The organism is Corynebacterium pseudotuberculosis (genome assembly GCF_002155265.1).
Taxonomy (GTDB): Bacteria; Actinomycetota; Actinomycetes; order Mycobacteriales; family Mycobacteriaceae; genus Corynebacterium; species Corynebacterium pseudotuberculosis.
In genome coordinates, this window is record NZ_CP021251.1 from 56,850 (window position 1) to 287,535 (window position 230,686).

General features: G+C 53.4%; 200 protein-coding genes, 8 tRNA genes, 1 other RNA gene and 9 pseudogenes (2 of these 218 only partly in view). 129 read left to right on the forward strand and 89 right to left on the reverse strand.

Annotated elements, in window-relative coordinates:
- The 3 genes from CpATCC19410_RS00295 to CpATCC19410_RS00305 form a co-directional block, all read right to left on the reverse strand.
- Nucleotides 1–737 carry the 5' portion of an ABC transporter ATP-binding protein gene (locus CpATCC19410_RS00295; RefSeq protein WP_014400895.1) on the reverse strand. The gene continues 151 nt to the left of window position 1, outside the view, so the window shows 737 of its 888 coding nt (coding positions 1–737); its start codon is at nt 735–737; the stop codon falls past the left edge of the window.
- A 356-nt stretch (nt 738–1,093) separates the two neighbouring features.
- Entirely contained in the window at nt 1,094–1,261 is a 168-nt protein-coding gene (locus CpATCC19410_RS00300) for an antitoxin (protein ID WP_013240920.1), read from the reverse strand.
- Between the two features lie 76 nt (nt 1,262–1,337).
- Entirely contained in the window at nt 1,338–2,675 is a 1,338-nt protein-coding gene (locus tag CpATCC19410_RS00305) for a M20/M25/M40 family metallo-hydrolase (protein WP_013240921.1), read from the reverse strand.
- Between the two features lie 203 nt (nt 2,676–2,878).
- On the opposite strand from CpATCC19410_RS00305, the gene bioB reads away from it, so the two are divergent.
- Both bioB and bsaP read left to right on the forward strand, forming a co-directional pair.
- Complete coding sequence (bioB, locus tag CpATCC19410_RS00310; RefSeq protein WP_013240922.1) at nt 2,879–3,874, forward strand: biotin synthase BioB; 996 nt, start codon at nt 2,879–2,881, stop codon at nt 3,872–3,874.
- 5 nt (nt 3,875–3,879) lie between these two features.
- Nucleotides 3,880–4,134, forward strand: a complete 255-nt coding sequence (bsaP, locus tag CpATCC19410_RS00315; protein WP_013240923.1) for a biotin synthase auxiliary protein BsaP — start codon at nt 3,880–3,882, stop codon at nt 4,132–4,134.
- Nucleotides 4,135–4,156: 22 nt separating this feature from the next.
- On the opposite strand, the gene CpATCC19410_RS00320 is transcribed toward bsaP, so the two are convergent.
- Nucleotides 4,157–4,588, reverse strand: coding sequence for a MepB family protein (locus CpATCC19410_RS00320; RefSeq protein WP_013240924.1), 432 nt, complete (start codon nt 4,586–4,588; stop codon nt 4,157–4,159).
- A 100-nt stretch (nt 4,589–4,688) separates the two neighbouring features.
- Between CpATCC19410_RS00320 and amn the strand changes: the two genes are divergently transcribed.
- From amn to CpATCC19410_RS00335, 3 genes are all read left to right on the forward strand, one after another.
- Nucleotides 4,689–6,098, forward strand: a complete 1,410-nt coding sequence (amn, locus tag CpATCC19410_RS00325; protein ID WP_014300371.1) for an AMP nucleosidase — start codon at nt 4,689–4,691, stop codon at nt 6,096–6,098.
- Nucleotides 6,099–6,189: 91 nt separating this feature from the next.
- Entirely contained in the window at nt 6,190–7,599 is a 1,410-nt protein-coding gene (locus CpATCC19410_RS00330) for a hypothetical protein (protein WP_013240926.1), read from the forward strand.
- A gap of 338 nt (nt 7,600–7,937) precedes the next feature.
- On the forward strand, nt 7,938–9,074 hold the full coding sequence (locus CpATCC19410_RS00335; protein WP_013240927.1) for a glycoside hydrolase family 25 protein: 1,137 nt from the start codon (nt 7,938–7,940) through the stop codon (nt 9,072–9,074).
- A 54-nt stretch (nt 9,075–9,128) separates the two neighbouring features.
- On the opposite strand, the gene CpATCC19410_RS00340 is transcribed toward CpATCC19410_RS00335, so the two are convergent.
- From CpATCC19410_RS00340 to CpATCC19410_RS00350, 3 genes are all read right to left on the reverse strand, one after another.
- Nucleotides 9,129–10,214, reverse strand: a complete 1,086-nt coding sequence (locus CpATCC19410_RS00340) for an inositol-3-phosphate synthase (RefSeq protein ID WP_013240928.1) — start codon at nt 10,212–10,214, stop codon at nt 9,129–9,131.
- A 228-nt stretch (nt 10,215–10,442) separates the two neighbouring features.
- A complete protein-coding gene (locus tag CpATCC19410_RS00345) occupies nt 10,443–11,180 on the reverse strand; it encodes a VIT1/CCC1 transporter family protein (protein WP_013240929.1) in 738 nt (245 codons plus the stop codon).
- Nucleotides 11,181–11,499: 319 nt separating this feature from the next.
- Nucleotides 11,500–12,306: an esterase/lipase family protein gene (locus CpATCC19410_RS00350; protein ID WP_014300374.1), complete on the reverse strand. Its 807-nt coding sequence runs from the start codon at nt 12,304–12,306 to the stop codon at nt 11,500–11,502.
- Between the two features lie 92 nt (nt 12,307–12,398).
- On the opposite strand from CpATCC19410_RS00350, the pseudogene CpATCC19410_RS00355 reads away from it, so the two are divergent.
- Nucleotides 12,399–12,986: pseudogene (locus tag CpATCC19410_RS00355) on the forward strand (nitroreductase family protein).
- A gap of 37 nt (nt 12,987–13,023) precedes the next feature.
- Entirely contained in the window at nt 13,024–13,581 is a 558-nt protein-coding gene (locus CpATCC19410_RS00360) for a gamma carbonic anhydrase family protein (RefSeq protein ID WP_013240932.1), read from the forward strand.
- Here CpATCC19410_RS00360 and CpATCC19410_RS00365 read toward each other — a convergent pair.
- Nucleotides 13,574–14,593: an ROK family protein gene (locus CpATCC19410_RS00365; protein ID WP_013240933.1), complete on the reverse strand. Its 1,020-nt coding sequence runs from the start codon at nt 14,591–14,593 to the stop codon at nt 13,574–13,576. The two genes, CpATCC19410_RS00360 and CpATCC19410_RS00365, sit on opposite strands and share 8 nt — an antisense overlap.
- Before the next feature lie 641 nt (nt 14,594–15,234).
- On the opposite strand from CpATCC19410_RS00365, the gene CpATCC19410_RS00370 reads away from it, so the two are divergent.
- The 6 genes from CpATCC19410_RS00370 (at nt 15,235) to CpATCC19410_RS00395 (ending at nt 21,308) form a co-directional block, all read left to right on the forward strand.
- On the forward strand, nt 15,235–16,713 hold the full coding sequence (locus tag CpATCC19410_RS00370) for a PepSY-associated TM helix domain-containing protein (protein WP_086591952.1): 1,479 nt from the start codon (nt 15,235–15,237) through the stop codon (nt 16,711–16,713).
- Nucleotides 16,714–16,783: 70 nt separating this feature from the next.
- Entirely contained in the window at nt 16,784–17,854 is a 1,071-nt protein-coding gene (locus CpATCC19410_RS00375) for a TIGR00730 family Rossman fold protein (protein WP_013240935.1), read from the forward strand.
- Nucleotides 17,855–17,968: 114 nt separating this feature from the next.
- Complete coding sequence (locus CpATCC19410_RS00380) at nt 17,969–19,639, forward strand: DUF885 domain-containing protein (protein ID WP_014400901.1); 1,671 nt, start codon at nt 17,969–17,971, stop codon at nt 19,637–19,639.
- A gap of 51 nt (nt 19,640–19,690) precedes the next feature.
- Complete coding sequence (locus CpATCC19410_RS00385; protein WP_013240937.1) at nt 19,691–20,107, forward strand: MarR family winged helix-turn-helix transcriptional regulator; 417 nt, start codon at nt 19,691–19,693, stop codon at nt 20,105–20,107.
- A gap of 8 nt (nt 20,108–20,115) precedes the next feature.
- Nucleotides 20,116–20,472 (forward strand): hypothetical protein, encoded by a 357-nt coding sequence (locus tag CpATCC19410_RS00390; protein ID WP_013240938.1) that lies wholly within the window; start codon nt 20,116–20,118, stop codon nt 20,470–20,472.
- The gene (locus CpATCC19410_RS00395; RefSeq protein WP_013240939.1) at nt 20,472–21,308 is read left to right on the forward strand and encodes a hypothetical protein; all 837 of its coding nucleotides are present in this window, start codon (nt 20,472–20,474) and stop codon (nt 21,306–21,308) included. Before CpATCC19410_RS00390 ends, CpATCC19410_RS00395 begins: the two co-directional genes overlap by 1 nt.
- Before the next feature lie 5 nt (nt 21,309–21,313).
- On the opposite strand, the gene CpATCC19410_RS00400 is transcribed toward CpATCC19410_RS00395, so the two are convergent.
- A complete protein-coding gene (locus tag CpATCC19410_RS00400) occupies nt 21,314–22,396 on the reverse strand; it encodes an AbrB family transcriptional regulator (RefSeq protein ID WP_013240940.1) in 1,083 nt (360 codons plus the stop codon).
- A gap of 60 nt (nt 22,397–22,456) precedes the next feature.
- A complete protein-coding gene (locus tag CpATCC19410_RS00405; protein ID WP_014300379.1) occupies nt 22,457–23,053 on the reverse strand; it encodes a hypothetical protein in 597 nt (198 codons plus the stop codon).
- A gap of 72 nt (nt 23,054–23,125) precedes the next feature.
- On the opposite strand from CpATCC19410_RS00405, the gene CpATCC19410_RS00410 reads away from it, so the two are divergent.
- The 3 genes from CpATCC19410_RS00410 to ulaA all read left to right on the forward strand — a co-directional run bounded on the left by CpATCC19410_RS00410 (nt 23,126) and on the right by ulaA (nt 26,437).
- Nucleotides 23,126–23,938 carry a TSUP family transporter gene (locus CpATCC19410_RS00410; protein ID WP_014400902.1) on the forward strand — a complete coding sequence of 271 codons (813 nt, stop codon included), beginning with the start codon at nt 23,126–23,128 and terminating at the stop codon, nt 23,936–23,938.
- 130 nt (nt 23,939–24,068) lie between these two features.
- On the forward strand, nt 24,069–24,884 hold the full coding sequence (locus tag CpATCC19410_RS00415; RefSeq protein WP_013240943.1) for a PTS sugar transporter subunit IIA: 816 nt from the start codon (nt 24,069–24,071) through the stop codon (nt 24,882–24,884).
- Nucleotides 24,885–24,895: 11 nt separating this feature from the next.
- Nucleotides 24,896–26,437, forward strand: coding sequence for a PTS ascorbate transporter subunit IIC (gene ulaA / locus CpATCC19410_RS00420; RefSeq protein WP_013240944.1), 1,542 nt, complete (start codon nt 24,896–24,898; stop codon nt 26,435–26,437).
- A 15-nt stretch (nt 26,438–26,452) separates the two neighbouring features.
- Here the strand turns inward: ulaA and hrpB are convergent, their stop codons facing one another.
- A complete protein-coding gene (gene hrpB, locus CpATCC19410_RS00425; RefSeq protein ID WP_014400903.1) occupies nt 26,453–28,909 on the reverse strand; it encodes an ATP-dependent helicase HrpB in 2,457 nt (818 codons plus the stop codon).
- A gap of 169 nt (nt 28,910–29,078) precedes the next feature.
- On the opposite strand from hrpB, the gene CpATCC19410_RS00430 reads away from it, so the two are divergent.
- The 9 genes from CpATCC19410_RS00430 to CpATCC19410_RS00470 all read left to right on the forward strand — a co-directional run bounded on the left by CpATCC19410_RS00430 (nt 29,079) and on the right by CpATCC19410_RS00470 (nt 34,471).
- The gene (locus CpATCC19410_RS00430; protein ID WP_014400904.1) at nt 29,079–29,822 is read left to right on the forward strand and encodes an alpha-ketoglutarate-dependent dioxygenase AlkB; all 744 of its coding nucleotides are present in this window, start codon (nt 29,079–29,081) and stop codon (nt 29,820–29,822) included.
- Between the two features lie 72 nt (nt 29,823–29,894).
- The gene (locus CpATCC19410_RS00435; RefSeq protein ID WP_013240947.1) at nt 29,895–30,557 is read left to right on the forward strand and encodes a DNA-3-methyladenine glycosylase I; all 663 of its coding nucleotides are present in this window, start codon (nt 29,895–29,897) and stop codon (nt 30,555–30,557) included.
- Nucleotides 30,554–31,255: an SDR family NAD(P)-dependent oxidoreductase gene (locus tag CpATCC19410_RS00440; RefSeq protein ID WP_013240948.1), complete on the forward strand. Its 702-nt coding sequence runs from the start codon at nt 30,554–30,556 to the stop codon at nt 31,253–31,255. The genes CpATCC19410_RS00435 and CpATCC19410_RS00440 overlap by 4 nt, the downstream gene beginning before the upstream one ends.
- Before the next feature lie 99 nt (nt 31,256–31,354).
- The gene (locus tag CpATCC19410_RS00445) at nt 31,355–31,675 is read left to right on the forward strand and encodes a heavy metal-binding domain-containing protein (RefSeq protein ID WP_013240949.1); all 321 of its coding nucleotides are present in this window, start codon (nt 31,355–31,357) and stop codon (nt 31,673–31,675) included.
- Between the two features lie 38 nt (nt 31,676–31,713).
- A complete protein-coding gene (locus CpATCC19410_RS00450) occupies nt 31,714–32,004 on the forward strand; it encodes an RNA-binding S4 domain-containing protein (RefSeq protein ID WP_013240950.1) in 291 nt (96 codons plus the stop codon).
- A complete protein-coding gene (locus tag CpATCC19410_RS00455; RefSeq protein ID WP_013240951.1) occupies nt 32,004–32,828 on the forward strand; it encodes a VOC family protein in 825 nt (274 codons plus the stop codon). The genes CpATCC19410_RS00450 and CpATCC19410_RS00455 overlap by 1 nt, the downstream gene beginning before the upstream one ends.
- Before the next feature lie 4 nt (nt 32,829–32,832).
- Nucleotides 32,833–33,123, forward strand: coding sequence for an MGMT family protein (locus CpATCC19410_RS00460; protein ID WP_014522081.1), 291 nt, complete (start codon nt 32,833–32,835; stop codon nt 33,121–33,123).
- Between the two features lie 44 nt (nt 33,124–33,167).
- The gene (locus CpATCC19410_RS00465) at nt 33,168–33,413 is read left to right on the forward strand and encodes a hypothetical protein (protein ID WP_014300383.1); all 246 of its coding nucleotides are present in this window, start codon (nt 33,168–33,170) and stop codon (nt 33,411–33,413) included.
- A gap of 62 nt (nt 33,414–33,475) precedes the next feature.
- The gene (locus CpATCC19410_RS00470) at nt 33,476–34,471 is read left to right on the forward strand and encodes an HNH endonuclease signature motif containing protein (protein ID WP_013240953.1); all 996 of its coding nucleotides are present in this window, start codon (nt 33,476–33,478) and stop codon (nt 34,469–34,471) included.
- Here the strand turns inward: CpATCC19410_RS00470 and glpK are convergent.
- From glpK to CpATCC19410_RS00490, 4 genes are read right to left on the reverse strand one after another with little or no spacing between them, the layout of a single operon-like run.
- On the reverse strand, nt 34,468–35,997 hold the full coding sequence (gene glpK / locus CpATCC19410_RS00475; protein ID WP_014400907.1) for a glycerol kinase GlpK: 1,530 nt from the start codon (nt 35,995–35,997) through the stop codon (nt 34,468–34,470). The two genes, CpATCC19410_RS00470 and glpK, sit on opposite strands and share 4 nt — an antisense overlap.
- Before the next feature lie 9 nt (nt 35,998–36,006).
- Nucleotides 36,007–36,732, reverse strand: a complete 726-nt coding sequence (locus CpATCC19410_RS00480; protein WP_013240955.1) for an MIP/aquaporin family protein — start codon at nt 36,730–36,732, stop codon at nt 36,007–36,009.
- A 56-nt stretch (nt 36,733–36,788) separates the two neighbouring features.
- A complete protein-coding gene (locus tag CpATCC19410_RS00485) occupies nt 36,789–37,649 on the reverse strand; it encodes an alpha/beta hydrolase (RefSeq protein WP_013240956.1) in 861 nt (286 codons plus the stop codon).
- A gap of 12 nt (nt 37,650–37,661) precedes the next feature.
- Nucleotides 37,662–39,533 carry a M13 family metallopeptidase gene (locus CpATCC19410_RS00490; RefSeq protein ID WP_013240957.1) on the reverse strand — a complete coding sequence of 624 codons (1,872 nt, stop codon included), beginning with the start codon at nt 39,531–39,533 and terminating at the stop codon, nt 37,662–37,664.
- A gap of 18 nt (nt 39,534–39,551) precedes the next feature.
- Between CpATCC19410_RS00490 and CpATCC19410_RS00495 the strand changes: the two genes are divergently transcribed.
- The 3 genes from CpATCC19410_RS00495 to CpATCC19410_RS00505 are packed head-to-tail and all read left to right on the forward strand — an operon-like array spanning nt 39,552 to nt 41,891.
- Complete coding sequence (locus CpATCC19410_RS00495) at nt 39,552–40,124, forward strand: hypothetical protein (RefSeq protein ID WP_013240958.1); 573 nt, start codon at nt 39,552–39,554, stop codon at nt 40,122–40,124.
- Nucleotides 40,121–41,023, forward strand: coding sequence for a PrsW family intramembrane metalloprotease (locus CpATCC19410_RS00500; RefSeq protein ID WP_013240959.1), 903 nt, complete (start codon nt 40,121–40,123; stop codon nt 41,021–41,023). The genes CpATCC19410_RS00495 and CpATCC19410_RS00500 overlap by 4 nt, the downstream gene beginning before the upstream one ends.
- Entirely contained in the window at nt 41,016–41,891 is an 876-nt protein-coding gene (locus CpATCC19410_RS00505) for an ABC transporter substrate-binding protein (protein WP_013240960.1), read from the forward strand. Before CpATCC19410_RS00500 ends, CpATCC19410_RS00505 begins: the two co-directional genes overlap by 8 nt.
- A gap of 7 nt (nt 41,892–41,898) precedes the next feature.
- On the opposite strand, the gene CpATCC19410_RS00510 is transcribed toward CpATCC19410_RS00505, so the two are convergent.
- The 5 genes from CpATCC19410_RS00510 to CpATCC19410_RS00530 form a co-directional block, all read right to left on the reverse strand.
- A complete protein-coding gene (locus CpATCC19410_RS00510; protein ID WP_014300385.1) occupies nt 41,899–45,183 on the reverse strand; it encodes an arabinosyltransferase domain-containing protein in 3,285 nt (1,094 codons plus the stop codon).
- Nucleotides 45,176–47,251: a galactan 5-O-arabinofuranosyltransferase gene (locus CpATCC19410_RS00515; protein WP_013240962.1), complete on the reverse strand. Its 2,076-nt coding sequence runs from the start codon at nt 47,249–47,251 to the stop codon at nt 45,176–45,178. The genes CpATCC19410_RS00510 and CpATCC19410_RS00515 overlap by 8 nt, the downstream gene beginning before the upstream one ends.
- Before the next feature lie 147 nt (nt 47,252–47,398).
- Entirely contained in the window at nt 47,399–48,160 is a 762-nt protein-coding gene (gene dprE2, locus CpATCC19410_RS00520; protein WP_013240963.1) for a decaprenylphospho-beta-D-erythro-pentofuranosid-2-ulose 2-reductase, read from the reverse strand.
- A 15-nt stretch (nt 48,161–48,175) separates the two neighbouring features.
- Complete coding sequence (gene dprE1 / locus CpATCC19410_RS00525) at nt 48,176–49,642, reverse strand: decaprenylphosphoryl-beta-D-ribose oxidase (protein ID WP_013240964.1); 1,467 nt, start codon at nt 49,640–49,642, stop codon at nt 48,176–48,178.
- A gap of 83 nt (nt 49,643–49,725) precedes the next feature.
- Nucleotides 49,726–49,950, reverse strand: coding sequence for a hypothetical protein (locus tag CpATCC19410_RS00530; RefSeq protein WP_013240965.1), 225 nt, complete (start codon nt 49,948–49,950; stop codon nt 49,726–49,728).
- 44 nt (nt 49,951–49,994) lie between these two features.
- Here CpATCC19410_RS00530 and CpATCC19410_RS00535 point away from each other — a divergent pair, with 44 nt between their 5' ends.
- From CpATCC19410_RS00535 to CpATCC19410_RS00550, 4 genes are read left to right on the forward strand one after another with little or no spacing between them, the layout of a single operon-like run.
- Entirely contained in the window at nt 49,995–50,456 is a 462-nt protein-coding gene (locus tag CpATCC19410_RS00535; RefSeq protein WP_013240966.1) for a hypothetical protein, read from the forward strand.
- On the forward strand, nt 50,453–50,983 hold the full coding sequence (locus tag CpATCC19410_RS00540) for a hypothetical protein (RefSeq protein ID WP_013240967.1): 531 nt from the start codon (nt 50,453–50,455) through the stop codon (nt 50,981–50,983). The genes CpATCC19410_RS00535 and CpATCC19410_RS00540 overlap by 4 nt, the downstream gene beginning before the upstream one ends.
- 20 nt (nt 50,984–51,003) lie before the next feature.
- Entirely contained in the window at nt 51,004–51,891 is an 888-nt protein-coding gene (locus tag CpATCC19410_RS00545; protein ID WP_013240968.1) for a hypothetical protein, read from the forward strand.
- A gap of 11 nt (nt 51,892–51,902) precedes the next feature.
- A complete protein-coding gene (locus CpATCC19410_RS00550; RefSeq protein WP_013240969.1) occupies nt 51,903–52,361 on the forward strand; it encodes a GtrA family protein in 459 nt (152 codons plus the stop codon).
- 3 nt (nt 52,362–52,364) lie between these two features.
- Here the strand turns inward: CpATCC19410_RS00550 and glfT1 are convergent, their stop codons facing one another.
- On the reverse strand, nt 52,365–53,267 hold the full coding sequence (glfT1, locus tag CpATCC19410_RS00555) for a galactofuranosyltransferase GlfT1 (RefSeq protein ID WP_014522312.1): 903 nt from the start codon (nt 53,265–53,267) through the stop codon (nt 52,365–52,367).
- Nucleotides 53,268–53,520: 253 nt separating this feature from the next.
- Between glfT1 and CpATCC19410_RS00560 the strand changes: the two are divergent.
- The 6 genes and pseudogenes from CpATCC19410_RS00560 (at nt 53,521) to CpATCC19410_RS00585 (ending at nt 58,701) form a co-directional block, all read left to right on the forward strand.
- Nucleotides 53,521–54,491 (forward strand): annotated as a pseudogene (locus CpATCC19410_RS00560) (metal ABC transporter substrate-binding protein).
- Nucleotides 54,492–54,569: 78 nt separating this feature from the next.
- On the forward strand, nt 54,570–55,295 hold the full coding sequence (locus CpATCC19410_RS00565; protein ID WP_013240973.1) for a metal ABC transporter ATP-binding protein: 726 nt from the start codon (nt 54,570–54,572) through the stop codon (nt 55,293–55,295).
- Nucleotides 55,292–55,936 carry a metal ABC transporter permease gene (locus tag CpATCC19410_RS00570; protein ID WP_013240974.1) on the forward strand — a complete coding sequence of 215 codons (645 nt, stop codon included), beginning with the start codon at nt 55,292–55,294 and terminating at the stop codon, nt 55,934–55,936. Before CpATCC19410_RS00565 ends, CpATCC19410_RS00570 begins: the two co-directional genes overlap by 4 nt.
- The gene (locus tag CpATCC19410_RS00575; RefSeq protein ID WP_014400913.1) at nt 55,933–56,808 is read left to right on the forward strand and encodes a metal ABC transporter permease; all 876 of its coding nucleotides are present in this window, start codon (nt 55,933–55,935) and stop codon (nt 56,806–56,808) included. Before CpATCC19410_RS00570 ends, CpATCC19410_RS00575 begins: the two co-directional genes overlap by 4 nt.
- Before the next feature lie 119 nt (nt 56,809–56,927).
- Complete coding sequence (locus tag CpATCC19410_RS00580) at nt 56,928–57,920, forward strand: metal ABC transporter substrate-binding protein (RefSeq protein ID WP_013240976.1); 993 nt, start codon at nt 56,928–56,930, stop codon at nt 57,918–57,920.
- 100 nt (nt 57,921–58,020) lie between these two features.
- Entirely contained in the window at nt 58,021–58,701 is a 681-nt protein-coding gene (locus CpATCC19410_RS00585; RefSeq protein ID WP_014300388.1) for a phosphatase PAP2 family protein, read from the forward strand.
- A 46-nt stretch (nt 58,702–58,747) separates the two neighbouring features.
- Here the strand turns inward: CpATCC19410_RS00585 and wzt are convergent, their stop codons facing one another.
- Together wzt and wzm are read right to left on the reverse strand one after the other, a co-directional pair.
- Entirely contained in the window at nt 58,748–59,542 is a 795-nt protein-coding gene (wzt, locus tag CpATCC19410_RS00590; protein WP_013240978.1) for a galactan export ABC transporter ATP-binding subunit Wzt/RfbE, read from the reverse strand.
- A gap of 15 nt (nt 59,543–59,557) precedes the next feature.
- Nucleotides 59,558–60,463, reverse strand: coding sequence for a galactan export ABC transporter permease subunit Wzm/RfbD (gene wzm, locus CpATCC19410_RS00595; protein WP_013240979.1), 906 nt, complete (start codon nt 60,461–60,463; stop codon nt 59,558–59,560).
- Between the two features lie 141 nt (nt 60,464–60,604).
- Between wzm and CpATCC19410_RS00600 the strand changes: the two genes are divergently transcribed.
- A complete protein-coding gene (locus CpATCC19410_RS00600; protein WP_014522669.1) occupies nt 60,605–61,798 on the forward strand; it encodes an aminotransferase class V-fold PLP-dependent enzyme in 1,194 nt (397 codons plus the stop codon).
- On the opposite strand, the gene CpATCC19410_RS00605 is transcribed toward CpATCC19410_RS00600, so the two are convergent.
- Nucleotides 61,795–62,754: an NAD(P)H-quinone oxidoreductase gene (locus tag CpATCC19410_RS00605; protein WP_013240981.1), complete on the reverse strand. Its 960-nt coding sequence runs from the start codon at nt 62,752–62,754 to the stop codon at nt 61,795–61,797. The genes CpATCC19410_RS00600 and CpATCC19410_RS00605 overlap by 4 nt on opposite strands.
- A gap of 80 nt (nt 62,755–62,834) precedes the next feature.
- On the opposite strand from CpATCC19410_RS00605, the gene CpATCC19410_RS00610 reads away from it, so the two are divergent.
- Nucleotides 62,835–62,922, forward strand: a tRNA-Ser gene (locus CpATCC19410_RS00610).
- A gap of 45 nt (nt 62,923–62,967) precedes the next feature.
- On the opposite strand, the gene hisC is transcribed toward CpATCC19410_RS00610, so the two are convergent.
- Nucleotides 62,968–63,999: a histidinol-phosphate transaminase gene (hisC, locus tag CpATCC19410_RS00615; RefSeq protein WP_013240982.1), complete on the reverse strand. Its 1,032-nt coding sequence runs from the start codon at nt 63,997–63,999 to the stop codon at nt 62,968–62,970.
- A gap of 106 nt (nt 64,000–64,105) precedes the next feature.
- On the opposite strand from hisC, the gene CpATCC19410_RS00620 reads away from it, so the two are divergent.
- The 8 genes and pseudogenes from CpATCC19410_RS00620 (at nt 64,106) to CpATCC19410_RS00665 (ending at nt 73,152) form a co-directional block, all read left to right on the forward strand.
- Nucleotides 64,106–64,194, forward strand: a tRNA-Ser gene (locus CpATCC19410_RS00620).
- Nucleotides 64,195–64,241: 47 nt separating this feature from the next.
- A tRNA-Arg gene (locus CpATCC19410_RS00625) sits at nt 64,242–64,314 on the forward strand.
- 439 nt (nt 64,315–64,753) lie between these two features.
- Complete coding sequence (locus tag CpATCC19410_RS00630) at nt 64,754–66,328, forward strand: SLC13 family permease (protein WP_013240983.1); 1,575 nt, start codon at nt 64,754–64,756, stop codon at nt 66,326–66,328.
- A gap of 250 nt (nt 66,329–66,578) precedes the next feature.
- Nucleotides 66,579–67,427 carry a PRD domain-containing protein gene (locus CpATCC19410_RS00640; protein ID WP_013240984.1) on the forward strand — a complete coding sequence of 283 codons (849 nt, stop codon included), beginning with the start codon at nt 66,579–66,581 and terminating at the stop codon, nt 67,425–67,427.
- Nucleotides 67,428–67,430: 3 nt separating this feature from the next.
- Nucleotides 67,431–69,469: pseudogene (gene nagE / locus CpATCC19410_RS00645) on the forward strand (N-acetylglucosamine-specific PTS transporter subunit IIBC).
- 159 nt (nt 69,470–69,628) lie between these two features.
- Nucleotides 69,629–70,432: a VOC family protein gene (locus CpATCC19410_RS00655; protein ID WP_013240987.1), complete on the forward strand. Its 804-nt coding sequence runs from the start codon at nt 69,629–69,631 to the stop codon at nt 70,430–70,432.
- Nucleotides 70,433–70,726: 294 nt separating this feature from the next.
- On the forward strand, nt 70,727–73,000 hold the full coding sequence (locus CpATCC19410_RS00660) for a nitric-oxide reductase large subunit (protein WP_042437314.1): 2,274 nt from the start codon (nt 70,727–70,729) through the stop codon (nt 72,998–73,000).
- Nucleotides 73,001–73,079: 79 nt separating this feature from the next.
- Nucleotides 73,080–73,152 (forward strand) — tRNA-Arg (locus tag CpATCC19410_RS00665).
- 165 nt (nt 73,153–73,317) lie between these two features.
- On the opposite strand, the gene CpATCC19410_RS00670 is transcribed toward CpATCC19410_RS00665, so the two are convergent.
- Both CpATCC19410_RS00670 and pdxR read right to left on the reverse strand, forming a co-directional pair.
- Entirely contained in the window at nt 73,318–74,004 is a 687-nt protein-coding gene (locus CpATCC19410_RS00670) for a hypothetical protein (RefSeq protein WP_013240989.1), read from the reverse strand.
- A 205-nt stretch (nt 74,005–74,209) separates the two neighbouring features.
- Entirely contained in the window at nt 74,210–75,604 is a 1,395-nt protein-coding gene (gene pdxR, locus CpATCC19410_RS00675; protein WP_014522086.1) for a MocR-like pyridoxine biosynthesis transcription factor PdxR, read from the reverse strand.
- A gap of 89 nt (nt 75,605–75,693) precedes the next feature.
- On the opposite strand from pdxR, the gene pdxS reads away from it, so the two are divergent.
- Entirely contained in the window at nt 75,694–76,590 is an 897-nt protein-coding gene (gene pdxS / locus CpATCC19410_RS00680) for a pyridoxal 5'-phosphate synthase lyase subunit PdxS (RefSeq protein WP_014400916.1), read from the forward strand.
- On the forward strand, nt 76,584–77,150 hold the full coding sequence (gene pdxT / locus CpATCC19410_RS00685) for a pyridoxal 5'-phosphate synthase glutaminase subunit PdxT (protein WP_013240993.1): 567 nt from the start codon (nt 76,584–76,586) through the stop codon (nt 77,148–77,150). Before pdxS ends, pdxT begins: the two co-directional genes overlap by 7 nt.
- 26 nt (nt 77,151–77,176) lie before the next feature.
- On the opposite strand, the gene CpATCC19410_RS00690 is transcribed toward pdxT, so the two are convergent.
- Nucleotides 77,177–78,190 carry a prephenate dehydrogenase gene (locus tag CpATCC19410_RS00690; protein WP_014300393.1) on the reverse strand — a complete coding sequence of 338 codons (1,014 nt, stop codon included), beginning with the start codon at nt 78,188–78,190 and terminating at the stop codon, nt 77,177–77,179.
- A gap of 37 nt (nt 78,191–78,227) precedes the next feature.
- Between CpATCC19410_RS00690 and CpATCC19410_RS00695 the strand changes: the two genes are divergently transcribed.
- The 7 genes from CpATCC19410_RS00695 (at nt 78,228) to CpATCC19410_RS00725 (ending at nt 85,774) form a co-directional block, all read left to right on the forward strand.
- The gene (locus CpATCC19410_RS00695; RefSeq protein WP_014300394.1) at nt 78,228–78,680 is read left to right on the forward strand and encodes a tRNA adenosine deaminase-associated protein; all 453 of its coding nucleotides are present in this window, start codon (nt 78,228–78,230) and stop codon (nt 78,678–78,680) included.
- Between the two features lie 17 nt (nt 78,681–78,697).
- Nucleotides 78,698–79,153: a nucleoside deaminase gene (locus tag CpATCC19410_RS00700; RefSeq protein ID WP_014366329.1), complete on the forward strand. Its 456-nt coding sequence runs from the start codon at nt 78,698–78,700 to the stop codon at nt 79,151–79,153.
- Nucleotides 79,154–79,181: 28 nt separating this feature from the next.
- Nucleotides 79,182–79,272: transfer RNA gene (locus CpATCC19410_RS00705), tRNA-Ser, on the forward strand.
- Nucleotides 79,273–79,623: 351 nt separating this feature from the next.
- Nucleotides 79,624–82,011: an MMPL family transporter gene (locus CpATCC19410_RS00710; protein WP_013240996.1), complete on the forward strand. Its 2,388-nt coding sequence runs from the start codon at nt 79,624–79,626 to the stop codon at nt 82,009–82,011.
- Between the two features lie 48 nt (nt 82,012–82,059).
- On the forward strand, nt 82,060–83,301 hold the full coding sequence (gene tgt, locus CpATCC19410_RS00715; RefSeq protein ID WP_013240997.1) for a tRNA guanosine(34) transglycosylase Tgt: 1,242 nt from the start codon (nt 82,060–82,062) through the stop codon (nt 83,299–83,301).
- Nucleotides 83,288–84,154: a tRNA glutamyl-Q(34) synthetase GluQRS gene (gene gluQRS, locus CpATCC19410_RS00720; RefSeq protein WP_013240998.1), complete on the forward strand. Its 867-nt coding sequence runs from the start codon at nt 83,288–83,290 to the stop codon at nt 84,152–84,154. The genes tgt and gluQRS overlap by 14 nt, the downstream gene beginning before the upstream one ends.
- 231 nt (nt 84,155–84,385) lie before the next feature.
- Nucleotides 84,386–85,774 (forward strand): GntP family permease, encoded by a 1,389-nt coding sequence (locus tag CpATCC19410_RS00725; RefSeq protein ID WP_013240999.1) that lies wholly within the window; start codon nt 84,386–84,388, stop codon nt 85,772–85,774.
- Here the strand turns inward: CpATCC19410_RS00725 and CpATCC19410_RS00730 are convergent.
- The 4 genes from CpATCC19410_RS00730 to CpATCC19410_RS00745 form a co-directional block, all read right to left on the reverse strand.
- The gene (locus CpATCC19410_RS00730) at nt 85,758–86,249 is read right to left on the reverse strand and encodes a gluconokinase (protein WP_013241000.1); all 492 of its coding nucleotides are present in this window, start codon (nt 86,247–86,249) and stop codon (nt 85,758–85,760) included. The two genes, CpATCC19410_RS00725 and CpATCC19410_RS00730, sit on opposite strands and share 17 nt — an antisense overlap.
- Complete coding sequence (locus CpATCC19410_RS00735) at nt 86,246–87,220, reverse strand: zinc-binding dehydrogenase (protein WP_014400920.1); 975 nt, start codon at nt 87,218–87,220, stop codon at nt 86,246–86,248. Before CpATCC19410_RS00735 ends, CpATCC19410_RS00730 begins: the two co-directional genes overlap by 4 nt.
- 17 nt (nt 87,221–87,237) lie before the next feature.
- Nucleotides 87,238–87,987: an SDR family oxidoreductase gene (locus CpATCC19410_RS00740; RefSeq protein WP_013241002.1), complete on the reverse strand. Its 750-nt coding sequence runs from the start codon at nt 87,985–87,987 to the stop codon at nt 87,238–87,240.
- A 102-nt stretch (nt 87,988–88,089) separates the two neighbouring features.
- Nucleotides 88,090–88,178 (reverse strand) — tRNA-Ser (locus tag CpATCC19410_RS00745).
- Nucleotides 88,179–88,330: 152 nt separating this feature from the next.
- On the opposite strand from CpATCC19410_RS00745, the gene ffs reads away from it, so the two are divergent.
- The 6 genes from ffs to CpATCC19410_RS00775 all read left to right on the forward strand — a co-directional run bounded on the left by ffs (nt 88,331) and on the right by CpATCC19410_RS00775 (nt 94,363).
- Nucleotides 88,331–88,427, forward strand: an RNA gene (ffs, locus tag CpATCC19410_RS00750) — signal recognition particle sRNA small type.
- A gap of 252 nt (nt 88,428–88,679) precedes the next feature.
- Complete coding sequence (locus CpATCC19410_RS00755; protein ID WP_013241003.1) at nt 88,680–89,957, forward strand: aspartate aminotransferase type Ic; 1,278 nt, start codon at nt 88,680–88,682, stop codon at nt 89,955–89,957.
- An 81-nt stretch (nt 89,958–90,038) separates the two neighbouring features.
- On the forward strand, nt 90,039–90,608 hold the full coding sequence (locus tag CpATCC19410_RS00760) for a suppressor of fused domain protein (protein WP_013241004.1): 570 nt from the start codon (nt 90,039–90,041) through the stop codon (nt 90,606–90,608).
- A 13-nt stretch (nt 90,609–90,621) separates the two neighbouring features.
- Nucleotides 90,622–93,171 (forward strand): DNA polymerase III subunit gamma and tau, encoded by a 2,550-nt coding sequence (locus tag CpATCC19410_RS00765; protein WP_013241005.1) that lies wholly within the window; start codon nt 90,622–90,624, stop codon nt 93,169–93,171.
- Between the two features lie 103 nt (nt 93,172–93,274).
- Nucleotides 93,275–93,595 carry a YbaB/EbfC family nucleoid-associated protein gene (locus tag CpATCC19410_RS00770; protein ID WP_014300400.1) on the forward strand — a complete coding sequence of 107 codons (321 nt, stop codon included), beginning with the start codon at nt 93,275–93,277 and terminating at the stop codon, nt 93,593–93,595.
- 111 nt (nt 93,596–93,706) lie between these two features.
- Nucleotides 93,707–94,363 carry a recombination mediator RecR gene (locus CpATCC19410_RS00775; protein ID WP_013241007.1) on the forward strand — a complete coding sequence of 219 codons (657 nt, stop codon included), beginning with the start codon at nt 93,707–93,709 and terminating at the stop codon, nt 94,361–94,363.
- A 15-nt stretch (nt 94,364–94,378) separates the two neighbouring features.
- On the opposite strand, the gene CpATCC19410_RS00780 is transcribed toward CpATCC19410_RS00775, so the two are convergent.
- The 4 genes and pseudogenes from CpATCC19410_RS00780 to CpATCC19410_RS00795 form a co-directional block, all read right to left on the reverse strand.
- On the reverse strand, nt 94,379–95,716 hold the full coding sequence (locus tag CpATCC19410_RS00780; protein ID WP_013241008.1) for a GntP family transporter: 1,338 nt from the start codon (nt 95,714–95,716) through the stop codon (nt 94,379–94,381).
- Nucleotides 95,716–96,624 (reverse strand): NAD(P)-dependent oxidoreductase, encoded by a 909-nt coding sequence (locus tag CpATCC19410_RS00785; RefSeq protein ID WP_013241009.1) that lies wholly within the window; start codon nt 96,622–96,624, stop codon nt 95,716–95,718. Before CpATCC19410_RS00785 ends, CpATCC19410_RS00780 begins: the two co-directional genes overlap by 1 nt.
- A gap of 10 nt (nt 96,625–96,634) precedes the next feature.
- Nucleotides 96,635–98,076: pseudogene (locus tag CpATCC19410_RS00790) on the reverse strand (four-carbon acid sugar kinase family protein).
- Between the two features lie 142 nt (nt 98,077–98,218).
- Complete coding sequence (locus tag CpATCC19410_RS00795; protein ID WP_013241012.1) at nt 98,219–98,923, reverse strand: FadR/GntR family transcriptional regulator; 705 nt, start codon at nt 98,921–98,923, stop codon at nt 98,219–98,221.
- 111 nt (nt 98,924–99,034) lie between these two features.
- Here CpATCC19410_RS00795 and CpATCC19410_RS00800 point away from each other — a divergent pair, with 111 nt between their 5' ends.
- Nucleotides 99,035–99,883 (forward strand): fumarylacetoacetate hydrolase family protein, encoded by an 849-nt coding sequence (locus CpATCC19410_RS00800; RefSeq protein WP_014400921.1) that lies wholly within the window; start codon nt 99,035–99,037, stop codon nt 99,881–99,883.
- A gap of 88 nt (nt 99,884–99,971) precedes the next feature.
- On the opposite strand, the gene CpATCC19410_RS10885 is transcribed toward CpATCC19410_RS00800, so the two are convergent.
- The 6 genes and pseudogenes from CpATCC19410_RS10885 to leuA all read right to left on the reverse strand — a co-directional run bounded on the left by CpATCC19410_RS10885 (nt 99,972) and on the right by leuA (nt 106,227).
- Nucleotides 99,972–100,100 carry a hypothetical protein gene (locus CpATCC19410_RS10885; RefSeq protein WP_013241014.1) on the reverse strand — a complete coding sequence of 43 codons (129 nt, stop codon included), beginning with the start codon at nt 100,098–100,100 and terminating at the stop codon, nt 99,972–99,974.
- Nucleotides 100,101–100,467: 367 nt separating this feature from the next.
- The gene (locus CpATCC19410_RS00810; protein WP_013241015.1) at nt 100,468–101,220 is read right to left on the reverse strand and encodes a type 1 glutamine amidotransferase; all 753 of its coding nucleotides are present in this window, start codon (nt 101,218–101,220) and stop codon (nt 100,468–100,470) included.
- On the reverse strand, nt 101,220–102,515 hold the full coding sequence (locus CpATCC19410_RS00815) for a Mur ligase family protein (RefSeq protein WP_013241016.1): 1,296 nt from the start codon (nt 102,513–102,515) through the stop codon (nt 101,220–101,222). The genes CpATCC19410_RS00810 and CpATCC19410_RS00815 overlap by 1 nt, the downstream gene beginning before the upstream one ends.
- Nucleotides 102,516–102,526: 11 nt before the next feature.
- On the reverse strand, nt 102,527–103,573 hold the full coding sequence (locus tag CpATCC19410_RS00820; RefSeq protein WP_014300403.1) for a DNA polymerase III subunit epsilon: 1,047 nt from the start codon (nt 103,571–103,573) through the stop codon (nt 102,527–102,529).
- 28 nt (nt 103,574–103,601) lie between these two features.
- Nucleotides 103,602–104,370: pseudogene (locus CpATCC19410_RS00825) on the reverse strand (NADPH-dependent oxidoreductase).
- Nucleotides 104,371–104,409: 39 nt separating this feature from the next.
- Nucleotides 104,410–106,227, reverse strand: coding sequence for a 2-isopropylmalate synthase (leuA, locus tag CpATCC19410_RS00830; RefSeq protein WP_014522320.1), 1,818 nt, complete (start codon nt 106,225–106,227; stop codon nt 104,410–104,412).
- Between the two features lie 226 nt (nt 106,228–106,453).
- On the opposite strand from leuA, the gene CpATCC19410_RS00835 reads away from it, so the two are divergent.
- The 9 genes and pseudogenes from CpATCC19410_RS00835 (at nt 106,454) to CpATCC19410_RS00880 (ending at nt 119,633) form a co-directional block, all read left to right on the forward strand.
- A complete protein-coding gene (locus CpATCC19410_RS00835) occupies nt 106,454–107,392 on the forward strand; it encodes a sugar-binding transcriptional regulator (RefSeq protein ID WP_013241021.1) in 939 nt (312 codons plus the stop codon).
- Nucleotides 107,393–107,682: 290 nt separating this feature from the next.
- A complete protein-coding gene (gene deoD, locus CpATCC19410_RS00840) occupies nt 107,683–108,399 on the forward strand; it encodes a purine-nucleoside phosphorylase (RefSeq protein ID WP_013241022.1) in 717 nt (238 codons plus the stop codon).
- Between the two features lie 12 nt (nt 108,400–108,411).
- Nucleotides 108,412–109,791, forward strand: coding sequence for an MFS transporter (locus CpATCC19410_RS00845; RefSeq protein ID WP_013241023.1), 1,380 nt, complete (start codon nt 108,412–108,414; stop codon nt 109,789–109,791).
- 59 nt (nt 109,792–109,850) lie between these two features.
- Nucleotides 109,851–110,516, forward strand: a complete 666-nt coding sequence (gene deoC / locus CpATCC19410_RS00850; RefSeq protein WP_013241024.1) for a deoxyribose-phosphate aldolase — start codon at nt 109,851–109,853, stop codon at nt 110,514–110,516.
- 22 nt (nt 110,517–110,538) lie between these two features.
- Nucleotides 110,539–112,203 (forward strand): phospho-sugar mutase, encoded by a 1,665-nt coding sequence (locus tag CpATCC19410_RS00855; RefSeq protein ID WP_014400924.1) that lies wholly within the window; start codon nt 110,539–110,541, stop codon nt 112,201–112,203.
- 580 nt (nt 112,204–112,783) lie between these two features.
- On the forward strand, nt 112,784–114,340 hold the full coding sequence (locus tag CpATCC19410_RS00865; protein WP_013241026.1) for a VaFE repeat-containing surface-anchored protein: 1,557 nt from the start codon (nt 112,784–112,786) through the stop codon (nt 114,338–114,340).
- A gap of 609 nt (nt 114,341–114,949) precedes the next feature.
- Nucleotides 114,950–117,121, forward strand: a complete 2,172-nt coding sequence (locus tag CpATCC19410_RS00870) for an SdrD B-like domain-containing protein (protein WP_014300405.1) — start codon at nt 114,950–114,952, stop codon at nt 117,119–117,121.
- A 57-nt stretch (nt 117,122–117,178) separates the two neighbouring features.
- Nucleotides 117,179–118,285, forward strand: a pseudogene (locus tag CpATCC19410_RS00875) (SdrD B-like domain-containing protein); the annotation flags it as partial.
- Between the two features lie 256 nt (nt 118,286–118,541).
- Nucleotides 118,542–119,633, forward strand: a complete 1,092-nt coding sequence (locus tag CpATCC19410_RS00880) for a hypothetical protein (RefSeq protein ID WP_013241029.1) — start codon at nt 118,542–118,544, stop codon at nt 119,631–119,633.
- On the opposite strand, the gene CpATCC19410_RS00885 is transcribed toward CpATCC19410_RS00880, so the two are convergent.
- Complete coding sequence (locus CpATCC19410_RS00885) at nt 119,634–120,479, reverse strand: DMT family transporter (RefSeq protein WP_013241030.1); 846 nt, start codon at nt 120,477–120,479, stop codon at nt 119,634–119,636.
- A gap of 302 nt (nt 120,480–120,781) precedes the next feature.
- On the opposite strand from CpATCC19410_RS00885, the gene CpATCC19410_RS00890 reads away from it, so the two are divergent.
- The 3 genes from CpATCC19410_RS00890 to CpATCC19410_RS00900 all read left to right on the forward strand — a co-directional run bounded on the left by CpATCC19410_RS00890 (nt 120,782) and on the right by CpATCC19410_RS00900 (nt 126,919).
- Nucleotides 120,782–122,047: an aspartate kinase gene (locus tag CpATCC19410_RS00890; protein WP_032802334.1), complete on the forward strand. Its 1,266-nt coding sequence runs from the start codon at nt 120,782–120,784 to the stop codon at nt 122,045–122,047.
- A gap of 283 nt (nt 122,048–122,330) precedes the next feature.
- Nucleotides 122,331–125,633: a DUF5979 domain-containing protein gene (locus CpATCC19410_RS00895; protein ID WP_014400926.1), complete on the forward strand. Its 3,303-nt coding sequence runs from the start codon at nt 122,331–122,333 to the stop codon at nt 125,631–125,633.
- A gap of 254 nt (nt 125,634–125,887) precedes the next feature.
- On the forward strand, nt 125,888–126,919 hold the full coding sequence (locus tag CpATCC19410_RS00900) for an aspartate-semialdehyde dehydrogenase (RefSeq protein WP_013241033.1): 1,032 nt from the start codon (nt 125,888–125,890) through the stop codon (nt 126,917–126,919).
- A gap of 68 nt (nt 126,920–126,987) precedes the next feature.
- Here the strand turns inward: CpATCC19410_RS00900 and CpATCC19410_RS00905 are convergent, their stop codons facing one another.
- Complete coding sequence (locus tag CpATCC19410_RS00905; RefSeq protein ID WP_013241034.1) at nt 126,988–127,551, reverse strand: RNA polymerase sigma factor; 564 nt, start codon at nt 127,549–127,551, stop codon at nt 126,988–126,990.
- A 142-nt stretch (nt 127,552–127,693) separates the two neighbouring features.
- Between CpATCC19410_RS00905 and CpATCC19410_RS00910 the strand changes: the two genes are divergently transcribed.
- The 5 genes from CpATCC19410_RS00910 to CpATCC19410_RS00935 all read left to right on the forward strand — a co-directional run bounded on the left by CpATCC19410_RS00910 (nt 127,694) and on the right by CpATCC19410_RS00935 (nt 133,135).
- Complete coding sequence (locus tag CpATCC19410_RS00910) at nt 127,694–129,232, forward strand: catalase (protein ID WP_013241035.1); 1,539 nt, start codon at nt 127,694–127,696, stop codon at nt 129,230–129,232.
- A 667-nt stretch (nt 129,233–129,899) separates the two neighbouring features.
- On the forward strand, nt 129,900–130,601 hold the full coding sequence (locus tag CpATCC19410_RS00915) for a hypothetical protein (protein WP_014522323.1): 702 nt from the start codon (nt 129,900–129,902) through the stop codon (nt 130,599–130,601).
- Between the two features lie 217 nt (nt 130,602–130,818).
- Entirely contained in the window at nt 130,819–131,553 is a 735-nt protein-coding gene (locus CpATCC19410_RS00925; protein ID WP_014522324.1) for a hypothetical protein, read from the forward strand.
- Between the two features lie 14 nt (nt 131,554–131,567).
- Nucleotides 131,568–132,191, forward strand: a complete 624-nt coding sequence (locus CpATCC19410_RS00930; protein WP_014400930.1) for a hypothetical protein — start codon at nt 131,568–131,570, stop codon at nt 132,189–132,191.
- Nucleotides 132,191–133,135: a hypothetical protein gene (locus CpATCC19410_RS00935; RefSeq protein WP_014300412.1), complete on the forward strand. Its 945-nt coding sequence runs from the start codon at nt 132,191–132,193 to the stop codon at nt 133,133–133,135. The genes CpATCC19410_RS00930 and CpATCC19410_RS00935 overlap by 1 nt, the downstream gene beginning before the upstream one ends.
- Nucleotides 133,136–133,188: 53 nt before the next feature.
- On the opposite strand, the gene CpATCC19410_RS00940 is transcribed toward CpATCC19410_RS00935, so the two are convergent.
- From CpATCC19410_RS00940 to CpATCC19410_RS00995, 12 genes and pseudogenes are all read right to left on the reverse strand, one after another.
- A complete protein-coding gene (locus tag CpATCC19410_RS00940; protein ID WP_013241039.1) occupies nt 133,189–134,241 on the reverse strand; it encodes an ABC transporter ATP-binding protein in 1,053 nt (350 codons plus the stop codon).
- A pseudogene (locus tag CpATCC19410_RS00945) lies at nt 134,232–135,786 on the reverse strand (ABC transporter permease family protein). Before CpATCC19410_RS00945 ends, CpATCC19410_RS00940 begins: the two are co-directional and overlap by 10 nt.
- Nucleotides 135,783–136,784 carry an extracellular solute-binding protein gene (locus CpATCC19410_RS00950; protein ID WP_013241041.1) on the reverse strand — a complete coding sequence of 334 codons (1,002 nt, stop codon included), beginning with the start codon at nt 136,782–136,784 and terminating at the stop codon, nt 135,783–135,785. Before CpATCC19410_RS00950 ends, CpATCC19410_RS00945 begins: the two are co-directional and overlap by 4 nt.
- Nucleotides 136,785–136,863: 79 nt before the next feature.
- Nucleotides 136,864–138,234, reverse strand: coding sequence for an MFS transporter (locus CpATCC19410_RS00955; RefSeq protein ID WP_014799924.1), 1,371 nt, complete (start codon nt 138,232–138,234; stop codon nt 136,864–136,866).
- 128 nt (nt 138,235–138,362) lie between these two features.
- Nucleotides 138,363–139,064 (reverse strand): response regulator transcription factor, encoded by a 702-nt coding sequence (locus CpATCC19410_RS00960; protein ID WP_013241043.1) that lies wholly within the window; start codon nt 139,062–139,064, stop codon nt 138,363–138,365.
- The gene (locus tag CpATCC19410_RS00965) at nt 139,057–139,842 is read right to left on the reverse strand and encodes a sensor histidine kinase (RefSeq protein WP_013241044.1); all 786 of its coding nucleotides are present in this window, start codon (nt 139,840–139,842) and stop codon (nt 139,057–139,059) included. Before CpATCC19410_RS00965 ends, CpATCC19410_RS00960 begins: the two co-directional genes overlap by 8 nt.
- A gap of 121 nt (nt 139,843–139,963) precedes the next feature.
- Nucleotides 139,964–140,272, reverse strand: a complete 309-nt coding sequence (locus CpATCC19410_RS00970) for a Na+/H+ antiporter subunit G (protein WP_013241045.1) — start codon at nt 140,270–140,272, stop codon at nt 139,964–139,966.
- Nucleotides 140,272–140,538 (reverse strand): cation:proton antiporter, encoded by a 267-nt coding sequence (locus CpATCC19410_RS00975; protein ID WP_013241046.1) that lies wholly within the window; start codon nt 140,536–140,538, stop codon nt 140,272–140,274. Before CpATCC19410_RS00975 ends, CpATCC19410_RS00970 begins: the two co-directional genes overlap by 1 nt.
- Nucleotides 140,538–140,957: a monovalent cation/H+ antiporter subunit E gene (locus CpATCC19410_RS00980; RefSeq protein WP_013241047.1), complete on the reverse strand. Its 420-nt coding sequence runs from the start codon at nt 140,955–140,957 to the stop codon at nt 140,538–140,540. The genes CpATCC19410_RS00975 and CpATCC19410_RS00980 overlap by 1 nt, the downstream gene beginning before the upstream one ends.
- Complete coding sequence (locus CpATCC19410_RS00985; protein WP_013241048.1) at nt 140,957–142,495, reverse strand: monovalent cation/H+ antiporter subunit D family protein; 1,539 nt, start codon at nt 142,493–142,495, stop codon at nt 140,957–140,959. Before CpATCC19410_RS00985 ends, CpATCC19410_RS00980 begins: the two co-directional genes overlap by 1 nt.
- A complete protein-coding gene (locus tag CpATCC19410_RS00990) occupies nt 142,495–142,950 on the reverse strand; it encodes a cation:proton antiporter subunit C (RefSeq protein ID WP_013241049.1) in 456 nt (151 codons plus the stop codon). Before CpATCC19410_RS00990 ends, CpATCC19410_RS00985 begins: the two co-directional genes overlap by 1 nt.
- Nucleotides 142,951–145,941, reverse strand: a complete 2,991-nt coding sequence (locus CpATCC19410_RS00995) for a DUF4040 family protein (RefSeq protein WP_013241050.1) — start codon at nt 145,939–145,941, stop codon at nt 142,951–142,953.
- Nucleotides 145,942–146,125: 184 nt separating this feature from the next.
- Here CpATCC19410_RS00995 and CpATCC19410_RS01000 point away from each other — a divergent pair, with 184 nt between their 5' ends.
- Entirely contained in the window at nt 146,126–147,559 is a 1,434-nt protein-coding gene (locus tag CpATCC19410_RS01000) for a membrane protein (protein WP_013241051.1), read from the forward strand.
- Here CpATCC19410_RS01000 and CpATCC19410_RS01005 read toward each other — a convergent pair.
- The 7 genes and pseudogenes from CpATCC19410_RS01005 to CpATCC19410_RS01035 form a co-directional block, all read right to left on the reverse strand.
- Complete coding sequence (locus CpATCC19410_RS01005; RefSeq protein ID WP_013241052.1) at nt 147,556–148,962, reverse strand: DUF4185 domain-containing protein; 1,407 nt, start codon at nt 148,960–148,962, stop codon at nt 147,556–147,558. The two genes, CpATCC19410_RS01000 and CpATCC19410_RS01005, sit on opposite strands and share 4 nt — an antisense overlap.
- A gap of 394 nt (nt 148,963–149,356) precedes the next feature.
- Complete coding sequence (locus CpATCC19410_RS01010; protein WP_013241053.1) at nt 149,357–150,184, reverse strand: ABC transporter permease; 828 nt, start codon at nt 150,182–150,184, stop codon at nt 149,357–149,359.
- Nucleotides 150,185–150,187: 3 nt separating this feature from the next.
- The gene (locus tag CpATCC19410_RS10890) at nt 150,188–150,478 is read right to left on the reverse strand and encodes a hypothetical protein (protein WP_228026793.1); all 291 of its coding nucleotides are present in this window, start codon (nt 150,476–150,478) and stop codon (nt 150,188–150,190) included.
- Nucleotides 150,479–150,505: 27 nt separating this feature from the next.
- Nucleotides 150,506–151,102: an ABC transporter ATP-binding protein gene (locus CpATCC19410_RS01015; RefSeq protein WP_228026794.1), complete on the reverse strand. Its 597-nt coding sequence runs from the start codon at nt 151,100–151,102 to the stop codon at nt 150,506–150,508.
- Nucleotides 151,103–152,223: 1,121 nt separating this feature from the next.
- Nucleotides 152,224–153,416, reverse strand: a pseudogene (locus tag CpATCC19410_RS11075) (IS256 family transposase).
- 279 nt (nt 153,417–153,695) lie between these two features.
- Nucleotides 153,696–153,772: transfer RNA gene (locus CpATCC19410_RS01030), tRNA-Pro, on the reverse strand.
- 56 nt (nt 153,773–153,828) lie between these two features.
- Nucleotides 153,829–154,767 carry a metallophosphoesterase gene (locus CpATCC19410_RS01035; protein WP_014400936.1) on the reverse strand — a complete coding sequence of 313 codons (939 nt, stop codon included), beginning with the start codon at nt 154,765–154,767 and terminating at the stop codon, nt 153,829–153,831.
- Here CpATCC19410_RS01035 and CpATCC19410_RS01040 point away from each other — a divergent pair.
- The gene (locus tag CpATCC19410_RS01040; RefSeq protein ID WP_013241059.1) at nt 154,766–155,227 is read left to right on the forward strand and encodes a GatB/YqeY domain-containing protein; all 462 of its coding nucleotides are present in this window, start codon (nt 154,766–154,768) and stop codon (nt 155,225–155,227) included. The two genes, CpATCC19410_RS01035 and CpATCC19410_RS01040, sit on opposite strands and share 2 nt — an antisense overlap.
- A gap of 25 nt (nt 155,228–155,252) precedes the next feature.
- Here CpATCC19410_RS01040 and CpATCC19410_RS01045 read toward each other — a convergent pair whose 3' ends face one another.
- The gene (locus CpATCC19410_RS01045) at nt 155,253–157,625 is read right to left on the reverse strand and encodes a transglycosylase domain-containing protein (protein WP_013241060.1); all 2,373 of its coding nucleotides are present in this window, start codon (nt 157,623–157,625) and stop codon (nt 155,253–155,255) included.
- A 192-nt stretch (nt 157,626–157,817) separates the two neighbouring features.
- Here CpATCC19410_RS01045 and CpATCC19410_RS01050 point away from each other — a divergent pair, with 192 nt between their 5' ends.
- The 4 genes from CpATCC19410_RS01050 to CpATCC19410_RS01065 all read left to right on the forward strand — a co-directional run bounded on the left by CpATCC19410_RS01050 (nt 157,818) and on the right by CpATCC19410_RS01065 (nt 159,795).
- Complete coding sequence (locus CpATCC19410_RS01050) at nt 157,818–158,165, forward strand: WhiB family transcriptional regulator (RefSeq protein WP_014300416.1); 348 nt, start codon at nt 157,818–157,820, stop codon at nt 158,163–158,165.
- 101 nt (nt 158,166–158,266) lie between these two features.
- Nucleotides 158,267–158,422 carry a Sp36 family protein gene (sp36, locus tag CpATCC19410_RS01055; RefSeq protein ID WP_013241062.1) on the forward strand — a complete coding sequence of 52 codons (156 nt, stop codon included), beginning with the start codon at nt 158,267–158,269 and terminating at the stop codon, nt 158,420–158,422.
- Nucleotides 158,422–158,880 carry a RidA family protein gene (locus tag CpATCC19410_RS01060; RefSeq protein ID WP_013241063.1) on the forward strand — a complete coding sequence of 153 codons (459 nt, stop codon included), beginning with the start codon at nt 158,422–158,424 and terminating at the stop codon, nt 158,878–158,880. The genes sp36 and CpATCC19410_RS01060 overlap by 1 nt, the downstream gene beginning before the upstream one ends.
- 81 nt (nt 158,881–158,961) lie before the next feature.
- Complete coding sequence (locus tag CpATCC19410_RS01065) at nt 158,962–159,795, forward strand: MBL fold metallo-hydrolase (protein WP_014400938.1); 834 nt, start codon at nt 158,962–158,964, stop codon at nt 159,793–159,795.
- A 79-nt stretch (nt 159,796–159,874) separates the two neighbouring features.
- On the opposite strand, the gene glxR is transcribed toward CpATCC19410_RS01065, so the two are convergent.
- Both glxR and CpATCC19410_RS01075 read right to left on the reverse strand, forming a co-directional pair.
- Complete coding sequence (gene glxR / locus CpATCC19410_RS01070) at nt 159,875–160,558, reverse strand: CRP-like cAMP-activated global transcriptional regulator GlxR (protein WP_013241065.1); 684 nt, start codon at nt 160,556–160,558, stop codon at nt 159,875–159,877.
- A 301-nt stretch (nt 160,559–160,859) separates the two neighbouring features.
- Nucleotides 160,860–161,168, reverse strand: coding sequence for a hypothetical protein (locus tag CpATCC19410_RS01075; RefSeq protein WP_013241066.1), 309 nt, complete (start codon nt 161,166–161,168; stop codon nt 160,860–160,862).
- On the opposite strand from CpATCC19410_RS01075, the gene nth reads away from it, so the two are divergent.
- The 4 genes from nth to CpATCC19410_RS01095 all read left to right on the forward strand — a co-directional run bounded on the left by nth (nt 161,167) and on the right by CpATCC19410_RS01095 (nt 164,632).
- Nucleotides 161,167–161,973 (forward strand): endonuclease III, encoded by an 807-nt coding sequence (gene nth / locus CpATCC19410_RS01080; RefSeq protein WP_013241067.1) that lies wholly within the window; start codon nt 161,167–161,169, stop codon nt 161,971–161,973. The genes CpATCC19410_RS01075 and nth overlap by 2 nt on opposite strands.
- Nucleotides 161,974–161,976: 3 nt before the next feature.
- Nucleotides 161,977–162,582 carry a TlpA family protein disulfide reductase gene (locus tag CpATCC19410_RS01085; RefSeq protein WP_013241068.1) on the forward strand — a complete coding sequence of 202 codons (606 nt, stop codon included), beginning with the start codon at nt 161,977–161,979 and terminating at the stop codon, nt 162,580–162,582.
- Nucleotides 162,582–163,361 (forward strand): NUDIX hydrolase, encoded by a 780-nt coding sequence (locus tag CpATCC19410_RS01090; RefSeq protein ID WP_013241069.1) that lies wholly within the window; start codon nt 162,582–162,584, stop codon nt 163,359–163,361. The genes CpATCC19410_RS01085 and CpATCC19410_RS01090 overlap by 1 nt, the downstream gene beginning before the upstream one ends.
- A gap of 71 nt (nt 163,362–163,432) precedes the next feature.
- Nucleotides 163,433–164,632, forward strand: a complete 1,200-nt coding sequence (locus tag CpATCC19410_RS01095; protein ID WP_013241070.1) for a MarP family serine protease — start codon at nt 163,433–163,435, stop codon at nt 164,630–164,632.
- Here CpATCC19410_RS01095 and CpATCC19410_RS01100 read toward each other — a convergent pair.
- Together CpATCC19410_RS01100 and CpATCC19410_RS01105 are read right to left on the reverse strand one after the other, a co-directional pair.
- The gene (locus CpATCC19410_RS01100) at nt 164,625–165,542 is read right to left on the reverse strand and encodes an alpha/beta fold hydrolase (protein WP_013241071.1); all 918 of its coding nucleotides are present in this window, start codon (nt 165,540–165,542) and stop codon (nt 164,625–164,627) included. The genes CpATCC19410_RS01095 and CpATCC19410_RS01100 overlap by 8 nt on opposite strands.
- Before the next feature lie 89 nt (nt 165,543–165,631).
- Entirely contained in the window at nt 165,632–166,132 is a 501-nt protein-coding gene (locus CpATCC19410_RS01105; RefSeq protein ID WP_013241072.1) for a phage holin family protein, read from the reverse strand.
- Nucleotides 166,133–166,248: 116 nt separating this feature from the next.
- On the opposite strand from CpATCC19410_RS01105, the gene CpATCC19410_RS01110 reads away from it, so the two are divergent.
- Complete coding sequence (locus CpATCC19410_RS01110; RefSeq protein WP_013241073.1) at nt 166,249–166,914, forward strand: hypothetical protein; 666 nt, start codon at nt 166,249–166,251, stop codon at nt 166,912–166,914.
- Between the two features lie 43 nt (nt 166,915–166,957).
- Here CpATCC19410_RS01110 and CpATCC19410_RS01115 read toward each other — a convergent pair whose 3' ends face one another.
- Entirely contained in the window at nt 166,958–167,830 is an 873-nt protein-coding gene (locus CpATCC19410_RS01115) for an HAD family hydrolase (protein WP_013241074.1), read from the reverse strand.
- Between the two features lie 828 nt (nt 167,831–168,658).
- Between CpATCC19410_RS01115 and ssd the strand changes: the two genes are divergently transcribed.
- The 7 genes from ssd to CpATCC19410_RS01155 all read left to right on the forward strand — a co-directional run bounded on the left by ssd (nt 168,659) and on the right by CpATCC19410_RS01155 (nt 173,054).
- Complete coding sequence (gene ssd, locus CpATCC19410_RS01125; protein ID WP_014400939.1) at nt 168,659–169,687, forward strand: septum site-determining protein Ssd; 1,029 nt, start codon at nt 168,659–168,661, stop codon at nt 169,685–169,687.
- Nucleotides 169,684–170,808 carry a TadA family conjugal transfer-associated ATPase gene (locus tag CpATCC19410_RS01130; protein ID WP_013241077.1) on the forward strand — a complete coding sequence of 375 codons (1,125 nt, stop codon included), beginning with the start codon at nt 169,684–169,686 and terminating at the stop codon, nt 170,806–170,808. The genes ssd and CpATCC19410_RS01130 overlap by 4 nt, the downstream gene beginning before the upstream one ends.
- On the forward strand, nt 170,808–171,563 hold the full coding sequence (locus CpATCC19410_RS01135) for a type II secretion system F family protein (protein ID WP_014300419.1): 756 nt from the start codon (nt 170,808–170,810) through the stop codon (nt 171,561–171,563). Before CpATCC19410_RS01130 ends, CpATCC19410_RS01135 begins: the two co-directional genes overlap by 1 nt.
- A complete protein-coding gene (locus CpATCC19410_RS01140) occupies nt 171,560–172,183 on the forward strand; it encodes a type II secretion system F family protein (protein ID WP_013241079.1) in 624 nt (207 codons plus the stop codon). Before CpATCC19410_RS01135 ends, CpATCC19410_RS01140 begins: the two co-directional genes overlap by 4 nt.
- Before the next feature lie 64 nt (nt 172,184–172,247).
- Nucleotides 172,248–172,442 (forward strand): DUF4244 domain-containing protein, encoded by a 195-nt coding sequence (locus tag CpATCC19410_RS01145; protein ID WP_013241080.1) that lies wholly within the window; start codon nt 172,248–172,250, stop codon nt 172,440–172,442.
- A gap of 10 nt (nt 172,443–172,452) precedes the next feature.
- A complete protein-coding gene (locus CpATCC19410_RS01150; RefSeq protein WP_013241081.1) occupies nt 172,453–172,725 on the forward strand; it encodes a hypothetical protein in 273 nt (90 codons plus the stop codon).
- A complete protein-coding gene (locus CpATCC19410_RS01155) occupies nt 172,722–173,054 on the forward strand; it encodes an Rv3654c family TadE-like protein (protein WP_013241082.1) in 333 nt (110 codons plus the stop codon). The genes CpATCC19410_RS01150 and CpATCC19410_RS01155 overlap by 4 nt, the downstream gene beginning before the upstream one ends.
- Before the next feature lie 31 nt (nt 173,055–173,085).
- Here the strand turns inward: CpATCC19410_RS01155 and CpATCC19410_RS01160 are convergent, their stop codons facing one another.
- Nucleotides 173,086–175,443 carry a Zn-binding domain-containing protein gene (locus tag CpATCC19410_RS01160; RefSeq protein ID WP_013241083.1) on the reverse strand — a complete coding sequence of 786 codons (2,358 nt, stop codon included), beginning with the start codon at nt 175,441–175,443 and terminating at the stop codon, nt 173,086–173,088.
- Between the two features lie 248 nt (nt 175,444–175,691).
- Here CpATCC19410_RS01160 and CpATCC19410_RS01165 point away from each other — a divergent pair, with 248 nt between their 5' ends.
- The gene (locus CpATCC19410_RS01165; protein ID WP_013241084.1) at nt 175,692–175,895 is read left to right on the forward strand and encodes a cold-shock protein; all 204 of its coding nucleotides are present in this window, start codon (nt 175,692–175,694) and stop codon (nt 175,893–175,895) included.
- A gap of 241 nt (nt 175,896–176,136) precedes the next feature.
- Nucleotides 176,137–179,073, forward strand: coding sequence for a type I DNA topoisomerase (gene topA, locus CpATCC19410_RS01170; RefSeq protein WP_014522099.1), 2,937 nt, complete (start codon nt 176,137–176,139; stop codon nt 179,071–179,073).
- Between the two features lie 134 nt (nt 179,074–179,207).
- Here the strand turns inward: topA and CpATCC19410_RS01175 are convergent, their stop codons facing one another.
- Both CpATCC19410_RS01175 and CpATCC19410_RS01180 read right to left on the reverse strand, forming a co-directional pair.
- Nucleotides 179,208–181,181, reverse strand: a complete 1,974-nt coding sequence (locus tag CpATCC19410_RS01175) for an OPT family oligopeptide transporter (RefSeq protein WP_014400943.1) — start codon at nt 181,179–181,181, stop codon at nt 179,208–179,210.
- Between the two features lie 207 nt (nt 181,182–181,388).
- On the reverse strand, nt 181,389–182,915 hold the full coding sequence (locus CpATCC19410_RS01180; protein WP_013241087.1) for an adenylate/guanylate cyclase domain-containing protein: 1,527 nt from the start codon (nt 182,913–182,915) through the stop codon (nt 181,389–181,391).
- Between the two features lie 47 nt (nt 182,916–182,962).
- Here CpATCC19410_RS01180 and CpATCC19410_RS01185 point away from each other — a divergent pair, with 47 nt between their 5' ends.
- Nucleotides 182,963–184,165, forward strand: coding sequence for a DNA polymerase III subunit delta' (locus CpATCC19410_RS01185; protein ID WP_013241088.1), 1,203 nt, complete (start codon nt 182,963–182,965; stop codon nt 184,163–184,165).
- Nucleotides 184,166–184,268: 103 nt separating this feature from the next.
- A tRNA-Thr gene (locus CpATCC19410_RS01190) sits at nt 184,269–184,344 on the forward strand.
- A gap of 140 nt (nt 184,345–184,484) precedes the next feature.
- On the opposite strand, the gene CpATCC19410_RS01195 is transcribed toward CpATCC19410_RS01190, so the two are convergent.
- Nucleotides 184,485–184,721 carry a hypothetical protein gene (locus CpATCC19410_RS01195; RefSeq protein WP_014400945.1) on the reverse strand — a complete coding sequence of 79 codons (237 nt, stop codon included), beginning with the start codon at nt 184,719–184,721 and terminating at the stop codon, nt 184,485–184,487.
- Between the two features lie 133 nt (nt 184,722–184,854).
- On the reverse strand, nt 184,855–186,501 hold the full coding sequence (locus CpATCC19410_RS01200) for an acyl-CoA synthetase (RefSeq protein WP_013241090.1): 1,647 nt from the start codon (nt 186,499–186,501) through the stop codon (nt 184,855–184,857).
- A 208-nt stretch (nt 186,502–186,709) separates the two neighbouring features.
- On the opposite strand from CpATCC19410_RS01200, the gene CpATCC19410_RS01205 reads away from it, so the two are divergent.
- Nucleotides 186,710–187,519 carry a GDSL-type esterase/lipase family protein gene (locus CpATCC19410_RS01205; RefSeq protein ID WP_013241091.1) on the forward strand — a complete coding sequence of 270 codons (810 nt, stop codon included), beginning with the start codon at nt 186,710–186,712 and terminating at the stop codon, nt 187,517–187,519.
- A 104-nt stretch (nt 187,520–187,623) separates the two neighbouring features.
- On the opposite strand, the gene rfbA is transcribed toward CpATCC19410_RS01205, so the two are convergent.
- From rfbA to CpATCC19410_RS01235, 6 genes are all read right to left on the reverse strand, one after another.
- Complete coding sequence (gene rfbA, locus CpATCC19410_RS01210; RefSeq protein ID WP_013241092.1) at nt 187,624–188,493, reverse strand: glucose-1-phosphate thymidylyltransferase RfbA; 870 nt, start codon at nt 188,491–188,493, stop codon at nt 187,624–187,626.
- Between the two features lie 3 nt (nt 188,494–188,496).
- Nucleotides 188,497–189,879, reverse strand: a complete 1,383-nt coding sequence (gene rfbD, locus CpATCC19410_RS01215; RefSeq protein WP_014400946.1) for a dTDP-4-dehydrorhamnose reductase — start codon at nt 189,877–189,879, stop codon at nt 188,497–188,499.
- A complete protein-coding gene (gene rfbB / locus CpATCC19410_RS01220; RefSeq protein ID WP_014400947.1) occupies nt 189,879–190,883 on the reverse strand; it encodes a dTDP-glucose 4,6-dehydratase in 1,005 nt (334 codons plus the stop codon). The genes rfbD and rfbB overlap by 1 nt, the downstream gene beginning before the upstream one ends.
- Before the next feature lie 23 nt (nt 190,884–190,906).
- Complete coding sequence (locus CpATCC19410_RS01225) at nt 190,907–192,280, reverse strand: M1 family metallopeptidase (RefSeq protein WP_013241095.1); 1,374 nt, start codon at nt 192,278–192,280, stop codon at nt 190,907–190,909.
- Nucleotides 192,273–194,354: a prolyl oligopeptidase family serine peptidase gene (locus tag CpATCC19410_RS01230; RefSeq protein WP_014400949.1), complete on the reverse strand. Its 2,082-nt coding sequence runs from the start codon at nt 194,352–194,354 to the stop codon at nt 192,273–192,275. Before CpATCC19410_RS01230 ends, CpATCC19410_RS01225 begins: the two co-directional genes overlap by 8 nt.
- An 84-nt stretch (nt 194,355–194,438) precedes the next feature.
- On the reverse strand, nt 194,439–195,518 hold the full coding sequence (locus tag CpATCC19410_RS01235) for an alpha/beta hydrolase (protein ID WP_013241097.1): 1,080 nt from the start codon (nt 195,516–195,518) through the stop codon (nt 194,439–194,441).
- A gap of 396 nt (nt 195,519–195,914) precedes the next feature.
- Between CpATCC19410_RS01235 and CpATCC19410_RS10910 the strand changes: the two genes are divergently transcribed.
- Entirely contained in the window at nt 195,915–196,049 is a 135-nt protein-coding gene (locus CpATCC19410_RS10910; protein ID WP_013241098.1) for a hypothetical protein, read from the forward strand.
- Nucleotides 196,050–196,338: 289 nt separating this feature from the next.
- Nucleotides 196,339–197,748 carry a dihydrolipoyl dehydrogenase gene (gene lpdA / locus CpATCC19410_RS01245; RefSeq protein WP_014400951.1) on the forward strand — a complete coding sequence of 470 codons (1,410 nt, stop codon included), beginning with the start codon at nt 196,339–196,341 and terminating at the stop codon, nt 197,746–197,748.
- Between the two features lie 68 nt (nt 197,749–197,816).
- On the opposite strand, the gene ramB is transcribed toward lpdA, so the two are convergent.
- A complete protein-coding gene (ramB, locus tag CpATCC19410_RS01250) occupies nt 197,817–199,244 on the reverse strand; it encodes an acetate metabolism transcriptional regulator RamB (RefSeq protein ID WP_013241100.1) in 1,428 nt (475 codons plus the stop codon).
- Nucleotides 199,245–199,719: 475 nt separating this feature from the next.
- Between ramB and CpATCC19410_RS01255 the strand changes: the two genes are divergently transcribed.
- From CpATCC19410_RS01255 to CpATCC19410_RS01285, 7 genes are all read left to right on the forward strand, one after another.
- Entirely contained in the window at nt 199,720–200,478 is a 759-nt protein-coding gene (locus CpATCC19410_RS01255; RefSeq protein WP_013241101.1) for a succinate dehydrogenase cytochrome b subunit, read from the forward strand.
- A gap of 18 nt (nt 200,479–200,496) precedes the next feature.
- On the forward strand, nt 200,497–202,512 hold the full coding sequence (locus CpATCC19410_RS01260; protein ID WP_013241102.1) for a fumarate reductase/succinate dehydrogenase flavoprotein subunit: 2,016 nt from the start codon (nt 200,497–200,499) through the stop codon (nt 202,510–202,512).
- Nucleotides 202,512–203,261 (forward strand): succinate dehydrogenase/fumarate reductase iron-sulfur subunit, encoded by a 750-nt coding sequence (locus tag CpATCC19410_RS01265; RefSeq protein WP_013241103.1) that lies wholly within the window; start codon nt 202,512–202,514, stop codon nt 203,259–203,261. Before CpATCC19410_RS01260 ends, CpATCC19410_RS01265 begins: the two co-directional genes overlap by 1 nt.
- A gap of 61 nt (nt 203,262–203,322) precedes the next feature.
- Nucleotides 203,323–203,673, forward strand: a complete 351-nt coding sequence (locus CpATCC19410_RS01270) for a hypothetical protein (protein ID WP_013241104.1) — start codon at nt 203,323–203,325, stop codon at nt 203,671–203,673.
- Nucleotides 203,674–203,931: 258 nt separating this feature from the next.
- Nucleotides 203,932–205,239: a DUF445 domain-containing protein gene (locus CpATCC19410_RS01275; RefSeq protein ID WP_014300425.1), complete on the forward strand. Its 1,308-nt coding sequence runs from the start codon at nt 203,932–203,934 to the stop codon at nt 205,237–205,239.
- A 61-nt stretch (nt 205,240–205,300) separates the two neighbouring features.
- Nucleotides 205,301–205,591 (forward strand): DUF2516 family protein, encoded by a 291-nt coding sequence (locus tag CpATCC19410_RS01280; protein ID WP_013241106.1) that lies wholly within the window; start codon nt 205,301–205,303, stop codon nt 205,589–205,591.
- A gap of 7 nt (nt 205,592–205,598) precedes the next feature.
- Nucleotides 205,599–206,174, forward strand: coding sequence for a beta/alpha barrel domain-containing protein (locus CpATCC19410_RS01285; RefSeq protein WP_014522672.1), 576 nt, complete (start codon nt 205,599–205,601; stop codon nt 206,172–206,174).
- Here CpATCC19410_RS01285 and CpATCC19410_RS01290 read toward each other — a convergent pair.
- The 5 genes and pseudogenes from CpATCC19410_RS01290 to CpATCC19410_RS01315 all read right to left on the reverse strand — a co-directional run bounded on the left by CpATCC19410_RS01290 (nt 206,171) and on the right by CpATCC19410_RS01315 (nt 212,461).
- Complete coding sequence (locus tag CpATCC19410_RS01290) at nt 206,171–207,019, reverse strand: LmeA family phospholipid-binding protein (protein ID WP_013241108.1); 849 nt, start codon at nt 207,017–207,019, stop codon at nt 206,171–206,173. The two genes, CpATCC19410_RS01285 and CpATCC19410_RS01290, sit on opposite strands and share 4 nt — an antisense overlap.
- A gap of 91 nt (nt 207,020–207,110) precedes the next feature.
- Nucleotides 207,111–207,980, reverse strand: a complete 870-nt coding sequence (gene pflA / locus CpATCC19410_RS01295; protein ID WP_013241109.1) for a pyruvate formate-lyase-activating protein — start codon at nt 207,978–207,980, stop codon at nt 207,111–207,113.
- Between the two features lie 181 nt (nt 207,981–208,161).
- A pseudogene (gene pflB / locus CpATCC19410_RS01305) lies at nt 208,162–210,705 on the reverse strand (formate C-acetyltransferase).
- 402 nt (nt 210,706–211,107) lie between these two features.
- Nucleotides 211,108–211,935 carry a class I SAM-dependent methyltransferase gene (locus CpATCC19410_RS01310; protein ID WP_014400954.1) on the reverse strand — a complete coding sequence of 276 codons (828 nt, stop codon included), beginning with the start codon at nt 211,933–211,935 and terminating at the stop codon, nt 211,108–211,110.
- 22 nt (nt 211,936–211,957) lie between these two features.
- Complete coding sequence (locus CpATCC19410_RS01315) at nt 211,958–212,461, reverse strand: DUF2505 domain-containing protein (protein WP_013241113.1); 504 nt, start codon at nt 212,459–212,461, stop codon at nt 211,958–211,960.
- Nucleotides 212,462–212,484: 23 nt separating this feature from the next.
- Between CpATCC19410_RS01315 and CpATCC19410_RS01320 the strand changes: the two genes are divergently transcribed.
- Nucleotides 212,485–213,624: a UDP-N-acetylmuramate dehydrogenase gene (locus tag CpATCC19410_RS01320; RefSeq protein ID WP_014400955.1), complete on the forward strand. Its 1,140-nt coding sequence runs from the start codon at nt 212,485–212,487 to the stop codon at nt 213,622–213,624.
- 94 nt (nt 213,625–213,718) lie between these two features.
- Here CpATCC19410_RS01320 and CpATCC19410_RS01325 read toward each other — a convergent pair whose 3' ends face one another.
- Entirely contained in the window at nt 213,719–215,425 is a 1,707-nt protein-coding gene (locus CpATCC19410_RS01325; protein WP_013241115.1) for a long-chain-fatty-acid--CoA ligase, read from the reverse strand.
- Nucleotides 215,426–215,752: 327 nt separating this feature from the next.
- Between CpATCC19410_RS01325 and mshA the strand changes: the two genes are divergently transcribed.
- The 4 genes from mshA (at nt 215,753) to CpATCC19410_RS01345 (ending at nt 219,840) form a co-directional block, all read left to right on the forward strand.
- Nucleotides 215,753–217,015 carry a D-inositol-3-phosphate glycosyltransferase gene (gene mshA / locus CpATCC19410_RS01330; RefSeq protein ID WP_014522335.1) on the forward strand — a complete coding sequence of 421 codons (1,263 nt, stop codon included), beginning with the start codon at nt 215,753–215,755 and terminating at the stop codon, nt 217,013–217,015.
- Between the two features lie 123 nt (nt 217,016–217,138).
- Entirely contained in the window at nt 217,139–217,885 is a 747-nt protein-coding gene (locus CpATCC19410_RS01335) for a phosphoglyceromutase (protein ID WP_013241117.1), read from the forward strand.
- Between the two features lie 20 nt (nt 217,886–217,905).
- Nucleotides 217,906–219,144 carry a sensor histidine kinase gene (locus tag CpATCC19410_RS01340; protein WP_014300431.1) on the forward strand — a complete coding sequence of 413 codons (1,239 nt, stop codon included), beginning with the start codon at nt 217,906–217,908 and terminating at the stop codon, nt 219,142–219,144.
- On the forward strand, nt 219,145–219,840 hold the full coding sequence (locus tag CpATCC19410_RS01345) for a response regulator transcription factor (RefSeq protein ID WP_013241119.1): 696 nt from the start codon (nt 219,145–219,147) through the stop codon (nt 219,838–219,840).
- Here the strand turns inward: CpATCC19410_RS01345 and CpATCC19410_RS01350 are convergent.
- Nucleotides 219,837–220,769, reverse strand: a complete 933-nt coding sequence (locus CpATCC19410_RS01350; RefSeq protein ID WP_013241120.1) for a DUF3109 family protein — start codon at nt 220,767–220,769, stop codon at nt 219,837–219,839. The two genes, CpATCC19410_RS01345 and CpATCC19410_RS01350, sit on opposite strands and share 4 nt — an antisense overlap.
- Nucleotides 220,770–220,801: 32 nt before the next feature.
- On the opposite strand from CpATCC19410_RS01350, the gene CpATCC19410_RS01355 reads away from it, so the two are divergent.
- From CpATCC19410_RS01355 to CpATCC19410_RS01390, 7 genes are all read left to right on the forward strand, one after another.
- Entirely contained in the window at nt 220,802–221,758 is a 957-nt protein-coding gene (locus CpATCC19410_RS01355) for a Ppx/GppA family phosphatase (protein ID WP_077176862.1), read from the forward strand.
- Between the two features lie 5 nt (nt 221,759–221,763).
- Nucleotides 221,764–222,870 (forward strand): Rv0497 family membrane protein, encoded by a 1,107-nt coding sequence (locus CpATCC19410_RS01360; RefSeq protein WP_014400959.1) that lies wholly within the window; start codon nt 221,764–221,766, stop codon nt 222,868–222,870.
- Nucleotides 222,871–222,967: 97 nt separating this feature from the next.
- Nucleotides 222,968–223,771: a pyrroline-5-carboxylate reductase gene (gene proC / locus CpATCC19410_RS01365; protein WP_013241123.1), complete on the forward strand. Its 804-nt coding sequence runs from the start codon at nt 222,968–222,970 to the stop codon at nt 223,769–223,771.
- 286 nt (nt 223,772–224,057) lie between these two features.
- Complete coding sequence (locus tag CpATCC19410_RS01375; RefSeq protein ID WP_013241124.1) at nt 224,058–224,249, forward strand: helix-turn-helix domain-containing protein; 192 nt, start codon at nt 224,058–224,060, stop codon at nt 224,247–224,249.
- Between the two features lie 311 nt (nt 224,250–224,560).
- Nucleotides 224,561–224,662 carry a 30S ribosomal protein bS22 gene (locus CpATCC19410_RS01380; RefSeq protein WP_003402602.1) on the forward strand — a complete coding sequence of 34 codons (102 nt, stop codon included), beginning with the start codon at nt 224,561–224,563 and terminating at the stop codon, nt 224,660–224,662.
- An 82-nt stretch (nt 224,663–224,744) separates the two neighbouring features.
- Nucleotides 224,745–225,626, forward strand: coding sequence for a DsbA family protein (locus tag CpATCC19410_RS01385; protein WP_013241125.1), 882 nt, complete (start codon nt 224,745–224,747; stop codon nt 225,624–225,626).
- Entirely contained in the window at nt 225,619–226,443 is an 825-nt protein-coding gene (locus CpATCC19410_RS01390; RefSeq protein WP_014300437.1) for a cytochrome c biogenesis CcdA family protein, read from the forward strand. Before CpATCC19410_RS01385 ends, CpATCC19410_RS01390 begins: the two co-directional genes overlap by 8 nt.
- On the opposite strand, the gene CpATCC19410_RS01395 is transcribed toward CpATCC19410_RS01390, so the two are convergent.
- The gene (locus CpATCC19410_RS01395) at nt 226,440–227,483 is read right to left on the reverse strand and encodes an HAD-IB family hydrolase (RefSeq protein ID WP_013241127.1); all 1,044 of its coding nucleotides are present in this window, start codon (nt 227,481–227,483) and stop codon (nt 226,440–226,442) included. The genes CpATCC19410_RS01390 and CpATCC19410_RS01395 overlap by 4 nt on opposite strands.
- Before the next feature lie 93 nt (nt 227,484–227,576).
- On the opposite strand from CpATCC19410_RS01395, the gene CpATCC19410_RS01400 reads away from it, so the two are divergent.
- The 4 genes from CpATCC19410_RS01400 to CpATCC19410_RS01415 form a co-directional block, all read left to right on the forward strand.
- Nucleotides 227,577–227,831: a glutaredoxin family protein gene (locus CpATCC19410_RS01400; RefSeq protein WP_013241128.1), complete on the forward strand. Its 255-nt coding sequence runs from the start codon at nt 227,577–227,579 to the stop codon at nt 227,829–227,831.
- Nucleotides 227,832–227,993: 162 nt separating this feature from the next.
- The gene (locus CpATCC19410_RS01405; protein ID WP_014522103.1) at nt 227,994–229,358 is read left to right on the forward strand and encodes a glutamyl-tRNA reductase; all 1,365 of its coding nucleotides are present in this window, start codon (nt 227,994–227,996) and stop codon (nt 229,356–229,358) included.
- Between the two features lie 2 nt (nt 229,359–229,360).
- Nucleotides 229,361–230,251 carry a hydroxymethylbilane synthase gene (gene hemC, locus CpATCC19410_RS01410; protein ID WP_014400962.1) on the forward strand — a complete coding sequence of 297 codons (891 nt, stop codon included), beginning with the start codon at nt 229,361–229,363 and terminating at the stop codon, nt 230,249–230,251.
- Between the two features lie 253 nt (nt 230,252–230,504).
- A protein-coding gene (locus CpATCC19410_RS01415; protein ID WP_013241131.1) for a bifunctional uroporphyrinogen-III C-methyltransferase/uroporphyrinogen-III synthase crosses the window boundary here: on the forward strand, nt 230,505–230,686 show its start. The gene runs 1,507 nt beyond the window's last position; 182 of the gene's 1,689 nt are visible here — the first part of the coding sequence; it begins with the start codon at nt 230,505–230,507; the stop codon falls past the right edge of the window.

The following is a 230,686-nucleotide window of genomic DNA, read 5'->3' on the forward strand; positions in this document are numbered from 1 at the left end:
TCCGTGGGCGTTCCAACTTGGGCAATCTTTCCGCCTTTTTCTAGCACCACGATGTTATCGCCTAAGAGGAAGGCCTCATCGACATCATGGGTCACCACCACCACGGTTTTATGCAGGCGGGCCTGTAACTCAATGAGTTGTTGCTGTAGTGCGCGCCGCACGATCGGGTCGACCGCACCAAAAGGCTCATCCATCAACAGAATGTCTGGGTCTGCGGCAAGTGCGCGGGCGACGCCAACGCGCTGCTGCTGTCCGCCGGAAAGCTCACCGGGATAGCGGTTTTCAAAGCTGGGGTCGAGCTCTACTGTTTCTAGGGCCAGCCGGGCGCGTCGGATAGCTTCCTCTTTGGGCTCGCGGTTAAGCAGGGGAACCGTTGTCACATTATCCAGCACCTTGCGGTGAGGGAGGAGGCCGCCGCTTTGAATGACGTACCCGATGGATCTGCGAAGCTCTACGGGATCGACATCGGCCACGTTTCGGCCGCGCACGTGAACCTCTCCAGACGTGGGTTCAACCATTCGGTTAATCATTCTCAGGAGCGTGGTTTTGCCGCAGCCGGAGGAACCAACAAAAACGGTGGTTTGATTTTCTGGAATAACAAGGTTGAAGTTGTTCACAGCATTTTCTGTTGGCGTTTGCTTTTCAGATGCTGTGCCTGCTGGCATCTTATTTTTCTTGTCACCTTTTTCTTTGCGGGGGTTAGCGTAGCTCTTGCTGACGTCGATAAATTCGATCATTGATTGCTGCTTCCGTTGGCTTTATGCCGCTTGGTGACGTGAAATGGATAATGTCTGCTTAAGGATTATATGAATATTTACTGTGTTATACGATAATTCCCTGTTCTAGCTATTAAAAAGTGGAGTGTGGAATCTGGTGGTTTGGCTATAAGCGTGACCTATAGAGGGTTCTATGGGGCCATCATACTGATTTAGCTCCGAGCGGTCCGGGAGCAGCCGAACTTTGGTTGGCTAAGTGCTTTGACGCGCTCGGTGACTTTGTACACTCGGTATTTCAATGCTGCTGCTCTTTGTGTCAGCGTAAAAGTAACCCCCTGCCGATCCGCGTAATTTTGCAGTCGAAGCAGGGGGAGAAATTACTTTTCGTCTAATTTCTTCTTTACGGCCTCTTGGACCTGGTCGACTTTGTCTGCAAACTTGCCGTCGGTTTTCTCGTCGACAAGATCGCCAACTTTTTCTACCGCATCCTTTACCTTGTCGGCGTTTTGATCTAGCAGTTCTTTAGCCTTGTTGAGGATGTCCATGAGATTCTCCTTGCGTTGAGGGGCAGTTATCACATTTAAGGGTAATACAACCTGTGCATATGAGGGCGGGATTAGATCATGAGTGTTCTAGGAAGCGGGTTACAAGTCGGTGATAGCCGGCAACGGTGAGTTCCAAATCTTCTAGGTAAAGAAACTCATCATGGGAGTGAAGTTGCGCGTGCGCGTGTCCCAACGTGCGCTGTTTGGCGTGTACTGCAAAGCCATAGCCCACGCCGCCTGCGCGCCGGGCAAAGCGCAGGTCAGAGCCGCCGGGTGCGATCATGGGGACCACGGTGGACTCGGGGAAGAATTCCAGCAGCGTATCTCTCATAGCGTTATAGAGTGGCGAGTCTGTGGGGGAGATAGTGGCCTCTTCGCTGATGAGGTGTTCGATGGTGACCTCGGGTGCTAAATCGGCTAGGGCTTGGTTGAGTAGCTGGTCAACGTATTCGTCCGACTGTCCAGGGAGGGTTCGAATGTCCATTTCTAGCCATGCGTGGCTGGGTAGAACGTTGATGGCTTGGCCGGCGCGGAGGACTGTTTGGGCGATGGTGAGGTGTGAGATGGCATGGCCAAATGCTGCGAGTTCGCCGAGGGATTTGTAGGAATCGGGGTGGCCGTCGAGAAGCTTGCGCTCTGTGTCTGGGTCAAAGCGGAACGCGCGTACAAAGCCGTGCCATGTGTCGTCGCTGCGCACTGATGGTTGGATACTAGCTATACGACGCGCCACCTCGCCGATCTTTGCAATGGCGCTGTCCTTTTGGAATGGCGCCGAACCATGGCCGGCGTCGCCATGGACGTGGAGCCTGCGTTGCGCAGCGCCCTTTTCGCCGATGTAGACGATCACGGAGTCGGAACCATCTGCGCCTGGAAGGTGAGAGCCACCGGTCTCCGACACGCAGTTTTTCCAACTGAACGCGTCCGGGTGGTGTTCGCGGAGCCACTGAGCTCCTAAACCGCCACGAGCCTCTTCATCTGCGATGCCTACAAAGTAAAGGGTGCCGTGATTGGATTTTTTCCGTGCTACTTCGCGGGTCACGGCTGCCATTGTCGCGGTGATAAAGAGCATGTCTACGGTGCCGCGGCCGTACATTTTCCCATCTTCTATGAGTGCCTCAAAGGGTGGCTTGGTCCATTTCTTCTCATCCACGGGCACCACATCTGTGTGCCCTAGCAGCGTAAGCGGCTCGGCGGTGGGGTCGTTGCCGGGGACCGTAACCACGATGGTTACACGTCCTGGGTGAGACTCGTAGCGGTCGATGGTGACGGCCTCGCCGGCAAAGAATTCCTCTAGAGTGTCGGCATTTCGGACTTCTTGTCCTGAATCGGGGGTGAGGTCGTTGACGCAGGCGTTCTGCACCATGCGGGTGAGCAATGAAAGCGTGTCCGAGTAGAGCGTCATGTGCCCCAGCATATGCTGATCCGGGGGTAAAAGGGGTGAATTAGGGGGCTCGTGGATGAAATCTGCGTGGAAATTTAAACAGTGTTCAGGAGATGGGGCTAGGATTCTTGAACGTTGATCAAGTGATGTGCGTTGGCTTCTTACCACCACATCTCGCACGACGATGAATGCACGCACACAGCGCTCGCGGGTGCTGACGCTGAGGAGGAAACCCCATGACTGACATTCTGGAACTTGCCCGGACCAAGGTTCTTGAGGAAGGCAACGGCCTGAATAAGGACGAGGTCCTCCAAGTGCTCACACTAGAAGAAGACAGAATCCCTGAACTCCTTGCGCTCGCACACGAGGTGCGCCTCAAGTGGTGTGGGGAAGAAGTCGAGGTAGAAGGCATTATCTCCCTGAAGACGGGTGGTTGCCCTGAAGACTGCCACTTCTGCTCCCAGTCCGGCCTTTTTGAGTCCCCCGTTCGTTCCGCATGGCTCGATATCGCGGGGCTTGTGGAAGCCGCAAAACAAACACAGAAGTCTGGTGCCACCGAATTTTGCATTGTTGCTGCGGTAAAAGGCCCGGACGAGCGCCTTATGAGCCAGCTGGAAGAGGCAGTAGCTGCTATCAAATCTGAGGTGGATATTGAGGTGGCGGCGTCGATAGGCATCCTTACCCAGGAGCAAGTCGACCGGCTCAAGGCGGCGGGCGTGCACCGCTACAACCACAACCTAGAAACTGCGCGATCGTACTTTCCCAACGTTGTTACCACTCATTCATGGGAATCGCGCCGTGAAACTCTGCGCATGATCGGGGAGGCCGGCATGGAGGTCTGTTCCGGCGGCATCATCGGCATGGGTGAAACGCTGGAACAACGAGCAGAATTTGCCTGTGACCTGGCAGAGCTCAATCCCACTGAAGTCCCCATGAACTTCCTTGATCCGCGCCCGGGCACCCCATTTGCAGATCTGGACGTTATGGAAACCCCCGATGCATTGCGGGCAATTGGGGCATTCCGACTTGCGCTGCCCAAGACCATCCTCCGATTTGCCGGTGGGCGCGAGCTCACCCTGGGGGATCTGGGCACCGAACAAGGTTTGCTCGGCGGCATCAACGCGGTGATCGTGGGTAATTACCTGACCACGCTGGGCCGTCCAATGGAAGATGACCTGGATATGCTGGGCAAACTGCGTCTTCCCATTAAGGCCCTGAACGCGAGCGTCTAAGTAACATGAAAACCACATCAACCGAGCTTATCCAGGTAATGCTTGCTAACGAGCCCCCGCTCTTTCACCCCAACACCGGACAAGAAATCGCTGCGGGAGAGACAATCAGGCTTTCTCCCTCGGCGCGCGCCGGGCTGGAAGCCCCGCGTTTTTGCCAGATCTGCGGGCGTCGCATGGTGGTGCAAGTGCGTCCCGACGGCTGGGAGGCAACCTGTTCGCGGCATGGCACGGTGGATTCCGTGTATCTGGGGCGGCGCTGAAAACTGGGGATAGATTGGTGCTTCAGTAGCAGCTAAACGCGGGCGCTTGGGCGCGTTGTGCGGCGGTGGCCTGTGGATTGAGATCAGTGCACCAGCTTGGATATACCCGGAAACCACGTTTGCCTGCGGAACACCCTGCGGTAATACCTAGGCGCTCAAGGTGTTCTGCAGTAAATGTAAAGACTCCCCGGTGCGTGCCCTGCTCCACAAACACCAGTAACCCGCCTTGTGCATTTTGCGTGCTAAACGGTGTGGTTTTCCCGGCTTTGTCCCGAGTCCAAAAAGCTACAAAAGCACCTTTCTTGGTCGGTGTGGTGCGCGCCGTACGTATATGCCATGTGGTCCCTGCAATTTCTGTGATCCCAGACTGGTAGTCACTATTTTGCGGCTCGGGAGTGACGCGGCAGTTCAGACCTTTGGCTGTTGCATATTGTTCAAAGCTTTTAAACGTCATGTACGGCTTTCTTTTTTTATGTCCTGCGTCCGGGCCCTGATACAGCTACTCTAGACAAAGAGAATCCTTAGAAAAATCTAGAAAGTAAGGTGTAGTGGCAATGAAAAAAGGCGTGGGTGCGGACGTAGTACAACAGTTGGAGGAGATCTACGCGGCGTCGATAAGCCTTGCCAAGGAGATCCTAGAGACTGGCGAGTACGGGCGCTACTGCGATGTAGTTTATCCCAAGCTCATAGTGAAGATCCTTAGCTGGCACCCCGTTGATCGCACCGAGCCTTTTGGTTATGTGGACGCTGCAGGATGCTACTCGGCGGTGCTCTCTAAGCCGGAGTTGATCCATGATTACCTTTGTGAACAGCTGGAACGTCTCTGTGCAAATTATGAATGCGTGATTACCGTGGAACCTTCCACAGTGCGCATTCCACCGGAGTATATAGACGGAATAGAAGGCGTAACCGAGGCTCGTCGTGCAGGTGATGTAGCTGCCGAAATCCCACGACCTACCTTGGATGACGTTGATGATGCCATTATCGACGGCGAATGGGATGCCTTCCACGGCGAGGAAAAACCGCTCTTCCATTTCACCCCGCAGCGTTTTGATATTGCGTGTGCGCGCATCCAGCATTACACCGGAATTTCCCCAGCTAGCGTGCAAAAATACATACTTTTTACAAACTATTCCATGCATGCTCGGGAATTTGTGAACTTTGGGCTATGCGAGCTGTCGCGGGAAGGATCGCGTTACAGCGCATTGGTGCTTCCCGACGGCCACAAGATCACGCGCGACCAGGCGGAGCATATTGATCGGGAAAGCCTGAGCCTGGAATCCAGGTTCCAAATGCCGCGCTATGACCTAGTGGCGGAAGACGGAATGGGCATCACCATGATCAATATCGGTGTGGGACCGTCCAATGCCAAGACGATTACGGACTGCCTTGCTGTGCTTCGACCGGAAGCGTGGGTGATGATCGGGCATTGCGCTGGACTTGACGGCCGCATGCGGATCGGTGACCTTATTCTGGGGAACGCCTACCAGCGCGATGACCACCTCCTTGACGACCATATTCCTCTTGATCTGCCTATACCCGCAGTTCCAGAGGTTCAGCGTGCCCTGGAAGCGAGTGTTCGGGAGGTATATGGCGAGGATCTTTCCTTGATGCGTACCGGCACCGTCCTCTCCACCGACGACCGCAACTGGGAATGGCACACCCCGCAAAAACTATGGAAACTACTCCGAGGCTCTACTGCAGCTGCCTGTGACATGGAATCGGCAACGCTAGCGGCTAATGGATACCGCTATCGCATTCCTTATGGCACCTTGCTTTCCGTTTCTGACCTTCCGCTTCATGCCGTTCCTAAACTGCCGGCTGCAGCGCAAACCTTCTATGCAAATTCCAAGCAGGCGCATGTGATGTGTGCGGTACATGCCATGGAGCTTCTTGCTCTTACTCCGGAAAAACTGCGGACGAGGAAGTTACGCCGTACGATCGGGGAGGTGCCATTCAGATAACCTATTGAGTCAATAGGGGTAAAGATGGCCTGATGTAATTTGGCTCTGCAATCTGGCTCGAAGGGGCGTGTGATTCTTGCGAAAGCTAACAATGGCCATACTTTGCAGTACTGCATTGGCTCTGGGCGCATGCGGAAGTATGGGGAAAGCGGGCGGCCCGAGCAATGCGTTGTCTATAGAACAAACAACGCAGATAGACAGCGCAGACGGGATTGATGCCTCCAAACTGCTCTTTTCCTCTTCCCAAGCCGTTGTTATCGCCGGTGATTCTGTGGGGCAGAAGTGGGAGGGCGCGAAAGCAGCGGTGAAGCGGGGCGCGCCGCTGCTGGTGCGCACTGCCGATAACGCGTCGGCCATTGATTCGGAGATAAAGCGCCTCGGGGCTCAAGACGTTATTAAGATTGACGAGCCTCAGGCCCCGGACCCGGAAATTTCCGAGGCCAACATTGCCGATAAAATCTCGCAGCTCACGCCCGAATCCCCGCTTTTTAACGGCGGCGCGTCCATCCTGGTCTCCGGGCACACCACGGCCGCTGATGTAGCCACCGCACGCGCGTCGGGGGCCAATGTGGAGTACCTGTCTTCGGGCGATGCGCGTGAAAGCTCTGCGCTATCCGCTGATCCCGACGCTCATGTGGTTGCCCTGGGTCCAAGTTTTGCCAACAAAGAACGCTTTAATCGCCAGGTAGAGATGATTAGCCATGGTGAGGTCCCCGGTGGCGGGCATCTCATTTTCCCCTCGCATCGCGTGGTAGCTCTCTACGGTCATCCTTCCGGCGGGGCGCTGGGAGTGCTTGGCGAGCAACCTGCTGAGGAAGCCGTAAACAGGGTGAATGATTTAGTGGGTAAGTATCAGGCCATTGCACCGGAAGAGAGCATGATCCCCGCCTTTGAGATCATTGCTACCGTGGCGAGCTCGTCAGCAGGGCCGGATGGCAATTATTCCAATGAGGGGAACGTTGATGAGCTGCGCCCGTGGGTTGAAGCGATTGGTGATGCTGGAGGCATAGCGATTCTTGATCTACAACCTGGCAGCGCAAGCTTCCTTGAACAGGCACAACAATTTGAGGAATTGCTGAAACTACCGCACGTCGGACTGGCGATAGATCCCGAGTGGCGGCTTAAGCCGGGGGAGAAACCCATGGAGAGGGTCGGCAGTGTTGGGGCGGGGGAAGTGAACCAGACTGCTGCGTGGCTGCGGGACCTGGTAAAAGATAACGAGCTCCCGCAGAAAGTCTTTGTTGTGCACCAATTTCAGCATCAGATGGTGCAGAACAGGGAAACCTTGGACACCACGGCACCGGAACTTTCGTGGGTTCTTCACGCAGATGGCCACGGAACCGCGGGCGATAAGTTTGCCACGTGGGATATGGTGCGGAAGAATCTGCAGCCCGAGTTCTACCTTGCGTGGAAGAACTTTATCGATGAGGATCAGCCGATGTTCACCCCCGAGCAGACGTTTAAGATCGAGCCTCGGCCTTGGTTTGTGTCCTATCAATAAAGCACAAGGACAGTAACTATTTTGTCACTGTCGCTCATAGCGGAAAGATTCTCCGCTATGAGTGGGATGAACAAACCAAGAAGCTCACGTGGACTACTTTTGAACAGTTAGGTGCATCGCTTGTAGAGGATGCGGGTGGGGTAATAGGGGAGGCAAATTGCTAAAAATTTTTGGGTCCTTAACGGACCCTTTAATTGTTCAACGGGTTGGAAACATCTGTTCTGTGCAGCGATTTTCTAGTTTATCCCGGGGTTCTCGAGTGCTTTAAGGCCTAAAAGACAATAATTGTTACGAATGTTACTTATGTGACTAGTGAGATTATTGGTAGGGTGGCGATCATGATGAAAACCCGTCGTCTGAAGACTGCCCTTTGCACAGTTCTTGCCTCGTCCACTTTTGCCGTTGCCTCGGTCCAAGCCATTCCGCTTCCTTTTCCGCTCGGTGCTTCCTCAGGCATAGACGTTTCGGGCCATCAGCACCCTAACAGCAGCAGTATTAACTGGAAGGACGTAAAATCCCACGGACAGTCCTTTGCTTTTGTTAAAGCAACAGAGGGGCTGGGCTGGACCAATGACTTTTATGCCAGTGACATTACTCAAGCCGCAGCTCAAGGGCTGAAGGTAGGGTCGTATCACTACGCCCGTCCGGGCGCTGACGCACGGCAGCAGGCGCGTCACTACGCCAATGTCATCTCTCATACGCCGAACCATTCCTTGCCGCCTGTCCTGGATCTTGAGGTAGCTGAGGGGAAAACCCCGCAGGAGCTGGTCAACTGGACACGAGATTTTGTTCAGGAGCTGGAAAAGCAGACCGGTCGCGTCCCCATGATCTACACCTACCGGTACTTCTGGATTGAGCAGATGGCTAACACCACTGAGTTCTCGCAGTACCCACTCTGGCTTGCGGCATATCAGGCGCAGGTACCCGGGACCGTGGGCGGCTGGGATCAGATTGATTTCTGGCAGCGCTCCAGCTCCGGACGCATTAACGGCATCGTCGGCGACGTAGATATGAACCTGTTTAACGGTGACGACGGCGAACTCGCCGCTTTTGCTGCAGGTAATCTCCACGCTGCGGGCAACAAGTTCGCCTCGATCAACCTTCCCGAGCTGGCCGATTTGGGTAAGAACGCAGGGGGCGTAGTAGCAGTTATTCTGGCTTTGAGCGCCGGAGCAGCTGCTGCACCACAACTGATTCAAGCCGCCGAGGCCGCAGGCCTAAGCTCCGAGGGGGCTCAGGACCTCACCACTGTGTTACAAGCTTTGGCCAAGGCAGGAAAACTCCCAGTGGATCAGCTTAACAAGATGGCTAGTGGTAATTACACCGTTGGTGACCTGATTATTCTGCTGGATAACGCAGCCCACATTGCGGGACTGGATGAAGGCCAGAGCTCTAAAGCTGCGATGCGCGCAGATGAGCTTAATATCGACGCCAACCAGGTTGCACAGGTACTTCGCAGCCTCGCCGCCCGCTAATCGACGGCAACACGTACCCCTGGGATATCTCATCCTCAGGGGGTTTGTTGCGTTTTAGCTAGGGTCGCCGGCGATAAATGACTCTAGTTCCGCGCGGGCGTGTTCGTCGCGAAGCTGCTTTGGAGGGGACTTCATCAAATACGAGGACGCTGCGAATACTGGGCCACCGAGTCGACGATCTTGAGCGATCTTGGCGGCACGGATAGCGTCGATGATGATGCCGGCAGAGTTAGGGGAATCCCATACTTCCAGATTGTACTCAAGGTTAAGCGGCACATCCCCAAACGCGGTGCCCTCCAAGCGAACATAAGCCCACTTGCGGTCATCCAGCCAGCCGACGTAGTCCGATGGGCCAATATGGACGTCGTGTGCCTCGATGTGTTGATCCAAGTTAGAGGTGACAGCCTGCGTCTTGGAGATTTTCTTGGACTCTAGGCGCTCGCGTTCGAGCATATTTTTAAAGTCCATGTTGCCGCCGACGTTAAGCTGCATCGTGCGATCAAGATGTACGCCGCGATCCTCAAACAATTTTGCTAGCACGCGGTGGGTGATTGTGGCCCCTACCTGTGATTTAATGTCATCGCCCACGATGGGAACCCCGGCCTTCTCAAATTTTTCCGCCCACTCTGGATCGGAGGCAATGAACACGGGGAGGGCGTTAACAAAGGCCACTTTGGCGTCGATAGCGCACTGCGCGTAGAACTTATCCGCTTCCTCGGAACCGACTGGAAGATAAGAGACCAGGACATCCGCGCGGACATCTTTTAGGGTTTGAGTAACGTCTACTGGGTCAGCATCGGATTCTGTGATGGTTTGGCGGTAGTACTTTCCCAATCCATCCAGCGTGGGACCCCGTTGAATGGTGACGCCTTGTTCGGGGACGTCGCAGATTTTGATCGTGCAATTTTCGGAGGCATTGATGGCATGAGAAAGGTCTAGACCAACCTTTTCTTTGTCCACATCAAAGGCGGCAACAAACTCAATATCGCCTACGTGATAATCGCCAAATTGCACGTGCATGAGACCGGGGACATTGGTATTGGGATCGGCGTCTTTGTAATATTCCACCCCCTGGATAAGGGAAGAAGCACAGTTCCCAACCCCAGCGATGGCCACACGGATAGTTCTGTTGTTACTCATGCAGATTCCTCTTTAGTCGCAAGCGGTGGCGGGAAGAGGGGGCGCAAACCGCAACCTCGTCCCTATGATGCACGCCACTATATCGAGGCTTTTATGCAGGTAAGAATAGGAATTGCGTTTGTGTATCGGTTCAGTGAATCGGTTCACTGGCGTTGACCAGCGGGTAGAAAAAGCAAAAATTTTTGTTTTTTGTAGGGATATGAAGAACAAAAACCTCAAGAGGGGGTGCTAGAGGACTCCTCCGAAAAGTGCGCCTGCTCCATAGGTGAGAACTAACCCGATGGTGCCGCCGATCACCAGGCGTAAAACGGAACGCATCCGTGACGTGCCGGCGATGGCTGCAGAGAGATATCCGGTAATAGCTAGAGCGATGATGGTGATCGAGCTGACCGCGATGATGCCTATAGCGCTGTTCTCCTGAGGGGCGATGACCACCATGAGCAAGGGGAGAATGGCTCCCACGGTGAAGGCGGCTGCGGAAGAAAAAGCAGCGTGCCATGGGCTGGTCAGGTCTTGGGCGTCGATGCCGTATTCGATGCGCAAGTGCGCAGGGAAGGGATCATTGCGCCCGATTTCGGTAGCCGCCTGTAAAGCGGTTTCCTCTGTCATTCCGTACCCTGAAAGGATTTTTGCGATCTCTTGTCGCTCTTCATCGGGAGTATGAAGCAGTTCTAGTCGTTCGCGTTCCATGACCATATGCTCTGAGTCGCGTTGTGCAGAGACTGACACAAACTCTCCCAGGGCCATGGAAATGGCACCAGCTATCGTAGCGGCAACGCCGGAAGCCAAAATGGCGCCGTGACTTACATCAGTAGCTATTACGCCAAGGATAAGGGCGGAGACGGAAACGATTCCGTCGTTAGCTCCGAGCACGCCAGCCCTCAGCCAGTTGAGGCGGGAGTTAAGCCGATTTGATTGCTCTTTTTGAGCGGCTGGCTGCGTGGTGTTGTGGTCGGGGAGCGTCATGATGACCCTGCATACGGTAGAAAGCGGCATTACTCAATAAACGGGAGTCTCCTGTCGATTGTGTCCTAAGGAGTGGCGGAGGGCAAGGATTGGAAACCTACCCTTAGCAGGGAAAACCTACCCTTTTTTGGCGGAACACGCATGGATCTTGCTAAAAAATTTGATTTGTCCTCTGATCATTGAGGATCGTTGAAATCGGTGAGATAATGCGGGTTTGTCTTTCGAGGGAGACCCTCAGGCTTTCTCTGCGGATGCTGCCGATGCTCTGGAGGAAGTCTTCTCGTTCGCCTTGAATTGAGCTTGTGCAGCGTCAGTAGTGTCAAGCGTTATGTTCGGTGCGCACGTGCTTTTTAGTAGTAAGACGTTCCACTCGTTCTAGCTCGCTGAGCACGATGCGTCGTACGCGGCGGTCATGAGGGACATCCTCGTGGAGGACTATTGCACGCTTTGATACTGCTTGCACATAAATATTGCGGACGAGGGGGCCTGCGAGGAAACAAGATTCCGCTGGCTGAATGATGGTATCGGATTTTGTAGTAATGCAGGAGTAATAGATGCCGGGCAGCGTATCGCCGTTAGCGTTGAGCTCTTGGATGAGGTCGCTTTCGGCAAGCATCTCAAATCCTGAGGCACCGAAAAAGTTGGTGATGATGGAATCGACCACAACTGTACCGCGAGCGGTGCGGGTAAGAGGGCTGATAACGCCACCGTGAGAAGTGCCATGATTAGGAACAGCAAGGCAGATTAGGTGTGATACATAGCGTGCTCCGCCCAGATGATGCATCCAATACCTGGCTAGGATTCCTCCCTGAGAATGCCCAACGAGGATCACTTGCTTGGCACCGGTGACCTTGAGCACTGCATGGATGTATGCGCCAACTTGGTCTGCTGATTCTGCCACTGCGGCCGTTGAGCGCATTCCAAAATCGGGTGCAAAAACTGCGTAGCCTTTCTTGCGTAGATCTGTGCCTAGTTCCATCCAATCGCCTTTGGTCACCCCGGTGCCGTGAATCAAAATCACAGGGTAGGGGTTGTGTGGTGTGGGGCGGGCGCGCCAGTCATCCTCAAAGAGACCTCGTGCGGGAAGTCGCGCGGAGAGCGGCAGAGAGGCGTCGATAACTGCCATGGAGAACGTGACCTCCTTTGCGATTGCGTCCTGTGGGGGATACTTTCGTACCATACCTAAGAAAATTAGTGAGTGTTTTTAAGGAGTTTCCCGTGTCCCTTACTGTTGCTGAGGCAATTGCGAATCGCCGTGCTACTCGTAAATACACAGAGCAGGAGGTGAGCGACGTGGTGCTTGATGCCGTCGTTTCACAAGCTCTTCAGGCACCGAGCGCCTTTAATGCGCAGCGTGCAGACTTGGTGGTAGTCTGAGATCAAGCGATCAAAGATAAGATTTTTGAAGCTTCGGGGCAAAAGCAGCTTCGCGACGCCCCAGTAGTCCTCATCACAGTCGCGCGTGCCGACGTTCCCGAGGATCTCGATGAAGTCCTTGGAGCGGAGCGTGCGACGTTTGTGCGCAATGTTTTAGCTGATGCCGATGCCGCGCATCTACGTGAGACGGCGCTCAAAGACGCTATGTTGGTAGCAGGCTTTGCGTTGATCGCCGCTCAAGGTGAAGGCCTGGCCACCTCGCCCACCACAGGTTGGGATGAGGCGAAAATTCTTGCTGCTATAGGCTTAGCGGACCGCAGTGATCGCGCTGTGGGGTTGGTTATCGGTATGGGATACCCTGCGGAATTTCCAGCGCATCCCGGTCGAGCCGAGAGCCGTCGAGTTGATAACGGTTATGCACGCGGCTGAGTTTGTCTGACGGTAGTGAAGCGCTAAAGGAGAATTTGTGAATCCTGGTCCGATTATTTTGCCATTTAACGGCAAAACTCCGCGAGTTCACGAGACCGCTTTTATCGCGCCGAACGCTACCTTGATCGGCGACGTAGAGATAGCGGCGCATGCCTCTGTGTTTTATGGATGTGTTTTAAGGGCGGACATCAACATGATCCGTGTGGGCGCCCGAACCAATATTCAAGATAATTCAGTGTTGCATGTCGACGGCGATGCACCGTGCATCCTAGGCGAGGACGTTACTGTGGGGCATATGGCTTTAGTGCATGGCTCTACCGTGGGGAGCGGGGCTCTGGTGGGTATGCACTCTGCATTGCTTTCGCACTCGGTTGTTGGCCAGGGAAGCTTGATTGCTGCAGGGGCCGTAGTACTTGAGGGACAAGAAATACCCGCCGGGGTCCTTGCTGCGGGGGTTCCGGCTAAAGTCCGGCGGGAGCTTTCCTCTGAGCAATCGGCGGGTTTTATCTCGCATGCCGGCAGATATGTGCATACTGCCAGCATGCACAGGGAGCTTGGGGCGGGCCTGAGTTTGGATCAGGTGCGCTTTAGCTAGCAGCTCGCCTGCGCTTAGTGATTAGTCGTTTAGCTAGTCCCAGAGGGTCTTCTATAAGTCGATCCATTGCGATGGCGCGAGCGGCAGCGCGGGCGTTATCAAGATGAGTGGGGATCACTCGGATCTCCAACTTATCCTTTGTTCCGTGGGGCGACTTACGCAGTGCTTGTCCTACCGCCAGAGCATCCTCGGAGTTCTCAAAAGCGGAGCCGGCAAGGACGAGAACTTTTGGTCGTGCTTGCTCGACTAAGGCCACAGCGGCGGCCCCTAGAGAAGATGCCCCGTGGATATTCTCATCGAGCGGTAGCACCATTACTTCTTGGGGATTTTGAAGCGCCGCTCCGATGGAATCATCGGCGTAAAAAATGAGTGAGTTGGCGGGCACATCGGGGTTTTGTGCCTGCTGCTCAGCACCTGCAATCGCCGTAATAGCACTGGTGATGGCCACGGGAACGGAAATGCGGTTATAAATTCGTCCGGCGAGATCTACGCCTTCCCATCCGAGATTTTTTGCTGTAACAAGACCGAGGTCATTGACGTAACCCGATGTTGCAATGCCTACGTTGGCCAGCGGAAGCTCGCTAAGCTCTGCGATCTCACGGATGGTTGTGGATAGTGTCTCAGCATATTGATCTGCGCTCATCTGCGACGGGGTAATGTCAAGGATTTTTTCCTGTATCACTGCGCCACGAGTGCTGCATGCGCCTACATATGTGGTCTTGGTTCCTACAGCTAAACCAATCTGCACCCATGGAGATGCAGAAAGCTCGATGGGGATAGTGGGGCGCCCTGGTCCATTGGGAATGGAGAGGTCTGGTCTTTCTCGGACAAGCTTTACTTCCATGAGTGCGGCGACGGCTCGGGTCACGGTGGGCTGGGATTTTCCGGAGCCGTGGACAAGCTTGGAACGCGTCACCGGTTGGAAGTGCCTGATGAGGTGTAGGCACGATGCAGCCGGTGCTGACGGCTGAGTAAAAGAAGGGATATTCCTCAAATGGCTGCGCGTGTGCATAATAAAATTCTATAGCGATAGACCGCGCAGTCTAAATTATTCACCCCTTGTTGCCCGACTTTAGTAACCTGTGAGCAGCTTAAATATAGATATGAAGTATTTAAATAGACTGATCAGTATAGTTTTTGTAGAATATTTGGGATGAAGAAAAAGTCTTGCTGAGCGGTGTGTTTTTCAAAAATGATTTGCAAAAAAGTTTTTGGGTCAAATTTCACTATTTAAGCTTTGGACCTTCTTGGGTAAAGGTGGATGCCGGCATGTGATAGGGAGGATTGACCGCGAATTGGGGGATAGCTACCCCCGGCTGTATTTCCTGACGGTCCGGGATGTTGGGGATGTTATGAGCGTTGCTGGGGGAGGGGTGGCCATTTCTCCATGTCATGTGACATGGGCGACATGAATGACATGACGCCGAACTTCGACGTGTTGAAAAAATTAATAAAGGTTTGAACTTTGGGAACTCTTGCTGACTTTTACGCGACAACTACTAACGTCGCGCGGGTGCATCTCTTAGCGTGTCGGGAAATGATCCTCGCCCTTGGCTCACAACGGGGATAGTCCCCTTTAGGGTGCGCCCATCGCGGTGCGGCTGTTTTTCAGTCCGTAATCCAACTTGTGTATGAAAGCGGTATTAGGAATACATGGTCACCACCGATCAAGCCCTCTCGGCGGGAAGTGCAGCGGCAAAAGTTGCAGAATCTGGCACTGGACGTTCCGGCGAAAAGAGCGGGAAGTCCCGTCATTTGCCACGCCATCTACGTCGACTTCATTTCTTTGCGGGAATTGTCTGTGCGCCGCTTATCTTCATAGCTTCTCTCACTGGGCTCGCGTATGCCTTTGCCCCGACGCTGGAGAACGCGGTGTACTCAAGCAACACCACTGTTGAGGTTCCTGCTGATGCGAAGCAGCTCCCAATGGAAAAGATCGTGGATATAGCTACTCAACGCCACCCCGATCAGCCCATCTCTGGTATTCGTGTTGGCGAAAAAGATCAGGCAGTACGAGTGCTGTTTAAACACCCCACTAAGAGCGCAAGCTTTAGCGATGCCGTATTTGTTAACCCTTACAATGGCGAGATCACGGGAGACATGGTGCAATATGGCAACGCTGGGGCGCTGCCATTGCGAGATTGGTTGTCTCACGGACATCGTGATCTGTGGTTAGGAGATATCGGCCGCTTCTATTCTGAGTTTGCGGCTTCCTGGCTTGGGGTCCTAGCTGTCAGCGGCGTGTACCTATGGTGGAAGCGTCAGCGCAGCGGTACCGGAAGGATCGCCGCTATGTTGAAGGTATCTGGCCGTGGACGCACTAGGAACCTGCGCTGGCACGGCGCATTGGGTACAGCTCTTGCGCTGGGCATGATCTTTTTTACCTTCACAGGCCTAACATGGTCTTCGGTGGCCGGTACCAATATTGGCAAAGTTCGCACTGAGCTGAATTGGACTACTCCGAAAGTAACTACTTCCCTCGACGGTTTCGCCGCCCCTGCAGTAAAAGATCCGCATGCCGGCCACGACCATGCCGGTCACGATCATGGCAGCCATTCGGCGACCTCGCCCTCTGCAAAGCTGAGCCTTGCCGAGCAAGCTACACACGTTGCGGCGACTGCTGCTGCTGAATTGCGTAGCGGTGTCACCTTGCGGCCGCCAAGTGAAGCAGGCCAGGCATGGAGCGTCATGGAGAATCGCCAGGCGTACCGCAAAGATAACAACTCTATTGCAGTCAATGGCGATACGGGTGAAGTAACGGCCCGTCTGGCATTTGTTGATTGGCCTTTTGCTGCGCAAGCTACGGCATGGATGATTCAGCTGCACATGGGCACGATGCTGGGGCTTCCCAACCAGATTGTGTTGGGATTGCTTGCGGTAGGCATCATCATCTTGGTTGTACGCGGTTATATGTTGTGGTTCCAGCGTCGTCCGCAAGGCCAACTCGTGGCGGATGCACCCACGCGCGCCCGTGGCGCGGAGCGTCGTTTTGGCCTGGCGGGGATCCTCGCAGTGGTGGGCATGATTGCTTATGGATTCTTTGCCCCAGTATTTGGTGTTACTTGCTTGGCCTTCGTGGTGCTCAGCGTGCTCTGGGACGCGGTGCGCTCGCGGCGTCGTAAAGCAAGCTAAAGCTTCGGACGTATGCCATAAGCATATGTATTCATAGTTTTATAGGGGAATCACACTAGACTGATTCCCCATGAGCTTTTCCCCTCAGGAGCCGTTGATTTCCGGCCTGACTGTTCGCGCCATGACTTCGGACGACAAAGATATACGTGCAACCGCACTGTTAAAAAACTTAAATCGCTTTGAACAGCGTTTTGATGTGCAGGATTTTGCGTCCGAGCCTTTGCGTAATTATCTCGATTTTGATCCTACCCGTGGCGATATAGGTCTTCTCCTCGCTGATGATGCGGGAGAGACCGTCGGCGTGATGTGGGCTGCCTTTATCAGAGGATTCGGGTTTATCAACGCCAGAGTTCCGGAATTGACGCTGTACCTTGCGGAGGAATGGCATGGCAAGGGCGTAGGTCAATGGATGCTGGATCAGGCTGAAGAGTACGGCCGGGTCCATGGTTGGCCGGGGGTTGCGGTGAATGTGGAGAAGGAGAGTCCCGCTCGACGCCTTTATGCGCGCTGCGATTATGTGACTCAAGACGGTGGATCCGCGGCGGGGAGTGTGATGCTCAAAACTCTCAGCCCGAAAATTCGGAGCGTGGCAGTGTACTGCGGTTCTGCACACGGGGCACGACCGGACTACACCGCCGCGGCGCGTGCGCTCGGCACGGCGCTTGCAGAACGCGGCATCACCATGGTTTATGCTGGCGGGAAACTGGGGTTGATGGGGGAAACCGCAGACGCTGCTATCGCTGCAGGAGGGGAGGTGCATGGTGTTATGCCTCAGAATCTTGTTGATCTAGAGCAGGCGCACCCAAGACTAACTCGACTGGACATCACAGAATCCATTGCTGAGCGTAAGACTCGAATGGAAGATCTGGCAGACGCTTTTGTAGTTTTGCCCGGCGGAATGGGCACCATGGAAGAAATGTTTGAAGTGCTAGTCCGCCAGCAGCTTGGCCCTTACTGCGGCCCCGTGGCGCTTTTTAACGTAGAGGAATATTGGGAACCACTGGTCAACGCCTTCCAAGCGATGAGCGAAGAAGGCTTTATTGCACAGCGATACATTGAGGCACTGGTTATCGCGGGAAACACGGATGAGCTTTTTGAGGGCTTTAGCAACTGGGTAAATCCCGGCCTGAAATGGAACTAGCTGAGGGGCTATAAGGCTTCAAGGTGCCATTTTCCCTTGGAGCTTTGTCTGCCAGAAGCAGAAGGCGGTCTACTTCTTGGAAGGAATTCGCGCTTCTGGCTAAACTAGCCAACCATGACTCACGGAAATGCGGACGTGCGGCCCCCCTCGCTCCTTGATGCTTCCTGCGAAGCATTTGTTCATGACCTTGCTGCGTTATCGCCGACTGAGGCGACAGCATGGGGGATTGAGGGACATGCGGGAGAATTACAAGATTTCTCCCCGGCCTATTGGGAAGCCGTAGCGGATCGTAACCGTGAGATGCTCGCGGATGTTGATGCATTGGACGACGGCACCGATGACTGCGACGACGAAGACGATTTTGATGAGGTCGATATCGTTACCGCTGCCGTTCTCAGGGACCGGGTGTGTCTAGATCTGTCACTGCACCATAATGATGAGTTTTTAGGCCAGCTCAATAACATCGCGTCTCCGATTCAGACCATCAGGGACACCTTCTTATTGATGCCGCAAGACACCGAGGAGCAGCGCGAGGCCATTGCATCTCGTCTATCGCAAGTAGGCAAGGCACTCGCGGGATACCGGGAGTCTTTGACCTTGGCGGCCTCGCACGGAAAAGTATCGGCGATTCGCCAGATTGAGGCTGCAATCGGACAATGCCGTGAGCTCACACAACCGGGTTCTATGCTCGACAAATTGGGAGTGGATCCGCATTCTGACGCTGTGGTGTCTGCAAAGAAGTCTTTTGGTTCTATGGCCGAGTGGTTGGGCGACCAGTTGGCACCGCATGCTCCTCATCATGATGCGGTAGGTCGAGAGCGGTACGAGCGTTTTAGCCACCTATTTGTAGGTGATGTAGTAGATCTTGACGACGCCTATGAGTGGGGCCTTGATCGGCTGCAAGAGATAGTGGCCGAACAGCAAAATATCGCTGAGAAGCTCTATGGGTCAGGAACTTCCGTTGCCGCTGCCATGAAGAAGCTGGATACTGAGTCGCGTTATACGATCACAGGTACTGATGCGCTGAGGGAATGGATGCAGGAACAAGCGGATAAAACTATCGCTGACCTCAACGGTGTTCACTTTGATATTCCGCAGCCGGTACAGAGCTTGGAAGCCTGCATTGACCCTGCTGGTACCGGCGGAATTTTTTATACTCCGCCTTCGGATGATTTTTCTCGCCCCGGCCGCATGTGGTGGTCTGTTCCAGCGGGACAAAATACTTTTCATACATGGCAGGAGCTAACCACTGTCTTCCACGAGTCTGTCCCGGGACATCACCTTCAGTGCGGCCAAGCGGTTTGCGAGCGTGAGAACCTGAACCTTTGGCGCAGAATTGCCTGCTGGAATTCGGGGCATGGCGAGGGGTGGGCGCTTTATGCGGAACAGCTAATGGCGGACTTGGGTTATCACGATGACCTAGGTACTCGGATGGGAATGCTGGATGCGCAGCGTCTTCGCGCGGCCCGCGTTGTACTAGATATCGGTGTTCATCTAGGAAAGCGAACACCGGAAGGAAGCAGCGTTTGGGATGCGTCGTACGCAAAATTCTTCCTGCGTGAAAACTCTGCCATGGACGAGCGCAACCTTGCTTTTGAACTGGATCGTTATCTAGGCTGGCCCGGTCAGGCTCCTTCTTACGCATTAGGGCAGCGCCTGTGGCAGCAGTTGCGCGACCGTGCTTTAGATCAGGGGCAGACGCTCAAGCAGTTCCATACTCGGGCACTGTCTTATGGATCAATCCCCATGTCTATCCTCGGAACACAAGTTTTGAAGGCTAGCTGAGCTTTATACTTAAGCTTGGTGTAATTTAATTGCGCACAATATAATTAATATATGGCCAAAGATCATGCACTTGATGAGCTCATCTGCTTTCAGTTATATACAGCATCTCGTCTGATGCAGCGTATATATCGCCCTTATTTCGACGACTGGGGTATCACCTATCCGCAGTACCTGGTTCTCGTCTGCTTATGGGAACGCGATGGCAGATCGATTGGTCAGCTTGCAGATCCACTGAATTTGGATAGCGGAACCCTGTCTCCTCTGCTGCAGCGCATGGAGGATAATGGGTTTGTTCGTCGTAAGCATGTAACGGATGATTTTCGAAGATTACGTATTTTTCTTACTGCTAAAGGCAAGCGGCTCAAACCGCTTGCCGATAAAATGCAAGAGGAACTCGTGGAGACACTCAGGCTTGATTACCAAGACCTTGCAGCTGTACACGACCTCGTGAACAAAATTAGCCCCTAAGAAGGATCATGGAAAAAGACGGTTCAAAGAAAAGTTCGCGCAAATCTTGGAGCTACGTAATGATCATGATTTTTTTGCTCATGATTATTCTGGTTCCGCCGCTGCTACATCTTTTTACAAGCGGCGGCATCATACTAACAGCATTGTTGCTTTTAGCATTGACTTTTGGCTTTATCGACGCACGAACCTTTCGCTTTACCGCTAGTTTTCCGCTGCTTATTGGGGCGGCATACTTCATCGCCATGCAGATGTACTTTAACGCAGGGACCTGGATCTATCTCCCCATTATGGTGGTCCTTGCTTTTATAGGCGGCGCTTTTGGGGATCCTCGAGGGATGCGTTCTTTTGGGGAGGATGAAGGCTGATGGAAATATGGTCTTTTGAACACCCTGATCTGGGCGTTATTAGTGTTGAGCGGGGTTATGATGCGGAATTTCGTGAGATCAACCCGGATTGGCCGGAGGAACCTTCTGAGAAAGAAATCCGCCATGTTGATTCCAACGCGGGGTTCAAGGAACGTATAGAAGCTCTTGTGCACAATCCTGCGGTCCGGTTACAAATTAAGGTGAATGGCGAGATAAGGCGTCAGCTTACCGACGTTCCCTCGGGTCGAATAGCCTTGAGCAAATCCATAGGTGACTCTTTAACTACGTCAGTTATGGCAAAGGTAAACCGAAAAAAGCCTCACCTTTACGTGCATTCCAATATGTTCAACGAGATTCTGAGCATCGAGTATCGCGAAGGAAACCAGGTCGTAGAATTTACTCCTCCTGCGGGAACCCGGGGACATAAACGTCAGCAAGCGATGCAAGAAAGCAGCATCAAACGGCTCCTGTTCCCCATGATGGCAGGCCTGGGCAAAAGCGGCTGGGCAATTGGTGTGATCATACTGGGGCCAATAGTCAGCAGGGTCGTGAAAAAACTATTGGAGTTGCTGCCAGAGTGGGACTTTATTGATCTTCCAGAACTTCCTTCAATTAATCTTCCTGTCCCAAGATTTCCGCACATTACGTTACCCGTGGTGCAGTTTCCCGATTGGGAGTTGCCTCACTTTGAGCTCCCATGGTGGGTAATGTTTCTTCTTGAATATAAAAAAGTCTGGGTGCCCTTGATGATCGCTATCTTTGTGGGCATCGTGGCGGTCCGTAATCACAAGAAATCTGAAGAACAGAAACAGCAGTGGGAGTCTGACCAGACCTAAAAGTATCATGACGCTTTAGGTTTTCCGCGTCGCAGTAACTGGAGAAACGCGGGTATCCATCCAGCTAAAGCAATCACGCTGATGAGTCGGATAACCTGAGTAGCCACCACGACCGACCCTGCTCCTCCTTCACTAGAGAGTGCCAGCACGGTTTCTAACGCACCCGGACTAGTAGCTAGATACGCTTCAAAGTAAGAGATATGCAGCACGGACATAAGCGGCCATGCAGTCAGCGCGCAGCCTGCTATTAACACAACAACAAAGAGGATGGTGGAGGGAAGCTGGGACGCGAATGCTTTGAGCGCGCCTAAAGAGAGTGAACCACCGCAGATCCACCCAATGGAGAGAAAAGCAAAGTAGCGTACGGGCTCGGGTGGCGCGAGGCTTACCTCATGTGGGATAAAAAATCCGGTGACAACCAGCAAAACCATCGGACCTAGGATCGATGCAGCTGGCAATCTTAAGAGCTTGCCCACCCGATGTCCTACCAAGGCGATAACAATCACTATGGTCAATGCCCACCACGGTTGCGACTGTGCTGCAGCTGGCAGAGCAGTGCTGGTGGATGAATGTGGGAAAAGATGTGTTATCAGTGGGAGGGATACAGAGACCGTGAGTAGGCGCAGATACTGGCTGAGTGCGACATAGCGATAGTCAGCGCCTAGGTCTTTAGCGAGTAGCGGCATAATAGAAGCGCCTCCGGCCAGCATGGAGAGCACTCCGGTTTCCTGACTGATTTCCGGTTCTTTGTGGGTGAGCAACAATCCGCCACTAACCCCGATCATTAATGTCACAATAGTCACCGCAATGCCGGGCAAAACAAAGCGGCCGAGTTGAAACAACTCGGTGGAAAGTAGTGGAAGAGCTGCGAGAATACCGATAAAACCTCGAGCGAAATTAAACAGCTGACGGTTCATTGGCAGCTCTTTGCCTGTAATGAGGGCCGAAGCACCGGAAGTTGCAATAGCTGCAAGAATCCACGCAGCAGGCACATGGAGAAAAGCAAAAAGAAAGCCAAGCGCAAGGGATATGGGTGCCACCACAGACCAGCGGAGAGCAAGATCTCTATCTGTAATGAATCTTCTCATCGGTCGAGCGCTCCTTCCTAACAGGCGTCCGACTTTAGCCTGGGTCTATGGTGCTACCTCCTACGCTGAGACTTTTTCAAAAGAGTCACGAGTAATCCGGACTCCAGGCCCCTGATGCTCACGTATTGTCACGCTACCGGGTGCGGTCAGGTCGATGATTGCTGCGTCAACGGAGTACTTCTTGCCGGCGTCGAGACGCTTAAAGGCACTGCCGTCTATGGCGGTGCCATCGCCAGTAGCACTAAGTTTTAACGGAGGGAACACCGCCTTGAGCCTATTGGCCTGCGGATGATTTCCGCTCGTGGCTTTCCAAGTAATCGCATGCGTAGTGGGGGAGCAATCAGCGAGGACACCCGATTGATAATCAATCACACAAGCAAGAGTGACTTCCTTATCCAGCGCCAGAAGATATCCTCCGGCTGGGATCGGGGTAGCTGCTGGGGGTGGCGTCTTTGCTGAAGTTGAGTCTTTCTGCGGGATAGCGGGCGTTGATGAGGAACTCGGTGCAGGCATGGGCTGCTGAGTTGTTTGAGTAGTCGGGGATGTACTCGATGCATCGGCGACTGTGGCTGTAGGCTGCGGCGGCTTATTATTTGCGCATGAACCCACACCAAAGAGAACTACTGCGGATAATGCTACGGTGAAGAGCTTCTTCATGGACATTCCTCCGGTTCACAAGGACCTCTGAAATAGATCACTTTTGACTATTACCGAGCGTAATATCTTCTGATGGAATTGGCAGCCATCAATACGCCGGAGGTAGCAGTGGACATTGGTGTGGGCGGTTGGGGGATCTTGATTGCCGGTGCAGGAATAGCTGGGTGGATTGATGCCATGATTGGCGGCGGAGGCCTGGTGCTTATTCCTCTTATCATGGCCGTCGCGCCGGGACTTGCCCCAGTTGTTGCTATTGCGACGAATAAATTTGTGGCTGTGAGCGGAACCGCCTCGGCCGCTGTGACAATGACTCGGAAGGTGGGGGTTGACAGCTCTCTGGTGCTTCGGCTGGTGCCTATCGCGGCCCTGTGCTCGGCGGGGGGTGCGTTACTGGCTGCGTGGATAAGCAAAGACGTGATGCGTCCGGTGGTGATCGGACTTATGCTGCTAGCTGGTATTTTTGTTGCTTTTAAACCAGAATTTGGGCAAGGAGGGCACGCAAAAAGTGCGAGTGCTCGACGGCGTGCCCTTGCCGTTCTGGCTACCGGGGGTATTGCGCTTTACGACGGCATCTTTGGGCCCGGGACCGGCATGTTTCTTATCATGGCTTTTACCGCGTTGCTCTCTCAAGATTTTTTGCGTTCGGCGGCCTTAACCAAAGTTGTAAACACTGCCACCAACCTGGGGGCTCTTGTTGTGTTTATCGCAGCTGGCCATGTTTTGTGGTCTCTAGGAATCGTTTTGGCCGTGGCAAATATTGCTGGTGCACAACTTGGAGCCAAAACGGTATTGGCTGGGGGGACTAAGATTTTGCGCCTAGCACTCTTGACCCTGGTAATCGTGATGAGCATATACCTGACAGCGCAGCAGTTATACGGCGCATAGGCGTTATGAGGTCGTGGGAGCGTGAAATAGACAACTGACGGGGCCTGGCGCAGGTGCTATACATATCGTCAAGCTCTTAGTATGCACTTCTGCCATCGCGTGTGAGTGCTGAACTCCTTAGGATGTCACGATGCCAAAGCTCAATGAACTGCTTGCAGATGAATCAATAGAACTGCATGGAAAAGCAGAGACCTGGAGTGATGCCATTGCCAAATCTGGTGCCCTTTTAGAAAAGACAGGTGCGATAACGGATGAGTACACCAGGGCAATGATCGAAAATGTGGAAGCCAACGGACCGTACATTGTGGTTGCGCCAGGCTTTGCTTTTGCGCATGCTCGCCCGTCCTCTGCGGTGAAAAAGACTGCGATTTCTTGGCTGCATTTGGATCAACCAGTTTCTTTTGGTCATTCGAAGAATGACCCCGTTCACCTAGTGGTTGCTCTTGCCGCGCAGGGAGACACAGTACATACTGCCGCGATGAAAGACTTGGCACAGCTACTGGGAGACAAACAGCGCAAGAACGCCCTTGACCAGGTGAAGACCGTGGAGGAACTGCGGGCGGTCTTGGAAGATGACCTGACCGTGAACTCGGCGGTTAAGCCTGCAGCAGCGGTTGCCTCTACAGCTGATTATTCTGCAAAAACGCAGGCAACAGCACCAAAAGGAAAAATACTCACGGTGTGTGGGAACGGCCTAGGGACCTCTTTGTTTCTGAAAAACACAGTGGAACAGGTGCTCGATTATTGGAAGTGGTCCCCTTATTTTTCGGTCGAAGCCACCGACACGATTTCCGCAAAAGGGCGCGCTCATGAGGCAGATTTCATTTTGACTTCGGGGGAAATCGCAGCGACCCTCGGTGATCTGGGAGTGCCCGTCTACGTTATCCAGAACTTTACTTCACCAGTAGAAATTGACTCAGCTCTACGGCAGCTTTTCGACGTCTAACGGAGGCACACATGAACGTCCTACTTTCGATTGCGGAATTTCTTGTCAACGAGATTCTTGCCGTTCCAGCGTTTCTTATCGGCATCATTACGGCTGTCGGCCTAGGAGCAATGGGGCGAGGCGCCGGTAAAGTGCTTGGCGGTGCGTTGAAAGCAACGTTAGGTTTTCTTCTTATCGGGGCAGGTGCCGGCCTAGTTTCGGATTCCTTAGCGCCGCTAGGAGTGATGATCCAAGGCGCTACCGGAGCACATGGTGTTGTTCCTACCAACGAGGCGATCGTGGGGATAGCTCAGGAGCACTATGGTAGCCAGGTAGCTTGGCTCATGATTTTGGGATATGCCGTCTCCTTGGTGTTGGCGCGTTTTACGCCGTTACGTTATGTTTTTCTCACTGGCCATCATGTTCTTTTCATGGCGACATTGTTGACTATTGTTATGGCCACCGCTGGTTTTAGCTCATGGGTGGTTATCACCGCCGGTGCTATCCTCCTTGGTATTTTGATGGTTTCTCTTCCCGCCATCGCACACCCGTGGACCCGTCGAATCACGGGTGATGACTCAGTGGCGATTGGTCACTTTGGCACTGCCGGCTACGTGGCTGCTGGTGCCATGGGTAAGTTAGTAGGGGGCAAAGGCAAGAAGATCAGTCCTTCCACCGAGGAACTGAAACTGCCTGAAGGACTAAGATTTTTACGCGATTCTATGGTGGCTACTGCACTCTCGATGGCGTTGATGTATGTAGTTTTAGCAGTGCTTTTCATCTTCAGGGCTGGTAAAAACGAGGCCTTCACTGCCTTTACCGGAGGTGCTACAGGCGTAGGAAATTATCTTATGCAGTCGGTGACTCAGGGCCTACAGTTTGGAGTAGCGGTAGCCGTGATCCTTTTTGGCGTGCGTACCATCTTGGGAGAATTAGTCCCCGCTTTTCAAGGTATTGCGGAAAAAGTGGTACCCCGTGCAATCCCTGCACTGGATTGTCCTATCGTGTTTCCTTATGCGCAAAATGCTGTGCTGATAGGGTTTATCTCCTCTTTTGTTGGAGGTCTCATCGGGTTGGCAGTGCTTTCTGCATGGTTGAATCCAGTATTCGGGGTGGCACTAATCCTCCCGGGTCTAGTTCCACATTTTTTCACTGGTGGCGCGGCAGGAGTTTATGGAAACGCCACGGGCGGACGCAGAGGCGCACTATGCGGGGCATTTGTTAATGGGCTACTCATCACCTTCCTTCCAGCTTTTCTTCTTGGAGTCCTTGGCTCTTTCGGAGAAGCAAACACCACTTTTGGTGATGCAGACTTCGGGTGGTTTGGAATTCTTATTGGAGAAGCAGCGCACGGCGGGCAGACCGTGGGGCTTATCCTGATTGTTTTCATAGGCATCGCAATACTTGCACTTGGGCTGTGGTCGCAGAAAACGCTTGTTCAAGGGAACTGGGATCCTGCTCCACTTCGTTCAGGTGGTCTCGCTTCAGTAGATACGGAGTGTCAGAACGTTGCTGTTTATTCGCGCATAGCGCCTCCACAAGGTGCGCCAATTCCGCCGCCGCCACTGGGGTGAGGCACCAAGCACAGTTTATGAGAGGGCTTTTTTAGTCTTTCCGGTGGCTAACGCCGTTGTTGGGTCTTCCGGCCAAGGATGTTTGGGGTAGCGTCCTCGCATTTCTGAGCGGACGTGGTGGTATGGGCCACCCCAAAAACTGTGCAAGTCATCGGTGACTGCTAAGGGCCTACCGGCCGGTGACAAAAGCTGAAATTGTAGTGGTTGACCGCAGATAATGGGGGAGTTTTGAAGCCCAAAGCATTCTTGGAGCTTAATGCTGATTTTAGGTCGCTCCCCGGAGTAATCGATGCTGGCATTGCGTCCGCTTGGTACGTTGAGGGTGCTGGGAGCTAGCTCTTCTAAGTGAGTAGCTTCGGGCCAGGGGAGCAGCCGTTGGAGCGCCGGATACATATCGACTTTAGCGATAGGCGTCCCCGATAACAGATAGTCGATTTCTGGAGCGAGCCATTCTTGCACGGTGACGGAATCGAGGTTTGGCCAAGGATCTCCATAGCAGTTATGCAAGTGTCGGAGCCGATTTTTCAGGGTTAAAGCTTTCTCTGAAAAATTAAAAAGGTTTAATCCACGAGACTGAATTATCTCCTTAAGTGCTTTCCTCGCAGAGTCGCCTTCCAAGGCACAAGGTGTTGAGCTTAATACGATGGCACCCGCTCTGGTCACGCGAGTTCCTCGTAGTTTCCCCTCGGCGAAAGTAGCTGTGGTGTCTTCTGATACACCAATGATTTCTAGCGCAGTGGCTTTATCAATGGCAGCAGCCGTATGAATAACCGCATGGTTGTGCGGCCCTTGGGACAAAGCGACTTCCGAGATCGCAAGCCATGGTGAGCCCGACAGCGATGGGATATTACGAAGGAACGCTCTTGTGCCTTTGGCCAACAGGTATGATTCACCGTCTGCGCGGGCAATATTTTCTGGGAAAGCGCGACCAATAGCCTCCCCGGGAGAAACCGGCTCTGAGTGGAGGGATTTCTCCTGATAGGAATGATTCCTAGATGAAGGCTCTCCGTGCCTATGGGAAATGAGCTTTTCTAGCCTAGTTTTTTCTAACTCATAGTGACGCTGCCCGGCGAGATTCTGAATTTCTTTGGAAACATCACCTCGAATATTGGTACTTAAAGCAGCGACAGTGGGAATTGCTGAGGTACCGCATTCCAGGAGTGATTTCCCAAGTCGCGGATCGGCGGGGAGAGTAGCTAACGTACGTCCGAGTTCGGTGCAGTATCCCGAGCTATCCAAAGCCCCTAATCGGGTAAGGGTTTCTACTGCTTGTTCCATTGCTACTGCCGGTGGGGCAGTAAGTAGCGGAAATCCCTCGCCACGTGGTGCACCCCAGCTAGCTAAAAATAAGGCTGCTTGAGTGAGATCGGCGGAAGATATCTCTGGTGGGATATGAGGGCTAAAGCGAGAAAACTCTTGCGCTGAATAACACCGCAGCACATGGCCTGGCCCCTCGCGTCCGGCGCGACCAGCTCTCTGATCCGCAGAGGACTGACTAGTACTCACTGTGACTAGCCCGCTCATTCCCCTTCCAGCATCGCGTTTAGGGATACGGGAAAGTCCTGTGTCAACGACGATCCTTACTCCGGGCACAGTGAGAGAACTTTCTGCTATAGACGTAGACACGACTATTCGTTGTTCAGCAGGACTAAGCGCTGCTTCTTGCTCAGTGCTGCTGAGCTGCCCGTGCAGGGGCAGAACCTTGACGTGTGTAGTGGCTTCTAGAGCAGCGCATAGTGCGGAAACTTCACGAACACCCGGCACAAAGACAAGCGCAGAATACTCTGATTGTGAGACGGCGTGCGCGGTAACTGATGCTAAGTGATGAATATAATCTTGACTAAAATCCGAGCGTCCGGGTGCCGGACGATAGTCTATGTTCACAGGGTGCGTAACGGCGTTTACCGTCACAATGGGTGCTGCACCTACAAGACGTGAAAAATCGTGAGCATCTACGGTTGCAGACATAACAGCAAGGAATAGATCAGGGCGTAGCTCTCGGAGCTCGATGAGCATGCCTAGAACTAAATCGGTATCCAGTTGCCGCTCATGAACCTCGTCCACGATAACCGCCGATACTCCTGGTAACTCTGGGTCAGACAAAAGTCGGCGTAGAAGCACGCCTGGAGTAACAAACTCTATGAGCTTGCCGCGCCGAGACTCACCTCGCATACTAAAGCCCACGCTGCCACTATTTTTATGCAGGCCATCAAGGAAGATGAGTCGCTGTGCAGCTGCGCGGACAGCGACGCGACGAGGCACCACCACAATTACTTTGCCCTGATTGCACTGACTAGACCTGTTTTTATTCAGGATATTGGAAATTAACGGTGGAATTACTGTAGTTTTTCCCGTGCCCGGTGGCGCCTGGACTATCACGGAACCAGCAGCAAGCAAAGCCGACTCTATCGCGGGAACAGAATCCATAACTGGAAGTCCGCTACCAATGGAATCGAGGTCAAAGAAAGTCATAGTGGGATATATGCTACTGCGTGGTTTCGGCGGCTCTATTGCAGACCGTTTTCCAACCGCCTGTCTGCTGGAATGTGTAACTGTGGTGGGGATGGCTGCTTCAGCAGATATTGGATGACACCACTTTTGAGTGCGGAGGTAGTGCAAAGGGCTGTGGTTAAGAGGGGCAATGTTCATGCGCGTGATTCTAAAAACCAGGTTTGACATTGCTACTACATTTGGGTGGGTGCCTACGCTTTTCGATTCTTACCCAGTACCCAGATCTCCGCAGTTAATCAGGCCTGGAATCGTACATTTACCAGGCTTTCTTTCGTTCGCAGAACAGCGCGTAATGGTGGAGAAAGCGCGCGCGGTTGCGTGTCGATTAGCGCATACGCCTCTGGCGATGCATCAGCAACAATGGAAGAGCGGGACGATGAGCGCACATCTTATGTCTTTGGGAAAACACTGGGAATATAGCTCTCACCAGTATGTATCTGAATGGCAGGGGCAAGAAGTGCCCGATATCCCAAACAACTTTTTAACCCAAGCGTATGAGGCCTTCGAGCAAGCGGTTTGTCTCGACTCCGACCTGGCTCCGTGGGCTTCTGATTATCGCATCGATGCTGCCCTGGTGAACTACTATCCACCAGGCTCCGGGATGGGAATGCACCAGGATGTTTTTGAAGAATCCTCGGCTCCGGTTGTTTCACTATCCATAGGTGCCACAGCGGTGTTTCGCGCAGGAAATTCGGAAAATCGAAATAAACCCTGGCAAGACGTGCTGCTATTAAGCGGCGATGCACTTGTATTTGGTGGTCCTTCACGGAAGATATTTCACGGTATCAAGCGTATCGACGATGCCACTGTCCCGGATAATTGTGGGCTGGAAAGGGGACGGATCAATATAACTTTTAGGCAGGTAGAGCTGTAGTTTTATGCCTTATCGTCTCGATTTAGGGGGTATAGGGGGATGAGTGTCATAACGAGTTTATAGAGTGGGCACATGGATACCAGCAATGTACTGAAATCAACACCATTGAGCACAGATCTTGTTCTTGCGGAGGGACTCGTTGTAGGCGAAGACGGGCGAGTGCGCCCTGAATGGGCGGCAAAAGATCCATTACTCAGAAAATATTATGACTATGAATGGGGAAGACCCGTTCACACCGAATCGGGTTTATTAGAGCGTTTATCGTTAGAAGCGTTTCAATCTGGTCTCAGTTGGGCTACCGTGTTGCGCAAACGAGATGCTTTTCGAGCAGCGTTTTATGACTTTGATGCAGATACGGTTGCACGTTTTGGGGAAGAGGATATCGTTCGCTTGTTAGGGTGTTCTGAAATTATTAGGAACCGTCGCAAAATTGAAGCGGTAATAACTAATGCTCGCGCAACGATTGCTCTGCGAGCGTCCGGAGGCCTAGACGCTTTTATCTGGGATTTTGCCCCTAAAGAGCATCAGCCGCCAGCTACGTTAGCAGACACTCCGACGGTTTCTAATGCTTCAAAGGCACTGGCAAAAGCACTGAAGAAAGCCGGATTTACATTTATCGGTCCAACAACTTGCTATGCCTTGAGCCAAGCTATTGGGATGATTGATGATAGGCCAGCAGGGGCATCGAAATTGCTTGATGATATCGCGGATCTGAATAAAGGAGTGATGGCATGACAAAGACCGCAATTGTGACGGGAGGTTCTTCTGGAATTGGAGAAGCTACAGCCAGGGCATTAGCTTCTGATGGCTGGTATGTCATCGTGGCAGCACGTCGTATGGACAGATTGCGCCGCATTGCATCAGAGATTGGTGGTGAAGCTATACAACTAGATGTGACTAGCGATGAGTCAGTTGCTCATTTTGCTTCCTGCATTCAGCAGTGTCACCTCCTGGTCAACAACGCTGGAGGTGCGCTTGGCCTGGACCCTATAGCGGAAGCATCAATTGCAGACTGGCAATGGATGTACGAAACTAACGTACTTGGCACGCTTCGGGTGACGCGTTCTCTTCTTGATGTGCTTCACGACGGCGCACAGATCATAAATATTAGTTCCATCGCAGGCATTGCTCCTTATGCAGGTGGTGCCGGTTATAACGCAGCAAAGTTTGGGGTTACTGCTATCAATAAGGTGATGCGTATCGAGTTTGCTCAGCGTAATCTACGGGTAACAGAAATTAACCCTGGACGGGTTAAAACAGACTTTTCGCTTATCCGCTTTCATGGTGATCAAGCTAAAGCTGATGCAGTTTATGCAGATAAGCTCAACCTCACCGCAAAAGATATTGCTGAATCCATCAGGTGGGTAGCTTCAGTGCCTGAGCATATGAATATTGATCGCATGGTTATTACTCCGCGCGATCAGATCGTCTAATTGTACGGTGAGAGCTACGGTCCTTACAGATCATTTGTGGAGGGCTGCGAAATAAGTAGCTGAAGAAGGTTTTTTCAGCATGACAAGTTTGGAGACACCATGATTGTTACTACTACTAGCGTTGTTTCTGGTCGGGAGATTTCTGAATATGTACGGGTAGTCGCAGGGGAAACCATCGTTGGTATTAATGTGTTCAAAGACATTACTGCTGGCTTTAGAAACCTGGTGGGAGGTAGGAGCCAAGCTTATGAAGGTGAAGTAAAAAACGCACGAGAACAAGCTTTAGCGGAAATGGTGCAGCGGGCCATTGAGCTTGGGGCAGAAGGCGTAGTGGGTGTGGATATTGATTATCAAACTCTCGGATCAGATAACGGAATGATGATGGTTTCTGCAACAGGCACTGCAGTGCGCTTTGCTTAAAACCACTAGGTGGTGAGAGGCACGATAGACTAGGCATCATGCAAGCGCAGGATGTCACTATTCGTGATCAAGAGATTAAACTAGGTCAATTTATTAAACTCGCTAGTCTTGTAGAGACCGGCGGCATTGCGAAGGAAGTTATCGCGAACGGCGAGGTCACGGTGAACGGCGCCGTGGATACTCGCCGCGGCAAGAAGCTTCGCGACGGAGACGTGGTCTGCGTAGGAACGCTCTGCGCCCGCGTTAAAACCACAGCCGAAGAAGACGACTACTTTGATGAAAAGACAGCTGATGACGACTTTGATCCGGAAGTATGGAGGAACATCTAATGCCAGCCTTCCAAGCTGCGTCGGGGATGCCATATTGGATTGACCTAACGTCCAGTGACCTGCGTAAGTCAACATACTTCTATACCCAAGTGTTGGGATGGGAGATTGAAGAGTTTGGCCAGGATTATTATCTCGCTCGTGTGCAAGGCCTCCCAGTAGCGGGATTCATTAAAAGGCCTGAGGACCAGCAACAAGCTGATACCTGGGTGACTTATTTCCTGACAGATAACATTCATGCTGATTGTGAGGGCGTCGAAAAGCTGGGTGGGCGTGTGCTCGCGGCGCCGATGGAAGTACGGCTCGGTCTTATGTCCATTGTCGTGGATAATTCAGGTGCACTTTTTGGATTAATCCAGCCTGCTGGGGAGGAAGCCTTCATTGCGGCTGGCGAGCCAGGAACGCCAGTTTGGCATGAATTAACGTGCACTACAGGCTACGCCAAAGCGGTGAAGTTTTATCCTTCTCTGTTCAATTGGACTACGGCAACGGTGGACTCTGATCATAATTTTGAGTACACCACAGCAGAAACTGATGGCGGTGCTTTTGCTGGCATTTTTAACGCGGAAGGGCAGTTCCCGCCTCAAGTCCCTAGTTTTTGGCAGACCTATCTGGGCGTCTCTAACATGGATGAAGCAGTGAGGAAGACAAAGGAATTCGGCGGAGAAGTGATTCGTGAGCCTTTTGCCTCGGAATTTGGTTTGATGAGCATCATTTCCGATTCTACGGGAGCCACAGTGACAATATGCGAAGTAGAAGAAGCTGTGGAAGAAGGCCGTGAATCTGATCCTCTTGAGGGAATTGATCTCAGCCAATTTGGGATTTAAATAAATGTATGAGCTCGATGATCTCAGCTCGAAAGTTCTTGACGTGGTCGACGGAATACCCGTTGGCCGCGTGCTTTCTTATGGGGATATTGCGGAAATCGTAGGTATCGGTCCACGGCAAGTTGGGAAAATCATGGCGACCGTTGGACATCTAACAGCTTGGTGGCGGGTTGTGAGATCGGATGGGAGTAGCCATCTGGTTGATCGTGCTGTTCATTACTGGGATTTGGAAAATATTGCGCACAATGGAAAAAGGGTTTTCATGAAAGAATCCCGATGGGGTTGCGATTTGTAGCAAATTTGTTCTATAATGGAGGGGATTATATAAGGGGGGAAGTCGTGTTTGCGCAAGATATATCTAAAGCTATTGATCGGATCGCGGATGATATTGATTCTTTGCGTAAACTTCTGACGTCACCGGAGGAAATTAACTTCTCTGAAATGGCCGATTCCTTTGTAAAACTAGAGCAGGCTTTTTCCTTTAAAGCTTATAGCGATGCCTTTGTGGCCTATTGTGCTCATATTAACAATGCGGGAACGCTCGTTGGGAGCAAAAATCCGTCGATTTTCTTGTTAATGGTTTAGATCTTTCTTTATCAGAAGCTCGGGAAAGACTTACGCGGGGCATTAGTCTTTTTGCTTCTCCGATGGGAGAAGATATTCGAGAGAATGCAGCAAGAACAAAAATTGAAAAAATAAAGATCATTGACCGAGAATTGCGGAGCCTAAAGAAAAACACTGAGCTAGAGACTTATCAGTTACGGGCGGAATTTATCGCGAAAGCACAAGGCATGGGTGCAGAAGCTCTTGGGCAATACACGAGAAATCGTGTGAAGGAGCTTAATCGTAAGGCTGATCCAGACCCCTATGCTGCGCTTAAAAGGAGAAAAATCACCATAAGCAAACCGGACAAAGATGGTGGGGTATATGTGAGTGGTTATTTACCACCGGCTACGGGTGTTCTTCTTAAATCTTTGCTTAGCCCTGCGAGGCGAAAAGGGGTTGCATCGTCGGTTGCTCCGGAAGAAGATAAGCGGACATGGGCGCAACGACGGGTCGATGTCTTCCATCAATGCTTGGCCCAGAGTTCTTCCTTGATTGCAAAACAAAATGGTGGTGTAGGGACTGTTATTGTGTCTACGACCATTGAAGAACTTGAAAAAGCTGATTGCTCTACGCGCTTCTACACAAATACAGATATTGAGCTTTCTCCTCTCGACCTTCTGATGCTAGGTCTTAGAGAAGATCTCTTTGCTTGCCTTATGGATAAACAAGGGATTCCACTACAACTGGGGCGGAGTAAACGTACTGCCAGCATCTACCAGCGTTTAGCATTGGTGGCAAGAGAGGCAGTGTGTTCGCATCCTAATTGCGAACAACCCGCTTCCAATTGCGATGTTCACCACTTGATAGCTTGGTTTGATGGTGGTCGCACCGATCTAGAAAATTTAACTTTATTGTGTAGACACCACCACACCAGCAATAACGATAGAAGAGATTTTCGTTTTGGTGTAGGGCATTATCAGAGAGACGCGGGAGTCGTAAAATTTTATAGACCGGGTGTTCCACCTGAAGAAAATCAGGCTCCCGCCAGACGCAAGTCGGCGGGATACCGGATAAGGATGGCGGAGAAGTCTGCCTAGAACTCGTCTACATTTTCTTCCCAGTTCAGGGAACGCTTTACTGCGCGCTTCCAATCGTGGTAAAGCTCGTCGACTTTTTCCTGATCCATTGTAGGCTTCCAGACGTGTAAATCGCCTTTTTGCTGAGTGAGGAAATCAAGATTTTCCCAGTAGCCGACAGAATAACCGGCGGCAAAGGCGGCTCCGGTGGCCGTGGTCTCCACGTTTTTAGGGCGAGTAACCGGGACGCCAAGGATATCTGCCTGGAACTGCATCAGGAGTTCGTTGTAGGTCATTCCGCCGTCGACACGAAGTTCAGTGAGCTTCACATCTGAGTCGGCGACCATGGCGTCTGCAACGTCGCGGGTTTGGTATGCGGTTGCTTCCAAAACGGCGCGAGCTAGGTGATTGCGGTTAACAAAGCGAGTGAGTCCGACGATGACGCCTCGGGCGTCTTGTCGCCAGTATGGCGCGAAAAGTCCGGAGAAAGCTGGAACGATATAGACGCCCCCGTTGTCTTCAACGCTGCGTGCCATGTTCTCGATCATAGGAGCGTTGGGGACAAGCATGAGGTTATCGCGCAGCCACTGGACTAGCGATCCTCCTGCAGCAACTGAACCTTCCAATGCGTAGACCGGTTTTTGGCCTTCAATTTGGAAGCAAACTGTGGTGAGCAAGCCGTTTTCGGACCACTTAGGGGTGGTTCCTGTGTTGAGGAGCAGGAAGAGGCCTGTTCCGTAGGTGTTTTTTGCCTCACCTGGACGGAAACAACCTTGGCCGAACATGGCGGCTTGTTGGTCGCCAAGCATTGATCGAATGGGAACCCCGGAGAGCGATCCACGTTCACGTACTTGATGGAAATCGCCGACTGATGGACGTATCTCAGGGAGCATTTCCATGGGGATATCCATGGCTTTGCAGAGTTCTTTGTCCCACTCCAGTTTTTCAATATCCATGAGGAGGGTGCGGGAAGCATTAGTCACGTCGGTTGCGTGCAATGCCGGTGCGCCGTCATCGCCATCGGCGCCGCCGGTGAGGTTCCAGAGGAGCCATGTGTCGATGGTGCCAAAGAGGAGTTCTCCTGCCTCGGCTCGCTCGCGGGCGCCGTCAACGTTGTCTAGAATCCACTTGATTTTGGGACCAGCGGGATAAGAATTGATGAGGAGGCCGGTCTTGCGGTACCACCGGTCAGCGCCTTCATCACCAGCGAGTTCTTTGCAGATTGAGGTGGTGCGAGTGTCTTGCCACACGATGGCGTTGTACACGGGCTCGCCGGTGTTTTTGTCCCAGACCACTGTGGTTTCGCGCTGGTTAGTGATGCCTAGGGCCGCTATGTCTTTAGCTGACAGGTCGCTGTCTGCAAGGGCGGTCCCTACTGCGCGGCGGGTATTGTCCCAGATTTCGATGGCGTCATGCTCTACCCAGCCTTTTTGAGGGAAGATTTGTTCGTGTTCATATTGACCAACGGAGACCTGGTTGCCGTCATGGTCAAAGATGATGCAGCGGGTTGAAGTAGTGCCTTGGTCGATGGCTGCTACATATTGCATGGTTGCTCCTTATAGTGCGAGTAAGCCTGTGGCGACGGCAGCAAGCATAGGCGCAACGATTGGTACCCATGCATAAGACCAGTTTGCGCTGCCTTTGTCTTTGATCGGAAGAATGAACGCGTACGCTATGCGCGGCCCGAGATCGCGTGCTGGGTTGATTGCATATGCGGTGGGCGATCCCAGGGAGAGGCCAATGGAAACCACAATGAACGCAACAGCGAAGTATTTGAGCGGTCCAACATCTCCGGATGGTCCGAGAGCGATGAATGCCAGCAGCACGAAGGTTGCGATGAATTCGGTGACTGCATTCCAGAAATTGTTGGGGTGTGCAGGGTTGGTGAAGAAGATCCCGCCGGTGTTTTTGTTACCTCCGGGGTTTCCGGCTTCGTCGTAATTGTTAGCGTCGAAAAGCTGCTTAAATGCCGCCCAGCAAAGGAATGCGCCGAAGATACCGCCGAGCATTTGTCCCGCGAAGTACCACGGAACCAAGTTCCATGCGACACTGCCTTTGACGGCGAGCATGAGGGTTACTGCGGGGTTGAGATGGCCTCCTGAAGGATTGGCGATGCTTGCACCCGCGAAGACAGCTAGGCCCCAGCCAAAGGCGATGGTAAGCCAGCCTGCATTGCGTCCCGCTGAGGTCCGGAGAGTGACCAGCGCGCAGACGCCGTTGCCCATTAAGAGCAGGATGGTTGTTCCAAGAAACTCCCAGTATAGATATTCAACTCCAGTCATTTTTATCCTTTGGTAGTAGGTGACTAAAGATCGTACAGAACAAAACAAGGGAAAATTTATGTGTTACTAATCACAAGGAAATCGGCTACGTCTTTTACCCGCTCTCGCATGACCTCTGGAGTAGCTACCCTGTGTTCAGAGACATACTCCTTGACCTGCGACTGAGCCTCTGCCCACGGGTAGCGATCAGCAACGGAATCCTGCGTGGCTACCTGTAGAAAAGTAGGCGGGAAAACCTGTGGAAATTCTGCATCGCATAAGTGCGTTGGGAGGTAATCGAGGGTTAAGTGCGGAAAAGTAAGTGCTTGCGCGTCCCAAAGGTCACTTGTGAGGGCGGCTAATGCGGCCCCTGAAGAGTATCCCCATGCCACGAGGCGCGGCGGATTCATGCTGCGTACCCATTGGGCGGCGCGGCGAACCGAGGCGATTGCATCGGAAACCGTGTGATCGGGGAGGAGGGGATAGTCAAGATCGAGGAATGTGATGCCGGAGAGATTAGCCACGGCTGCGACTTCTGGGCGCCAGGCATTTTCCAAGGCGGTTCCTGAGCCTTTCCACCAACCACCAGGATGGAGTGAAATACCCCATACGCCGGTTGGGTGCGCGGGACGAATTATCTGACCGTTGGGGACATCCTCGGTGGTCACGCCGTCGCTAAAAGCGACGCCCGGCGTGGTGTGATCCAGAGCGGAGCCGAGCATCAACATGGAGGCATGAGTGATCCGGTCGGCGAGGCGGGCGTCGTAAGTATCAAGAACAAGCGGGTCAGTGGGGGAGTCTGACCATGGGGGATTCATCGCAGGGCGTTCATAGTGGGCCGCTATGTATGTGGAAAGCTGTTCCAGTTGTTCTTCGGGACTCAGCTTCCGATCTTTGCCGCCGACTTCAAATTCTTTGCGTTCATCCATGCGGCCCATGGTACGCCGGGGTTACCAGATTGTGACGCGTTTTTCCGGTGCGATCCACATCGGGGAGTCTTCTGGAACGTTAAAGGTCTGATAGAACTCAGCGATGTTGCCTGCAATGACGTTGCAGCGGAACTCTGCTGGCGAGTGCGGATCTATGGCCAAGTATTGTTCTGCCAGTTCAGGGCGTATTGCTGTGCGCCAGATGCGGGCCCATGACAGGAAGAGGCGTTGGAGTCCTGTCGTGTCCTCCCCGTGGTCGGCTAGGTAGCGCTGATAAGCGACTACTGCTATGCCTAGGCCGCCGAGGTCTCCGATATTTTCTCCGAGCGTGAATTTTCCGTTAACGCCGGTGGATTCCTTAAGCACAGAAGGGACTAGGCCGTCGAATTGCTCGACGAGCTTTGAGGTGAGTTGGGTAAAGGCCTCGCGGTCCTCCTCGGTCCACCAGGAGTGCAGGTTGCCGTCGCCGTCGTATTGGCTGCCTTGGTCATCAAAACCATGGCCAATTTCATGCCCGATGACTGCACCGATTGCGCCAAAGTTTTCGGCGGCATCCGCCGTGGGCGAGTAGAACGGCGCCCGTAAGATCGCAGCGGGGAAAGTGATGTCATTGACCACAGGGTTATAAAACGCATTGACGGTTTGCGGCGTGGTTACCCATTCAGAGCGGTCCGCGGGCTTGCCTAACTTGGAGAGCTCGTAGTCATGGGCATAAGCGGAACCTGTACGGACGTTGCGGAGAAGATCTTGGCCAGCGTCGGAGAACTCTAGATCGCCATAATCGCGCCAGGTGTCTGGGTAGCCGATCTTGGCGTTGAATTTATCCAGTTTTTCCAGTGCTCGCTTGCGGGTTACTGGTGTCATCCACTGCAGATGCTCAATGCGCTCCCGGTACGCAGCGATGAGGTAGTCAACCAAAGTCGCCATATCTTTTTTAGAGGAGGCCGGGAAGTGTTCTTTAACAAAGACCTCACCGATTTCCTCGCCAACAAAACTTTCTGCGAGTCCGACAGCACGCTTCCAACGGTCACGCTGCTGGGTAGCGCCGGAAAGGGTGGTGCCAAAGAATGCGAAGTCTGCGCGCGAGATTTCAGGGGTGAGCACTCCTGCGCGCGCATGGAGGATGTGCCAGGTAGTAAGCAGCTTCCAATCGTCGATACGCTCAGAAAGTAGCGTATTTATGTGATCCAAGTAGGAGGGCATCATGACGATTACGCGGGATTCAGGAAGTCGTGCGGCCCGTAGAAGCGTTGCGACGTTCTCCGGAAGCTCGGAAAACTCGGTCGGATTAAAGGTTTTTAGCGCGTCTCGGGTGCTTACTACATCCCAATGACCCCGTGCTATGTCCGTCTCAAGCGCCACGATGCGCTCTGAAGCTTCCTCGGCCGGTAGTCCGCCGAGCCGCTGTGGGTCGAGAAAACCTAGCATCGTAGTAACATGCGCTTTATATGATTCGAGCATGTCCGGATGCTCTCGATAATAAGCCTCATCGGGAAGCCCAAGCCCAGACTGAACGATGTAGGCTACCGAATCGCTACCATCGGAATCTTTGGCTACCCAAAAACTAACGGGGCCGCCAACACCTAAACGATCGAGCTCGCCCAAAGCCGTGGCGAGTTCGTTTGTGGTTTCTACTTTCAGACGATCCAAATCTTCATCGATAGCAGCTACTCCAGCTGCCTCGATTCCGGGGACATCCATGAAGGAGGCATAAAGTTTTCCTGCCCGTGAACTCGAGGATTTAACCAGCTCATGAACATCGACCTCTGCCTGATCGCGGAGGCTATGGAATGTCCCGTCCACGCCTCGATCTTCGGGGATAACGTGAGTGTCTAACCACTCGCCATTAACAAAACGGTACAGATCCTTCATTAAAGGTTGCTGAGAAGTCATGCCCCAAGGATATATCGAATGTTCGATGAAGAAGGTAGTTTGAACAGTATGTCTTACTTCCAGTTCCGGCCTGCGATGTCGGCAAAATCCTGGTGGCTCGTTGCCGTAGTGGTCACTCTGCTGCTTGTCCTCCCCGCTGCGCTCAATGCTGTGGTCCCCAGCATTGATTTCAAATTGAAGAATGTGATCTTAGGAAAAAAAGATAGTTTTGAGCTTCCAGTGGTGTTAGACGACGGTGCACACCTGCAATGCAAAGAGGAAATGTCCGATTTATTCCAGCCTCAATGGGATTGTGAAGGCACCAGAATTAACTCGATGGTGGTTGATGGCAGTACGGACCAGGACCACACGCTTAGGCGGATGATGCGTTTGAACGCCAAGGTTCCATTGCCCAAAGACGCAAAAATATTCCGTGAGGGAAATATTAGGATCATTGAAGGGGCTAGCCAAGTGGGCTTAAGCCTTGCAGTGCAGGGAGAGGATGAACAGAAGACCTTGTTCGTTCTTGTCACGGGGCCAGATACGGATAACGCCGTACAACTCATCGCGAAGAATTTTCAAAATTATGCAGTGAAGGGAGCCACCGCGTGAACACCTCGTTGGTAGGACCTATAAAATCAGCCACCCACCCAGCGTCCATTTCCTGGGTGATGTGGGCGATCATTGGTATTTCAGCCCCAGTGTCTCTCTTTTATTTAGGCGCTTACGTATTACTTTCTCCTAGCGGATCGGCTGTGGGACTGCTTTGCGGAGTGGCATACTTAATAGTGGGAACCCTGATATTCCGGGTGTCTCCTATGTGGCCTAAGGCAGGCTGGAAATGGTACGTGACCTCCCTTTGTTGGGGCGCCTGCTCTTCTTTTGCCCTGGTTATGGCTTCCTCTCAACCCATTATTGATTTAACGGAAAAATTGGGTTGGAAGATGGTGAGTGCGTCCTTTGGTGGGGCATATCCTGAGGAAATTTCTAAAGCTCTCGGTGTTCTTCTCATACTGTTTACGTTTTCTAAAATCAGCCGTCCTTGGCATGGGTTTGTTACCGGCGGCATGGTCGGCTTAGGGTTTGAAATCTTTGAAAACCTGATGTACGGGGTTATTGAGGGGATGTCGGATGCCAATTCTGACGTTCCTGGAGCGCTATCTTCCTGGGGACTAAGAACTCTGGCGGGACCTGGTCTCCACGTATTTTTCACGGCAATAGCCGGATATGGCATCGGGCTAGCCGTGTTTACATACGGGTGGGATCGCTTCCGTCGACTTCAGGTCGCAGGTGCGGCTCTGCTTGTGGCCTTTACTTTCCATTTCTGCTGGAACCTCACATGGGAGGGTGATCTCGGCACTATCATCAACGTGATCGTGGTGTCGCTGTGCCTCTATCCCCTTGTTATTTATCTTTGGATTAGATGCCATAGAGACGCCACCGCTGATTTTGGCATGATCCGCATGAACTCTCCTTTGACGTTAGTAAGCCAAGTGAGGAACGATGAATAAACGCATTGCTGTACTGGGAGTCGCGATGTGTCTTACAGCTTGTGGCTCTATTGAATCTGTGGATGGCGGTAGAACTGACTCAGACGCGATTGTTATTGGATCTCAGACGTATTATTCCAATGAGGTCATCGCTGAGATCTATGCGCAAGCGTTGGAAAAGGCCGGGCATAAAGTAGACAGGCAGTTTCAGATCGGACAGCGAGAAGTCTATATGTCTGAGGTGGAAAACGGATCCATAGATGTGTTCCCTGAATACTCAGGGCCGCTGCTGCAATATTGGAAACCAGATACCACAGCGCGGCTACCAGAAGCTGTATACGCAGAGCTGCAATCTGCGCTTCCCTCGAGTTTGCAAGTCCTGAATCAAGCAGAGGCTTCGGACCAGGATTCTTATGTTGTGACTAAGCAATACTCGGAGGAACACGGGATAAAGTCTATTCAGGATCTGGCCAAGGTTAAGAACATAACCTTGGGGGCAAACTCAGAGGCGGAGGATCGCCCCAACGGACCCAAAGGCCTAAAAAGCGTCTATGGGGTGGATGCTGCCTTTACTCCTATTGAGGACTCCGGTGGGCCGCTGACAGTCAAAGCTCTCAAAGACGGTGATATCCAACTGGCGATTATTTACAGTGCGGACCCCTCTATTGCTGCAAATAATCTGGTAAGTCTTGAGGATCCCAAAGGGCAGTTCCTTGCGTCACGAGTAGTGCCGTTGGCTAATAAAAAATTAGATGCAGACGCTGCGGCAGTGCTTAATAAAGTGAACGCACAACTTACCACCCAGGATTTGATCCAGCTGAATACGCGTTCCGTGACAGAACAGCTCCCCAGTGCGCTGATTGCCAAGGAATGGCTAAAAGCGCACTAGGGAGCTTTTAGTGGTCCGTGTTGATATTCATTGGACCGGGGTACCAGAGTCCTGATCGAGTAACAGTCTCTGTGGTGATCTGAGCTAGATCAGGCTCTTTGCCCTGCGAGTTGGGGCGTGGATGGTAGACCTCGATGGATCCCCAATCGCGTTGCCAATCATTCTTGGAGTAGCTCGGAAGCTGGTAGCTATAATTCACGGCTTCCGCAATTCCGGTGACACCGCCGCCAAAGTAGTCTTGGAAAGAGGCTCCAGAAGCGCGGCCTTCTGCGTCGGCGGAAATACGGAATTTAGGAATTTCTGCTACGCCTGCATAGTGGTTGAAAGTGCGCTGGCAGGGGAACTGCAGCGGCACCGCCCAGTCGAGCAGCCCGGGGGTTTCTGAGGTGTAGACGTCATTTAGCGTCTCCAGCGTGGGAACACGCGGCGGGGTAAACGCTAGCCATTCATCAGGGCTGAGGTTGCCATCTGTTGCGTGGATACGGATAACGTTGGCTTCCTCGGGGAGCTCTGAAAGCGGAAGACGCAGGTTACGCCATTTAAGGTCAGGTCCGATATCAAGCATTTGCTTTTCACCGAGCATGTCAACCTTCCCATTGGAGGCGGTTCCGTACTCGATGATCAGCTTCTGGCCCTCTTTTTTGATCCCATCCAGGTCGAGATGCTCGATGCTTCCCGCAGCAGAAACCGCGATGACAGGGGCAGACTCACTGCGCTCCGGCAGCTTATACCAATCGGAGATAGCTTCTGCGTAGTGTTGCTCGCCGCTGGTCCAAGAGCCAAGAACCGGCACACGAGTGTAATCCAAATTAAAGGGAAGCTGCGCGGTGGAACCGTTTACGCCCACAGCTGCGCGGTGTTCCTTGCCCTCGGTAGTGGTCTCGGTGGTGTCCGTGCTGTTGGCGGTTCCCGCGGTGCTAGAAGAAGACTTGTTTTCTTCTGTGTAGGCCTCGGAGGAAATGTGGTTGGGATCAAATGCCCGATTCTTGCCAAAAGTGAGTGATTCTCCCAGACTGCTGTGCAGCGGCTGGAGGAAGGACTCGTTGGTGTTTGCCTCCACGAGGACGTCGTTAGCAAGGTTGCAAGTATTGCCCGCGGCTGCCCGCAGGTTGCCTAATCCGACGGAGTAGGCGGGGTATTGCGAGAGAAAACCTTTGCCCAGGGACGCCATAGAAAACGCTACGGCGAGGATGCTGAGTATCGCAATAGGGGCAGCTGCGAGGCCTTCAAAGCGCTGTTTGCGGAAGTCCACGGGAGCCTCACCGCGTTCCTCTGCCACATCCTTTTTAAAGGACTGCAAAACGCCTATGCCCAACACAACGAGGGAAATAACCAACATGACGGTAGACGCTTCGATCTCATGGATCTGAATCGTCTTATCCCACCAGGGCACGCTGTAGCTAGATGTGTACCACCATCCGTTTGTGCCGGAGAGCGCGAAGGCAAAGACGAAGAGTATTCCGCCTGTAAGAAGGGTACGTGACCGAGGGGCACGCAAAGCCATATGGGAGAGTGCCACCGCGCCGACCCCCGCTAGAGCCGCTGCGATGCCAGCCCATACGCCAAAGTGGTGAGTCCACTTGGTGGGCGTGAACATCATAAAGAACAGGGTTCCCACCATGGCCAGCAACAGTCGGAAGACCGGACCCTTGTTGCTCCCAGGAACCTTTCCGTTACGCAGAATGGAGGTGAGCACGAGGGCAATAGAGATGAAGGTGAAAAAGACGCCGATTCTTCTGGCAAAAGAACCATCGACGGTTTGCTGCATGAGTACCTGGTAACGGGCGAACTCGTTGTACCAGCTTAACGACGGTCCCGTCTCTGAGCGGACATGGATGGACTCGAAGACGTTCATCAGAGTTTGATCGCCAAAAACAGCAACCAAGACTGCAGTTCCGGCGGCTGCAAAAGGCGCGACCATAGCCGCGATGTTGAATGCGGGCTTGCCGCCTAGAAGCGGTATACGGCGGTAAATAATGCGGATCAAATACGACAAACCAGCCAGCAAGCAGGCAACGGCCATGAGACCGGTGGGGCCACAAGCAAGGGTAAAAGCAGCGAGAAGCGTTCCTACTGCAGCAGGAAGGAGCCGTTCGGTCTTGATAGCAACCTCGAATGACAGCCACGTGAGCAGGGTGCCGGCAGCAATGATTGGTTCTGGGCGCAGACCATTGTTATAAGCCAACCAGAAGGCGAGGAACACAAAGGCCATGGTCCATTGGGAGACGCGTCTTCCAGCAATTTTTTCGCCCAGACGCGGGAGAACCTCGCGGGAGAGGGCGAACCACACGATAAGGGCGGCGATGAGGGACGGAAGTCTCATCCAGATAGAAGATGTGGAGACATGCGACATAAGACCCAGAAGGTCATAATAAGGTGCGCCGAAGGGCGATTCCGGAACACCAAACCAACGGTAATAATTGGCCATATAGTCAGCGTGCGCAGCAATCCGCCCCATTGTAAGGATGAAGCCATCATCAGAGGTATTGGCGCCGATGAAATACCAGAAACCTAGGATCGCGACAACAATGGCGTCGAGTCCCCGAGGGCGCCAAGCGCCGTGTTGGAGGAAACGCACCTTTTTATTGTCTTGCAGGTCTAGCAGCCCCAAGCAGACAAGCGCAATAACGGTCATCGCCCCGCCGAGCCACATGGTCGTGTACTTTGCTGCGGTAGGGGAGGTGGTGAAGCGAGAATTAATCTCTACGTCGACCTTAAGCGCGCTGCTGAGGCTGTCAGCAGCCTGGGAGTCGAGCTCGGAATACAGTCCTGTGATCTGTGGACGCTTGTCTTCATCTATAGAACCGCTGTACTCGCCCACGGAAGCAGTAGTCGCGTCCTTGGTGGAAGAGACGCTGACTTTTGCGTCGGCAGGCAGTTTTTTGAGTTCATCTGCAGTCAACTCGAAGACGAGCTCGCCACGGGATGTTATCTGGATTCCGCCGTCGGAAGAACGCACGAAGAGCCCGCGCGCTGCGGCATCTTCGCTGTCCTCCGGCAAGGTTCCCACGATGAGGCTTTGACCTGGGCGGAGTTTTTCAGAAGCGCTAATCGGGATGACTGCGTTAAGTTCCTGAGGAGAATAACTCATCAAAGGAGCGTTAACGCTATTAAGGTTTCCATTCTGCGGCCAGGACAGAGAAGACTGCACCTGATTGACCGGCATAAACGGCGTCAAGAGGAAGAGTATGAAGCCGAGAACACCCGATAAAACCGCCAAAAGCTTTAGCGTTTTAACTTTCTGCGAAACTGAACTAGACACGAAATCCGAGTCTACGTCATGCTTATCCACGGGTCACCACCACAAATGGTCCTACCTGATCGACTTTCCAGGGAGAGTCTTTGCCTGTGAAGACCTCCGGGTTGATTTTTACTCCGCGGAAACGGACATTGGGATTGTTGGGATAGATATCCTCCGCAAGGTCAAAGTTCCAACCGCTTGAACTTTCTTCCGTGGAATCGGCGCGGAAAACAAAAGCATCGGGTGCCCGCCATGGGGTGGCGTGCAATGCGCGGTCAAACGCTTTGGGGTCTTTGAGCTGCTGCCAGCTGTCCATTGCCCATTGCTCTATGGTTTTATTCCGCTCATTAAATTCCCCAAGAGGATTTGCATAGTGTGAGGTGAAGGCCTGGAAACCGTGGTAGGGGTAATAAGCCATGAAGTTCATCTCATCTGTGAGAACTACAGTCTCGCGTGGAAGTGAGCCGTTTCCCCGCAGGATTTTGTCAATCTCGGCATAGTACTGCGTGGCATCAGCCGGGTAACGGTCAGCGCGCTCACCGTTACCATCTGTGCTGGAATAAGCATGGTCAATAGAATGCGAGTGTTTTGCGGGAATATCCTGGGCATATTTGATGCCGCCAAGGGCGATCACAATGGCAATGACCATTGTGATTTGCCGTGAAGTGCTAGCAGAGAATTGCACGGGATAGAGGCGGTGAATTCCTACAAGGCGGAAATCCGCTATGGCCAGTACACCTGCGGTGGCTAGAAGAACTGTGACCACAGGATCTAGGCGGAAGCCAAGGAGAGTAGAGCCCGTGAGCGTAACAGCCATGGAGGCTATGACCCAGATGTAAGCAACCACGACGGCAACGCCTAGGGAGTTGATGTCTGGATCCGCCGCTCGAGCCAATAGGTAGATCAGGCCTAGCATGCAGAGAATTCCCACAATGCTGGCTGCAAACATAGGAAGCGGGATTTCCGTGCCTTCAACGGGGAGGAAATGGGAAGCGGTAGCACCTGAGGTGTGGTTGCCGCTTAAAATGAAAACAAAGTACGGGCCCCACGCGATAGCGGCGATAGCCATAGAAGAAACACCAATGGTGACGATGCGCCCAATGGGCTTCCAAGAACGCAGCATTAATGCGGAAATAACACCAGTGATAGCGATCAGGCTCAGCGCGATAATAGCTGTATAGAGGGTGTACATAGATGCAGAAACACCCAGATAGAAAATAATCGCAAGCATGGCGCTTTTGCGTCCCGACAATGCACGACGACCGATAATAACTGCGGCTGGTATGCCCATTGCGATAATGCATGCGTAGGGTTCTTCCGCACACATAACGAGCGCAATAGTAGTGGTTACTAGCGCTATGCCGGTAGCTACGGGCAAGCTCCCAACGAGACGCTGCCATATCGGGACGAGGAGGCAGCCTGCCATGCTGAGAGAGATGAGCGAATATGGCTGGAAGACTTCCCACCCAGGAAGCCCGAGGAGAGCTCCCAGTCTGCCGCCAAACCAGAACCATGCGCCGGGGTAATACGCTGGAAGATCGATATAGTTCATATCGGTGAGCTGCCAAGAATCTGTAAGCCGCGTCATGTATTGGGTGCGGAAAACTTGATCTACGGTTAGTCCGTCAAGGTAGAGCTTGGTCGGGGATAGCGGTATCCCGAGGGAAGCCACTACTAGACCTGCCGGGGATAAATAGGTCAGGGCGTAGGTGAGCCAGGTAAACCAACGGGGACGCTCTTGGTTTGTCTTCTCATAATGAACCCACCAGATCATGAGTGCCGTGACCGCAACAACAACAAGAAGTGTGCAGAAAGTGGCCAGTGCACGTGTAACCAGAGAAGGGCCAAAGGCTGGGAGATTGACTTGCTTGAGTATGTACCAGGAGATGAAGGTAAAGAGCCCACCTCCCAGGATTGCAGCGACTATTCCGAACAGAGTGTGCGGACCATCTTGGATGTCAGGGGTGTAGTCAAAGTCGTAGCTTTTGTCCCGTAGGTTGTCCTTGTCGGGGTGTTTGAGCATCACCGGAAATGGGTCGCTGGCTGCAGCAGAGGCGTGCGGCGCTTCCGAGTCGTCTTTCGGCGGTTGGGAATCTGCGTTGCGGGCACGATTGATCATAGAGAACAGTGTGTCATACGCTCTTAAGACCTTTAAGAAAAGCCATTGATATTCTTGCCGGTTACAGCGTTTTTAGTGACAAGCATCACTGTTTTTGCTGCTAAAACACAAAGCCGCCGTGCACTGCACGGCGGCTAGAGCATTTTGCTAGAACGGTAGCTTTCGGAAGATCGCCTGAGGAATAAACTTGAAAACAAGCGAGACATATTCGAACAGTGGATGAACGAAGATGGAGCTCTTTCCGGACAAAACCGCTTGGACAGTTGCCTTAGCTACGTCCTCGCGATCCACCGTGAGTGGAGCCTCTCCCGCATCAGCGGACATCTTGGTACGCACCTGACCTGGGCGTACGACAAGGACGTTGACGCCATAATCGCGAAGGGCCTCGCCTAGGTTGACGTAGAAGCCGTCCATGCCAGCCTTGGAAGCACCATAAACAAAGTTGGAGCGGCGAACACGCTGACCTGCAACAGAGGACAGGGCAACGATAGTGCCGTGGCCTTGGGCCTTGAACTTCTCCGCGAGGAGTACACCAACGGATACCGGTGCGGTGTAGTTGGTCTCGGCACTGGCCACAGCCTTGGACTGGTCCTGCCAAAGTTCTTCTTGGTCCCCAAGAGTGCCAAAGGCCACGATGGCTACGTCGACGTCTCCGAGAAGGAAAGCCTGGTCGATGACATCGGCGTGCGTATCAAAGGCAGTTGCGTCGAAGTCGATAACCTCAACGGCGGATGCGCCAGCTGATTCGATGTCCTTCACGGCGGCGTCGATACGCGGCGAATCCTTGCGCGCAGCAAGGGTGACGTGTGCGGGACCGTGAGTCAGGAACTCGTTTACGATAGCTAGGCCGATCTCGGATGTGCCACCGAGGAGGAGGATGTTTTGGGCTTTGCCCACTGCGTTCAGCATAGGAATCTTTCTTGATTAGTGTAGCTCGAGGCGGCGGGACATGTCAGAAGCGAAGACGCCAGTGGGGTCGATCGCATTACGTGTCTTGAGCCAGCCTTCCATTTCTGGATACATCGAGTGGAAGTTTTCAGCGCTCGTACGAGATTCTTTGGCCAAGTAGAGGCGTCCACCGAACTCCATGACACGGCGGTCAAGCTCATCGAGGAACTTGCCTAGTCCTGGCTTAATCGGGAAGTCTACGCAGACGTTCCAACCCGGCATCGGATAACTCAACGGCGCACGGTTTCCTTCTCCGAAGAGCTTAAACACGTTGAGTGCGGAGTAATGTCCGGAACGCTGGATATCGCGGACGATATCTTTGAATGGTTCGACAGCCTCACGTGGAACCACGAACTGATACTGCAGGAAGCCCTTAGAACCATAACCGCGGTTCCACTCTCCGATGAGGTCGAGCGGTTGATAGAACTGGGTGAGGTTTTGCACCTTGTTCCTGTACGTGCCTGACTTGAGCCACCAAAGTTCACCGATTGCGATCATAGAAAGCTTGTTCATGGTGAAGGAAGGGAAAATATCCGGAACCGTCACAAGCTGTGGGGCATTGAACTTCAGGGGATCTTTGGCCAGCTTGGGGGAGAGCTCTTCCAGCTGCGCGAGTGTGGCTAGGGAACCCCGTGAAATGGCGGCGCGACCTAGCTTGGGCTCCGGGCTGATGGCGTCGAACCAAGCGGAGGAATAGGTGAAGTTGGACTCGGAACCGTCGGAGTGGAATTCCACGGTTTCATCGAGGTTAGCGGTGAGGTCGCCGTCTGCGATGAAGTAAGCGGTTTCCGTCTTGGTCATACGGATCTTTGCACGGACAATGATGCCGGTGAGGCCCATGCCGCCAACGGTTGCCCAGAAGAGAGAACCGTCTGGATCATCTGCCGAGCCTTCTGGCTCAAGGTGCAAGATGCGACCGTCGGCCACTAGCAGTTCCATGGAGGTGACGTGATCACCGAAAGAACCAGCTGAGTGGTGGTTCTTTCCGTGGATATCTGGGCCGATAGCGCCGCCGATGGTGACCTGACGAGTACCTGGAAGAACAGGAACCCACAGCCCGTAGGGGAGAGCCGCCTTCATCAACTGATCAAGGGTCACACCGCCATCAACATCCACAATGGCGGTCTCTGGATCAATAGAGTGGATCTTGTTCAAAGGCTGCATATCAATGACAAGGCCACCAGCATTTTGTGCAGGATCGCCGTAGGAGCGGCCCATACCGCGAGGGATTACGCCACGACGGAGATAGTCTGGCTTGGAGTCATTTTGCTCGGCGACCTGGCGTACTGCCTTGACGATGGTCTCCAAATCTGGAGTTGCGAGGACCTCTGCGGTTGTGGGGGCGGTGCGTCCCCAACCGGTGAGTTTCATGGCTTCTGTGTGTAAGGCTCCGGAGACACCGCTCGAAGCTGCGGTGCTGGACGTGCCCTTGGCGCTCGTCATCGTCTAACTACCGTACCCGTTTACTTCCGAATGTGACCACGTCTAAAGGTGCTCTGAGGGGTGGTTTTTCTCACTAAAAAACTTTACAGGTCCATCATGTCGCGAATTTCCTGGGGAAGTTCCTCCTGCGACGTAATTTGCGGACCGTCATATTCCTCGAGGATTTGATAGATACGCACTCGAGAAGCGCTATCTAGCATGGGGATTTCCTCAGCCATGAGGAGGGTCATGCGGGAATCCATGGGAGTATTTGTGCGTTCTGCCGCGATATGCGTTTCCACGGTCTTCTTTTTGAGGAATCCAAACATAGAAGTCACTGTACCTCCCAGCGAGTTTGGCTACTCTGGAGTACATGAAAGACACCACTGTTGAGAGAAACCTGAATCCTTTAGATGACACGATGACGGGGCGTATCTCCCAGGCTGCAGCCATAGGCCTGATCACCGCGCTGCCGGACTATGTGCACACCAAGGCGCTTCGGTGGGTAATTAATACCGTCATCCTTGGGTCTCTCCTGGGCGTCGCTTTATACGCTAATACCCATGATGATGATCCAGACAATGATCCTGATGTGATCGCTGCACGTGTGCGTGAGCAACTGGAAAGCAGCGACGCTAAAGAATTCGGACCTCTTGTCACGTGGGGTGCGTTTGCAGTGCTCCTGCTTATTTTCCTTGGGATCAACAAACTAGACAGAACAATAAGCAAAAAGGTCGTTGAGTTTTTGCGTCGCCGTGGAGTTTCCAAGCCTCATACTCTGCTTGGGGTTGTCGGCGCGGCGCTGGTTTTTGTTTCTTCCGGAGACCAGCGGTGATTAGCATTATCGACGTTCGCGGCGCGGCGCCGGACCATACCGTTGTGCTCTGGCACGTACACACGGATCCTTCCTATCCCACCGGCCTCATGTCTGGGGCATGGGTGCTTGGTCCGGGGGAAGCTACGCCCGTGGATAAGCTCCCGAGCCTGCTTACGGGAACAACAGCTCTTCCCTTGAACGCCGAGGCTCGCGAGTTAGTGCCAGGCGATATCACATGCGTCAGTCTCCGCGATGTAGCTGATGCAGTGCGGACGGGGCTCGATGAGATTAAAAAGGAAGCCGCGCGGGCAAAGTCGGAGAATGAAAAACTCGTCGCCCCGCGTTTTGAGGCCCTCACGGATATCTCTCCAGAGGATTTTCTTGATGCATATCGGGGTGAGCCTCAAGCACGAGATGCATGGATGATGGCCAGCGCAGTAGCCGGATGGATGCAGCAATGGCTCGACATAGAATCCGTGCGCAGGAGCCGCGCCTATCTCAAAGAAGCGTTTGGCTCAGAGCCGAGGCCGCTACCGATCGGCTAAAAATCGCTACGCTGGGCACTGTGATACAGCGCAGCGGAGTGATCTGGATAAGCGAGGCCCGCCTGCGTCGTGGAAAGGCCGTTGCTCGGCGCAGGCGAATCCGAGCAGGAAAAATAATAGTTCTACAGCTTAAAGTCATTGATGCGGCGGGGATTCTGCATCGAGTTCTCGGAGTGCGAGACACGCTGAAGCTTGCGGGGGTCGCCGAGATTATCAAGACGTGTTTTGGTTTTGATGCGGCTTCGCCGCAGTCTTTTTATCGTTGCGGCGAGCAAGTGTCGATGAATGATTGTTTACATGCGCATACTGCTGCGATTCGCGCCGGGCAGCTTGAGTACAACTGGGGACTGTGGCGAGTAAGCCTTTCGATCCTGGACACGTATTCCCGTGAAGCTTCTGCACCGGAGGCTTTGTGCCTGGGAGGAAGCGGGGATCTTTATGAACCAGATGCGCCAGTGGATACGGCCCGTATCAATATGGCTATTTCTGGTGGTAAAAGAGCACAAGAAACCCTTGCTCACGTGCATGAGGAGGTTGTTTCAATCATTCAACGTACCCAAGAGACTGGGTTGATCCCGTTACTCCAGGCACTAGGGCTTGGAGAGGAACCAAATTACGCGGCTTCTGGCCTGCAGGCTCTTCCTGTGGAGCAGTCGCGCCAGGCACGGGAGGCCTGGTGGTCTTTTGTGATCGGCATGGCGTGCATGGGAGGGAAAGACCTAAGGTCGCGGGTGGCCGGGCGGCTCATGAGGAAGTTGGGCTGGCAAGAAGACCTGACTGATGAGCGGATTCGTGAGTTATGTGGGGCGTCGATAAGCAAGCTAGAAGAGCTCGGTGGATGTGGTGCCCATGCGTTATCTGCAGTGGAAAGAATCGATATCTACCGAGAATTACTCCGTAAGAGGTAAAATCGCGCCCCGTGGCTAATTCCAACACCGGCGCGCATGACCAGGCCGCCCCCAATGTGACTGTGACTACCTCCTCGGCGAGCGTGGCTTCTCAAGGCATCAAGTTCATCATCTCTGGAGGAATCTCCGCAGTTGTGGACCTTGGTCTGACTTATCTATGCCAGATCGTTTTTGGGTTCTCTGCTGCGGGAGGACGCACTATTGGGTTTATTTTTGGCACGATTACCGCTTATCTAATCAATCGCCGTTGGACCTTCCAGGCTGAGGCATCAACCAAGCGATTCTTGCAGGTAGCGGTTCTGTATACGATTACCTACTTTGTTAACGTGGGTGGGCATTCCTTGCTCTTCTCGCTATTAACTCATTACGGGGTGAGCGAACAGATTGCCCTAGTTATCGCCTTTGTGATCTCCCAAGGGACTGCCACGGTGATCAATTTCTTTGTTCAGCGCATTTTTATTTTTAAGTAGCTATTACGGCCGTTCAAAGCGCTCCGAGCGGCCCATGTGGTGGAGCTTGAGCCACTGTAAAAATCCCTTAGGGTCTTTGCGCTGAATGAGGAAGAACCAGCCAAATCGCGCATACTCCTGGGGAAGAAGCCGACGCATACCGGGTTGATTCATAAGGTATCCGCGGTTGCGATAAGTGAAGAACCGCTTGCCCTCGTTATCTGGGTATTGCGTATGCATGCGTCCCCCAAGGATTGGCTTAAACTCATCCGAGCCATCCGGGTGCAGATAAGCAGCGGTGAGACAGGTGCCAAATTTGAGGCCGGAACGCACTAGTCGGCGATGATACTCAACTTCATCGCCTCGGATAAACAGACGCAAGTCGGGGACGCCGATGCGTTGCATAGCATCAGCGGAGATAAGAGCGCCGTTAAATAGCGAAGCAATACCTGCTAGGAAATCCTCATTGCCGAGTTCACTGCGGAACCTACGCCACGTGGTGCCACGGCGAAGCGGGAATGCCAGCTGGTCAGGTTCTTCTGCATTACAAACAACCGGGGAGACCTCATCGAGGTGGTGCTTTTTTGCTACGTGCAAGAGGGTTGCCAGGACATTCTCGTCTTCCGGGCGGCCGTCATCATCGGCGCACCAGACAGCGTCGGCTCCCAGCCTCAGCGCGGTGAGAAAACCAAGCGCAAACCCGCCGGCTCCTCCCAAATTATGTTTGCTTCCGAGGTAGACGGCGCGCTCGCCGGCGATAGCGGTAACTAGGCTCTCGACGGCGGGATCATCACCGTTATCTACAACGATGATGTGATCTACGGGATGCGTCTGTTGCGCAACGATCTTCAAAGAATTCTGCAACAGCTCGACGCGGTTGTGAGTGACAATGACAGCCGCGATGCGACCAGTAGAAGCTATAGGCATGGGGTTTATTGTGGCATAGTCTGCGTGGGGTGAGGGGGCATCAGTCTCTTGGTCTTGAGAACGCGAGGGAAGATTGCCCAATTTTGGTTGTGATATGCGCCTCTGAGCTATTGGTGTTGGATTGAAAAACAGCACTGTATCTTGGTTATTTTCATATTGATCCCTTGATTTTTCTAAGGGTTGGAACAGCTAAATAAGGGTAAGCAAAGAAAACGCTATCTGAACGCGCAGAACGGTAATAGGATCCGTATTCATGACTAAGGAATCATCTCGTATCAATCGCCATAGCAGGCGCGGTTTTCTTGCGGTGTCCGCACTCACCGCAGTGGCCTTGCTGGGCGGCCTCAGCGCATGTTCTAGCGAAAAAGCTAGTGAAAAGCCAAGTACGCTCTCTGTCTTTGCTACCACTGGTTATATCGGCGATGCCGTGAAGAATATGCCCCTGCAGCTGATGTCACTGTGATGGTAGGCCCCGGCGGCGATCCTCATACTTATCAGCCCACTACACAGGATATTTCCAAGATTAAGACGTCCAATGTTGTCCTGTGGTCGGGCCTGCATATGGAAGCAAAGATGCTGGATGAGCTGGCAGCGCAGGGAGACCGCCAGGAGGCTGTGGCTGAAGCTATCCCGGAATCTGAGCGGCTTGAATGGCCTGAGCTTGGTGAAAACGGCGAAAAACTTTGGGATCCACACGTGTGGAACTCCACGGAAAACTGGAAGTACGTTGTTGATGCGATTGCCAAGAAGCTTTCCCAGGTGGATAAAGAAAACGCGGAAACATACAAAAAGAACGCTGAGACTTATAAAAAGCAGATTGATCAGGCCGCTGCCTATGCAAAGGAGCAGATCGACGCTATCCCTGCGGAGAAGCGCATTCTGATTACCGGACACGATGCCTTCAATTATTTTGGTAAGCAGTTCGGCCTAGAGATTCACGCCACAGATTTTGTTACCTCGGAGTCTGAAATGTCCCCGACTGAGCTGGCAGACCTGGGAAAATTCATCGCAGAAAAGAAGATACCCACGATCTTCCAAGATAATTTGGCCAACCCCCAGGCTATTAACTCGCTGAAAGAGACGGTAAGGGCAAAGGGCTGGAACGTCGAGGTCTCGGATAAAGAGCTTTACGCGGATTCGCTCGGAGAAACAGCTCCTACCGATACTTATATTGGAGTTTTAAAATACAACGCTGATGCGATTAAAGCGGCTTTGACCAAGTAATTGGAAGACAAACCGTAAAGTGGCAGTTGGTAGTGATTTTCACTCATATGTTGTGATTAGCGGAAGTGACGATAGAAAGTGGCCAATCTAGTGGGCTCGGCATTGACAATGACGGGCATCAGCGTGAGCTATGGGCCAACGGTGGCCCTGGAAAATGCAAGTATTGAGGTTCCTGTTGGATCTGTGATGGGTTTTATCGGGCCTAATGGGGCAGGAAAATCTACTCTTATTAAGTCTGCGATCGATCTTGTAGACCACGACGGTGAGGTCGCTTTCTTTGGCAAACCGCTCGCTCAAGTACGTGATCGTGTTGCTTACATGCCGCAATCCGCCGCTGTGGACTGGGATTACCCCATCACCGTGGAACAAGTGGTGGGCATGGGACTATATCCGCGTTTAGGTTGGTTCAAACGTTTCACCGGGGAGCACCGGGAAGAGGTGCGGCACGCTCTTGAGCGGGTAGGCATCGCTGATTTGGCTAAGCGCCATATTTCCGAGCTCTCCGGTGGGCAACGGCGCCGTGTCTTTGTTGCAAGAATTCTGGTGCAAAATCCCGATATCTTTCTGTTGGACGAGCCTTTTGCGGGTGTCGACGCAGCCAGCGAGCGTGTTATCCGTGATGTTTTGCATGGTTTGTGTGAAGACGGAAAATCGGTGGTTATTGTTCATCACGACTTGTCTACAGTGACAGAACTTTGCGATCACGTCACCGTAATCAATCGGCAGATCGTAGCAACCGGAACTGTAGAAGAAGCGTTTACCCGGGAGACCGTGAATGCTGCTTTTGGCCTGGGGTTGTTATGAGCATCATTGATTTTCTTGCCGAGTTCTCCTATCGGCGGGTGGTGTGGGGAACGCTACTCATTGGACTGTGCTCAGGGGCAATGGGAACGTTTTTATACTTGCGCAGGCAGTCCATGATGAGCGACGTGATCGGTCATTCTGCGACTCCTGGTGTGATGGGCGCCTTTCTCTTCTTTGCCACCACGCCGTGGTTAAGCGAGTCGCAGTTGCTCGCAGACTGGGGCATCGACGCTCGTTCGATGCCGGTAATCACCATCGGGGCTATGGTCACAGGGTTGGCTTCCGCCATCGTGGCCAATGCCGTGGCCGATAGCACCCGCATCGGTATTGATTCAACAATGGCGGTCATGCTCTCCTTGTTGGTTGTGGTTGCGATTGTGATTGGGGTGAAAGCAGTCGGCCTGATATTAATGATCGCTTTCGCTGTATTTCCTCCGGCAGCTGCCCGCCAGTGGACCCGAACGGTAGCGCAGATGGTTGTGGTTTCTGGTCTGATCGGTGCGATCGCCGCGATTGTGGGCTCGTATATTTCTATTTCTGCAGGTAAAGTGCCCACTGGTCCCGTGATCGTCTTGGTGCTTGCGGCCTTTGTGATCGTGGCTCTTGTAGCTTCTCCTCGTCGTGCGGCGGTGATTCGATGAGTTTTGCAGTATCTGTCTCGGTTTTGGCGCTCGTTGTCTCTTTAACCGCGGCGATTCCCGGTATCGTGCTGGTTTTGCGTCGACAAGCTATGCTTTCCGACGCCCTCTCCCACGCCGTTTTGCCAGGCATCGCGGTGGCAGCGCTCTGGACTGCTTCTCCCGATGATCCACTTTTGCTGGTGGGTGCGACGCTAAGCGGTGTTGCGGTGATTGCTCTTACCGAGTGGATTCGGGATCGAAAGAAGGTCACAGAAGACAGCGCAACCGGTTTAGTATTTCCCGCATTCTTTGCCATTGGCGTGATTATCATCTCCATGCGCTTTAATAACTCCACGATCTCGGAACATACGGTGCTGGTCGGAGACCTCAATATTGCTGCCCTTAATCATTGGGTGGCGTGGGGAATCGATTTTGGTCCGAAGAGCGCATGGACAATAGGTGTGGTGGGGCTTGTGGCATTAGGGGTTGTCATTCTGGCGCGTAGACCCTTGATGATCTCTACCTTTGACCCCACATTTGCTGCAGCCGTAGGGATTCGGACTCGCTTGTTGAATTACCTGGTCATGGTGCTGGTTTCTTTGACCATCGTGGTAGTTTTCGACGCAGCCGGCGCAGTTTTAGCGGTGGCCTTGATGATTGTCCCGGCGGCAGCAGCGCTGATGGTTACTCGTTCGGAGACTGCAATGGTGGTGGTGACGTTGATCATCGCTGCTGCCAGTTCACAGGTTGGTTTCTGGGTAGCGTATCGGATTGACGCTGCGACGTCTCCGACGATGGCGTTTGTGGATGGCCTCATCTGCTTAGCTCTATGGATTGGTGTCCGTGTGCTGCGCAAGCGTAAAGAGGTTCACGTGCGGGCGGATGTTGTTTAGGCTTTCCATTCACACATATGAGGGAGGTCTATTGAAAAATGAAACTGATTATCTGCAGTTCGATGTGGCAACGAATTTTCATTTAGCAAGGTAAAAATGTCTGTTCCTATAGTGACGGTATGAATCGCTCATTTTTCCGAAACACGTGTGCTGCCATTGCGGTAGTTGGATTGCTCTCTGCCTCTGCTTGCGCTGCCGATAACAAAGAGACGGCGCCAGTTAAGAACAGCTCTTCGCCTAAAATCTTTGCCACCACCGGGTACATCGGAGACGCGGTGAAAAATGTGGCTCCTGATGCAGACCTCACTGTAATGGTGGGGCCTGGCGGCGATCCTCATACTTATCAGCCTTCCACCTCGGATGTGAAGGCTATGCAGGAAGCGGATGTGGTGTTCTGGTCCGGATTGGGCATGGAAGCCAATATGATTGACCAGCTTAAGGGATTGGGCGACAAGCAGATTGCGCTGGCCGAACAGATACCAGAAAATATGTTGTTGCCGTGGGAGGAAGACGGCGATCATGAGAGCCACAGCCACGAAGGCCACGAGCACGAGGGCCACAGCCACGGGGCCTGGGACCCACATGTGTGGAACTCTACTGACAACTGGAAGCTCGTTGTTGACCAGATAGTCAAGAAGATGTCTGCTGCAGATCCTGATAAGGCTGACACCTATAAGACCAACGGCGCGGAATACAACAAGAAGATCGACGAGACCAAAGCTTATGTACAGGAGAGGATCAACACTATTCCTGCCGATCAGCGCACGCTAGTTTCTGGACACGATGCGTTCCGTTATTTTGGCAAGCAGTTTGGTCTAGAGATTAAGGCAACCGACTTTGTCACCTCGGACGCTCAAAGGTCTGCTTCCGAGCTCAATGAGTTGGCAGAGTTCATTGTGGAGCATAAGGTCCCAGTCATCTTCCAAGATGCCTCTGCTAACCCACAGGCCGTAAAGTCCCTGGAAGAGAATGTGGCTGCTAAGGGCGGAAAAGTTACTGTGAGTAGCGCAGAGCTATACAGTGACTCTCTCGGAGCTACTGCTCCCGCGGACACTTACACCGGTGCGCTGCGTTATAACGCGGATACTATTGCTGCTGCCTACAAGGGCTAATCCAAAAAATACTTCCCAGTGGTATCTTCTGCTGGGAAGTATTGCTATGTATCCACCGTTTTCTCAAGCGGGGAGTACATCTCTTGAAGTGGAGAAAACAATGGAAGTACCATCCTCTCACGCAAAGGTGAGTGCTCAGCGGTGGTGGACTGCGATTATCGGAGTTCTAGCGGTAGCGATTATCGGGCTAGGGGTTAGATCACTAACCAGCGATCTTTTTATCACCCAAGCCATGAATAATCAGAGAAAAGGGGCAATTGAGAGCCTTGTAGATGCTGTTTACTATGGTTTGGAACCCGCTTATTCGCTGGTACTCACGCTGGTAATTTCTGCGCTGGTGGGCATTGCGTGCAAACAAGTCCGAATAGGGCTGCAATGCGCAGTGGCCATTGCGATCACCTGGGTGCCAGTAGTTTTTGTAAAGATGCTTATTGAGCGTCCTCGCCCTAGCTCAGACTTGCTTGCTCACCCCATACCGGTAACGCCAGGGGATTGGTCGTTTCCTAGCGGGCACACGACGTATGTGACGGCTTTAGCCATGATGCTGATGCTTACGGTGGGTGCTCGGCTGCCTTTGATCCTACGGGCCCTTCTGGTGCTCTGCGCTGTTCTAGTTATCGCAGGCGTGGTGCTTACCATGGGCGTGCACTACCTCACGGATGTAGTTGCTGCTGTTATCTGGAGCACCACGATGGCCCCGCTCGTGTGGAACCTTGTAGATAACGCGGGGCGACGTCTGTGGTTTAGTCGTTTTGAGAACGCTGGCCGCCCCAGCGTTTAGGAAATTTCAGGACAGATTTTCTAGCGTTCTCAAAACGATAAGAGTCCTATTTAGACTCTTCGCGGATGCGCTTTTGCAGGCGTCGTACGTGGTCTGCGGCGCCTTTGCCTTCGTAGGCTTCTACGATGTCATCAACGGCCCCTGCCTGCCTCACCGTTCCGTGGTCAATCCAAAGAGCTGAGTCACAGAGCTGGACAAGGAAATCGTTGGAGTGAGAGGCAAAAACGAGGATGCCAGACCGCTGCACTAGGTCGGAGAGGCGTTCGCGGGCCTTAGCCATAAAGGCGGCGTCGACGGCGCCGATGCCTTCGTCGAGAAGCAAAATTTCGGGCTCAATCGAGGTGACTACCCCGAGAGCAAGACGAATACGCATGCCAGTGGAGTATGTACGCAGGGGCATGGCTAGGTAGTCGCCTAGTTCGGTGAACTCGGCGATCTCATCCATTTTTTGCTTCATCTGCTTGCGTGTCTGCCCCAGGAACAGGCCGCGGATCACGATGTTTTCAAACCCCGAGATCTCCGGGTCCATGCCTACGCCGAGGTCAAAAACAGGGGCGACGCGTCCGCGGACATGAGCGGAGCCACGGGTGGGCTCATAAATTCCGGAGAGTAGACGTAAGAGTGTGGATTTTCCGGCACCGTTATGGCCTACGAGGCCGATGCGGTCACCCTCTTTGAGGTGCAGGTTTACGTCTCGAAGCGCCTCCACGACCACGGTATTGTCTTTGTTTCGCCCAATGGCGCCACCTGCGGCGCCTAGGAATGCCTTCTTCATAGAACGCGATTTTGCGTCGAATATGGGGAAATCAACGCAGGCGTTATAGGTATCAATGGAAACCATGATGTTGTACTCCTTCTATACCCAGTAGCTCACACGGAAGCGCCACTGTTTCATTGCGAGCATGGCTAGGAATGTGCCTACGACTGTGCATCCGATGACAACGTACCAGTTCAATGGATTGATGGGGGCGCCGATTAATGGGGCACGCACAACCTCCATGTAGTGATAAAGGGGGTTGAGCATAGCCAGCTTTGCGCGCTCAGAGACAGCTCCGCCTTGGGCGTAGAGGGTCTGTGTGGTCCACACAATGGGGGTGACATAGAACAAGAGCTGTGTGAGGGCCTCAAGAAGAGGGGAGAAGTCGCGGTAGCGGGTAGCGATGATGCCAAAGAACATGGACACCCATACACCGTTAACCACGAGCAATGCGATGGCAGGAATTCCTAGGAGGATGTCCCAGCCCAAGGGGCGTGGGAATACCAGCATCAGGATGAACCAAATCACCATGTTGTGGAAGAGGAAGAGCGTTTGCTTCCATACCAATCGGTACACGTGTACGGAAAGGGCAGAGGGAAGTTGCTTGATCAGCCCCTCATTGGTGATAAAGACCTCGGCGCCTTCTTTAATGCATCCGGAGATGAAGTTCCACATGATAAGGCCCACGGTGACGTGGGGGAGGAACTCGGCAACGGGGATCTTAAATAGCACAGAGTAGAGCAATCCCAGGGCAAGCGCCATGACGCCAGTGGCGATGGTGATCCATAATGGCCCTAGGACGCTTCTGCGGTAGCGTTGCTTAATGTCTTGCCATCCGAGCTGTAGCCAGAGCTCGTGTTGCTTGAATCCGCGGACGAGGTCAGACCATGCGGCTGCCAAGGTTTTGGACCGCGATGGCTTGGGGTCAACGTGATCCGCATGCGTGATGCGAGCGATCATTGACTCGAGACTCTCGGGATTATTTACTTTGGTCTGTTCCTGCACGAATACCTACCCTAGCTGGGTTGGTGCGCGGAATGAATCCGGCAGGCATAATAAGTGAGTTCGTTGGGATGGAATAGGTAGTTGTTTCCGTTGCAGTGGTGTTGCTTTAAGCAATGCTCTGGAACTTTCAGGGAGTGAGAGATGGTGTTTGACGTAGCTCGTGTTCGAGGTGCTTATACCTCCGTGAGCGGTACTTGGACTTATCTCAATGCGCAGGAGCAACCACAAATTCCGGAACGGGTGTCATCTGCTGTTTCGCGAGGTTTTCGCAGTGCGCCGTTGGCAGCAGAAATTGAGAGAGGCGCCGGTTCTCATGCGTTGTTGCAACGCGCGGGGCGCTTTATTGCAGACGATCACTTTTATTCTGCACGAATGGCGATTGCGGATATGACAGGAACCTCAGCAGACGCGGTGCTCCTGGGGCCGAGCCGTGACGTGCTTTTTGCACGGTTATCCCGCGCGTTGCGGCCACTGTTGCGCCGGGGATCTTCCGCTGTGTTTTCGCGCACAGATTCCTGTGGTCTTGATCTGGACGCAGAAATACGTTGGGCGGAACCTGACTTAGGTACTGGTGAGGTGCCTGCGTGGCAGTTTTCCAAGCTTGTCGACGGCAGCACCCGCGTTGTTGCGCTCTCCGCCGCTAGCCGGCAGGTAGGAACAATCAATCCGATCCTGGAAATCGCGGAATACGTGCATGATTCCTCCCGTGCGTGGGTGCTTGTCGACGCCACCCCACTTGCTGGGCATCGCCCGATCACGAGGGAAGCATTAGGCGCGGACATCATAAGCGTGGACTGTGAGGCCTTCGGTGGGCCACAGGTTGCCGCCCTGGCGTTCCGTGACACCACGATGTTTCCTCGCATAGATATGGAAGTGTTTGATACGCCTGTTGCCGCTGGCCTTGCCGCGGGAGTATCCGCAGCCGTAGATTACCTTGCTGATCTCGACGAGGACGCCCGGGGAACTCGTCGTTACCGCTTGGCGCAGGGTGTGGAGTCCGCGGCAAATTATCTGGGGTGGTTGGGGACCTATCTTGTGGATTCCATCGAATCGCTTCCCAACACCCACGTCTTTGGCGTGACCGGTGAAGCCGCCGCAGGTTCGGACGTGGATCGGATCCCACACGCCACATTCTGTATCAACGGCGTTCCGGCCGACATGATCCAGCAGCGGCTGATAAACAATGGATTGGTGGCCACGGTGGCTGAGGCCGACCCCCTTCTCACCGCGATGGGGGTCGGCGATACTAAGGGGGCCATCTCCGTTGGATTGGGGCCTTATAACACGGTCGCGGATGTTGATCAGCTCATCCGCGTTGTGGCGAGCTTGGCCTAGCTGGGGGCGTCGGCAAGCAAAACAAGCGTTCCGGACACCTCGCCGGAATCCAGCAACTCATGAGCTTTTTGAGCCTGCGACAGCGGCAGTGTGGCATGGATGCGGTGGGAGATTCTGCCTGATTCCAGCAACGGCCAGATGTTCTTCACCGTGTCAGCAACTATCCGAGCCTTGTCTGCACGATCGCGCGCACGCAAAGCTGTGGCCGAGATTGTTCCGCGTTTGCTTAGCAACCGGCCGATATTTAGCTCGCCCTTCACCCCGCCCTGCATCCCGATGGTGACCTGATGCCCATCCATGGCTAGTGCACGGACATTCTGGTCAAGATACTTGGCTCCCATGATGTCCAAAATGCGGTCGCACTTGTTCTTGAGAATCTCCGCGAAATCCTGCTCACGATAATTGATCAGGATGTCCGCGCCGAGCTCGCGACACACCTCAAGTTTTTCCGTGGAACCCGCCGTGACCGCCACCGTGGCGCCGATATGTTTGGCCATCTGAATAGCAAACGTGCCGATTCCGCCGGCACCGCCATGAATGAGGATCGTGTGCTCCGGCTTGAGACCAGTCAGCATGCCGATATTCGACCACACGGTACACGCGACTTCAACGATCGCCGCGGCCTGGGCAAAGGAATAACCAGCAGGAATCGGCATGAGCTGTCCCTCAGGGACCACAGCGAGCTCCGCATAGCCGCCACCGGCCAAAAGGCAGGCAACCTTGTCACCCTTCTTCCACGAAGTATCGCCTGGATCCTCCACAACGCCAGCGCACTCAAGTCCCAGAATCTTCGATTCTCCAGGGGGTGGTGGGTAATGTCCCGCAGCCTGCAGTAGGTCTGCACGATTAACTCCGCTGGCCTTAACCCGAATCAGGGCACAACCAGATTCTAGCTGCGGATCGGCGACGTCTTGATACGACAATTGCTTGTTCTCATCGATGATGATTGCCTTCATATCCACCCACTTTAAAGAAATTCGCCTACATCGGGTAGACTCTTTTACTTGTTGGCAAGCTTTAAGCATGCGAACACATTGGAGATGTGGCAGAGCGGCCGAATGCACTGGTCTTGAAAACCAGCGATGGGAAACCATCCCAGGGTTCAAATCCCTGCGTCTCCGCCAAAAATGAAACCCCAGTCCTCTAGGTGAGGCTGGGGTTTTGTGCTGTTATGAGAAGCTTGCATCCCAGGCAGCAAGAAGGCGATCCGTTTCCTCGCTATTGGTCACGGTGATTCGGACTCCCTCAGGGAATGCGCGGACGATCACGTCATGGTTGTGGAGCTGCTCAGCTATGTCAGTGGGAGACTCGGGGCGGGAATCTGCAGGAATCCACACAAAATTGGTTTGAGAGTGGCCTGCACCGACATGCTCGGCTACGCGGTCGCGATTGAGCACTACCTCTTCAGTGCGCTCCATGAGCTCGTCGAGGTTTTCTAATGAGGCGATTGCGCCCGCCTGAGCAACGGTGTTAACGCCGAAGGGGAGAGCGACTTTATTGAGCGCCTCAATGAGGCTTGGAGAGCCAAAAGCGTAACCGATTCGGATGCCAGCCAAACCAAAAGCTTTAGAGAAGGTTCGGAGACCTATGAGGTTGGGGTAGGCGTGGATAAACTCTGTAGCAAGAGGCGTATCCTCTGCGCGGACGTACTCGATATAGGCCTCATCAAGCGCAACAAGCACATTGCTTGGGACCTTGTTCATGAATGCTAGGAACGCGTCTTGCGATATGAGAGTGCCCGTTGGATTATTGGGGTTGCACACGAAAATGAGCCGAGTATTTTCTGTGATGGCCGCGGCCATGGCGTCAAGATCGTTGAAGCCCTCTTTAAGGGGCACGGCTACCGGCGTAGCGCCAGTCACATGCACGAAAATGGGGTAGGCCTCGAAGCTGCGCCAAGGGAAAATCACCTCATCGCCTGGGCCTGCGGAAATCTGAACTAATTGTTGACACAGAGCAGAAGAACCACAGCCCACTGCTACTTGTTGGGCATCTAAACCGAGATGTTCAGCCAACCGTTCTCTGATCTCCTCAGCGCCCATATCTGGGTAACGGTTAACGGTAGTGATGGCTTTTGCCATTGCTTCCGCTGCGCCGGGAAGTGGGCCAAAAGCTACCTCGTTGCTAGAAAGTTTTAACGTATGGTCTGCATGATGGCCTGGAACGTATGTAGGAATCTGCGCTAAATCTTCTCGGATCATGGCGTTAGTTTATCCCCTGGTAGGGAATTTTGTTCACTGGCCTTGTGTTTTGTTTAAAAGGTCATTTGCGATTAATATTGGGCGAGATTCTTTTATTGGAATCGCTGGAGACGTGCCAGAGCGGCCGAATGGGGCTCCCTGCTAAGGAGTTGACTTGTTTGCGCAGGTCCGGAGGTTCAAATCCTCTCGTCTCCGCTCACTCTCACTTCGGTGGGAGCGTTTCACCGGGCCTGGTGGAACTTGCGCCCGTAGCTCAACGGATAGAGCATCTGACTACGGATCAGAAGGTTGGGGGTTCGAATCCCTCCGGGCGCACGATTAAAACCCCAGTTCACAGCATGTGTGGGCTGGGGTTTCTTTGTGCTTTGCTAGCTGAACAACCCAGGGGCTAGCCACAGGCCCTAACCCTGTGCTCGTGACAATCGGCCCACCGCCCAATGTTCATTTGGGGTTATCCTTCCTGCCTGTTTTTGCCACATAAAACCTGCACTTATGTGTTATCTAGCGAGTATTCCCCATTATGGGGGACTCTTGAACCTTTGCAAGCGTGTCGTTTGTGCAGGTGAAGCGATTTTTGTGGATTTGTCTTGGAATTTTTGGGAAAGACTTCCTTTATAGGGGGTAAAGATTGCGGCTTGTCACTGTAGATTACTGAGTGTCTTTCTTCACATCATTGCGATAATCGTGCACCCAGATGGTGGAGAAGCTGATCATTTTGCACTAAAAGTGCGCGAAATAGCTGGAAAGTGAGTCCGTGAGTACCCCCATTACGCATGAGTCTTCAGAACACGCGTTGGCTGAAGATGCAGAAGTCCGCGATCAAAGTGAACGCCGTCGCCAGATTATTGGCCTCTTTGTTGGTCTGGTGCTTGCAGCGCTGGTGTATCTGATTTTCCCTGAGTCTTCTGTAGACGTGGTGAGTTCTGCCGATTCCAAGGGCTCCTATACTCACGGTGCATTGAGGATCACAGCCGCAGTCGCGGTTTTGATGGGGGCTTGGTGGATGACTGAAGCCATTCCGCTAGCGGCTACGGCTCTGGTGCCGCTGGTTGCGTTCCCTTTGTTGCAGGTCATTGAGTTCTCTAAGATCTCGGCACCGTATGCCTCGCCAACGATTTTCTTGTTTATGGGTGGCTTTATCTTGGCGCTTGGAATGCAGCGTTGGAATCTGCATCGTCGTCTGGCTTTGAGCGTAGTTCTGCTGGTTGGTACTAAGCCCAAGCAGCTTGTCGCTGGTTTCATGCTGGCAACTGGCTTCTTATCCATGTGGGTGTCTAATACTGCAACGGCCGTAGTGATGCTTCCCATTGGCGTCTCTGTTCTTCAGCTCACTGCAGAATCCGTTGGCGGAATGCGTGCGCAGAAGAAGTTTGCCACGAGTCTGATGCTGGCGATCGCCTATTCTGCGTCGATAGGCTCATTGGGAACGATCATTGGTACGCCTCCGAATGCGCTGCTGGTGGCGTATATGGCAGAAAGCCATGATATTCACATTGGTTTTGGTACGTGGATGCTTGTGGGCGTGCCACTTGCCCTGGTGTACATGGTCATCGCATGGTTTATCTTGGTCACCGTATTTAAGCCGGAAGTGGACACGATTCCTGGCGGCCGAGCGCTGATCAAGGAAGAGCTGCACAAGATGGGGGCGATGAAGTTCGGTGAAGCCGCCACGGCTGTCATCTTCGCAAGCGCAGCCCTTGCATGGGTTTTTGTTCCGCTGGTTATTAAGTGGATGGGGTGGAAGGTCTCCATTGCGGATGCCGTGATCGGTTTGGTTGCCTCGATGCTACTGTTCTTGATCCCCGCGGATCGTAAGACGGGTACCCGTTTGATGGATTGGAAGACCGCTAATGAGCTTCCTTGGGATGTGTTGTTGTTGTTCGGTGGTGGCTTGGCATTGTCCAAGATGTTCTCGGAGTCGGGACTGTCTCTGTGGATTGGTGAGACGGCTAAGGGGCTGGGAGTCTTGCCATTGATCCTGCTCATCGGCGCTATTGCCGCACTGGTGCTCATCCTTACGGAATTTACGTCCAATACCGCAACTGCGGCGACCTTCCTGCCGATTATGGCTGGTGTGGCAGTGGGCATTGGGCTGAATGCGAATGGTGATCAGAATATTCTTCTGCTTACCATCCCGGTTGCGCTCTCGGCGACCTGTGCGTTTATGCTTCCGGTGGCAACCCCACCCAACGCGATCGCGTATAGCTCTGGCTTTGTAAAGATCGGCGACATGGTCAAGGGTGGCGTGTGGCTGAACTTGATCGGGATCATCCTGGTTACTCTGGTGACCTATTTCTTGGCTATCCCGGTCTTTGACATAGTTCTCTAGTTTCCATGCCCCCGATAAGGGTCGAAAATCCTGTAAAACAGCAGTCGTCTGACGTTAAAATCACTAAATCGTTCCCAAGGGTTTGAGGGACGAGTTATTGTAATGATGAGCTTCCCTCTGGGTGTTACTGAGCCGGTCAGGGCATACTTTTGTTGCTGCGTGATCCTCAGGCATGACCGGATGATTCCCCCCGCTAAGTCCATCGTGGCCTGCATCTTGTAGGCCATATGAGCCTTGAGGAGCAGCCGTTATGCCTGAGCTAATTATTCGCCGCGTGCTAAGCAATAATGCTGTGCTCGCTGCGGAGAACTGCTCAGAGGCGGGGGAGCGGATTCTGGTGGGGAAGGGCATAGGGTTTTCTAAAAAACCGGGGGACTACGTCGAACACGGCGGTGGGAGCCGGGAGTATGTGGAGCTTAGCGAGCAGCATCGTGCTCTTCTAGAGGGGCTGAGCAGCATTGATGGCGCTACTTTCCACGTTATTTCGGCGAGTATTGATGTTGCCTCTGACGTCCTAGGCAAACTACATCCCAGTGTGTATCTGATTCTTGCGGAGCATCTGTCTTTTGCCGTTCAGCGGGTTGGACGGGGTGAAACTATCCGTAACTCCCTGGTTGTAGAGATCAAAGCGGTGGTTCCGGAGGAGTTTTCGGCCGCCGAGCTGGTGGTCAACTATCTGAATACACACCTTGATTCGATTGTGCTGCCTATCGACGAAGCCGCGTTTATCGCCCTCCACCTCCACGCGGCCCGCACCGGAGGCACTGTGAAACAACCCCTTGCCGTGGCAAACGCGATTGGACAAGTGACGGCAAAAGCGCACCGGCTACTCCGCACTCCTGCGGAAGCTGGGAATGACGCGCTGTCTATGGAGCTGGCCCTGGCTTATCAACGTCTCCAGCGCAAGCAATTGCGCCACAACGTACTGCTGGCGAGCGTCGAAAAGCTATTGCCGCATGAATATGCGGTCGCGGCGGAGTTGCTTACCGACTTATCAGGCGAGCCGCAGCTCCCGCTGTCCGCGCGTGGGGAGGCTGCGTTCCTCGCGGTGTTTTTACATGGCTGGACACAAGAAAACGTAAACAAAGAGAAGGGATAGATGATGGGATCCGTTATGAATGCCCTACAACGCCTGGGAAAGGCACTGATGGGGGCAGTTGCAGTCTTGCCTGTCGCGGCTATTTTGATGGGCATTGGTTATTGGATTGACCCTGTCGGTTGGGGTGCGGATAACACCGTTGCTGCGATCTTTATTCAGTCGGGCTTGGCAATCCTGGATAACCTTGGTTGGATTTTTGCTATTGCTCTTGCCTTCGGCCTGGCCAAAGACTCCAATGGTGCGGCGGCGTTGTCAGGATTTGTGGGTTTTGCCACGATTACCCAGCTGATAGGCCCTAAAGCGGTGGCCAGCTATAAGGGGATTGGCGATCCAACGGCGTTAGAAGGAGACGCCGCGCTGGAATGGGCGTCACAGGGATGGGGAGCCATCGGCGGCAAGAATGTGCTCTTTGGCATCCTCATTGGTGTGCTCGCCGCATGGGTGTACAACAAGTTCCATGCGACAAAGTTGCCGGACTTCTTGGCATTTTTCTCTGGGCGACGGCTTGTTCCAATTCTGACCTCGTTCTTCTCAATAATCCTCTCCGGGATTATGTATTTTGTCTGGCCAATTATTTATAGCGTGCTGTTCAACTTTGGTGAGTTGATTCAGGGAATGGGGCCGGCCGGGGCAGGCATCTACGGATTTATTAATCGCCTCCTGATTCCTACTGGTCTGCACCACGCAGTTAACTCGATCTTCTGGTTTGATGTGATTGGTATTAATGACATCGGCAAGTTCCTCGGCGGTGGTAAGACCATCGAGGCAGCTCAAGCAGCTACCGACGCTGCATCCTGTCCCGGTAATTGGGTCGATGGATCGTGCCAGGTTGTCGGCATTATCGGTCAGTATCAGGCGGGGTTCTTCCCAGTGATGATGTTCGGTCTCCCCGGTGCCGCACTAGCTATATACCTGCGCGCAGAGAGTAAGCGTAAGAAGGTCGTTGGTTCTTTGATGCTTGCCGGCGCATTGGCCGCATTCTTTACTGGTGTGACAGAGCCATTGGAGTTTTCCTTCATGTTCCTAGCCCCGGTTTTGTACGTTGTTCATGCGCTTCTTACTGGCCTGTCGCTCTTTATTGCTTCCGTCTTCCACTGGACAGCAGGATTCGGATTCTCCGCAGGATTTATTGACATGTTCCTTTCCGCACAAAACCCGCTGGCAAACCAGTGGTGGATGTTGCTCGTCCTGGGAGTGATTTACTTTGCGCTGTATTTTGGTATCTTTTACACCCTCATCGGGGTTTTACACCTCAAGACTCCGGGACGGGAAGAGGAAGATGAAACGGAAGTAGAGAGCACAGCAGACGCCTCTACTTCTGACATGGCTGCACAAATTATCGATGGCCTCGGAGGTCCGAGCAACATCGACGTTGTAGATTATTGCGCTACCCGCTTGCGCGTAACTGTTCAAGACTCTGCTCGTGTTGATGAGCCCGCTATTAAACGGGCAGGCGTGATTGGTGTGATGCGTCCTGGTGCTAAGAATGTCCAGGTAGTCATAGGCCCGCAAGTGCAATTTGTCTATGATGAAGTCGCCGCTCAGCTGTCTGGGAAGGTATCCCTGAAAGGCGAACAAGGCTAATCATGTTTGGGTTTGCTAAGAAAAAGGTCGTTGTTATTCCGCCTATCCACGGCCCTCTGCTGCCGCTTAGTTCCGTTAATGACGCAGTATTTTCTTCAGGGATGATGGGGGAAGGGTTTGCCGTGGAGCCTGATGGCTTCGGAGAAGTTGTGGCGCCGGTGTCTGGCAAGCTGGTCACGGTGTTCAAAACAGGGCACGCCTTTGCCATCAAGACTCCCGAAGGTCTTGAGGTGCTTGTGCATATTGGCCTTGACACAGTTGAGATGGGAGGCCGTGGCTTTGCCGCCCATAAGGCCTCCGGAGAGAACGTTGTGCAAGGCGAGAAACTAATCACCGTAGACTTTGATGCAGTACGAGCAGCTGGATATGATCCCGTGACCCTTGTGGTTTTTACCAATAAGAAATGCGTGGATCACGTGGAATTGAACGCGGGAAAAGCGACAGTATTTCTTAACTAGCCCCACCAGATAAAAAGAATTTTAATCCTCTGCACAATCGCATTGCGGCTTATGGCAGGGGATTAATTCTATTTGGTGGATGTTTGTGCAATTTTTTCTGCTGTTTATGCGCGTAGAGTCGTCCTAACGCATTTACAAGGCTGCTTTTTAGGAGGCACAATGTCCCTCATCTTGCATGGTGACCCTACGTGGATTGATCTTTCTACTCATGACCTCGAAGGTTCACAAGCCTTCTATAAAGAACTTTTTGGCTGGGAGTTCAACAGCCAGGGCGAAGAATGTGGCGGCTATAACATCATCCTCTCAGAAGGGCAGCCTGTTGGCGGTGCCATGGACTCCCACATGGGGCCCGAAGGTCCTTCTGAAACCCCTATGGCCCCTACCGCGTGGACCATATACCTCAAGGTTGATGACATTAACGCTGCGCTTGCTGCTGCTCAAGAAACAGGTGGGCAAGTTCTCCTACCTTCTATGCAAGTAGGAACCCTGGGCTTTATGGCTATCGTGTCCGATCCTGCGGGCGGGGTTGTGGGATTGTGGCAGGCCTTGGACTTCCCCGGCATCACCCGTGAACCAGTCAAGGGACAACCTGCTTGGTTTGAAGTTATGAGCAAAGACTTTGACGCAGCCGCGCCGTTCTATCAAAAAGTCGCCGGCTGGAAGCTGAGCTACATCGGTGAAGACGGTCAACCTGCGGATTCGGCACAGGACGGGATCCGCTACGCAGCCAACGCGCCGGGCGAGGCAGCTACAGCTGGAATCTGCGAGGCAAAGGACTTTTTGCCTGAAGAGGTCCCAAGCCACTGGCGTGTTTACTTCAGTGTCGCTGATGTTGACGCCACCGTGAGCAAGCTACAGGAGCTGGGCGGTCAGCTTATCGACGGTCCCGTAGACACGCCTTTCGGCCGAATCGCTACAGTTGCGGACCCTCAGGGTGCAAGCTTTCAGTTGTCTAGTCGGTAACCCATCGTGAGCTAGACACGCCAATTTTTATCCCCCCTAATCTTTTTGGGGGGATTTTTATTGTCTAAAATCTCACATTTTGTGTATTTTTTGCGCAGTATTTTCATAACAAAATGCTGTTCAAGGCGTATTTTTAACGGTTTTTCCGAGTAAATACGTATGCGCTGCCCGTGTTTTACTGAGAAGGATGCCCGTGTTTTACTGAGAAGGATGCCCGTGTTTTACTGAGAAGGAATTTATTTAAACATCTTGATTGGAGGATCAAGAGTGGCGCTTTTAGAAGCCCCGCAACGTATGTCCTCACGAGATAAGCGATGGTGGTCTGCGCTTGCTGCAGTGATCATCGCTTCTTTTGTGGTGTTGCTATGGATGGGGCAGCAAATCAATGTTCACAAACCGCCGATTCCTGAACGAGTTGAAACCGCTCAGGGAAAAGTGCTGGTTACCAAAGACCAGATCATCAACGGGCAACAGGTATGGCAGTCCATCGGTGGACAGCAGATCGGATCTGTGTGGGGGCACGGCGCATACGTTGCACCAGACTGGACTGCTGATTGGCTCCACCGTGAGGCCACGCAAATCCTGGATAAATGGGCTCAGAAAGAAGGCGCCAGCGACTATGCAGCGTTGGGTGTGGAAAAGCAAGCGGCGCTGAAGGCACGACTCAAGAGTGAGTTGCGTACTAACGGTTACCAAGACGGACGCATCGTGCTGAGCGACGACCGGGTTGCCGCCTTTGAAGCGAACAAAAAATACTATGCAGAGCTCTTTGCAAACGGACACGAAAACTATGCCATCCCAAAGGACTCCATCAAGGATGAGGCCGCAGCTCAAGACATGGCTGCGTTCTTCTGGTGGACTAGTTGGGCAGCATCTACCAACTCGCCTGGAAGCGAAGAAACCTACACCCAGAACTGGCCGCATGAGCAGTTGATAGATAACGTGCCGCCTACTAGCAACATTCTGTGGAGCATTATTAGCTTTATTCTCCTGCTTGCTGGCATTGGTGGCCTGGTTTGGTATCAGGGCTGGAAGGGGGAAGAAAATGAAACTCCAGACGTCACTCCGGAAAAAGATCCGCTGCTCGGCTTCAAGCCAACGCCGTCGCAACGCGCAACCCTTAAATACTTCTTTATCGTCGGCCTGTTGTTCGTGTTGCAGATCGCCTGCGGCATTATCGCAGCTCACTATGGTGTTGAAGGAGGAGCGTTATTTGGCATACCCATCGATAAAATTCTTCCGTATGCGGTAGTTCGAACTTGGCACACTCAACTGGGTATCTTTTGGATCGCTACTGCCTGGTTTGCCACCGGTTTGTACGTGGGGCCAGCCGTAGGAGGAAAAGAGCCGAAATTCCAGCGCCTAGGTGTGAATATCCTCTTCGGCGCTCTCCTTGTAGTGGTGCTCGGGTCGATGGCGGGCGAATGGGCCTCCATTATGGGCAAGCTGGGCTATGGAAACCCCATCAACTTCTGGCTGGGAACCCAAGGTTATGAATATGTTGATCTTGGGCGTGTCTTCCAGATCGGACTATTCATTGGTTTGGCTCTCTGGTTTATCCTCATGTGGCGCGCGCTCGCACCTGCAGTGCGAAAGGCCAAAACCGTGCCCGGCAAGATCATGCCAACCCCGGAGGCTCCTCTCGCCGCTGGAACGCAACGTTCTCTGACGGCCATGCTCCTCATGAGCTGCCTTGCGATCGCTGGTTTCTATGGCGCAGCTTTTGGAGTTAACCATGAAACGCATCTTTCCATCGCTGAATACTGGCGCTGGTGGGTGGTTCACCTCTGGGTAGAGGGCTTCTTTGAAGTCTTTGCCACCACGGTCATCGCATTCCTCTTTGCGCGAATTGGTTTGGTGCGACCGGCAGCGGCCACGACCTCGGTGATCGTGTCCACCACCATCTTCCTAGCTGGTGGCATCATCGGAACTGCACACCACCTGTACTTCTCTGGAGCTCCTGCACACGTCATGGCCCTAGGTGCGGTTTTCAGCGCCCTGGAAGTAGTGCCGCTTGCCCTTATCGGTGTGGAGGCATTCCGTAATCTCAATCTGCTCAAGCTCCAGCCATGGGTAGCTGGGTACAAGTGGGCTATTTACTTCTTTGTTTCTGTGTCCTTCTGGAACATGCTTGGTGCTGGTGTCTTTGGGTTCCTTATTAATCCGCCAATCTCACTGTTCTATGTACAGGGCCTCAACCTCACGCCGCTGCACGGGCACACCGCATTGTTTGGTGTGTACGGCATGCTCGGCATCGGCCTCATGCTTTTCTGCGTCCGTTCCCTCATGCCAAACGCTAACTGGGATGATCGTTGGCTGAAGTGGGGTTTTTGGGGAATGAACGGCGGTCTACTCGCAATGTCTTTGCTTTCCCTTCTTCCTTTGGGATTGGCGCAAGCATGGGCCTCTATGGATGTGGGACTCTGGTACGCCCGTAGCGATTCCTTCCTTTACACCCCTGTACTCACCTTCATCCGTTGGCTTCGGGTTCCGGGTGACATCATCTTTGCCGTCGGCGCCCTAGCGATCGGCGTATTTATGGTTCGTCTTGTTGCTCGTAAAAAATAGTCTATGACATGGATGTTTGTTAAATATTAGCCGGAGTGTGTAGAGTGATTCTTCGTTGCAAAGAAGCAACGAAGACACTGCGCCCGTAGCTCAACGGATAGAGCATCTGACTACGGATCAGAAGGTTGGGGGTTCGAATCCCTCCGGGCGCACGATTAAAGCCCCAGCTCATGGCATGTATGAGCTGGGGTTTCTTTGTGTGCCTGGGGTGTCCCTAGCGCTCTCGGGAATGACTTTGACGGGTTGTTGGGGTTCCCTGGGCGGCGTAATAATTGCTAGACCCCACCCGTGAATAACGCGGGTGGGGTCTAAATCATTTATAGGATGTTAAGGGCTCGCAAAATCGGTGACAGTAAGTTGGTTAGGCTGTCAAAGATCGCGCCGGGGAATGCTCCTGAGAGCCAGGATGGGAGGGTCTTTTTTACGTGGATCTTTGGGCCGCTGGCAGAGGTAAACACCGTGTTGCTATCGCTACTACTGAGTTGGAATCTGGTAGAAGGATCCCCGGTTGCCCGTACGCCTACGGTGTAGGTGTACTCCAATGTGGTGTCTAACGTGATCGCTTTAGGCTTTCCGTCGTTTGTTCTGAAGGTAACGCGATCTGCTTGGGAAGTGGCATTCCAGCCTGCGACTTTTAGCGGATGCGGCCCACTATCGCCTTCTTTGAAAGTGATCGACTCTGTATGCAACCGGCCTACGGAAGGCACAAATTCCGTGAGCTCACTGAATTCGGTGTATCCACCTTGGGAGTGGATCTTGACCGAGATGGTATCGCCAGGCTGCACAGTGATGGAATTACTGCTGTAATCTGCGCGGGCTGTCCCCTTTGTGCTGCTAACGGTAAAGGTCTTCGTGACTGTTGCCTTAGTGGGAAGCATGATCGTGCTAACGATCGTGTTGCTTGGTTGCTCAACCGCCGCTGCGGGCTGCAGGGACGCGACGGCTAGGGAAGTAGCGGCGGTTGTGGCTGTGCAAAAAAGGGACATTCTGGTTTTGAAGTGCATAGAGAAACCTTGACTGTTAGCTTATGGTTAAAAGATCTAAATTTTATATAAAATTAAGCCTTAAGTTAAGTATAGCTAAATCGGTTTCGATTTGCAAAAATTTTTAGATCAAGGTTTTCTGTGTGCGGTTTTTCCAGGAGAAACTCTTTGATCCGTGGTACGGGGAAAGGGGGTAATGTCGGAAAATTCGTTCACGCCTCCGCGCCTATTGGACAATCTCTGCCAGGATGTCCAGAGCTTCTCTCAGGGTATTATCATCATGACAGCCGAAGCCGAAGACAATGCCATTGTCATGATTGGCACCGGGGGTAATGTTTCCGTCGGTTCCTCCCCAATAGTTGGAGAGCCCAACAACGTGAATGCCTCGATTAGCGCAATCCGTTATGATTTCCGCCTCGGGGCGCTGACATGAGAGAACCGCATGGAGGCCGCCGTCAATGGGGTGTAACTCTGAGGAACTGAGATGACCGAGCTGCGTGGATACCATTTCGCGCCGACGGCGGTAGATGCGCCTGAGCCGTTGGGTGCGGCGTCGTAAGGCTCCCGTGGCCAGGTAGCGAGCAATCGCATCCTGTGTAATCATGCTCACCGGTTGGCCTAGTGCGGTGCGTAAATTGCGCAAGACACTGATCATATGGGGTGGCGCAACAATATACCCGGTAGCCACTTGCGGAGCGATCACGGAGGAGAACGTGCCCAAAAGGACGGCATGCTCGGGATTGATGGCTGTTAAAGCGGGAAGTGGCATGCCAACGTAGCGCAGCTCGGAATCAAAGTCGTCTTCGATGATAAGGGAGTCTGTGTCACTGGCCCACGCTGAGAGTGCTGTGCGTCGTGTCGCCGAGAGCGAGCCGCCATGAGGGTATTGGTGGCTTGGGGTGACCAGCACGGCATCAAGGCCCTTGTGGAGGGAATCCGGGTTGAGCCCTTGCTTGTCTGTGGTCACATTGCTTGTGCGATGCCCCAAGGCGTGCGGTATACGCCGAAGGCTGGGATATCCCGGAGATTCCACCCCGATAGTCAGGCGACGCTGAGATGCTGTGAGGAGGAGGCTGAGCCCCTCGCGGGCACCGGCCGTGACGACTATATGCTCAGGGTCTGCGATCAGGCCGCGCATACGGCGCAGGTGTTCTGAGATCTCTGCGCGGAGTCGCGGGAGCCCGAGGGGGTCAGATGTCGCCGGTGGGGTTGAGCATGCGGCTCGCCAGGACGCACGCCATGAGGAATCGGCGAGCGTGGCCGTGTCTGGGATGCCCGGTTCCAGGTTAAGTAAGGGGGGAGGTGAAGGTGGGCGGAGGGTGTGGCCGATTGGGGGTGGCGGGGGTTGGGGGGCCGCTAGGTGAGGATTGATCATGGTTCCTGATCCATGCGCTGCAAGGAGATATCCCTCGGCGGAGAGTTGTTCATAGGCTGCCAGGACTGTTCCTCGGGAGACCCCCAACTGGGCGGCGAGTGAGCGTGAACTGGGGATATGATCGCCGGGCGCGATGATTTTTTGAGACACCAAAGACCGGATATGGGAGGTGATCTGAACCGGGAGCGGTTGCGATGATGAAGAGTCCACGGCGATGGGAAGGTGGGTGACTAGTTCTGATCGCATGCGCTTATCTTCTTTTGAAAAGTGGTACATTGCAACATGCATTATTTGGATCTGGCAGTAGGCCACTTTTGTGGGCTTGGATGGAACACATGACTGAAACACAAACTTCTACGGCCACTCACCGAGTCAAACGCGGTCTCGCAGATATGCTCAAGGGCGGTGTAATCATGGACGTGGTTACTCCCGAGCAAGCTCGAATCGCAGAGGATGCTGGAGCTTCCGCGGTGATGGCGCTTGAACGCGTACCAGCTGATATCCGCTCACAAGGCGGAGTAGCCCGAATGAGCGATCCCGATTTGATTGAGGGGATCGTCAACGCCGTATCCATTCCTGTTATGGCGAAAGCTCGCATCGGGCATTTTGTAGAGGCTCAGATTCTTGAGTCCTTAGGGGTGGACTTCATTGATGAATCCGAGGTTCTCAGCCCCGCGGATTACACCAACCACATTGATAAATGGAACTTCAAAGTACCGTTTGTTTGTGGCGCTACCAATCTTGGGGAGGCACTGCGCCGAGTTACTGAGGGGGCTGCGATGATTCGCTCTAAAGGAGAGGCCGGTACCGGCGATGTCTCCGAGGCAGTCAAGCACTTGCGGACCATTCGTGGCGACATCAACCGCTTGCGCAGCATGGACGCCGATGAGCTCTACGTGGCCGCTAAAGAACTTCAGGCGCCTTATGAACTAGTAAAAGAAGTCGCAGAAACAGGCAAGCTGCCCGTTGTGATGTTCGTAGCCGGTGGCGTGGCAACGCCTGCCGACGCCGCCCTGGTCATGCAAATGGGTGCCGAAGGCGTGTTTGTAGGCTCCGGGATCTTCAAATCCGGCAACCCCGCCGCTCGTGCTGCCGCCATTGTTAAAGCAACCACGCTTTATGACGATCCCGCAGCGCTCGCAGAAGTCTCACGCGGACTGGGCGAAGCCATGGTGGGCATCAACGTAGCAGATGTTCCTGCTCCTCACAGGCTTGCAGAACGAGGATGGTAATTGGAGTTCTTGCCCTTCAAGGCGGGTTTGCCGAGCATATCGCGGTTTTATCTCGTTGTGGAGCAAAAACGCGTCGCGTGCGCGTTGCCCAAGACCTTGAGGGGCTTAAAGGGCTAGTGATTCCCGGTGGCGAGTCCTCGGTGATCGATAAACTAGCCCGTGCCTTGGGCCTGGCAGAGCCACTTGCCCAATCTATTGGGGCGGGGCTGCCAGTTTTTGCTACCTGCGCGGGGCTGATTTACCTGGGGCAGGTAGAAAATCCCGCTCCAGGTCAGCGCAGTCTTGGATGCTTGGACGCAGTTGTGCGGAGAAATGCTTTTGGCAGGCAGACCGACTCCTTTGATACCCGAATACGCGTATTTGATCGGATAGAGGCCGATGTGTCCTTTATCCGGGCGCCGGAGATCATCTCGTGGGGTTCAGACGTTGAGGTGACCGCGCGTGTGGGAGGTCGAGTGGTGGGAGTGAAGCAGGGATTGATACATGCATATGCTTTCCATCCGGAGTCGGCGGGCGAAACTCGGTTGCATGAGGAATGGTTGCGCGAGATAGGACGCTGACGGGACTGGCGCTTAAAATACAGTGCTTAAAATACCTCGATTCTCGCGCCTAGCCCCTCGGCCTGAATCAGCTGGCTGACCCAATCGCGCACACCTGGTTGCAGCCGGAATACGGGTCGGTGAGAGATCGAAATTGGCCCGACATGTTCGGGTGCATTTGCGCCCGAACGGGCTTCAAAGCGGATACGAGAGCGGTATCCTACGTCTACGAGCTCCTCGATGCTGGGACGCTTTTCTGCGAGATGCGCGCGGGCGTCGTTAAGCAATACCAGGGCCTCATCGAGTGCGGTTAATAGCGCTTCCGCGTTGGTCTCACACATGGCTCTCACCAGGGAAGGCGCGGAGCCAGCCACCCGCGTGGAATCACGGAAGCTCCCCGCTGCCAGGGACAACGCGAGGGCGCCCCCATTATCCCCAACAATTGCCAGGGTTTCCGCAAAGACATGAGGAAGATGCGAGATGCGCGCGACTGCCGCATCGTGGCTGCTTACCCGTGACGGAATAACTTCAGCTCCTACGCTAGAAGCCATATTGACCACGTCGGTCCACAATTGAATCCACTCGGGACCCGCACCGTCGCATGCGTGATCAAAGGTGACAACCCACGGTGCGCGGCGGAAAAGCTCAGGGTAGGACGCCTCCCAACCGCTGTTAGCGGTCCCTGCCATAGGGTGACCACCCACGTATTTATGGGTAAGACCGCGCGCGCATACCAGCTCGTAGACTTCCCCTTTAACGCTCACAACATCCGTGAATCCACAGCTAGGAGCATGCTTTTGTATGGCCTCTAAGAGTGAGTCAATTGCTGGCATGGGGGTGGCAAGGACGATCAACGCGTTTTCAAGTTCCGCACGCTGGAGAGTCTCTATGAGGTCGGAGTGAACGTCATAGCCCTCTTTCTCTGCGGCACGGGCGGCGGAGGGGGATCGGTTGAACCCGAAGGCCGGCAGGCCAGTCTCTTTAAGGGCGCGAAGTAAAGAGCCTCCGATGAGTCCGAGGCCTAGGATACAGACGGGGCGAGAAACTTCATTGATGGTCACCTGACAAGTGTGGCATACCCGACTACGGTTATGCGGTATGAAGTCAGATTTCGCTGTGACGGTTGCGCGCGTAGACGCCGCCTGGCAGGTCCGCGTCTTTAAGGACGATTTTTCCTCCCTGCAGACCTCCATTAACGCTGTGCGTTCTTTACGTGCTGAGGGCGCTGCGTTTGCCATGCTCAGCGTGGACGATGATTATTTTGTGCTGGTGCGCCCGACCCCTCAGAGCGTGCGTTTGTTGATCTCGGATGCCACCGCTGCTGTGGAAGATGATTTTGCTTCAGAGATTCTGGATGAGCTGGATGCGGACCTTCCGGATGCAGACGACGCCCCCTATGCTGAGGGTGATTTTGATATTCTTGCGGACCTGGGCGTGGGCGAACAGATTATGTCTGTGATCACAGACGAGACGGATTGGTGGGCTTCGGAGCAACTCCAGCGGATCGCAGAGGAACTGGGTTGCGACGAGGAACTCGACGACGCGCTGTGAGCTTGCCAGCGCACCGCATGCTTATCGACGCCCAATCTCTTATGCGCCAGGCCATCATTCAGGCGCAGGCCACACCTCCGGGGGATATTCCTGTTGGTGCCGTGATCTTTGGCCCTGATGGTGAGGTGCTGGGGCGGGGCGTGAATCGTCGGGAAGCGGACAGGGACCCGCTGGGGCATGCTGAAATCATGGCGATTCGCGAGGCAGTCGCCAACCATGATGACGGTTGGCGACTCACCGATTGCACCCTGGCCGTCACGTTGGAACCATGCACGATGTGCGCGGGTGCATTGGTGGGGGCGCGCATTGGCCGAATTTTCTTTGGAGCTTATGAGCCCAAAACCGGTGCTTGCGGCTCAGCCTTTGACGTGGTGCGAGATCCTGCTGTGTTACATGTGCCGGAGGTTCGTGGTGGAATTCTCCAGGATGAGTGCGCCGCACTGGTGACCCATTTTTTTGAGGGTTTGCGTTAAACCTAAACGGTTGGCTACTGTAAATCGCGGTAGCGTGTCCGAGCGGCCGAAGGTGCTCGCCTCGAAAGCGAGTGTTGGGTAACCCCCAACCGCGGGTTCAAATCCCGCCGCTACCGCCAGTCCCATCAGAGATGGGTGATAAGGTCGGTATCTCTTGGATACCGACCTTTTGTCATATTGATGGGGCCTTTTATCCCGAAAAACAGCCTGTTTTTGAGCTACAGCCCTTGGCAGCCTGCATTTCCATAGACAAAGAGGCCAAATCCCGCCGCATAGGGCCTCTTTGTCTATGGAAATGCAGGATCAGCACCGGGTCTTCACAAGTTTTGCCGTTTCTGCGAACGTTGGGATTAAAGACCACACATAGCGCACATATGGGTCCGTTGGAATCTTGACCGGTAGAGTTGAGTGATAAAGAAGCTTTCACGGGGGTCGATTCGTGTGGGCGTGTGCTGGTTAGGAGTTCGTCGGTGGCAAAACTGCTCTATCGAATTGGCAAGTGGTCGTTTCGAGCTAAATGGTTGGTCATATCAATCTGGCTCGTAGTGCTTGCTGCTGTGGGTGGTTCAGCTGTGGCGTTTCAAGCAGGATTTAATGATTTATTTACAATCAATAACACGCCGGCGAAAAAGGCCACGGAGCTTTACCTCAAGAATTTTCCTGAGTTAAAAAATCCCCTACAGGGAACCGGGGTCAATATTGTTTTCAAGGCTCCTGATGGTGAGCGCCTTGAAGAACCCCAAAATAAGAAAGCTGTTGATGATGTCTTAGCGTATCTCAATGAGCATCTCCAGGGGATCGTGGATACGCAACGGTACGGTAATCCCGTCACCTTGAATCCCTTGCTGCAGCAGGGCGTAATCGACCAAATGGTGGCTAATGGAGTCCCCGAGGAGACCGCTCGCAAAGATGCAGATAACTTAAGCTTGATTTCCGCAGATGGTGCTGTGGGGTACACGACCTTCTCACTGGATGTTCCACTGCCGGCAAATGTGACCAAGGAACAGCGTGCCGCGATCAATGCGGCGCTCGATGTGGGGCGTTCGGAAGGCCTCACAGTGGAAGCCGGAGGGGCGGGGTTTGGCGATCCGATCGTGATTACTTCCACTTCGGAGGTTATCGGTGTGGCTGTAGCCGCCATCATCCTGATGGTCACTTTCGGCGCGCTTGTCGCTGCTGGTTTGCCGCTTCTCACAGCCATCATTGGTGTTGGTATTGGATCTTTGTCCATCATGTTGGCCACTGCGTGGGTGTCTCTTAATAACGTGACACCTGTCTTGGCCGTGATGATTGGCCTGGCCGTGGGAATTGATTACTCCCTATTTATTATCTTCCGATATCGGCATGAATTACTTACTCGCACTCGTGAGGAAGCCGCGGGGATGGCTGTAGGAACAGCCGGTTCAGCCGTGGTTTTTGCCGGCCTCACGGTAATCATTGCTTTGGTGGCTTTGGCCGTGGCTAATATCCCTTTCCTTGCCTATATGGGATTTGCGGCAGCGTTTACTGTATTTATTTCTGTCCTCATTGCCCTCACCCTCGTACCGGCTCTATTAGGGCTACTGGGCGATAAGGTGTTTAAGGGAAAAATCCGTTGGCGCAAAAAAACACGTGTTGCTCCGAAGCGGACTATGGGCCGACGCTGGGCGGAATTTGTGCACAAAGTGCCTGGTGTGGTGATTGCCGTGACTGTGATCGGTCTAGGAGCTTTAACGCTCCCAGCCCTACAGCTGCATTTGTCTTTGCCTTCAGATACTCAGTCTGAGCTTGATACCACACAGCGTAAGCAGGCCGATATTATGGCTGAGGCTTTTGGCCCGGGCATCAACTCGCCGTTCCTTGTTGTGGTTGATGCGCACCATGCAAATCCAGAGTCGGTGGCACTGGATCCTTTGATCCGTGCGCAGAATCCTACGGATGAGGAGTCGCGTGGTAAAGCAGCGGCAAATGCTAGTTATCAGTACATAGTGCAGAAGTATTCCGTTAACGCGAATGTGAAGCATGTTCAGATTGTGGGATTATCACAGGATGGCTTGGCGGCTCAGTTACTCCTTACGCCTAAGACTTCACCAGAGGATGATGCGACTAAAGAGCTCATAAACTCGCTGCTCACTCAGCAGCGCGAGGTGGAGTCTGCAACGGGAGTGGAGTCGGGTATCACGGGGCTAGTGCCTGTTCAACAGGACGTGACCAACAGGCTTTCCGGTGTCATGCCGCTGTATCTAGCCATCGTGGTGGGGTTGGCGATCATCCTCCTGATGGTGATTTTCCGTAGTTTCTGGGTGCCCATAGTCGCGGGTCTGGGATTCTTGTTGTCCGTGGGCGCGGCATTTGGCGTGACAGTCTTGTTCTGGCAACAGGGCTTGTGGGGATTCGTCTCTACTCCGGGACCGATTATCGCGTTTATGCCAATCTTCCTCATTGGCGTGTGCTTTGGTCTGGCTATGGACTACCAGGTATTTCTTGTCTCGGCGATGCGTGAGCATTACACGCACAGCGGCGGAACAGCGAGCCCGGGGAGCCGATACAACGCGATGGAAGAATCTGTTGTGGAGGGTTTTGCTTCCAGCGCTCGAGTAGTTACGGCTGCGGCGCTGATTATGATTGCTGTCTTTGTTGCTTTTATTGGGCAGCCCTTGCCGTTTATTAAAATTTTCGGGTTCGCGTTGGGCGCGGGAGTGCTTTTCGACGCCTTCCTCATCCGCATGGCCTTTGTTCCCGCGGCTATGTTCCTTATGGGGCGTAGCACATGGCATATCCCTCGATGGTTGGACAAGGTATTGCCACACCTTGACGTTGAGGGTGCTGCTTTGGAACGGGAACATTCTGTGCAACAGGGAACCCGCAAGGACGCATAGAAGGTGCGAGTCTTAGTTTGACTGGTGGATTAGCTAAACTAGCAGGCTATGGACACAACCTTTGAGCTGAAAACTGAACTGTATGATGAGCCGGGTCGGCATGGCCGCACTGGTGTTATCCATACACCGCATGGCGATATCGCTACGCCCGCCTTCATCCCAGTGGCTACGAAGGCAACGGTTAAAACACTGACACCGCCGCAGATTCGTTCGACCGGTGCTCAGGCCATCCTGTCCAACGCTTATCATCTTTATCTGCAGCCAGGTCACGACGTAGTGGATGAGGCCGGCGGCGTTGCTGCCTTTGAAAACTGGAATGGCCCTACCTATACCGATTCGGGTGGATTCCAAGTGATGAGCCTAGGGGTCGGTTTTAAAAAGGTCTTGGCCATGGACGTTAAAGGCTATGAAGAAGCCGACATCCGGGCGAAGAAGCGCGAGCGCATGGCCAAAGTAGATGAGGACGGCGTGGACTTTCGCAGTGTGCTCAACGGGTCTCGCCATCGCTTTACTCCTGAGGTTTCCATGCAGATACAGCATGGGCTTGGTGCGGACATTATGTTCGCCTTTGATGAGCTCACGACCTTGATAGATACGCGTGACTATCAGGTGAATTCGGTTGCGCGTACGCATCGATGGGCAGAGCGCTGCCTTATTGAACATGACCGCCTGACCAACGAGCGGGTGGGCAAGCCGCTGCAGTCGCTGTGGGGCGTAGTCCAAGGAGCTCAGTATGAGGATTTGCGCAGAAAGGCTATCCGCGGTCTGCTTGAGCTGAATGATCAAGCGGAAGCTGCAGGACGCCGCGGGTTTGGCGGATTTGGTATCGGCGGCGCATTAGAAAAAGAAAATCTGGGCACTATCGTCGGCTGGGTCTGCGACGAGATTCCTAAGGAGAAGCCGCGTCACCTTCTTGGTATCAGTGAACCAGACGATCTATTTACAGCTATTGAGGCTGGGGCTGACACCTTTGATTGCGTGGCCCCCACGCGCTTGGGACGCCGTGGTGGCGTGTACACCCTGGATGGGCGTATGAATTTGACCAACGCTAAGTTCAAGCGAGACTTCACTCCTATCGATGCGGAGTTCGGTGGTCCTACCGTGGAATACACTCGCGCGTATATTAATCATCTGTTAAAGGCAAAGGAATTCCTCGCTGGAACGTTGTGCACAATGCACAATGTGGCCTTTATGGTGCAGCTTGTGGATAATATCCGCGCATCCATTGATAACGGCACATACGAGGAATACAAAGCGGAGTTTATGGGTCGTTACTATGCCCGCAGGTAGGTATGCTCCGAGCCCTAGTGGTGACCTACACTTTGGAAATTTGCGCACCGCTGTGTTGGCGTGGCTTTTTGCGCGGTCATCAGGAAGGCGCTTCCTGATTCGTATCGAGGACGTGGATACACAGCGCTCTTCACTGGCATCTGCCCAGCGGCAGCTTGAGGATCTTGCTTCTCTTGGACTCGATTGGGATGAAGAACCTACCTACCAGCACGATCATTATGATCGTTATCTTGCGGCTCTGGGGTGCCTTCCTCACTATGAGTGTTATTGCTCGCGCAAGGATATTCAGGAGGCATCTCGTGCACCGCATAGCATCCCGGGCCAGTACCCCGGTACTTGCCGAAACCTCTCGCCTGAGGTTCGAGAGGAGCGTCGTCAAGAGCTCGCTGCGCAGGGGCGGGTTCCTGCTTTGCGCTTGCGTGCTAACGCTGCCTCCTGGCGTATTCATGATTATTATGGCGGCAATATCGTAGGCGATGTTGATGACATGATCTTGCGACGCGGTGGGCAGCAACCAGATTGGGCTTATAACCTTGCGGTAGTTGTCGATGACGCTGCTCAGGGTGTTGACCAGGTAGTACGCGGTGACGATCTTCTTTCTTCCGCACCGCGCCAGGCCTATTTAGCCCATCTGCTTGGGCACTCAAGTCCGCAATATATTCATGTTCCTCTTGTTCTTAATGCTCAAGGGAAGCGCCTGGCCAAAAGGGATGGCGCGGTGACATTTCGCGAGATGACTGACATACTGCCGCACGTCGCCGATTCTTTGGGACTTAAGGGGCAGACGCTGCCGGAGCTTCTGGAGCAATTTGATCCCGATGCCTTACCGCGCGAGCCCTACGTTTTTAGATGAGTTTTAAGAAACACCCCCATTTTGTTGCGTAATCCGACTTCAAGCCTGCATTTCCATAGACAAAACGCCTCTTTGCGTGCGATGTGAGGGCCTATGTCTATGGAAATGCAGGCTTGAGGGGCAGGGGTAGCTGAGAAACGGAAGTCTGTACTCGCGGACCCCTTTTGTTGGAAATAATGCAGAGGGCATACATTTAGGTGGTCTTTTTACCTTCCCTCAAGGAGAAAACCAATGGAAAATTGGGTTCCCACATTGAGCGCCGGCCCGCTGCTGGGGATTGCAGCAGCCGCGATTGCGCTCATTTTGATCCTGGTCATTGTGTTTAGGCTGCATGCGTTTCTCACACTGATCGTTGTATCTGCCCTTACTGCGCTTGCCTCGGGTATACCGCTGGACGGAATCGTGTCCACGATGACTAAAGGATTTGGAAGTACGCTGGCTTCTGTCGCGTTGCTCGTTGGTTTGGGCGCGATGCTGGGACGACTTGTTGAGACCTCGGGCGGGGCAAAAAGCCTGGCAGAGGCACTGGTTGCGCGTTGCGGTGAGCGGCGTGCCCCCTTTGCGCTGGGCGTCGCCTCGTTGGTGATGGGTTTCCCCATCTTCTTTGATGCTGGCTTGATTGTGATGCTTCCGGTCATTTTCGCAGTGGCGCGTCGCCTGAAAGGCCCGGTGCTGGCTTATGGTATTCCCGCGGCTGGTGCGTTCTCTGTTATGCACATTTATCTGCCACCGCACCCGGGGCCGATCTCCGCGGCTGAGTTCTATAGCGCAGACATTGGACTTGTGATGTTGCTCGGCCTGCTGATAGCTATTCCTACGTGGCTAGTTTCTGGTTTGTGGTGGGGTAAGAAAATGGGAGCCAAATACCCGCTACCTGTGCCGGATATCCTGGCTGGCGGCCCACAAGCGGCCGATCCTAAGAACCCGGCATCGCCAAAGTTAGTGGTGGCGCTGTTGCTCTTGCCCATGCTGTTGATTTTTGGAAATACCGGGATGAGCATGGCAGTTGCTGCAGGCTGGGTGGAGAAGACCTCGGTGGCAGTGCGTGTGCTGCAGTTCTTGGGCAATACACCGATTGCATTGCTGATTTCCACTCTGATTGCGCTGTACTTCTTGGGGCTTCGACGCGGCGAGCCTAAGGAACAGCTTGAGAAGCTTCTCGACGGCGCCCTCGGCCCCATTTGCTCCGTAGTTCTGATTACTGGCGCAGGCGGAATGTTCGGTGGGGTGTTGCGCACATCCGGGATCGGCAGCGCATTGGCGGATTCGATGTCTGACCTAGGGCTTCCGGTGATCGTAGGATGCTGGTTGGTGGCCGCTATTCTGCGTTTGGCGCAGGGCTCGGCAACCGTCGCGCTGACCACTGCGGCAGCCCTGATGGCTCCTGCGGTGGCGGCCGGCGGATTTAATGAGTTTCAGATTGCGCTGATGGTGTTAGCCTCTGCGGCAGGATCAGTATTTGCTGGTCACGTTAATGACTCAGGCTTCTGGCTAGTGGGACGCCTCATGGGGATGGACGTCTCTACAACCTTACGTACGTGGACAATGAACCAGGCGCTGGTGGGCGCCGTTGGCTTTGTTATTGTCTTGGGTTTCTACGGAGTTAGCCTCGCGTTTTAATCCATTCACTTGCACTAGCAGCAATCTGATTCGGGGAGTCGGTCACGTCAAAGACGCGGCCGACTTCGTCGTTTTCTAGCGGCTCAAGGGTGGCAAACTGGGAATCCAAGAGGGAAGAGGGCATGAAGTGCCCTTTTCGACGGTTCATACGGGCAAGCAATACCTCGCGTGATCCATGTACATGTACAAAAACAGCATCGGGGCAGTGGGCGCGAAGCAAGTCGCGATAACTGCGCTTGAGCGCGCTACACCCGATGACGCCGCCCTCAGGCTGGTGAGCGAGCCATTCCCCGACTCGTGCTAGCCAGGGCCAGCGGTCGGCGTCGTTAAGCGGACAGCCCTGTGCCATCTTGTTGATATTTTCTTGCGGGTGGAGATCATCACCATCAAAGTAAGGAATCTCCAGTTTATAGGCCAGCATAGTGCCCACCGTTGTCTTGCCGGAGCCGGAAACACCCATCACTATGATCCTCATGGAATCTTCACCACAACCTTTCCAGAAACCTGGGAGTCGGCGGCGATATTAAACGCCGTGACCACATCGGAGAGCGGGAACTCGTGAGTGATTACGCTGTCAAACATAGGGTCTTTCAGCATCTCGATTGCCTGGTTGACCTCATCAAGAAAACGGAAGGTGCCTCGCAGAAGCACTTCTTTAGAAACCAACGGGGCCATATTTATGCCAACCGGTTGATTAGGCAGCATGCCTACCTGGACTACAGTTCCTCGGCGTCGCACCACTCGGAGTGCATCGGTAGTGGCTGCTGGGACACCGGCGCATTCTAAAACTACGTCAAAAGACTCATCGTGTAGCTGAGTGCGCGTGGTATTCACGCAAGTCAAAGACTCGTGTGCACGCTCTAGGGGGCCATCCACCACATCTGAAATCGTGACCGTTGCGGCGCCCTTGTTCACCGCTGCTAGGGCAGCTAGCTGACCAATCGGTCCGGCGCCGGAGACGAGAACATGTTTTCCTTCCACACTCCCTGCCACGGTGATGGCGTGGAGACCCACACTGAGCGGCTCGGCGAGCGACGCCCGCCTAAGTGGGACACCCTCAGGCAACCGACGGATCTGGTCTTCTCGCACCAGCAACTGCTCCTGCATTGCGCCCTGAGTATGAGGCCACGTAGAAGCGCTGCCCAAGTACGCTCCATGAGGCCACAAATGCGGGTGATCCTCTATGCCTTCCATGCACGTGCCAAAAGTCGCGGGGTGGATAGTGACCGGAGTCCCGTCTGACAGAGTTCCCGACATTTCATGGCCCGGAACCAGAGGCTGTCTAACCTCAAAGGCTCCCACCGCGCCATCCTGGTAATAGTGCAGATCAGAGCCGCAAATTCCAACATAGGAGACAGTGACTAGAACCTCGCCGGGAGAAGGAGTTGGGCAGGGGAGAGTTGTAACTTCCAACTGCTTAGCGCCGCTGATGAGAGCTGCGTGCATATGTTCTTTTGCCATTCCTAGACCACCGCTGTCATTCCGCCGTCTACGGCAAGGTTTTGTCCAGTAACAAAGGAGGATGCGTTACTGGCCAGGAAAAGCAAAGGGCCGACTAATTCTTGGGGGTCGCCCCAACGCCCTGCGGGAGTGCGTTTAGATACCCAGTCGGTGAACTCTGGATCAGCAACCAACGCCGCGTTCATGTCAGTATCAAAGTATCCAGGAGAGAGCGTATTTACCTGAATGTTGTGGGGAGAAAGCTCTGCGGCTAGTCCTTGTGCGAACATTGCCACACCACCCTTGGTGGCACAATAAGGTGCGATGGTGGCTCGACCCAGACGGGACTGGACAGAACCAATCATGATGATTTTGCCCCGGCCAGCGGACTTCATCGCTGCAGCGATTGGCTTTGTCACATGAAAGACTCCGGAAAGATTTACGCCGATGATGTCATCCCAATCAGAGTCCTCGAACTGCTCGATAGGATTTCGGCGCTGAATACCGGCGTTATTCACCAGAATATCCGGGGTTCCGTACTCTTGCAGCATCTCTGAGATCGCGACATTGGTGGCTTGAGAGTCTGTCAGTGGGCAACCGATTGCGCCATAGGCTCCTAGTTCCTCCGCCACCGTGGCGGCGCGCTGCTTGTCGGAGCCATGCACGATCACGTGTGCGCCCGCGCTGATGAGGCCCGCAGCGAGTGTGCGGCCGAGACCGCGCGTTGAACCTGTGACCAGCGCTAATTTTCCTGTGACATCGAATGTGGTCATTGACTGAGTATAAAACGGACTAGCTGCTTGAGGGGGCAAAGACAGCTCTTGGGGCTAGCCCTATCCAAAAACAAAACCCCAGTTCAATGAACTGGGGTTGTATGGCGGAGGATGTGGGATTTGAACCCACGAGGGTCGTGAAACCCGCACGCGTTCCAGGCGTGTGACATAGGCCGCTAGTCGAATCCTCCAGCGTATGCACGGTTAATCCGTGTTACTCCGGAAATGATACACAGTGGAGTAATGAAGTAACAAATCGCATGATAAAGCCGTATGTGTGCTTGCCAATCTTGTTGGGTAGGGGTTTCTTTGCGTGGTGGTCTACGTATGGGCTACGCTATGTGGCAGGACTTCGCATGGCGTTTATCCCGTGAACTCCCCCAGGGCAGGAATGCAGCAAGGGTCAGCGGGCTCTGGCGGGTGTGCGGAGTCCCCTTTTTTATGCTTTGATCTTTGACTCTGCCAAGTGCGCGTTCGAGCACAATCTATGCGCATCTATCAAATGCAGACTCGGATATATCCAGGCATATGCAGAAAGAGGGGGAGTGTGGGAGGTAAAAGTTCACGTCACAAAAGGATGCCCAAATGCGTGGGGATGTCTATTCTTTTAATCAGTGAGGGATAGCCCATTGGCGGCGCGTTCCCACACCCCAATATTGTGCGCCCATAGCCCACCGAGGAAAGGGAAATCCATGTCTTTGCTTGATTTCGATGCTGAACGCCTTGCGCAGTTCCACGAGGATATTAGCGCTAAGTACGAGGCCCTAAAGGCAGAGAATCTGAAGCTGGACCTAACTCGTGGAAAGCCTTCTTCGGAACAGCTGGACTTTTCCAATGCTTTGTTGTCGCTTCCGGGTGAGAATTTCCGCGCTAAAGACGGCACCGATTGCCGTAACTATGGTGGTGCAACGGGTATCGCGGATATTCGGGAACTATGGGCTGAGGTTTTGGGTCTTCCCGCTGAGAACCTGGTTGCAGGTGATGGATCCAGCCTGAATATCATGTTCGATCTGATTTCTTATGCCTATGCTTTTGGCACTAATGATTCGGAGCGCCCATGGAAGGACGAGGAGACTGTTAAGTGGCTGTGCCCCGTGCCAGGCTACGACCGTCACTTCACTATCACCGAGCACTTTGGTTTTGAGATGATTAGCGTGCCCATGACTGACCAAGGCCCAGACCTCGATGTGGTGCGTGAGTTGGTTCAAGACCCACAGGTTAAGGGCATGTGGACAGTGCCTGTTTTTGCCAACCCCACGGGAATTACTTTCAGTGAGGAGACCTGCCGGGCATTGGCGGAATTGGCCACTGCGGCACCTGATTTTCGGATTATCTGGGACAACGCTTACGCAGTGCACACGTTGACTGATGAGTTCCCGGTAGTGCATAACGTCCTAGATTTTGCTGAACGCGCTGGAAAACCAAATCGTTTCTGGTTTATGAGCTCCACGTCAAAGATCACTCATGCTGGTTCGGGTGTGTCTTTCCTTGCTTCCTCCAAGGAGAATCTGGATTGGTATGGTGCGCATGCGGATGTGCGGGGTATCGGCCCAAATAAAATTAATCAGCTGGCTCACGCACAATTCTTTGGAAATGCCGAGGGAGTGCGTGCTCATATGCGCAAACACGCGGGTTCACTTGCTCCAAAATTTAAGAGGGTGTTAGAGATCCTCGATTCGCGTTTGTCGGAATACCAGGTTGCGGAGTGGAGCAAGCCAGTAGGCGGTTATTTCATTTCTGTTGATGTGGTGGACGGGACCGCGTCTCGGGTGGTGGACCTGGCTAAACAAGCCGGTATTGCACTGACGGGCGCTGGATCTTCCTTCCCGTTGCATCAAGATCCACGGAATCGAAATATTCGTTTGGCCCCGTCACTTCCTCCAGTCGCTGAACTGGAGATAGCCATGGATGGCTTTGCTACCTGCGTTTTGCTTGCTGCCGTAGAGAAGGTCTTAGCAGAGCGCGTTTAGGGATGTATCCTCACATAGGGGTAGGTGTGTTCCTACCCCTATGTTGTGGATAACAAAACCCGAGGGGATGTGGGCTAGGCAGTGATCTTGGAAGAGACGGCTGTGTGGATCGATGGAATTATCCCAGGTGACATGACGATCCATCTGCCGGAGACCTCTTATGGCGAGGCTTTTCATATAGGGACTGTGGAAGTAGGAAACCAGCAAGTTTTAGCCACCACACTTGATTTCAACGGGGTGGATACTGGTCTTACGTTGGGGGATGGCAGCGGCCAAGTAGATGTGCGTAGTGAGATCTTTACTGTCGGGCAGTTCCAAACGGAGGTGGGGGTTCAAGTGTTGCGTCGATTAGCTATCTTTTTGGATAACGTTGGCGGCTCTATACCTGCGCAGCCGGGTCAGCTTTTGCCAGCCTTGGGCAGCATGACGGATGCACTGGATCGATGCACCGTCAAGCATGGTCTATTCGTGGCCCCGTACATGTGGGGAGGCCAGGTACCACAGTATTCGGAACCGTCGCAGCTAACGGCGTTGCTGCAGCTTATTATGCTCACACAGCATGAATTCGATTACGCTACGACCTACGGGATCCCCGAGTTGCAACGAGCGCTAGGTAATGAGGGCGTGGATCTAACGGATTGGACACGGTAGGTAGGCTGGGACAGTGGCTTTATATCGCAAGTATCGCCCCGCTTCATTTGCTGAAGTGGTGGGGCAGGAACAGGTAACTCAGCCGTTGTCTGTGGCTTTGGACAGCGGGCGTATTAATCATGCCTACCTGTTTTCTGGTCCGCGCGGTTGCGGAAAGACCTCCTCGGCGCGCATTATGGCGCGCTCATTGAACTGCGTCGAAGGCCCTACGTCAACGCCGTGTGGCAAGTGCAATTCATGTATTTCTTTGGCGCCTAATGGGCCGGGGAACCTCGACGTTACTGAGCTTGATGCGGCAAGTAATAACAGCGTTGATGATATGCGGGAGCTACGCGATCGAGCCATGTACGCGCCGGCTGAGTCGCGCTACCGGATTTTCATCATCGACGAGGCCCATATGGTGACCACACAGGGCGCTAACGCCCTGCTCAAAATCGTGGAGGAGCCACCAGAGCACCTGATTTTTATCTTTGCCACCACGGAGCCTGAGAAGGTTATTGGCACGATCCGGTCGCGGACACATCATTATCCGTTCCGCTTGCTTACCCCGCAGTCGATGCGCGGTCTACTAGAGAACACAGTGGCCAGCGAGGGCGCACTAGTCGAGGATTCTGTGTATCCCATGGTGATCCGAGCCGGTGGCGGTTCTCCTCGCGATACCCTCTCCGTTTTGGATCAGCTGCTTGCAGGAACTGGACCACAGGGGCTGAACTATGAGACAGCGCGGTTGCTACTAGGCGCCACTGATGATGCGCTTATCGACGCCGCCGTCACAGCGCTGAGCTCGCACGACAAAGCAGCACTGTTTACCACCATCGACGCCGCCGTTGAGGCTGGGCTTGATCCTCGGCGCTTTGCCACAGACTTGCTTGATCGCTTGCGTGATCTCATGGTCTTGCAGTCCGTGCCAGATGCCTTTGAATTGGGTCTTGTGGATGCTCCGACTGACCGGGCGGAGGTTTTGCGCGCTCAAGCTGCAGATTTTAACCAGGGAGAAGTAGCCCAGCTAGCCGCATTGGTCAATGACGGACTCCGTAGCTTGAAGGGGGCGACGTCTCCGCGCCTGCTATTGGAGATTCTGTGTGCAAAGATGCTGCTGCCTAGCGCTCCAACAGGTGTAGCTCTCACACCCCCTCCAGGTAATGCACAGCCTTCCGGCCTTCCCACGGGCGGACAAGCTGCGGGACCTGCTGCTATTCCTGCTAAATACGAGCGCAAGTCTATTCGTATGGCCCGGGAGGCAGCCCAGCGTAAAGCTGCGCAGGAAGAAGCAGCTCAGCGTGAGGCCTTGCAACACGAGGCTCCTCAGGCCAAGGCTGAGCCAGCAGCACCGTCAGATAAGCAGGCTTCGCTTAAGAAACAAGAGGTGCCGAAAGAACAAGTGGCGGAGAAACCACTGCCGGCGCCTGAGCCTTCCGGGTCTACGACCCCTCCTTCGGATGAGGCGGAAAGGGTTGCAGAGGGGGCGTCGATAAGCAATGACGACGCTTTTGCTGCGGATGTTCGCGCGCGATGGGAGGCGCTGCGGAAGATGGTGCACAAGAAGAGCGCTGTCGCCGGCATCTTGCTCGCTGAATCGCGTGTTCTGGGGATGCGCGAGGGGGCGCTGATCCTGGGGCATAATACTGGTCCCCTTGCTCAAAGGCTGAATGACGCTAAAAATAACGACATCATTGTGGAGGTGATTCGTGCTGAGCTAGGGCGGGAAGTAGCTGTCAACTGCGTTGTTGGGACAGATCCTGCCGCGGCGGGTTTTAGCGAGCCTAAACCAGAGAAAGCATGGAACCCAGAGCCAGCTGTTTCTGAGCCAGTCACTCCCGAGTCTTCTGTTGACGACCAAGAGAAACAGCCAAATATAGTACAGCCGGATCCTCAGCCACCTGCTGTTGAACAACCCTCGGAACCCGTTCACGATGCTCCCAGTGGTGCTGCTTCTACATGGGGAGACCCCGCGCCGCTTGGTGGGGAAACCCGGCGTGCACCGCGAACAGAACCTCCAACGCAAGGAACTAAAGCCGATGGATGGGGGACTCCGGCTCCACTCGGTGGGCAGGCTGAGGCGGAAAATGATGCGCCGAAGAAACCGGAGCAGTCTGCGCCGGTGCAGCCTGCGTCCGTGCAGCGGGCACCTCAGCGGCCTGTTCCTAAGTCGGTGTCCGAGGCGCCTTCAACGCAGAAGCCAAAGTCGCGGTGGCAGGAGGCCGTGGCGCGTAATGCCCAGGCAACGGAAGAACGGGCGAAGCGTCCCGAGTTTTCCGATGGCGTGCCGCTACCTCCAGAACCAGATGACTTTGGGGCGCCCGACCCCGCGGAGTGGTCTCCGCCGGAGGAACCCTATGGTTATGCCGCTGATGAAGGCTTTCCAGAACCTGCTAAGCACACACCCCCGCCCTCGCCGACGGAACCAACTACTACGGTAGAAACGTCTAACGTTTCAGACCAGGATGAGGAAGAGGAAATGGTGCGTGAGGCCGCGAGCGGCTCGGTAACACGTGACCACCGCGATGCTTTAACCGTTGCGATGGATCTACTTGCAGAGCAGCTGGGTGCGCGCCAGCTTTAGGCTTCCCCATATAGGCTTCCTAGACGTGAAGTAGGTACACTGGCCCATTGACCGATCGCCTCCCGCTATGGGGGCGGCAAACAAACGCGAAAGGCAGTTTTCAATGACTCAGCCGGACATGTCCCAGCTCTTGGCGCAGGCGCAGCAGATGCAAGCTCAGCTGCAGGAAGCACAGCGCGAGATCCTTGCCAGCACCGTTACGGGTACTGCAGGCAACGGGCTTGTTTCTATTGACATCCAGGGCAATGGAATGGTTAGCAGCGTCACTATTGATCCTAAGGTTGTGGATCCGGAGGACGTGGAGACCCTTCAAGACTTGATTGTTGGCGCGTTTGCGGAGGCTCACCAGAAGCTTAGCGAGCTCGCTGATCAGAAGATGGGACCGCTATCCCAGGGCTTTGACGGCCTTGGCGGTATGTTCTAAGCACATTAGTTTTAAGTACCAGCTCGTCCGAGTTTCGTTGGCCGGGCTGGTCTTCTTTGTATGCCATAGTTTTATGGTTAAACAATCGGAACGACAAAAGGTAGGCAGCTGTTGTTCGAAGGACCGCTTCAGGACCTTATTGATGAGCTTTCACGGCTCCCCGGCGTGGGCCCTAAATCTGCTCAACGCATCGCTTTTCACTTGCTTCATGTGGAGCCTGCGGACATCGCAAGACTTCAGGATGCCCTCGGTGCTGTCCGAGATGGCGTGACCTTTTGTCGTATTTGCTGCAATATCTCCCGCGAATCGGTATGCCGTATTTGTGCGGATTCTGGCCGGGATCGGGGAACGATCTGCGTGGTGGAGGAACCCAAAGATATTCAGGTTATTGAGCGGACGGGCGAATATAATGGCCGCTACCATGTGCTGGGTGGGGCGTTGGATCCGCTAGCTAATATTGGTCCCCGTGAACTGAATATTTCTACGTTGCTGCAGCGCATTGGAGGGGTGCTTCCTGATCGAGAGCTAGCGGATTCTACGCCTGATGCGCCGCTGTATGATTCCTCTCCGACGGTGACAGAGGTTATTCTTGCCACCGACCCCAATACCGAGGGTGAGGCGACGGCTTCTTATCTTGCACGTCTGCTCCGAGATTTTCCTGATTTGGTGGTTTCTCGTCTGGCTTCCGGTATGCCTTTGGGCGGGGACCTAGAATTTGTGGATGAACTGACATTGTCCCGCGCCCTGAGCGGTCGATTGACAATTTAAGTGGGCGTTTGGGCGCTACACCACCGCGTAAACCAGTGAGGTGAGGGCGAAGCCGGCAACACCAAAGGCCGTTGATAGTAGCGTCCAGGTGCGCAGGCCCTGTTTTACAGATAATCCCAAATATTTGGTGACTATCCAGAAACCGGAGTCATTAATATGGGATAGGCACATGGCACCGAACCCGATGGCGATCATGACGAGTGTTGTGCGTACGCTGCTTAGCCCGGCTTCCGCTATCGGCTGAGTTAGGAGCCCTGCCGTTGTGAGCATAGCGACGGTTACCGATCCCTGTGATGCCCTCAGCGCCAAAGACAAAAGGAATGCCATGAGTATCAGAGGCATATGAGCTGCTACGAGCATGTCTGATAATACTTTTCCAATGCCGGATTCCACGAGTACATTGGCAAAGCCACCACCGGCACCAGTAACAAAAATGATGATGGCTACGGCTGGGAGCGCAGAATCCAAGACGCCGGAAGAATGCTCGCGATTCCAGCTTTGCTGTTTGCCAATGCTTAGCCATGCAACCACCACTGCCACCAGGAGTGCTACTGGAGAGGAACCGATAAAGCTCACAAGGGAATGAACCACAGTTCCTTTTTCGGTGTACATAGCACCGGTAGCTCCCACCATGATGAGCACGATGGGGAGCAAGATGAGGCCAAGGACAGCGAAGGGCGAAGGTGCTTGGTGGTTAGGGGCGGCGTCGGAAAGCTCCACCGGAGAGGGGCCGCGGTCGATGGAGTCTAACTTGAGGACTTTGGCGGCATAATAGCCGATTACGCATGTTAGGGCAGCGATGGGAAGCCCCAAAGTGAGCATGAGTCCCGGGTCTGAACTGAAGATCCCCGCCACTGCGACGGGCCCTGGGTGCGGCGGTAACGTGACATGTACGGTGAGTATTGCGCCTGCTACAGGGAGCCCAATTTTTAAGGGATTAATCTTGGCCACAGCGGCAAAGCCGAACACGATGGGTGCCAAGATAATAAAACCCACGTCAAAGAAAACCGGAATACCTAGGATAAAAGCTGCTATGGTCACAGCGGCAGTAACGCGGTGCCTACCAAGCTTGTCTGTGAAGTAACGTGCTACAGCTTCTGCGCCTCCCGATACCTCAATAATGCGCCCCAGCATTGCTCCCAAGCCGACTACAACGGCCACGGAACCTAAGGTTTTACCCACGCCGTTGGTCACGGTGCTCACAGAATCTGCCAGTGGAATACCAGAAGCGATAGCGGTGGCTATGGATACCCCGATCAATGCCACAAAAGCCGGGACCTTAGCCCAAATTACGAGGACAAGCAGAACGGCTACGGCGGCTATACCGAGCAGCAGCAAAGAAACACCAGTCATTATTGTTTACTCCTTGTCTTATTCACCTGGGTGGGAGCGACAACCTGGATAATCGTGGAATCGTCTTGCGCGCCTTTCCCTCGTGCTAGACCAGCTAGGTATTGCTGCTCGGCGGCGGCTGCTAATGGGACACCGATGCCTGCAGATTTGGCGGCATCAGTGACAATGCCCATGTCTTTAACAAAGATGTCGAGACGGCTGCGGACTTCAGGTCCTTCCTCCGAATAAGCTTCCAGCATGCGGGGGCCACGATCGCCAAGCATGAAGGAGGCTGCGGCGCCGCCCATCAACGCATCAAGCGCGGCTTTGGGATCAAGACCCAACCGATCGGCTAGCGCCAGCGCCTCGCCTGCGGCAGCGATATGAACTCCGCATAAAAGTTGATTGACGGTTTTTAGCGCTTGGCCCTTACCCGGGCGATCGCCAACGATCACCAGGTGGGAAGACATGGCTTCAAGCACCGGCCTGATGCGATCGACCACCTCAGGCTTGGCTCCCACTGTGACAAGTAGCTCCCCGCTGCCTGCTCGTCCGGGGCCGCCGGAAATGGGGGCATCGACAACATCGATACCCAATGAGTCAAGCTGCTCGGCAGCTTTTTCCACGGCCGTAATGCCCACGGTAGAAGTCAAAAGTACAACCGCGCCGGGTTTGAGAGCCGCAGCGATATTGCCTTGTCCAAAGAGGGCCTGAATAAGTTGTTCCTCGTTGCGAACCGCTAGCAAAACAACGTCAGCCCCTGTGGCTGCTTGGTGCGCCGAATGGAAGGTTTCCAGCCCAGCGGCCTTGCCTAATTCGAGGCGCGATTGTGCGATATCGACGCCTCGGACTGTGAAATTCTGGACGAGGTTGGTGGCCATGGGGAGTCCCATAGCGCCCAAGCCGACAACAGTAACGATGAGAGACATAGGAATCCTTTTAATGTGAGAGGGATGAATCTTGAGAGAGGACAGAAACTACATCGGTCAGGGAAGAATCGGTGCCCACATTTCCTGCAAAAACGATGTATGGCACGCCTGCCGCGGGGCCTTCTGCGGTGGACCACAGCGAGATGATCCCCGGCTGCATCGGGCCAATGACCATGGCTTTGGTCATCTCTAGTCCTTGAGATGCAACATCTGATGAGGTGATACCGCCTTTAGCCACCACAAAGCGGGGCGTTACCTCATGGACTATGCGATTGACCGCGGTGACAAGTGCTTGGGACACTTTGCGTGCAATGGACAGCGATTCCTCACCACTTACGCCGGTAACCAACTCGCGTGAGGTGTGAAAGACAACATTGCCTTGCCGGATCGCCTGGACTAATTGGGTGTGGAGGCTGTCAAGATAGCGTTGGGAATTCTCTGCTAGCACGGCGCGGACATCTAACTCGATGACACTGGGAGAGGAGTGCTTTAGCAAGTGATTGAGTTGCCGCGTGGTAGTAGGAACATGTGAACCGACCACGATGAGCCCGCCCGCCACGGTGGCGGGGAGATGACGCGAGGCTGCGATTGTTTCTGGACTGAGCACCTCGGGGGTTTTTGCCCTATGCGAGCGCGTACAAAGGGTGGCCCCACGCGGTAGATAAAACGCTTCCCCATGCGTTCTGCCTGCAGGATTCCTAGAGCAAGGGCGCGGAGGTCATACTCATCAACGATATCCACGACTATGGGTTGGCGATGTGCGGCGTGAAGAAGTTCTGCAGCGATATCATTGCTAGTAGATCTAATTGTGCGCAATTTAATACAAAGAACATCAGTTGCTGCCACGTCTCCTTGAGTCTTTTCTTCGACCCATTCGGTCAATCGTGAGGAGGAATAACCAAAGGTGGCGTCGTGGGCGAACTCGGTTTCCCCCACGGGCTGAAAACCTGTGGCGGCATTTCCCGCATAGTGAACAGAATCGATGGTGATGCGCCCTGCGTCGCCGAATGCCGGAACGATAATATAGCCGTCTATCGGCCCTTCTTGCTTTTCGACGACCCCCGCAAGCGCATCCGGCTCCAGAGGGAAATGCCCTCGAAGTGTGGAATCACTACGAGAAACGAAGATGGGGCGCTTCCCGGCATCTCGAGCAGCGGCGTAGGCTGCCTCGGCTACAGAGACATTGATAGCAGCTGCTTGATCAGGGTCGAGCGACCGGGAATTGGTCATCACATAAACGGCTGGGGTGTTTTGGCTGAGCGCCCAGGCGAGGTCTTCTTGTTTCCATCGGGTCAGTGCTGGAAGGTTTGCTACTGATTGGGTGCCGGTGGGGTCATCATCGAGGACGATGAGGACGGTATCTGCTGCCATCGCTTGTTGGACTGCAGAGGCAGGGATATCGAGTGGTGCAGGGAACCCTTCGGTGAGTTCCGAAAGCTGGTAGAGGGTCATCCCAACTCCTTGAAAATACTTTGTTCCTAGACCTCTGAGGTCTTGTGTGTCTCAGACTAGGGTCAGAAGCACATGGTGACAAGCTTTTTTCAGGGAATGTAGGAAAAATTTGGTTTATGCCCGAGCGGGCATCACGTCGGTGTCAGTGCATTGATCCTGGTAGGAAGGTAGAAATGTCATCGAAAGTTTGCGTCATATGTGCACGCATGGCATCTTTGGCGGCTTGCTCATCTCTCGCTTTAATGGCATCTAAAATCGCGTGATGATGCTTACTTGCGCGTTTGCGGACTTCATCTACAGCATTAGTCTTTTGTCGCGACTCAGCCAAGGCGCCCGCCAAGGGGATCATGAGCGCGGAGACAAAGGGGTTTCCCGTGGCTTCCAGCAGCGCAGTATGAAAAGCCACGTCTGCATCGGTGGTGGCGGTTACGTCGCCACGCTCGGTGGCCTCGTCATAAGCAGCGAGCGCCTGTGTCATCTTTTCAATGTCTTCCTGGGTGGCACGTGCCGCCGCCAGCCCCGATGATCCGACCTCAATCATGCGCCGGACTTCCGTGAGATAGATACCAATGGTTTTGGGGTCTAGGCTGCGAGAAATAACGTCCATGCGGGAACGTACATAATTCCACTGGTTGATGGGTGTTACAAAGGTGCCGCGGCCATGAACTACCTCCACGACCCCGCGGTCGGCAAGGGTCCGCACAACTTCGCGCATCGTGGGGCGTGAAACCTCTAAGTAAGCGGCAAGGTTTGTTTCCGGCGGAAGGGCGTCGCCAGGGCGGAACACTCCCTCTGCGATGGCGTCCATTATTTTCTCTATACCTTGAGTGACTAGATCGGTGCGCACGGTGTTTCCTTCCCAATACTTCCTACTGGGAAATGTACCGTACCCAATCCCATCGACTAGGGCGGCTGCTCATATTAGCGTGGAGTAGACGAGCCTTAAGGAGTAACCGCCATGCGTCTTGCAACCATAAGAACTCAAGGGACAACGACTGCCGCACGCATTGAGGGCACCGACCTTGCCGTAGCCATTCCCGGCTTTTATGATGTCGGCGAGCTGCTGCAGAAGTCCGACTGGCAGGAATTAGCGAGATCGGCGAGTGGGACCCCTGTGAGGTTTTCCCAACAGGATCTTCACGCCGTTATTCCTTCTCCCAAAAAGATCATCTGTGTGGGACTGAACTATTCCAATCACATCAAAGAAATGGGACGTACGCTGCCAGAAGTTCCCACCTTATTTGTTAAATTTTCTGACGCACTTACAGGGCCTTTCGACGATATCCCCATCCCACCGTGGGCCAATAGCGCCCTCGACTGGGAAGGCGAGCTGGCAGTGGTGATCTCACGACACGCCCGCAGGGTGAAAGCCTCGGAGGCGGAGGAATACATCGCTGGATATGCGGTGATGAATGACTACAGTGCTCGTGATTATCAATACGCTACGCTTCAGTGGCACCAAGGAAAATCCCTAGAAAAGACGGCAGGTTTTGGGCCTTGGCTGACCACGCGAGACTCTTTTGACCTCAGCGGAGAGCTGAAGACGTATCTGAATGAAGAAAAGGTGCAAAGTGCGGCTATTAGCGATTTAGTGTTTAAACCAGCAGACCTTATCCAATACATCACGCATCTTTATCCCTTGGATCCTGGCGACGTGATCGTGACCGGGACTCCTGGCGGAGTTGGGCACGCGCGTGATCCTCGGCGGTATATCGGCGACGGTGATGTGGTGACGGTGGAGATTAAGGGGCTAGGGCGGATAGCTAACAAAACGATTTTTGAAAAATGGAAAGAGCCCAACAATTGAGCCCAACTCCATGCGTTGGTAATACGTCATAAGAGGTGGTCACCGGGTATATGGCCGGCGACCACCTCTTTTTAAGAGCCTCTAGTGGCTAGAGAATTTCCTCCGCCACATCGTTGACATTATGTATTTTGAAGCTGCTTGCTTTGCCTTCCAGCAGCGCGGTTTCCATATCCTCGTACATGCGTGCATCTTCATTCACATCATTGGTGTTACTCATAAAAGAGAAATCCTCCTGATCGGGTTAGATACTTATGAACTCGGGATGAGTGGACGCCAGTGTAACTACGTCATGCCACCGATTACAGGGAGTCTGGTGGGTCGTGTGTCAGCCATAAAGACGGTAATGTTGGCCTCTTGACACTGATTCTTTTTTAGCGCACAGAGTTTAAGCTTTGTGTGCAGGGACGTTATCGCTCATTGCGACCACCCCGTGGAGATAAAGCGCCTTTTCAAGGCGCATGAGATATATGTAACACATGGCAGATGCCGCTTGTACTAGGGCAAGGGACACATGCCGAAAACCCCCAAGCCGGAAAACTATGCATGCCGACTCAGGGGGGTGAGAACCATAAAAGAGAAGATCTCTACGCCAGGCGTTCCTTACGCAGCTGATTAACAATAGGCAGCTCTAGAGGGGCGAGCTCGTCGAGTGCTATCCCCATGGCCCTGGCCAATAGCAGATCGGCTAGCTGGGAGTTGCGGGCAAGCACTGGGCCGTGCATGTACGTGCAGATCACATTCCCTTGAACTGCGCCTTCCGCGATTAATTGCTCGGAGGTTGCCGATGCTTGGGAAATACCATGTTCATCCGTATTGCCTACTCCGCGAGTGACCTTGCCCAGCGGTTGCGCATCGGCGCCAAGGATGGTGGCACCCATGTGGTTTTCAAAGCCCGTGAGGGGCTCCGTTAGCTCGGCGGTGATGCCCTTGCGCGTGGGTTCGGTTTGGAGCTCCCCGATGGTGCGTTTGGCCAGGGAGGCAGTGGTGGCGTCGACAAGCCCTACGCCATCAACCATTTTTCCGCTTGCCCGGAAAGAGCTGCCGAGTACTTGAAGGCCAGCACAAATGCCTAAAATTGGGCGGCCGGCGTTTGCTGCGCGAGTGAGGCCGCCGTCTGCGATGAGATGTTCTGCTGCAAGAATTTGAGCTGTGTCTTCACCGCCACCGATGCAGTACACATCCAATGATTCCGGCACGGGTTGCCCCAGCTTCACCGTATGGATCTCTGCGGTGAAACCACGCATGCGGGCGCGTTGCCTCAACACCAAGGCGTTACCGTCGTCGCCATAAGTGCTGAGGACATCAGGGAGGATGAGCCCAATAGAAAGGTCAGTCATTAGGACTCCTTTACGGCCGCAATGGCCTTTTTCAAATCGCGGAATGCAGTGTAATTGGCAAGGACCTCGACACGACCAGCGGGACAAGCCTTGATAGCCTGCAAAGGATTCTTGATCAGTTCGTGCTCTACAGAGGCATATGTCAGCCGCACTGAAAGGTCAGTGCCGCGTTCGCCGGAGGCTTTTACAGAGAGCTTATCTAGCTCCTCAAACTTAACGTCCCAGAGCCAAGAGAGGTCTTCACCATCGGCGACCTGGCCGTTAACCGCAATCACTAGGCCTTCTGCGGTGCGATCGACCATTGAGAGGGCTTCCTGCCATCCCGCTGGGTTTTTAGCCAAAAGCAGATGAATCTGATGCTGCCCAAGAGTGATTGTGGAGTAGCGTCCAGCCACATCGTCGACAGATTCTACCGAGCGAACCGCCTGGTTAAGAGGGACCTGGAAGCATTCCACTGCGGCAGCTACCGCTTGGGTGGCATTGCCGCGATTGGCGTTGCCAGGAAGAGCCAGATTCAGCGGCGATACCTCCTGCGTCATGGGAGCGTCTGAGCCTGTCGACGAGCCGATGTCGGCCGGAGAGACTATGCCCTCAGCGGTGATACTCCAATGCGGGGTTGGGCGACGGAATTGTTCGCCGTTGGGAAGGGGCTTGACTGCGTACCAGTCGGCGCCGTCGTGGACCACGTGCCCGCCAGTGCGCGGGCAGGAGACGGAATCGCCTTGCCATCCTGCCCCCGCGGATACCCATACAACGTTTTTAGCGTCGTAAGCAATGGAAGTGACAAGGACGTCGTCGCAGTTGGCGATCACAGTCATCTCAGGATGCTTGGTCACACAATCGCGTAGTGCGCGCTCAATCTTGTTGATTTCCCCTACTCTGTCCAGCTGATCGCGGGTGAGGTTGAGGAGGATCAAGCATGATGGCTTGAGACGATCTGCTACGGCGGGAACATGGAGCTCGTCTACTTCAAGGATCACATGGCTAGCTTTTTGGCCTGCCATGAGCGCAGAGATGATGCCGGCGTCCATATTGTCGCCGCCCTCGTTGGTTGCCACAGTGTGCTGTGCACGTATCGCGGATGCGAGCATGCGGGTGGTAGTGGATTTACCGTTGGTACCGGTGACAAGGGCTACGGGACGGTCATCGCCTAGAGAGGCCATAATGTTCGGGTCGATTTTCTCGGCTATAAGGCCGCCAATCATTCCGCCCGACCCACGACCGGTGACACGCGACGCCGTTGTGGCTAAGTGTGCGGTGCCGATGGCAAGACGAGTACGCAGATTCAAACTCATGGGACCAGAGTTTAGTCGTCTTCGCTCGCCTTCCCCGGTTTGACGTCTACGACAACCCGCAGAAATTCCTCATCTGTTATCAAAGGAATCCCTTTTCGCTGCCCATGCATGGCCTTTCCAACAAGATCTTCCTGTTTATTGCACACCACAACGCTGGATTTACGCGTGAGTTTCTCGTTATAAGCTAACCCTGAGCGCAGAATTGCCTCGATAATGACGTCTGGATCCATCGTGATTTCCGGAGCAATGACAACTTCCATACCCTGGACAAAACCGCCCTCGGGGGAGTAAACGCCTGGATTCTCATATTGACGAGGCACCTCCATGGCGTCTACTCGGATGTCTGATCGCTGTAGACCAAACTTGTCTGAGCGCAGCTGCTCAGGGGTATAAGAAGAGATGACCCCACAGGCTTTTTCTACAAAGTACATGCGCGCGATGAGCAGAGTTTCCTCGCGGGATACGTGCTGCTCTGGACGCTCGGCACGCTCGAGCGACGCGACCGGGGAGGGGGAATCAAGGCCTAACGAGTGCGCGACGGCACGTATACGGATGTCTTCAAAAACAACGCCTTGGCGACGCGCCGTTGCTAGCGTGTCCACGATCATACGTGGGCGCGGAATATGTCCTACTCGCTGTCGACGGCGGTTGCGGTGCCGGTAGCGATTGCGGTTTGCCCGGGCAGCGGCGCTCATTGCTCGACGCGACTCGGACACAAGGAATCCCCAGGTATAAGGCGTGTTATGCAGGATGAGAGTGCGGCCGTCGATAAGCTTGCCTAGCGGTTTGAGGATGTGGCTAAACTTTTTGCCTTGGGCGATTTCTTCTCTGCTGAGGCCATGGAGATGAAAAGGACCAGGGTTATCACCAGGATTGATAACCGCATGGAAATGATCGGTTTCCTCGCCATCCTCAGTAAACGTGACTGCATCAACAGTGATTAGGCGAGAAGTAGACGGGTGGATACCGCTTGTTTGTATTGATAACGCTACGTAAGGAGCACGTTCAATCTCGGCTGCCCGATCTGCGTTGGTGCCGTCTACTTGCTTATTGGTCATAGGGACAGTGTAGACGGCGTAGAGAATCCTAAAGGTCGAATCCCTGGGCGCGAGCAATCTCAAAGGTGAGATCGCGGTTGTCCTTGCTTAGTGGATTCTTTTGAAGCGTCTGAATAGTGAAGCTATCAACTCGCTGGTTCGCGTTGCGGAGGTCATAATAGGTGGTCATGGTGGAGTCATAAGAGCTCATGGCCTCTGACCAATCCGTTGGCTCAGAGTAGCCATTTTCCATGATCCGGAAGCTCTTGGGCATGCGAGGTTTGAGCTGGGGCGATTGGTTTGGCCAGCCCAACGTCATTCCGACAACGGGGAAAGTAAGCTCCGGAAGATCGAGTACATCAATCACCGCGGCGGCATCGTTGTGCACGTTTCCAAGGAAATTAACCCCTAGGCCGAGTGACTCCGCCGCGATACATACGTTTTGGGCCATCAGGCAGGCGTCAGTAAACCCCTGAACAAAATTGCGCGGATACCCGGCGGGCTCGGTTGGCGCGTTGTTATTGGCAAGAATACGTTTGGTTCGGTGCAAATCGACGATAAAAAAGTAGGTAGACGGGGGCTCTGCCTACATATTCTTGCGTGCCGATCGCGGTGAGCTGTTCGCGGAGTTGGGGATCGGTGACACGGATAATACTTGCGGTTTGCATGCCAAGGGACGTTGGAGTGTGCAAGGCCACTTGGAAGATCTGTTCTAGTATTTCTTCCGCGATAGGTTGGGTTGTGAACTCCCGAATCGTGCGATGGTTGAGCTGGGTCCGGATAGTCTCGTTCATGCTTGTCAACTGTAGTGCGGCCATAGAAACCCCACCACAGCTGCTTTTGTGGTGGGGGAAACTTTAGCTCAGTGCGCGGTTGACCGCCGAGGTAATGGCTTTGAGGGAAGCGTAAGTAATTGATCCTGCGATACCTACGCCCCAATAGCGCTGCCCATTTACCTCCGCCAGAATATATGCGGCAGATTCTGCATCGTCGCCGGCGGTTCGGGCATGCTGCTCGTATTCCTGCACTTCCACGTCGATGCCTAAGGACTCGAGTGCATTGGCATAGGCGGCGATGGGGCCATTGCCGCGGCCCTCAACGATAGTTTCCTTGCCTTGGAATTTCAGCGTGGCAGCAATGTGGACTGAGTCTGTTTCATTCTGGGCGGCGTCGACACGCATAGAGATCTGCTGAATTGGCGCAGTGCGGTTCAAGTATTCATGGGTGAAGATATCCCACATGTGCTGAGAATCTACTTCGCCGCCCCTGGCATCAGTGACACGCTGGACTACGGAGGAGAATTCGATCTGCATAGGGCGGGGAAGAGCGATGCCGTGGTCGGTCTTCATAATGTAGGCTACGCCGCCTTTGCCGGACTGAGAGTTGACGCGGATAACTGCCTCGTAATTGCGGCCCACATCCTTGGGATCGATGGGGAGGTAAGGGACGTCCCAGGTTTCTGCCCGGAGATCCTCCCATGAGACATCAACGTGAGTCGCGCCGGGACGAACCCGCGACGCCATGGCATCCAGGCCTTTATTAACGGCATCTTGGTGCGAGCCAGAGAAAGCCGTAAATACCAGATCGCCGCCATAGGGGTGACGTTCAGGGACGCGCAGCTGGTTGCAGTATTCTACGGTTCGGCGGATCTGCTCAATATCGGAGAAGTCGATTTGCGGATCTACTCCCTGGGTAAGCATGTTCAGTCCAAGAGTGACTAAGCAGACATTTCCGGTGCGCTCGCCGTTGCCAAAGAGACAGCCCTCGATGCGATCGGCGCCCGCCAAATATCCGAGTTCGGCGGCGGCAACGCCGGTGCCACGATCGTTATGTGGGTGCAGTGAGAGGATGATGGAATCGCGACGGCGTAGGTGTCGGTGCATCCATTCGATGGAGTCTGCATATGTGTTGGGAGTGGTCATCTCCACCGTGGAAGGCAGATTGATGATGATGGGGCGCATAGGGGTGGGATCCATGACCTCGACTACTGCATCGATCACTTCTTTTGTGTAAGCGAGCTCGGTGCCAGTGAAGGACTCAGGTGAGTATTCCCATCGCCAGTTAGTGTTTGGATACTCTGCGGCAATAGATTTGATGAGTTCGGCGGCATCGGTGGCCAGCTTTTTTATCGCCTTTTTATCCTTTCTGAAGACAACATCACGCTGCAGAATGGATGTGGAGTTGTAAAAGTGAACGATAACGTTTTTCGCGCCCTCGCAGGCCTCAAAGGTGCGACGGATGAGATGCTCTCGTGCTTGAACCAGGACTTGGATGGTGACGTCCTCGGGGACCATGTTTTTCTCGATGATCTCGCGGACAAAATCAAAGTCTGTTTGAGAGGCTGAGGGGAACCCTACTTCAATCTCCTTGTATCCCATGGCCACTAACAGGTTAAACATGCGTCGTTTGCGCTCGGGACTCATGGGGTCAATAAGCGCTTGGTTACCATCGCGTAGATCTACGGCGCACCATTGCGGGGCGGTATCAATGGTGGCACTGGGCCATGTGCGATCCGGAAGATCGATTTTTTCCACTTTGGCAGCAAAGGGGAGGTAGCGGTGGACTGGAAGATCCGATGAGCGTTGTTTGTTCCAAGTAGCTTGTCCGGCGGCGAAGCTGCCAGAAGGGGTATGGATATCGGCTGGTGCGGAGATAAAAGCGTCGGTGGGGCCCATGATGAGTGTCCTTGATGTAATCATTGAGAGGAGGACAGTATTCTGGATACTGACCCACGGCCGGCTACACCAAATCTCCGCGACGGGGTGCCAGCCGTGTTTTTTAGGCCTGTAACCCGCCGCGGCATAGAAGAAGTAGGTTCATGCCTGACATGTGGCATAGCATACATAGGATGTGAAGTGTTTCCAGTGAGAGTAGCCTTTTGGGGGTGGAGTAAGGGGCATCATGATTGACGCACGAGATGCGCAGGCTATAGACGCGGCGAAATTGTATTACGCTTCGGGGCTTGGGCAAGCAGAGGTAGCACAACGCTTGGGCATTTCACGTCCTACGGTGTCTAAATTGCTTAGCTATGCTCGGGAAAAAGGCTTTGTTACCATCACGCTTAATGACCCCCGCGAGCAGGGCGATGAGATTGCGCAACGGTTAAAAGAACGCTTCTCGCTTGAGCATGTTCGCGTGGTGCGCCCGGTGAGTCCTGATAAAGAAGAGCTTCTGCGGGAGTTGGGTAATGCGGGTGCTTCTTTATTAGAGGACTTGGTATGCGATGGGATGTCCGTGGGTATCTCCTGGGGCAATACTCTTAATAACGTATCGGAACATTTACGTTCACTTCCGCGCCATGATGTAAGCGTGGTGCAGCTTAAAGGTGGACACTCGTTGAGTGAACGCAGCACTAATGATCTGAGTACTTTAACTCGTTTTGCGCGTGCTTTTAATGCGGAAATGAACCTCCTACCTTTGCCTGTGATCTTGGATAGTCGTGAAGCCAAAGATTTAGTTGTGCGGGATCGTCATATTTCCTGCATGCTCAGCGCCGGAGCGAACGCCGATGTTGTGGTGTTTACCGTGGGATCCGTTCAGCGAGAAAGCTTATTGCTCAACCTGGGTTATCTCTCAGAGGAAGAGATTAATCGGTTGCTCACGCATGCGGTGGGAGACATCTGCTCGCGGTTTTACACTGAGACGGGAGAGATTGCTGATCCGGCGATTGACGCGCGGACTGTGGGTATCTCTATTAAGGACCTAAGCTCGCGACCAACGCGTGTTCTCGTTGCCGGCGGGGTGGATAAAGCAAAGGCGATACGAGTTGCCCTTGAGATGGGAACTACTACGCATCTAGTGACGGATTTCGGGGCGGCGCAAGCTGTGCTGGGGGAGTAGCTGTCGCGGGAATAATTCTGAAATCAGCTGGTACCGAGGGTCATGGGACCCTCGGTTTTTGTTTGCGGGTGTGGCAGCGATGTATGCATGCTGTGCGCCATGTCTGGGAGCGTTGAAGGGGGCGTTGAGGAGGGTGCAGGAAGGTGGGGACGAAAGTAAAACAACCCATTGACATATGTTCCATGGTGGATTTATCCTGTGGTTATAGCACACCATGTGCTGTGCGCCGATGCCTCGGAGCATGAGTAGAGGCACGGTCTCTTAATGCTTATATGGTGAGAGTAACTGAAATGGCTGAAAAGTCCACGCCCCATATCAACCCACGCGGTGTTGACATCGCAGATACTGTTCTGCTTCCCGGCGACCCACGCCGCGCTAAATTTATTGCAGAGACGTACCTCGATGATGTTGTTCAATTCAATGAGGTGCGCAACATGCTTGGGTATACCGGAACTTATAAAGGCACTCCGGTTTCTGTGATGGGATCGGGAATGGGGATGCCATCCATTGGCATCTACTCGTGGGAACTCATCAATATCTTTGGCGCGCGCAACGTTATTCGGGTGGGCTCGATCGGTTCTTTGCAGGAAGACATTAATCTTTATGACATCATCGTGGCGTCGTCTGCCTCCACGGACTCTAACTTCCTAGAGCAGTACAACTTGCCGGGCACATATGCGCCTACCGCGTCCTGGAAACTGCTTAAAGCCATAGTCGATGAGGCGGATAAGGCTGGTCAGAAAGTTCACGTGGGCAATATTTTGTCCTCAGACATCTTCTATAACGCCGATGAGACGGCAAGTGCTCGTTGGGCTCGCATGGGGGTCATGGGCGTGGAGATGGAATCGGCAGCACTGTACTCCATTGCCGCATACGCCGGAGCGCATGCGCTGGGTCTCTTTACAGTCTCAGACAATATTCCTAAGGGGGAAAGCACCACATCTGAGGAACGTGAAAAGGCATTCACCTCGATGATGGAAATCGCTCTTCCCCTCGCAGGAATCTAGTAAAGGGTTACCATGCCTCATATAAAAAAGGTCGACTCCCGCAACGATACACAGCACACGGGCATAGTTAATCCTAAAGCTGCAGTGCCTGTGCTCTTGTTTTCCTTTGTCTTTTGTCTCATTGTAGACAACGGCTTTAAAACAATGACTGGGCCGATGGCCGCCGGTTTGGGCATTGACCCGAACACCGCGAGCCTTCAGGCCTCCCTAGCCGGTGTGATTATTGGTATCGGTGCGGTGGTGTATGCCGCGCTCGCTGATACTATCTCGATCCGTAAATTGATGCTGGTAGGCATAGCGCTGATTGCGGTTGGCTCTCTTATCGGTTTTGTCTTTTCCGGTTCATGGCCGATGGTGCTATGCGGTCGGATTATTCAAACAGCGGGCCTTGCTGCTGCAGAAACGCTGTATGTGATTTATGTGACCAAGCATCTTTCTGAAGGCGACCAGAAGACCTACCTGGGGTTTTCTACTGCCGCCTTCCAAGGCGGTCTGCTGATCGGGGCCTTGACCTCAGGGTTCATCTCCACGTATGTCTCCTGGACTGCTATGTTCTTGGTTCCGTTGATCTTGATCCTGGCAGTTCCCTTCATACAGAAGATGGTTCCGGAGGATGAGACCGTAGAAGGAACTTTCGACGCCCTCGGGCTCTTCTTGGTGTCCGTGTTTGCTGCCTCTTTGACCATGTATATGCAAAAGTTCAATCCGTTCTGGCTGATCCCCACGGTGGCCGGAATTGCTGGTTTTGTTGCGCATGTAAAGAAGAATAAGAGAGCACTCGTCTCGCCGGAGTTCTTTTCTAATGGCCGATATGTGTGGGCGATTGTCCTGGTCTTTGTTATTTATTCCACCCAGCTGGGATTTATCTTCTTGCTCCCGTTCGCGGCATCTGATGTTCATGGGCTTTCACAAGACAAGGCTGCATTGCTCATGGTTCCGGGCTATGTTTGTGCGATTTTGGTAGGTGTGTTCTCTGGTGCAATCGGTAAAGTCCTGAGTTCCCGCCAGACTATTTATGCGGCTTTAACCATGATATTCCTGTCGCTGGTGATTGCGGCCCTCGGGTTGCGGCTCCACATAGCAGTACTGATATGCGCAATTATCCTTTTTGCCTCTGGTTTTGCCCTTATGTACGCGCCATTGGTGAATACCGCATTGATTAATATCACCGCTGCAAAGTCGGGCATCGCTATCGGTTTTTATAATCTGACCATTAACATCACGATTCCGCTAGGAATTGCCTACACCGCAAAGCTCATGGACCTGCGCTTTGGATATTCAACGATTCTTTGGGTCCTAGCGGTGATCGCTTTACTAGGCGCGGCCATTTACGTTCTTGCAGATCGACGCATGTCTGGCGCTGAACGCGCACGCGGCGTTTATGTGGCGTAGTAACTAACCGCCTCTTCAGCATTATTTTTACTTTTCTTCAAACATTAAGGAGATTTTCCATGTCGTCTCAACTCACCCGTTCTCAGGTCGCCGCGATGATCGATCACACTCTGCTTAATCCAGAAGCTATTGAGGCGGATGTAAAGGAACTGGTTAAAGAGGCTGCCAAGCTGGGCACGTATTCCATTTGCATCTCGCCCTCGCTGCTTCCAGTAGAGGTTCCAGAGAATGTGCATGTGGCCACCGTGGTGGGATTTCCCTCAGGTGCAGTCAAGCCGGAAGTTAAGGCTAATGAGGCGTCGCGTGCAGTTCACGATGGCGCTGAAGAAATAGATATGGTGATCAATCTGGCGTTGGCTAAGGAGGGACGTTTTGAGGACCTTCAAGCAGAAATTGCCGCAGTGCGTGCTGCAGTGCCTGCACCGAACGTGCTCAAAGTAATCCTTGAGACCGCAGCGCTTGACGACGCCCAGATCGTGCGCGCTTGCGAGGCCTCAGAGAAGGCCGGCGCGGATTTTGTTAAGACCTCCACGGGCTTCCATCCAGCAGGTGGGGCCAGCGTACATGCTGTGGAAATCATGAATCGTACGGTCGGGGGCCGACTTGGCATCAAGGCATCAGGTGGCATCCGTGACGCAGAAACTGCAAAGGCCATGATCGCAGCAGGGGCTACCCGCCTGGGCCTGTCTGCATCCGCAGCCGTTCTAGATGGGTTCGACGAGTAGCGGAAGGATGGTGTAACAGAAAATGACAAACACGGTGATCGATCGTGCGCGCGTGTGGGCAGAGCATGATCCGAATCAAGAAAGCCGGGAACAGATCGAGGCCTGGATTGCTTCATACGACGAATCCTCCCTTGCACGTGCTTTCGCCGGACCGCTTCACTTTGGTACTGCAGGTTTACGCGCACAAGTAGGGCCGGGGGAATCTCAACTCAATGAAGCAACGATTCTGCGCACTACGGCTGGACTCATGGCATGGTTGCTAGAGAAACTGGGTCAGGAATCGGTACCTCGTGTAGTGATTGGCTGTGATGCGCGGCATGGGTCCTCGGAGTTTTATGACGTGGCAGCGGAGGTTGTGTCTGCTGCCGGCGGCGAAGCCCTTGTTTTGCCTAAACAAAACCCGACTCCTCTGACGGCGTACACAGTGAAAGCGTTGGGAGCGGATGCCGGAATAATGATCACGGCATCCCATAATCCGCCGGCGGATAATGGGTACAAAGTATATCTAGGCGGAAGAATAGCCACTGGCGATGCTGAAGGCGTACAACTTATTGCGCCTGCAGACGCTGAAATTGCTGAGGCTATTGCATCGGCACCCTTTGCAGATCAGATTGCGCGCAATCGTGACAATATCCGTGAGATAGATACTCGTGAACGGTATATTGAGCGGGCCGTAGGACTCGCTGGTGCGGAGATTAGTGCTGAAACAAGGGGAAACGTGCGTATCGCGCTAACTGCTATGCACGGTGTGGGTGCTGCGCTGGGTAAAGAAATCTTAGAGAAAGCGGGATTTGAGGTTTCCTTAGTTCCGGAGCAAGCGGAACCTGACGCAGATTTCCCTACCGTCTCTTTTCCCAATCCCGAAGAAAAGGGTGCGTTGGACCTGGCCAAGGCCCATGCAAATGCGATAGAGGCTGACGTTATCATCGCTTATGATCCTGATGCTGATCGATGCGCCGTGGCTACCAAAGACGATAACGCCGAGGGTGGGTGGCGGCAGCTCAGCGGGGATGAGACTGGTGCGCTTTTAGGTGAATACCTTGGGGCTACGGCTACCGGTTCCTATGCCAACTCGGTAGTCTCTGGCAGACTCCTGGCGCAGGTGGCTAAAGCGCATGGGTTAAAACATGCTCAGACTCTTACTGGGTTTAAGTGGATTGCACGTACACCTAATCTGGCCTTTGGTTATGAGGAAGCCATCGGGTATTGCTGCGATCCGGAAGCTGTGGCGGACAAGGATGGAATTTCTGCGTCGGTAGTCGTGGCGAGTCTCGTCGCAAAGCTTAAAAGCGAGGGAAGAACGCTTGATTGCGCACTAGATGACCTGGCTAAAACGCATGGTCTTTACATGACGGCCCCGTTAACGTTCCGCGTGGAGGATCTTTCTATCATCGCTGAGGGGATGAAGGCCTTGCGCACCACGCCGCCGACGGAGCTTGCCGGCTCGAAGGTTATTGAAGTGGTCGATTTGGCGGAAGGAACCTTAGGTTTTGGTCCGACGGATGGGATGATGTTTTTGACGGAAGATGACGATCGCGTAATCTGCCGCCCTTCCGGCACTGAACCGAAGCTTAAATGCTATTTAGAAGTTGTTCGCCCGGTGGGTGAAGCGGGAGTAGACCGTCAAGGGGCACGGGATCGGCTGGCTATGATTGCTGAAGATGTACGTAAGGTTTTGAATATGTAAAAGTGTGCTGGTTGCTGGCCCTCGCTATTTTGGCGAGGGCTTAGTTTTTCAAGGGGGTAAACCCGGATGGTCAGTTTCAATGCAAAAACTATCTGTCTACAGGAAGTATCTCATAGCAAGTTAGATACGCATACGTGTGCATGGCAGTGTTTCGGGGGTGATGGATGGCGAAGTTGTGCAATAATTGCACAGAATTGCATAGATGGTTTATTTTAGGTTGGAAACTAAATAGATGTTTGTTTTGTCTTTCTAATGCAGACAATAGGGGGTAAAAAGCGGGGGTGGCGATAAATTATTCTGTGGTTTTATGCAAGAAGATTGAGGGTTATGTACGCATTGCCAAAATGTCGAATCTATAAAGGCTGGGAAAACCGCTATCAAATACGTTATAAACTTTTTGCTATTTTATGGATCTCTTACTCCGGACTTACTCTGCTATTCATTAAGAAGCCGGCGACGCAAGGTTATGTAGAAATCCGCGAACAGGGCTTTTTGATTTTTATCCCTCCCTCTATGAATTTTTGGGCCCTCTGGCGGTGAATGTACTTTTGCTGTCTTGAGCGACCCCGGTAATAGGAAAATGAGAAGTAAGCCCTTTAAAAAAGTAGTTGCCTTGCTCACTGGTATCGATATTGCATTTAGCGCTAATACGAGTGTTCAGGCTGAGGAAGTTGGCCCGGATTATCTTGGCTATCTCGATGAAGCCGCGGCTGTGAAAGAGCCTTTTGGTGATGGTCGTTATCAGAATCACTCGACTGTTCCGCCACTGGTGGTAAAAGCGACAGACGGTGGGGAAGAAGAGCTAGCTTATTGCTTTAATATAACTAAGCCATACCCTGTATTTAAGGATTCTTTCCCGTCTGACACGAGCGACGTGTTCAACAGGGGCATTGGTCTCCGTTATAAGGGTAATTACGGTGTGTCGCTTCAAAGTTTCGCTTCCAGATGGCGTGGGGAGGGGGCGGATGCTGGTGTACTTAAGGCTGTTTATAACGGACACAGTCATAATGCGGCAGGTTTGAAAGAATCACTCGGTCTGACTGAAGAGGAATTCCGATACGCGACTCAGCTTGCTGTGTGGTACTGGACGGATAGTGACTCCGGAAGTAAATACCTTATTGGGGCCGGACCAAACTCTAATAAAATTGGGCAGGCTGTAAAAATTCTCACCGGTCAGGATAAGTCCTCGGTTCAGCTAAAAGAAGTTGACCCGAATCTGGTGACGCTGGTGATTTACAAGCCCTATAGTCTGGAGGGTGAGTTTGCTAGCTACCAGAATCTTTTGAGTGTTAAGTTTGTGAGCCCCAAGACGGGCGACTCTGTTAATCCTGAAGACCCGACTAAGCCGGAGCCGAAAGAGCCTGAGAAGCCCAAGGAACCCGAGGCACCTCAAAAAGAGATTGAGCCTAAAACTCCGGAAGAGCCGACACTGAAGACCTCTGCAACTGATCAGTCTGATAATGACAAACTGATCTCTGCGACTGGCGGAAAAGTTGTGGACAAGGTTACCTACACTGGCCTCAAGGAAGGCGAGAAGTACCTTGTTGAGGGCGAGCTTATGGACAAAGAAACAAGTGAATCTACTGGAATCAAAGCAGAAGCTACGTTCACTGCTTCTGGTGCTAATGGAACAGTAGATGTAATTTTTGATATCGATGCTGCTCAATCTGGCAAGACTCTGGTGGCTTTTGAAAAGCTCTATAAAGCAGAAGATAAAGGCACTGTTGTGGCTAGCCATGAAGATATTAACGATAAGGCACAGACTGTAGTAGTTGAAAAAGATGTCCCTGTTGAAAACGAGGATCTTTTCACTCCAGAGGTTCCGGACGATTCTTCTTTCAACTGGAAGTATCTGATTCCTTTCGCTTTTATTCCTGTTGTTGGTGCTTTGATCTGGGGATCTTCGCAAGGTAGTAGCTCGGCTGCAGCTCAGACAAACCCTGCATATGCTGCTCCTGTCGCTCCGGCACCAGCTACTGTTACTACTACGCCGGCACCAAAGCCTGCTCCTGCAGCGGCGACGCCGGTGAAGAAGCAGCTGGCTGCAACTGGTGCAAATGTTCTTTGGACATTGTTGGTGGCGCTGGTGTTGGTTGCTGCTGGTGTGTTCCTTGTACGGATGCGTCGCAATAACTAGTTAAAAACATAACTTACGTAGAAAGACCTCCCTTGATTCTGAGGGAGGTCTTTTTGCTTGCTATACATTAGGTGATTGGGTGTTGCGATGGTGCTGTAGCAATGATTGAACGCCGATCTGGGGAGTGCGGCCTAAGCAGCAGGTATAAAAAGGCCGGGTGATGCGGGGGTAATTATCGTGCAATAATTGCACAGGGATGTAGGGGATAATAATTTGATAACATTTATGAGAATTAATATTTATGCTGGTTAAGTCTCCTTTTTCGGGAGGTAAATTTGCAAGTCTGAGTACCTCCGAAAGAGGGGACGGGACTCGGGCCTGGGGAGTGTAAGAAAATAAATTTCCCTCTTAGACGCCAGGCTTTTTGTTTTCTATGCCCTTGGCATACGTATAGTCTGGGCTGACCTAAAGAGGACAGACTTTTATGATGGATAAGAGTATCTGCGAGCTGGGCTCTTTTGGCTAATAAGAAACGCTAAGCGCACTTCACTTCCCCCTTATATTCTGAAAACGACAGCCTTAAACACCGTGTGGGTAGCAAGCTGTAAAATTCCTTTTGTATCAATTGTGGGTGCGGCTTAGTCCAGTTAAGCGAGGACGGACTCTTACTTGAATGAAGTAAGCCCTTTTAACCAGCCTGCCACTAAACGTCTTGGACGCATAGTTTCTGCAGTTGTTACAGCAACAAGCGTCACCTTTAGCGGCTTTCTTGTTCCTACTGCTTCCGCCGAAGCTGCTAGCGCATATTCCGATAATATTGGGCGCAATGAAATTGGCCCTGAACCCCTGGAAAAACTAAAGCCTGAAATTGTAGGCGGCGAACAATCGGTGTCTGTGGGGGACTCTGTAACCTACAAATACACTGTAAAAACCGGTTTCCCACAAGATCCGAACAACGTGACCGCACAGCGATGGGTCCGTTTGGTGATTACACAGGATCCGAAGGTGCCTTTTACTGAGGAACCAGCAGCTGGGAAGTTTGGTATTCCTGCTGGCGCTGTGGTTACTAAAACAGGCGTCAATGAGTGGACTGTTGTGCTGGGGGCTGAGTATGAAGCGTGGCAACATGACGCTACGCAAGCAGCGGAAAGCCATAATAACGGGCTGTTTAAAGTAAACAACAACATGCATGCGCTTTGGAATGCTGATGCTGCCCTTCGAGCTTCTGCGTGGAACCCGCCTGCTGAGCTTACGATTGCAATTCCTGCAAAAGTGAATAATGCAGATACTGCCCCCTCTACCGGTTCTCTCACAGTCACATCGGGTCGCCTCGCTGACGTTGCATTAAAAGATGATCTGGCTACTGCAACCTTTGTCTCCAATGATGGGCAAGGTTCTTGTACATGGGATTCTGTTTATGAAACTAAACTTCTCAAAGAGGACATTGGCTATTGGGTTGAGAATGTCGTAATTTCTTCCAACCCTGAGTCGGTCAACGATTATCGGTTACTCCCAATGGCGTATCAAGATATGGGGCGTTATCGTCCGACCCTTACTTCTGGCAAAGTCTTTGTTGGCGATAAATTAATCGGAGAGGTCAAGCCGGTGACTACCGGAGACCGTAACGCATCAGGTTATCCGATTGGTGAATTGGTTATTACAGAAAATGTTCCGCCTTTTACCTCGAAGGAATGGTTAAACCCTAAAGAAACAGTGCGTGTGAACTATAGGTTCACTAATCCCTGTGGTTCAAAGGTTACGGCTGAGAGCGTTAAAAATCCTTCAGGTCTTGTTCCTGCAACTGATCCTTCTGCCACCGGACCGGGGCTTCGTCTTGAACCTGATTACACATATGTTCAAGCCTCCGGCGTGTATGTCGGACTCATCCGTCCTCCGGAGGATGCTTCGGCCACTGCGCAGTTTGTATTTAATCAGGATGTAGTTTCTCTCGGCGACTACGTATGGTTTGACCGCAATGCCGATGGCAAACAAGGAGACGCAACAACCGAACCTGGCGTCGCTGGTGTACAGGTTTCTTTGCTCGATGAAAACGGCAAGGCCTTTAATAAGCCTGGTACAAGCGAGCCTTACACGGTCATTACGGATGAGTCCGGTAAGTATCTCTTTGAAAAACTCCCCAAGGGCAAATACAAGGTGCAGTTTGATGCATCAAAGGTGCCTGCAGATAAACTTCCGGCGGGAGTTCCAAGTTTCTCGGACTTCACTACCAAGAATGCAGATAATGGCCAAAATAATGGCACGGATTCTGATGTCACTCCAGGGTCGTTAATTTCAACTACGGATGTTGTGGACCTGCAGCAAGACCGTACAGATATTGATGCCGGTTTGATCGCAAAGACTCGGTTCTCTGTATCTAAGGTTCTTGATGGCACTGATGCTGGTAACCACATTGGGACGACCGCACGTGAACTTCAGGATGGAAAACTCATTGTCGATCACAAGATCACGGTAAAAAATGAGACTCCTGGCATGCCAGGAAAAGCACCTCAAGTACTGGATCAGCCCCTGAGTGTTCCCGGATTTGAAGTCGAATCTCTTACTGTTGATGGAAAACCAGCGCAGAAAGAGGAAAAGGGCTATCTGGTTTCTGCTGAAAAAGACTTCACCGCAGATCAAGAACGTCAAGAATATAGCGTAAAGGTCACTTATCGGCGCACTGCAGATAACGCAGCCACCGGTGCTTTAACCAAGGCAGAGGCCGAGGCTATTGGCGAGTGCTCGGATCAGAGCGATACAACAAAGGGAATAGTGAACAAGGTTTACCTTGGGAACGAAAACAATGAGGCCGACACAGACGCGGAAAAAGAGAAGAACAACTAGGACTGTGTTCCGGTAAAGGGCACTGATGAGCCTGTAGGTTCTGTATCTGTCGGCGACTTCGTGTGGGTTGATTCCAATAATGATGGTATTCAGGATGCTGATGAAAAAGGCCTGGCTGGGGTAGAGCTTCAGATCGTTGATTCTGAGGGCAAACCAGTTAAGGACATCAATGGGGAAGAAGTAAAGAACGTAACCACCGCTGCGGATGGAAAGTACTCCTTTGATAACCTCCCAACCTTGGAGAAGGGCAAGCACTACACAGTGAAGGTAGTTGCAGTTCCTACTGGTTATGAGCCAACCAAGACTGGTCAAGGTACAGAGGATAATGATTCTTCCAAGGACTCGGCGGAGACATATAAAGATCTGTCTGAGAACGGTGCCAAGGACGATTCTCTTGATTTTGGTTTTGTTGAAACAAAGCCTGAGGCCCCAGGTTCTGTATCTGTCGGCGACTTTGTATGGGTCGATGCTAATGAGAACGGCATCCAAGATGAGGACGAGGAAGGCCTTGATGGGGTCACCCTGAAGATCGTCGGTCCAGACGGCGCTCCAGTAACAGACGTCAATGGCAACCCGGTCAAGGATGTCACCACACGTGCGGACGGCAAGTACACCTTCAGCGATCTCCCCGTGCTAGAGGACGGACAGAAGTATACGGTGAAGCTCGTAGAGGTCCCTGAAGGCTATGAGCCAACTAAGACTGGCCAGGGAACAACAGAAACAGATTCCTCTACTGATCAGGCTGAAACTGTTCTGGACCTTACAAAGCCAGGCGCTGAGGATAACTCTTTGGACTTTGGTTTTATTAAAATCCAAGAGCTAGAGATACCGGATCCGTTCAATGAAGAAGACTCGTCCTTTAACTGGAAGTATCTGATTCCTCTTGCATTAATCCCCGTTATCGGTGCTTTGGCATGGGGATCCTCCCAGGGCAGTAGCTCTCCTAGTGCTCCGGCAGCGCCAGCTCCCGGTGCTCCTAAAGAGTCCGGGTCGGCTACGTCCCCTGCTACAGCTGCACCACAGAGTCCTGCGACTACTGCACCAAAGGCCCCTATGAAGAAGCAGCTGGCGGCTACTGGCGCTAGCGTTCTGTACACGTTGCTGATCGCATTGCTACTGGTCGTTGCCGGTGTTTTCCTTGTAAGGTTGCGTCGTCGCGATTAATACTCGACTAGTTATTTAACTAGCATTTAATAAGGCGCTATCCACATTGTTGGGTAGCGCCTTATTTGTGTGTCGTCGTGAGGGAGTAAATGCAGATACAATGCGGTGCATCCGCCATAGATAGACACACGAAGATGAAAGACGGACATTTATGCGCAGGGACACAGTCCGCACAGCCTCAGAAAAGGAGCCGCTGAGGCGGCATTACCGGTCCCTTATCATGTGGCTGGATTTCCCTAGCGTGAGGCCACGGCGCATGGTGATCTGGCAGGATTGGGTGGCTGCTGCCGTCCTTTTTATAGTGTCTGCCCTGGTTCGACTCACTTTTTTGTTGTGGATGCGCGGCGACGCCAGCCTTGAGTCTTTGATCTCTAAGTGGGATGGGCGGATCTATTTGGCTATTGCCAAGTATGGCTATTTTAGTGATGTAGGGGGCGCGCCAGATCCTGAGGTCTATCAGACAAGGCTCGCATTTTTCCCAGGTTATCCGGGACTGATAGCAGCTGTGCACTCAGTAACGCGATTAAATTATGTGACCAGTGCCCTCGTGATTTCCTACGCGGCAGGGATCGTAATGACCGCCGGGGTGATGGCGATGGCTGCTCGCATGGGGGCGAACAGGCGGCTGCGCTTGTGTGCTGCGATGCTGGTATTGGGTGCGCCCATGAGCACTACGTTCACCATGGTCTATACCGAATCAGTTTTTCTGGCTTGCGCTGTCTGGGCCTTGGTTGCGATGACAGATAAACGCTGGTTACTGGCTGGAGCATTTACTTTTTGTGCTGGATTCTTCCGGCTGACCGCAGTTGATCTGGTAGCGGCTTTCGCCGTGGTAGTTGCTGTCTATGCGGCTCGTAACTGGCGCGCGTGGGCCGCCGTTGCTGTGTCTATGCTCCCGTTGGTGAGCTATCTGTTTTATGCGTCGTCTTATACTCGTGATATCGGCGGCTACTTTGGGCTTCAGACCAAAGGATGGCACTCTACCTTTGATTTTGGTCGCGCTACTGTGATCTGGGTGAGTACACAGCTGCGTGAAGGCAACAACGTGGGTTATTTGTTGTCGATCGCGTCTATTGTGGGCGCAATGGGCGCAGTTATTGTGTCTTTTAGGCGTCTCCCTCTGTCGTATTGGCTGTTTGGCGCCGCTGTTACAGCTAACGTTGTGCTTTCCGACGGCATCATGCATTCACGTCCCCGGCTTTTACTTCCGGCTGTGGTGCTTTTAATTCCCGTTATTTTCCAATTTTCACAGAGGCGTTATGCGCTACCCGCAGTGGCAACATGCTGGTTGCTGTTCGGTGCATGGTTTTCTGCATATATGATTGCGGTGTTCGAATGGGCGATTTAACTATGCACTGCCAACGCCGCGTCGTGATAGCGCAAACGTAGACAAAATCATGGCTACTAAAGCCAGCGCCATCCATAGCCAGTTAGACCCTGCTACCTGGAATTGCTCGCCCAGCACGGCATAGCCCAGCGCGAAAGCGACGATGGGTTCCGTAACCGTCATGGCTGGCAGTGAATTTTTCAGTGCACCGGCGTTAAAGGCATACTGCTGCACAACGGTCCCTAAGATTGCGCCGGCCGCAAGAGAATATCCTTGCCATGTGGTGGCAAGAGCAAAGAAGCCTCCATGGGTGAGAACATCTACGGTGGCCTTAGACAAGACGGCGACATAGCCATAGATGCCACCGGTGACTATGCCTAAAAGCAGGGCCTTTTCATTTCTAATCTGCTTTTGGGCGTAGCGCTCTAAAGCAAAAAGGACGAGGAAACCTATCCCCAGCGCGGGAAGCCAGTGGCCCAGGGGTGGCTGTGGGTCGCCTGCGGAAGGATTTCCTAAAAGTACAAGCACCGCAACAGACACTGTGAGTAGTCCCGCCCAGGTTATTTCGTCGAATGCCATGCGTCGGCCGTCGTAATGCGCGGAAAGGGGAAGCGTAAACATCAGGGACAACACGAGGATTGGCTGTACCACTAATAATGTGCCAAACCCTAAGGCCGCAATTTGTAGTCCGTAGCCCGACAACGCTGTAAAAATACCCAGCCACCACGCGGGGCGTCGAATAGCTTGTAGAAAGGGGGAGCCTTCGGCAGGGGCCTCTTCTGCGATACGATGGCGCACCACTGTGCCCCAGGCGATAGTGAGCGCCGAGGCCAGAGCGAAGCCCATAGCAAGAAGAGTGCTGTACATCGGCTTCTAGCCTATACGGGTTATTGCTAGACAACGCATCACGCGCGGAAAATGGTGCACCTACCCCACACGCGTGGGGAGAATAAACACAAAGTAACGCGGGCGACAGTATTTTTCCCTTTATGATGTGCCGAGAGGGTGTAAAAATATAGGTGGTTTTTCAAAAAATCTTTGATTGCTTACGCGATCGTGTGGTCTATTTACTGTTGTGCAAAAAATAGACTGTATGATAGTTATTCGCAATCATAAGGTCTTAATCTAGGGGAACATCAGTACAGATGTCTCCGGGAAGGGCGTTGCCCGTGGCACTTGTCGTCCAAAAATATGGCGGTTCTTCGCTGGAAAGCGCGGAAAGAATTCGTCGCGTCGCCGAGCGGATTGTGGCCACTAAAAAGCAAGGCAACGACGTTGTAGTGGTGTGCTCCGCGATGGGGGATACTACCGACGAGCTGCTTGACCTTGCGGCTCAGGTAAACCCGGTGCCGCCCGCGCGTGAGATGGATATGTTGCTTACCGCAGGGGAGCGCATCTCTAACGCACTTGTGGCCATGGCTATCGAGTCATTTGGCGCAAAAGCTCAGTCATTCACAGGCTCGCAAGCGGGTGTAATCACCACAGAACGCCACGGTAATGCCCGTATCGTGGACGTTACTCCGGGGCGAGTACGTGAAGCTCTGAATGAAGGCAAAATTTGTCTTGTTGCGGGCTTCCAGGGCGTAAACCGCGAGTCTAAGGACGTGACCACTTTGGGCCGTGGTGGTTCGGACACCACGGCGGTTGCCCTGGCTGCAGCGCTTAATGCTGACGTATGTGAGATCTATTCAGACGTGGACGGCGTTTATACTGCTGACCCCCGTATTGTTAGCAATGCATGCAAGTTGGATCAGCTCTGCTTTGAGGAGATGCTGGAGCTTGCAGCTAATGGCTCAAAAATTCTTGTTCTGCGCAGCGTAGAGTATGCCCGTGCGTTTGGTGTACCTTTGCGCGTTCGTTCGTCGTATAGCAATGACCCCGGAACTCTCGTTGCCGGATCAATGGAGGATATCCCTGTGGAAGAAGCAGTACTTTCTGGCGTAGCAACTGACAACTCCGAGGCTAAGATCACGGTCCTGGGCATCCCCGATTCTCCAGGGGCTGCCTCTGTGGTATTCCGTGCCCTTGCAGACGCCGAGATCAACATTGATACAGTCCTGCAAAACATCTCTTCCCTGGAAGATAACCGCACGGATATTACTTTCACCTGCCCGCGTGCCGACGGCCCCCACGCCATGGAATTGCTGCACAATTTGCAGTCGAAGAACGACTGGCAGAACGTGCTTTACGACGATCAAATAGGCAAAGTTTCACTCGTCGGCGCCGGTATGAAATCGCACCCAGGCGTTACTGCAGAATTCTGCGAGGCTCTCCGCGACCAGGGGATCAATATTGAATTGATTACTACCTCTGAGATCCGTATCTCTGTGCTGATCCGTGAAACTGATTTGCCCGCTGCTGCACGAGCGCTCCATGAAAAGTTTGAACTTGGTGGAGATGAAGAGGCTCGGGTGTACGCGGGGACGGGGCGTTAATTGAAAAAATAAGAAAATGCTTTGTAAGAGACCCCTTGCGTATGTGGTGCGCAAGGGGTTTTTATGTCCCCATCTTTCCTGCGGGAAGTGGCTTTTCTGTGATGTACATCTCTTTGCAAGCTGGAATTTCTAAGGAAAAAGATAGTAAAAATAAATGTAAAACAATTCTAAGCATTAATAAATCTTGTTATTATTTCTGCTACCCATTGCCTTCAATGGCCGTGAGAAACTGTTGTTCAGTTAGCTACGGGATATTGAAGGACAATATTTTTATGCGATATCAGTGTTGATCACTTGCCTCAATCGTATGAACCCCTCGATCAGGAAAGTCTTTAGGTGTCTGGTGAAAAATAAGGTAGAGAGTAAAAACGTGCAACTCGCGCTGCGTGAGAGATCCTTGATACGCATACTGATCGCTTTGGTGATGGTCGGCGTTGTCTGTGCAGGGCTGATGGTTTCTCCGAGTGTTCCTTCTGCTGATGCGGCGGAATGTAAGGGTGAAATTAGTAATATCCAGTGGAAAGATACTACTCACATCAAAGATGGAGTGTTTGTTGGCTCTTATGGCGATGGAGCAGATATCCAGTTTGATTGGAAAGTAGATCCGGGGGCGAAATCTGGCGATCAATTTACCCTAAAACTTCCAAATGAGCTCATGCGTTTGGGTATTAAAGATCTGACTCTTACAGCGCCTACTGGGGAAGAAGTGGCTAAGGGAACGTGGGATGCGACCACCAAGACCTGGACATTTACTCTTACTGACTATGCAAACACCCACGGTGATATTTCCGGTACTGCGTTTTTTACTGTTCAGTGGGACAGGAGACATACTACTGCGAATACTACGTATCCTCTAAACATTTCAGGGTGCCGGGGAAACGGCATTCTGAATGGAAAGACTCCTGAAGAAGGTATCGGTGGAGTTGGACAGGTATCGGGCAAGGTTGGCGGCTATGATTCCAGAACGGATACCGTACGTTGGAACATATATGTAGGCACTGCCACAGACTCAGATGTTTATAGCCCGGTAGTGATCAAGGATATTGGGAACCCGCAGCTACTAGTTCGGTGTTCCGATGTAAAGGTTAAAGACCGTACCCCTTTCCCTCATACCGCTATCAGGGATACCCCGCTCGACTCCAGTAAATGGACGTGCGAAGAATCAAATGGTGGTGTGATCGTACGGCTAGTTCCTGATCAGCACGGTCGATATTTGATGCGTGGTCAGTCGCTACTGATCGAACTTGAGACAGCCATCACCGACGATACATCTCGGATCATTACAAATAAGGCAACCATTGAAAATGCTCCCGATGGCACCAAAGAAGTAGTGGCTGAGGTGGATCGCGGCGATGCAGGCGGCGTTGGTCAAGGTTTCCAAGGCAATGTCAAGATCGAAAAAGAGGCAGTGGGTGACACTGCTCCTGATAAAAGTCACAAGTTTGAATTTGATTACACGTGTGGCAATACAAAGCAGCCCATCTCGGTTGCTTCAGGTGAAACCTCAAATACCTTCACTCAGAAGTCTTCCTCTACATGCACTATCACGGAAAAGAATGTCCCCGAGGGCGTTAAGGTTAAATTTGAGGTGATCGATGAAGGCACAGGAAAGCCGGCTTACACTGTTCCTACCAACAACGGCATAACGGTGAAGTTCAATAGGAACAGCTCCACCACCCTCAAGATAAAAGCCACAAACACTTACCCTGATAAGCCAAAAGTAAAGAATGGCAAGTTTGTTATCAAGAAGACTACAAACGGCCTTGACGCTGGCGAAAAAGACAAGGTTTTCAAGTTTAATTACACCTGCAAGGCCCCCGGCGCGGACGCAGTTTCTGAGAAAAAAATCGCAGATGTAACTGTTGGGCAGACCTGGGAATCTGGGGAATATCCTGAGGGGACAACGTGTGCAATCGAGGAAGACCTTGAAAGTGCAAAGGTATCCGATTATACCCTAACCTCTGAACAGCCTAAGGGTAATGTCACCATCAAGGCTGATGGTGGGGAAGGCTCCCCGGTAGAATTTGCCGCAACCAACTCTTATAGCAAGGACCTTGGCGGTTTCTCTATTCAGAAAAAGATAGAGGCCGACCCAGAAGCATTGCCACTACTCAAAGACCAAGAATTCGGTTTTAAGTACACCTGTGGTGCGGACAGCGGCGAGTTCAAGCTCAAGAACGGTGAGTCGAAGAAGGTCGAGGGCATTGCTGTTGGTACAAAGTGCACCGTCGAAGAGTCGGATGCCAAGGTGCCCAACGGCTTTACGTGGAGTGGAAAGATTGAGGGAACAAACCTTGATCCGAATGACTTCACAATTGAAAAGGATAAGAGCCTAACCTTTACTGCAGTCAATACTTATCAGCAGAAGCAAGGTGGCTTCACGCTGTCCAAGAACGTGACTGGTGACGCCACCAATTTGGAAGAGCTGCAAGCGAAAACCTACACGTTTAATTACACTTGCACTGCTCCCACGGGTGTCGTCTTCACGGATAAAGTAGAGGTCACCGAGGGAACCCCGAAGTCGATCAACAATATTCCGGCGGGATCTACCTGTAAGGTCACGGAAGTTGCTGCTCCCGCTAAAGACACCGAATGGACTGTAGAGCTAAGCGTCAATGAAAAAGCTGTAGCAGGCGACACCGCGGAGTTTGTGGTTCCTGCGGAAGATGAGCCGTCGGTAAGCATTCTTGCAAAGAACAACTACCGCCAGCACAAGGGAACCTTCACCATTGAAAAGATCGTGAAAGCCTCAGAAGGTATCGTCACACCCAATGAATTTGTATTCAAGTGGCAGTGCGGTGATGCTGAAGGTTCTGAGACCGTCCAGGTTGCCAACGGCAAGGGCAAGGTAAAAATTGATCGTGGGTTCCCAGTAGGAACTAGCTGCTCAGTGGAAGAATTGGATGCCAATGTAAAAGGGGCAACGCTTGCCACCGAGTGGAAGAACCAAAAGTTCACCATCACCCAAGACAATCAAGACGTGATGGTTTCTGCGGAAAACATCTATGCTCATGCAGATAGCAAGGTCAAGATTGTAAAGAAGCTGGATGGCCCCGCTAAGGATAAGGCAAAAGATAAGACCTTTACCTTTGATTACAGCTGTGTTCTTAACAATGAGACTATTAAGGGCACCGTGAACATCACTGGCGAGGGTGAGGCTGAGATTCCCGAGTCGTTCCCAGCTGGCACTAAGTGCACGATTACTGAGAAGGACGCGCATATCCGCGGAACTTCCTGGACTCACCGGATTGCTGATGATGGTCAGATCACCATCAAGAATCCCTCGAATGTGTACGAGGTAACCGCAGTCAATGCGTACTCCAAACCTGATTTCCCGTGGTTCATCCCGCTGGTCCCCATCGTGATCATTCCGATCATTCCGATATTCCCGCACCCGACTCCTGCACCTCAACCTCCGCAGAAGCCGTCGGATCAGCAGCCGGCTCCTAAGACACCTGAGGAAAAACCGCAGAAGGAGAAGAAGGTTCTGGCACGCACTGGTGCTAACGTGTGGATGTTTATTGTTATTGCTGCACTGCTCGTGCTGTTGGGAGTATTCCTCCGTAGGCGCGGTAACAAGCAATAAGGATGTATAACGAGCTTTCTTAAGCTCCCCGTCCTGTCCAAGGAGGCGAAGGGAAACCTTTCGCCTCCTTTTGGCGTTGCTAGCGGCATTATTCCTCGAAAGCAGGGGGTGAGAAGCACTGCACAGTATCGTGGGATAAGGGGTTACAGTGGGGCTGGGGCAAGCCAGATTTTGTGTGTAGGCTCGGTATTTAGTGGTGGGGTGCTGCAAGATAGTATGCAGTACTTTGAGCAATACGGAAGGGAACTTTGACTATGACTACTGTCGCCGTCGTGGGTGCAACGGGCCAGGTTGGCCGGGTAATGCGTTCGATCCTCGAGGAGCGAAAGTTCCCTGCAGATAAGGTGCGTTTTTTCGCCTCTGCGCGTTCTGCTGGAACTACGCTGCAGTTTAACGGTGAGGACATCGAGGTGGAAGACCTCGCAGCTCAGACTGAAGATTCTCTCAAAGGCATTGATGTTGCGCTGTTCTCTGCCGGTGGCAGCACCTCTAAGCAGTACGCTCCCTTGTTTGCGGCCGCCGGTGCCACTGTGGTGGATAACTCTTCCGCATGGCGCAAGGATCCCGATGTGCCGTTGATCGTCTCTGAGGTTAATCCCGAGGATAAAAACAACCTGGTCAAGGGCATTATTGCTAATCCTAACTGCACCACCATGGCAATCATGCCGGTGCTCAAGGCTTTGCACGATGTTGCCTCGGTGACCAAGATGCACGTTGCTTCCTATCAGGCGGTTTCTGGTTCGGGGCTTGCCGGTGTGGAGACGCTGGCCAAGCAGACCGCGGAGATCGGTGATCGTTGCGTGGAATTGGTTCACGATGGTTCCGTGGAGGCACCAGAAGAGCTCGGCCCTTACGTTGCGCCGATTGCGTATAACGCGCTTCCTTTTGCCGGCAACTTGGTTGAAGACGGCTTGAATGAGACGGATGAAGAGCAGAAGCTGCGCAATGAGTCGCGCAAGATCCTTGGACTTCCCGAGCTTAAAGTGGCAGGTACGTGCGTGCGTATCCCAGTGTTCACTGGACACACAATGGTGGTGCATGCGGAATTTGAAAAAGCTATTACGCCTGATCAGGCACGGGCAGTGCTTGCCGACGCCCCCGGCGTAGAAGTAGTAGACGTTCCTACTCCGCTTGCGGCTGCTGGTCGTGATGATTCTTTGGTTGGCCGTATCCGTCAGGATCAAACGGTTGATAACAATAAAGGCCTGGTGTTCGTGGTTTCTGGCGATAACCTGCGTAAAGGCGCAGCGCTGAATGCTATTCAGATCGCGGAGCTGCTTGTGTAAGCAAGGCGTAATTTCTGCAGGCGCGGTACTTCCTCGTATTCAAGGAGGTGCCGCGTTTGTGTATTTATTTAGGCGCTAGCTGCATTGGGGCGCCCGGCTGCTGCGATCACGTCGGCACGCGCGCGAGCTACGCGGGAGCGAATGGTGCCGATGCGGACGTTGGCGATTTTTGCTGCTTCCTCGTAGGAGTAACCGAGCACTTGCGTCAGAATGAGGGCTTCACGACGCTCGGTAGGGAGGGCGTCGATAAGCAAACGGACGTCAATCCAGTCGGACCAGGTGGTTTCGCCATTGGTGGAGAGCACGGCGGGGTCAAGGTCCTCTACTTCTGCGGAGGATTTGCGGGGGCGGGCCATGTCATGACGGATATTGTCTACCCATACGCGGCGTGCGAGTGAGAGTAACCATGTTCTTGCCGATGAGCGTGCCGCAAAGCGGGGTAGGGCGCCCATGACGCGGAGGTAGGTCTCTTGGGTGAGATCGTCGGCGATTTCGCTGCCCCCTAGGTGGGCGAGCAGGCGCCAGACGTCATTTTGGGTCTCTCGGATGAACTCGGTGAGCGCGGTTTTGTCGCCGCGGCCGGCAGCGAGTGCCAGTTGGGTGACGCGATCATCGCGTTCCGAGTTCTTCATAACTAAGGACTTTACCACCTAAACTAAAGTTGTAAGGTGAACCTCTCAATAAAAATCTGTTGCAAGGTTTTAGTTTTCAATGTAAGGTTATTTTTAAGTTAAGACCCACTCCAAAGCCAGCCCTTAAAGGAGGGAATTTTTCATGAACTCACCAGTCGATCCCATTCTCGGCGCCGGAGAGCGCACTGAACCTGTTGCTTACACAACACGCGAAGGTGGCCAGCCGGTTCCTAGCGAGAACATCTCCATCACTGCGGGACCTCAGGGGGCTAATGTTCTCAATGACCTCCACCTGATTGAGAAGCTCGCTCACTTCAACCGCGAGCGCGTCCCAGAGCGCAATCCCCACGCTAAAGGCCACGGCGCCTTTGGTGAGCTGCACATCACTGAGGATGTATCGGCATACACCAAGGCTAAGCTCTTCCAAAAGGGCACTGTCACCCCGATGGCTATCCGATTCTCCACGGTGGCTGGCGAGCAGGGCTCCCCGGATACTTGGCGTGACGTGCACGGATTCGCTCTACGTTTCTGGACCCAGGATGGTAACTATGACATCGTGGGCAACAACACCCCCACCTTCTTCCTGCGCGACGCCATTAAGTTCCCGGATTTCATCCACTCTCAGAAGCGTCTAGGCCGTAATGGGCTCCGGGATGCGGATATGCAGTGGGACTTCTGGACCCGTACTCCTGAGTCTGCGCACCAGGTGACCTACCTCATGGGTGATCGCGGTACCCCTAAGACTTCTCGCCACCAGGATGGCTTTGGTTCTCACACCTTCCAGTGGATCAATGAGGAGGGTAAGCCGGTATGGGTTAAGTATCACTTTAAGTCCCGTCAGGGCTGGGATACCTTTACTGATGCTGAGGCTCAAGAGATGGCTGGTAAGAATGCCGACCATCATCGCGAGGACCTCTACAACGCTATCGCTCACGGCGACTTCCCGATCTGGGATGTCAAGGTTCAGATTATGCCTTTTGAGGATGCGGAAAACTACCGTTGGAACCCCTTTGACCTGACCAAGACGTGGTCGCAGAAGGACTATCCGCTGGTTGATGTCGGTTACTTTGTTCTTAACCGCAACCCAAAGAACTTTTTCACTCAGATTGAGCAGCTGGCGCTCGACCCATCCAACTTGGTGCCAGGTGTAGGCCTGTCGCCTGACCGTATGCTGATGGCTCGCGCGTTTGCTTACGCAGATGCTCAGCGCACGCGCATTGGTGCAAACTATCGTCAGCTGCCAATCAACCAGCCGGTGGTTCCAGTGAACACCTATGAGCATGAAGGGGCAATGGCCTATCAGTTCAACCCGGCGGATGCTCCGGTGTACTCACCAAACCGCTATAGCAAGGGTGCGGGTTATCTTGATGACGGTGAGACTTCCTCTTCGGGAATTACCTATGGTCAGGCAAGTGATCTTTTTGTTAACCCCGATCCTCACGGTACCGATCTCACCCGTGCAGCCTATGTAAAGCATGCTGAGGATGATGACTTTATCCAGGCCGGCATTCTCTACCGTGAAGTTTTTGATGATGGAGAGAAAGAGCGTTTTGTAGATAACGTGACCAACGCTATGGCGGGTATTTCTCCAGAGGTTGAGGAGCGCGTGTACTGGTACTGGACGCAGGTTGACGCGAACCTTGGTGCGGAAATTAAGCGTGTCTTTGCCACCAAGAAGTAACAACTAAGCATTTAAGCTTTACGACGCCTACCCCTTCGAGCTTCCCTGTGAAGTTTGAAGGGGTAGGCGTTTTTTGGTTTGGGAAACGCAAAAATTGGCGCAATCGTGTCAGAAGTGTAAAAATACCCCATTTATTAATATAGCAATAATCTTAAATATTGTTTTACTGGGGAAATTCTTTTAGTAAATGGCTAATTTACCCTATTTTAGGTAGTAAAAATTCAAAACAAGTACAGGGCAAGTCTCATCGTGTTAGCTTCCATTTAAACAAAACTTCTTTATTAGGTGAGGTGCGCATGTTTCGAGCCATCTATCTGCTGCTTTGAGGAATCACGTGCAGCCAAACTCGCTGGTGCGGCCGTCGCACCTCCTGCCCGATGCTGATTGCAAAGTTATTGAAGCGCCCAATGGCAGGGACTATAGATTAGCTATTGGAAAGTAAAGGCAAGTGACGTTTTGGATCTGATAACGAGACGGGATCCGTCCTCGGAGGTTGCAAATCCTCAGGTAAAAAAGGTCGTAATTTTGCAAAAGACCAGAAGAATAGGGTTCTTGAACATTTAGTTGATGGAAGAAGCCTCTTTACCTCCTGCAGCAAAGAAAGCAATTGCTGAGTTTGCATTGCAGCGTGCAAAACAGTGAATTCATAAAATGGGAGCTGGTTATTTTGGAATTTAAAGAAGATATTTTCCCTGAGCATAAGGATAAAATTGGTGGCCTTGTTCAGTTTGTGAATCTTCCATATGAGAGCGCCGTTGAGTATGCATGGGATCAATTAAACGTGAACCAGGGGACGACTCGAAAGTTTCCCTCTAGATATGATTTAACAGTAAAATCGGGAGATTTTGTTAATGCGATTCCGCAAGGTGGAAGGGTATTTATAACTGTAGAGACGGAGAATCCGCGTTGGATAGCGGTTATGGGGGTTAATGAGCTTGCGGACTCTGCGATTGCATTTCTTCCTAGGAACCGCGCTTTTGGAGGACTGATCTTCCCAATTGTCAAAAACTCTGAGGTTGTATCGGTTAGTCAAGCTTCAGATTACAATTCCTGTAGCTTTGATTATTCAAAACTTGATTACCCTTGGGGCGGCTATTTTGGTGAAGGAGATTTTTATATTAATCCAGCCAGGCTCAGTATTTTTTGTGAAAATGTAGAGGGCTGGCATTTTGAAAGGTCATCGAATGATGAGCGCGGGGAAAACGACGTAATATTCGATTTTGAAGAGCCTGAATTTTATAGTTGTCGTTTGAAAAAAGAGCGATTCAATCCAGATATGATGCTTCGTTATTTGGACCGTCTGGATATAAGATTGCGTGATTTGAATTTTTATTCAGGCAGAATGACTATTCTGCAAAGGGCTGACTAATAATGTCAATAGTTGATATGCGGAAAACGCAGCCGTTAGATTCTCAAATCTATTATATAAATATGTCTTTTGATCAGCTCATGGGGTATGTCCGTGAATACATAGACGGCCTTGATGATCAATTTCCAGCGACTTTATTTGAAGTGGGTAGGGGGGACGTGAGAAATGGCTACATCTACAGCGCGGCTGGGAATACGGGAATGTCTTAATCCAGGAAGTGGCCAATCCGGATTGGGTTGCGATTATTGATCCTTACATTGACCATACGATGTCGTATTTCTCGGAGGTTAATCGGCCAAATTACGTCTTGCTGGGAGCCGGTTCAACGATGTATTCCAGTATTGAGAAAATAAGCGATGCTGATGGATTTGGAATGCCTCAAACTTTCTCCGTGATCGCATGCGCAATCTTCCTGAAGGACCCTTTCTTTCCTGCTCATGGAAGATTACGTCCTACTTTTTTGTCGTGCAGCTGGGGGCCGCATGTTGAGGCGGGGTGGCTCTCTGTAGAACAAAGTAGGTTTTATGACGATGTTCGGAGATCCCTGTGGGCATCGAATGAGCTCGGTACGCAGGGGCTCACTAAGTTCGCAGTGAACTTATGGCCTGAAAAAGAAAAAACTTTCGGACGGAAGACATATAACCATCTTGATCTCGATTGGAATGGATGGGGACCCGATCCCACTTTCCGCCCTGATCCTCAGCGTCCGGTGTATGAGTGGTTTAACCATCGTGTTGTTGATGGCTGGGGAAAAAATTTGGGTTTAGAAGTCTTTGACACCAAATTCCATGTAGGTCGGCAGGCAATATTTAAAAAAATGCAGCGTAAAGATAATCCATATATCAATGCACCATTGCTGTATGAAGATTTTCGCCCGTTTGAAGAACGTCAGAAAATGATGGGCTTTAGCCCTGACCATATGCAATGGTTGGTCGAACAGGGATTGTACTGAGAGAACAAGAGAAAATGGCTAAGTGGAATAACGGTTCTATTGGAATTGATGTCTGCGCGGATCAAGAGCTTTTTGTTCCCACCGCAGCATCATTATCCTCTGCTCCCGGGCATGTGACTATTTCAGATTCCGCAGCAGAATCTTTAGAAGATCAGATCGTTGAAGGCGATATGGCTGAGATTGTTGAGGTCATTGACTCTTTTGCGGCTTGCTCGGTAGCGGAGGCTGCGCAATCGTTTGGTTTGCCGGAGTCGGGATACTTTGAAGCAGTTAGGCCGGGTTCTCATGCCAGGTATCCCGCTGCCGAAGAAACAGATAGTGAACTCGCCGATCTTGCGGGGATCTCCGTAGAAATTGGGGGTTTCTCCTGGAGCGCAGTGTTGTTTACTCGGTGGGAAGGCTGCGTAAATGTTGCCCTGCCATGGGAACTTGCTCGGATGCTCTACTTCTGGAACAAGAGGTGGGGGATGGAGTTGGTGGCGCTTTCAGAAGATACTGAAGCCACAATGCTGGTTCACGTGAGTGAGCCGGGAAAAAACCGTGAGGAGATCGTCGCAACGCTCGCAGCTGCGGGCGACGAACTTGTTGTTATTCCGGGGTCACACGGCTCTCTGATATTGAAAGTATGGTGGGACTAGTGGGATTTTTTGGGTTTGGAAAGAAGAAACAGCAGCAGCCGCAGACTCCGGTGATCCGGATGGCGCTTATGGCGCTGGGATACTCCACAGATATTGCCCCCGACGGCAACGGTGGAGAAGTGAACGTGGTGACGCTGGGAGACCTGACGGTTTACTTTTGGAATGATCCCAGCCTGTATCACGCGCAAATCGAATGGCCGTTAACCTTCGGCCAAGAAGACACTATGCATGCGGTGGTGGGCGCACACATGCTGAACGTGAATTCCTCTACCGGTGTCTTCCGCGTAGATACCTCTAAAGGACACACAGCAGTTGTGTGCCGCACGTGGCTACGCGCCGAGGACGGAGCAACGTTTGATCAGTATCTTCGTTTTGTTCAGGCGGCGCTTCAGGACGTGTTGCCCGAGGCTTCAGCACTATATGACGACATGTTTGGGACAAACTTTGAGGTTCCAGAGCCACCTGAGCAGCACCCGCTCTTCGCAGAAATTCCAGCTCACCTAGACACTCCGAAATTTGAGACACCAGAGGTAACAGCGGATCGGATTGCGGCGCTGTACTCGGGGACGGTATCTGAAAATACTGCACATATGACCGTGAAAGGTCGGGAATTTGTCGCAGAGGTTCATACAGCGGAAACCCCAACAGGATCCGCCCGCGTCCTGGAGATCTCCAGCTTTAAAGATCTGCCAGCCAGCGGTCCTAACGATATCGCAGCGCTGATAAACGCAACGGCACAGTTCAACGACTCCATGGACCTCATCTGTGCTGTTCTCGATGAAGAGGGGCAAAAAGTAGCGTCGGAGAATCTGGGGCAGCCTGCAGCGCGGATGGTTATTCGCGCGCGTTGCGACGCCACCGTGGGGCTCTCAGATTCCCAACTCAAAGGCTATGTCGATGAGGCGATGCACACCATCGCAGGCCTGCTCAAAGCCATTAATTAGAACTATCCCTGGTTTAGTGCGCCTCTAAGAAGTAGCAGCTCGCCGGAAGTAGCCTAGGCAGGAAGCACCCACATTTTCTCTAGGTCGCAGTGGATGAGGACTTCGTCGCCAATCGCGGCGAATGCCAGCTCGTTGTCCGGCGAACAGTGCAACACGATGCGTCCCTGTGATGTTTCGATGGCCACCTCGTGGTGGTCGCCCATGTAGATATTGCGGATCACCTGGCCCGTTGCACCCATCAGGTGGCGAGCCTGATGGCCAGTCGGGGTGGCCGTGGCACTCGTGGGATAACCCACCACTACCATCGCATCATCAGAATGTAGATCAGGGTGGGCATCGATCATCAGGTTGGCACCCAAGGCGGTGACCGCAGCGGTGGCAGTGCCAAAGGGGGAGTAGGTGACAGCGCCGGTGGTAGGGACAAAAATCGAGGCACCAAGATGCCGCGCAATATCCAAACAAGCAGGCTGCTCACGCATATCCTGCGGTGAAGCATCTTGGATAATCTCCCCACGGGAGAGGAAAATAATCCGATCGGCGATAGAAAACGCCTCGTTGATGTCATGGGTAACGTAGAACGTGGTACAACCCAAGCGGCGGTGCGTCCGCAAAATCTGGCTCTTGAGTTGCTCGGAAGAGTACGTATCCACGTGAGCCAGAGGTTCGTCGAAAGACATTAATGTTGGTTGTTTAATCAGCGCGCGGGCAAGCGCAACCTTCTGCTGCTGACCAGTGGATAATTGATGCGGGTAGCGCAGCGCAAGATGATCGATACCAAGGCTGAGCATAGCAACGTGCGTCCCAGAATCCCCAGCAAACCGAATATTGTCCTCCACCGTCATGTGTGGGAACAACGAGGGCTGATCCATCATCATGGCAATCGGGCGCTGGTGCGGTGGGAGCCCCGAAAGAGACTCCCCATCCACCTCAACAACCCCCGTGGCGGGAATCAAACCAGCCAACGCACGCAATAATGTGGACTTGCCAGCCCCGGAGCGCCCGAGGATCACAATGAGCTCACCAGGATCGGCATCCAAAGAGACATTGTTTAACAGCTGCGTCCCGCGACTAGTCACACTGAGATTCTGAATATGTACTAACGCCATGGTGTTACCTGTTTCCTAGCGAAGGCACCCAGACCCACGCCATTAATGCTCACAACGATAGCCCCGGCAAGGGACACGATAAAAAGAGACACAGTCATGCTGATGTAGAGCGCTGCGGGGTAGTTGGCGGCGTCGAGAAGCGTAAAAAGGCGCAGCATAAGAAGGGGAGTATCGGGCGAACCGACCCACAACAATGGCATCGCCAGCACCGACGCATTAGAAAAGACCATCAAAAAGCCCAAAATGACCACATTTGTTGAGCGCGGCAACACAATCGACGCCACCGCGCGCAGCGGGCTAACGCCTTGCAATAAGGACACCATATACTCCGAACGCGACATCAATGGCCCAATATAGACCATCAAAAAATACGTCATAGCCAGCGAAGTTGGCAGACACGCCAGTAACACCAGGCTTAACGACGCCCACGGCCCATGCACTCCCGGATGATGCGCAGTAATCCGCAGGCCGCAACCAATCGCAGCTCCCGGCAGCAACGCTAACAACGCAAACACCGCGTCGATACTACGATGGCCCAACCGCCCCCACCGTAGGCCGCATGAACGCCGTGCCCCCAATGCAACCGCCGACAACAACAAGGAACACAGCAGCACTAAAAACGCCAAGCCCACCGTGTTCACCACTGCATTACCCATAGGCGTCTCTGAACCGTGCACAAACCCGCGATAAGCCGCGACCACTACAAATAACCCCGCCACCGCGCCCAATAGACGCAGTACCATTTGTGGTGCACGCACCTGTGCGCCTACGGCATGATGCGGCTGACCCGGGGTATCGATAGTGCGGTGAAGTAACTCAACCAATGCCGGGTTACCGCGCAACAAACGCATATACGTTAGTCCTGCCACAACCACTGCAAGCGCTACCGGTAGGGTGAGCGCCAACGCCGTCCACGCCTGATCGCTCTGGAACCACACTCGCGTTGCCGCCAAGGAGGCCCGCGGCGCCATCACATTCGGGGTGACAGGATCGGACAATGCCGCACTGAAAATAAACGCACCGAGGGCCGGAGCAAACAACACCAAACGCGGTTGGTATACTGTGCGGAACAATGCCCAGCCGTGAAGGCCAGCCACCCGAGCCGCATCAACCTCGCGGGGAGACACAGAACGCAGTGCAGTGCGTTGTCCGAAGTACACCAACGGAGTAAAAGCCATCGTAAAAGTGAACAACAGCGGCATAAGGCCCGAAAAATTGCATTGTGAACAGAGCTGAATGCCGGTGCGGCCCACAATAGTCTTCCAGTCAGCGCCAATAACAAAATGCGGGATAGTGAGCTGGAATAACAAGATGACGTCTAGGAGCACCACGGAGGCGCGAGAAAACTGTGCTGCTGCCAACGCTCCCAACGTGCCAATGCACAGTGCCAATATAAGTTGTGCACAATGCAATGCTGCTGCTTAATGCGATGGAGTGTACTGCTACTACGCCCATATCGGCTGTGCTGAACAGCATGGCATAGGGGATGCCCACGGCAACAGCGGCTATCACCGCTACCGAAAAAATCCACAACCCAGTCCTCATATGCGCCGCTCCGAAAACCAGCTCATCCACTGTTCACGCTCAGAATCGGCAACCGTTGGATCGACTGCAACAATGCCGTGTGAGTCTTTCAAGCGCGTAGAAATATTGTCCGCAACCAAATTGTTTGTAGGAATCTGCGGCAATCCTGCTCTTAGAGCAGAAGTTTGGCCCGACGGCGATAACAACCAATTCATCACCTCATACGCCGCCGACTTAGTATGTCTCTGCACCACTACGCCACCAGAGGCAATCTCAAATGACGTTCCTTCTGCAGGGTAAGATATCTCCATATCCCGTCCCAAACGCGTGGTCTTATTTTGACAATACGGCTCATAAGAAATCGCCACTGCAGCTTCACCGTGCGCTACCACGTCACTAGGCGCATTACCTGATCGTGTAAAACGATCTACATTATCCACAATCCTGGCAATCTGTTCTTGAGACAATCCGGCTGCCTGCATGCTCAGCAACATCGCATATCCAGTTCCAGAGGACACTGGTGACGGCGCCGATACCCAACCGCGTAGCTCAGGGCGCATCACGTCTGCCCACGAACGCGGAACTGGAACCCCTAAGCGGTCCAATGCATCACGATCACTGCACACACTCAACACCGACGCATACACCCCAAACCACCGATTTTGTGGATCTTTAAACTGCGCCGGAATAGCGTCCGCCGCTGGCAAATCCGCTGCCTGCAATAGACCCAACCGGGCAGCCAGGCGATAATTCTCCGAGGGTCCCCCAACCCAGACATCAAATTCATGAGACCCCGTCTGCAGCCGCTTCAATGCTTCCTGGGTGGGCAGACTAACGTAACGAACCTTCAGTCCCAGCTCATGGGCAATATCATGCTTCCACTGCTCACACACTGTTACATCATTCGAGCACATGATAGTCACAGCAGTTTTTGTAGGAAACAAAGTCCGATACACCGTAACCGCTGACACTATCGCCACAACGCAGACAGCAAGCAATCGCAGCCATCTAGATAACACTATGGTTCTCCTTCGCGTCTACGCTCAACGATAACAAAAGCGCTGGGAATGACTCCCCAGCGCTTTTCCTCATTAGGAGCTACACGCCCTGCTCAAGCTGCAAAGCGCGATCATGTACCAGCTTCTTCTCCTCACGCCAGATCACCTGGAAAATAACCAGAATCAAAACGGTAAAGACCAAGAACACAATAAACGTAACATTCCAACCAGCGAACTTAACCAAGAAGCCCACGCCCGTAGAAGCTAGCGTGGCGCCCAACAGGTATCCGAACAAGCCCGTGAAACCAGCAGCAGTACCTGCCACATTACGAGGAGAAAGGTCCAAGGCTTGCAGACCGATCAGACCCACTGGGCCATAAATGAAGCCACCGATAAGAGCCACAAAGATCACCATTAGCCAGAACGGTGTGCCCACGGGGGCCAACCAGTATGCAGCAATAGACAAACCAGCGCCTAGCGTGAACAACGAAATAGCAGCAGAACGATTGCCCTTAAACATGTTGTCTGACAACCAACCACACAGCACGGTGCCAATAAAGCCAGCCAACTCAAAGGCAGCAAAACCAATCAAACCGCTACCAATACTCATATGGTGCTGCTCGGACAAATAGGTGGTAATCCAGTGCAAAACACCATAACGCAAGGCATAAACAAACACATTTGCAATGGCCAACAGCATGATAATGCGATTGTGCAAAATATGCTTGAATACCAAATCCTTTGTGGAAATCTTCTCGCCCGTATCCTCCGCAACCTTGGCCGGATCGTTGCGGTAGTCGTCGATAGGCGGCAAGCCAACAGATTGTGGATTATCACGGATCAGGAAGAACGCAACCACCGCAACCAACAACGCAACCAAAGCAGGAAGCCAGTACGCAGCACGCCAGTTCTGTCCCGTGATGCTCAAACCAATACCGACGAGGATCGGCAGCCCAAAAGCACCCAAATTGTGAGAGGTATTCCACAATGAACCCTTCCAACCGCGCTCACTTGTAGAGAACCACTGCACCACGATGCGGCCACAAGGAGGGTAACCCATGCCCTGGAACCAGCCATTTAGGAACATCACCGTAGCAAATAGACCCACGCTGGCGGACACCCACGGCGCAAACGCAACTATCAAGTTCATCAGCGCGGACAAAGCCAAGCCCAACGGCAAGAAGTAACGCGCATTGGAACGATCCGAAACCATGGCACTAAAGAACTTAGAAAGGCCATAGCTCACCAGCACAGCGTTGCCGATAATGCCGATCGCCGGCTTATCAATCGCACCGCTTTCATCAATAAGCAATGGGGCAATCGCTGAAATATTATTACGGATCAAATAAAAACCCGCATATCCCAAGAAAATACCCATGAACACCTGCAGGCGCATCCGTGGGTAGATGCGGTCCGCCTGCTCCGCCGGCAACGGAGCCGCAGGACCGGGGGCTTGCAACCAAGCAAACATACGAGGCACTCCTTTGTGCACAATCATTTTTATCAACTAGCTTCGATTGTGCTCTGAGCTCGGTAACCATAGTGCCCGTAGCGGTAACAGTCAGTAACAGTGCTGTTACCTACTGTTATTAGGGGCAGTTATTTGTGATGGAAAATATATCCCTGGCCCCGTACTGACAGGATTGAATCTGCAGGTAAACCGGCATTTTCTAATTTCTTACGGAGGCGATACGTTGTTGACTTCACCATATTTCGGCCGCCCTGAGTCGCCGTGGTATCCCATACCTGATTAAGCAGACGTTTCACGCTAACCACCTCGTTCGGGTGTGAAACCAACGCCTGCAATAACTTTCCCTCTGTAGCCGTTGTATCCACCTTGCGACCATCAATCGCTACGGCATGCGTTATTGGATTTACCGATACCTTGCCAACAACAATCTCTTGAGACTCCTGTTGCACAATTCCACCGCTACGACGCACCACTGCTTGAGCACGCAACACCAGCTCCTTTGGTGAAAACGGCTTAGCCACATAATCATCCGCGCCTGCTTCAAGCCCCTCCACTCGATTATCCGTATCGCCAAGCGCAGTCAGCATAATCACCGGAGTTGCAGCAACATCCCCCGAAGCACGAATCCGCTCACATAATGCATAGCCGGAAGCGTCGGGAAGCATCACGTCTAAAATCACTAAATCGCACCGATATTCTCCAAGTAACTGCCAGCCCTTCTGTGCTGAGGCCGCCGACAACACCTCCCATCCCTCCAGCTCCAAGGCATAGGAAATAATCTGAACCATTTGTGGCTCATCATCAACAACAAGAACACGGCGCCTATGCATGATAATTCTTAGGAAGAGTAATCAACACTGATGTTCCATGATCAGCGATAGAATCTACTAGCACCGACCCGCGATGCAACTGCACAATTTTTTGGGTAATTGCCATCCCCAAACCCGCACCAGAGGGCACCCCAACCGGGCCCTGGCCTTGCGACTGCTCCTGACCAAATTGCGCAAACGGCACAAACATATTCTGCCGCTGCCGTGCCGTCATTCCCGGCCCATAATCTGCCACAGTCACAATCACCCCAGTAGAACTCTCTTCAACCCCCACCACAATATCGCTATCAGAGCCGGCATAACGTGCAGCATTATTCAATACATTCCACAACGCATGTCGCAATAACTGTGGATCGCCGTCAATCATCAAAGGATCCCCAGGGTCATCCACCACAATTGGTACCTCACTCATAGCTCGCAACTCCTGGGCAGTACTACGCACCAACCCCCGTACGTCACACTGCGATACCTGCAAGGTTAGGGAACCGCTATTAAGCTTCGTCTGCAATAAAAAGGACTCTGCTACCTCAATCGCGCGCGTAGAATTCGCCCCAATGGTGGCCGCCAAGCGCTCACACTTCCTCGGATCAGTCTCCTGACCCAATAGCTCTGCCGCCCCCTTAATTAAAGACAACGGAGTGCGGATCTCATGAGCTAAGATCTGCTCATCAGTGATCGCAGCCGTGTGGCCCCTGGCACGCCGGCGTATCACCACAGCCGTAACCAATGAGGCAACGCACGCCGAAGCACACGCAGTGAGAACCAGAGCCGCAAACATACTAGATAACCCTACCGGGGACCATCCGATTTGTTTCTGTTTAGGCGGAAAAGGAGCTTTGGATAATGGATGGTTATCCCCGGCTCAGTGCGCCTCTAAGAAGAAGGACTGAGCCGGAGTTTTAGTCTTGTTGTTCTTTAGCTACCCCATAGAGGGCCCGGCCCATGAGAAAGCTGCCGATAGCTAGGACGATGAGCAAACCGGCGATCGTGATGATCACGCGGATCAGGTTTCCCCACCAGAAGGTGCCGTTGCCGATGTCATTGATCAGGGAGGCGATCAGGATAAGGGGCAGCGCGATGCTTGTCGCAGTGCCCATAAGATTGGCTCGGGTGAGAGCATCTGGGGCGCGGAGCAAAGCGATGAGCGTGGTGATGATCAAAAATGACGCTATGAGAATCAACGCGCTTGCTGTTAAGTCATAAAACATTAGCGACGTCCCTTCGAGATGATGCGGGCTACCGACATCGTGGGCAAGATGCCGCCAACCAGTGCAGCGAGTAACGCTATCTCATAATTGATCTGGGTGTGGTTGGCCATGCACCAGATTATGTAGAAGCCGATCATCGAATAAAACACCATGTCTGAGATCACTGCTCGAGTGAGCTGATCTTTAGTACGGATCATCAGGATAATCGTGGCAATAATACCTATTGTGGTGGCAGCCATACCGATAGAGGAGGCGATGAGAAACATTAGTTGTCCTCCTTAAACACTGGTTTAGGTGAAGGATACTCCCATGTAGCCCGATCAAGGACTGCAGAAAAGTCAGGGTGCAGATCTTTAACATGAGGCGCAAGGGTCTCTTCCATATGCGCGAGATCCGCGAGCACCGAACGAGGATCCGCGCCGGCAACCGCATGAACAAGAAGGTAGCGCTGGTCGGAGGACTCTGCGGAGTCGTCTTCTTCCAGCGTGATCGACATGGTTCCAGGGGTGGCCGTAATCGACGCCGCAAAAACCGTAATCTGCCAATCCTTGGTTACTCGCAGTGGGTAGCGGACTACGCAAGGGTCTAGGTTCTTGCTGCCCGTGAGAGTGTCCTTAGTAAGAACCCAACCTGCTATGAGAACTTGGCCGACAAGCCAAAACGCGTATTTTATGGCGTGCAACATTAGCGGCCTCCTTGCAGTGTGTTATTAGTGGCAACACCTACCGGCGCGTCCTCTCCTTGGTGGAGGACGGCAGTGGAATAGGAGTGGACGTCGAGAAGCGACTCTGATGCGTCGTTTGTAGCAGTCACGAGCGGGCCTGCGAATAGGAACATCCCAAAAGAGATAACAATGAGAAAAGCGCCGGGGGCCAGCCGCAGCCACGGCACCCGCAGACTTTCGGGGATACGCTGGGGGTTCATCGGAGCACCCCAATAGACTTCGCGCCAGAGCCGCAGCATGGAGAGAAACGCCCCAAAACTAGCCAGGATAATGATCGCGATGACCAGCCAAGCCTGCCAAGATGCAGAATCCGCGATTCCTAGGATCAGGAATACCTTGCCCCAGAGCCCAGAAAATGGTGGGAATCCAACAACTGAGAACGCTCCGGCCGCAAAGACCGCGGCCACCCAGGGATCGCGATGAGCGATCCCGGAGAGCTTAGACATCTTGTCTGTGCCATAGGTTTCCTCGACAGAGCCAGACGTGAGGATCAGGGAACCCACGGTGATCATGTGGTGCAAAGCATAGAGAATACCTGCTGCAATCACAGTCTTGGCGTTGTGAGATGCAAAGGCAAGAACAACAAGGATCATTGGCATGCCGTTGACCATCTGATAAGCCAAAACCCTGCGCATGGCGCCTTCTCCCAAACCGGAAAACGCTCCCACGATCATGGACAAGATGCAGATCGTGATAATGAGCCACACCCAGCGTGTATCCAAATCAAAAATCACCACGTAGATGCGCATCAGCATGTACACAGCAACTTTGGTGTGCATGCTGGAGAATAATCCCATCACGCTGGAGGAGGTTGCAGGATAGGAACGCGGCAGCCAGGTATGAACCGGGAAAATACCGGCTTTGATCACCATGGCTACAACGACGATCCCCATGGCTACCGTCACAGGGCCGTTTCCAGCGGCCGCACCAGCCAACGCGGCAATGTTTACTGCGCCTACAACGCCGTAAACGATAGCAACACCGATGAGCAGCAATGTGGAAGTGGCCAGATTGACCAGGACAAACGTGCGTCCAGCGCTTAACCGTGCCCACGTTCCGGTCATAGCCATCAGGCCATAGCTTGGCAGCAACATGACTTCAATGAACACAAAGAAGTTAAAGAGATCGGCGGTGAGCAACGCACCCATCACGCCGGTGAGCAGCATGAGCGACAGGGAAGAATAAAAACGCGATCGGGTTTCACCAACAACAATGGCAAACCAGTTGGAGGCAAAGGCTACGACGGAACACGTGATGATCATGATCGCTGAGAAATGATCGCCAACAAAGGGGATAGCTACGCCGCCAACATACTTACCCACAGAGTGCGCAATGGTTCCGTGCTCAGATACATAAGCGAATAGCCACACACCTGCGGCTCCGGTTCCTATCGGCGTGATGAGGGCAAGAATATCGCGGAGTACACGCCACGGTGCGATCGCTGAGACAGCGACCAAAGCAAGCGGGATACCAACAAACAATGGAAGCACGTAATCCATTAGTGAGCCTCCTTATTTATGTCATTGTCCGCATGGTGCTGGTGTGCGCGACGGGCGCGTTCGCGTACAAGGTGGGCCTCATCCTCGGCTAGTTCAGCGTTGGTGGTGGAGCGCCCTAGAGTCTGCAAAGGGGAGTCCTCATCGGCGACTTCTTCTGGTTCAGTATCGTCGGAGCGCCCCAGGCCAGACAGCGTAAGCATGTATGTGGTGGTTGCCATGGCAATGACAATGGCGGTGAGAACAAACGCCTGGGGGACAGGGTCGGCTGCCACGCTGAGATCAGTGATGCTAGGGAAAGGTTCCCCGCGCCAAGCGGGTATTCCGATAGCCACGATCAGGAGGTTTGCGGCATGGCTAATCAGAGTCATGCCAATGACGATGCGCAACATGCCACGCTGGAGCACAAGGTACACACCACCGGCGGCAAGGATAGCGATTGTGAGTGCGAGGATCACTTACTTCTCCTCCTCTGCGGTAGATGATGCAGCGTTGAGATGGCGGTCGTTGTCTTCTCGGAGAGCTTTGGAAGCACGCTCTGCTTGCTTGGCCAATCGAACACGTTCCGGCTCAGATGGCGGCAGATGAGGCTCGCCCCCGAAATCATCCAGGTGGCCAACCTTGGGCAGGGGAGTCAAAGGCGAATCCTCCCGGTTGTAGTTCAGATTCTCATAATCCAAGCCGGGGCGGAGGTAGCCACCTAGAGCGTTGATAGCCATGCTGACCATGCCCAGTACCGCAAGGTACACACCAACGTCAAAGATCATGGAGGTAGTCCAGTGTTGGCCAGCCCAATGCCCATGAATCGCATAGAGGAAGGAACCATGACTCAATCCCAGGAAACCTGCAAAAATAGCGGTTAAAATCCCTATGCCCGTGAGGTAAATGGGCGTGCGTACTGGGAAAATATGTTTATCGCGTGGGAATGAGAGATAGCTCAGCATCATGGCGGTACTTGCAACAAGAGCCGCGATAAAGCCGCCGCCTGGCGCATTATGGCCGCGCCAGAAGATCATGACAGACAGCACTATCAGCACTGGCACCAGTACTTTGAGCAGGATGCGAAGAGGAATTGAATTGAGGTCCGAGCCGCTGAAAGGCGCCGGATGAGTGCCTTTGGCAAAAGGATAGCGAGGCATAGACGTAATCACTGCGGCAATCACGATAGCGGCCATACCAAGGACCGAGAGCTCGCCTAAGGTATCAAACCCACGGAACTCAACCAGGATGGTGTTTACTACGTTATCCCCACCAGAAATCTTGGGAGCCTCGTTGAGATACCACAGGGCTAGCTCACTGCGTTCATGCCGCGACAACAGCACCCACACTGAGAGGAACGCAAATAGGCCTACTCCAGTTGCCATAGCAATGCCAAGGGCCTTCTGGCTCTTGCGCGGTTTATGAAAGTGACTGGGCTGCTGGCGTACCACCATCATCATGATGACCACGGTCAGAGCCTCAACCATAAACTGAGTCATCGCGACGTCGGGAGCACCGAGCATGAAAACCTGCAGCGTTACGCCGGCGCCGACTACGCCGATCAGAACCACGCCGCTAAGACGTTTCTTAGTACGAACCAGGGCAATCACGCCGAGCAGAACTATGGCCAAAGGTATGGCGTCATACCAGCGATCCGTAGAGATTCGGGCAGGTGCCGGAATGCCATCTACGCCGCCACCCACAAGACCCGGCAATACGTAGAAAGCACCAAAAATAATAATGGTCAGGAACATATATGCCAGGTGGCGGGTAGGAGCAATAGAATCCGCCATCGCGCCCATCGCACGACCCAGGCTAGAGGATCCTTGGTGCATGAGACGGAGTACATCATTGCCACTAGTTGGGAACAGCGGTCGACTACCCAAAGCCATCCAAATTTGTTTGCGGAAGACAACTCCCACGATTCCTAAGACAAAAACCACCAGGGAAATAATGAAGACGAGTGATAGACCGTGCCACAAGGCAAGGTGCGTGTGAGGGTCTTCTGCGACTACGTCCACGGCCTCAGAAATCGGAAGATTGAGATACCCCAGGGCAAATGCCAAGGGCAGTGAGAGCGCGCCGGGGAGCGCTGCGGGAAGCCATAGGGACACGGGTGCTTCTTTTACATGCGACATATCGCGGTCGCCGTCGATAAAGCCGTCGGCAACAATGCGTACGGAGTACGTAAAGGTGAAGAGAGCACCGATACCCGCGGTGAGCAGGAGGACTACGATGCCAGCTTTGCCCAGAGGGGCTTCAGCCAAGGCTGCGAGAAGTCCTTCTTTGGACACAAAGCCCAGCATGGGGGGCACCGCGGCCATCGATGACGCCGCCAGAATGACAGATCCAAAGGTGAATGGTAGCTGCCTCCAGGAAGAACCTAGGCGGGATGCATCTCGCGTCCCGGTTTGGTGATCGATAACGCCGATGAGCATAAAAAGCGATGACTTAAACAGCGCGTGCGCAAGCGTATGCACGAGTGCGGCAGCCAAGGCAAAAGGTGTGCCTACGCCGATGGTGGCTACGATCCAACCGAGATGGGAAACAGTGGAGTATGCGGTGAGTTTTTTTAGATCTGTCTTTTGAATCGCAAAGAATGCCGCCATGACAGCGGTCAGCATGCCCACCGTTATGAGCAGGAGGTTCCACGTTTGGTTGTTATGGAATACCGCGCTGAAGCGCATCAACACATAAATGCCGGCCTTTACCACGGCTGCAGCGTGTAGGAATGCAGAAACCGGGGTAGCTGCTGCCATTGCCTCGGGCAACCAGAAGTGGAAGGGGAACTGCGCAGATTTAGTAAACGCGGAGACTGCCACGAGCACACCCAAGACGGTGGTGAGCGCCGGTTTTTCTGCCCAGAAATCAGATACCAGGATCTCATGAATGTTGGTGGTACCCGCTTGGGTGGCAGCAATTGCCATAGATACCAACAGCGTAAGGCCACCGATGAACGTCAATATCAGTGTGCGTTGCGAGCCTAATTCACCACCGCTGCCGCCAGACCTGGCGATGAGCATGAAGGAAGCAAGAGAAACGAGCTCCCATGCGATGAAGAGGGTGAAGACGTCGTCGGCAAGCACCAGCATAAGGATGGCTGCCATGAACGCAGTCATCAGGGTATAAAAGCTGGTATTCCCCGTTTTTTTAGGGAGGTAAGACGCAGAATAGATAAAGACGATGGAGCCAATGACAAGGGCGAGGAGCGCAAAGAAAACGCTGAGGGCATCGGCTCGCAAAGCTAGCTGTATGTCGATGCCGTGGCCGAGCGCGTCGGGTATCCACGTGTACGTCCAGACGATCGGAGTCTCATCGAGTACAGCAGGGAGTTCCTTACAAAGGAGTCCAGCCGCGATGAGAAGCAGGGCAGCCAGCGGCCACCCGGCCTTTCTCTCGCAGACTCGGACGGCTACAGGTGCGCAGGATACCGTAAAGGCAGCCAGCACGAGAACTAACAATAAGGTCACAGATCACTCACACCCACAGATTCGGGGAATTTTTAGGTTTTGGTCAACTTTTTTCACGTTACCAGTGTTTGCTGTGTTTACTATGGTCAGGTAGGGCTTATGGTATATAAGTTTCTTATGCTTATTGGGGTGTTTCGGTGGGTCGTTAGCCGAAAAATCAGCTGGCTAAGTACATTTTTATAGTATGAGTCGATTTGCCGTTCGCCACCTCAGCGCAGCTATTCTCCTGGCTGCTCCACTGATCGCCGGCACTGTTTACGCAGTGAGCACTGATTACGATCTTGCCAGTTCCTGGTCCACGGGGGAGGAATCAGCTGGTGCCCCCGCAGTGCATGACGATGCAGCGCTTGTCGACGCCCGCCGCGCAGCCGGAGAAGCCGGTGCCCAAGCAGGACTGCTCAAAGGCGGAACCAAGCAGCTTGCCGACGGCACACACAAGCTCGCCGAAGGATCCAAACAACTCGGCGCAGGAACAACATCCGCCCGCGATGGGGCCGCAAAGCTTGCCGACGGCATGAACCAACTTCAGGCCGCCACCGGCCAGCTCGGAAATGGTGCAACAGAGATAGCCAATGGGGTAGACCATGCGGTTGGACAACTCTTTGCTCTGGAAGCAGTTCGTGGACAAATCCTTGGGGCGATTGATCGAACCATCGGAGACATTGCCAAAAGCAAAGATCCTAAGGCTGCCGAGTTCAAACCGGAGCTAGAGGAATTCCGCAATCAAGTAGACACTTTCCAAGTAGACAAAAGCATTACTGATCAGCTGACTAAACTCCGTGATGGCTCGCGTGAACTGGCCAACCAGCTCCATGTTCCGGGTTATGGCTTCCACGATGGCATCTATTCAGCCACTAAAGGCTCTAAAGAACTTTCTGCCGGCCTTAACGAGCTCGCCGCTGGCGTCGATGAGGCTCTCAAAGGGGTAGAACAGCTTGACCAGGGTGCTCAAAAAGTCGATGGGATGGCTAAAACCAACCAGGACCGTGTTGGCGCAGTCTCGCGCGCGCTGCCTGTTATCCAAGCGGGAACTCCAGAAGCTAAAGAAGCAGGGATAACTAAGACGCTTGCTCCCATGTATGCCTTCCTAGTCGCCGCGGGAGTCATGCTTGCCGCCGGTACCTACGGGCGTGGCCGGGCATGGGTAGTAAGCCTTGTCGGAGGCATAGCGCTCGCAGCTCTAGGTGGCTCACTCGTGGCGATTCTAGGCAGCGAGCTGGGGGCGGCGGAAGCAGCTGCGGCTGCTGGAATATGCGCCCTGCTCGTCTTAGCCTCTGGCTTGGGGACGGCCGTCCTTATTCGGGCATTTGGCGCTACATGGGGCTATCTGGCTGCACTTGTGGGAATTATCGCGCAGGTGGGCGTTGTGGGATGGGTATGGAATTCTGCGGCAACAGCGCAGATCGGTACAACTGCTCAGGCCTTAGTGAACCTTATGCCGTTGAACTACCCCACGCTGGCGTTAAGCTCACTTGGCAATGGAACGCATTCCCCAGCCTTGTGGGTTGCCATTGTGGTCACCGCTGGTCTAGCGGCTGTCGGAGCAGCGGCACTGAAGCTGCTAGGTAAGCGAGAACCCTCAGGTGCTCATGCAACACCTGAGGACATCATCCGCTAGTTTTTCTGTGAATCAAGCGCGCCGGTAAGGGGTAGCACCTCTACCGGCGCGACGCTTTCTATAATCTCTTGTTCTGGCGTGGCGGCCTTATCGGAATCTGCTGGTGCTACCTCAGATACCTCAATCACGCTTTGATCCGCAGTCTGATCTGCAGTAACTGCTCGTGGCGTCGGCTGAGCGTCGGCAGGCTTAGGCGTGATGTTGAAGAACTTATCCAAGCCCTTGACGTTAAACTGCGTGGAGTTATAGCGGCTGTTGTTAGAAGTATTCCACTGTGACACCACAATGTTCATGTCAGCGAGGGTGGAAAAAGGCGTGATATAGCCGCCGTAGAGCTGGGTGAAGTTATTTTCATTTTGTTTAGCTCCCCAGCCGCCGGTGCCCGCGACCACCACATTGGCTGGTTTAATCTTGTCCCAGCTTTGGTCGAGTTTCTCGGAGATCCGTACCTCGATGGCCCAGGTCTCTTCATTGAACATACTGAGTACCCAATGCCCCTCTATGCGGCGCAGGGACATTTCACCGGCCTTAACCGAATTGCTGAGGATCGGTGTGAGATGTGCACCGTCGACATGCTTGGACCAGGTGTTTGCAGTGGGGTTATAGTGCTCCCACTGCTGTTCATCGCCGATCTGTTCAGGGCGGAAACGGGTGAGATAGACGCTGTGTGCGCGGCCGAATTTAGAGGAGACCATATATACGTAGCCGTCATCGCCGTTTTCCCAGGAGAGAAGGCTGCCGAACTCGTTCATGTAACTAGCGGGTATCTCGTTGACGCTAGACCAGGTCTTTCCCTGATCGGTGGACTTCCAGATCTGAGTTTTTATGACGTTGCCTAGGCCCTGATGCCACATGGCCTGCATGTAGATTGTCCCGTCGATGTTAATGACGTCCGAGGGGAGGAGCGTGAGGCGATCTTTATGCTCGTACTTAATAAGCTGCTCGGCTTTTTCCCCCTCGTTGAGTGGGCGAACAATCTGTATTTTTCCGTCTTCTCCCAGCTTGGCCACTAAACCGATGGGACTTTTCCACTCACCCTGTAGCCCTTCGCCTGTGAAGGAGTCCCCGAAAATGATGGCAAATTCTTTGCCGTCCTTGGCTAGTCGGACCATTTCCCCTAGATCACCGGAGAGGATACCGACCTTGTCGGATTTACCACGCCCGAAAAGATCGTCGAGCATAGTAACTGTGAGGCCTTCGGAGATTCGGTTTGGGCGCTGTGGGGCAGGCTTAGCGTCTGGGGCCGAGGAGCCAGAAGAACCAGAGGATAAGGCTGAAGATAAAGCGGAAGGCAATCGCATGATATTCCCAAAGTCGATGGCGTGTCCGGTGCTTACACTGGTGAACGAGCTAAGAGTAACTAGGGTGGCAACCGTCAGGGCTTTTCGACGGGTCATTCTCATTGCATGCCTTCCTGTCTATGTTCCACATGAAGTAAATGAGCATACCAGCAATAGAATCTGATATTTTTATGTGACAGGGGCGGGTCTGGCCGGGGTCTGGGGTTGCGATCCTGCATTTCCATAGACAAAGAGGCGTTATGGGGCATGATTTTGGGCTTTTGTCTATGGAAATGCAGGATCTGTCGGTGGTAAGGATGACAGGGCGGCGCGGTAACACACAGAAAAACAGGCCAGCAATCCAATGGGTCACTAGCCTGCTCTCAATGGTCGGGATAACAGGATTTGAGTCAGCTCCAAACTGACACTTTTGGCACTGCTCGACTGCGGCGGTGATAGGTGACAAGTCAGTTGGCATACGCCGAGGGATTTGCCAATTATTCTGCGCTACATAGTTCTACTTCAGAATATTTTTCTTAAAAGTAAGGGCGCCCAGGAAGAAGAGAAAAGCAGATAAAACCAGCAGTAAAATCCATGAAATTACTACTACCCAGTTGGGTTCCCCAATATAGATTTCCCTAACCGGAGTAGCCACCATGGACAGTGGTGGAATCCAAGAAACTGCTGGAAGCCAACCACTTTCAAAAGAGCCAATTTTGATCAACGGCAAAAACGGGACAAATAGCGTGACAAAAAAGAGGATAAGGATCGGAAGTTGCGCAGCTAAGTAGTCTTCATTTCTTGAAACAAGAGCACCTGCCATGCCAAATAAAGCAGTAAAAACAAGGTAGCCAGGAAACATAAACAAGAGCACTATGAATGTTCTTGACCATGGAAAACTAGCAAAATCCGACAATCCAAATAAAATAGAAGAAACTGCTGTAATTCCCCAAAGGGCAGTTAGTTGAAATAGTCCGATAATAACGTGGCCAAACACCTTTCCTAGGTATAACTCATCAGCACGAATCGAAGAAAGAAGAATCTCAACAACTTTGTTATCTTTCTCGTCAACCATGGAAGCGCCTAGTAGAGGTGAGCTCATCATGATGGACATCGACAACGCAACCAGCATAAATAACCCCACGACAACACTTACATCGTGTGGATTGAAATCTTTGCCGGAATTAACAACTTGTTTCGAAGAAAAGCCGACTAAGGCAATCGCTCCCAAGGCAACTACAGCAAAAACTATCGAGACTGATTTACTTCTAACGCTAAGAAGTGCCTCTCTTTGGGCCACCAGAAATACAAGAGAATATCGAAAAGAATCGTTTGCAATTATCATTGATCAGGTATCCTTGCCATAAATGCTCGATAGGGTGTCAAGAAGCGAATTTTTCTCGTATCGCATTTCGCGTATTTCTTCGGGTTTCAATCCGCATTGCATCAACTCGCCAACAGAAATTTCCCCGGATTTCAAGATCAATTTCACGCCATCAATAACAGCCTGAGCTGATTCTATTCTCTCGTTATTGTCAAAAGTAATATCCTCGATTTTTCTACCTTTACTAAGGTTCAGTGATACATGGACCAAATACTTTATCCTCTGGCGAGGAAATGCCAGATGCAGTTCCGTCATATGAAACTATCCCGTCTTTCATAATGACTACACGATCGGATATTTTTCTACGATTTCGATCTGGTGCGAGCTGAACAATATTGCGGCACCGCTGGCAGCGTATTCCCGTAGAAGATACTGAAAACGATCAACAGCTAAAGGATCAAGGCCTGAAAAGGGTTCGTCTAAAACCAACAACTCTGGCGAATGAATTAAAGCAGAAGCAATCTGGATCCGTTGCTTGTTTCCTAGCGACAGTTCCTTAACTTTTGAGTCGGCGAATTGGGATACTTCAAGCTTATCCAGGAGTTCTTTAATTCGAGGCTTCATTTTCTCCTTCGGTATTCGGTGTAGTCGCGCAAAGTAGCGGAGCTGGTTGACCACAGTCTCATCAGAGTAAAGTCCACGTTCTTCAGGCATATATCCGACACCTCGAACTGAATCGGGAGCAATTTTCTGCCCCGCAACTAAGACCTCACCTATGTCTGGTTTCATGAGCCCGAGTGCGATTCTCATCGAAGTAGTCTTGCCCCCACCGTTTGAAGCAAGCAGGCCAACTATCTCGCCGCGATCCACGGAAAAATTTACGCCTTTGAGCACCTGTTTTGAGCCGAAACTCTTCTGTACGTTATCGAATTTAAGCAAGCTATATCCTTGTTTCTGGCTGATTGTCGTACGAAAGTAGGGGCCACTGTGGCACAGCAGAAATATTTCTTTAGATAATTTTTTGATTAAAACCGAGCACGATTCTAACTTTCTTTACAGCTATCATCGTCAGCAACATCCCTTACTTGAAACTATAACCAATAGTGTTCAATGCGGGGGTGTACCCTCTTTAGCTCTAACTCATTAAAAGGACCCATTATGCAGGTTTCCGAGTATCTAAACTCATAGAGCATCGATTTTGATGCAAATGAATACTCACGTCCCGTCACTCACGTCCCGTCACCTCGGCTGCAGCTGCTCCTGTTGTTGCAACATGCTGGCAGGTTGCCGGCGGTGTAGCTGGCTTCACTGCCGTCATCGGAGGAGCCGTGGCAGCTTACACTGCCACCAAGAGATAGTCCCTTTCATATTCCAGCAGCGATACTTCTATAGGTAAGGTTAACCTATGAAATCTATCTCCGATGTCCTGAGTGCATCTACTTTTCCGAGCTCGATTCAGAAGTAAATCATGAAGTAGCCAAAACCGATCATCCGAAGAGAATGCAACGTTGCGTTAAACGAACGAGACGTTGAAGCTGGTATCTGTTTTTCGCTGCAGAGTCTCGGACGACCCCTACTGCAAGAAGCGATCTCCTTTATCGACTGATATAGAGATCGTTTTTCGGTCAAGTGTTTATGCCGTGTCGTGGGCGATATCCTGAAGACGGCTTCCTTATCCTGCGTGGTTACGGGATGACCAAGGCGCGCCCAGTTTCGTCGAGGCCGCTGCGCAATGAAGAGAAATCGGTAGATCCATGCAGAGAACTATGGTGTTTGAATATGGTATGTCGTGGCTCGTGTTGGCTGGGGTGTTCCTATGCTTTTGTGAAGCCTTTCCATCATCTTGGATAGTGGAAACTGGGGGGTATTTCGGCCGTATGTGTAAGGCGCCGGTGAGTCTTAGCCCGCTGGCCTTTGCTTTTGTTTCAAGTAGTGATTGTGTGGCGATATTTCGGGTTAAGCAGCAAAAGTGTGTCTGCTTTTGATGATTGCTACTGGTCAACGCACACAAATCGGCGTGGAATAGGCCTTTGGGAGTTATTTCACATCGATTGAGGGTGTCAGTCCGTTTGCGTACGGGGGCTGATTTGCAAGTATAAAGCGAACCAGCCGGGGTATACCACGGAAAGCTGATTGATAGCCTGCTTCCCATTAGTCGCCCTACTACCTTCGATCAGCCGCTTGGCTGAAACAAAAACCTTGGCTCCTTCTCTGGCACGGCGGACAGCTCGATGGAATTCGTGGTGTAGATAACCTTCCTAGCTGACGGCGGGAACTGCAGGAACGGGATGAATTTATCCCATGCCTCGCGCCATACTTTCATTGATTGCGGATACTTCTGACCAAGCTCACTGGCTTCGAACTCCTCGAGTGCTGCGCGGGCCTTATCGTCATTAACAGCGGTATAGATTGCTCGGCAGATACTTCGCACTGCTTTTCGGTTACCGTAGACTACCCACCGGTTGGCGGCACGAATCAGATGGACAACGCAGGTCTAGATCATCGAATCTGGCTACGTTGCTTGGATTGCCTCAGGAAAGCCTTTGAGCCCGTCGCAGCAAACGATAAAGACATCGCTGACACCGCGGTTGGCAATTTTCTGCACACACCTGCGGCCAGAACGTTGCTCCCTCATTGGTGGTACCCCATAGCCCCAAAATGTGTTTGATGCCTTCCATGTTCACACCAACAGCCATGTAAACGGCCTTGTTGACTACGCGCCGGTTGTCGCGGATCTTCACGCGTAGCGCGTCAAGGAAAATTACTGGGTAGAACTCGTTGAGTTGCCTGGTCTGCCACACGGTGACTTCTTCAAGGACTGCATCGGTGACTGCGCTGATGGTATCCGGCGACAGATTTACCCCCGTGGTTGTGGCCAGGTGGTGTTCGATGCCGCGCACGGTCATTGCACCGGCGTACAGGCTGATGATCATGTCATCAAGGTCGGTGAGTCTGCGGCTGCCTTTGGGGACCATACGCGGCATGTAGGTGCCAGACCTATCGTGAGGAACACTACTATCGACAGGTCCGTAGGCTGAGTCCACCGTCATGAGATACGAGCCGTTGCAACTGTTGCCTGACCAACAGCGTCTTTGCCCGCGCGGTCACCATGTTCGTAGCTAAGGTGAGCATCCATTTCTGTATTCAACCCGGTGTTGATCGTGGCCTGCAGCAAACCACGCACTAGCTCGTTAGCGTCGGAGGTTGATTCGCCCAGCTCTTGGATGAGCTTGGTGGTTTCGGGATTGTTCATCAGCCGGCGGCTGATGTCAGCGACGCGCTCAGTGTCAGCATGTTTCTTCGGGGGACGCAACAGTCATTGTTGCGTACTCTCCTTCGTGATTGGGGTTTTAACCCTCATGCACAAAGAGTCCGACACCCTCGCGTGGAATAACCCCTGGGAGCTATTCCACGCCGTTTTAGATAGGTTCACCAGTAACAACCGCTAGAAACGGACACACTTTTTGCTACTTAACCCCAAACAAAGGAATAAGCTGGGACATGGTGTACACCATGTCCCAGCTTATCTCAATGGTCGGGATAACAGGATTTGAACCTGCGACCTCTTCGTCCCGAACGAAGCGCGCTACCAAGCTGCGCCATATCCCGTTGATACGGGAAATACTCTAGTTGATCAATGTAGTAAACAACAAAACTGCATTGTCTTAACGCTCGGTGACGCGGATTAATGTGGCGGAGGGCCGGCAGAAAAGGCGAATGGGGGCAAATTTAGAGGTGCCCAGGCCATTGGAAACATGCATCCACATCTTTCCAAAGGTATGTAGGCCCTGCACTCTTCGGGTATCAATCCCGCAATTGGTCACAAGGGCTCGAGAACCGGGCAAGCAAACCTGGCCACCGTGGGTGTGGCCGGAAAGCGACAACATATAACCATCGCGTTCAAAGCGCTCTAGTACGCGTGGCTCCGGAGCATGCAGCAGCGCAATGCTGAGGTCTGCGTCCGGGTTCGGGGGCCCGGCTATTTCTTCATAGTCGTCGAGGTCGTGGTGGGGGTCGTCGACACCGCCTACGGCGATGCGCACATGGTTGATTTGGAACTCGTGACGGGCCTGGTTAGCATCGCGCCATCCGTGTTCTATGAAGGCAGCGCGCATTCCTTTCCAAGGCAGCGGCACCTCGCTGGGCTTACGCTTTTTGCCAAAGAGATAGAGGAAAGGATTGACCATACTTGGGGCAAAATAATCGTTGGTGCCAAAAACGAAGAGCCCGGGGCGCCGTAGCAGTGGGCCGAGAGCCCGCAACACTCCAGGTACTCCCTTAGGATCACTGAGATTATCTCCCGTGTTAATAACGAGGTCTGGGGAAAGCCTATCCAGCTGTGCTACCCATTCTTGTTTCTTCACCTGGTTGGGCGTCATATGGAGATCGCTGAGGTGCAGGATCCTAAATTCATCTGCATTTCTTAAGACTCCAGGCTCCAGGATGGGAAGCTCCACAATCTTGAGCTCAAAGTTAGAGCATTCGCGATACGCCCATGCGAGGGCGGAGAATCCAGTGAGTCCTAGCACACCGGTTGCCGTGAGAAGAGTCTTTGTCAATGAAGCCACTCGTATAGCGTACCTGCGAGTAGGCTTAACAACCATGAGTGAACTCAAAAAGAAGATCCGTGCAGATTTGACCACCGCCATGAAAGCTAGGGAAAAGGAGCGTACGGGCACGTTGCGTATGCTGTTAGCGGCAATCCAGACGGAGGAGACAAGTGGAACAAAGCATGAGTTAACTGATGGAGATGTGCTCAAGGTCATCGCTCGCGAGATTAAAAAGCGTCGCGAATCCGCAGAAGTGTATGCGGGAGCAGGCCGACAAGAACTAGCCGACGCAGAAACTCAGGAAGCAGATATTCTCGCGGAATACCAGCCTGCACAGCTTGACGACGCCCAACTCGCCGCACTCGTTGCCCAAGCAGTTGAAGAAGTCGCTGCGGAGCACGGCGAGGCCACGATGAAGCAGATGGGCCAGGTTATGAAGATAGCTACGGCTAAAGCTGCAGGCCAGGCCGACGGCAAGCGCCTGTCCACGGCAGTTCGTGCGGCGCTAGCCTAGGTTGTATTCAGGCTGCTTGGTAAGGCTACCTGCCAAGCAGCTGTTGTAGCAGGTTTGCCAGGTCGTCCCCTCCCGGGTTGCGGTTGTTATCGGAGGGGCCTTCGTCCCGCGGTATCAGAGGGCTGGTGGTTCGCCGAGGGGGAGTGCCGTCTGAAAGGACGAGCTTGATGGTTGAATCTGATTTGAGAGGAACGGGAACCTCCGTACGGACCACATGATCCTTGGGTAAGCCATTGCCCGCGGTGTATTCGGTGACAACTTTGTATCCCTTGCCGCTAAGCTCACGTTTTACGTCATCGCCATTGCGGCCGACATAGGAGCTACCTAGGTCTTCTGAGGATCCGCGGTTGTACTTTGTATTGTAAGCCGGCAGGGCGCCGGTTGCTGCTCGGCCGGTTGCTGTTGCGGCGGTAAACCAGGTACGGGCGGGCTCGTCGCCGCCGAAGAGCGTGCCTTTTCCACACTGAGAGACCGGAGAGGTACACAGCGGGGAGACGGTTGTTCCATCGTTGTAAATATATGCCGCAGACGCAAAGTTGGAGTTAAAGCCGAGGAAGGCAGCTGACTGGTGAGATTCCGTGGTGCCTGTCTTGGCGGCCGTTGGCGCACGGAATCCTGCGGCCTTTGCCGCGGCCGAGCCAGTTCCCTTGATGATGTCCTGACTTAGTCCGTTGGATAGTGCATTGGCAATTTCTTTGCTGAGGGCCTGCTCACATGCGGGGCGCTCTATGTAGACCTCGTTGCCATTGTGGTCGGTCACGGATTCGATAGGGCTTGGCTCGCACCACATGCCATCGGAGGCTAGGGAAGCAGCGACGTTGGAGAGCTCGAGAGCATTAACGGCTGTGGGGCCTAGGGTATAGGAACCCAGGTTGTGCTCCTTGAAATAGTCTGCGATGGAGTTGTCCTGGTCAAAGGACCCTTTTTCGGAGTAGCTACGCAATCCCAAAGCTACAGAAATGTCAACCACGTCGCGTACGCCAACGGATTCGATGAGCTTAACAAACGGGGTGTTGGGTGAATAAGCTAGGGCATCGCGTAGAGACATCTGTGGGGCGTAGGAACCAGAGTTTTCCACGCAGTAGGTTCCGGGGGCGCATCCCGCGGCGCCGCCGTCGCCAAGCCCCTTGGCCTCATAACGGCGAGGAACCTGCAAAACGGTGTCCAAGCCATAACCCTGCTTGAGGGCGGCAGCGGCTGTGAAAATCTTGAATATGGATCCGGCGCCTGCGCCCACCAGGGAGGAAGTCTGTGGAAGAACCGTTTGACCTGCATTGAGATCTAGGCCGTAATCGCGGGAAGAAGTCATTGCCAGGATCTTGCGCGAATTTGTGCCGGGCTCGATGATATTCATAACATCGGCGACCCCGGGGGACTGCGAATTGACCTGACTAGTCACCGCATTATGCGCAGCCAACTGAGTCTGTGGGTCAAGGGTGGTTTTAATGGTGTAAGCGCCTTTGGTGATTTGTTCGGTGCTCAAACCTTTTTTGTTGAGGTAGCTGAGGACATGGTCGCAAAAGAACCCACTATCGCCAGCGGCGATACAACCATTTGCCAAGCCCTGGGGGGCGTCTAGCACTCCGAGGGGCTCGGCTTTGGCTAGGTCGGCTTCTTCTTGGTTGATGTAGCCGTTCATCACCATAGAGTCCAAAACTGTGTTACGGCGCTCAATAACGGCAGGCGCATTGGTGAAGGGATTGAGGTAGGAGGACGACTGCACCATGCCGGCAAACATTGCAGATTGAGCCAAAGACAGTTCTGAGGCGGATATACCAAAGTAAGTCCTTGCTGCTGCCTCGATGCCAAAGGAGTTGTTTCCAAAGGGCACCAGATTGAGATAGCGGGTAAGGATCTCATCTTTAGAAAGCATCTTGTCGATGGTCGAGGCCATCCGCATCTCGCGCAATTTACGCGGGATAGATGTCTCCGTAGCGGCGGCTTGCTCGTCGGCATTGTTAGATGTGACAAGAAGCAGATAATTCTTTACATATTGCTGATCCAGGGTGGACGCGCCTTGCGCCACGCCTCCAGCAAAAAGGTTGGCAGCGATCGCGCGGAGATTGCCTTGTAAATCCACGCCCTTATGTTCATAAAAGCGTCGGTCTTCGATGGAGACGACCGCATCCTTCACTGTCTGTGGGATTGCTTCCGACGGCACTGAGTATCTGCGCTGGGAATACAGCCATGCGATAGGTGAGCCCTGATTGTCTAAAATGGTGGAGACCCCGGGAGCGGACCCGTCGGTCAAATCTTGAAGATTGGACTGCATTGTTGCACTAGTGCGTGCAGCTGCAACGCCTGTAATGGCAGCTATGGGGGAGAGCGCTAGGGCGCTGGCAGCCCCTGCTGCTACGGCAGCGGCGACGATCCTGTTGAGTGAATTCCACTTTGACACCCCTTTACCCTAGCTAAGCAACCGTTGTAGGGGGAAGTAGGAAATATCCCCACAAAGTGTGATGCATTCGACTTATGCAACTTTCTGTGAATAGACTTACATGAGTTCACGTTGGGCGCCTATAAAAAGGCGCAGAGGCTTGGTTTTTAAGCCTCTAGTTCGTTCCAAGATTTATGTCAGGAGGAGTTCATCATGACAACTTCGTTGATGAACGTACGTAAGATCAGCCCCCTAGAGGAAGATTCATTGGGGTCACTTCAGGCATTGGATCGTGGAGACTGGGTTATGCACGCCCACTGCCGGCATGAAGACCCGGACGCTCTTTTTGTTCGCGGCGCTGCGCAGCGCCGTGCCGCAGCTATTTGTAGCGAGTGCCCCGTGATGATGCGTTGCCGTGCAGATGCCCTGGACAATCGCGTGGAATTCGGCGTGTGGGGAGGCTTAACGGAGCGGCAAAGGCGTTCCATTCTGCGCAACAATCCTGACGTTAAAAGTTGGCGAGATTTCTTTGCACGCGGAGGCGAACTCTCCGGGGTGTAAGGGGGCGGCCTGCGTACTGTGTTTGTAGTGCGGGGCGGTGTGAATCCCTTGCGTCGATAAGCCCTTATCGTGGGTTTGCAGTAGCAGGTACAGTTATAGACATGACTAAATGGGAATATGCCACTGTGCCTCTGCTAACTCACGCGACTAAGCAGATTTTGGATACCTGGGGCGAGGACGGCTGGGAGCTGGTTAACGTTGTGCCGGGGCCAAATCCTGAGAACGTTGTTGCTTATATGAAGCGTGAGGTTGAGTAATGACGGCAAGCGAGAATCTTAAAAACTTAGGCATAGAGCTGCCAAAAGTTGCGGCACCTGTGGCTGTTTATATCCCAGCAACAAAGGTGGGAAACCAGGTTTGGACCTCTGGGCAGCTTCCTTTTATCGATGGCTCCTTGCCAGCAGTGGGCAAAGTCGGGGCGGAAGTCTCCGCGGAACAGGCTGAATCCTATGCCCGCGTGGCTGCTTTAAACGCTCTGGCCGCCATCGATGCGCTGGTCGGCATTGATAAGGTGACCCGAGTCCTTAAGGTCGTGGGGTTTGTGGCCTCTGCACAGGATTTTGGCGGACAGCCTGGGGTGGTCAACGGCGCCTCAAACCTTATGGGAGAAGTCTTTGGCGCAGCCGGTGAGCATGTGCGTAGTGCTGTAGGGGTAGCGGAATTGCCCTTGAATTCCCCCGTTGAAATCGAAGTTATTGTTGAGGTTGCTGAGTAAGAAGCTTTAACGGTTCTCTATGCAAACGGACCCTGCAAAACTAATGGCGGGGTCTCGTTTAAGTAGTTTGGCATGGCGAGAATGGCTAAGCTGATGGGCATGGAGCATCCTGCTTACAGTCAGCTGCGGCCGGTTAGTCCGTCCGTTTCGGTGGTACTTTGTCCTAATCCGGGGTACGCCGCTCTCGAAGGAACCAATTCGTGGGTTGTGCGTGCTGAGGGGGACGCGCGCAGCATAGTTATTGATCCCGGCCCTGAGGATGAGGGGCACCTCAATGTCTTAAATAGCAAGGCTAATGAGGTCGGCCTGATACTGCTCACTCATAGGCATCATGATCACGCTGATGGCGCGCCGCGCTTCTACCAGCTCACGGGGGGTGCTCCCATTCGGGCTCAGGACCCGGCTTATTGCAAAGGCGGAGCGCCGCTTGTCGACGGTGAAGTGATCACAGTGGATGGGGTTACTCCGCAAGTGGAAGTTGTTTTTACCCCAGGGCATACTGCCGACTCTGTGTGTTTTTTTGTGTGGAGCGGGGAGCCTCACGCATCGGAGTTAGAGGGGATTATCACTGGCGATACTATCGCTGGGCGCCATACCACGATGATTTCCGAGACTGATGGGGATTTGGGGGACTACCTTAGCACTCTTGCGCTTTTGGAAGATCGAGGTAAAGACGTACGTCTTATGCCGGGGCACGGGCCGGATGGGGATGACGTTGCAAGCTTTGCGCATTGGTATACCCAGCGGCGCCGCCAACGGCTTGATCAGATTCGTGCTGCGCGTGCTGAACTCGGTGAGGATGTTCCCATCAAGCAGCTTATCGACGCTGTCTATGATGACGTAGACCCAGTTCTTCGAGGCGCTGCGGAACAGTCGACCCGCGTGGCCCTGCGCTATCTCGCAGAACAAGAATAAGTTGCCTTCAATAAAGGCCTGTGGCCCCGGTTCTCATATGAGGGGGAACCGGGGCCACAGGCCCTTTATAGGGAAAGCGTTAGCGTGCGCGCTTTGCCAGGTGCTCAGTGTCTACGATCAGGACTGACTTGCCTTCGAGTCGGATCCAGCCGCGGTGAGCGAACGTAGCTAGGGCCTTGTTCACGGTCTCACGGCTGGCGCCTACGAGCTGGGCGATCTCTTCCTGGGTGAGATCGTGATTTACCCGGAGTGCTCCGCCTTCTTGAGTACCAAAGCGGTTTGCTAGTTGCAGGAGCGTCTTAGCGACGCGACCAGGTACGTCTGTGAAGATCAGATCAGCGAGAGAAGCATTCGTGCGGCGCAGGCGGCGGGCCAAAACGCGAAGCAGCTGCTCGGAAATTTCTGGGTGGTCGCTGATCCACTGGCGAAGCATCTCTGAATTCATGGTGGCGGCATGGACTTCGGTGACGCAGACGGCAGAAGAAGTACGTGGGCCTGGATCGAAGATAGAGAGCTCACCGAACATGTCGGAAGGGCCCATGACTGTTAAGAGGTTTTCACGGCCATCGAGTGAATGACGGGCTAGCTTCACTTTTCCGGAAGTGATTATGTACAAACGATCGCCAGGCTCACCCTCTTCAAAGATTGTTGCCCCGCGCGGGAATCGGACGCTTTCAAGCTCCTGAATCAGGTTGCCAACTGCAACTGGGTCTACACCCTGAAAAATTCCGGCGCGGGAGAGAATATCCTGCACACCATCCACGTCAATACTCCTCTAGTAGGCCGCGCTAGGAATCTCTTCAATTCAGAGCTATAGCTAGTGCGGTGTTATACCGGATCTTGGCGCGATTGTGGAAAACACCTTCGCATTGCCTTTGACCGGTCTAGTTAATGTTTCCTAGATCACCATACTATGTACTGCGTCACTTTTGCACCTTCAAAATGGATTAGTCACAGATTGAGGGGTTTGCTCACTGAATGGGGGTGAAATTTTTGAATTATCGAGAGAGATCCGTCCCATCGTGGGGTTCGGGGTCCGCAGCGGGGGTGCTAAAAAGGTGGGGTTATTTTTCTTCGCTAGATAAAAAATTCTTAGCATTATCCGTAGAGTCGGATCCTTCTTCCGCTGTTCCTGTTCGAGGAAGGTCGGTGATGTCTGCTGCAGCGTTATTTTTCTCGGGGATTCCATGCGGATGGAGAACCTTGATCTCTAGGCGATCCATCCATAAGAGGAACAGTGCCAAGGCAAGGGGAACAAAAAATACTAACAGGAAGCTCATGCTGTCACTGTAGTCTCGTATTCGTTGGTATGCAGTGCGGTTTTGGGCCAATGTCGGAGCAATGTCATAGGCCTGGAATAATGTAGGTGCCATGTCGAGTCAGTATCTGTCAGAGTTGCCCACTTCTCCGCCGGCCGCCCGGATCAAAGTGGGTAGGCATAGGGCTACGCGCGGACAGGAGACTCCCCTGGGTAAGAAGCGGCGAGCACGTAGAATTAACAGGCTTCTGAGCATAGGTTACCCAGAGGCTCATTGTGAGCTGGACTTTAAAACCCCGTTAGAGCTCACTGTAGCCACGGTATTGAGCGCACAATGCACTGATGTGCGAGTTAATCAGGTAACTCCTCGGCTCTTCTCCAGATACCCCACAGCATGGGATTACGCCAACGCAAATGAGCTTGAGCTGCAAGAGCTCATCCGGCCTACCGGATTCTATAAAGCAAAAGCCGCACACCTCATTGGTTTGGGACAGAAACTTGTGACGGACTTCGGCGGAGAAATCCCGCAGAGCATCCAGGACCTGGTGAGCCTACCGGGCGTAGGAAGAAAAACTGCCAATGTAGTTCGAGGGAATGCTTTTGGTATTCCGGGGCTTACCGTGGATACGCACTTTGGCAGGCTGGTGCGGCGCATGGGCCTGAGCTCTCACACCGATCCGCTGAAAGTAGAGGCTGAGCTCGCGGAACTCATAGAAAAGAAAGAATGGACGATGTTTTCCCATCGCATCATCTTTCATGGTCGCCGAGTGTGTCATTCACGTAAAGCTGCGTGCGGAGCCTGTTTCTTAGCCGCGGAATGCCCAAGCTTTGGGCTTGAAGGTCCGATAGATCCCGAGCTGGCATCTGCTTTAGTGGTAGGGGATAATCGTGAAGCGTTATTGGAGTTGGCAGGAGCTTAGAGCATGAAAAAGACAATCGCTGCTTCCTTTGGCGTTTTTGTTGTGATGCTTGTGTTCCTGCTCGCGGTAGTTCCACAGCTTCTGCGTGGAGATAACTCGGGCAATCAGAATGGCAGCACCGGGGCTGAAGGTACCGAAGCGACAGCACAGAATGTACAGAATCGCCCGGAGTGTCCTATCGCAGACTTAGGTGGTGTTTCCCTCCCGTGTCTGGGTGCTCAGCATCGCGCCCGTCCTATGCCTGCCGTTACGGTGGTATCGCTGTGGGCGTGGTGGTGCGAGCCGTGCCGCAAAGAACTACCGCTCTTTGATGAACTCGCCGCCAAACATCCAGAGTTTTCTGTGATAGGAGTTCATGCGGACCCCAATGCCGCTAATGGCGCTGCCCTGCTCAATGACCTTGGCATTCAGATGCCATCGCTACAAGACAACAACAATAATTTCGCAGCCTCACTCGGGTTGCCTAAGGTAGTGCCCATCACCCTTGTTTTTGATCAGAATGGAAAGCTCATCTCGACGATCCCTAAGCCCTTTGAACACTATGGAGAGCTTGAGTCCGCAGTGTTAGGAAAACTTCCCGCAACCGTTACCCCCACGGAGGCCTCTTGATGGATAGCAACGAGAAGCAGGGTAGCGATTTTCCACGGCCGGATATGCCGGGAGAGAACATCACGCTGCGCCCAGAACGCGCTCCCATATGGATGCGACGTCTCGTAGGAGATGTCACCGGCGGTGTTATAGACGGAAGGATCCGAAGGGCATTACGCCCTGAGTCCTCTCCAGATTCTACTAGGCGCGCCGCAGTGCTTGTTCTTCTCGCCGGGGCAGAAACCTCGGCAGAGATGCCTAATGACGCCTCCGTGCTTCTTACGCATCGTTCACCGCGAATGAGAGCGCACTCCGGGCAGATAGCTTTTCCTGGAGGACGCCTAGATAAGACTGACGCTAATGCTGTGGACTGTGCTCTCAGAGAAGCATGGGAGGAAACGGGATTGGATCGTCGGACGGTGACCCCTCTGGCGCAGCTTCCTGAGGTGCATATTCGTGCCACAGGTTACCCGGTGCTTCCTGTATTAGCCCACTGGCATAGCGTTAGTCCCATTGGCGTGGTCAGCCCGCAAGAAGCCGACTCAGTAGCTAATATTCCAGTGCTGGCTCTGACGGATCCCGCTAATCGGTTTGTGGTGCAGCACCAGGACTGGACAGGGCCGGCATTTCGGGTAAACGATTATGTGATCTGGGGGTTCACCGGAGGGCTGCTTGATGCTCTTATCGCTCATGCAGGATGGGAGCAGCCGTGGGATAAAACTACCCGCTACGATTTGCACAAGACACTGTCTGAATCGCGAAATAACGAGCGGCTTGGCCAGTTATACCCGCGTAGGTAAACCACCAATTGCGGCCAAGCTCTCAGGTATCGCGCCTAGCGCGCTTTAGTTCATAGGAAGGTCCTCCAGACGTGACTCCAGGAACAGTCGTGGACATAATCATCGGGCTGGCGCTCATCTTTGCTATCTTTTCCGGATGGCGACAGGGTGCCTTTGCCTCGGTGCTTTCCACATTGGGTGTGATAGCAGGTCTGATATGCGGTGCTGCCCTTGCCCCGGTGGTAATGGAACAGACGGAATCCACAGCACTGCGCTTCCTACTCGCTTTGGGCACGGTGATTCTTCTTGTCGGGATAGGAAACCTCGTTGGTGGGCTTATCGGCTCATCCTTACGGGATCGGGCTCAGTGGCGCAGAACTCTGGCGATAGACTCAATGGTGGGCGCTTTATTTCAGGCCTTTGCCACATTGATCGTTGCATGGCTAGGTGCTATTCCGTTGGCTACCAGCCTGAGTGGTTCGGTATCCCAGGGGATTAAAAATTCTACAATCCTGGGATTTGTTGATCGCAATATTCCGGCTGCCTTCTCAACATTGCCGTCTCGTATCTCAGCGATGCTTAACGAGTCCGGGTTGCCGCCTTTGATTTCTCCTTTTGTAGAGGGATCACAATCAAAGAACGTAGAGGCGCCTGCAATTAAAGTCGCTGATACAGCTCTTGTAGAGCGCTTACGTCCTTCAGTTATTCATGTGCTGGGAGAGTCTGAAGAATGTAGCCGGCGGCTCATGGGATCTGGCTTTGTCATTGATGAATCTCACGTGATCACTAATGCTCACGTAGTGGCGGGTACCAATAAAGTTAGCTTGGATACCGTCGAGGGAGTCTTCCCTGCCGAAGTCGTGTACTACAACGCACAGCTGGACATAGCAGTGCTAAAGTCCGACAAGATCAGCCTTCCTGCGCTTTCCTGGGCTCAAGAACCAGCCGAGTCTGGCGAGGACGCCATAGTCATGGGATTCCCGGAGTCTGGTCCCTTTGAAGCCGCCCCTGCCCGCGTGAGCGACCGCATTAAAATCTCGGGTGCAGATATTTATTCCAACGGCAGGGTTGAGCGAGAGGCATACACCGTGCGCGGCAGTATCCGTAAAGGAAATTCCGGTGGCCCCATGGTGGACACTGAAGGCAACGTGCTCGGTGTGGTCTTTGGCGCATCCGTAGACAGCAGCGACATCGGTTATGTACTTACTGCTCAAGAAGTACAAAACATGGTGGGAGATATCGCAGCGCTGGAGACTCCGGTGGATACTCAAAAATGTGTGACAGCTAGATAGTAGAGCGGATAAAACGCAGCACCTCGGAAACAAAACCCTCAGGATTTTCCAGGTGTGGGCGTTGGCCTGTACCTCCGACAGTGGAGGTACTTAGTCCCGCTGCCGACCGCGAGTGTGCTCGGCGAGCTAGCCATGCGGATGTGGCGGAGGCGTCGACAAGCATGTGCACAGGTACCTGAACCTTAGGCAGTGTCCATTTCGAGGGAGGAACGTTAACGCTGTAACGAGAGGTTTTTGTCACCGGGAGGAATGTGGAGTCGATCGACATAGCCTTACGACGTAGGCGCAGTTCTTGCGAGAAACGCTCGCTGACGTGGAATCTAAGGCCGGTGGTCAGTCTCAGATCGCGCTCAATAAGCAGGTCGCGCCGGGACCAGCACCAGGAACGCAGAAAATGGGGGAGACGAAACATCATGGTCAGCGGAAGAATGTGGGAAAAAAGCCAGGGGCGAAGGCCAATTGCGCGACGCATATCGGCGGGATGAAGCGCACCCATGGTTAGCAACGAATCCACGTGGTCGGGATAATTAGCGGCCAGCAACCATGCGATGGACGCGCCAGAGCCCGCTCCGATGACGTGGGCAGAGTTATGCCCCAGGGTTCGGATGGAACCCGCGATGTCTCCGGTGACAAAGCGGTGCTCGTAGCCGCTTGGGGGCTTATCTGAAAGCCCGTATCCGCGCATGTCTAGCGCTGCGACATGAAAACCAGCTGCCGCTAATGGCTCAATGACGTGTCGGAAATCGAACCAGCCACCAAAAGAGTCATGCAGAAGCACGATAGCAGGATTCTGCGGGTCGCCCGCTGTCGCAGCGTGCAGGCGCAGCCCGCGCGTATGCAGCATCTGGTGGTGGAATGGGCCCTCCAATGCGACTACAGAGGGCGACAGCGGCTGCCGGTGTTTCTTCAATCTTTTACTTCCTTATGACGCTCGTAGGACGAAAAACGCCCCGCACAACGACGTGTGAGGGGCGCAAGTGCTTCCACGTATTAAGGGCGTTAGCTGTACATTCCGTGCTGTTTAGCCTCTAAGTTGGCCTGTGCTTTTCCCGGAACGAGATTCTTAAGCTCTGTGACGGATTGAATGGTCTGCTTTGGCTTGCCGATCTTCTTGACCTTCTTAAACCCTACTAAGGCAAGAAGTGCCGCGAGGACGATCATTATGAGGAAGACAATGAGGAATGCGGCCCAACGGTCTAGCCAGACGCTGAGTAGCTCTGCAAGGAAGAAGAAAAAGAAGAAGGAGCTATATAGGGCGATAGTGCCGGCGACACCAAATAGGCCACCGCCGATAACGCCTTTTTTAGCCTCTGCAGCAAGTTCGGTCTTAGCAAGCTCCACCTCTGCACGGAACAACGAGGACATCTGTGCGGTAGCGTCACTTACGAGGGAACCGATGGAGCCTTTGTTGGTGGCATCGACATCAGTCAGGGGGATTCCATTAACCTTTGCGTCGAATTGATCCGCGCCATCAGTGAAAAAGCCGTTGTCCTTGCTCACAGGTTGATCCCTTCAGATCGAATTCATTTAAAACAGTTATCTTCAATCGTGCCACGAAACGCGCGTGAAGGTGAATTTACTAGATAGATTGTTGTGCATTTGTAGTATTAAAACTCATGGCAACCCTGGACCACCTACTCGCATCCGGTGAAATTAAAGCACTCTCTCAACGTGCTACAGATGGCATCGCTGCAGTTCATCGTAGGCCAGTTAACCTGCGCAAGTATGACGTTACCTCCTCGGAATCAATACTGCGGGGCGCGCGGACTAGTGCTGCGCTTGATCCCAAAGTAGGGGAGAAGTACCACATCAGTGGGTACAGTGTGCTCGCGCCAGCTGTGATCGAACAAACATCGAGAACCTTTCTCCGTGCGCCACTCCAAGTCCTTGCCCGCATAGACGCTCTGGCGGGAGGGCCAGGCAGGCCTACCTCTGCGTCCATGGAACTTGAAGTCCTAGCTCGCGTGATCACATCGGGCCCCAATCCGGCTCTGCTACCGGCTGTTGTGCATGGGGAGATCATCGGACGTGCAGCTTTTGGTCCTAGAAGCGCGCTCGTGGCACGCGTTGCAGCTCGTAGCGCAGCGGTCACTTTTGGTCTTGATCCTCGTGGTTTATGCGTACCAGAAACCTATCTGCGCAGGCACCGAGTTGAGTATCAAGCGAGTGCAGCGCACTTCACAGCAGGCCAGGAACAAGCGGTGAAATTTATAGAGCTGTATCTCAAAGCGATGATAGCCGGCGCGGAGGAAGCAGAATCCATCGCAGCTGCGGCTCGGTGATGGATCTGCGGGAAGGAGAGGGGCGTCGGCAAGCTAAGTGCGTTTAGGTGCGCTTATCTGTCCGCTTATTCCACCACACCACGCCTCCCAGCATCGCGGCGACTCCGGCAGCGACACCCGTGCCGATCTGGACTTCCCGCATCGTGGGCTTTGGAAAAAGGGGAACAGGGTTTTTGAACGTGCGGATTTCCCAGCCCTTCTCCGTAGCTATTCGACGCAGCGCCCGGTCCGGGTTCACCACAATCGGGTGGCCGACAGCTTCGAGCATCGGAAGATCCGTGACCGAATCAGAATACGCAAAGCTAGAATCTAGGTCGTATCCCCGTTGTTGTGTGAGTTCTGCAATCGCCTGTGCTTTCATCTCTCCCTTGCAATAAAAGGGCATCTCTCCAGTAAATTTGCCGTCTTCAACCACTAGCTCTGTGGCGACCACGTTTTCCACTCCCAGTTCCTGGGCGATTGGCTCCACCAAAATACGAGCTGACGCGGAGATGATCACCACATCGTGGCCGGCCTCCTGATGCATGCGGATGAGCTCGCGGGCTTCTGCATAGAAGGTGGGAGTGACCAATGAATGCATCGTTTCCGTTGCGATGGCTTTTACCTGCTCCTCGCTCCAGCCAACAATCATCTGAGCTAATTGATCCCGAGTCGTATCCATCTGCTCGCTACTGTGGCCGGCGATCATGTAGGTGGCTTTTGCTATGGAAATCTGCAAAGCGGTGACGGGGGAGATCAATCCTGAATGGAGAAACTCTCGGCCGTACACATAGACGGAGGAAGTCGCGATGATTGTCTTATCTAAGTCAAAAAAAGCGACAACTTTGGAAGAATCGGCGGGAAATATCATGCCGGAACCAGGGGTGGAATCATCGTGTGATGCTCCGGGGCGGGGGTGCTCGGATGAATGTGCCATAGTGTCAGCGATTGTAGCTGTTTTTATGCCGTTACGAGCAAAAATGTCAGGCGTGTGATGCGGCGACGACGCTTTAGCGGCTGACTAGAGGTGTACTGAAGGTGTATTGAAAAGAAAAAATGCGCTCGATGTCTCGCGGAGTATTGCCTGTTGCTGTGGTTTGTGCAATAATTGCGAGTGCAAGGCCCCGATATACAGTGTGGCCTGCCCCGGCCCGCCCCCCCTGTGGCCGGGTGGCGGCTCGTCCTTACCCCCCTAGCGCGAGCCGCCCTTTTGTATGTTTAAGCGACCGTTGTATGGAAATCTTGATCCCACCCCTCATTGAAAGAACAACCATTAAAATAGACGGGAATTTCGCCCGGCAAGCTGGAAGAATGAGAGGACTTGTCTAGTGGGATTTCCTCGTACCAAATTTCATGGTTTACCTTTTTCCCCTTCTCAGTCCACCTTAAAATCTCTTTCTCATTAAAACTGGCCTCTGCCAAAACCTGCAGCACCTGATTCGGGGAGTCTAGAAAGTAGCGCTTGACGTAGGCGAGATAAATAGTAGATATGTCTATCAGATCGAAAGTCTGTCTTAGTCGCTACCAGGGATTTTACAGTTAGCGCGACGCATGGGAGAAGTTTGTTCCGTGGTATGCCCCGACCGGTTTGCCTCGTACTTGTAAATCAGCCCCCGTACACAAACGGACTAACACCCTCCCATTACGCAACCCGGTCGGGGAGTTATCCACAGAAATTAGAAAAATCGAGACGAGAATCGTGTTATCCACAGAAGCCCTTTACACACACTCGTCGTAAGCCGGCGTTGCATGAAAGCTATCAGCTATGAAGCCAGCACCAGTACTCATAGCAGTAACGGATCCCATTGTTCACCCTGAAGCCGTGCATATAGTCGCAGCTACGGGGCGACCCATGATCGATAGCACTGACCCCCGGGAAATTACTCGCCATGCTCATCGGGCTGCTGCCGTGCTTGTCGACGCAACAACGGCTCCGCACGCAGCAACGCTTCCCGCTGGTACTCGGCGTTTTCTTCTCGCTGCAGAACCTGGACCCATCGATTGGCAACTAGCCATGGCGTGCCATGCAGAGGCAGCATACGTTGTGCCGGCGCAAGCGCCAGAATTACTCAAAGCGCTTGGTAGAGACGATGATCCGCCACCAGCGGAAGGCATTGTGATAGCGGTTATGGGTGCCGTCGGTGGGTCGGGGACATCAACTCTTGCCAGCGCTATAGCGCTCAATTGTGAGAACGCTGTGCTCATTGATGCAGATCCTTCTTCTGGAGGTGTGGATCTTCTCCTAGGCATAGAGGAATCACCGGGTATGAGGTGGAATGACCTGGCATTACGCCAAGGTGATGTGCGTTCTGACGACCTCATTGCGGCGTTTCCTAAGACCTCTCAGGGGCTTCCCGTCCTCACGGTGGCCCGTGGCAATGACGCGCACACTATTGATGACGCAACATTCAATGCAGTTATTCGGAGCCTGCATGGCCACACCAGCGTGGTTGTGGACCTTTTACGCGAAACGAGTATTGCCGATTCCGCTCTCGACGCCGCCGATTGCGTAGTGCTGTGCATCCCCGCCGAAATTCGCGCGGTCGCAGCAGAAAGATTGGTTCAACAGATGCGCGCCCGCAACATCAAAGTCGTCGGCGTGCTGCGGCACCGCTTATGGTCATCGGTGGATGCCAGTGATGTTGAACGAGCAGCGCACCTCGATGTTGTAGCGGAGATAGGAAATCTGTCGCGGCTGACAAAAACCACCGAATACACGGGTCTTTCGTCGCCTTTGCCACGCAGCCTCAAGGCTGCAGCGACGGCAGTGCTGGAAGAAGCTCAGGCAGCATGATGAACCATCAAGACGTGGTAGCACGCGTTCAGCGCAGAATCGCTGAAGATCCAGGGTTGGCAGATTCTGCATCGCTTGCGAGTCTGGTCAGACAAGAAGCACACGGAGTAATAAGCGACGTAGACATGATCTCGTTGCTTAGACAACTGAGATACGACTCCGTTGGGATCGGCCAACTAGAGAGACTTCTGGTTATCCCCGGAGTGACCGATATCGTGGTCAACGGAACCACGGGAGTGTGGTTTGATCGCGGACAGGGACTGGAACGCGCCGACGTAGCTTTTGCCTCGGATGATGAAGTCAGGCGATTGGCCACCAGATTCTTAGTAGCATCCGGCAGCAGGCTTGATCATTCACATTGCTTTGGCGACGGACGAATCACCAGGGATGACGCCACAAGTATTCGTGTTCATGCGGTATTGAGCCCGCCGTCGGAAAGCGGTACCTGCCTTTCCCTCAGGGTCCTCAGACAAGCAACAACGACGATAAAACAGCTCACCGCAACGGGAACTTTTAGCCCAGAAGTAGCTGGTGGTCTGCAAGAGATGATTGCGCTGCGCAAACCCTTTTTGGTTGTTGGTGGGACGGGAAGCGGGAAAACGACACTGCTGAGCGCCCTGCTTGCTCAAGTAGACCCAGGAGAACGCATAGTGTGCATTGAAGATACTGCGGAACTCCGACCCGCACATCCTCACGTGGTGTCGCTTGTCTCTAGGGCTAAAAACACTGAAGGTAGCGGCGAGATAACAATGACCACTTTGTTGCGTCAGGCTCTTCGGATGAGGCCAGATCGCATTGTTCTCGGAGAAATACGTGGTCCAGAGGTGGTCGATTTGCTCGCGGCCCTCAATACCGGACACGAGGGATGCGCAGGAACCCTGCACGCCAATTCGCTGCAAGAAGTGCCAGCCCGGATTGAAGCTCTAGCAGCTCTTGGCGGTCTTGATCGGCAAGCTTTGCATTCCCAACTCGCAGCGGCTTCACCTGTGGTCTTGGCCATGAAGCGAACCCGGCAGGGGAGACGGCTTCAGCAGATCGGTGTTCTTCGGGGATACCCGCTTGAAGTGCATCTGGTGTGGGACGACACAATGCAAGGAGCGCCCTCGTGGAATCTTTCATAATGCTTGCAGCTGCCGCCTGGGTATCAGCATCTCCCTCCCCGAAACGGCGGGTTGTAGGCAAGAAAGCCACACGACAATGGCAGAAGAAAGCTATAAGCGTGATCCTTGTAGTGGCCCTAATTTTTCCTCTTCGGCATCACATTCCCCTCGTGGTTTCAGGAGCTCTCATCGTGGCTACAATCGTGAATTCCTGGAATAAGCGGAGATTAGAGGCATCTCAACGCCGGGAACAAGAGGAAATATCAACTGCATTGGGGAGTCTCGCCGGGGATCTACGGGCGGGGGTTGAAGCTTCTGTTGCTTTAGAAAACGTGGCTCAGAACCTTCCTGAATCGGCATTGAAAGATACCCTCATGGCGGCGTCGAGAAGCTCGCGCATTGGGGGATCCGCATCCGCATATTGGCAGCAACGTGCTCTTGCTATCCATGGCATTGAGAAAATAACCCATGCCTGGCGCTTGAGTGAACGGTACGGGATTGCGCTGGCGCCTTTATTAGAGAAAAACAGGGCCTCACTGGATGAAGATCTGCGCCATGCAGAACGCACCCAAGCTGCCCTGCAAGGTGCTAAGGCCACGGCTTACATCCTCACTGCACTGCCTTTTGTAGGGATTCTTTTAGGTCGAGGAATGGGCGTGAATGCTTTGGGATTTTTGTTTCACACACGTATCGGAGCAGTGCTTTTAATACTGGGAACTCTATTGGTCTGCGTAGGGAACCTGTGGAGCCAGGCGATTATGGAGAAAGCGCGATGATCACGGTTATTGCGATGGCATTAATAGCATTAGCGGCCAGCATCAAACGGCCCGATGTTGTACAGCGAATCTATCGTGCGCGTGATGGTCCTCAGAAAATACCTTGCGGGGTACAAAGATACTGGGATGCACTACTGCACAAGCTTTTCGCAGATCGGTTATCGAGTGATTTTCTCCGTAAAAGCGCCTACCAGCTGGATCTTTTCGCCGCTTGTGTGCAATCAGGTTTGACACCTTCACAATCCGCTTTTGCCGTTGCAGCGACAGAGGAATCATCACCCAGAGACGCTCGGGTCAGAAGCGGTTGGCTGGAGGTAGCAATGATGCTGGAGATGGGGATGCCCGCTGAGCGCGCATGGCAGAGCCTTGCAGAGCATCCCGCGTTAGGGGACCTGGTAACAGTGGCGCGAGCTTCAGAGAGATCGGGAGCGACTTTGGCTGAGGCGTGTGAGAGATTGGCACGACAATTACGCGCACGGGCATCAGATCTAAGTCTCGCCCGAGCAGAACGTGCGGGAGTGCTCATTGCATTGCCGTTGACCGTATGTTTTCTTCCCGCATTCTTCTTGCTCGGACTTGCACCAGTGGTCATCAGCTTGGGAATTGGGATTTTTTCTTGATCCATCAAAGGCGATTGGCAAAACAAAAAACTGAACAACCAAAAGAACAAAGAAAAGGAACAACATGTTTACTGCTTTTATCCATAACTGTCACAAACTCGTTGATAACGAAGACGGGATGACCACTATCGAGTACGCCATGGGTGCACTGGCCGCCGCAGCTTTGGCGGGTGCGCTGTATTTAGTTGCTACGAGTGGCTCGGTATCAACCGCTCTGGAAGGCATAATCACGAATGCTTTGAACAAAACTCCAGGTTAATTAAGCGCTCATGAGCACCATAGAAACAGCAATCGTGTCAGCGGCACTCATTATTCTTGCAGCAGCGATGTGCAGCGGGATTGTTAGTGTCGCTGCACAATTAACTGCGATTGATAATGCGGGTGCTGCTGCACGGGCTCGTGCCATAGGCGTGGAGTTTACAGCTCCGCGAGGAACAATTGATTTCTCCGAATCCGGTGGATTGATTACTGCTACAGCGCGTGTTCCGAGCCCGTTGGGAACCCGAACCGCCACTGCGATTTTTCCCAAGGAGCAGCCATGAAAAAACTTCGACTAGCTATCTCCAATCAGGATGGAAATGCAACAATTCTAGGAGCAGGAATAATGGTGGCATTCTCTGCTGTGTTGTTGTGCTTTGTAATAATCGCCAATTCCGTTTTAGATCAGCACACCGCCCAAAATACGGCAGATCTCTCCGCAATCGCAGGGGCGACTGCCGCAACGCAAGGACTAGTCGCCTGTGAACAAACACAGAGAGTAGCAGCGCTTAATGATGCAGTGCTTATTGACTGTATTCAGATCCACAATGACGTCATCGTGGAAACCAAGGTAGGACAACAAACAGCGAAAGCACGAGCGGGGCCCTTATGAGCAGGGACCCGATAAACGCAGAGAACTTTGGCTAAGGAGTGACACCGAGCATCGTGCATATGGAACCAAGCAGTGCGACTGCGCCACCTTTGTCCAATGGACTGTTTCCGTTGCCGCACTTAGGCGACTGAACGCATGATGGGCATCCAGACTCACAGGAGCATGATCGGATCGCGTCAAAGGTGGTGGCAATCCACTCGGGAAAGCGCTCATAACCGCAATCGGTAAACCCCGCGCCGCCAGGGTGTCCGTCGTAAACGAATACGGTGGGTAGCCCAGTGTCTGGGTGCATCTCTGTGGACACACCGCCAATATCCCAGCGGTCGCAGGTAGCAATAAGTGGAAGGATGCCGATCGCCGCATGCTCAGCGGCGTGCAGCGCGCCGGGAACATCGGTGATGCCTAATTGATCCAAAATAAGTGGATCAATCGTGTAAGCAACTGCGCGTGTGATGAGCGTTTGCGGAGGCATCTGGAGTGATACTACGTCTAGAACCGATCCGTCTGGCGCTTTAACCACGTAGCCTGTGACTCTGTCGGTGACTTCCACATTTAAGTTGGAAACCCACAGGCCAGGTGCGGGATTGGCAACCTTGTCTACCTCACCTAATATGCGGATGTCTGTGGTACTTCGGGCGTAGGTGCTGTGATCAGGGGCATCAGGGTGGGCTAGCGCAAGGTGTTGCTCAAGGTCGAGGCTGCTAATGATAAAACTCTCTCCCCGGTGGAGGTAAACAGCACCAGGATGAACTTGAGAGACCGCCCGAGTCTGTTCGATGGTGCCCAAGACCCGGCCGTCGGTTTCATCCACAATGGTGATGGCAGATCCGGACCCTCGTAGGCTTACCAACTCATGTGCGGATGGCTCACCAGGTTTTTCAACAGCAAACCATCCGTGGCGACGGTGTTTCAGCAATCCTTCGCGCTCTAAGCGTTCAGCTACCTGCTGCGCCCCGAGGGAGTTAATCTCCGCGTCGGAAAGCGGAGCTTCTAACGCGGCGCAACAGAGATGGCCTGCCAGAATATGTGGATTGTGTGGGTTGAATACAGTGCGCTCGATAGGCCTGCCAAGAAGGGCCTCTGGATGATGGACCAAATACGTGTCCATGGGTTCATCACGAGCTACGAGAGTGACTAAGGACCCTTGACCACGCCGACCAGCTCGACCTGCTTGCTGCCAAAAGCTAGCGACGGTTCCAGGGAAGCCCGCGGTTACTACTGCGTCGAGCCCGCCTACGTCTATACCGAGTTCTAATGCATTGGTACTGGCTACGCCGAGCAGCTGGCCATTATCTAACTGCTCTTCGATTCTGCGGCGATCTTCGGCCAGATAGCCGGCTCGATAAGCTGAGATACGAGGCGCCAGATCAGGGCGTCCGTGGTAAGAAAGTTCCTCTGCGCAACGCAAAGCGGTGAGTTCGGCTTGGCGTCGGGAGCGAACAAAAGTAAGGGTTCGTGCGCCTTCTGCGATGAGAGTAGCCATGATGCTGGCGGCTTCCGACGACGCTGCGCGTCGCACGGGAGCACCATGCTCGCCTTCCACGCCATCGAGAAAGCCTGGTTCCCACAACATGATGGTGCGTGCACCGGTGGGGGCTGAATCTGTGGTGACTGCGCATACGGGACGCCCGAGGAGCAACTCGGCATGTTCGGCAGGGTTGTTGCTCGTAGCTGATGCCAAGATCACTGTGGGAGTGCTTCCATAGCGGGAAGCTATCCGGAGGAGCCGCCGTAGCACAAGGGAGACTCCAGCGCCGAAGACTCCTCGGTAAGAGTGGCATTCGTCGATCACGATAAATCGCAGATGCCGGAATAGCCGTGCCCAACGCTGATGATTGGGGAGAATCCCGGCGTGGAGCATGTCAGGATTGGTGAAGATGAAGCGGGACTGCTCGCGGATACCGGAGCGGGCATCGGAGGGCGTGTCGCCGTCGTAAGGCGCGGGGTGAACAGAGTCTAGTGCGTCGCCCCCTAAGGTTTGGGCTTCTTGCAATAGCGCTGTTACTGCATTGAGCTGATCTGAGCCGAGTGCCTTTGTAGGGGTGAGATAAATAGCGCATGCGGTGGAGTCGTATGCAAGACAAGAAAGTATGGGGAGCTGATAACCCAGTGATTTACCGGAGGAGGTACCTGTTGCAATGACGGTGTCTATTTTCTCCCATGCATTGTGTGCGACTTCTTGCTGGTGAGCGTACAACCGTTGGATGCCTCGGCTTATAAGGGCTTCTTTAACCGGGGGATAGACCCATTCTGGCCAATCTGCGTAGCGCGCTGGCTTGGCTGGGGTGGTTTCGAGGTGCGTACACGTGGAGTTGGGATACCTGTCTGCCACGATGGAAGCGAGCTCTTGGCCCAATTGATACCCCATATTGGGGTTAGCTTCGGCCATGGGAAATCCTTAATTATTTTAGTGCGACCTGCAATAATCTAGCATTTTTTAAATAACCTATCGCTGAGCGCTTAAACATGACACACTAGGCAGTGGTCGCCGAATCCAGCTAACGGTTGGTGGCATTTTTACAGAGGTGATCTGCGGGCTTTCCAACATGAAAGTTCGTGGTGTTTCCGAGGTGTGAGGATGAACGGCTCCACTGCAATTCGGTATTCACCGAAAATTCTAGAAGTAAGGTTTTAAATATGGCACAGGGAACTGTGAAGTGGTTCAACGCTGAAAAAGGTTTCGGCTTCATCGCACCGGACGATGGCTCCGCTGATGTTTTCGTTCATTACTCTGAGATTCAGGGCAATGGCTTCCGCACACTCGAAGAGAACCAGAAGGTTGAGTTCGAGATCGGCGAGGGAGCTAAAGGTCCTCAGGCTCAGCAGGTTCACGCTCTGTAATTCCTCTTAAGAGGAGTGTGTAGCGCCTACAAGCTTTAGTGCCTCTGGTGGTCATAAGATGACCGCCGGGGGTACTTTTTTATAATCGAGCCATCCGATAAGGGGGGAAGGAGAAATGCCTTTTCCTGCCTTATTAGTGTTTTTGGATGCTTGCGTTGGACAAAGGTGCGTAGTAGACCCGTACTATAAGGTGCCAACGCATTTTTATCGTGCTTTTTGTGAATTGAGGTTTTCACCTTTTATGGCTGAAAAGAGCGGACCTAAGCGCCTTGTGATCGTCGAGTCTGCGACGAAGGCTAAGAAAATTGCCCCTTACTTAGGCGACGACTACATAGTCGAGGCCTCCGTGGGGCACATTCGCGATCTCCCGCGAGGCGCTGCAGATGTTCCCACTAAGTACAAAAAGGAGCCGTGGGCCCGGCTTGGTGTGAACACAGAGAACGGCTTTGCGCCTTTGTATGTGGTTAGCCCGGACAAGAAGAAGAAAGTCGCCGATCTCAAGCAAAAGCTTAAGCTTGTCGACGAACTCCTACTGGCCACAGACCCCGACCGCGAGGGGGAAGCCATCGCGTGGCACTTGCTTGAGGTTCTCAAGCCTAAAGTGCCCGTGAAGCGCATGGTGTTCAATGAGATCACTAAACCGGCGATTCTGGCTGCTGCGGAGAACACTCGTGAGTTGGACGCGAACCTGGTCGACGCGCAGGAGACTCGTCGTATCCTCGATCGTCTCTATGGCTATGAGGTCTCCCCTGTGCTGTGGAAGAAAGTCATGCCGCGGCTTTCTGCTGGCCGCGTTCAGTCGGTGGCTACCCGCGTGATCGTTGAGCGGGAGCGTGAGCGTATGGCTTTTGTATCCGCCGAATACTGGGACATTGAGGCGGAATTTGATACGGGTAAGCCTGATACGGATGGCAATCCACATCAATTCACTGGCCGTCTTACCTCTGTCGACGGCAAACGCGTGGCTACGGGCCGCGATTTTAACGACCGTGGCGAGCTTAAAGGCGACGCGGTGGTCGTGAATAAGCAACGCGCTGAGGCATTGGTTGCGGAGCTGACAGGCGCTCCAATGAACGTGGCCAAGGTAGAAGAAAAGCCTTACACTCGTCGCCCTTATGCGCCGTTTATGACTTCAACTTTGCAGCAAGAAGCTGGACGCAAGCTGCACTTTACCTCTGAGCGCACGATGCGTATCGCGCAACGTCTGTATGAAAACGGCCATATCACTTATATGCGTACGGATTCCACGACGCTGTCGGAGCAAGGCTTAAAAGCGGCTCGGGAACAAGCTATTTCGCTTTACGGGAATGATTATGTGGCAGAAGGGCCGCGTCGTTATGACCGAAAAGTAAAGAACTCACAGGAGGCTCACGAGGCTATCCGTCCGGCAGGAGAGCATTTTGCTACCCCTGGAGAGCTGCACGCCCAGCTCGATGCCGAGGAATTTAAACTCTACGAGCTCATCTGGCAGCGCACCGTAGCTTCCCAAATGGCAGACGCCAAGGGCACATCCATGAAGGTGACCATTGCGGGAAAGAACGCTGAGTTCTCCGCTACTGGACGAACAATCACGTTCCCCGGCTTCCTGCGCGCATACGTGGAAATCACCAAGCTTTCCGACGGCCGCGACCTTGCCGATAACGCCGAGCGTCACCTGCCTCGTCTCGCTGAGGGCGATGCCTTAGACGTGAACAAGCTGGAAGTCGACGAGCACTCCACCAATCCGCCTGCGCGCTATACAGAGGCGTCGTTGGTGAAAAAAATGGAGGAGCTGGGCATCGGACGCCCATCGACGTATGCCTCGATCATCAAGACCATTCAAGATCGCGGATACGTTTACTCCCGCGGTAATGCTCTGGTCCCAAGCTGGGTAGCTTTTGCGGTTGTCGGTCTTTTAGAGAAGAGCTTCTCTGCTCTTGTCGACTACGATTTCACCTCGTCGATGGAAGATGAGCTGGATGATATCGCCGCAGGACGAGAAGACGGTACTGAGTGGCTCACTGGCTTCTATTTTGGAGATGCCGCAGCCTCCGATGCCACCGCAGAATCTATTGCACGTCACGGCGGGCTTAAAGCACTTGTCGGCGACAACCTCGAGCATATTGACGCGCGTTTGGTTAACTCCTTAGAACTCTTCCAAGACTCAGAAGGCCGTGCCGTTAATGTCCGCGTTGGTCGGTACGGCCCCTATATCGAACGGCAGATCGGCGTCAGTGCTGATGGCGAGGCCGAGTATCAGCGCGCCAATCTCTCAGACACCACCACCCCAGACGAGCTGACCCTCGATGTGGCGGAGAAACTGTTTGCGACTCCGCAATCTGGCCGTGAGCTGGGCAGAAACCCCAAGAACGATCGCATGATTGTGGCCAAGGAAGGGCGTTTTGGGCCTTACGTCACCGAGTTGGTTAACGATGATGAGCGTGCTCAGGTGGAAGCCAAAGCAGAGGAGATCGTCGCCTCTGAGCGCAAAGCTGAGGATGAGCAGCGTGCTGCCGAAGGCAAACGCGCCAAGAACTGGGAGACTAAAACTGCAGTTAAGCAGAAAGAAAAGCGGATCGCTGAGATCGTCGATGAGACTCTGAAGCCAGGCACCGCCTCACTGTTCAAGGATATGGAGCCAGCCACAGTTACGCTTGAGCAAGCCCTCCAGCTTTTGTCCTTGCCACGCGAGGTGGGAGTTGATCCTAGCGATAATGCACCCATTACCGCGCAGAACGGTCGCTATGGCCCCTACCTGAAAAAGGGTAATGACTCGCGCTCGCTGGCCAGCGAAGAGCAAATCTTTACTATCACTCTGGATGAGGCCCGCCGAATTTACGCTGAGCCTAAACGACGCGGCCGAGGCGCTACCTCCCAGTCTGTGATTAAAGAACTAGGCGATAATGACGTCTCCGGCAAGCCAATGTCCGTGCGTGATGGACGTTTTGGGCCTTATGTAACCGATGGCACTACCAATGCTTCTTTGCGACGAGGCGACGACCCCACGGAGCTTACAGACGCTCGTGCTAACGAGCTACTTTCGGAACGCCGTGCCAAGGAGGCTGCGGACGGTGGCGCAGAAAAGAAAGCTACGAAAAAAGCTGCGAAGAAGTCCACCAAGAAAACCACGGCGAAAAAAGCCGTGAAAAAACCTGCAAAGACTACAAAACGAGTGGTCAAAGCTGGACGTAAGAAATAGGTTACTGAAATTAGCCCCTTTGTAAGAGGGGCTAATTTTATATCTAGGCATGTACGCTCTTTGGCTTCCCGGCGAATGCAAAAAGCCCCTCTGATAGAACTATAGAAGTTCATTCAGAGGGGCCCTCTTATGTTTTATTCTGAGGCTTTGCTGCGTACCCAGCGGTAGAGTGAAACTACCAGGAGAACGAACACTATGATGCCTACGCCGGTGGCAACATTTTCGCCATAACCAAAGATCGCAAGTGGCGCTTCCATACCGGTTCCTCCGACCATAGCGGCATTGAGCACGCTAAAGAGGGACTCACCTACGATCACGCCGGTGGCAAGTAGAATGCCCATGCGCTTGGAAAACTCCGGATTACTTTGTTTCTTTGCCCACTTATCGTAGAAGTAGCCGATGAATGCACCTACCGGAATGATGGCAGTGAGCGCGATGGGGAGATAGATGCCCATGCCCACGGAGAGAGCAGGAAGGCTCCAGCCTTTGGTGCGCTTGAGCAACTCGTCGATGATGATGACGATGACCCCGATAATGGCGCCGAGCCCGATGCGGTTCCAGTTGAGGGAATCGCCGAAGATGCCCTCTGCTACAGAGGAAAGTAGTGCCGCCTGAGGAGCTGCTAGGGCGTTGTCACCTGCTCCTTCCATACCTACAAAGCCAAAGCCGTCGAGCATGAGTTGTAGAACGGGAGGGATGATGATTGAGCCGAAGATAACACCGATGATCAGTGCTACCTGCTGCTTCCACGGGGTGGCATTAACAAGCTGACCAGTTTTAAGATCTTGCAGATTGTCATTTGAGATCGTAGCGATGCCAAAGACCACCGCAGAAGTGAAGAGCGTGTATGCAACTAGAGCTGGGGCATTGGTATCAGACTCAGATCCGGTGACCACCTTGATTAGCAAGGCTGATGCTAGAACAACGATGATGCCTACACCAGAGATCGGGGAGTTGGGTGCGCCAATGAGTCCAGCCATGTAACCGCATACAGAGGCAACGATGAGACCAATGAGCAGAACGAATACGATGCTGAAGATAACGAGCGTTGCTGTGTGATGAGCAATCTCTGATGCGTGAATGAAGAGATAGAGCAAGGCGCTCACTGGCAGCATGGAGGCCAAGATGGTGCCAACAACTAACTTGAACGGAATATCGCGTTCGGTGAGATCGACGTCGCCTCCTGCGGCACGTGTGCGAGAGGAAGCCAGGGATTCTTTGATTCCCTTGACAATGGGGCCGATGATCTTGATCAGAGTCCATACTGCAGCTACTGCCATAGCACCGGCACCGACAAAGCGAACCTCACCGACGAAAGTCGAATTGACTACGCTAGCAAGCTCGCCGCCTTCCGCTAAAGGAGCAGCAGAGAAATAAGGAAATAATACGCCGTAGGAGATCAGAAGTCCAACGATCATAGAGATACCGACGGCAGGGCCAACCAGGTGTCCTACTCCAATGAGGGCGAGGGACAGGCTGGAACCAAACATGGTTCCACCAGCACCTACTTTAAAAGTAGTGGAGACTTCCCCTGCTACTCCCTTCATCGCTGTCAGCAGAGAGTAACCAACAGAAGCGATACCGCCCCAGACGATTACGGCGAGGCCTTTTTTATTGCCTTCGTATTCTTCAGCGTTGCCGGCGTCGTTACCAACTTTAAGGACCTCGGCTGCGGCTACGCCCTCGGGGTAGGGAAGATCAGAGCCGGTGACCAGAGCGCGACGCAACGGAATGGAGTACATAACGCCAAGGACGCCGCCAATTGCGCAGACAAAAGCTGTAGTCCAATAAGGAAAACCGCTCCACCATCCGACCATGATGAGACCGGGGAGGACAAAGATAATGGCGGACAGTGTGCCAGCTGCAGATGCGATCGTTTGAACGACGTTGTTTTCTTGGATGGTGTGCCCTGCAAAACGACGCAGAATCGCCATCGAGATAACAGCAGCGGGGATAGATGTGGCAAAAGTAATACCAACTTTTAGCCCCAGATAAACATTGGCGGCCGTAAAGACAAGAGTAATGAGGCCGCCGATGATTACGGCGCGCAAAGTAAGTTCGCGGATGCTGGAACCCGTCGATGGTTTCGCAATGTCGGTGTCAGACACGACATTTCCTTCCTAGTATGTGGGGAAAGATGCGCGGTTCACAGAAAGCTGACAAACACGCAAGAATCACAAAAGATCGGATTTAGCGTAGAACTGAGGCCCGGTAAAAGTCCATTCGGTTGATAGATAAACAATGTAGGTAGGAATGTTTTTGAGGAAACATGCCTACCTACACGGGAGAATGAACAGTGTATGGATATTTTTGGGTTAAGAACGATCCGCGAGCGTAGGTCGGATGGGACGTGCAAGCTGTGTCATCATGCTGCGTCCTCGGAGTTCTACGGACTTCATAAGCGTCCAGCGCGCTTGCTCCGCCTCGTTGGCCTTCTTTAACGTTGCAGCGTTGGTCAGAACACGGCCAGGAGTGTTCTTGGCTATCTCGGTGAGACGGGCTGCGGTATTCACGGCGTCTCCGATAACTGTGTATTCAAAACGATCAAGACCGCCGATATTTCCTGCAACAACGTGACCAGACGCAACCCCAATGCCGGCTTCAAGGCGCAGCCCACTGAGTTCTTGCCGCAGCTCGCGTGCGGCGGTGAGCGCATGCCCCGTGGCGTCGGAAAGCGTAATAGGGGCTCCGAAAACCGCCAGTGCGGCGTCTCCTTGGAATTTATTAATGCTGCCTTTGTTCCGGTGAACTACACCGACTACATGTTCAAAAAACTTGTTTAATTCTGCCACGACCTCTTCCGGGTCATGGTTGACGGCAAAGGTGGTGGAGCCGATGACGTCGACAAAGATCACCGCTACTTCTCTGTCCTCGCCACCCAGCTGGGGTTTTTCTTCAAGCGCTCGACGGGCGACTTCAGTACCCACATAGCGCCCAAAGATGTCGCGGACGCGCTGGCGCTCGTTGAGACCTCGCATCATCTCGTTGAAGCCTGCCTGCAGTACGCCGAGCTCGGAACCATCGTAGATGTCTACCTGGACGTCGCTTTCTCCTCGACGCACTCTGTTGATTGCCCCCTGTAACTCCAGGATGGGGTCTACAACACTCATAATGGACAAGGTTGTACCTAGGAATCCAGTAACAAGTGCCACAAGGGAGAGCGTGAGAACAGCCGGGATAATGTCTCGGATGTTATTGCCAAAGAGCCCCGCGTAGTAGCCCGCGATCATGAGAAGCACTCCGACGATGGGGACAGCTGAAGTTAACAACCACGTGAGCCGCAGACGAGAAGCGATGGGCGGCTCAAGAGTAGAGTCTTCAAACCGGCGGGCCAGCGCAGTAGCTGCTACAGGCCGTACCAGGCGCTCGGCCTCAAGATACGTCAAAACAATGACAACAGACCCGCTCAAGGCCGTGGCGACGATAATGGCCAAAGACAAACGTAGCGAGGTTTGCGCGGAAGCTACCGCCAGGATCACGATGCCAATAAGCCATACCAAGGCGCACAGAGTTGATTGGTAAAAGGGAATGCGCATGACAAGGTTTCGGACCATGTTGGGGTCGTGAATCTCTGGGTGGCGTTGCCAATCCAGGACCGGGCGGAACAACCTGAACGTCACCACGATGCCAAAGGCGACCGCCACCACTAAGTAACTGATTCCCAGGGTGGGGAGGTAACTGGTTCCTTTGGTAAAAGCCGCAAATTCTGGCAGGGGTACGAGGTATCGCAAAAACAGCATGACACCAACTGCGCCCAGCACATTAGAGCCGAGGACGGTGGTGGCGTACAGCGGCCACGATGTGCCAAAGAGCCATTTAAAGGCGCGCCACATTCTGGTCATGCCACTACTTTAACGGTCATACAAAACTAGCGATACTCTTGTTAACGATGAGCACCAACGACATCTTCTCGCATATGGGCGTGAGCGAGCACATTGCACCGGCCCTCCGAACTGCGGCGTATGCGGCGCGAGCGCATGAGGACGGCAGTGCAATGACTCATGCCTGGTTGTTCACGGGGGCTCCTGGCTCAGGGCGTTCGGTGGCGGCGGTAGCGTTTGCAGCGGCACTGGAATGCGAGGATCCCCATGTGGCCGGTTGCGGTCGGTGCCCGCAGTGCCGTTCAGTGATGGCAAACGCGCATGCCGATGTAGTGCATATTGTTCCCCGCGAGCTGTCTATCTCTGTGGAAACGATGCGTGCGGAAGTCGTTGAACCAGCTGCAAAACGTCCCACGGTAGGACGATGGCGCGTGGTAATCCTGGATAATGCGGACAGGCTTACCGACGGCGCCGCCAACGCCCTTCTCAAAACTGTAGAAGAGCCCCCCGCGCATACCGTGATCATGCTGTGCGCCCCCTCCACGGATCCAACAGACATTATCCCAACGCTGCTTTCTAGAAGCCGCCACGTGTATGTTCCGCAACCGACCACGGAGCAAGTAGTGGCTGTGCTTACCCGCGATGGGTCAATTACAGAAGAAGACGCACGGCTGGCAGCAGCTTCCTCCGGCGGTCACATTGGGCGGGCTCGCTGGTTGGCCCGCGATGTTGAGGCGCAGCGCCGCCGCGCGAGCATATTGAACATGGCTGAGCTTGTTTTCCACGGTGACCAGGCATTCCAAGCGGTGACCGGAATCGTGAAAACTGTGACAAAGCAAGTAGAGGAGCAATTGTCGCAAGAAAACGACGCAGAGCTAGATAAACTACGCAACTCACTGGGCATGGGCGCCCGAGGCAAAGGCGTGCATAAGGCTTTGCGAGGATATGAAGCTTTCGTGCGCGATTTAGAGGAAAAACAGAAAAAACGGAGGACGCGAGCAATTCGCGACAGTCTGGATCTGTCTCTTGTGGACCTAGCGGGGTTGTATCGTGACGCTATCATGATCAGCTCGCACGCAGACGTGCCTCGGACTCATCCCGATATGGTCGGCCTAGCAGAGGAATTGGCGCAGCGGGTAAGCGCCGAAGGGCTGGTTGCCTGTGTAGATGCGATAAATCTATGCCGGGAGCACATTAATCACAATGTTCGCCCAGAAGTGGCTTTCGATGCAATGATCGGACGTATTCGGCTGGCCTGTGGAGCGCACTAAGTGAGAAATGAGCGAAGATTGTGACACCTACGCACTTCGTTTTAAAGTTTTGACCGCTATGTTGTAAGCTTATCCGCGGACGTGACGCTATTGCGTTAAGCCAGCCGCCTTAGCTCAGTCGGTAGAGCGCTTCACTCGTAATGAAAAGGTCGCGAGTTCGATTCTCGCAGGCGGCTCCACAAAATCCCAGCTAGATTAACCTTTCTAGCTGGGATTTTCTTTTGTATAGGCTTAGTTCTGCTACATAAAACAGCGACTATTTTCGCACAAGCCTCAGAATGGATCTTTCAGTGCGCACCTAAAGATATTTAGGCGCAGATTAGTTGTTTCGCCGGCGGTTAACCCCGCAGATTGCCACCCAGATTCCGGTGGCTGCTACGGCAATGAAGCTAAGCCCTATGATCTGCTCCGAAAAGTGGCCATTTTTGAATGCAAAGAAGCACACCAGGATGAGAGCGATCCAGGAGAGAGCATGAAGAGCACCTGCCACTATGGACGCAGTGGAATGGGTCTTTTTGTTTTGCGGCAAGGAACATTGCGAGCGAGACGAGGCCATGGGAAAAACTCTACTAGAGCAGGATGTTTTCTGTGCAGGAGGCGGGTGTTTGCACAGGTAGGCTTTTCGACGCCCACCGCATGTTAGTATTCAGCCGCCACAGCTTTCTACTGTGGTGGCTGACCTATGCCTTTTAGGGCTTGAGCATGCGGGGGATTACTTTGCCCGTGGCATTGCGGGGGAGAGAGTCTACAAAGTGGACATCGCGAGGGATGGAGTGTTCCGCGAGATTATTTTTTACCCAGTCGCGGATGGAATCCTCGGTGAGGGCTGCCCCTTCAGGAGAATCTGAGCGAACGACCCATACCGCGATGCGCTCAAACATGTCCTCGTCTTCCACGCCGCTTGCGTAGAGATCAGCGATGCCTGCCATGGGCTCAAGGACTTCTTCGACGGAGCGAGGATACACATTTTCGCCTCCAACGATGATCATGTCATCTGCACGGCCGAGCACAAAGAGGTAATTGTTCTCATCGATATAACCGCGGTCGCCGATTTGGACCAGGTCTCCGACGCGTGGGATAGGGATGTTGGGGTCGGTGTATCCGGTGAGCGACAAGTTGTTATGGCAGAAGATACGGCCGGGGACTCCGGGTCCCACTGGATTGTCATTGTCATCGAGGATGACCAGCTGGGTACCCTTGCAGATTTTCCCAGCCACGGCCGGGTTTTCTGCGATTTCTTCCATACTGGCGATCGCGGCCGCAGAAATTTCAGTGCTGCCGTAGAGGTTGCAAAGGATTTTTCCAAAGCGCTCGTGGACGGCGTCGACAAGCCACGGTGAGAGCGAGTGGCCGGAGGAGAAGATGAATTTGAGGCTGGAGCAGTCGTAGTTTTCTTGGCCCTCGACCGCAAAGAATTGCTTCAGGAAGATGGGGGAGGAGATCATTGCGTCGATCTTGTGTTTTTGGACGTCTGCAAGCGCTTCTTGGGGGTCGAACTTACGGCGAGTAATAACCGTACAACGCAGGCCGAAGGCAATGTTCAGGCATGCCCATCCCCATGTGTGGAAGATGGAACCTGTGAGTTGGATTGTCATGTTTGCGCGCCACGGAACTTGTGTGAGCACGCTTTCTAACACCGTGGGAGCCGTGAGCTCTTTACGCATAACGCCTTTAGGAATGCCTGTGGTGCCGGAAGACATGAGCACGATGCTGCCGTGCTTGGGGAATGTAGGCAAAGAAATATCTGCGGTTTCCCACGGTTTTCTTACAATATCGTCCAGAGTGATCAATTCTGCGGTGCGCTGGGAGGAGACTTTTTCACGGTGTCCAACGATGACATGCAGGCCGGTGAGATCGGTGGGGAGGCGGTCTACAAATTCCTCATCGATCACCAGTACATTGATGCCATCGCGTTTAATACAGCCAACTAGCTGCTCGGGTGAAGACCCAATATTGAGGAGGTAGATCGAGGCCCCCACGTAGCCTTTAGCAGCAAGAGGATAAATGGATGCGCGGCCGTTGCGTGCCATGACGCCGATTCTTAAATCATTGATGCCGAGGGATGCAAAGTGCCGGGCGACGGTAAGCGAATCATTGCGTAACTGGCTGAAGGTCAGGGTGCCGTCGTCGTCGATAAGCGCTATGCGATTGGGGCAAATGCGATAGGCCTGCTCAACCTCGCGTGCGGTAGTAAACCTATAGCGAGCAAGAAGCTGAGGAATGGAAAAAATGGCGGAGGAGTTGCCTTCTACGTTGAGAATTCCTGAAGAAATAAGCGTTGGGGCAAGCTGGACCATTGCTTTAAGCGTTGATGGAACTCCACGTCGTGCTTTCATTGTAGGGAAACTCCTTGTAGAAGCGCAGGTTGTAATAAAAAAGGTTTATTTACCGATGATCAAAAAAGAATATTGGTTTAGCTGTGGATTCTGAAGATCTATTAATGAATATCGTTAAGAACTACTAAAACGTTAGCCATATCAGTAACATCTGTAACTTAATACTGAATATTTGCCTTGGCAAAACTAAGTCTCTATTAGGAAGAATATGCTTCGTAAACTTGTCACCGCCCTTACTTCAGCAGCGATCGTGGTTTCGCTGACCACGGCTCCCCAAGCACTCGCAGCTGAACGCAACATGGTAGTCCTTGGAGACTCTATTATTGCGGATTCCCCGGCGACACAGTTGCTAGCAGATCGTTTCACCTCATCGAGGAATTGTCGACGCTCCCCTGATAGCTATGCGGAACAAGCCGGGCGTCGCTTGGGGCTTCCTGTACGCAATTTCTCATGTCCGGGAGTGCAATCTATTTCCACAGGTTCCTTTTCCGGCGGACCCTTCAACGTAGAGGTAGATTCGGCCCTTAACAGTGGCGCTTTGAATACGGCTACCGCGCGAGTAGTGATCACCCATGGGTTCAACGACACATACTTCAACGGAGGTGAATCTGAGGGCGCTACGCGTGCACGTTTTGTCGCTGCTATGCGCCCGCAGATTGATCGAATCCGTGCAGCAGCCCCGCATGCGCGGATCCAGATCGTTGGCTATCCGACCATCGTTACTGGCAGCCGTATCTGTCCACTACACATCATTCCTAATATCACCCTTCCGGTGCCGGCGGGAGCGATGGAGCGCTGGGAGAACCTTGCACAGTGGATGAACGTAGACCTTGCTCATGCGACCGGGGTGGAATTTCTAGATTTAAAGCCGCACACCCGGAATAACGGCATGTGCGCTCCTGATGCAGACCGCTACTTCTCTGGCGTTATTGACTTCACCGCTGGCAGAGGCAATATGCCGCTCCATATCAATGCCCGCGGACATGAACGTATCGGCGAGATCCTAGCCAACAGCTAAATTATTGGTCAGTTCTTAAACATATAGTGCCTTCCTCGGAGTGAGGAAGGCACTTTTTGCTAGGTACTGAGCTGAAGCGTAGCGGGCTTAACCTAGCTTATCCGCTACCAGCCTTCGCCTAGGGCACGCAGCAAATATTTGCCGTAGCCAGACTTCAGCTGAGCATGACCCAATGCGCGTAGCTGGGAGTCGTTGATAAACCCGGCGCGCCACGCAGCCACCTCAGGGGATCCGATGATTGAGCCGGTGCGTTTTTGTAAAACCTCAACATAGGAGGAGGCCTCACTCATAGAGTCGATCGTGCCGGTGTCCAGCCATACACTTCCGCGCTCTAGCTTGTGGACGCGCAGCCGTCCTTGCTCCAAATAAGCGCTGTTAAGCGCGGTTATTTCTAATTCTCCGCGCTCGCTGGGGGTCAGGCGTTCTGCGAGTGTAGCAGCGTCATTGGGATAAAAGTAGAGTCCGACTACAGCAAAATTGGATGTTGGGTGAGTTGGTTTTTCTTCGATCGCGGTGGCCATGCCATGGGAATCAAAATTAACTACTCCGTAGCGTTGAGGGTCGGAGACCTCATAAGCAAAAACGGTGGCTTTACCGGGGGTGTAGCAATTTTGAAGAGAGGCATCTAGGTCATTGCCATCAAAGATGTTATCGCCGAGGACCAGCGCTACGTCGTCATTGCCAATGAAATCGCGGCCGATCACTAATGCTTGTGCAAGCCCATCGGGAGACGGTTGCACCGCGTAGCTTAGGGAAATACCCCATTGCTCGCCGGTGCCCAGGAGACGCTGAAAGGCCTGCTGATCCTCAGGAGTTGTGATGATCAGGATCTCAGAGATACCTGCCTGAATGAGCGTGGTAAGTGGATAGTAGATCATCGGCTTGTCATAAATCGGCATGAGCTGCTTGGAAATGCCGAAAGTTATGGGGTGTAGCCGGGTACCTGACCCGCCTGCCAAGATGATTCCCTTCAAGGCTTAGCCTTCCTTTGCATCCAGTGTGGTGCAGTAGCTCGCGAGTGCATCCTGCCAATCACGTGGGGTGAACCCGAGTCCCGTGATTTTACTCAAGTCCAAGGCTGAGTGGCGGGGACGCGGGGCAGCGGGTGCTTTTCCTGCAAAATATTCGGTTGTGCTTACTGGTTGAACGTCGGAAGCCGAACGCCCCGCCAGCGTAAATACCCGTTGTGCTAGTTGCGCCCAGGACACAATCTCCCCAGAATTGCTGAGGTTATACACCCCATAAGGGGCATGATTATCGAGCAAAAATCGGATACCTGCGGCCAGGTCCTCAGTAAAGGTGAGCCTGCCTAGCTGATCGTTTACCACCTGGGGAGAGATCCTGCGTGCGGCAAGGGAGAGCATCGTGGATACAAAGTTATTCCCTTCTCCCACCACCCAGCTGGTGCGCACTACATAATGCTGTGGGGCAACGCTTACAGCAGTATCGCCAGCAGCTTTCGACTGCCCATAGACGCTCAGCGGGCTGAAGGGTTCTTGTTCACTGTGAACAGGGAGTTCGCCGTCAAAGACATAGTCGCTAGAGAGATGCACCAGTGTGATCCCGTATCGAGCAGCAATCGCGGCAAGGCGAGCAGGAGCTTCCGCGTTGGTACGCCAAGCAGCAGTTGAATCAGTTTCAGCGGCGTCGACAGCTGTGTAGGCCGCGGCGTTGATAATTACGCTGTAGTCAGCCCAGCGACGCGCCTCTGTAATGTCTGTAGTGATGTCTAAGTCGGTGCGAGAGCAGAACTCGGCATGGGGGAAGACCTTTTTTAGAGTCCTGCCAAGCTGCCCGTTTGCCCCGGTAACCAGTACTTTCTTGGGTGGTACGGGTACCGCTGATGCTAGCGGAGGGTGCGCCGTGTCTTTCTTGGAAAGGGTCGCTTGATCGAGGGGGATCGGCCAAGAAATGTTTAATGCAGGATCAGCAAGATTGACAAAAGAATAATGAGCGTCTGGTGCCCAGTGGTCGTTGACTAAATAGGTGTATGCGGTAGCTTCAAGAGCCTGGAATCCGTTGGCCACCCCCCGCGGAACAAAGACAGCGGTCTCAGGGGTAATGGTGATGGTAAATGTGGCGCCAAACGTTGCGGACCCTTCGCGTAAATCGCACCAGGCGCCAAAGACTGAGCCGGTTGCTACGGAGACGTATTTATCCCATGGTTCTGCGTGTAAACCGCGGGTTACTCCGGCCTCAGCATTAAAGGAAATATTGTTTTGCACTGGTCGGAAACCGGTGAATCCTAAGCCGACAAGCTTGGACTCTTGCCAATTTTCTTTGAACCAGCCGCGAGAGTCCTCATGCAAGTCGAGATGGATGACCATCATGCCCTGGATAGGGCAGGTTTCTATGTTCATCACTGACCCCGCTTGGCATAGTTGTTTTCCACGGTGTCTTTGAGAGGACGCCACCAGTGCTCGTTGTCGCGATACCACTGAATAGTATAGCTCAAACCCTCGCGCATGCCGGTGGCAGTGTCTGTGAATCGAGGCTTCCAACCCAGCTCTGTGCGTAGTTTGGTGGAATCCATAGCGTAACGCATGTCATGACCTGGCCTATCGGCGACGTGCTCATAAGAATCTGCTCCCATGAGATGGCAGATCAACTCGATGACTTGTTTATTATTCACGTGGTCATTGTCGGCACCGATGATATAGGACTCACCTATGCGACCGCGATCAAGAATCGCATGGATAGCATCGTTGTGATCGTCTACATGGATCCAGTCTCGCACTTGTTCACCCGTGCCATAGAGCTTGGGTGGAATCCCGCTTAAGATATTGGTGATCTGCCGGGGGATAAACTTCTCAATGTGCTGGTAAGGACCATAATTGTTCGAGCAATGAGACAAAGTAGCCGAGACATCAAAAGACCTCACCCATGCTCGAACCAAATGATCAGAACCCGCCTTGGACGCTGAATAAGGGGAGGAAGGATTGTAAGGGGTGCGCTCTGTGAACCGGTTAGGGTCTTCAAGCTCGAGATCGCCGAAGACCTCATCCGTAGAAACGTGATGAAGATGCACACGGTGGCGTCGAGCAGCTTCCAGCAGCGTGAACGTGCCCACTACGTTGGTATGAATAAACGGAGAAGGATCTTCCAGGGAGTTATCATTGTGAGACTCTGCAGCAAAATGCACTATCACGTCCGCATCGCTCAAAAGCTTATCGACGAGCGCAGCATCGCAAATATCGCCTTCGACCAGCTCCGCGTCGCAGCCATCGAGGTTAGCGCTATTTCCTGCATACGTCAGCTTGTCTAATACCCTCACGCGATAATCGCTGCGGGTTTCTAGAGTACGGCGGACAAAATTAGAACCGATAAAGCCGGCGCCGCCGGTAACAAGCAAATTCTTTCTCACGGAATCACACCTTACGGGGCATTTTATGGGTTGGGGAACTCGGGTAGTTCCGTGCGATAGAGCCAGCTGGCCCAGAGCTCTTCACAACGCTGTGGGTTAGAGGCTTCTTTGAGGATTTCTCGGCGTAGATCATGCGGCTCTACTACTGAATGCCGGCCTGCCGCCACATAGCGTTGGACGGCGCGGAAGAAGGGGGCGTCGCCAAGCTCGCAGCGCAGAGCATGGACAGTGAGAGCCCCTCGCTTATAAATGCGATCATCAAACATATCCTTTGGGCCCGGATCCGCGAGAAGTAGATCTTGGGGAAGCGCAGCAAGCTGATCATAGTGAAAGCGTGCAGATTCGTGAGCGGTTGGACCACGGCCAGAATACTCAAACCATAACCATTCCGAATAACACGCAAAGCCCTCGTTCAGCCAGATATCGTTCCATTGTGCAAGGCCTAGAGAATTGCCAAACCATTGGTGCGAGAGCTCATGGGCTATGAGCCGTTCCCATTGGCCGTGGCCCCGCGCATGGTTTGCGCCAAAGATGGAGAGCCCCTGGGCTTCCAAAGGAATTTCCAACTCGTCTTCCGTTACCACTACTGAATAGGAGTCAAAGGGGTAGCTGCCAAACAGCTTACTGAATATGGCCAGCATCTCTTCCTGCTGCGCAAAGTCATTGCGAAAGCCGGAGATCATGTGAGGAGGAACGTAACCCCTAATAGGCACAGTGGTGATCGGAGGAGTGTGATTGAGGGATTCTTCCTGATATTGGCCTACCTGGATGGTGGACAAATAAGTAGCCAACGGGTGCTCAGAGCGATAACGCCAGGTAGTACGGGCTCCACTTGTGTTTTTGCTTATTAGTCCGCCATTGGCAATGACAGAGTAATCGGAATCGCACGTGAATGTGATGTCAAAGAGCGCCTTTTCATCAGGGGTATCGTCGCAGGGCAGCCATGAGCGTGAACCGCACGGCTGGCTGGCCACCAGCGAACCATTGGTGAGTTCTTCCCAGCCGATAAGACCCCAGAAAGTACGGATAGGATGCGGATTTCCGGCATAGCTGATACTGAGCGCAAACTCCGCGTCAGCAGGTATTGGGTCAGTAAAAGAAATACGGAGTTTATTATCTGACTGCCGGAATCGCTTCACATCGGTGCGCACACCGCCTGCTGTTGTGATATCTACCGACGTAGCCCGGAGGTTATCGGCAAAGTCAAGGGTCAGATGAGAAAGCGGCAGATAGTTATCCATATATAAGGTTGCCTCTGCCGCCAGCCGGTTGGGGCCTACCGCATAGTCCATGATGAGCTCATAGCAACGTACGTGGAATCCGAGGTTAAAATCCACACCTGTGTAGGAGTCCCGGGTACCTGGAACGGGTGTAGAACGCAACCGTGGCCTAGTCATGATGAGAACCTTCCTCAGTAAAGATCGAGCGAGAAGGGGAAGCTTGGTCTGCATGTTTCTGCAACCATGTGAAAATCAAGGCCTCCATGAAAGCTACCTGCTCATTATCGGCAGCTCCTGCGTGGCCACCTTCAACATTCTCGTAGTAATCAACCGGTTGCCCGCAATCGGCTAGCGCCGCAGCGAATAACCGAGCATGCGCGGGGTGGACGCGATCGTCCCTGGTAGAAGTGGTAACCAGCGCCGGTGGATAAGAAACTTCCGAGTGCTCGCGGATGTTATGCAGCGGGGAGTAGCTTTCCAAGACTTCACGTTCTTGTGGATCTGAAGGGTCGCCATATTCCGCAATCCACGATGACCCAGCGGACCACTGGTGATACCGCAGCATATCAGTCAACGGCACTTGAACAACAGCCCCTTGAATAAGCTCAGGGTAGGAAGTGAGCGCCACTGACGTGAGCAAACCACCATTAGAACCTCCTCGTACAAAGATAGAGGAAGCGTATCCGCGGGAGAGGACGTCTTTAAGCACAGCTTGATGATCCTGATAAATAAGCGGTCGGTTCATCCTGATAACGCTTTCATGCCATGCGGGACCGAACTCGCCACCGCCACGGAGATTGGGTTGGACATAAAAATTACCTTGTTCTAGCCACCCTAAGCCTCTCGTAGCTGAATAGCCGGGGACCAGGGAGACCTCAAATCCTCCGTAGCCGCCCACGAGCGTGGGGCGCGGCCCTTGGGAAAAATCGCCGACGATAAAGTACGGGATCTTTGTCCCATCCGCAGAGATCGCCCAGTGCTGTCGAGTCTCCATGCCATGGGCGTTGAAAAGTGCTGGGGCATGACGGACTTCAACAGGAATAAGAGAATCATTCACATCAACGCGGAATAACGTATCAGGCTGTGTGAAAGAGGACGCGCCAAGCCACACCTCATCACTATCATCACAGGTAGCGACGACGCGTGCCGTTGTGAGCGGCGGTAATTGAATTGTTGCGTCCTCGGGCTCAAGAGAATCCAGCCTGAGCACCTCTAACCTGGAGCTGACGTTATCCAGTACGGTCAAAATGATTCGGGTCTTGGTAAAAGAAATATCTTGAATGCTCGTTGTGGGAGTGGGCGTGAACACTCTACGGAAGTCGCGGTCGCCGTCTAAGAAGCGCTGAAAAACAATGGCTCCGACTCCGCCAGCTGGAACACCCGCGTAATCCTCACGCGGAAAAACAAACATCCATTGCCGATGAAAAGCAAGCTCGCAGTCCTCGGGAACTTCCACTATTTGCAACGCTTCGTCACGCTCGATAAAGGTGTGTGAACGATAAAAATCTAGTGCGCGACGAATAAATTTTCGCTCAAACCCAGGAGTAGAATCTGCCCACGCTGAAACCGCCAGGTCGCTGGTCTTACCAGCAAAAAACTCTTTGGCGGATTGAAGAGGAGTACCACGCTGCCATGTGTAAGCCCGCGCCGGGTATCCAGAATCCGTTAGTGTTCCTGGGCCTAGATCTGTTCCGATAAGGAGAGTGTCTCTATCCACCCAACTGACGCGAGTCTTGGCCTCTGGAATATGAAAAGGGTCAGCGGTGACAAAGTCGTTAGCGCATAGATCGAACTCGCGAATTTCTACGGCATCGGCGCCACCCCGGGAAAGCTGGACGAGAGCCCGGTCAAAGTGATGGGGGCGAACATGCGCGCCCTTCCACACCCAACTTTCATTTTCCTCATGCGCAAGCTTGTCTACGTCTATGAGGGTTTGCCATTCCTCTGTTCCTGAGAGGAAAGCATCCAAGGTAGTTCTGCGCCACAGGCCCCTGGGATGATCCGCGTCCTGCCAGAAGTTATAGAGGTAGGAACCGCGACGAAGCACATAAGGAATCTTGGTGTCTACATTGAGAGCGGATCGCATCCTCTGCTGGAGATCGGAAAAATCAAGAGCCGATTCGGTTGCATGCGACCAGCGTTTAGCCCAGTCGAGAGCCTCTGGGGCATCGATGGTTTCAAGCACATCAGCGTTAAACGGCAGGTCTGCTAACGAGTGGTGCTCCGAGCGGGGGAAAGGTGTAGTACTCATTGTCTCTGACATTACTCATTCAAAGGGGACGCCCGCCGGCGAAAAATCGCTGACGGGCGGTGTGCCTAGAAAAAGAGCGTAGGTTTACTTATTAAAAGCGCGCTCCAATGTAGCCCAAGAAGCACGGAGGTCATCCTGCCAGTAGCTCCAGGAGTGGGTACCGGTGTTGCGCAAGTTGAAGTCAGCCGGGATGTTCAGGGACTGCAAACGAACCTTGAGGTCGTTGGTGCACATGTTGGTTCCTGCCTCGATGAGGCCGCCTTCTACGACTACTGCGGTAAGACCAGCGGAAGCGATTGCCGGGTCGAGGCCAGCGAAGCGGGGGTTAGCCAAAATATCATGTCCGCCTGCGACGCCGCTGGCATTGGATACATAGACCTCCGTGCCACGGAGATCTTCAGCCATGACGACTGCGTCGTTGTAGCGGTTGTAGTCAGAACCCATGGGGCCCCACATCTGCTCAGGAGTTGCGTGTCCGCGCTGCAACGTCAGGCGCAGGAACTGATAAGCCATGGGGTTGGAGGTAGCTGCGCAACCAGAGAAAGAACCTACTGCGTCGTAGAAGCCCTTTGCATGCTCGGCGAGCAGCAGCGAGCTGGTGGCAGACATGGACATGCCGATGATGGCGCGCTTGTTGTTTGCCTTGAGCATGGATTCCATCGGGCCAGGAAGTTCTTTGGTAAGGAACGTTTCCCACTTTTGCTTGCCGCCTAGGGCGGCGTTATCGGAAACCCAATCGGTGTAGTAGGAGAACTTACCTGCCATGGGGATGACAACGTTGACGTCTTTGCCCTTGTAGAAGTCCATCGCGTCAGTCTGCATGATCCAGTTAGCGCGGCCTTCTCCGCCGTCGCCACCGTTAAGGAGATAGACAGTTGGTCGGTCGGGGCTCGAGGCCTTGAGAACCACCATTGGGATGTTGCGGTTCATGGAAGGGGAGTGCGCCCACGCCTCCACCACACGATCGTTGTCGAGCTTCTCGCGCCATACCGGGCTTATATCCGGGGTTGCACCAAAGTGAACATCTGCTAGCGCAGTGCCATTGCTGATCTGCGCGGGAGTCTTTTCAGCTGCGCCGGCAGCCGGTGCGACGGCGGCGCCAAGAAGACTGACAGTAGTTGCAGTAGCAACCGAGAAGGCTGCGATCGACCGAAGGAACTTCATACTGCTTTTTCTTCCTTATTTTCTATCCAGTTAGTTGGGCAAATAGCAGGATATGCTTTTTGACGCTCGCCATTGCCCGAAAGCCTGCTGGCGTCAACATTTACATCGTTTTCTTCACTAGAACGTTAACAGGTTCCTGTGTAGTGGGGTAGTAGCCAGTCCTAAATAAAACCAGTTTTTCGCGCACGTACACGTGATAACCGTAACATTACATGTGCTTTTCTCAGTTTTGAACAAGGTTTAACTATATGTCATATTATCCGCAAAGTGACTCTCAAAAGGGTTGTTTAATGTTATTTTCACTAATTTAAAGGCTACGGAAACGAGTCTTTAGGCTTACACTCTGTTTGTCACTTTGTTCTTCCAGACTTTTTACAGCGAAAAGGATGTAATTTTATGGACAAGATTGCTGCTTTTTTTAGTAATCCACTCGGTTCGATCCACGCCTTTATCAACGAGGCTATCGGTGCCACTGTTCAGGCGGGCTCCGCAGGTTTGAGTAACTTCTGGCACCTAATCGGGTTGCTTTAATAAGAACTCATATGTGATAACGCAAGCCGGGCGCTGCATAGCGGAGCTCAAGGCTTGCGTTATTTTTGTGTGTAGGGCGGGTTCCGGTGCTTGCTCATACAGTGTTTTCTCCAGTATCGCGTGGGTGAGATTACGTAGGAAGGGGAAAATGAGGGCTCCATTTTGGGGGAGGGAAAGCGGGGCGTTATAGCCTCCCAAATGTGGTTTTTTATTTGTTGGTGGATTCCGAATTGGGCACAGATACACTGCTGCACGACATTTTGGGTAGAGACACGTATCCTAGGGACTTGTGACTGAACATTATGACGTTGTAGTACTCGGCGCTGGCCCTGGTGGCTATGTCGCCGCCATCCGCGCAGCCCAGCTCGGTAAGAAAGTCGCCGTAGTTGAAAAGCAGTACTGGGGAGGTGTCTGCCTCAACGTTGGATGTATCCCGTCCAAAGCTTTGCTCAAGAACGCTGAGGTCGCACACATCTTTAACCATGAGGCAAAGACCTTTGGCATCTCCGGTGATGTTTCTTTTGACTTCGGCGTTGCGCACAAGCGTTCCCGCAAGGTTTCTTCGGGAATTGTCAAGGGCGTTCACTATTTGATGAAGAAGAACAAGATCACTGAGATCGATGGGCTTGGTAGTTTCAAAGACGCTAAAACGATTGAAATTTCCGAGGGCAAAGATGCAGGAAAGACCGTTACTTTTGACGACTGCATCATTGCTACAGGGTCCGTTGTTCGCTCTCTCCCCGGTGTAGAGATCGGTGGAAACATCGTTTCTTTTGAGGAACAAATTCTCAAGGAAGAAGCACCTAAGTCTATGGTGATCGTTGGCGCAGGCGCCATCGGCATGGAGTTTGCTTATGTTCTTGCCAATTATGGCGTAGAGATCACCATTGTGGAGTTCATGGATCGTGTACTTCCCAACGAGGACGCGGATGTTTCCAAGGAGATCGCTAAGCAGTACAAGAAGCTCGGCGTGAAGCTCCTCACCGGCCACAAGACCACCGCTATCCGCGACAACGGTCAGGGCGTAGAGGTAGACGTGGAGTCTAAGGATGGCTCCAAGTCAGAGACCATCAAGGCAGAGCGTGTCATGGTATCCATCGGTTTTGCACCACGCGTGGAAGGCTATGGCCTGGAGAACACTGGTGTAAAGCTCACCGACCGTGGCGCTATTCAAATTGACGACTTCATGCGGACAAACGTCGACCACATCTACGCTATTGGTGATGTCACTGCGAAACTGCAGTTGGCGCATGTTGCGGAAGCACAAGGCGTTGTGGCAGCTGAGACCATCGCTGGAGCAGAAACCCAAGAGCTGGGCGATTACATGATGATGCCTCGCGCCACCTTCTGTAACCCGCAGGTGGCTTCCTTCGGATACACCGAAGAACAAGCCAAGGAGAAGTTCGCCGGCCGGGAGATCAAGTCCGCTACGTTCCCATTCTCTGCTAATGGCAAGGCGCAAGGCCTCGGCGAGTCCGCTGGATTTGTCAAGATCGTTGCAGATGCTGAGTTCGGAGAGCTCCTCGGTGCTCACATGGTGGGCGCAAACGTCTCTGAGCTTCTGCCAGAGCTGACTTTGGCACAACGCTTTGACCTTACGGCGGAGGAAATCGGACGTAACGTTCACACTCATCCGACCCTGTCTGAGGCTATGAAAGAGGCAGCAGAAGGCATCATGGGACACATGATTAACCTATAAAACCTCATAGCTTTAAACCCCAGGTAGAAAAATTATTTTCTACCTGGGGTTTAGCTACGGGATTTGTATTAGTAAGGCGCCACAGAGGACATGTGGGCGTCAATAGCAATGAGCTTATTTACTGCGGGGAAGGCCCGTTGGGCGCAATCCTCACGAGTGCATACGCGACACCCCGCCCCGATGGGGACGGCGTTGGCAAAAGTTTTTACATCGAGTCCATGTGCATATACCGTTCGCGCCGCATGACGTGCCTCGCAACCCAGGCCAATGGAGAACATTTTTCCAGTTTCCCCAAAGCGCCCCTGATGGTGCCGCACCGTTCGGGCCACCCAAAGGTAGTTGCGGCCATCAGGCATTTGAGCGAGTTGCCGCATGATGGTGCCGGGGCTGGTGAACGTTTCGTAGACATTCCATAATGGGCAAGTTCCGCCTGCATGGGTGAAATGGAACCCCGTGGCTGATTGGCGCTTAGAGATGTTGCCGGCGCGATCGACGCGGACAAAAGTGAAGGGGATGCCTCGTAAATTAGGGCGCTGCAAGGTTGAAAGCCGATGGCATATGGTCTCATATCCCACCCCAAACATCTGACATAAATATTCAATGTCGTAGCCGGAGCGCTCCGCCTCAGCATGAAAAAGCCGATAGGGAAGCATAACGGCAGCTGCAAAATAAGAAGCGATGCCGCGCCGTGCCAGGGTACGTGCCTCCTTGGAAGTGAAGTAGGCGTCGGCGAGGTAGGCGTCGATACGCTCATTGGCCTCCAAAAAAGCAAGCTCTGTGGCGAGTCGAAAAGCGCGCTGACCGGTAATGAGTCTGGTGGATAAAGTAAGCACCCGGGTCTGTGTATCAAAGTGGTGCAAAGTGCTGCCGATGTCTCTTCCAGCCTTAATGGTCACCCCGTGCCGTGATTCCAATCGATCTATGAGCGCTGCCTCGTTAGCGCGGATATTAAACGTGGTAATGCCCAACTCGGCGGAGATGGCCTCGGCTGTGTGGTCGAGGTCGTCTAGATAGTTTTGGCGCGCGTAGAAGAAATCACGAACTTCATCGTGAGGCATAGAAAGCGCCCCCGAGATTGTCCGTGTCTCGTCGAGGCTGTTAACTAAACGGGCATCTGTGGCCGCTGAGAGCTTGTCTCGAACATTGCGATAACGACGATGCATTTCTACGACGGCGCGAGCGATATCAGGATGATGATCTACCAGGTCGGAGAGTTCTTGCAGGTCTATGTCCTCGGGACAGAGTTCTTTGTCCAGCATGACATCGTGGACTTCTGCTAGAAGCCGTGAAGCATCGTCTTTGGAGAAAAAAGTGGCGTCGACGCCAAAGACTTCGGTGATTCGGTGAAGCACGGGAAGAGTGAGAGGTCTGACATCGTGCTCGATTTGATTGACATAACTTGCCGAAAGCTCAAGCGTGCCGGCTAAATTGGCCTGGCTAAGGCCACGCTCTTTGCGCAGCTGCCGCAGCCGCGAACCAACGTATGTCTTGCTCATGAACTTAAAGAATACGTGAGCAAGTTCACCAATGAGGTGTATTTGTAGGTTTTTGATACCACCAGACACTTGTGTTTACGCGGGTAACAAATTCAGGGGCTCGTATGTACGCTCAAATGTGTGGAACTTTAACGGCTGTAATGTGGCACTGGCCTTGCTAAATGACTATTAAAAGGGCGCTCTCACGGTTGATGAAAGTACGCATTTTGGTTGACACCGAATAGGTGTGAGCTGGGGTGGGGTAAAAGTTAAAAAACTAATGCGATATATCTCATAGGTGTCGCCTTGCGCTCGGAAGAAAGGGCCGGTAGAAGTGTCCTTTCGTGAAGGACGAGGGGGGATATTTTAAGTCAGGCTATCCTAAATTGCAGGTAAGTGGGTATTTTTATCCGCTGTGAGGGGGATCACCATAGGCTGTGGTAAGTGGTTTATCCATGGTGATGGGTCGTAAAGTTAATACGACACTGGAGGTGCCATGACTGTAAATAACATCGACCGTGACGCAATCGCGCACGGCAAAATCACTGAAAAGCCGCTACGTGAGCGGCCAAAGTTCCCGACCTGGGCACTGAAGCTCACTATGGCCGTCACTGGCCTGATCTTCTGCTTCTTTGTGGTCTTCCATATGGTCGGAAACCTTAAGGTTTTCTTACCGTTCTATGAGGACGGTACGCATCCGATCGACGTCTATGGCGAATGGTTGCGCAACCTTCTTTATCCGCTCTTCCCGCACGGTGCATTCCTGTGGCTGTTCCGCATCACGCTGCTTCTCTGCATCGTTTTGCACATCTACGGCGCTTTTGCACTCATCGGCCGCTCGAGCCGTTCACGTGGTAAGTTCCGCCGCACCAACCTCATGGGTGGCATGAATTCCTTTACCACCCGCACGATGCTAGTGACTGGCGTTATTTTGCTTGCCTTCATCGTCTTCCACATCTTGGACCTGACTGTTGGTGCAACACCAGCCGCCTCTGAGGTATTCGAGCACGGCCATATTTACGCCAACATGGTGGCAAGCTTTAGCCGTTGGCCCGTCACTATCTTCTACATCATCGCGATGGTGACACTCTTCATGCACCTGTCGCACGGCATTTGGCTTGCTGCAAGCGACTTGGGCATCACCGGTAAGCGTTGGCGTGCAATCATTCTCTTCCTCGCTTACCTTGTTCCCGCAATCGTAATGATTGGCAACATCGCAATTCCGCTGTCTATCGCATGCGGCTGGATCAGCTAGGACGAAAAGGTAATAACAATGAGCTTTAACTCTGAAACCGCTACTCGCCCTGAGTTCACCCAGCCAGCTTCCATCGTCGATGGCGTAAAGCTGGGCAGCATCCTTGAATCCAACGAGCCCAAGGGCGTTCCTACCAAGGACATGTGGGAGTACCAAAAAGACCACATGAACCTGGTTTCCCCACTGAACCGTCGTAAGTTTACGGTCCTTGTTGTGGGAACCGGACTTTCCGGTGGCGGCGCTGCTGCTGCCCTCGGTGAACTGGGATACAACGTGAAGGTCTTCACGTACCATGACGCTCCTCGTCGTGCGCACTCCATTGCTGCGCAGGGTGGTGTGAACTCCGCTCGCGGTAAGAAAGTGGACAACGACGGTGCTTACCGCCACGTGAAGGACACTGTGAAGGGGGGCGACTACCGCTGCCGCGAGTCCGATTGTTGGCGCTTAGCGTATGAATCCGTACGCGTCATCGACCACATGAACGCCATTGGTGCTCCTTTCGCTCGCGAATACGGTGGAACCTTGGCTACTCGTTCCTTCGGTGGCGTGCAGGTTTCCCGTACGTATTACACGCGTGGTCAAACAGGCCAGCAGCTGCAATTGTCCGGTGCTGCAGCATTGCAGCGTCAGATTGGCCTCGGGACTGTGGAGATCTTTACGCATGCAGACATGCATGATCTGATCCTTACAGATGAAAACGGCAAGAAAGCCTGCCGCGGTATTGTCACCCGTAACCTGATCACAGGCGAGCTCACTCCTCATACGGGCCATGCAGTCATCCTGGCTACTGGCGGTTACGGCAACGTCTATCACATGTCTACGCTGGCTAAGAACTCCAACGCATCGGCAATGATGAGGGCGTATGAGCTCGGCGCTTATTTGGCTTCTCCGTCTTTCATTCAGTTCCACCCGACAGGCCTTCCGGTTAACTCGGAATGGCAGTCGAAGACGATCCTGATGTCCGAGTCTTTGCGTAACGACGGCCGCATCTGGTCCCCACTCGAGCCCAAAGACGATCGCGATCCCAACACGATCCCTGAAGAAGAGCGCGACTACTTCCTTGAGCGCCGCTACCCGGCATTCGGTAATCTCGTGCCTCGCGACGTAGCATCGCGTGCTATTTCTCAGCAGATCAACAAGGGACTCGGCGTTGGGCCTCTGCACAACTCCGCTTACCTGGACTTCCGCGATTCCATTGAGCGTCTTGGTGAGAACACAATCCGTGAGCGTTATTCCAACCTCTTCCAGATGTATGAAGAGGCAATTGGTGAGAACCCATTCAAGGCTCCGATGCGTATTGCCCCGACTTGCCACTTCACCATGGGCGGCTTGTGGACGGACTTTAATGAGATGACCTCTATCGACGGTCTCTTTGCCGCAGGTGAGTGCTCCTGGACCTATCACGGTGCAAACCGTCTGGGCGCTAACTCCCTGCTTTCTGCCTCTGTCGATGGCTGGTTTACCTTGCCGTTTACTATTCCGAACTACTTGGCTAACCACCTTGGAGAGGCCAAGCTAGCTGAGGATGCTCCTGAAGCAGTTGCTGCCGTGGCACGAGCTCAGGCTCGCATAGACAAGCTCATGAACATTAAGGGCGATGATCCTCATGGTCCTGAGCATTATCACCGCCAGCTGGGCGATATCCTCTACTTCTCTTGTGGCGTTGCCCGTAACGTTGAAGATCTGAAGACCGGTATTGAGAAGATTCGGAAACTCCGTAAGGAATTCTGGTCCAACCTCCGCATTACCGGTGAGGCAGAAGAGATGAACCAGGTTCTTGAGTACGCATGCCGCGTAGCTGACTACATCGACCTCGGCGAGCTCATGTGCGTTGACGCGCTCGACCGCGATGAGTCCTGTGGTGCGCACTTCCGTGAAGATCATCTCTCTTCTGAGGGTGAGGCAGAGCGTGACGACGAAAACTGGTGCTTTGTTTCCGCTTGGGAGCCAGGCGCACAGGAACACGAGTTCATTCGCCATGCTGAGCCACTCACATTCGAATCGATCCCGCTGATGACAAGGAACTACAAGTAATGAAACTCCATCTTGAAATTTGGCGTCAGGCCGGTCCTCACAGCGAAGGTCATTTCGAGTCCATCGACGTCGAGGACGCCGTAGCGCAGATGTCTATCCTTGAGCTGCTGGACCACGTCAACACTGGCCTGGTTGAGGAGGGCAAAGAGCCCTTTGTCTTTGCTTCGGACTGTCGTGAAGGCATCTGTGGCACCTGTGGCCTGTTGGTTAACGGACGTCCGCATGGCCTGGACAAGAACAAGCCTTCCTGCCAGCAGCGCCTTGATCACGTGGCAGATGGTTCGACCCTCAAGATCGAGCCTTTCCGTTCTGCTGCTTACCCAGTGATCAAGGACCTCGCTGTTGATCGCTCGGCTCTTGACCGAGTGATGCAAAAGGGTGGCTACGTTTCAATCAATGCCGGCACGGCTCCGGACGCAGACACCATTTACCAGAACCACGAGAAAGCTGAGCTTGCTCTTGACCATGCTGCATGCATCGGTTGTGGCGCCTGTGTAGCTGCGTGCCCCAACGGTGCAGCGCACCTGTTCACGGGAGCAAAGCTTGTGCATCTCGCTCTTATGCCTTTGGGTCGTGAAGAGCGTGGCAAGCGTGCCCGCAATATGATTGATGAGCTTGAGACCAACTTTGGTCACTGCTCGCTGTATGGCGAGTGCGCAGATGTCTGCCCGGCAGGCATTCCGCTTTCCGCCGTCGCAGCTATCAACAAAGAGCGGGCCCGCGCTTTCTTCCGTGGTAAGGACGACTAAGCTAAGGTTTAACGCAACGAGCTGACTCACTCAAAAGGGAAAATTTTTAGAAAGGCACATTATGTCTCATTCAGCACCTGCAACGCAGGAGACTGCGGGATACCCAGTTTTCGAGGGGCGCATGCACTACATCGATGGCTATGACCCCGCGAGCCTTTGGGCACCGCATTCGTCGCTACAGCGTACGAGTACGTGGGTGGGCATGGGTGCCATTCTTGTTTCCCTTGCAGGTTTCGGCGCGCTGATCTTTGGCTTGGGTGCTGCTTCTGTAGGAAGCCAAGATGCCTGGGCTACCTACGTTATTATTGGCGCGGTTCTAGGTTTTGCTCTGCTCATTGGTGGTTTTCTTTTGGTCCACCATGGTCGCCGCAACTACCGTCAGTATCGTGCTGAAACCGGTCGCATGAATTAGGTTTTGCGACACCTCCACTCACAAAGGCCCCGATATTCCTCAGGAAATCGGGGCCTTTGTTCATGCACGATTAGCATCAAAGCTATGAATGACAAAAGGGGAAAATTGTTATGGGTGCTTATGACCTTGGCTGCGACGCTAATCGGTATTAATTACATAGTGGCAGGATGGAATGCGTTGTAACTGCCCGGGCGTGTTTAATGTGCTCTGGGCGAACTGGCTACCGACTGTCGCGGGACGTACGGGATAATGAGTGTTATGGCACAACATGCAGCTCCACGCGGACTCGCGGTTCCTGGTCCCCCTCCTGAAGCGGAGGCTGAAAAGAGACGTGCGCTACGGAAGCACAAGACTATTGCTACGGGCTTACTTTTTGTTGCTGCGGCGATTTTTTTGAGCTGTCAGTGGTATACCTCGGTGACTGATCCCACCCCTGCATGGGTGGGCTTTGTCCGGGCGGCCGCTGAGGCCGGAATGGTCGGAGGCTTGGCCGATTGGTTTGCGGTAACTGCTTTGTTCCGATATCCCTTAGGCATCAAGATCCCTCATACGGCGATTGTGCGTCGGAAGAAGGATCAAGTGGGAGTAGCCCTGAGCGGATTTGTAAGCGAGAACTTTCTCAACGCAGAACAAATCACAGAGAAAGTGTCCCAAGCACATGTAGCTAGTCGCATCGGTGAGTGGTTATCTGAGCCGGATAATGCTGAGACCGTGTCGCGCGAAGTCGGTGCTTTTACCGCGAAGGCGGTCCGAGCGCTGGATCCTCAGGACGCAGAGGCGGTTATTAAGAAAGCAATTGTGGAAAAGCTCGCTGAGCCGGAGTGGGGACCACCCCTTGGCCGACTCTTACAGCAGCTCAATCAGGGCGGCCAGACGGAACCAATAGTGGATCAGCTGGTTTCTTGGCTGCATAAGAAGGCGCTGACGTCGGAAAGCTTAATCCTCAAGATTTTGGGAGAGCGCGCGCCTTCTTGGGCGCCAAAGTTTGTCAATGAGCTGGTGGGCGAGCGCGTGTATCGGGAGCTTATTCAGTGGACGGCTGCGGTGAAGAGCGATAAAAATCATGAGGCTCGGCAGGCAATCAGGCGTTTTCTGGAAAAATTCGCTGATGATCTGCAGACGGATCCGGTTCTGATCCAAAAAGTGGAAGACGTCAAGCACGATGTGATGGGCTCGGCGCCAGTGCAGGATGCTGCCTCGACCATCTGGGCTCATGTGTCTAAGAACGTGATCCTTGCTGTGGAAGACGCGGACTCCCTGCTGCGCCAAAAGATTAAAGAATATGCGCTGGAGTGGGGTAACCGGATTCACTCCGATGATGCACTGCGTGCAGACCTTGGCGCGCGCATCACCAAGGCTGCAGCTTTCCTTGCGGACAATTATGCGGATCAGGTGACGTCGATTATTTCGGAGACCATCGAGCGCTGGGACGCGGATGAGGCCAGCGACAAGATTGAGTTGATGGTGGGTAAGGACCTGCAATACATTCGTCTTAATGGAACAGTCGTGGGTGCTCTTGCCGGCTTGGCCATCTACACTGTTTCATATTCACTCTTTGGGGTGTAAGCGGGGTTTAAACACTGTAGACACTGCTGATCCTCATGTATACATTCAAGGAATTCTCTTCATGACCTTTGTTTTCCTGATTTTTGGTTACCTTCTTAAGGCGGCAGTTTATCTTGCAGTGGCTGCTGCCCTGATTGGCGCGGGATTAGCAGCTGCAACGCGAGCCGATGCTTTTGAAGCAGGAGACCGACAGAACAAGTGGATCTGGGTGGGGCTGCTTCTGCTAGCGGCCCTCATGGTGTATCTAAAAGTCCAGTTCCTTTCTTGGATTGGATTGGTGATCATTGGCCTGTATTGGTTTGATGTTCGCCCTCAAATCAAGAACATCCTTAATGGTAACTATGGCTGGTGACCGAGGTATGGCTAGCGATAAGACGGTGGTGGTCACGCTACTGGATCCGCTGGCAACAGCTGATGATGTGAAACAGCTTGCGGCAACCGCCAGGCAACAGGGGATGGGAATCTGCGTGGAGCCCTCGCTATTGCACGCAATCGATGCAGCAACGAAGCACGCTGAACAATTCCCCGTGGTCTCCTGGGCGGGATACCCCACAGGTAAGCATCATGTGCTGATTAAGGCGTCTGAGGCTCGGCTCGCAGTGCAATCTGGGGCAACGATGGTGATTTATGTCCCTGATCCGGCTTCGCTTATCCACACCACCGGTGCAGCCTTTATCGGAGAGATCGTGGCAGCACGCGAGGCCGTGCCTCATCCTGCCCAGCTCGCGGTGCTTGTCGACGACACCCTTCTAGGTGAAGAGCTACGTGCCCGTGCACATGAGTGGTTGGCAAAAGTAGGCGTGGACGCGGTGGTCTCCTATAGCGTGGGTGATCACGAAAAGAGCGGAATCCCGCTGTACGTTTTATGCGATATAAGTGAAGCCCCCGTGCACAAGGCAGCGGGAGCTCATGGAGTTCTGGTAACCGGGCTTTAACGCGTGGGGGCTACCGGTTGCTGGTCCTTCTCTTTGCCTAGCTCGTTGAGATTGACATTCTCTCCGTCAACTTCAATTGTGACGCCATGCTCTACTACCTTAACGCTTTTAATCTTAAGATTTCCGGCCATCGTGCTGGCCTGATCGCGTAGACCCTTGGTCAGGGCGTCAGAAACTGTAGAAGGCAGCTCAACTCCGAGGAAGCTGGCGTTGGTGGCGGTGAAGGACAGCCGGCCGTCGACAGCCTCCGGTTTAAGCGTAAGTTTGGCTGCTCCACCTGTGATATCCACCTTCACCGTGCCATCTGCAGGGTTAGAGGTGATCCCAGTTACCTGAATAAGCTGTTGGAGGAAAGTACCTGCGAGTGCGCCCAGCTCGTTATCCTTTCCTTCGGTCGGAGCAGGTTGATGTGTCTGATTTTCGGCGATGCTTTTTTGGAGTACGGCTAGGAGGTAGTCGTCTGCCAGCGTGGTCCGAAGTGAGAGCGAAGCCGCGACTGGGTTATCGGGATCGGAAATATTTAAAGAATCCACGTTAATAAAGGCCTGAGGCGTGCCGGTGACCTCTGGGACGGCGTTGGCGCCGCCGGGGTGCTTAATATTGACAGTCGAAGGCGACTCAATAGTAACGCTAGGGATGTTTTGAGTTACGGCTGAAAAAAGTAAAGGAGTTGGCCCGAAGGAGATGCTGGCTTCTTGACCAGTGGAATTGGAACCCACAGCATCTTTGAGTTGTTTGCTGATGCTCCAGCGTACGCCGAACTCGGCCAGCAGCAGGAGGACCATCAGTACAACGATGATTGTGAGGATAAGTTTACTAATGCGAGAACCAATAGTTTTAGACACGAGTTCTAGTGTCGCCTATTTTTCATGGTATCGCCACTAGTGGAAAGAGCACTGGCCCGAATCCTCTGTGAGGATCCAGGCCAGAAGCTAGTTAAGGGACTAGCAACCCGCGAGAACGAAAAACGTTCTTAGTAAAAGCAACCGACTCTTCTGTCGGAGGCTTGACGTCTTCAAGATCGTACTGAAGGTTAAGCTCATGCCACTTATCCGCACCCATATTGTGGAAGGGAAGTACCTCGACGCGTTCTACGTTGTCTTTCCACTGCTCAACGATGTCCGCGACCTTATTGATGTTTTCTGGAGAATCGGTGAGCCCAGGAACGAGTACAAAACGAATCCATACGGGTTTGCCCACGGCGTGGAGACGATTGCCAAAATCAATAGTTGGTTGTAACTCGCGGCCAGTAACGCGGCGATAAGTTTCCTCGTCGCCTGCTTTGACGTCGAGAAGCACAAGATCGATGTTTTCTAAGTCCTCATCGCTGAGACGAGCACCCAGATACCCCGAGGTGTCTATGGTGGTATGGATCCCTGCGTCGTGTACTTCTTTGAGTACTCTGCGTGTGAAGGCTATCTGAAAGAGCGGCTCGCCGCCGGAGATTGTGAGTCCGCCGCCGGAGGCTTTGAAGACCCTGCGATAGCGCTTGATCTTCTTAATGATGTCTTCCACCCGTTCGAGCGTTCCCTTTTTCATCTGCATGGTATCGGGGTTGTGGCAGTACAAGCAACGCAGAGGGCAGCCCGCCATGAACATGGTCATGCGAGTGCCTGGGCCATCGACGGCGGTGACTAGCTCCCACGAATGCACCAGAGCGATATCGCCGGTCCGACGGGCTTCAATCAGCTCCTTGTGGGAGACATCCTCAAGCTCAAGATCTGTTCCGATGCCTGCGGCTGTGCCACGAAGACGCGGGCCATCTGAGCGTTCGACCGTAACTGTGGAGTTAATTCCATCGGCCATGAGGATTCCTTTCGATCGCGACGTACGCGGGCGGTAGATCTGCGGAGAACTAAAACTATGGGTGGTTGCTAGAACAGTGGCTGCCGCTGAAGTACAACAAAATTCTGGGCAAAAGTATGCCACCGTCTCAAGCGAACTCGAGGCGGTGGCAGCTAAAGATGCACGCTGAGCGCGCTACTCCTTATGCGGAGTGGTGGAAGGTACGCGAGAGAACGTCGAGCTGCTGCTCACGGGTGAGCTTGACAAAGTTCACGGCGTAGCCGGAGACGCGAACGGTGAGGTTCGGGTACTTGTCAGGATTCTCCATGGCATCCTCAAGCGTCTTCTGATCGAGGACGTTGATGTTTGCATGATAGAGACCTGCATTTGCATTGTTCTCGTTGCGCTGGGTCTTCATGTCGTTGAGGCGCTCTTCAAAAGTCTTGGAAGACATAAGTTTCTCCGATTTCTTATGGGAATGAATTGTTAGGGATGGTGCGAAGATTTACTCTTCATCCATGATAAACCCGGCATCGAGGATGCCGACCAGGTTCTTGACCTGCTCATCAGCCGTACGGCCAAGACCGGAAGGAGTGATGGTGTTGGTCAAGGAGATGCCGTCGAGAGCATCCTGATAATCCAACTTGCCTACCGAGAGCATGGAAGCGACCATGCCATGGGTATCTGCGCCATTCTCTGGGTTTGCGCCGGGGCTGAACGGGGTACCAGCTTTGTGTCCGGATGGGAATGCGCCGGTTGCCTTGCCGTACACCACGTTTGAGGTGATTGTGAGCACAGACTGTGTCGGGATGGCGTCGCGGTAGAGCGGGATCTCTTTAATCTTGGACATCACTGTGTGAACAATGGTTGCGGCAATGTCGTCGACGCGGTCGTCGTCGTTGCCATAACGTGGGAAGTCGCCTTCAGTGATGTAATCCACAATGAGGCCGGTCTCATCGCGTACAGGGGTGACCTTTGCGTACTTGATGGCAGAAAGCGAATCGGCGACGATAGCCAGACCTGCGATGCCACATCCCATGGTGCGGACGATGTTGGAATCATGCAGAGCCATCTCGATGGACTCATAGGCGTAGCGGTCATGGCAGAAGTGGATGATGTTGAGTGCCTCAATATAGGTGCCTACGACCCAATCGAGCATGTTCTCGTATTTTTCCCAGACTTCATCGAAGTCCAATGGGCCATCACCCTGGATGGGGGCGAACAAACCTGGTTCGGTGATTTGCTTGCCAGAGACCTCATCACGGCCGCCGTTCATTGCATAGAGCAGTGACTTTGCACTGTTGACGCGGGCGCCAAAGAACTGCATTTGCTTGCCAATAGCCATGGGTGACACACAGCAAGCGATGGCGGCGTCATCGCCCCATTGATCGCGAATCTGCTTGTCAGACTCGTACTGGATCGAGGAGGTCTCAATAGAGATTGCAGCGCAGAAGTCCTTGTAACCTTCGGGCAGCTCGGGGTCCCAGAAGATGGTGATATTTGGCTCTGGTGCAGGACCCAGGTTGCGCAGGGTCTGTAGCAGTCGGAAGGAGGTCTTGGTCACCATGGAGCGGCCGTCTTCTGCAAAGCCAGCGTCGGACCAGGTTGCCCAGTAAGGATCTCCGGAGAAGATCTGGTCATAATCGATGGTGCGCAAGAAACGGACGATGCGCAGTTTAATCACGAGAGCATCGATCATTTCCTGGGCGTCTTCCTCGGTGATCAGCCCTGAGGCGAGATCGCGCTCGAAGTAGATATCCAAGAATGCTGAGAGACGACCGATGGACATGGCGGCGCCATCTTGGGATTTAACTGATGCTAGGTAAGCAAAGTATGTCCACTGAACAGCTTCTTGAGCCGTCTTGGCTGGGCGAGAGATATCAAAACCATAGGCAGCGGCCATGATCTTCAGCTTCTTGAGGGCCTTGATCTGCTCGGAGTGCTCTTCGCGGTAACGAGCCCAGTGCTCAGAGAAGTTCTCAGTTGCTACAGCGTCTTTGGCGCGGTTCTTTTCCTCGATGAGGAAATCAACTCCGTATAGCGCCACGCGACGATAATCGCCGATGATGCGACCGCGGCCATATGCGTCGGGAAGGCCTGTGATGATGTGGGAAGAACGCGCTGCACGGATACGAGGGGTGTAGATGTCAAAGACTGCCTCGTTATGGGTCTTGCGGTACTTGGTAAAGATATTCTTAATATCTTCGTTTGCTTCTTTGCCGGCTTCTTTAATGGCGGTCTCAACCATGCGCCAGCCACCGAAAGGCATCATCGCACGTTTCAGCGGAACGTCTGTCTGCAGGCCAACGATGACGTTGTCGTCTTCAGAGATGTACCCGGCAGGGAATGCGTCGATGTCCGCAGGGGTGTCGGTGTCTACGTCAAAAACGCGCTTCTTACGCTCTACGGAAAGGTAATTCTTTTCCAAGGTGTCCCATACACGGAGCGTTTTCTCTGTGGGGCCTGCCAAGAAGCTGGCGTCGTCATCGTAGGGAGTGTAGTTGCGCTGAATAAAGTCCCGAACATCGATGTCTTCCTGCCATGGTCCTGCGGCAAAGCCTTCCCAAGCAGATACGTTCGTTTCTTGTTGGGCGGTGGTCATCGAGTAAGTGCCCTCTCTAAAATCGAGTGACTGTGATCCTTGTAGTTCAGGGATACGGAGATTCCTAGATGGCATAGCCGCTAGTTTTACTCGGTCCTGGGCGCGTACGTCGGGGGCTGAGCTATTTTTGACGGCTTTTGCCATGAACAAATCCGAGTGTAGTAAGAGTGACCCATCTCTACCTAAACGAAATTGGGTGAGTTATCTCACTCTAATTCGTTTTTACTTGCGGTACTTGGCGGCGTAAAGGGAGTGGGGCGTGCCGGGTAATTTTCCCGTCTTGAGCATGTGGGGGACGGGCGAAAATCCGTGTCCCCCTCGGAAATAATGATGCGCTAGCTGCTTAAATTGATGCTTGGGTTTTAGTATGCGTGGCGTAGGGGGTGGCGCGGGACGCATGTTTTCTGATCTCTTTTAAGAAGGCCTATTTATTAGGCCCGTCGCCCAAATAGGAACAGATGAAAATCATTTTGACTGGAATCACAGAATAAAACTCGTGACAGTTATAGAACGCATAATGTATACGCGCCTTATCTAGGTGGTGGCTCAGGACTTCTCTGGGTCTACGAGGGACCAGGGGACAGTGATTAGGTTGTCACGCACTGGGCGACGAATAGGCATCAAAGAGATTCCCTGCTCTACTAGGGAGGCGCGGGCTGCTCGCCAGCGCACGCGGGGCCCATAAGAGGCCCAGGGGGCGCTGCGGTTCCAGGCGGCGTCGGCAAGCGAAAGTAGCTGGTGGATCTTCTCACCAGGGACATTCCTGTGGATGAGTGCTTTGGGGAGTCGCTCGGCAATGTCGGAGGGGCGCTCTACGTCAAAGGGATCCCATGCAAGGGTGAGCGATAGGGGGCCTGAGCTATCAAGCAAAACCCAGGTGGAACGTCGACCAAGCTCGTCGCAGGTGCCTTCGATGAAAAAGCCGCCAGGTTGAAGTCGCGAGGTAACCATGTCCCATGCGGCGTGTACTTGGTCAACGTCGTACTGGCGTAGGACATTGAAAGCTCGGACAATCGTGGGCCGATATCCTGCTAATTCAAAACCTCCGAGCTCAAAGGTGACTCCATCGCGTGGTGGCAGAACCCGTTCGGGATCGATTTCTAATCCCGTTACCTGGGTATTAAGACGTATTGTGCGCAACCAGCGGGCCCACTCCACCGTGGTGGTGAAACTGGCGCCATAGCCTACATCCAGGGCCAGCGGGTTTTGGGCTCTACGCAGAGCTGTACGTATATCCGGGTGGTGCGCCATCCACCGATCGCATCTTCGGAGGCGGTTGTACCCCGTTGTTCCGCGGGTTATTACTCCTACAGGACGCGACGATGGCCGACCTTGCCCAAAGGAAGCTCGGAGATTATGGGCATGATCGGCCATCGGTCAAATATTAAAAAACGAGTTAGAGGTTCTCGGAGATCCACTGTGCGGTGAGGTTGCCTTCATTTTGGAAGAGCTCGCCGAGGGCCTCGCCGATCTTGGGCTCGATAGCTGCACCCATGAATGGAATGTTTACGGTGACTTCGTTTGCATAAGACAGTGTGGTGGATTGACCTGCACCGGTCAGGGAAATCTCACCATTGAAGTCCACAGGGGTGCCTTTTACGTCGGCAGTGTAGCTGATGGGGGCGGTGTCTCCATTGAGACCACCGACGGTTACTACACGCTTAACTTTCAGGGCCTGGCTGATCATTGCACGGACAGCCTCAGGAAGTATCTCGAGGGGGAGAACTTCAAAGAGCGTTGCCACAGCGCCACCGTTGGCGTCTGCGAACTCGTGAACCTGGCCGGGTTCTGGGCTCAAGTTTTCCACGACGAACGCCCAGTAATCGGGGTTGGTGAGGGCTGCATGCACCTTTTCAGCTGGCTGATTTATGGTGACAGTGTTTTCGCTACGCGTTGTCATGCATACAGACTACCCTTAACGGGGTGACGGATACATCGCTGGCCCAAACATTCGCCGAAATTCGCCCCGCGATCGAGCAGCATGCCGATATTCGCGTGGACTCTCTTTCCTTTTCTGAACTCACCACTCTCCATCTCGGCGGCACGCCTATCGCCGCTGTTCGTTGCGGCTCACGCGCGTCCGTGGTGCATGCGGTGAAGCTTCTCGACGCCCACCGTATTCCTCTTCTCATCGTAGGCGGTGGCTCTAATCTGGTGATCGCTGATGGCGATATTCCAGTCGTTGCTGTGATTGTGGAATGCAAAGAGATGTCAGCAGACATGCACACGGGAAAGCTTGTGGCAGATGCCGGTGTGGTGTGGGATGAGGTCGTCGCTTTTGCCGTTGAGGCGGGGCTTGGGGGGATCGAATGCCTTTCCGGAATACCCGGCTCTGCTGGAGCTACTCCTGTGCAAAATGTTGGGGCATATGGTGTAGAAATAGCAGACGTCTTGGTAAGCGTTGAACTTTTGGATCGTGCTACTGGTGAGGTCTCTGAGGTTCCTGCTGCGGAATTAGACCTGGCCTACCGGTACTCCAATCTAAAATTCACGGGGCGGGGCGTAGTGCTGGGCATCACGCTGCAGCTAGCGTTGGATGGTCTTTCAGCACCATTGCGCTTTGGGGAATTAGCGCGTCTGTTGGGCGTAACGGCCACTGGTGGAGAGCAGATCCGTTGGAACTCTAGGGAGGTTCGGGAGGCCGTCCTGCAATTGCGCCGGGGGAAAGGCATGGTCTACGACCCCGATGATCATGACACCTGGTCCGCCGGATCGTTTTTTACCAACCCGATTATTAGCGATGCGCTTCTGGCTAGCGTACGCACTCGGGTGGCGGAACTCTGCACTCCAGAGGATGCCGCAGCGATGCCGTGCTATGCGGCGGGATCTGGAGCATGGAAGCTTTCTGCAGCCTGGCTTATAGATAGGGCAGGCTATAAGAAAGGGTATCCCGAAGGTGCGGTGGCTCGTCTTTCCACCAAGCACACCCTGGCGCTGACCAATCGGGGTAACGCGAACACCGCAGATCTGGTGGCGTTGGCACGCGATATCCGTGATGGGGTCCAAGAAACTTTTGGGGTGGCTTTGGAACCAGAACCAGTATGGATTGGTGTCGAGTTTTAGCGGAAAAGCGGCAAAGTTAAACAGAACCCCTGCTTTCCCTATTGTCTCTGGAAAGCAGGGGGTTACACAGCAAGCTGTAATTCTGTAGTTTCTGTTACTTTTTAAGCTTCCGAATTAGTTCTGCCTGTACCTCACGGCGGCGGATCTTCCCTAGCTGATCCTTGGCAAGCTCTTCAAAGTGATAGAAGGTGCGCGGAACTTTGTAGCGAGTGAGGTTCTCACGGCAATAATCTTTGAGCCCCTCAGGGTCAAGAGCTGCGCCTTCATTGAGGGTGATTGCGGCGACAACAGACTCAGAACCATCACTACGCGGAAGACCCACTACGGCGGCGTCGAGGACGTCAGGATGCTGCCGGAGAACGTCTTCCACTTCCGCCGGATATACGTTAAATCCTCCGGTAATGATGACTTCCTTGATGCGGGCAACCAGGCGGATAAAACCATCTTCTTCCATGATGCCGACGTCGCCCGTGCGGTACCAATCATTGTGGAAGCTGTTTGCGGTGGCCTCGGGTTGGTTGAGGTAACCGGCGAACACCTGGGGGCCACGAACAAGAATTTCGCCTTCTTGCCCGTCGGGCATCGTCTCATCGAGGTTTTCAGGGTTAGCAATCCGAACTTCAGTGTCAGGGAATGGGATTCCTACATACCCGGGACGACGGTCTGAAGTCATGGGGTTGCCGACGATAACGGGGGAAGTCTCTGTGAGGCCATAGCCCTCCACGAGGAGGCCACTAGTGAGTTTTTCCCAGTATGCAACGGTATCCACGGGCAAGGCGGAGGCGCCGGAGAAAGAATTACGAACGCTGGATATGGATATACCGGATTTCTCGGCGGCTTCGGCGATCTTTTGGTACAAGGTGGGAACCCCGGGAACCCAGGTGACGGGTTCTTTCTTCATGGTTTTCATGATGAGTGGGATCTGTGGGGCAGGAAGCAACACCATCTCTCCGCCGATATAAATCGCCAGGTTGAGGACGATGGTAACACCGTAGGCGTGGAACATTGGGATGGCTCCGAGGAGGCGTTCATCTTGGTCTCCTAATCCCTGGATCCAGGCCTTTCCTTGTAGAAGGTTGGCAAAGAGGCCGCCGTGGGTAAGCTGAGCCCCCTTGGGGGCTCCCGTAGTGCCAGAGGTGTAGAGAATGAGGGCTACGGAGGCTTTGGTTACTTCGGGGCAAGAGACGATGTCTTCACCCTGGCCTCCAAGTGCACTACCAGTGAGGATCTGCCATGGGATGGTATTTGGCGCTGGTGCGGTAAGGGCATCGCGCTTTTTCATCAAGGTGGGGATAGGCAGCTTGAGTGCATATTTTTGCAGTGGAGGCATCGCATCGATCATGTTGACAGAGACGATGGTTTCTAGGGGGGTGGTGCGTCGCAGCTTCTCCAGAGTAGGGGCGGCTTTATCCCATACAATGGCCACTCGTGCGCCATGGTCAGTGAAGGGCGCTTCAAGTTCATGTGCCGTGTAGAGAGGATTATGCTCAACGACGATCGCCCCAAGCTTGAGTACCGCATAATGAGCGGCGACGTGCTGGGGGCAGTTGGGCAGACAGATGGCTACCCGGTCTCCAGCGCGGACGCCGAGAGCTCGAAGGCCTGCAGCCGCGCTGCGTACCTGCTTATCCAGTTCCGCATAGCTTTGACGTTTCCCAAAGAAATAGGTGGCTGGCTTGTCTGCGTTGATGGCCAAGTTATTGTCATAAATATCAAGGAGAGTGGTGTCTCCGTAATCAAGGCTGTGAGGTGTCCAGCTTGGGTAGTACTGCAGCCATGCTTTGGTCTCAAATGCTGACATGGTATTCCTTCGAGGTTGAATTAACTTTACGCACCGGTAAGTTTTAATACGAGCATAGCCTCATGTTTGAGTGCTGAGGGAATCTATAAGCTGGCGATTTTGGAAAAGTTATGGATTTGTGAGGCGAAGAGGGGTGTCGCTGCCTGGGTAAAATATGGTTAAAACAAATGGCTGGGGTCACGATAGCGCCTATCTGGTGACACCCCCGCATGTCACATGAGAAAGTGATTTAAACAATACAAAATGGCGTAAGGAGACAGGGCAAGGCATTCATATCTTGCCAACAAAACAAAACACGGATGCCCTTCTCCTCTTAGAATGGCGTATATGCGTATAGCCATGATTTCGATGCATACATCTCCGCTGCAACAGCCGGGTAGCGGCGATGCCGGTGGGATGAACGTCTATGTTTTATCGATGGCGAGGGAGCTTGCGCGTCGTGGCCTGGAAGTAGATGTTTTTACACGAGCGACGCGCCTTAGTCACGGTGAGACCGTCGATGTAGAGCCGGGGCTTCGGGTCATTAATATCGTGGCGGGCCCCTATGAGGGGCTGTCCAAGGAGGAGCTGCCCACCCAACTGGCAGCATTCGCGGGCGGGATAGTGCAGTTTGTTAAGTGCAATGCGCTGGCCTATGACGTAGTCCATAGTCATTATTGGCTGTCCGGACAGGTGGGGTGGCTTCTGCGTGATCTTTGGGAAATTCCGCTGGTTCACACCTCTCACACGCTGGCAGCGGTGAAAAATTTCCATAGCTCAACCTCGGACATGCGAGAGTCGGAGGCCCGCAGAATCTGTGAGCAGCAACTGGTGGATAATGCGGATATTTTAGTGGTAAATACTCCTGAGGAAACTAGTGACCTTGTCCATCATTACGATGCGTTGCCGGATAAGGTGGCGGTGATCGCGCCGGGCACAGACATTTCCCTCTTTACGCCGGGCACGCAACGCAATACGGAGGTCTCCCGACGCTGCCTGGGAATCCCCTTGCATATCAAGGTCATTGCTTTTGTGGGGAGACTGCAGGAGTTTAAGGGTCCACAGGTGCTGCTCGCTGCTGTGGCGGAACTGCTACGCCGCGATCCTGACCGTGAGCTTAGGGTTATCTTTTGCGGAGGTCCTTCTGGCGCCGCGGCTACTGTCGAGCACTACATTGAACTAAGCCGGCGTTTGGGGCTGGGTAAGCAGGTGAGGTTCCTTGATCCGCGTCCCCCAGAGGAATTGGTTTCCATCTACCAGGCGGCGGATATTGTTGCGGTCCCCTCTTATAACGAGTCTTTTGGTCTTGTTGCCATGGAAGCACAGGCAAGCGGCACACCAGTGGTTGCGGCACGGGTGGGGGGTCTGTCCATCGCCGTATCCGACGGGGAGACCGGATTGCTTGTCGACGGCCACGCGCCGGAAGCATGGGCCGATGCTTTGGCACAGCTGCTGGACGATGACGCATTGCGGATCCAGATGGGGGAGGATGCCGTTGGGCATGCAGCGAACTTTACGTGGGCCGCCTCTGCGGAAAAGCTAGAGGAGGTATACGAGGCTGCACTCGACATTGATGTTGATGAATGCAAAGAGCGCCATGCGGAAGGCTAAAGGATAAGGTTGCCTGAAGTACGCTTTTCGCCGTACGAAAGCCCGTTCGGGCATAAATGTAAACAATCCCACATTTTAGTGTGGTAGCTGCCAGTGAGAAATTTTCGTGGCAAACTGAGCATTATGACTATCGGAAAACTGATTCTTCTCCGCCACGGACAAAGCGAGTGGAACGCCTCCAACCAGTTCACGGGTTGGGTGGACGTTAACCTTACTGAGCAAGGCGAGGCCGAGGCCAAGCGCGGCGGCGAGATGCTGAAGCAACAAGATGTTTTGCCAACTGTTGTTTATACTTCTCTTCTTCGTCGCGCAATCCGCACCGCCAACATCGCACTCAACGCGGCGGATCGTCATTGGATCCCGGTCGTGCGCGATTGGCGCCTCAACGAGCGTCACTATGGTGCGTTGCAGGGTCTGAACAAGGCTGAGACCAAGGATAAGTATGGCGCAGATCAGTTCATGGAATGGCGCCGTTCTTACGGCACCCCTCCTCCGGAGTTGGAAGACTCAAGTGAGTTTTCTCAGGCAAACGACCCCCGCTACGCCGATCTGTCTCAGGTTCCTCGCACGGAATGCCTCAAGGACGTTGTAGAACGTTTTGTGCCTTATTTTGAAGAGGAAATTTTGCCACGGGCGAAAAAGGGCGAGACTGTCCTCATCGCAGCGCATGGTAATTCCTTGCGTGCATTGGTCAAACACCTTGACAATATCTCGGATGCAGATATCGCGGAGCTGAATATTCCTACCGGAATTCCGCTGGTATACGAGCTGGACCAGGAAGGAAAGGTTCTTAACCCGGGTGGTACCTACCTTGATCCAGAGGCAGCGGCAGCAGGAGCTGCGGCAGTTGCTGCGCAAGGCGGCAAATAACAGGTTACGATGGTGGGCTAGTGAACGTTTTACTAGCTTTCGTATTGGGCGCGGCTCTCATGGGCCTCGCCCTACCCGCGTTTAAATGGGTTCAAGGTCGGTCTGGGCGCTACCGTCGGGCGCTTGCAGGTGCCCATGCTAATCAGGTGACCACCGTAGGCCAGATGCTGCACTTGGCCGTGCAAGGATCACCCACGGGCGTTACCGTGGTGGATCGCACTGGCAGCGTCCTGTTGTCTAATGCGCGTGCGCATGACATGGGGATTGTGCATGAAAGAACCTTGAACCCTGATATTTGGGCGCTTTCCCAAGAGGTTTTTGAAGACCGAGAGACCCATTCCCTGGAGCTGGCTATTGCCGATAGGCGTACGCGTATCACGTCTGTGCGGGCGATGGTGAAACCTCTGACGTTGGTAGATGACCGATACGTGATCGTCTTTAGCACTGATGAATCGGAAAATCAGCGCATGGAGGCCGCCCGAAGGGACTTTGTGGCCAATGTTTCCCATGAGTTGAAAACTCCTGTAGGAGGCATGGCCCTACTGGCGGAAGCGATAACGCAGGGCTCGGATGACCAAGAGCAGGTTGAGTACTTTGGCAAGCGTCTGCAAAAAGAGGCGCACCGGCTCGCAGACATGATCAATGAGCTGATCTCACTGTCCAAGCTGCAGGGGGCTGAGGCGTTGCCTGATCTGCAGCCGGTTGCGGTGGACGAGATTATTGATGAGGCCCTGAGCCGGAACTATCTTGCCGCCGAAAATGCCGGCATCGAGCTAACGCGAGGGAAGAAGTGCGGCGTTGAGGTAATGGGGGATAGAAGCCTTTTGGTCACGGCGGTGTCCAACCTCATCAGCAATGCGATTAATTATTCTCCGAATGCAATGCCAGTATCGGTGACTACCAAAGTGCTTTTTGACGAGCTCGTGCTCATCCGCGTCATCGACAGCGGCATTGGTATCTCCCCGGAGAATCAGGGCAGAGTTTTTGAACGGTTCTTCCGGGTAGACAAGGCGCGGTCGCGCTCTACCGGAGGAACCGGCTTGGGGCTGGCGATTGTTAAACACGTTGCTGCTAATCACGGGGGTGACGTGAAACTGTGGTCCCGACCAGGGACCGGATCGACGTTTACCATTGACTTGCCGATCTATCACCCCGAGGAACCTGCCCCCGTAGATTCCGTTGATACAGAATCGGATTCAGATTTGTTGCTTTACCCCAGTGCATCTCGTGGGGACTCTCGCCGAAAGGACAAGGCTTAAATGATTACTATTCTTCTGGTCGAAGATGAAGAGTCCCTTGCTGATCCACTGGCGTTTTTATTGCGCAAGGAAGGCTTTGAGGTAGTTGTTGCTGGCGACGGTCCCACTGCCCTCGTGGAATTTGAAAAGAATGACATCGACATCGTTTTATTAGACCTCATGCTTCCTGGCATGTCGGGTACCGATGTGTGCAAGCGGTTACGCAAAGTATCAAGCGTTCCAGTGATCATGGTGACCGCCCGCGATTCTGAGATAGACAAAGTAGTAGGACTAGAACTCGGCGCAGACGATTATGTGACCAAGCCTTATTCAGCGCGAGAACTCATTGCGCGAATCCGTGCAGTTTTAAGACGCGGCGGCGAACCGCAAGTAGCAGATTATGAGGAGGAAGGCGACGACATCCTCGGAGGTGGCCGCGTGCGAATGGACGTAGAACGCCATACCGTTACCGTGGCAGGAGAAAATATTTCTATGCCGCTGAAAGAGTTCGACCTGTTGGAATACCTCATGCGTAACTCTGGGCGAGTCCTCACTAGGGGCCAACTTATCGACCGCATCTGGGGTGCAGATTACGTAGGAGACACCAAGACCCTGGACGTCCATGTCAAACGCCTGCGCTCCAAGATTGAAGAAGAGCCTTCTTCCCCTAAACACCTGGTTACAGTGCGAGGATTGGGTTACAAGTTTGAAGACTAAGACTCGGTTTGTGGGCGAGCAGCAGCCACACTAGCTGGATGCGGGCTAAAAATACTTGAGGGAACGCCGTTGCTTCGGGCGTTATCTCGAGTACGACATATGTGCGCTAAAAACTCGTATGAGGAGTCTCCCATGAGCGCTCTGAGCTCCGATTCATGAGTAACCCATAACGGATCGGCATTCTCGTGGCACCCCGGCGCAGTGGTGCAGTACCAATCAAAGTCCTCGCCGCCGTTGCCCCACCCGCGTCGCTCGTATTCTGTGATGGTGGTGCGCAGGATCTCTACGCCGTCGGCACGCTCTTCATATGCTTCAAGTCTGCGTAATGGAAGTTGCCAACATACTTCTGGTTTGACCACTGTGAGGTCTTGGCCGGCATCGAGCGCCCATTGGTGGATAGCGCAGCCAGTGCCGGTGGCCCAGCCCTCACGGTTAGCAAAAATGCACGCGCCATCGACCACCGTGGTTTTCAGTGCTGGTTCCGGTTCGCCGTTGTCGTCGTCTAGCTCATCCCACACCAACCACGGCTCTAGCTCTGCGGGATCGTCGGCGGAGAGGAATGCGTCCGTCTCTTCTGGGCGCAGCTGCCAGTAACGCGCAGGCATTTGTGTCACGGCATGTAGCAGCTGTTCGCGGTCCTCGTCGTCGGAGAGGAATGCCCCGTGCCCGCAGCAGCCTACGGAGGGGAGAGAGGCGTCGATGCCCTTGCATGATTCAGTGCCAAAGGCACAGGAATATGTGGATTCGATCCAGGTGAGATCGATGCTGAATTGGTGCGTAGGATCTTCCGGGTTGGTGAACTCAAACCATTGGCGCGGAAAATCTGGCGGTAATTCATCGCCGCGTCGGATCGAGTCTGCAGCCGGAGAGAACTCGGGGAAACCAAGGTGCACTGGAGCAGATTCGGGAGTGGTTTTGGGGTCATTCACAGTGGACAGGCTATACGGTCTACCCTGGAGTAGTGCGATTAGGTGTATTGGACGTGGGAAGCAACACAGTTCACTTGGTAGCGGTGGACGCCCAACAGGGTGGCCGTCCGACTCCGATGAGTGACTGGAAAACAACCTTAAAGCTGGTGGGTTATCTAGATAAAAAGGGGGCCATTACCGCCGCTGGTGTGGACAAACTTGTGGACTCGGTGGCGGAAGCTGCTGCGTTGGCCCAGCAGCTTGGGTGTGAAGAGCTTATGCCTTTTGCTACTTCGGCGGTGCGCTCAGCAACTAACTCTGATGAGGTGCTTGCGGAGGTTGCTAGGCATACAGGGATTAACCTTGAGGTACTCTCCGGCACAGACGAAGCAAAATTGACCTTCCTTGCCGTGCGACGCTGGTACGGATGGTCTGCCGGGCGGATTATCAACCTAGATATCGGCGGCGGATCGTTAGAAATGTCTACGGGGGAGAACGAGAACCCGGATGCGGCTTTCTCTCTGGACCTTGGCGCCGCTCGACTTACCCACGATTGGTTTGATACAGATTCTCCAGAGCGTAGGAAGATTAATCTTCTGCGTGACTTTATTGACGCTGAGTTGGTTGAAAGCGCAAAAATTCTTAGGACCTACGGCGAGGCGCGTCTGGCGGTAGGAACCTCTAAAACCTTCCGTACCTTGGGCCGACTCACTGGCGCGTCGCCTTCTCCCGCTGGGCTCTTTATCAAACGCGAACTTAGCGCTCCTGGCCTGCGGCAACTCATTGCTTTTATCTCTAGGATGACGGCCGCGGATCGTGCGGAATTGGAAGGCGTGAGCGCGAATAGGTCGCAGCAGATTGTAGCGGGAGCACTTGTTGCAGAAGCCGCCATGAGAGCGCTAGGAATTGAACATTTAGAAATTTGCCCATGGGCACTCCGTGAGGGCGTCATACTTCGGCGTATGGAACAGGGTATTGTGCCAAAGGAAACCCCTTTAGGAGAGAAGTAGGAGAGATGAGCGAGAAACAACTCACCGTTGCGGAACTACTGGCGCGTTCCGGTAAAAACGGCGGTAGCTCCGAAACTTCGCGACGTCGACGCCGCAACCTGGAAGATGGTGGCATTTCCGTTGCGGAGTTGACGGGCAGCATCCCCAAGGTGAACTCTAAGCCCACGGAGTCGAAGCACTCCAGCCAGCCTATAGACGTCCCTGCTGCCGCTGCCGCGTCGTCGAATACTCGAGAATCCGATAGCGCTGCGCAAGGTCCTCACTCACATCCTGAATCTTTTGTGGATTCTGCCTCCGCTGCTCCGTTCGCGGATGCGTTTCCTACTACTTCCCGCACCCAGGCACTCAAGCGTGATGCTGCCTTTACCGCGGTAAAAGAACAGGCAGAGAAGACTCAAGAGCGACAAGCCGCCGATAAGGCTGAAGAGCTGCTTGCTGCCGATAGCGCTGAGACTTCTACTACACCAGAAAATACTGCGGCAGCGATTCCCAGCAAGGAACAGACCATCGTTCTTAGCGTTGTGGATGAGAAGGACCCGGTTCGCCTGACCACTGATTTTTTCCCTGCCGTATCGCAGAACTCTCAACGTGAAGAAGTTCAGGTTGCGGCTGATTCCCTTGGTATGCCAGCCGTGGCTTCTGCCGAGCCCACAGACGCTCCCTCCTCGGAGACCCTCAACGCTGCTGAAGAGACCAGCACGTTCGCGGTGGTGGAGGACGAGGAGCCTTATGGCAGAGAAGATGATTATGAAGCCTACGAGGACTACGCGGCCTACGAGGAGTACGAAGACTACGAAGGCGCGGAAGAATTTAATGATGAGTACGACGACTATGACGAATACTACGAGGAGGACGAGGAGGAGCGAGTCTCTGCCATGGGGGTAATCCTCATGGCTTTGGCAGGAATCGTACTCGGCGTTGTTATTTTCCTCGGTTTCCAACAGCTCTGGGGTGCCCTGGGCAAAGCGATCGTGGCAGTGCTGGCTGTGGCGGTGACTGGAGCTATCGTGGGCGTGGTCCATGCGTTGCGTACTGAGCGGGATCGTGAATCCATGATTCTGGCAGGCGTTGCTGGTTTGATCATGACGTTTGGCCCTTTGCTCTTGTCTTAATCCCTGTAGAGAGGCTGTTCAAGGGCCGGCGGAGAGTAATCTTCCGCTGGCCCTTCGCTTTTGCTGTTGGCGTGATGAGCGTGGCAGAGTGGTCGCCATGACTTCAATTGCAGTGATTGGCGGCGGAAAGATCGGCGAAGCCCTTATCTCAGGGCTTATTGCCGCGGGTATGAACCCTAAAAATATCAACGTCACCAACAGGAACGCAGAGCACGGTCAGGCTCTTAAAGAAAAGTATGGCGTTGTATCTTTTACGGAGAACATCCCTGCCGTTGATGAGGTTGACGTTGTGTTTTTATGCGTCAAACCAAAGCAGATTATTAAGGTGGTCGAGGAGATCGCAGATGCGGTTGATAATAACTCCAACACCACCGTGGTATCTATGGCGGCGGGTGTAAATACAGCTGCCATCGAAGAAATTTTGGCAGCGGGATCGCCCGTGATTCGTGTTATGCCTAACACTCCGATGCTGGTGGGTAAAGGAAATTCTGCGGTCGCCCCTGGTCGTTTTGCTGATCAATCCGCGGTGGAACAGGTGCGCAAGCTACTTGAGACCGTGGGTAACGTCACGTTAATAGAAGAGTCTGATTTGGATGCTGTTGTAGCACTATCGGGTTCCTCACCAGCCTATCTATTTCTCTTTGCCGAGGCGCTTATCGACGCCGGCGTGAACCTGGGGCTGAACCGAGAGCAGTCAAAGGAACTGGCAGTCAATGCGTTCTATGGCGCGGCTGCAATGCTCAAGGAGACTGGGGAAGAGCCTGCACAATTGCGGGCCAACGTCTGTTCGCCAGCAGGCACCACGATTGCGGCTATCCGGGAGATGGAGGAAAGCGGCTTGCGTGGGATGGTGTATCGTGCGGCCGAAGCTGCCGCGAAGAGAAACGGTGAGCTTGGGTAATTTGTTAAAAGCTAAAGGGGTAGAAGAAAACTTCTACCCCTTTAGCTTTCCCCTTTTTATTGAACCTGTACTTGAGGGTTGAGACTTTAGTGTTTTCTCTGTGACCAGTTGTTTCTACTGAGAAGGCGAAGGTATTTGCGTGACTTATGTTGCGTGTGGGGAAATAAATTAACAGGTGGGTCGCAAGTGCCACACGTTTCACGCTAAGCTTTGTTAAGCACGTGCATGTTCGTTCTGTAGGAGGGGAAGCCTGCAGCGCGCGACTTGCTGAAGGGTTAGATAAATTATGGCTAGAGAAGATAATGGGACTTTTTTAACAGTCGCCGAGGTCGCGGAGATTATGCGCGTATCTAAGATGACCGTTTATCGGTTGGTTCACTCTGGTGAACTTCCGGCGGTTCGCGTGGGACGTAGCTTCCGCGTGCATGAAAAGGCTGTTAATGAGTACCTGGATGCCTCCTACTACGACGTGGGATAAGCATCTTTAGAGCTTTACCGAGGGGCAGTTCCCACCAGTATTTCTGGGGTGACTGCCCCTCGTTATTTTTGTGACTCATGGGGGCGTTTTTGGTCTCTGGTGTGAGCGTCGGTATTATTGTGACCATTCGTGTCAGACAACAGCCCCAACCGGCGGTTGCCGCATGTCTAATGAAGGTCACTGCCTTTGAGGACAAGTAGTAACCCTGCGCGGGCGGATGTGCACTTCGGCCGCGTATGCATTGCAAAAGAGACCGTGGGGCTTCTGGCAGGGAAGTACGTACACCGATCAATAAAGCGAGGGAAACCGTTATGGGTTCTGTCATCAAGAAGCGCCGCAAGCGCATGTCCAAGAAGAAGCACCGCAAGTTGCTGCGCCGTACTCGCGTTCAGCGTAGAAAGCTCGGTAAATAAAGCATTCACCGCCCAGGGATTACCCTGGGCGGTTTTGTTATGGTGGAACAAGGTTTTTCATAACAAAAGGAGCCCTAACTTTATGTTCTCAATAAAGCGTCCAGCGGTGTTGGCACTGCTTATCGTTATCCTTCTCATCGTGGGTATTGGTGCTTATACCTTGGGTCGTGGTTCTGCTGCGAAAGATGGAGATACCTCTGCAAATAGCGCCGGATCCTCACAAGGGGCAGGGCCTTCCTTGCCGCCAGGCTTTACTGGTAAGACCGGTTCCTCACGGGTGTCGCCTGGAACAAAAACCGATGGGCCTGTTGCGCTGGCAAATGGTTCTTATGACGCGATGATCTACGGCCCCGGAAAAGAACTGAAATCAGCCGAAGATATCCTTAACGTGCATCGTCGAAACGCAAAGGATCCTTTTGCGTTAGGCGCTCTGGATGCGCCAGTAGTGATCTCGGAATTCTCTGATTTTGAGTGCCCCTTCTGCGCAAAGTGGTCTAATGAGACTGAGCCGACGATTATCAAGGAATACGTGGAAAAGGGATTTGTCCGCATTGAGTGGAATGATCTTCCGATCAACGGCCCCGATGCTGTTTCGGCTGCTAAGGCGGGACGAGCTGCTGCCGCTCAGGGTAAATTCAATGAGTTCCGCAGCGCGCTTTTCCAAGCTAGTAAAACGATCAAGGGGCATCCTGAAAATAAATTGACCAACTTTGAGGAGTTCGCTCGGGAGGCAGGTGTGAAAGACATGGCACGCTTTAGTCGAGAAGCCTCAGATGCTACGTATGACTCCGTGGTCGATAAGGCTCGTGAATACGCCGGCTCTTTGGGGATCAACGGAACTCCCGGCTTTGTTGTGGGTACCCAGTACGTCTCTGGTGCGCAGCCCACTGAGGTCTTTATCCGCGCTATTGAAGCGGAACTAGCTAAGGTCGCGGATGGAAAGGTCGCCGTTCCTAGTGTCTGATATTGGATTACTTGGCGCATTCCTCGGCGGGATTCTGGCGCTGCTTAGCCCGTGTTCTGCGTTACTGCTTCCGGCGTTCTTTGCCTACGCATTCCAGCGTTCGTCGCAGATCATGGCACGGACGGGTGTGTTCTTCCTTGGGCTAGCGGCGGTGCTAGTGCCAGTGGGTACCGCGGCAGGCCGCCTTGGAGGGTTTCTGGCGCTGCACCGTGAAACCTTGATTATTGGCGGCGGAATCGTGATTGTTGCCCTGGGTATTTTTACCTTTTTTGGCGGCGGGATAACTCTCCCAGGTCTGTCAGGATTGGCGGGTCGGGTGCGCGGACGGGGATGGCTTTCTGTCTTTTTACTAGGCGCGGCTTATGGCTTTTCGGGATTCTGCGCTGGCCCATTGCTAGGGGCGGTGCTTACCACGGCCGTTGTAAGCGCCTCCAGTGCGTATGGGGCGCTCGTCTTAGGCTGCTATGCCTTGGGGATGGTTGTTCCCCTGGTGGTCTTGGCGCTGTTCTGGGAACGCATTCCGCATGGGGCGCTCGGAGGCAAGGTTGTTCATATAGGCCGGTTAAAACTGAATACTATGTCGATGATCTCTGGCGTGATTTTTGTGATCATCGGATTAGTTTTTATTTTCACACATGCTACGACTGGACTACCGGGGCTGCTTGGCATTGAGACTCAGTCCAAAATTCAAGCATGGGCACTCGACGTAGCAGCTAACGTGAGCAATCTAACGTCTGTATTGATAGCGCTAGGAATTATTGCGGTCGGACTCGTGATCTATATTCTTCGGACCCCGGAGAAAGGGAAACGAGATTAGCGTCGCCACGCTTTCCAGCCGCCGAGGCTGAAAGCCGCCGTGATCAGCGCGGGCAGGCCGTAGGTTCGCATGGCTTTGCGCAGGCTGCGGTAGTCGTGCATCTCCCAGCCGTGTTGTTTGGCTACCTTAGCCAGCGGACGGTCTGGGTTGATGGCCACTGCGGTGCCCACCATGGAGAGCATCGGCACATCATTGACGGAGTCGGAGTACGCGGTGCACCGGCTCAGATCGAGTCGCTCAATGGTTGCAAGTGCCGCAACTGCATGTAATTTGCCGGGGCCATGCAGAATATCGCCGACCAGTCTTCCGGTGAAAACACCGTCTTTGACTTCAGCGACAGTGCCCAAAGCTCCGGTAAAGCCAAGTCGCTTGGCCAGCGATTGAGCCAGCTGCACGGGAGTGGCACTCACAAGCCACACTTGCTGGCCCGCGGCAATATGTTGATCCGCGAGGGATTTGGTCCCCGGCCAGAGCTTTTCGCTCATATTATTGCCCACGATTTCTTCGCAGAGCTCCACAAGCTCGTCCACACGGCGGCCTTTAATAAACTCAAGCGCCTGTTTGCGCCCTTCTGCCACGTCTGCTGCGTTTTCTGCGCCAGTGACCCGGAATTTGATCTGTTTCCACGCGACAGGAAGGATCTCGCTGAGCTTAAAGTAACGTTTTTTGGCCAACCCCAAGGCAAAGACAACCAGAGACGAACCTTGAATCAAGGTGTTATCGATGTCAAAGAATGCGGCAGCGCCGAGGTCTTGGGGTATGTCTGGGTCTGGACTAGTGACATGGGTAGCGCCGGCAGCTTCGAATGATCCTGATACGGACTCTAACCCAGAAGTGTACTGGTCGAGCTCAATCCCGTAGATTTCAGCGGCGGCGAGTGCTGCAGCGGCTTCTCCAGCTTCGCGCTGTGCTTGGGCGTCGATAGGGGGTAGAGCGTGTTCCTCAAAGAAACGGCGGAGGTTGCCACGGGAGGTGGACCAGCCGGCCAAGAATTCTTGTGGGGTTTGGGGCCACGTGGGATCGGGTTGGGAGATGCTCACGGCTGAAGATCGGGCCTTTCGACAGAGTAGAGCTTTAAGAGTAGTCTCAGTCCATCGTAGTGTCGAACAGCAAAAAAGGCTGGTGATCTCTTTGTGTCTGGTGTAGCAAGCGCACGCGAAGTAGAGCTTATGACTCGTAAGACGTGTGGCTCATGCCAACGGGTGGCTGAACAGATCATTCCTGTGGTCGCTGCAGCTGGAGCGAAGTTAAGCATTGTCGACGTAGATATGGATCGCTTGTTAGCCGCTGAGTACGGCGATAGGGTTCCCGTCGTGGTTATCGATGGTGAGGAGTTTGCCTGTTGGGAAGTGGACAATGAGGAACTTGCTGCAGAGCTCGCTAGTTAGTCCATGCTTTCTTGTGACTTCCTTAACGCTTGACTAGCGTTGATGCATCAGAGGGGCGAAGGAACAGTCAATCTAAAGATTGATAGCGTTGCCTTTCTAGCTAAGATTTAAAGAAACCGATCAAATGATCCAGGTAGACGGTGTGAAAGCGGTGGTTTGTCCGTGAGTGTGCTGGTTGTTGGGATGTCTCACCGGTCGGCTCCAGTGACGCTCCTGGAACGGCTGAGCATGAATGACGAGGTGCGTTCCCAGACGGCTACGGATCTTATTGCTCGTCCCTCGTTGACTGAGGCGATGATCATATCTACCTGTAATCGCCTAGAGGTCTATGCGATGACATCTAGTTTTCATACGGGTGTCAATGACGTGGTGGAAGTGCTGCATGCCGTGAGTGGCGTAGATATGGATACCCTTCGGGGGTATCTCTACGTGCGTTATGCGGATGCTGCTGCGGAGCACATGATGGTGGTGGCTTCGGGCATGGACTCGATGGTTACCGGAGAGCAACAGATCATCGGACAGGTGCGTACGGCGTATCAGCAGGCTATCGAGTCGGGGACCGTGGGCCCGGCCCTGCATGGTTTGGTGCAGGCGTCCTTGCACACGGGGAAGCGCGTGCACACTGAGACAGACATAGATGATGCCGGCGCTTCCATGGTTTCCTTTGCCCTTGATCAAGCAATGTCCGGGGCTGGTCTGAGTGACCTACGCGGTAAAAAAGCGCTTGTCCTTGGCGCAGGAGCTATGGCTTCTTTGGCCGCTACCCATCTGGGTAGGCTAGGTATAGAGGGGATTATCTTTTCTAACCGGACCCGCAATAGGGCAGAACGGCTGGCTGAGCATTCCCGTGAGGCCGGGGTGCCCGCGGAAGTCGTCGATTTTGCATCACGAGGAAATGCCCTGAGTGGGGTGCATATTGCGATCTCTGCGACAGGCGCCCATACCTACACGATTTCAGCTCAAGACGTGCCGGAAAAACACTTAGGGCTGATATTTGTTGATCTTTCCATGCCTCGAGATATCAACGATGACGTTGCGGAAATCGCGGGAGTGCAGCTGGTCAATATAGAGAAGCTGCATGAAGCCAAGGCGGAGGGGAAAGACGCTGATGAGGCTGCCCACAAGATTGTTGCGGAAGAGCTCAGCGCATACACCTCCGCGCAGCGGGTTCGAGATGTGGCGCCAGCGGTATCGGCGTTACGTCGACACGCTTCTGGCTTGATAACCACCGAACTGGAACGTTTGAAAACTCGCACACCGAGCATGGGCGAAGAAGATTTTGAAGAAGTGCAGCGCACGATACGCCGGGTTGTGGATAAACTCCTGCATCAGCCGACGGTTCGGGTAAAAGAACTCGCGGCAAGCTCTGGGGCGGTTTCCTATGAGACGGCTCTGCAAGATCTTTTCGGCCTCCCAGTAGAAGCAAAGAGCGTAAAGCTTGGCGTGCGTGACTTACCCGATGCTGAGGTCGTAGCCCTGGGGGTTAGCGATGCCAACAAGATTATCCGAGCCATCAAGGAAGACTGACCATGACTTTTACTATCGGTACGCGCGGCAGCCTTTTAGCTACCACCCAATCGGGGCATGTGCGAGACGCCCTAATCTCTCAGGGGTATTCGGCGGAATTGAGTATTGTCACCACACCCGGTGACGTAAATATGGCCCCTGTGGAACGCATCGGAGTGGGCGTTTTTACTCAAGCACTGCGTGACGTGCTTGTTAAAGGCGGCTGCGATATCGCTGTACATTCTTTTAAGGACTTGCCTACGCAGCGCGACCCACGTTTTCACTTAATAGTTCCGGAGCGTGCCGACGCCCGCGATTGCCTTGTAGCCCGAGACGGCCTGACATTGGCGGAGCTGCCTCAGGGGGCGCGTATTGGTACGGGAGCGCCTCGAAGAATCTCACAGATCAAAGCTTTGCGCCCTGATGTGGAATGCGTACCGTTGCGTGGCAACATCGATACCCGGATGGGCAAGGTTTTTTCCGGAGAACTTGATGCGGTGGTTCTCGCTTATGCGGGTCTTTCTCGTGTGGGCCGTGGCGACGAGGCCACAGAGGTGTTTAATCCGGAGCGCTTCCTTCCCGCGCCTGCGCAAGGAGCTCTAGCTATCGAATGCCGCGTTGATGACGCTGCTGCTGTTGCGGCGATCAATGCAATCCGAAACGCAGAGGATGAGACCTGCGCGCTCGCTGAACGTGTAGTGCTCAACCGGTTAGAAGCGGGATGCACGGCACCCGTGGCCGCCCATTCTGTCATCATCGAGCAAGAGCTCCAGGTCACGGGAGCCGTTATCTCTCTTGACGGGAGCAAGGTCTTTCGCGCCACGATGACGGGGGGACTGTCTGAGGCTGTGGCTATTGGAGAAAAAGTTGCGGCAAAACTTATTCAGGATGGTGCCGCTGAGTTGCTGTCCTGAGACACTTGTTCCCTCCCATTTTGGGCAATAACCGAGTCAAGTAGCCTACGGCAGTATTCTGCTGGTTTTTATTAAACGCCTTGCTCAATTATCCTCAAAGGTCGTTGTATTACCACACGCTTGACGTCGCTCGATCACGAGGCCCCTCTTAGTGATCTATAGCGGCGTGAATTTGTGTTTAGCAGTTCCTCTTATTTTCGCCCATTCCACAACTCGGAGCTTTTATGGCTCCTAGAAATACGGATACTTGTTCATGAGTTCGACTCCGCAACCCACCCCGGTAACCCCTGCACCGGAGGGAAAAGTGATCTTTGTAGGAGCAGGACCAGGAAACCCTGATCTGCTCACCGTTCGCGCCCGCGAAGTTCTCAGCCATACCGCTTTTGCCGTAGTAGATGCAGAAGTTCTACCGGGGGTTCGCTCAGTGGTTGCACG

Excerpts from the sequence above, each read along its gene's own strand:
- CpATCC19410_RS00900 (WP_013241033.1), top strand. The coding sequence starts at position 125,888 with ATGACTACTGTCGCCGTCGTGGGTGCAACGGGCCAGGTTGGCCGGGTA.
- CpATCC19410_RS00585 (WP_014300388.1), top strand. The coding sequence starts at position 58,021 with ATGGAAGTACCATCCTCTCACGCAAAGGTGAGTGCTCAGCGGTGGTGG.
- CpATCC19410_RS00695 (WP_014300394.1), top strand. The coding sequence starts at position 78,228 with ATGAAGTCAGATTTCGCTGTGACGGTTGCGCGCGTAGACGCCGCCTGG.
- CpATCC19410_RS10885 (WP_013241014.1), bottom strand. The coding sequence starts at position 100,100 with ATGAGTAACACCAATGATGTGAATGAAGATGCACGCATGTACGAGGAT.
- CpATCC19410_RS00725 (WP_013240999.1), top strand. The coding sequence starts at position 84,386 with ATGGAAAATTGGGTTCCCACATTGAGCGCCGGCCCGCTGCTGGGGATT.
- CpATCC19410_RS00570 (WP_013240974.1), top strand. The coding sequence starts at position 55,292 with ATGAGCATCATTGATTTTCTTGCCGAGTTCTCCTATCGGCGGGTGGTG.
- CpATCC19410_RS01275 (WP_014300425.1), top strand. The coding sequence starts at position 203,932 with ATGGCACAACATGCAGCTCCACGCGGACTCGCGGTTCCTGGTCCCCCT.
- CpATCC19410_RS00910 (WP_013241035.1), top strand. The coding sequence starts at position 127,694 with ATGAACTCACCAGTCGATCCCATTCTCGGCGCCGGAGAGCGCACTGAA.
- CpATCC19410_RS00340 (WP_013240928.1), bottom strand. The coding sequence starts at position 10,214 with ATGAGTAACAACAGAACTATCCGTGTGGCCATCGCTGGGGTTGGGAAC.
- CpATCC19410_RS00880 (WP_013241029.1), top strand. The coding sequence starts at position 118,542 with ATGGTGATCTGGCAGGATTGGGTGGCTGCTGCCGTCCTTTTTATAGTG.
- CpATCC19410_RS01160 (WP_013241083.1), bottom strand. The coding sequence starts at position 175,443 with ATGGCCGAAGCTAACCCCAATATGGGGTATCAATTGGGCCAAGAGCTC.
- CpATCC19410_RS00700 (WP_014366329.1), top strand. The coding sequence starts at position 78,698 with ATGCTTATCGACGCCCAATCTCTTATGCGCCAGGCCATCATTCAGGCG.
- CpATCC19410_RS01145 (WP_013241080.1), top strand. The coding sequence starts at position 172,248 with ATGTTTACTGCTTTTATCCATAACTGTCACAAACTCGTTGATAACGAA.
- amn (WP_014300371.1), top strand. The coding sequence starts at position 4,689 with ATGAAAAAAGGCGTGGGTGCGGACGTAGTACAACAGTTGGAGGAGATC.
- bioB (WP_013240922.1), top strand. The coding sequence starts at position 2,879 with ATGACTGACATTCTGGAACTTGCCCGGACCAAGGTTCTTGAGGAAGGC.
- CpATCC19410_RS01090 (WP_013241069.1), top strand. The coding sequence starts at position 162,582 with ATGGATAGCAACGAGAAGCAGGGTAGCGATTTTCCACGGCCGGATATG.
- CpATCC19410_RS10910 (WP_013241098.1), top strand. The coding sequence starts at position 195,915 with ATGGACAAGATTGCTGCTTTTTTTAGTAATCCACTCGGTTCGATCCAC.
- CpATCC19410_RS01185 (WP_013241088.1), top strand. The coding sequence starts at position 182,963 with ATGAGCACCAACGACATCTTCTCGCATATGGGCGTGAGCGAGCACATT.
- CpATCC19410_RS10890 (WP_228026793.1), bottom strand. The coding sequence starts at position 150,478 with ATGACGGAACTGCATCTGGCATTTCCTCGCCAGAGGATAAAGTATTTG.
- CpATCC19410_RS01345 (WP_013241119.1), top strand. The coding sequence starts at position 219,145 with ATGATTACTATTCTTCTGGTCGAAGATGAAGAGTCCCTTGCTGATCCA.
- sp36 (WP_013241062.1), top strand. The coding sequence starts at position 158,267 with ATGACTAAATGGGAATATGCCACTGTGCCTCTGCTAACTCACGCGACT.
- CpATCC19410_RS01140 (WP_013241079.1), top strand. The coding sequence starts at position 171,560 with ATGATCACGGTTATTGCGATGGCATTAATAGCATTAGCGGCCAGCATC.
- ramB (WP_013241100.1), bottom strand. The coding sequence starts at position 199,244 with ATGAGCAAGACATACGTTGGTTCGCGGCTGCGGCAGCTGCGCAAAGAG.
- CpATCC19410_RS01060 (WP_013241063.1), top strand. The coding sequence starts at position 158,422 with ATGACGGCAAGCGAGAATCTTAAAAACTTAGGCATAGAGCTGCCAAAA.
- CpATCC19410_RS00485 (WP_013240956.1), bottom strand. The coding sequence starts at position 37,649 with ATGGGCCGCATGGATGAACGCAAAGAATTTGAAGTCGGCGGCAAAGAT.
- CpATCC19410_RS00865 (WP_013241026.1), top strand. The coding sequence starts at position 112,784 with ATGAGAAGTAAGCCCTTTAAAAAAGTAGTTGCCTTGCTCACTGGTATC.
- CpATCC19410_RS00395 (WP_013240939.1), top strand. The coding sequence starts at position 20,472 with ATGGAAATATGGTCTTTTGAACACCCTGATCTGGGCGTTATTAGTGTT.
- CpATCC19410_RS00345 (WP_013240929.1), bottom strand. The coding sequence starts at position 11,180 with ATGACGCTCCCCGACCACAACACCACGCAGCCAGCCGCTCAAAAAGAG.
- CpATCC19410_RS00375 (WP_013240935.1), top strand. The coding sequence starts at position 16,784 with ATGAGCTTTTCCCCTCAGGAGCCGTTGATTTCCGGCCTGACTGTTCGC.
- CpATCC19410_RS01270 (WP_013241104.1), top strand. The coding sequence starts at position 203,323 with ATGTCTCATTCAGCACCTGCAACGCAGGAGACTGCGGGATACCCAGTT.
- CpATCC19410_RS01040 (WP_013241059.1), top strand. The coding sequence starts at position 154,766 with ATGAGTGAACTCAAAAAGAAGATCCGTGCAGATTTGACCACCGCCATG.
- CpATCC19410_RS00780 (WP_013241008.1), bottom strand. The coding sequence starts at position 95,716 with ATGACTGGTGTTTCTTTGCTGCTGCTCGGTATAGCCGCCGTAGCCGTT.
- CpATCC19410_RS01280 (WP_013241106.1), top strand. The coding sequence starts at position 205,301 with ATGACCTTTGTTTTCCTGATTTTTGGTTACCTTCTTAAGGCGGCAGTT.
- hrpB (WP_014400903.1), bottom strand. The coding sequence starts at position 28,909 with ATGACTTTCTTTGACCTCGATTCCATTGGTAGCGGACTTCCAGTTATG.
- CpATCC19410_RS00785 (WP_013241009.1), bottom strand. The coding sequence starts at position 96,624 with ATGTCTCTCATCGTTACTGTTGTCGGCTTGGGCGCTATGGGACTCCCC.
- CpATCC19410_RS01360 (WP_014400959.1), top strand. The coding sequence starts at position 221,764 with ATGAGCGAGAAACAACTCACCGTTGCGGAACTACTGGCGCGTTCCGGT.
- CpATCC19410_RS00515 (WP_013240962.1), bottom strand. The coding sequence starts at position 47,251 with ATGATCAATCGTGCCCGCAACGCAGATTCCCAACCGCCGAAAGACGAC.
- tgt (WP_013240997.1), top strand. The coding sequence starts at position 82,060 with ATGGACACAACCTTTGAGCTGAAAACTGAACTGTATGATGAGCCGGGT.
- CpATCC19410_RS00460 (WP_014522081.1), top strand. The coding sequence starts at position 32,833 with ATGTATGAGCTCGATGATCTCAGCTCGAAAGTTCTTGACGTGGTCGAC.
- CpATCC19410_RS00905 (WP_013241034.1), bottom strand. The coding sequence starts at position 127,551 with ATGAAGAACTCGGAACGCGATGATCGCGTCACCCAACTGGCACTCGCT.
- glpK (WP_014400907.1), bottom strand. The coding sequence starts at position 35,997 with ATGCAATATGTAGCAGCCATCGACCAAGGCACTACTTCAACCCGCTGC.
- CpATCC19410_RS01075 (WP_013241066.1), bottom strand. The coding sequence starts at position 161,168 with ATGGCACCTACATTATTCCAGGCCTATGACATTGCTCCGACATTGGCC.
- CpATCC19410_RS01150 (WP_013241081.1), top strand. The coding sequence starts at position 172,453 with ATGAGCACCATAGAAACAGCAATCGTGTCAGCGGCACTCATTATTCTT.
- CpATCC19410_RS01260 (WP_013241102.1), top strand. The coding sequence starts at position 200,497 with ATGAGCTTTAACTCTGAAACCGCTACTCGCCCTGAGTTCACCCAGCCA.
- CpATCC19410_RS01065 (WP_014400938.1), top strand. The coding sequence starts at position 158,962 with ATGGCTAAGCTGATGGGCATGGAGCATCCTGCTTACAGTCAGCTGCGG.
- CpATCC19410_RS01380 (WP_003402602.1), top strand. The coding sequence starts at position 224,561 with ATGGGTTCTGTCATCAAGAAGCGCCGCAAGCGCATGTCCAAGAAGAAG.
- CpATCC19410_RS01265 (WP_013241103.1), top strand. The coding sequence starts at position 202,512 with ATGAAACTCCATCTTGAAATTTGGCGTCAGGCCGGTCCTCACAGCGAA.
- CpATCC19410_RS00885 (WP_013241030.1), bottom strand. The coding sequence starts at position 120,479 with ATGTACAGCACTCTTCTTGCTATGGGCTTCGCTCTGGCCTCGGCGCTC.
- CpATCC19410_RS01005 (WP_013241052.1), bottom strand. The coding sequence starts at position 148,962 with ATGAGAATGACCCGTCGAAAAGCCCTGACGGTTGCCACCCTAGTTACT.
- CpATCC19410_RS00380 (WP_014400901.1), top strand. The coding sequence starts at position 17,969 with ATGACTCACGGAAATGCGGACGTGCGGCCCCCCTCGCTCCTTGATGCT.
- CpATCC19410_RS00410 (WP_014400902.1), top strand. The coding sequence starts at position 23,126 with ATGGAATTGGCAGCCATCAATACGCCGGAGGTAGCAGTGGACATTGGT.
- CpATCC19410_RS01115 (WP_013241074.1), bottom strand. The coding sequence starts at position 167,830 with ATGGCACATTCATCCGAGCACCCCCGCCCCGGAGCATCACACGATGAT.
- CpATCC19410_RS00985 (WP_013241048.1), bottom strand. The coding sequence starts at position 142,495 with ATGGATTACGTGCTTCCATTGTTTGTTGGTATCCCGCTTGCTTTGGTC.
- CpATCC19410_RS00735 (WP_014400920.1), bottom strand. The coding sequence starts at position 87,220 with ATGCACGCAGCTCTCATCAGCGGCGCTAAGCAGTTGGAAGTTACAACT.
- CpATCC19410_RS01155 (WP_013241082.1), top strand. The coding sequence starts at position 172,722 with ATGAAAAAACTTCGACTAGCTATCTCCAATCAGGATGGAAATGCAACA.
- CpATCC19410_RS01310 (WP_014400954.1), bottom strand. The coding sequence starts at position 211,935 with ATGGCCGATCATGCCCATAATCTCCGAGCTTCCTTTGGGCAAGGTCGG.
- CpATCC19410_RS01010 (WP_013241053.1), bottom strand. The coding sequence starts at position 150,184 with ATGATAATTGCAAACGATTCTTTTCGATATTCTCTTGTATTTCTGGTG.
- CpATCC19410_RS00490 (WP_013240957.1), bottom strand. The coding sequence starts at position 39,533 with ATGACTTCTCAGCAACCTTTAATGAAGGATCTGTACCGTTTTGTTAAT.
- mshA (WP_014522335.1), top strand. The coding sequence starts at position 215,753 with ATGCGTATAGCCATGATTTCGATGCATACATCTCCGCTGCAACAGCCG.
- proC (WP_013241123.1), top strand. The coding sequence starts at position 222,968 with ATGACTTCAATTGCAGTGATTGGCGGCGGAAAGATCGGCGAAGCCCTT.
- CpATCC19410_RS00855 (WP_014400924.1), top strand. The coding sequence starts at position 110,539 with ATGACAAACACGGTGATCGATCGTGCGCGCGTGTGGGCAGAGCATGAT.
- pdxR (WP_014522086.1), bottom strand. The coding sequence starts at position 75,604 with ATGCGATCAGAACTAGTCACCCACCTTCCCATCGCCGTGGACTCTTCA.
- CpATCC19410_RS00800 (WP_014400921.1), top strand. The coding sequence starts at position 99,035 with ATGCGTCTTGCAACCATAAGAACTCAAGGGACAACGACTGCCGCACGC.
- CpATCC19410_RS01135 (WP_014300419.1), top strand. The coding sequence starts at position 170,808 with ATGCTTGCAGCTGCCGCCTGGGTATCAGCATCTCCCTCCCCGAAACGG.
- CpATCC19410_RS01335 (WP_013241117.1), top strand. The coding sequence starts at position 217,139 with ATGACTATCGGAAAACTGATTCTTCTCCGCCACGGACAAAGCGAGTGG.
- CpATCC19410_RS00655 (WP_013240987.1), top strand. The coding sequence starts at position 69,629 with ATGTCCCTCATCTTGCATGGTGACCCTACGTGGATTGATCTTTCTACT.
- CpATCC19410_RS00940 (WP_013241039.1), bottom strand. The coding sequence starts at position 134,241 with ATGGCGTTAGTACATATTCAGAATCTCAGTGTGACTAGTCGCGGGACG.
- CpATCC19410_RS00330 (WP_013240926.1), top strand. The coding sequence starts at position 6,190 with ATGGCCATACTTTGCAGTACTGCATTGGCTCTGGGCGCATGCGGAAGT.
- ulaA (WP_013240944.1), top strand. The coding sequence starts at position 24,896 with ATGAACGTCCTACTTTCGATTGCGGAATTTCTTGTCAACGAGATTCTT.
- CpATCC19410_RS01205 (WP_013241091.1), top strand. The coding sequence starts at position 186,710 with ATGCTTCGTAAACTTGTCACCGCCCTTACTTCAGCAGCGATCGTGGTT.
- dprE2 (WP_013240963.1), bottom strand. The coding sequence starts at position 48,160 with ATGCTGAACGCAGTGGGCAAAGCCCAAAACATCCTCCTCCTCGGTGGC.
- CpATCC19410_RS01255 (WP_013241101.1), top strand. The coding sequence starts at position 199,720 with ATGACTGTAAATAACATCGACCGTGACGCAATCGCGCACGGCAAAATC.
- gluQRS (WP_013240998.1), top strand. The coding sequence starts at position 83,288 with ATGCCCGCAGGTAGGTATGCTCCGAGCCCTAGTGGTGACCTACACTTT.
- CpATCC19410_RS01050 (WP_014300416.1), top strand. The coding sequence starts at position 157,818 with ATGACAACTTCGTTGATGAACGTACGTAAGATCAGCCCCCTAGAGGAA.
- CpATCC19410_RS00505 (WP_013240960.1), top strand. The coding sequence starts at position 41,016 with ATGAATAAACGCATTGCTGTACTGGGAGTCGCGATGTGTCTTACAGCT.
- CpATCC19410_RS01325 (WP_013241115.1), bottom strand. The coding sequence starts at position 215,425 with ATGTCAGCATTTGAGACCAAAGCATGGCTGCAGTACTACCCAAGCTGG.
- CpATCC19410_RS00820 (WP_014300403.1), bottom strand. The coding sequence starts at position 103,573 with ATGACCAATAAGCAAGTAGACGGCACCAACGCAGATCGGGCAGCCGAG.
- ssd (WP_014400939.1), top strand. The coding sequence starts at position 168,659 with ATGAAGCCAGCACCAGTACTCATAGCAGTAACGGATCCCATTGTTCAC.
- CpATCC19410_RS00810 (WP_013241015.1), bottom strand. The coding sequence starts at position 101,220 with ATGACTGACCTTTCTATTGGGCTCATCCTCCCTGATGTCCTCAGCACT.
- glfT1 (WP_014522312.1), bottom strand. The coding sequence starts at position 53,267 with ATGCCTATAGCTTCTACTGGTCGCATCGCGGCTGTCATTGTCACTCAC.
- CpATCC19410_RS00755 (WP_013241003.1), top strand. The coding sequence starts at position 88,680 with ATGTCTTTGCTTGATTTCGATGCTGAACGCCTTGCGCAGTTCCACGAG.
- CpATCC19410_RS00955 (WP_014799924.1), bottom strand. The coding sequence starts at position 138,234 with ATGTTTGCTTGGTTGCAAGCCCCCGGTCCTGCGGCTCCGTTGCCGGCG.
- CpATCC19410_RS00405 (WP_014300379.1), bottom strand. The coding sequence starts at position 23,053 with ATGAAGAAGCTCTTCACCGTAGCATTATCCGCAGTAGTTCTCTTTGGT.
- CpATCC19410_RS00740 (WP_013241002.1), bottom strand. The coding sequence starts at position 87,987 with ATGACCACATTCGATGTCACAGGAAAATTAGCGCTGGTCACAGGTTCA.
- CpATCC19410_RS01225 (WP_013241095.1), bottom strand. The coding sequence starts at position 192,280 with ATGACTAGGCCACGGTTGCGTTCTACACCCGTTCCAGGTACCCGGGAC.
- CpATCC19410_RS00430 (WP_014400904.1), top strand. The coding sequence starts at position 29,079 with ATGTTCATGCGCGTGATTCTAAAAACCAGGTTTGACATTGCTACTACA.
- CpATCC19410_RS00305 (WP_013240921.1), bottom strand. The coding sequence starts at position 2,675 with ATGCTGGGGCACATGACGCTCTACTCGGACACGCTTTCATTGCTCACC.
- nth (WP_013241067.1), top strand. The coding sequence starts at position 161,167 with ATGTCGAGTCAGTATCTGTCAGAGTTGCCCACTTCTCCGCCGGCCGCC.
- CpATCC19410_RS00445 (WP_013240949.1), top strand. The coding sequence starts at position 31,355 with ATGATTGTTACTACTACTAGCGTTGTTTCTGGTCGGGAGATTTCTGAA.
- CpATCC19410_RS00365 (WP_013240933.1), bottom strand. The coding sequence starts at position 14,593 with ATGCACACGCGCAGCCATTTGAGGAATATCCCTTCTTTTACTCAGCCG.
- CpATCC19410_RS00815 (WP_013241016.1), bottom strand. The coding sequence starts at position 102,515 with ATGAGTTTGAATCTGCGTACTCGTCTTGCCATCGGCACCGCACACTTA.
- CpATCC19410_RS00480 (WP_013240955.1), bottom strand. The coding sequence starts at position 36,732 with ATGACTGGAGTTGAATATCTATACTGGGAGTTTCTTGGAACAACCATC.
- CpATCC19410_RS00980 (WP_013241047.1), bottom strand. The coding sequence starts at position 140,957 with ATGTTGCACGCCATAAAATACGCGTTTTGGCTTGTCGGCCAAGTTCTC.
- CpATCC19410_RS00730 (WP_013241000.1), bottom strand. The coding sequence starts at position 86,249 with ATGAGGATCATAGTGATGGGTGTTTCCGGCTCCGGCAAGACAACGGTG.
- CpATCC19410_RS00495 (WP_013240958.1), top strand. The coding sequence starts at position 39,552 with ATGTTCGATGAAGAAGGTAGTTTGAACAGTATGTCTTACTTCCAGTTC.
- CpATCC19410_RS01285 (WP_014522672.1), top strand. The coding sequence starts at position 205,599 with ATGGCTAGCGATAAGACGGTGGTGGTCACGCTACTGGATCCGCTGGCA.
- rfbD (WP_014400946.1), bottom strand. The coding sequence starts at position 189,879 with ATGAACATAGAAACCTGCCCTATCCAGGGCATGATGGTCATCCATCTC.
- CpATCC19410_RS01085 (WP_013241068.1), top strand. The coding sequence starts at position 161,977 with ATGAAAAAGACAATCGCTGCTTCCTTTGGCGTTTTTGTTGTGATGCTT.
- CpATCC19410_RS00575 (WP_014400913.1), top strand. The coding sequence starts at position 55,933 with ATGAGTTTTGCAGTATCTGTCTCGGTTTTGGCGCTCGTTGTCTCTTTA.
- CpATCC19410_RS00970 (WP_013241045.1), bottom strand. The coding sequence starts at position 140,272 with ATGTTTTATGACTTAACAGCAAGCGCGTTGATTCTCATAGCGTCATTT.
- CpATCC19410_RS01235 (WP_013241097.1), bottom strand. The coding sequence starts at position 195,518 with ATGAAGTTCCTTCGGTCGATCGCAGCCTTCTCGGTTGCTACTGCAACT.
- CpATCC19410_RS00660 (WP_042437314.1), top strand. The coding sequence starts at position 70,727 with ATGTCCTCACGAGATAAGCGATGGTGGTCTGCGCTTGCTGCAGTGATC.
- CpATCC19410_RS00670 (WP_013240989.1), bottom strand. The coding sequence starts at position 74,004 with ATGCACTTCAAAACCAGAATGTCCCTTTTTTGCACAGCCACAACCGCC.
- CpATCC19410_RS00300 (WP_013240920.1), bottom strand. The coding sequence starts at position 1,261 with ATGGACATCCTCAACAAGGCTAAAGAACTGCTAGATCAAAACGCCGAC.
- topA (WP_014522099.1), top strand. The coding sequence starts at position 176,137 with ATGGCTGAAAAGAGCGGACCTAAGCGCCTTGTGATCGTCGAGTCTGCG.
- CpATCC19410_RS00535 (WP_013240966.1), top strand. The coding sequence starts at position 49,995 with ATGAAAGACACCACTGTTGAGAGAAACCTGAATCCTTTAGATGACACG.
- CpATCC19410_RS01200 (WP_013241090.1), bottom strand. The coding sequence starts at position 186,501 with ATGAAAGCACGACGTGGAGTTCCATCAACGCTTAAAGCAATGGTCCAG.
- CpATCC19410_RS00845 (WP_013241023.1), top strand. The coding sequence starts at position 108,412 with ATGCCTCATATAAAAAAGGTCGACTCCCGCAACGATACACAGCACACG.
- CpATCC19410_RS01000 (WP_013241051.1), top strand. The coding sequence starts at position 146,126 with ATGAGTCGATTTGCCGTTCGCCACCTCAGCGCAGCTATTCTCCTGGCT.
- CpATCC19410_RS01385 (WP_013241125.1), top strand. The coding sequence starts at position 224,745 with ATGTTCTCAATAAAGCGTCCAGCGGTGTTGGCACTGCTTATCGTTATC.
- pdxS (WP_014400916.1), top strand. The coding sequence starts at position 75,694 with ATGACTGAAACACAAACTTCTACGGCCACTCACCGAGTCAAACGCGGT.
- CpATCC19410_RS01165 (WP_013241084.1), top strand. The coding sequence starts at position 175,692 with ATGGCACAGGGAACTGTGAAGTGGTTCAACGCTGAAAAAGGTTTCGGC.
- pdxT (WP_013240993.1), top strand. The coding sequence starts at position 76,584 with ATGGTAATTGGAGTTCTTGCCCTTCAAGGCGGGTTTGCCGAGCATATC.
- leuA (WP_014522320.1), bottom strand. The coding sequence starts at position 106,227 with ATGGGCCCCACCGACGCTTTTATCTCCGCACCAGCCGATATCCATACC.
- CpATCC19410_RS00390 (WP_013240938.1), top strand. The coding sequence starts at position 20,116 with ATGGAAAAAGACGGTTCAAAGAAAAGTTCGCGCAAATCTTGGAGCTAC.
- CpATCC19410_RS01110 (WP_013241073.1), top strand. The coding sequence starts at position 166,249 with ATGGCAACCCTGGACCACCTACTCGCATCCGGTGAAATTAAAGCACTC.
- CpATCC19410_RS00470 (WP_013240953.1), top strand. The coding sequence starts at position 33,476 with ATGGGAGAAGATATTCGAGAGAATGCAGCAAGAACAAAAATTGAAAAA.
- CpATCC19410_RS00975 (WP_013241046.1), bottom strand. The coding sequence starts at position 140,538 with ATGTTTCTCATCGCCTCCTCTATCGGTATGGCTGCCACCACAATAGGT.
- CpATCC19410_RS00960 (WP_013241043.1), bottom strand. The coding sequence starts at position 139,064 with ATGCATAGGCGCCGTGTTCTTGTTGTTGATGATGAGCCACAAATGGTT.
- CpATCC19410_RS00770 (WP_014300400.1), top strand. The coding sequence starts at position 93,275 with ATGACTCAGCCGGACATGTCCCAGCTCTTGGCGCAGGCGCAGCAGATG.
- CpATCC19410_RS00580 (WP_013240976.1), top strand. The coding sequence starts at position 56,928 with ATGAATCGCTCATTTTTCCGAAACACGTGTGCTGCCATTGCGGTAGTT.
- CpATCC19410_RS00530 (WP_013240965.1), bottom strand. The coding sequence starts at position 49,950 with ATGTTTGGATTCCTCAAAAAGAAGACCGTGGAAACGCATATCGCGGCA.
- CpATCC19410_RS01315 (WP_013241113.1), bottom strand. The coding sequence starts at position 212,461 with ATGACAACGCGTAGCGAAAACACTGTCACCATAAATCAGCCAGCTGAA.
- CpATCC19410_RS00450 (WP_013240950.1), top strand. The coding sequence starts at position 31,714 with ATGCAAGCGCAGGATGTCACTATTCGTGATCAAGAGATTAAACTAGGT.
- wzt (WP_013240978.1), bottom strand. The coding sequence starts at position 59,542 with ATGGTTTCCATTGATACCTATAACGCCTGCGTTGATTTCCCCATATTC.
- CpATCC19410_RS01230 (WP_014400949.1), bottom strand. The coding sequence starts at position 194,354 with ATGAGTACTACACCTTTCCCCCGCTCGGAGCACCACTCGTTAGCAGAC.
- hemC (WP_014400962.1), top strand. The coding sequence starts at position 229,361 with ATGACTTTTACTATCGGTACGCGCGGCAGCCTTTTAGCTACCACCCAA.
- CpATCC19410_RS01375 (WP_013241124.1), top strand. The coding sequence starts at position 224,058 with ATGGCTAGAGAAGATAATGGGACTTTTTTAACAGTCGCCGAGGTCGCG.
- CpATCC19410_RS00385 (WP_013240937.1), top strand. The coding sequence starts at position 19,691 with ATGGCCAAAGATCATGCACTTGATGAGCTCATCTGCTTTCAGTTATAT.
- CpATCC19410_RS01180 (WP_013241087.1), bottom strand. The coding sequence starts at position 182,915 with ATGACCAGAATGTGGCGCGCCTTTAAATGGCTCTTTGGCACATCGTGG.
- CpATCC19410_RS00350 (WP_014300374.1), bottom strand. The coding sequence starts at position 12,306 with ATGGCAGTTATCGACGCCTCTCTGCCGCTCTCCGCGCGACTTCCCGCA.
- bsaP (WP_013240923.1), top strand. The coding sequence starts at position 3,880 with ATGAAAACCACATCAACCGAGCTTATCCAGGTAATGCTTGCTAACGAG.
- CpATCC19410_RS00600 (WP_014522669.1), top strand. The coding sequence starts at position 60,605 with ATGGTGTTTGACGTAGCTCGTGTTCGAGGTGCTTATACCTCCGTGAGC.
- CpATCC19410_RS01035 (WP_014400936.1), bottom strand. The coding sequence starts at position 154,767 with ATGGTTGTTAAGCCTACTCGCAGGTACGCTATACGAGTGGCTTCATTG.
- CpATCC19410_RS01130 (WP_013241077.1), top strand. The coding sequence starts at position 169,684 with ATGATGAACCATCAAGACGTGGTAGCACGCGTTCAGCGCAGAATCGCT.
- deoD (WP_013241022.1), top strand. The coding sequence starts at position 107,683 with ATGGCTGAAAAGTCCACGCCCCATATCAACCCACGCGGTGTTGACATC.
- CpATCC19410_RS00370 (WP_086591952.1), top strand. The coding sequence starts at position 15,235 with ATGGTCACCACCGATCAAGCCCTCTCGGCGGGAAGTGCAGCGGCAAAA.
- pflA (WP_013241109.1), bottom strand. The coding sequence starts at position 207,980 with ATGGCCGATGGAATTAACTCCACAGTTACGGTCGAACGCTCAGATGGC.
- CpATCC19410_RS00440 (WP_013240948.1), top strand. The coding sequence starts at position 30,554 with ATGACAAAGACCGCAATTGTGACGGGAGGTTCTTCTGGAATTGGAGAA.
- deoC (WP_013241024.1), top strand. The coding sequence starts at position 109,851 with ATGTCGTCTCAACTCACCCGTTCTCAGGTCGCCGCGATGATCGATCAC.
- CpATCC19410_RS00335 (WP_013240927.1), top strand. The coding sequence starts at position 7,938 with ATGATGAAAACCCGTCGTCTGAAGACTGCCCTTTGCACAGTTCTTGCC.
- CpATCC19410_RS00400 (WP_013240940.1), bottom strand. The coding sequence starts at position 22,396 with ATGAGAAGATTCATTACAGATAGAGATCTTGCTCTCCGCTGGTCTGTG.
- CpATCC19410_RS00930 (WP_014400930.1), top strand. The coding sequence starts at position 131,568 with ATGGCTAAGTGGAATAACGGTTCTATTGGAATTGATGTCTGCGCGGAT.
- CpATCC19410_RS00640 (WP_013240984.1), top strand. The coding sequence starts at position 66,579 with ATGCCTGAGCTAATTATTCGCCGCGTGCTAAGCAATAATGCTGTGCTC.
- CpATCC19410_RS00605 (WP_013240981.1), bottom strand. The coding sequence starts at position 62,754 with ATGAAGGCAATCATCATCGATGAGAACAAGCAATTGTCGTATCAAGAC.
- hisC (WP_013240982.1), bottom strand. The coding sequence starts at position 63,999 with ATGATCCGAGAAGATTTAGCGCAGATTCCTACATACGTTCCAGGCCAT.
- CpATCC19410_RS01195 (WP_014400945.1), bottom strand. The coding sequence starts at position 184,721 with ATGGCCTCGTCTCGCTCGCAATGTTCCTTGCCGCAAAACAAAAAGACC.
- CpATCC19410_RS00320 (WP_013240924.1), bottom strand. The coding sequence starts at position 4,588 with ATGACGTTTAAAAGCTTTGAACAATATGCAACAGCCAAAGGTCTGAAC.
- CpATCC19410_RS00435 (WP_013240947.1), top strand. The coding sequence starts at position 29,895 with ATGGATACCAGCAATGTACTGAAATCAACACCATTGAGCACAGATCTT.
- CpATCC19410_RS00965 (WP_013241044.1), bottom strand. The coding sequence starts at position 139,842 with ATGTTTGCGGCTCTGGTTCTCACTGCGTGTGCTTCGGCGTGCGTTGCC.
- dprE1 (WP_013240964.1), bottom strand. The coding sequence starts at position 49,642 with ATGACGAGCGCCAAGGGCACGTCCAGCACCGCAGCTTCGAGCGGTGTC.
- CpATCC19410_RS00835 (WP_013241021.1), top strand. The coding sequence starts at position 106,454 with ATGATTGACGCACGAGATGCGCAGGCTATAGACGCGGCGAAATTGTAT.
- CpATCC19410_RS00455 (WP_013240951.1), top strand. The coding sequence starts at position 32,004 with ATGCCAGCCTTCCAAGCTGCGTCGGGGATGCCATATTGGATTGACCTA.
- CpATCC19410_RS00415 (WP_013240943.1), top strand. The coding sequence starts at position 24,069 with ATGCCAAAGCTCAATGAACTGCTTGCAGATGAATCAATAGAACTGCAT.